The organism is Amycolatopsis sp. FBCC-B4732, from assembly GCF_023008405.1.
GTDB classification, from domain to species: domain Bacteria; phylum Actinomycetota; class Actinomycetes; order Mycobacteriales; family Pseudonocardiaceae; genus Amycolatopsis; species Amycolatopsis pretoriensis_A.
Window position 1 is genome coordinate 6,046,320 of the sequence record NZ_CP095376.1, and the last position, 224,880, is coordinate 6,271,199.

A 224,880-nucleotide genomic window follows, 5' to 3' on the forward strand; every position below is an offset into this window, starting at 1 on the left:
GTTCGCCGTCGCGGCGAGCTTGCCGGTCCAGCCGGTCCCGGGCACGGCGCTCCAGGCGCCGAGCGTGCCGTCGAGGTACGTCGCCTTGGTGTAGGTACCGCTCGTGGTCCGGGCGACGACGTCGATCCCGTCGCTCTGGGCGACCGCGGTCAGGTCCGCGGTCAGGCCCGACGACGGCAGGACCTTCCACGGCAGGAACTGCTTGCTGGCGGCGTCCTGCTGGCGGACCAGCAGGCGGCCCGCGCCGTCCACGGCGAACGCCGTGCCGGTGCCCGACCGCTGGACGAGGACCGCGGCGCCGGGCGTCCAGCCGCCGAAGCCGCTCGCGGCGGGCCAGGTCGTGGTGGCTGCGGCCTGGGTGCTGCTGCGGGTTTCGCTGTCCTGCCCCAGAGCCGTCACCAGCAGGCTGTCGTCGGCGGCCCGGAGCGCGCTCGGGGTGCCGGTGTACTGCTGGTAGCCGGGCACCACCGAGAAGTCGACGACGGTGATGTCCGTCGAGCGCTGGCGCCCGTGGATGAGCCGGCCGAAGCCGTCGACGTAGAAGTGCTGGAGCTTGCCGCCGGTGCCTTCGACGACCGCGCTCGGGGCGTCGGCGACGACCGGGACCACGGGACGCGTCGGCAGGCCGGGGTCGACCAGCTTGCAGTCGTCGGTCGTGACGCTCAGCTGGTAGTTCGTGCCGATCGTGCCGACCACCTTCCAGCCCAGCCAGTTGCCGGCGCCGAGGTAGCGGTACCACTTGATCTGCCCGGTGTTCTTGTCCAGCGCGTAGAGCACGTCACCGCCGGCCGAGGCGATCTGGGCGTAGTTCTGCCAGCCGCCGCTGCCGACCAGCCGGGCGTACTCGAGCCACCGCTGGCTGACCGGGTCGTACTGGAACCGGTAGAGGTCGCCGCCGGGGGTGCGGGCGTAGAACACGCCGGCGCCCGCGCCGACGATCATGTCGTACTTGGTCGTGGTCCAGCCGGTGTCGATCAGCCGGTCGGTCCAGGTCTTAGTCGTCTCGTCGTAGCGGAGCCAGGCGAGGATGTTGTCGTGGGACCAGTAGAAGTCGCCGGTCGCGTCGACGGTGATCCGGTTGCGCTGGGCCGGCAGGGTGACGCCGTTCCAGCCGGTCGCGATGATCTGGCCGGCGCCGCCGTTCTCCCAGCCGGTGGCCAGCCGCCGCTGGCGCAGGACGCTGCCGTTGTCGGAGATGAGGTACATCCGGCCGTCGGGACCGGCGAGCGTCTTGCCCGCCCACGTGTTGCCGATCGTCGCGCGTCCCGTCCAGGAGACGGCGCCGGTCTCGGGTTCGTTGTGGCGGTCGAGGTCGAGGTGGGTGTCCGGGAGGGTGTAGAAGACGCCGGCGCTGGCGCGGCAGGTGATGGTGTCGGCCGCGGCGGCCACGTTCGCACCGGTCACGCTCACCGCACCGGTGAGGGCGACGGTGAAAGCGCAGCCGAGGACGGCGGATCTCCGGGCGAAGGGTCTCTGGCGCATGGACTACCCCTTGTCGTGAAAGCGTTTTCGAGCAGCGCGGAACAAGCCCGGCGGCGTGCCGGGCAGCGGTCGGCGATCGGTGCGGGGCCCGGATTCGGGCAGACTTCCCCCAGGTGCGCGGCACCTCCCATGCCGCGCGGCGACGAGCTCGCCCTCCCGCGAGCCATTCGATCTCCCCATCCGATCTTCTTGCGGCGGCGTTACCCGTTCCCGGGCGATTGGTCCGTTCGGCCCACTACCGAAGTCGGGAACCACTCGAAACGAAACGGGCCGGGCACCACCCGCGAAGGGTGGCACCCGGCCCGTTTTCTTTGCGCTGTCTAGCGTTTGCTCGTCGGCGACACCAGTTCGCTCGGCCCGCCACCGGCCTCACCGGCGACCGCCGCCAGCTCCTCGCCCACCGATTCGCGGTCCTTCGGGCGCGCGTCCTTCGTCAGGAGCGAGGCCACCGCGCCGATCAGGCAGACCACGATCGCGAAGCCGAACGCCACCGCCAGGCCCGACTGGAACGGGCCCGAGATCAGGTTCGGGAAGAAGCTCCGGCCGGTCAGGAAGGACGCCTGGTCCGGCGGGAGCGTCGCCAGCTGGCCGCCGAGGAGCTGCTGGATCGGGTTGTAGCCCAGGAACGCCGCGAACAGCACCGCCACCGCCGGGAGGTTCGCCACCTGGGACGCCGCCGCGTCGGGGACGCCGTGGGCCACCAGGCCGTCGTGCATCGTGGCCGGGAGGCTGCTCGACAGGCCCGAGATGATCAGGCTGAAGAAGAAGCCGATCGACAGGACCATCGCCGCGTTCTGGAAGGTCGTCATCATGCCCGCGCCGGAGCCGCGCGCGTCGGCCGGGAGGCTGTTCATCACCTCGGCGCGGTTGGGCGAGGAGAACATGCCCATGCCGATGCCGTTGATCAGCAGGATCGCCGCGAACGCCCAGTAGTCGAAGTTCACCGGGAGCAGGATCAGCAGCAGGAACGTGACCGCCGTGATGAACAGGCCGCTCGAGGCGAGGAGGCGGCTGCCGATCCGGTCGGCGAGGATGCCCGACGTCGGCGCGGCCAGCAGGAAGCCGACCGTCATCGGGAGCATGTAGATGCCGGCCCAGAGCGGGGTCTGCTCGAACGTGTAGCCGTGCTGCGGCAGCCAGATGCCCTGCAGCCAGATGATCAGGATGAACTGCAGGCCACCGCGGCCGAGCGACGCGGTCAGGTTCGCGATGTTGCCCCACGTGAACGAGCGGATCCTGAACAGCGAAAGCCGGAACAGCGGGTTGTCCACCTTGGTTTCGATGACCACGAACGCCACCAGTACCGCGAGCCCGCCGATCAGGCAGGTCAGCACGAACGGGCTGCCCCAGCCGGTCGGCGACGAGCCGTAGGGCTGGATGCCGTAGGTGATGCCGATCAGGACCGCGATCAGGCCGACCGCGAAGGTGATGTTGCCCCACCAGTCCATCCGCGCGTGCTTGCGGACGCCGGTGTCGTGCAGCTTGAGGTACGCCCAGATCGTGCCGATGACGCCGAACGGCACCGAGACGAGGAAGATCAGGTTCCAGTCGACCGGCGCGAGCACCCCGCCGACGACCAGGCCGAGGAACGACCCGGCGATGGCCGCGACGCCGTTCATGCCGAGCGCGAGGCCGCGCTGGTTGGCCGGGAAGGCGTCGGTGAGGATCGCCGAGGAGTTCGCCATCAGGAAGGCGCCGCCGACGCCCTGCACGATCCGCCACCCGATCAGCCACAACGCGGCCGCGTCACCGCCGAACCACGTGATGGCCAGCATGATGGAAGAAACGGTGAAGACGGCGAAGCCGAGGTTGTACATCCTCGCGCGGCCGTACATGTCGCCGAGCCTGCCGAAGCTCACCACCAGCACCGCGGTGACCACGAGGAAGCCCATGATCATCCACAGCAGGTAGCTGGTGTTGGCCGGTTCCAGGGGGTTGATCCCGATGCCCTTGAAGATGTCGGGCAGCGCGATCAGCACGATCGAGGAGTTGATCGTGGCGATCAGCATGCCCAGCGTCGTGTTGGACAGCGCGATCCACTTGTACCGCGGCCCCAGTTCCGCGATCGAATACGTCCGGCGTTCCGCCACTGTGCAACCCTTCTGCTCGCCAGTCCCTTAGCTAGGCTAAGCAAGTTGCTTGCGTATGGCAACCAAGTACGCGAAACGCATGGGAGAGCATGATCACAGTCGCTTGACTGTCCTTTGTGGATCCTTTACCGAACGAGTCGTTCACCTCGCCCGACGCATGAACCGAAGGCAAGACCGGGCCACTCGCCCTGATCCCGGATCCCGGACGGGCCGCCCGGGCCGATCCGGCTGCCCCGTTCACCTCGCCCGACGTCAGGGCGCCGGCAAAGTCAGGGCCGACTGTCGCGTCACGGGTTCGTGGTGGTCGGCGGTCACCGAGCAGAGGCGGCGGTGGACCGAGCGCGACTTCGCCGGGTCAGCGCGGCACCAGGCGCCCCAGCACCGCGACGCCCTCCTCGATCTCCGACGCCGTCCGGGCCGCGTAGCCCAGCACCAGGCCCGGGCGGCCCGGCCGCTGGCGGTGCCAGGACAGCGGCTGGACCTTCACCCCCTCCGCCAGCGCGGCCGCCGCCACCGCGACGTCGTCGGCCTCGCCGTCGAACGTGATAGTCAGGTGCAGACCGGCCGCCGCGCCGTGGACCCGCGCGGCCGGCATCGACGTCGCCAAGGCCCGGATCATCGCGTCCCGGCGACGCCGGTGGCGGGCCCGCACCACGCGCAGCTGCCGCTCCAGCTCGCCCGTCTCCATCAGCCGGGCCAGCACCAGCTGGGCCAGCACCGCGTTGCCCAGGTCCGCGAAACGCTTCGCCGCCACCAGGTCGTCGCGGAACCGGGGCGGCGCCAGCAGCCAGCCCACCCGCAGCGCGGGCGCCAGCAGCTTCGACACGCTCCCCGTGTAGCAGACCTCCGGCAGCATCGACCGCACCGCGGGCACCGGCGCGCGGTCGTAACGGTGCTCGGCGTCGTAGTCGTCCTCCACCACGATCCCGCCGCCGGCCACCCAGCGCATCAGCTCGCGGCGGCGCTCGCCGCCCAGCACCACGCCCATCGGGAACTGGTGGGCGGGCGTCAGCAGCACCGCCGGCGCGCGCAGATCGGCCACGCGGACGCCGTCGTCGTCCACCGGGACCGGCGGGGTCGCCAGGCCGCAGTGGTGCAGGTGCTGGCGCGCGCCCAGCGAGCCCGGGTCCTCGACCGCGATCTCCGAGATCCCGTGCTGCCGCAGCACCTCCCCCAGCAGCGTCAGCGCCTGCGCGACCCCGGCCACCACGATGATTTCGCCCGGGTCGACGCGGATGCCCCGGTTGCGCGCCAGCCAGTGCGACACCGCCCGCCGCATCGACGGCGCGCCGCGCGGGTCGCCGTAGCCGAAGTGGGACGGCTCCAGCTCGTCCAGCACCGCCCGCTCGGCACGCAGCCACGCCGCGCGCGGGAACGCCGTCAGGTCCGGAACGCCGGGCGTCAGGTCGAGCCGGGCCGGGATCGCGCGGATCGCGTCGAAGACCTCGACGCCGGGCAGCGGCGTGATCACCTTCGACGGCACCCGGGCGGGCGCGGGGTCCGGCGGCAGCACCGGCGCGGCGACCACGACCGTGCCCGCACGGCCGCGCCCGGCGGCGTGCCCGTCGTCGATGAGCCGCTGGTAGGCCTCGGTGACGACGCCGCGCGACACCCGCAGCTCGGCCGCCAGCACCCGGGACGCGGGCAGCCGGCCGCCGACCGGGAGCCTGCCGTCGGCGATCGCGGCGCGCAGCCGGGCCGCCAGCCAGTCCGCGAGGCCGCCCGGCGGGGCCTCGCGCACGTCGAGCTGGAGGAAATCCGATCCTATGGACCCCTCCGAAGGAGCTGCTTTGGCTCTGTCCACCGGACCATTGTCGCAGCACGCTGGGCTCATGGACACCACTTACGTGCACGGGTACGCCGCTCCCGAAGCCCGCCGCCTCGGCGACCAGGCCGACACCCTCGCCGCCCTCCTGCACGACGGCACGGCGTTCCCCGCCGGCAGCCGCGTGCTCGAGGTCGGCTGCGGCGTCGGCGCCCAGACCGTCCACCTCGCGGCCCGCAGCCCGGACGCGCACCTGACCGCGATCGACGTCTCCGCAGCGTCGCTGCGGCAGGCCGCCGCCCGGGTCCCCGGCGTCGACTTCCGCCAGGCCGACCTGTTCGCCCTCGACGGCGAGTACGACCACCTCTTCGTCTGCTTCGTGCTGGAACACCTGCCGGAGCCGGAGAAGGCCCTCGCCCACCTGAAGACCCTGCTGCGGCCCGGCGGCACGCTCACCGTGATCGAGGGCGACCACGGCTCGGCGTTCTTCCACCCGCGCAGCGAGCCCGCCCAGGCCGCGATCGACTGCCTCGTCCGCCTCCAGGCCGACGCCGGCGGTGACGCGCTGATCGGGCGGCGGCTGTACCCGCTGCTCGCCGGCGCCGGCTTCGACGACGTCGTGGTCGAGCCGCGGACCGTCTACGTCGACGCGTCCCGGCCCGGGCTGGTCACCGGGTTCACCCGCGACACGTTCACCGCGATGGTCGAAGGCGTCGGCGAAACCGCCGTCGCCCGGGGTCTGGCGACCACCGAGAGCTGGGCTCGCGGGGTCGCGGACCTGCGGCGGACCGAAACCGGGACCTTCCACTACACGTTCTTCAAGGCCACCGCGAGGACGTCGTGATCACCCGCCGGCTCGCGGGTAGCACCAATTTCGTCGACCGCGACCGCGAACGGCTGGAAAACGACCTCGCCGCGCTCGACCGCCGTCACCCGACGGTGCGGTCCAAGGCGGCGAGGTGGTGGCGGACGCGGATCGCGCCCGGCACGCACTCCCCCGCGTAGCAGGCCAGCGCGCGTTCCCAGTGCTCGCGCGCGGCCACCGCGTCGCCGAGTCCACAGTGGACTTCACCGAGACCGCAGTGGGCACGGCCCTGTTCGGGACCGCACCCGGTCTTCTTGGCCGCGGCGAGCGCGGCGCGGTGGTGGTCGAGGGCGTCCGACGCCGCTCCCCGCGCCGCCGCCACCGCGCCCAGGCTGTTGAGCACGCGGGATTCGACGCCCCGGTCACCGCATTCCCGGGCCAGGCCCAGCGCTTCTTCCAGGTGCCGGGCCGCTTCCTCAGGCCGCCCCTGCGCCAGCCGGACGTCGCCGAGGTGCTTCAGGGCGACCCCGCGGTTGGTCGGGCTGCCCGTCTCGCGCGCGATTTCCATCGCCCGCTCGAGGTGCTGCGCGGCTTCGTCGTACCGGCCGCGCGCGTGCTCGATGTCACCGAGGATGCCGAGCGCGTACCCCTCGCTCACCCGCACGCCCATGGCCCGGAAGTGCTCGAGCCCTTCCGCCAGCGAGCGCGCGGCTTCGTCGTGGTCGCCTTGCGCCGACAACGCGTCACCGAGGTTCACCAGCGCGTAGCCCTCGCTGGTGCGGTCGGCGGTTTCGCGCGCGAGCGCCAGGGCTTCCCGGTGGTACCCGGCCGCTTCCGCGTACCGGCCGATGCCGCGGCACGAGCAGCCGAGCACGATCAGGACCAGGCCTTCGCTGGTGCGGTCGCCCGTCTTCCTGGCCACCGCCAGCGCTTCCGTCGAGTAGGTGATCGCTTCGGCGAACCGGCCGAGCGCGCGGCAGACCAGGCCGAGCGTGTTGAGGACGTGGATTTCGGTGCGCCGGTCGCCGGTTTCGCGGACGAGGACGAGCGCCTCTTCCAGGTACCGCCGCGCTTCCCGCGACCGGCCGACGCGCCAGTGGCCGAGCGCGATCAGGGTCAGCGGTTCGGCTTCGGCGGCGCGGTCGCCGGCGTCGTGCGCCAGCGCGGACGCGTGCGTGTGCAGCACCAGCGCTTCTTCGTGGTAGCCGCCGACGTCGAGGTGGTGCCAGAGGATCCCGGACAGCAGGCGCAGGTGGTCGGCCCAGCCGTGCCGGGTGGCGTGCGCGGCGACGGCGAGCAGGTTGCGCCGCTCGGCTTCCAGCCACGCTTGCGCCTCGATCACCTTGACGTCGGGGTCGGGCACGACCGGCCGCAGGTGCCGTTCCTGCGGCAGGACGACGTCCATGGCCTGGGCGGCGGAACGGACGTAGCAGTCGAACAGCCGCTCCTGGGCCGCGTGGCTCTCGTCCGGCTCGGCGGCCGCGAGCTCGGCGGCGTAGACGCGCAGCAGGTCGTGCAGCTGGACGCGGTCGTCGCCGGTGTGCTGCACGAGGTGGGCGCGCACCAGCACGCCGGTCAGCCGCTCGGCCTCGGGGAGCGGGACGTCGGCGAGCGCGGCGATGGTGACCGGCGTCAGGTCGCGGCCCGGGTGCAGACCGCAGAGCCGGAAGACGCGCGCGGCGTCGGAGGGCAGGTGCCGGTAGGACCACGAGAACACCGCGCGGACGGCGGTCAGCGGGTCGCCGCCGCCGTCGAGCAGGTCGAGCCGCCGCCGTTCGTCGGCCAGCTCCGCCGCCAGCGCGGCGAGCCGCTCCCCTTCCCGGCCGAGGGCCAGCTCGGCGACCAGCCGCAGGGCCAGCGGCAGCCGGGCCGAGTACCCGATCAGCGCCGCGGTGGCCTCGGGTTCTTCGTCGACGCGCGGGCCGAGCAGCGCCCGCAGGAGGTCACGGGCTTCGGTGTCGGTGAGCAGGTCGACGAGCACCCGGCGGGCGCCGTGCCGGGCGACCAGCCCGGGCAGCGCGTCCCGGCTGGTCACCAGCACCAGGCACGTCGGCGAGCCGGGCAGCAGCGGGCGGACCTGCGCCACCGAGCCCGCGTTGTCCAGCACCAGCAGCATCCGGCGGCCGGCGAGCGCGGTGCGGAACTTCGCCGCGCGCTCGTCCGGCTCGGTCGGGATGTCGGTGCCGGGGACGCCGAGCGCGCGCAGGAAGCCGGACAGCGCGTCGCCCGGCTCCACCGGCCGGACCGTGCCGTAGCCGTGCAGGTCGAGGTAGAGCTGCCCGTCGGGGAACTCGCCGGGCGAGCGCTGCGCCCAGTGCACGGCGAGCGCGGTCTTGCCCACCCCGCCGGTGCCGGAGAGGACGGCGATGCGCGCGCCGGTGTCGCCGTCTTCGCGGCGCAGCAGCGAGTCCAGCTCGGCCAGCTGGGTGACGCGGCCGCGGAAGCCGGGGACGTCGGCGGGCAGCTGCGCCGGGACGCGGGCCGGGGGCTCGGGGCCGGCGAAGTCCTGCCGCAGGACCTGGCGGTGGACGGCGCGCAGCTCCGGGCCGGGCTCGATGCCCAGCTCCTCGGCGAGCCGCCGGCGTATCTCCTCGAAGACGTCCAGCGCGGCGGCCTGCCGCCCGGACTCGGCGAGCACCAGCACCAGCCGGGCGTGCGCGGACTCGTTGAGCGGCTCCTCCGCGGTCAGCACCCGCAGCTGCACCGCCGCGTCCTCGGGGGCCGCGACCCCGGCGTAGGCCATCACGGCCTTGGCGCGCCGCATCGCGAGCGCGAGGCGGGCGGGGTGCTGGCGCAGGCGCTCGACGTCGGCGAGGGCCGGCCCGCGCCAGAGTTCGAGGGCCTCGCCGGGGGCGTCGCGCGCCAGGAGGGCATCGAACTCCAGCAGGTCGAGCTCGCTTTCGCCGGCGGAGAGCCGGTAGCCGCCCTTGTCGGTGGCGATGAGGTCGGCGGGCCGCAGCGCCCGCCGCAGCCGGGCGACGTAGGTGTGGAGCAGGTCCAGGCACGACGGCGGCGGCTCGTCCCAGACGACGTCGACGAGGTCCTCGCGCCGGACGGTCCGGTTCGGCTGCAGGGCGAGCAGCGCGAGGATCAGCCGCTGCTTCTCCGCGCCGATCTCGACCGGCTCGTCACCCCGCGACACCGTCAGCGGGCCCAGCACGCCGATCCGCACCGGCTCGGGCGGGGCTTCGGCGAGCACTTCCCGCAGCCGCCGTTCGGTCTCCGGGCGCGGCCGCCGGACGTTGCCGAGCTCGGCGTTGCGCACCGCGCGGAGGCTCAGCCCGGCGCGCTCGGCGAGCTGCGCCTGAGTGAGCCCGGCGAGCACGCGGCGCGCACGGAGCCACCCGGCGAACGACCGGCCTTCGTCCACAGGCGTCCTCTCCCGCGTACCCGAGCGGAACGTACCCCTCAAGCATCACGATCGTGCCTCCCCACCTGTACCACCGAACGGCGAAGATAACCGTTTCCGCAGGTACCGACCGTGACCGCGGCGTGACTCGGCAGTACAGACGCTCGTCCACCACGAGTTCCTAAGCTTTCTCCCGTCCGGTGGTGACGAGGGGTTCGCGGAGCAGCCGTCGCGTGGGGTACGACGGCTGCACCCCGGGCTTTCAGACGCCGAAGCGCTCCAGCAGGGCGCGTACGGCGGCTGGGTCCTCGACGTGGGCGTTGTGCCCGAGGCCGGCGAGGGTGACCGCGTCCGGGTCCAGCGCACGCAACTGGCCGGGACAGCACATGGGGTCGTGCTCGCCCGCCGCCAGCACGACCGGGCACCGCGCCGCGGCGAGCAGCGCCGGCATGTCCGGTGCGCCGACGCCGAACGCGGCCGGGTCCATCGCGAGGCGCCAACCTCCCTCGGTCTCGCGAAGCCCGGCCGGGTCCGCGGGCGCGATCCCGAGCAGCCCGGACACCTTCAGGTACGCCTGCTCGGCGTCCACCCGCGTCTCGAACACCCGCGGCGGCTTGGCCGCGAAGCTCGCCGCGCGCCCGAGGTCATCCTGGCTCCACTCGACCTTCACCCCGAGCGCGAGCACGCCGGCGACCTCGACGTCGTACTTCCCGGACGCCAGTTCCAGCGCCAGCACCCCGCCGAGCGAATGACCGGCGACGACGTACGGGCCGTGCTCCGGCAGCGCGCGGGCGACGGCGGCGGTGAGCGTCCCGAAGCTGTAGTGCGGCAGCGGCGAGGACGGGCCGTGGCCGGGCAGGTCGGGCACCAGGACGCGGCGGGCGAGCGGCGGGGTGAAGTGGGCCCAGACCGCACCGGTCGCGCCGAGGCCGTGCAGGAGGACGACGGCCGGTTCGCCCTCGCCGCCGGTGCGCATGTTCAGGGTGTCCATCCGCGCAGCTTCCCAAATTGTCGGTGGGCGCGGCTAGGGTCGGCGGCGTGGCGATCACCGATCCGGACACCTACGTGCGAGGTGTCCCGTACGACGAGCTGGCGCGGCTGCGGCGCGCCGGCCCGGTGGTGCGCGTCGACGACTTCTGGGCCGTGCTCGGGCACGCCGAGGTGCGGCGGGTGCTGCGCGATCCCGCCGCGTTTTCCTCGCAGCTCGGCGGGACCCAGATCCGCGACGCGGCCGACCTCGCCTACGTGCGCCGGATGATGCTGAACATGGACCCGCCGGAGCACGGCAGGCTGCGGGGGTTGCTGACGAAGGCGTTCACGCCGAGGGCGATCGCGAAGCTGACTTCGCAGATCGAGACGTGGGCGCGGGATCTCGTCGCATCGGTCGTGGTCCGGGGTGAGTGCGACTTCGCCGCGGTGGCCGCCGATCTGCCGCTGATCACCCTGGCCGGGGTGTTCGGCGTGCCGGAGCGGGATCGGCGGCTGATGTACGACTGGAGCAACCGCGTGATCGGCTACCAGGACGCCGAATACGCGGTCAGCTCGACGGTTTCCGTCGCCGAGGTGAGCGAGCTGGCGCGGGCCGCGCTCGCCGTCCGCCCGTCGCCGGGGCCGGACGGGTCGATGCCGGATCCGCGGACGCGCGCGGGCATGCCGGACCTCTACGCGTACGCGAACGCGCTCGGCGAGCACAAGCGCTCGCACCCGGGTGACGACGTGATGAGCACCCTGATGCGGCACGTCGGCGACGACGGCGGGCGCGTCTCGCTCGCCGAGTTCGAGAACCTGTTCTGGCTGTTTTCCGTGGCGGGCAACGAAACCCTGCGCAACGGCCTGCCCGGCGGGATGCTCGCGCTGCTCTCGCACCCGGCGGAACACCGGCGGCTGCTGGCCGACCGGTCGCTGCTGCCGTCGGCGGTCGAGGAGATGCTCCGGTGGTGGACACCGGTGATGCACTTCCGGCGCACGGCCGTTTCCGACGTCCGGCTGTCCGATGTGGACATCGCGGCCGGGGACAAGGTGGTGGTGTGGTTTTCGGCGGCCAACCGGGATCCGGCCGTGTTCGCTTCCCCGGACACGTTCGACATCGGGCGGACGCCGAACGACCACCTCACCTTCGGCCACGGCCCGCACTTCTGCCTGGGCGCGCACCTGGCGCGGGTGCAGCTGCGGGCGATGTTCGAGGCGGTCCTCGACCTGCTCGGCCCCGTCGAGCTCGCGGGGGAGCCGGTCCGGCTGCGGTCGAACTTCCAGAACGGCCTCAAGTCGCTGCCGATCCGGTGGGGGCGCTGATGGAGATCCGCGAGATGCGGGCGTTCGTCGCGGTCGTCGAAGCCGGGACGATGTCGAAGGCGGCCCGGCAGCTGCACATCAGCCAGCCGGCGTTGTCCCAGACGATCACCGCGCTGGAACGGCGGCTCGGCCTGCAGCTGCTGGTGCGCACGAGCACCGGCGTGCAGACCACCGACGCGGGGACGACGCTGCTGGGCGAGGCACGGGCGGTGCTGGCGCGGCACGAGCAGGCCCTCGCCGCGCTGGCCCGGCACACCACGACGGGGGTGCTACGCGTCGGCATCCCCCTGGAGCTGCCGCCCGAGCTGCTGCCCTCGGCGCTCGCGCGGCTGGCGGCGGCGTACCCGGACACGCGGGTGCAGGCCCGGCACCTGTCGTCGGTGGCGCAGGTGGCGGCGCTGCGGGCGGGCGAGCTGGACGTCGGGCTGGTGCGCGAGCGCCCGCCGGGGCCCGACCTGGACGCGGTGCTCGTCGTGGCGGAAGACGTCGGCGTCCTGCTGGCCGCGGACCTGGCGGAGAAGCTGGGTTCGCCGGTCCGGCTGGAGGACCTGGCCGGGCTGGAGTGGTTCGCGTTCGCCCGCGCGGGCAGCCCGGCCTGGTACGACGAGCTGGCGGCGATCCTGCGCAGCCACGGCCTCGACGTCGGCCCGGAGGTCCCGGAGGAGCAACGGCTGATCGTCGAGCTGAAGATCCCGGCGGTCAACGCGGGCGGGGCGTACGCGTTCGCCCCGCCGCAGTGGCCGTACCCGCTGCCGGACACCGTGCGGTGGGTGCCGCTCGCGGGCAACCCGATCGTCCGGCGGACGTGGGCGGTGTGGCCGGCGGCGGCGCACCGGCGTGACCTCGCGGAGTTCGTCGCCGCGCTGGAGGACCATCGACCGGACTGATCGCGGCCATAAGCAGCGCCGAACGCCGTTCCGGAAGTCCTTTCCGGCGCTCGCGTTTGAACCCTTCGACCGGGGAGACACCCGGGTCGCGGAGGAGTTGAACGATGAGTGCAGATCTGTCCGGGTCGACGGCGCTGGTGACCGGCGGGACGAGCGGCATCGGCCGCGCGACGGCGGTCGCACTGGCCGGGCTCGGCGCCCACGTGGTGCTGTCCGGCCGGGACGCGGCGCGCGGCGCCGAGGTCGTCTCGGCCATCCGCGAGGCGGGCGGCAAGGCCGACTTCGTGGCGGCCGACCTGACCGACGCCGCGTCGGCGCGCGCCCTCGCCGAACGGGCGCGGGAAGTGGGCGGCCCCGTCGACGTGCTGGTGAACAACGCGGGGATCTTCCCGACCGGCCCCACCGCCTCGACGACGGAGCCGGACTTCGACCGCGTGTACGCGATCAACGTGAAGGTGCCGTACTTCCTCGTCGCCGAGCTGGCCCCGGCGATGGCCGAGCGCGGGCGCGGCGCGATCGTCAACGTGTCCACGATGGTCGCGGCGAGGGGTATGACGGGCATGGCCCTGTACGGCTCGGCGAAGGCGGCGGTGGAGCTGCTGACGAAGGCGTGGGCGGCGGAGTTCGGCCCGTCCGGCGTCCGCGTCAACGCGGTCAGCCCCGGCCCGACCCGCACCGAGGGCACGGCGGTCTTCGGCGACGGCCTGGACGAGCTGGCCTCGGCGGGCCCGGCGGGCCGCGTGGCATCCCCGGCCGAGATCGCGGCGGCGATCGCGTTCCTGGTGGCGGACGACGCAAGCTTCGTCCAGGGCGCGATCCTCCCGGTGGACGGCGGCCGGCTGGCGGTGTGAGCCCGGCCGGGACGGCGTCACCGCAGGAAGGTGACGCCGTCCCGCGGGCGCTCGTCGACCGTCAGCGAGAAGACGTCCGGCCGCGCGTAGTGGCCCGACACATCAAGACTGTGCCGTGCCGCCACGATCTCCTCGCGGTCGATCTCCGCCGTGATCAGGCCTTCCGCGTCCCGCAGCGGCCCGGCCAGCACGTCGCCCAGCGGACCCACGATCACGCTGCCGCCGCGGAACGGGTCGTCGCCGCCGGTCTCGTACGGGCACGCCGAAATCACGAAACACCGGCCCTCGTCGGCGATGTGGCGCATCGACGCCTGCCAGACGTCGCGGTCGTCCGCCGTCGGGGCGCACCAGATTTCGACGCCCTTCGCGTACATCGCCGCCCTGAACAGCGGCATGTGGTTCTCCCAGCAGATCGCCGCGCCCGCCAGGCCCGCCGCCGTCGGGACCGCCGGGAGGGTCGAGCCGTCGCCGCGGCCCCAGGCGAGGCGCTCGCGGGCGGTCGGGACCAGCTTGCGGTGCTTGGCGACCAGCCCGAGGTGCGGGTCGAGGAACACCGCCGTGCTGTAGAGCGTCGAGCCGTCGCGCTCGATGACGCCGGCCACCAGGGTCGTTCCCGTGCGGGCCGCGAGCCCGGCCAGCGCCGAAACTTCCGGCCCCGGAACCAGTACCGACGCGGCGAAGTACGCCACGAACGGCACCCGGCCCGGGTACCCGCCGAGCACGGCCTCCGGCAGGACCACCAGGTCGGCGCCGCGGATCTCGTCCTCGAACGCCAGGATCCGCCCGACGTCGACACCCGTGCCGAGCTGCAGCGCGCCGACGACCGTCATCCGCGGGCCGGCCACGGAACGACGGCGGACGTCCGCCGCTGGTAGTCCGCGTACTCCGGGTAGCGCGACTTCGTGATGCTCTCGGTGAACTTCGTCGATCCGACGAACAGCAGCGTGAGCAGCACCGCGCCGGCGACCGTCCACTGCAGACCGCCGGCGACGATCCCGAACACCGCGATCACCCACCACTGCGCCTGCTCGAAGAAGAAGTTCGGGTGCCGCGAAAAGCGGAACAGCCCGCTCTGCAGGAACCGCGTCGGCGCGCGGCCCGCGTGCTTCTCGCGGTGGAACACCCACTGCTGCTGGTCCGCGACCGTCTCGCCGGCCAGGAACGCCAGGAAGACCACCGCGACGACGACGTCCGCCACCCCGAACGAGCCCTGGTGCTCCGAAGCGGTCAACGCGGGCAGCGTGATCAGCAGCAGGATCGCGTTCTGGTACAGCGAGATGAAGAAGAAGTTGAACACCTGGAACTGCCACGGCGCCATCCGTTCGCGCAGCACCGCCCACCGGTAGTCCTCGCCGCCGGGGGCGTAACCACCCTTCCGGGCGAAGTTGAACGTCAGCCGGATCCCCCACAGGGTGACCAGCGCGAACATCACGTTCAGCCGGGTGTCGGCGAACCCGGCGTCGGCCGCGAAGATCGCCAGGTACGCGACCGGGACGATCGACCAGATCCGGTCCACCCAGGAGTACTCCCTGGTCAGCACGGAAGCCAGCCAGGTGCCGAGCGTCACCCCGGCGAAGACGTAGAGGCAGACCCGCAACGCGTCCATCCCCTCACAATAGGACTTAAGATCGGCGGCATGAACCTGCCGCTGCGGGAACGGAAGATCGACGTCTTCTTCCTGCACGGAACACCGACCTTCGAGTCCGCAGAGCACAGGCTCCTTTGACCCTGGTGGGACCGCTGGCAGTCACCTGCAATTGATTGCTGTTGACGGCTGCGCCACGGAACCTGGACGGAACAAGATCCCTCGTAACAGGGAACTGATCAACTGCGACCGCCGGTCATGAAACTGACCATCATCATCGCCGCAGCCGCTCTCACACTTGCGGCTTGTTCCTCCACGTCCACCGACATCCCCGCTTCGCCGACGGGGAGCGAGCCAGTCGCAGAGAAGGTCACTCTCACGGTGGGAGGTCTCGGAGCAGACCAGATCGCGTACACCGACCCGACCGCATCCGGTGGGGTTCGCACCGAGCAGATCCCCGGTCTCTCCACCCCGGTCTCCCACAAGATCACCGTTGACAAGGGCAGCACTGTGTCCGTCACCCTCTCCGGGTTTGCCGACCGGCCGGTGACCGAGTGCACGATCACCGACGCGACAGACCAGGTGGTCTACATCCGAGGAAAGGATCAGTGCACGTATGTCGCCAACTGACGACGGCCCGGTCGCTGACGACTACGACCTTGAGGGATTCGCGGAGAAGCTGAAGCGCGACCGCGACGGTCACCAGGCTCTCTATGAGACGACCGGCAGGGAAGCTGACCGGGCCTACGCGGCGGCCTATGCCCAAGCTCTTCATGAGCTGTTTGCCGCCACCTATGGCGACTTCGGCGAACCTCTCGCCATCTACAACCCGGACCAGAAGTAAGGCGGTCCCCGACCGGTGTGCAACCACCGTCGGGGACCTCGATCGGAGATGGAGTCCGACCGTGACGCAGACACTAGCGCCAGCTGGTGAAGACCTGGTGACAGCGATCCGCCAGCACTACCGGGAGGCTGAGGAACGGGGCGAGAAGCCCCCAGGCCGGCCGACGCTGGCCACCCTCACCGGGGCCACCGACCACCAGATCAGGAAGGCCCTGGCGGCGTTGGAGGAGGAGCTGGCGGCAGTCACCGCCAGCGAACCGCCAGCGCCGCCAGAAGAGGACACCAGCGCAGGTCAGAGCCCCACCAGCGCACCGCCAGCGCCGCCAGAAGAGGACACCAGCGCAGGTCAGAGCCCCACCAGCGCACCGCCAGCGGGCGGCATGTTCGTGGCTTGGGCAGGGTTCGTGTTCGGCTCCGTCGTGTCCATCGCAGCCAACGTCTTGGCCGCCCGGATCCCGCCTGGCGACGCTGGCGCCAACTGGTCACCAAGTCTGGTGGCTCAGCTCGGAGCGGCAGTCTGGCCGGTCGCGTTGCTCATCGCGGTCGAGGTGCTTTCGCGGGTGCAGTGGCCTGCTGGTGGACTCTGGCGGTTCGCCAGGTTCGGCGGTGTCGGGCTCGTGGCAGCGGGCTCAGCGGTCATCTCCTACGGCCACATCCGGGACGTGCTGACGACCTGGGGTTACAGCGGACTCGGTGCCGGCGTCGGCCCGCTGGTGATCGACGGACTCATGGTCGTGTCAGGGTTCGCACTACTGGCAAAAGGTAGCTCTAAGTGACTGGACATGATGTCCGGCTGATCTTGGACATGATGTCCGGGCGGACAGGATCCGGTCATGATGGCCAGTCATCATGACCGTACGCCCTGAGCTGGCGAAACAGTGCCAGGAAGGCGGCTTGGACATGATGACTGGCCACGGCAGCGGAGACCGCTCGACACCTCTGCGACCAGCAACAACGCGGGCACAACCGTTCCCAGCGGTCAACTCTGGACATCATGTCCAAGCCGCCCAAACCGAACACTAGGAGTAACCATGAGTGCCAGCAACACCCGTCGTCGCGTCACTGCCCCAAGTGTGAGCGCCGGCGGATCTGGCCGCTTCCGCAGCGGCTCCCTCACGCAGGCTGCGGAGCAGTACTCGGCAGCCCTCTCACGTCCCGCCGCAGACACCACGATCCTCCGCGGCATGGACGCTGTTCTCGTGGACCTTGCCGCTTCCCTGAGGGTCGTCGAGGGCGGCATGACGACCCTTGGACGGGTCCTTGAAGAGGGCATGCCCGCTGAGCACGCTCTTCACGTATCGCTGACGACGCTGGCGACGCAGATCCGGCAGGCGGCGAACGAGGCGGAGCTTGTGCAGATGGAGCAGCGCCGGCGGAACGCAGCCGACTGGGAGCGCATCGAGAACGCTCCCCGGGCCAACGAGCGTGGCTACGACTGGGGGGCGAACCAGCAGTAGCGAGGTCGCGGCGATGGCAGCGTGGGCAGTTGAGCAGCGCAGGAGTGATGTGGGTAATACCCACATGCCCACAATGGGTGTATCGTAGTGCGCCTGAGAGATAGCAACTTGCCCGCACTGGAGGGCACCATGACGACCATCGAAGGATTCCAGCCCGTCAACGAAGTCGCAGCTGACAACCGCGGACGCGTAGCGCTCGGCAAGGCCGGGGCAAACTCGGACGACCGCTACGCCGTATCGAGGAACAGCGAAGGCGCCATCCTGCTCACGCCGCTAGCTTCCATTCCCCGCCGGGAGCTGCTGGTGTGGGAGAATGATGAACTCCGCGCAAGCCTGTTCCGCGGCCTCGCCGAAGTCGCCGAGGGCAAGGCTCGCGCCTTGGACTGGGTGACCAGCGACGTTGACCTAACCGAGGACGACGACGACGAGTGAGTGCACCACCCTTCCGCCTGATCTACAGCCCGCAAGCCGCGTCTGTCCTCGAAGATCTGCGAGCTAAGGCTCAGTATGCGCGGAAGCTGAAAAAGGTCAGGAAGGCTCTCGCCTTCTTGAAGACGTACGGACCGTCATACCCAGGACTCCAGACCCATCCCATGGAGTCGATACCTGGGCCGAACGGGAAGACGCTGTACCAGTCGTACGTCGAGAACAGAACTCCGAGTGCCTGGCGGATTTGGTGGATCTACGGCCCTGATGAAGATCAGATCAGCGTCGTAGCCATCGGCCCTCATCCCGACTGATCGCCATGTGGCCCGCCTCGCAACACAGGTAGGCTGGCGCGGTACCTCTTCGCGGAGGAACGCCCCCGGGTAGCTCCCGGGGGCACGCGGAGAGGTCGACTCCGCGAATGAAGGTGGTCTTCGTGACCGACGACCTGAACGAGTTCGGTGATCGGCTGCGTGAGCTGAGGGCTTGGCGCGGGCTGAACATGCGCACGGCCGCCGACCTTGCTGGCATTTCCCACGCCTACTGGGGTTACATCGAGCGCGGCGAGAAGGCCGTGAACAACCGGCAGGTACTCGAAGCGATCGCGACAGCGATGCGCGTGGCTCCGTTCGAGCTGACGCGCAAGCCGCACTTGCCCACTGACCCGGAGACACGGGGCGCTCAGTCGCGGATGGTCGAGTTGATCGACGTGCTGTCCGGGTACCGCGTGGGCGAGCGCCCCGACATTCAGCCACGCCCCTGGGATCAGGTGGTAGCTGAGTCCCTCGAGCTACACCTAGTGCACCGTCCCGCTTGCGCGTACGCCACTGAGCTGGAGATCCTCCCGCGCCTGATCAAGGAACTGCTGCTCTACTCCACAGGCGGTCCACACCACGCTGAAGCTCTAACCCATCTGATCCAGGTCTATGACGTGGTGGCGTCGCTAACTGGGCGCCTGGGCTACGTCGGATCGCCGCCGCTGGCGATCGAACGCATGCATGCAGCAGCGGCCGAGCTGGGCGACCCACAGTGGTGTTCCGCCGTCGACTGGGTACGGGCGCAGACTCTGTCCGGCACCGACAGGGCGAGGCAGTACGAACTAGCAGTTCACGTCGCCGACTCAGCGCCCCGTGAACGGCCCGAGGTGTTCGGGATGGCACACCTCACGGCCTCCATTGCTTCGGCCGCGCAGGGGCAGGCTGACACGGCGCGGATGCATCTCGACGAAGCGGCACAGATCGCGGAGCTGATCGAACCCGATGTGTCCCCGTGGCCGTTGTCGATGATGGTCTTCGGTCGGACGAACGTCGGCATTTGGAAGGTTTCCATCGGTGTCGAGTTGGGCGACGGGCCCCGGGTAGCCGAGACAGCCCGCGGCTTCGACGTGTCGCCTATCAGCGTCTCGCGACAGGTTGCGTTCTGGACTGAGATGGGCCGTGGGCTGCTCGAAGGGCGCCGGACACGCCAAGCCGGACTCGACGCCTTCAAGCGCGCCGACGCGCTGGCGCCCCAGCAGCTGCGTAACAACCACTTCGCTCGAGAAGCGATCGCTAACCAGCTCCGTCACTCGCGTGGTGATGACGGTATGGCACGTGACGTGCGCTACCTGGCATGGCGGATGGGGCTTGCCCCGACCGGGTGAACCGGACAGCTTGTGCACTTCTAGTGCACAAGCTGCGGTTGATCGTCCTTAGCGTCTCTCGTGTGACGGCGCGTGTAGGTGAGATGACCTCCGTGAACGGGGGCGACGAGAGCGGCCGGGTTCCTCTTCAGGACCGGCTCGCCGTCGCCGACCCGACGCCACCCCGGAACGACGGCGAGGTGTTCGCCCGTGCGATCCAAGACGGCAACGTGTGGGTGTGCGCCATCCACCGCGCTCGACTGGTCCCGCGGTCGGTAGCTGCGGGAGCGACGTGGTGACTGCGCTTGACGATCGGCCGCAGCCGCCGTCCCGGCCCCTGGCGACTACCCGGTGGGAGTGGCACGAATTCAACGCCGACGGCTGGGAGCACCTCTACTCGGTCGCCGAACTGACCGACACCCGGGTGGAGCTGCTTCTACCGTGGTGCCTGCTCCGCGCGCCCTACCCCCTCGAGCACGACCGGCAGAGCATCGACCCCGCGCCCCTGCCAGTTCCCCATCACGTGCACTCCGGCGTGTGCCCCGCGTGCGCAGCACACCGTCTCGCCCAGATCCCGCACCCGAGGACCGGCACTGATCTCGATGGCCGTTTCTCGGGCGATCTCGTCGAGGTGGTGACCCGCGTTGGACGCACATGACCGCCAGATGCTCGCAGGGCTCGCCAAGGTCAACAGCGAGATCGGCACCGTGACATTGCAGTTGCTGACCTTGCAGCCCGATGACGCGAACTACGCGGCCGGACTGCGCACGCTTGGCCGGGACCTGGTGCGTATCGGTGCTCAGCTGGCTGCACGCGCCGGGGAACTCGACGGCCGCGTGCTCGATCCTGTCGAGCTGATGGCCGATCCGCAGCCGGAAGCGTCATGAGCGCCGAACAGCTCACTCCCTGCGCGGGCGACACGATCGCTGCGCGCAACGCACGGATGGTGCAGCTGAGCAAGAACGGCGCCACCTACACCGTGATCGCAAAGAAGTTCGGGCTCTCGCTGAGCTGGACGGGCTTCATCTTGCGTTCCAACGGCGCGGCGGTGCCCGAGCACGGCAAAGGTGTCAAGCGCCGCGGAATCGACTGGCCTGCCTTGTGCGACGCGTACGACAGCGGCGACAGCGTCCGCGCCCTCGCTGAAGCTGAGGGCTTGTCCTACGGCACCGTCTACCGCGGCCTTCGGAAGGCCGGCATCACGTTCCGGCCCCGTGGAGGCGACATGTCCAGATGACTCCCGGCCGGTGCGTCTGCTCCATCCTCCCTCTTCGCGGGCGGGCGCACTGGCCGGGTTCCAGCTCCACCGCGGCCACGACAACATGTCCTACCCCGGGGCTCGTGGCCTGGTGGTGTTCCTTCGGCGACAAGAACCGAAGGGCAGGGGCTCCACGTCCTGATGACGTGGAGCCCCTAGCAGTTTCGTTGCGTCGTAGTCATGAATGGTCACGCGCTGGCGTCTTACCCATCATGTAGCTCCGCAAGTCGTCGATGTTGATCTTCCGGCGGCCGTTCCGTACACGCTGAGTGCTCCGCAGTCCCCGCTTGCCGCCGGATTCGTCGTACTCGCGGCACGCCCGCAAGATCGTGTCCTTGTGTTCACGGGCGTAGGTGGCCGCTTCGTTGGGGGTCAACCAGGGGGTACGGGTTGGCTCATGATCATCCATGAATCATCCCCTAGCGTGTCTCGCCAGCTGAAACCTGCTGGATCACTCCTCTGTCAGGTGATCCTCACCGGTTGCGGAGAGTCCAGCTCAGTTCAGCCGCAGCCTGCCGCGCCGCCTCTGACGGATCTAGTGTGTTGATCGTCTGGTAGATGTTGATCACTTTTCCATCGCTTCCACGAGTGTCCGCGATCGACACAGGCGCCGTCCCAGTTCCGCCAGCGGGCTGGCTACTGGTCGCACCCGCATAGCGGTGGGCAAACACCTGAAGGGCAGCCGGAGCGGTTGGGTTCACAACACCCCGCGGAGCCGTCACCGCGTAGCCGCCATAGGTTCGCAGCTGGTCCTGGTCCACCGCCGAGAGCGAACTGAACCCGTACGCTGCGGCGCTGGCCTTCAGCTTCGCGAACCCGCTGGCCGTGTAGATCGCGTGCGGGCCCTTCGGCGCCGGACTGTAGAACGACGGGTCAACCCACGTGTGGTCCTCAGCCTGCACCAGGCCACCATTAGCGAACCCCTTCAGGCCCGCGTTGATCGCCATCAGCAACGGGTACCACTTGCGTGTCTGTTCGGCATTGACCACGAACTCTTCGTCGGAAGTCTTGCCCAGCATTCCGTTGCTGAACAGCGTCAGGATGTCGTCCGATGTGCCCGTGCCGGGGCCCTGGAGCAGTCCGCCGGCGCTGGCGTCCACGATGGTCGGGCCGCCCTTGGCGAAGCGCTTCATCTTCCCCTGACTGGGCAGGCCACCTTCGGCGCTGTGCGGACCGTACGCGAAGAAGTCCGGCGCGTTGATACCCGTTCGGACGGGGGCCGTGCCGACCTGCTTGTATCGCGTCACGATGTCGATCACGGTGTAGTGATAAGTCGGCAAGCTGTTGACCTTGTCCCGCAGGCTCTCCATCTTCGCCGCCTGCTGGTCCGCGTTCGACGTGATCAAGATCTGGTGACCATTCGGCAGCGTGTAGACAGCCTGGCCAAGATTGTTGACTCCGAGCTTCAATCCGGCAGCCCGAGCTTCGGTCGCGGACATGTGCCCGATGGTCGTCTGCAACGAGGCTGGCAGGGGGCCCGAGAAGCTGTTAGCCAGATTGATGGTCTCCGCATTCAACGCACGTGACGCCTCGGCCTTCTTGCCGTCCGCTGAAGCCGCGGTGGACGTAGCGTACGCAGCGTTGTAGGCGGCCTGCTCCTGCTGAGCCATCGCCTGCTCCAAAGCCAACTCAGCCCGTGCCTTGTCGTCGGCGCTGGCCTTGCCGTTCTTCTGGCTCTCGTTGTACTGCTCAAGAGCGGCCTTGGTGTTCAGCACAGCGCCGCGATAGCCAAGGCTGGCGTTCTGCTGCTCGTGGATCGCGGCCGTGTGCTGCGTCGTCGAGTCACGGGCCTTGATCTGCGCTTCGCTGACGTTGTAGAGACCCTGCTCCTCGAGCAGGTACGCCGCGTACGCATCCCGGGTCGCCCGTGCCTGCTCACCGACAGCCCCGGTGCCGTTGTACAGCGCCTGAAGCTGCTTCTGAAGCTGAGGGTGGGTGGCCGCCAAGCTTTCGTTGAAGTGCGCAACGTCGCCGGCGACACTGTCGTAAGAGCCGCCGTTCTCGAGTACCTGGTGGTTAAGGTTTTTTAGCCCGTCGATGTCGCGTTGGGACTCGACGCCTTGGTGAAGCAGCGACTGAATCCACGCGTCCGACTTGGTGCGTATGGTGTCGAGCGCTTCACCGTGCCCATTGGCAGCGGCGGTTGCGGTAGCGAGGTTCGCTCCGAAGATGGACACGTTCGCCGCGGCGTTCTTGCTGTTGAGTGCAGCGACGTTCGCCTTGGCGGTCTGTTCGTCGATGGCGCCGTTGTCGGCGCGGATGGCGTCGGTGAGCAGGCGGACGTTTTCTCGGTGCTCAGCGGCAGCCTGAGCGGCCTTTGCCTGCTTTTGTCCCAGGATGTCCAGCCCCGTGCCGAGGAGCGCCACCGCGATCGTGGCAGGGTTCAGCGCGCCACCCGCGAGACCACCCAGCGCTGTGCCGAACTTGGTGCCCCACTTCGCCGCACCATCGAGATCCTTGCCGGCGTCCCGAACTCGTGTGCCCAAGCCCTCGAATGCCTTGCCGGCGTCCAACCCAAACTTGCTGGTGATCATGTTTGCCGCGGCGATGGAACCAGCCATCTGCGTCACGCCAGGCGGCAGAGCCGAAACAGCAGCAGCCAGACCACGAACGACGGTCAACGCCCCCGTACCGGCGTTGGTAAAGCCTTGGAGGAAACCCAGCGCGCCTGAACCCTGCCCCGTGAGCGACCCCAGACCGGCGGCTACCTGGTTCACCATCGCGTCAAACGACCGCAGCGGACCAGCTGCACCGGAAGCGAGGTTCGCCAGGACCATGCCCACCGCGGCCTCAACAGAGCGGACTGTGCCGCCGAAGACGGTCATCGACTGTCCCGCGGCGTCACTGCCTTGGGAGAGGTTGCGGAGGAAGTCTGAGAGTCCAGCGCCAGTCTGCCCAGTGAGGCTGCGGAAACCCTGGAGCGCGCCTTCGCTGGTCTCAATCGCAGTGACCATGCCCGGCATCGCGTTCTCAGCGAAGTCCGTCACGGAGCCGGTGAGTTCGTCGACCACCGGGCCGGACTCGGCGAAGGCAGTCTGGATTGCCGGGCGGAGCCGTACAAACGCTGCCCTCAGGTCCTCAGCCGATCCGGACAGCGGGCCGCTGAGGACCTGTGCCATGGCTTGTGTGTCGGAGACCACAGAGGACTTCAGGCCGGCGAACGAGTCTGCCACCTGGACGTTGCCCTTCATGGCCGCTGCGCCGATGCCCGCGAAGACAGCGGGGATCGCCGATAGGGCTGCGACAGCGCCAGCGGTGCCGATTGCGGCAGCGGCCGGCAGGCCGGCGCTCAGGGCCGCGAAGGTGAGCGCCCTGAACTTCGCGTTGACCCGAGCCGCGGCCTTCTCGGACTCGGACTCGATCGTGCCTTGGTCGATCTCTGCCTTGATCCGAACTCGGGTCTCTTCGCTGGCGACCTTCGCTAGCGTCTCGACCTCGCTGCGGAACTTGGCGGCGTCCGCCAGGTCAGCGGGGATCTCCGCTTGGAGCCCCTTCTCGACTTCGCCGATGACCGCGGCCAGGTCGCGGCGGAACTTCTCGCCGTCCGGCGTGGCGGGGATTTTGAGCGCCTGCTTGGCAGTCGCCTTTAGGGACGACTCGACTTTTGCGCGCCAAGCGTCGTCAATGGGGTTGTCCGCGGTTAGCGGGAGCTTCGCCGGCGAGGACTTCCGTACTCGTTCCTTGACCTTCTCGAGCCCGTCCGGGTCGTCGAGGATGGTCTTGATGTGGATGCCGTTGCCGCGTTCAAGACGCTGGCGGATGCGTCGTTCGTCAGCCTCGGTGTTGTCCTCGAGGTTCACTGTGACGTAGGCGCTGGCGATGCGGAAGCCCTCAGGCACGGCGCTCACCGCCGTAGCTGTCGCTTTCGCTCGTCCAGCAAAGACGAGTTCCAGGCGTCCAATTGCGCGGCGCGTAGTGCAACTGCCGGCGAATGAAGGCGAGCTTCAGCTGTGCTGCCAGCTCTGCCGGGGTGGGGATCCGTGATCCCACAGCTTGTGTTTCGTGCATGCGCGTTCCAGGGGTGAGAGCGGGTCTGTCTCGCTTCTCATCACTGGCCGCATTCAGCCCGTCGCTGCGGCGGTATTCCCCTTTCTCGACGCTCCTGACAAGTGTCCTACCTGCGATTATACCAGCAAGAGTGATATAATCGGTCGCACAGGTGTGCGGGTCGCATAACTGTCAGAACCCCTCGAAGAACTGCACGCTTCGGGGGGTTCTCCTATTGCATCAACGTAAAGTCCGATAAGCGTGTAAGCTGGCGACGCCTAGACCGCCTGATCCGTGGAATGGCACAGAACCCCCGTGCGGGAGTCGCATGGGGGTTCTTTCATGCAGGGAATCCACCCAGCTCTGCATCCATCATTCACTCTCCCGTGGAGTGACCTGCCTAGCGCTGGCTTTGGGCACAGACCTAGATCGACTCATGGAAGATGGGTCGGAGGAGCAACGAAGACGGGATGAGCCGGGGCACACTCCGCGGTTGTCGCCGTACATGACGGTCGCCGAGTCCGCCTCGTTCGCTCGGTGTCACGAACAGACCATCCGCAAGGCCGTGCGTGCCTACCAGCGTGACCAGACGACTGGCCTCAAGGCGTTCCAGTCTGGTGCGCACGCCACGATCCGGGTTCACGTCGATGACCTGACCCGCTGGATCCAGGGAGAGCCGCCGTCTAAGGGGGCGAGGCGCCGCTAATGACGCTGCTGATTGACGCGCCCGAGACGCCGTGTAGGTCACCGGCGTTGAGAGCATCGCCCGCGGCTACGGCCCCGTGTGCGCCCGCAAGAAGCGCCAGGAGGAAGCCGTGAAGCTCATACTGGCCAACTACTCGCCCGTGCAGGTCGAGAAGGTCCGCCAGCTGCTCGCCGACGGCGGCATCGCTCGTGTTGACCGCACCACCTTCACCGTCGTCGCTTCGGACGGCGTGCACCGCTACGAGGTCAGCACGGCTCACGCGTCGTGCACCTGCAAGGCCGGAGAGCATGGCCGGCGTTGTTACCACGTCGCAGCTGCTCAGCTTGCCGTCGCCTGAACCTCGGGACATGTCGTACCGTTCCAGTCATGGCCGCACCTGACCCGGACCTGTGCACCCCAGAAGAGTGGGACGCCTACTTGGCGTCAGCAGACGTGTTCGCGATGACCCAGGGCGAAGCTGACACTCATCGCGGCCTGCTGGACCGGTACACGGAGCGGCTGTGGCGCCAGTCGGCTGCCGCCAGCGCAAACCTGAACCGCCTACTGGACGCCCGCGACGAAGCCAACGCAGAGGCCGAAGCCCTGTCGGTGCGGTGCCGTGAACTGAGCCAGGAGGTGTTCGCCGCTGGCGAGGCGGTCATCACGGCACTCCGCAACTACGGCCGGGACGATCCTCACGTAGAGGCCGCTCGAGCGCGTGAAGCAGAGTTGACGGTCGAGTTGTCGCGGGCGCGTGCCGAGTTGGCGACAGCTAACCTGCGGGCCATCCAAGCCACCAAGGACGCCATGTAGGTTCCGTCTCATCGGTTTTTACCGGCCACCATGTAAAGCCCTGTCACGCACGACCTCAAGGACTCCCCTGGGGACTCGCCGTGGACAAGGGGCTCTGACCAGCGTATATGCGGAGAATGCCCGCGACTGCGCCAGTGCGGTGCCGCACGGCTGTCAACTTCCCATGTGTCAACCAGTCGTCGGCGTGCAGCCTGCACTTTCTTGCACGATCAGTGTCAGGGTTCCTGATACGCTGACCCTATAAGTTTTTACTAGTCCCAGCTGGCGTGACCCGCCCCTCGGGGATGCCATCGACAACCCTTCGCGATGGGTTTCCGGGAGGACTCACGGGCGACTCACTGAGTCGCCTCGGTGGTCCCAATGCCATGGGGTATGGCGTTGGGTGTGGCATTACCTGCGGAAGCTGCGGCATTCGCGAAGCTTCGCGAGGTGTAGCGATGGTCTCGTGAGGCTGTCGCGAGACCATCGCCTTCCCTGCTTGCTCTTGTTCAGGCGGCCTTCTGCCAGCCCTCGTGGTAGTCCCTGGCCCACTTCACAGCGTCTTCTCGGACAGCGGTCAGCAGTTGGGTGAGTACCTGGGTCTCCTCGAGCTGGAAGTCGTGGAACTGGTCGATCGTGGCCTTGATCCTGCCGCCTGCGGGATGACGGTCTCGGTGACGCACAGAGCCGTCTACATCGAAGCCTCCTGGTGTGGATGACTCCCAGTCGGCACCGTTCTCCCGGATCACCGCTGTCCAGATCTTCGTCAGCTGGTGCGTCAGCGCCTTCCTGGTCATGCCCACAAGATGCTCAGGACGCACAGGGTTCTCCTGAGGCCCCTTCGCCTTGCTTCTTGTCTGCGGCAAACGCGGAGCGTGCGCCCTCACAGGAGTGCCCTCGATGGAATCGCCCTCACTGGAAGTGCGAGTGTGATTACCTTCGTCTGATTTGGTTCGTCTGATTCGTGCAACCCACAGGTTTCGACCGGTCGAAACCTGTGGGTTGCGGGTGGTCGAAACCTGTGGGTTGCGACCCCGGTAACGAGGGTCGGTAACGGTCACGGGGTCCGGTAACGCGTCCTCGGGTGCGGCGTTCCGGGCGGCGTAGAAGTCCGCCAGTGTCTGCGGCCCGGCGTAGCCGTCCACGGGCGTCTCATGCACCACGTAGATGCTCGGCCGACCAGGGACCTCTTCCACGTCGATGGCGCCCACCGCGTCCAGTTCCTTGACGTACCTGGTCAGGCTCTGCCTGTGTTTGTATCCGAGCATTTGCGCGATGGTCGTGAGCGCAGGCCAGACAGCGCCGTCGCCTCGCTTGACGTTTACGTGGGCGTGCAGGGCCCCGTACAGCGCCTTTGCCTGCGGGGTGACATCAGGGTTGATGACCAGCCAGATCGGAACTTTGGCGAACTTGGCAGGCTCAGTCCGGCCGGCGCGGATCTCGGTTCGCTCATCGTTCGTCATGCCGCACCACCGTTCGAAGCGGTGGTGCGAACGATCTGCGAAGCAAAAGCTTTACACCGATACGTTGGCGCGCACTGTCGCGCAGTAAAGGCTAAAGTGCTACCATCGAGGCACAACATGAAGATGTGGGTCTCCTTCCCGGCTGGGTGGGAAATCTTTCAGGTAACCCGGGGTTCGTGGCCCCGGGTTCCTGCTTTTTGGTCGAGAGTACGTGGCTGGCGCGAGTGCGCTAACCGGTTGACCTAGTCGCCTTGGGCGCCCCTTCGTTGTGGTCCATGCTCACGCGTCCGGCCGCTGACGACGGCGGAGGGCGAGATCGCCGATGCTCGCTGGTCGAGTCGGCCGGTCATGGTCCTGCGCAGCCGAGTAGGCCAGCGCCGCCGCCTGCCGCGGATTCTCCGCGTTGTCGATCGTGCGCTGCACCTTGGCGCGAGCCACGTCAAGTGCCTGCTGAGCGTCCGCAAGATCGAACTTGGTGGACTCTCGGTTAGTGCGGACAGCAGTGAGAGCGGTCTGCGCCTCGTCGATCCGGGCTTGGAGCTGGCGGAAGTGCCCGATCTCCGGGTTACGGCCGGCGGGCCGTTCCGGAGCATCGTAGTTGGCCTGGGGGGCGAACTCCGCCATCAGGGCCTCACGTTCCGCACGGCGGGCCAGCACCCGACGTTGGATGATCTCGCCAGCAGCCGTGCCTTCGGCATCGGGTTCGGTCATGGTGGTGTTCCTTTCGGGGTGATGATGGGTGGCTAAGCAGCGGCGGCGTCGCCGCGGTCAATTCCCTCGGTAAGGGCGGTGAACTCTCGAGCTTCCGCCTCCTTGAGTTCGGCCTCAGCGGCACGCAGGGACGCCAACGCGTCGCTGTACTCGTCGCGATCGCCGCTGCGGGCAGTCTCCGTGAGTGCCTGTCGGTAGGCGTCCACGTCGCGGCGGACAGTGGCTGAGTCTCGGGGGATCGGGTCCCCGATGTACGGCGCAGTCACTCGGCAGGTCCCTTCTCGCGGAGTTGATTCAGCAGCCCACCCCAGAACGCGTACGCGCCCGGGGTGTCGATGGTGCGTTGCTGGAGAGCGCGAACTCCGGCGGCGGTCCAGGCGACACCGGGACCGTCCTCGAACCGGGAGACACACCACCCGTCGTCGCCCACGACAGCCCACGGTGGATAGCCGTGATCCGCTTCGAACTCCCGGACAGCCGCGATCCACTCAGTACTGCCGGGCTCCACAGGGGCGGACTTGTGCACTTCTGACGACAACGCAGCCTCATCTTTCCTAGACGACAGAAGGCGGGGGAGCTGGCACGTCCCACCAGCTCCCCCGCCGTGACCCCGGACACAGTCACTGGCGCAGCGCAGGAAGGAGGTGCGCCTACCCAGGAGAGTCAACGGGGGGCTTGTGATCATCAGGCGGCTTCCTGTTCCGCAACAGCACCGGAAACCCACCAGGTGAGCCGCGAAGCGTGCCGAGAACGGCGAGTCGATGGGATCGGCGGCCGCGAGTAGTCGGGGACAATGTCGCCGCGTCTCGACCAGAGAGCCATCGCGCTCGCCAGCACCAGGCCGGCGTATGGACGCGGGTCCCTCGCCAGGATTGCCGCGTCCACGTCGAGCGCCGTGAACGGCTTGCCGCTGCGGCAACAGTCCGCCAGACCCTCATCGACGCGGGCACGGTCGTCGCGATGCCCTACGGTCGCGGCAGCCCAGCTGGTCTCGACACCCGCCATGCGGGCAGCGAGACCAGCTCGGACAGCTTCGCGTTCCTCTTCGGTCACTTCCACTTCCTCTTCTTGGCGATCTTGACGCCCTTGCGGAGCGCCCTGATCAGACGGCGCGCTTCGCGGATCGTGAGATCCTGAGCACCGTCCAAGCTGTCGTTGGTGTGCAGGAAGATGTGCGGGTGAGCCTCGCCCTCTTCGCGGTGGACTCCCACTTGCAGCCAGTCGCCCGACGCGGCGACGACGATGTGCCAGTCGACATACATGCTGTGGAAGTGGTCTTCGCCGGGAATCCCGTGCCCGCCCGGGCACCACCAGTCGCAGTCGGGTTTGTCCCAGGTGGCGAGGTGGGCGGGAACGTCGGGCTGCCCAGCCGCAGCGGCCGGGCGCATCAGCTCGATGGTCATCGCGTCGCCTCCACTTCGGCCTTGATGGCGGACAGCTGCTCCGGCGAGAGCCCGTAGCGGCCGCCGGTCAGGCCAAACAGGAACGTGAGCGGCGAGGCGGTCGCGGCCATCGTGTCGGTGTCGACGAAGTGCGGGTTGCCCTTCGCGTACTCCTCAGCGGCGTCCTGGTACTCGCCGACGAGAAAATTGATGAGGGCCTCGAGGACCCAGCCCGGGTCGGGCGAAACGGTGCTATGGGTCATCCCTGCACCTGACCCATCGCGATGCCGACGCGCAGGGCAGCCGTGACGATCTCGGCGCCGTGCTCCATCAGGAGTTCGCTGCTGAGCCCGGCGATTCCGGGCGTGCCGGTCTTCCAGCCGCCGACGGCGGTCCACGCGTCACGGCGCACGACCTCGACGCGTTCGCCGTCCTGGTCTTCGAACACGAACAGGGTCTTCAGGCTGGTGATCGAGCCGTCCAAGTCGCGCATCGCTTCGCAGATGCTGTGCTCGCACCACTCGGCACCGTCGTGCTCCACTGGAGGCAGCAGTTCCGTCGGCTGGTCGATGTTCAGCAGGTCAGTGCGTGCGATGATGGTCGTCGTCATTCTCGGGTCTCCCTTACAGACTCGTGGTGGCTGTGCCGCCCAGGGCCTTCACCCCCTGGGCGGCCTTCTATCTACTAGGCGGCGGCGTCGCTCAAGAGCCGCTGGTCGAACGCTTCCAACTCGGAGAGCGGGAAGAGGACGCGCCGACCGACCTTGACGGCCTTCGGGCCGTAGCCGCTCGATCGCCAGTAGCGGATCGTTGCCGCCGTCGTGCGGTAGCGATCCGCCACCTCCGGAAGCGTCAGGAACTTCGCCTCCGTTGCAGTGGTGCTCATCCGGCCTCCCCGGCAAGTCGATGCTCCAGGAGCATGTTAGTGCGGATTTCGCACTGCTTTGATAGCATGGTGCGTGTTGTGACAGTGCTTGTCAAGCACTACCGTGTGGCAAATGCAGGATGAGAGGGCCCGACCGGACGCTGCCCCAGAGGAGACCGTGGGCGCACAGGCCGAACGCACGTTCATAAGCCGGATGCGTGAGATCAGGAAGGAGCAGGACATCTCTCAAGCGGCGCTAGCTCGCAGGCTTATCGATCATGGCGTCGAACTTGACGCCAGCGCGATCACACGCATCGAACGAGGCGCACGCGTGATCCGATTCGGTGAGGCCGTTGCCATCGCAGCGGCACTTGGCACGACTCTGCTTGAAATGTCACGCTTCTCCTCGATAGAGGAGCAAATCGAAGAAGCTGAACGCGACCTGGCTGAGGCCAAGGCGGCTCACGCAACGACAAGCTACGAGCTCAAACAGGCAGTGGACAGGTTGGAACATCTCCGATCGCTCCTCGCCGAGATCGCGAACGCCCCAGAACCTCCCATAGTGAAGGAACCGTCGGCAGCGGAGCGTGCGACAGGTTTCCCCGATCGGATATACGAGGACGGGTGATGGATGGGCTTCACTAAGGACCTTTGGACGAGGCCGGAGAAGCAGCCTGACGGGGAGATCAGGCGGGTTCCGAACGCCCGATGGGGCAGGGGGAAGCGCTGGCTAGCGTGCTGGCTCGATCCGGACGAGCGGGAGCGCACGAAAGCGTTCACGACCAAGACTCCGGCGACGAAGTACTGGCAGAAGATGGAGGCGGATCGCGACCGCGGTGAGTACGTCGACCCGAAGGCGGGTAAGGGCCTTGTGGCGGCACTTGGTACGCGCTGGCTAGGTTCTGTGAAGGTCGACCCCGCGACGAAGATCAAGTACGAGCAGATCCTACGACTCCACGTCGGGCCAGCATTCGGCCAGAGAGCAATCAAGTCGATGCGGCGTCCGTCGGAGGTCCAAGCTTGGCTGACCGGTAAGAGCGAGAAGTACGGCGACTCGACCGTCATGCTGTGCCGGCTGGTACTTGGCGGGATGCTCGAACTTGCGGTCGTCGATGGTGACTTGCGCAAGAACCCAGTGCGATCGCGGATCGTGTCGACTGGCAAAGCCATGTCGGAGAAGGTCACTGTCTGGCAGGACTCTCGTATGTGGGGGGTGATCGATGCTCACCCGGAGCCTCTTCGTGCCATGCCGATTATCGGCGCGACCTGCGGGCACCGCGAGGGGGAACTGTTTGCGATCGCCGAGGACGACATCGACGAGGACAGGGAGATCATCCACATCCGACGACAGCTCAAGCGCTTGGGCAACGTTTGGGTGTTCGCGTTACCCAAGAACAACACCGAACGAGAGGTTCCCCTAGCTTCGTCGTCTCTGTTGGTCGCACGCAACCATGTCGCGGCATACAAGTCTCAGCCGATCACGCTTCCCTGGGAACGGCCGGACGGCGAGCTGCGGACGTACCGGCTGATGTTCGTACACCCCGACACGGGAAGACATCTCAAGCCGTCAACATACGACAGGTATTGGGACAACGCCTTGGCCGCCGCTGGCGTCGAGGGTCGGACTCGGAGGGACGGCCGACACGCGATGCGCCACTTCTACGCGGGGCTTCAGCTGGCTGGCGGCACAACGATCAACGAGCTGGCTGTCTACTTGGGTCACCACGACCCAGCGTTTACGCTCCGGGTGTATGGCCACCTTCAGCCGGACTCGCATGATCGAGCACGGAGGGCTGTGGACACGCGGTTCTTCCGCCCGCGCTCTGCTCTCAGCATGCGTCAGGCGTGAGCCAGACGGAATATGGACGGAACAGAGGATTGGACAGCACACGTGAGGTACCGCAAATCGGCAGGTCAGACGGGATTTTGCCGCTCTCCCAACGTAAGATCGACGTCTTCTTCGCGGTGCTGTTCTCGGCCTTCACGGTGACGTCGCTGATCAGCGACCTGCTGCCGACCGTCGGGGTCGACTTCTCCCAACCTTCCGGCAACTTCTTCGTGAACTCCAACTACTGGTACGCCCACGACGCCGACCCGCTGTTCATGCACCCGCCGGACTGGATGCGGATCGTCACCGGGCTCTCGGCGTTCGTCTACATGCCGTTCTACGTCGTGCTCGTCTTCGCGCTGCTGACCGGCAAGAACCGGATCCAGCTGCCGTCGGTGATCTACGCGACGATGATCGCCACGCTGACCGGGGTCGTCGTGTTCGGCGTCGAGTTCTTCGGCGACCCGGCCACGCGCACCGGCAACCCGGCGAAGTTCCTCGCCTTTAACCTGCCCTACGTCCTGGTGCCGCTCCTGCTGCTGGTCCGGATGCGCAAGCCACTCCCGTTCACCCGCCGTTTCTGACCGGAGGCGCCGTGCCGTACTCGTTCCTCAGCCACCTCGACTGCTCCCGGACCGGGGAGCGCTTCGACGCCGACGCCGTCCAGGGGCTTTCGCCGTCGGGCGCGCCGATGCTCGCGCGGTACGACCTCGACGGCGTCCGCGAAGCCGTGACGCCGAAGGAGATCGGCGGGCGGGAGCCGACGCTGTGGCGCTACCACGAGGTGCTGCCGGTGCGCTCGCCCGAGCACGTCGTGAGCCTCGGCGAGGGCATGACGCCGTTGCTGCGGCTGCCGCGCTACGGCCGTGAGCTGGGGCTGTCCCGGCTGTGGATGAAGGACGAGGGCCTGGTCCCGACCGGCACGTTCAAGGCGCGCGGCGCCGCGGTCGGCGTCTCTCGGGCGGCCGAGCTCGGGGTGCGCGGGATCGCGATGCCGACGAACGGCAACGCCGGGGCGGCGTGGGCGCTGTACGCGGCCCGCGCGGGCATGTCGAGCCTGATCGCGATGCCGGACGACGCGCCCGCGATCACGATGCGCGAGTGCGTCGCCGCCGGCGCGGAGCTGTACCGGGTGGACGGTCTCATCGGCGACGCGGGCAAGCTCGTCGCCGCGGCGGTTCCGGGGCGGCCGGGGGTGCAGGACGTCTCGACGTTGAAGGAGCCGTACCGCATCGAAGGCAAGAAGACGATGGGGTACGAGATCGCCGAGCAGTTCGGCTGGCGGCTGCCGGACGTCATCCTCTACCCCACTGGTGGCGGGGTCGGGATCATCGGGATCTACAAGGCTTTGCTGGAGATGCGTGAGCTGGGCTGGGTGACCGGCGAGCTGCCGAAGCTCGTCGCCGTGCAGGCGACCGGGTGCGCGCCGATCGTCGACGCGTTCGCCCGCGGGGCGCGGGAAAGCGAGCCGTTCCCCGAGGCGCGGACGGTCGCCTTCGGCATCACCGTGCCGAAGGCCATCGGCGACTTCCTGGTGCTCGACGCCGTGTACGCGACCGGCGGGACCGCGGTCGCCGTCACCGACGAGGAACTCGTTGCGGCGCAACGGGAACTCACCGAGCGCGAAGGCACTTTCGTCTGCCCCGAAGGCGGCGCGTGCTTCGCCGCGCTGCGGCACCTTCGCGAGTCCGGCTGGCTCGAAGGCGACGAAGACGTCGTCGTGCTCAACACCGGCGCCGGGATCAAGTACCCGGAGACGGTGCCGCTCGACGTCCCGCTGCTGGCGAAGACGGACTCGATTCCTTAGAGGACCGAGCGGACCGTTTCGGGGTCGCGGGCGACGACGGTGGTGCCGTCGTCGGCCGTGATGATCGGCCGCTGGATCAGCTTGGGGTGCTCGGCCAGCGCGTCGATCCAGCGGGACCGGTCGTCGGGCGTGCGGCCCCACGACTTCAGGCCGAGGTCCTTCGCGACCGGCTCGGCCGTGCGCGCGATGTCCCACGGTTCGAGGCCGAGGCGCTTGAGCACTTCGGTCAGCTCCGCCGCCGTCGGCGGGTCGTCGAGGTAGCGGCGCACGGTGTACTGCGCGCCCGCTTCGTCCAGCATCGACACCGCTGACCGGCACTTCGAGCACGCCGGGTTGACCCAGATCTCCACGGCGGGAGCTTACCGCGCTGGTTTTGGAGCAGCTGTTCTGTTACGGTCGCGGCATGCCCCGCCCCCGTGTCCACGACCTCGACGCGCTGCTCGACGTCGCCGAGCGGCTGGTCGCGTCGTCGGGGTACGAGAACGTGACCGTGCGCGGGCTGGCGACGGCCGCGGGCGTGCCGAACGGCACGATCTACCACGCGTTCGGCTCGCTCAGCGAACTGCTGGCGCGGGTCTGGGTGCGCGCGGCGACGGCGTTCCTCGACCTGCAGACGTCGCTGGTGGACGCCGCGGAAACGCCGGTCGACGCGGTGGTCGCGGCGGCCGGCACCCCCGCGTTGTTCGCCGACCGGCGGCCCGACGCGGCCCGGATGCTGCTGAAGGTCCGGGGCGACCGGCTCTTCGGGCCCGAACTGCCCGACGAGCTCGCCGACACCCTGCACGCGCTGGACAACCGGTTGGTCGCGCTGCTGGTCCGGCTCGCGCGACTGGTGTGGGACCGCGGCGACGGCCTGGCCGTCGAGGTGATCACCACCTGCGTCGTCGACCTGCCGACCGCGTTCTTCCGCCGCGACCTCACCGATCCCCTGGTGCGGGCGCGGCTCGCCGCCGCCGTGCGGGCCGTGCTGACCGTGCCACCCCGAGAAAAGGACCGACCGTGACCGTTTCCGTGCTTCACCTGGGTGACGACGAGAACCGCTTCTCGCCCGAGTGGCTGCAGCGCGTGCATTCCTTTTTGGACGGTGTCGAAGGCGCGCTGGTGACCACCGGCGGCGGGAAGTTCTACTCCAACGGCCTCGACCTCGAATGGCTCACCGCGCACGGCGACCAGGCCCAGTCCTACGTCACCGACGTGCAGGAGCTGTTCGCACGGGTGCTGACGCTGCCGGTGCCGACGGTCGCGGCGATCAACGGCCACGCGTTCGGCGCGGGCGCGATGCTGGCGATGGCGCACGACTTCCGCGTGATGCGCGCGGATCGCGGCTACTTCTGCTTCCCGGAGGCGGACATCAACATCCCGTTCACGCCGGGGATGGCCGCGCTGATCCAGGGCAAGCTGACCCCGGCGGCGGCGATCGCTTCGATGACGACCGGACGCCGGTTCGGCGGCGCGGACGCGCTGGAAACCGGGCTGGTGGACGAAATCGCGGGCGAGGCCGAGCTGGTGGAGGTGGCGTCCGGGCGGGTCCGGGCGCTGGCGGGCAAGGACCGCGGCACCCTGGGCGCGATCAAGGCGACGATGTTCGCCCCCGCGGTGACGGCTTTGCGCGCGCCTGCTTAGACCTGGTCTCGAACATCGACGAGCTCGACTGGACCAGACCGGCCGCAGCCCCACTGACCGGGGTAAAGCCGGCTCTCAGTACCACGTTCTGTGCGACGCGAACGGGCTACCGCTGCACATCATGTTGTCGGCGGCGAACACCCACGACAGCACGCTGTTCGAGCCGCTGCCGGACACGAACCCCGACCGTGCGCGGCCACCACGGCCGGGCGGGCCGGCCACGATGCCGACCGGACGAGCTGCACGCCGACAAGGGCTACGACTACCGCCGCTACCTGACCCGCCGCGGTACCGAGGTCCGTATCGCCCGGCGCGGGATCGAGGGTGAGTCCCGCCCCGGCCGGGTCCGCTGGGTCGTCGAACGCACCACGCCGGCGCTACTCACGCCGGCACGGGCCCCCGTCACCACGAGGGAGATCGATCTCCTGGAGGAGCCCGCAGCCGCGTTGCCGACGGCCCCATCGGTGGGGCCGCCGCTTCAGAGGCGTTCGATGCGGTCGGCCTGCGGGCCCCGGTCGCTCTGACGCACCGCGTACCGGACCCGGTCACCCTTCTGCAGCGGCTCCGACCCCATGATCACGGACGCGTGGGCGAAGAGATCTTCGCCGCCTGCGTCCGGGGTGATGAAGCCGAAGCCACGGTCGTCGTCGTAGCGCGCTACGACGCCCTCGCCGCCTCGTACGGGCACGTCCCGCGCCGCCGGCCCTGCGGCCGCGGCAGGTGCCGGGCGCTGCGGCGCCGTCTGGGGCTCGGCGCCCCGGACCAGGTGCACGTCGCGGGCCTGCGGGCCCTTGTCTCCACTAGCCACCTCGTAGGCGACGCGGTCGCCCTCCGCGAGCCACGTCAGTCCCTCGGCCAGGGCCCGGGCGTGAACGAAGACGTCCCCGGCGCCGGAGTCGGGGTTGATGAAGCCGAAGCCCTTGTCCTCGTCGTACCAGGCCACCGTGCCGTCGGCACCGTCCGCGTTACCGGCCGCGGCGGGTGAGCCGGCCCCTGCTCCCAGCGGGATCACGTGCCCGGCCTGCGGGCCGCGCTCGCCTTCGACGATCAGGAAGGCCACCCGCTGCCCCTCGGCGACCACGCCGCCGGTCACGATGGCGGAGCTGTGCACGAAGATGTCGGCGCCGCCGCCGTCCGGCGACGCGAAGCCGTACCCCTTGCCCGGCTCGTACCAGTTGATGGTGCCGAGCAGGCCCACGGCGCTGCCGGTGGCCGCATCGGCGGTGACGCGAACGCGCAGCGCCTGGGGCCCGCGGTCGTTCTCGCCGACCTCGAACACGACGGCCTGACCCTCGCGGAGCACTCTCTCGCCGCCGTCCCCGACGATCTCGGAGGCGTGCACGAACACGTCCGGCGAGCCGTCCTCGGGCGCGAGGAAGCCGAACCCACGTTCGGCGTCGAACCAACGGACGGTCCCTTGCGGCATCAAAAGCTCCAGGTCGAGAGGGCGGGCACTGGCCCCCAGTCTCCCTGACCGACCTCCGGTCCGTCGGACCGGGCCCACAGGCGGGCGGTGCGGAGCCACGGGCGGGCGTTGGTTCACCCGGCGACACGCCGAGTTCGAGACCGGGTCTTGGGCCTCCGGCCCCCGGTGTCCATTCCACCGGCGGGCACCGACAGTTCCGGGAAGTCCGTGACTGCCACCTTCACGGCTTGGCGACCTCGGCGAGGCGGCGGCGCAGGTGGGCGCGTTCCGGTTCCGTGCCCGCGAGGGACAGCGCCTCCCGGTAGGCCTCGGCGGCCTCGGGGTGGCGACCCAGGCGACTGAGCAAGTCGCCGCGGGCCGCCGGGAATGGGCTGTACTCGCGCAAGCGGGGTTCGCCCGCCAGTGCGTCGAGCAGGGACAGGCCCGCTGCCGGGCCGTCGCGCATCGCCACGGCCACCGCTCGGTTCAGGTCCACCACCGGGGAGGGGGCCAGGCCGCGCAGGACGTCGTACAGCGCGACGATCTGCGGCCAGTCCGTGCTCGCCACGTCCGGGGCCTCGTCGTGCAGCGCCGCGATCGCCGCCTGGACGCCGTAGAGCCCGGGTGGGCCGCCGGTCAGCGCCGTCTCGACCAGCGGCGTGCCCTCCTCGATCATCGCGCGGTCCCAGCGGGTGCGGTCCTGGTCGTCGAGCAGGACCACCGCGCCGTCCGGGCCGGTGCGGGCGTCGCGGCGGGCGTGGATCAGCACCAGCAACGCCAGCAGGCCCGCGACCTCGCGTTCGGCGGGCAGCAGGCGGCGCAGGATCCGGGCCAGCCGGATGGCCTCCTCCGCCAGGTCGAGCCGCTGCAGCTCCGGGCCCGAGCTGGCCGCGTACCCCTCGGTGAAGATCGAGTAGACGACCTGGAGCACGCCCGGCAGCCGCCCGGGCAGCTCGGCCGGGTCCGGGACGCGGAACGGGATCCGCAGCGTGCGGATCCGGTGCTTCGCCCGGACGATCCGCTTCCCCATCGTCGCGCTCGGCACCAGGAACGCGCGCGCCACCTCCGGCGTGGTCAGCCCGGCGAGGCAACGCAACGTCAGGGCCGTGCGGTCCTCCGCGGGCAACGCCGGGTGCGCGCACGTGAAGAACAGCTGGAGCCGCTCGTCCGGCAGCCCGCCGTCGGACTCCGGCGCGGGCGCCGCGCGCTCGGCCTCGACCTGCAGCACCGCGAGCCGGGCCGCGTAGGCCTGGTCGCGGCGCAGGCGGTCGACGGCCTTGCGCCGCGCCGTCGTCATCAGCCACGCGCCCGGCTTCGGCGGCACGCCCTCGGCCGGCCAGTGCACCAGCGCGGCTTCGATGGCCTCCGATGTGACCTCCTCGGCCAGGTCGAGGTCGCCGAACCGGCGGACGAGCGCGGCCAGCAGCAGCCCGCGCTCCTCCCGGAACACCGCCTCCAGTATCAACCGGGGCTTCGCCCCGGGCCGGGGGCTCTGCCACCCGGAACCCCCGAAAGCATTCATCGACGCCGCCGCCCGCTCCGACACCGCTGTCAGTCCCCGTAGGACGCGAGCGGGCGCACCACGATGTGGCCGCCGTCGCGGGAGCCGGGGCAGCGGGCCGCCCAGTCGAGGGCGACGTCGAAGTCCGGCACGTCGATGACGAAGTAGCCCCCGAGCACCTCGCGGGACTCGGCGAACGGCCCGTCGGTGACGATCCGCTCGCCGGTCTCGGTGACGCGGACCGCGGCGGCCGTGGTGAAGTCGGCGAGCGAGTTCCCGCCGACGTGGACGCCGGCGTCCTTCATGGACTTGTCGAACAGCATCCAGTCCTCGGGCGTGCTGCAGCCGGTCGGCTCGCCCTGGGCGTCGAGGCTGGCGTTGATCAGCATCAGGTACTTCACGGGATCCTCCGGTGTCTCGGTTGCCGTACGCGATCACTACGAACGGCCGGCGCCGCCTTGGACACCCTCGCCGAAGATTTTCTCATGTCAAGAAACTTTGACACGGTGTCTGGTTTGTTTTACCTTGGCGAAGGTGACCCACGAAGAGAAGAACGCCTGGATCCGGGGGCTCGCCGCGGTGGTGAGCTACGCGCTCTACCTCGTCCTGGTCCTCGGCCGGGCCGGCGGGCGGCCGCTGGCCGAAGTCCCGTACGCCGCGACGCTGCTCTGGACGATCGGCGCCTCCATCGCCGCGGCGATCGTGCTGAGCATCGTGGCCGCGGTGGTTTCGAAGGACGGCGAGAAGGACCAGCGCGACCGCGAGATCGGCCGGTTCGGCGACCACGTCGGGCAGGCGTTCGTCGCCATCGGCGCGGTGGCCGCGCTGCTGCTGGCGCTGGTCGAAGCACCGCACTTCTGGATCGCCAACACCGTCTACCTGGCGTTCACGCTCTCCGCGGTGCTCGGGTCGGCCGCCCGGATCTCCGCCTACCGCCGGGGTTTCCAGCCGTGGTGAAACCGACCCGCGTCACGAACTCGATCCGCGCCCTCCGGTTCGCCAACGGCCAGATGACCCAGGCCGACCTCGCCACCCGGATCGGCGTCACCCGCCAGACCGTCATCGCGATCGAGCAGGGCCGCTACTCCCCCTCGCTCGAGATGGCGTTCCAGCTCGCGCACGTGTTCGGCGTCCCGCTCGAAGAAGTGTTCCAGTACCCGGAGGAGTCCTCGTGAAAGCGATCGTCCAGTCCCGCTACGGAAGTCCCGGCCTGCTCGAATTCCGGGACGTCGACAGACCTTCGCCCGGCGCCGGCGAGGTCGTCGTGCGCGTGCACGCGGCCGGCGTCGACCCGGGCGTGTGGCACCTGACCACCGGGCAGCCCTACCTGTTGCGGCTCCTGGGTTTCGGCCTGCGGCGGCCGAAACAGCCGGTGCGCGGCCTGGACTTCGCCGGCACGGTCGAAGAGACCGGCGACGGCGTGACGCGGTTCCGGCCGGGCGACGAGGTGTTCGGCGGCTGCGCGGGCTCGTTCGCCGAACTCGCCGTCGCCGACCAGGACCTCGTCGCGGCGAAACCCGCGCGCCTGTCGTTCGAACAGGCAGCATCAGTCCTGGTCTCCGGCGGCACCGCCCTGCAGGCCCTGCGCGACGCGGGCCGGGTCCAGCCGGGGCAGCGCGTCCTCGTCATCGGCGCGGCGGGCGGGGTGGGCTCCTTCGCCGTCCAGCTCGCCAAGGCCTTCGGCGCGCACGTGACCGGCCTCTGCAGCACCGCCAAGACGGACCTGGTCCGCGCGCTCGGCGCCGACCACGTCCTCGACTACACGCGCGAGGACTTCACGGCGGACCGGTACGACCTGATCATCGACACCGCGGGCCTGCGCTCGCTGACCCGCCTGCGCCGGGCGCTGACCCCGCGCGGAACGCTGGTGATCGTCGGCGGCGAAGGCGGCCGGTGGCTCGGCGGCATCCAGCGGGTGCTCTTCGCGGCACTGCTGAACCCGCTCGTGCGGCACCGGCTGCGGGGGCTCGTCGCCCGCGAGCGCGGCGCGGATCTCGAAACCCTGCGGGAGCTGATCGAAGCCGGGAAGCTCACGCCGGTGCTCGACCGGACCTACCCGCTCGCCGACGCCGCGGCCGCGATCGGGCACCTCCACGCGGGCCGCGCGGCGGGCAAGGTCGTCCTGCTCCCCTGAAGCGGCCCGTCACCGGAAGGCACCGGCGTGCGCGGCCGCCTCGCGCGCCCGCGCCGGCCTGCCGGGGGAGCTTTCGCGCCGACGGTGCCGGTGGCGCCGGTGACCAGGAACATCTCCGCCCCCCAGGATCGTCCTGGCCCACCGCAGCGCCACCGGCCGCCGCGTCAGCCCTGCTGCAGGTCCTCGAACTCGACGACCTGCCGGACCTCGACCTCGATCTCCATGTCGAACAGCTCGACGTAGCGCCGGGCGAACTCGACGGCTTCCGCGCGGTCCGCGGCGTTGATCAGCGCGAACCCGCCGATGACCTCCTTGGCCTCGGCGAAGGGGCCGTCGGTGACGCGGATCGCGGCCCCGCGCGGCTTGCGGACCAGCGCGCCCTTGTCGGACTTGTGCACGCCCTCCGCCGTGATCAGGATGCCCTTCTCCGCCGACTCCTGGATGAACCCGCCCATCTTCTCCACGAACTCCGGGCTGGGGTTCCACGCCTGCGGGTCGCTCTCGTCGATCCGGTGCATCATGAGGAAACGCATGGTCTTGCTCCCTGGTCTTCCTGGCCGTGGTCCGGAGCCTTCCGGACGCGATGACCGGCCTTCACCCCCGCGTCGATCGGCCGCACGCGGCGTTCGACATTTCTCCCGGACATCTTCCCGGGCAGAGTACTGTGACGCGCGTCACCATCGGCTGGAGGTGCCCGATGCCCGTCGTGCTCGCGATCGGAACGCGCAAAGGCCTGTGGCTGGCGACCAGCCACGACGACCGGAAGACCTGGGAGGTGACCGGCCCGCACCACCCGATGACCGACGTCTACGCCGTCGGCATCGACACCCGCCGCGCCACTCCGCGCCTGCTCGCCGGGGTGACCAGCGAGCACTTCGGGCCGAGCGTCGCCACCAGCGACGACCTCGGCGCGACCTGGGACGAACCCGGCCACGCGCCGATCGCGTTCCCGCCGGACACCGGCGAATCCCTCGCCAGGGCGTGGCAGCTCGTGCCCGGCCCGGCGAGCGAACCGGACGTCGTCTACGCCGGCACCGAGCCGTCCGCGCTGTTCCGCTCCACCGACGGCGGCCGCACGTACGAGCTGGTCCGCGGCCTGTGGGAGCACCCGCACCGGGAGCACTGGACGCCCGGGGGCGGCGGCAAGGCGATCCACACCGTGCTCCCGCACGCGACCGAACCCGGCCACGTCACCGTCGCGATGTCCACCGGCGGCGTCTACCGCACCGAGGACGGCGGCGAGTCGTGGCGGGCGAGCAACACCGGCATCAAGGCCGTCCACGTCCCCGACCCGTACCCCGAATACGGCCACTGCGTGCACAAGGTCGCCACGCACCCGGCCGCGCCGGACCGCTTCTACGCGCAGGTGCACCACGGCGTCTACCGCAGCGACGACGGCGGCGCGAGCTGGCAGTCCATCGCCGACGGGCTGCCCAGCGACTTCGGCTTCCCCGTCGTCGTCCACCCGCACCGGCCCGAGGTGATCTACACGTTCCCGCTGGTCGCCGACGCCCTGCGGTTCCCCCCGGACGGCCGCTGCCGCGTGTACCGCAGCGAGGACGCCGGGAAGTCGTGGGAAGCGGTGGGCGCCGGTCTGCCGGACGGCTACTGGGCGGGCGTGCTGCGGGACGCGCTGTGCACCGACGACGCCGACCCGGCCGGGGTGTACTTCGGCTCGCGCTGCGGCGAGGTCTACGCCAGCCGCGACGACGGCGACAGCTGGCAGCTCGTCGCGGCGCACCTGCCCGACGTGCTGAGCGTCCGCGCGGCGACGGTGTGACCGTGCGGATCACCGTGCTGCTACCCGGAACGCTGCGCGAGAAGGCGGGCGGTGAGGCGAAGCTGGACGTCGAAGTCGGCGAGCCGGCCACCCTGGGCACCCTGCTCGACGCCCTCGCCGAGCGCTACCCGGCACTCGAACGGCGGCTGCGCGACGAGCAGGCGGGACTGCGCCGGTACGTCAACTTCTTCGTCGACGGCGAGGAGTGCCGCCACCGCGGCGGCCCCGACGTCGTGCTCCGCGACGCCGCCGAGGTGCAGATCATCCCGTCGGTCGCGGGAGGCTGAGCGCCTCGGCCCGGCGCCGGGTGCCCACCAGCGCCAGCGCGAGCAGCCCGGCACCGAGCCCGGCGACCAGCCACCACACGCCGTGCGCGCTGCCGGCGAGCGCGACACCCAGGGTGGTGCCGGTCTGCCGTCCGGTGGACGCCAGTGAGGCGGCCACCCCCGCCATCGACCCGGGCATCCCGGAGACGGCGGTGTTCGTGATCGGCGGGTTGACCGTGCCGAGGAAGACGCCGAACAGCAGGAAGACCGCGAGCACCAGGGGCAGCGGCGTCGCCGGGCCGAGCCACGCCGCCGCGGCGCCGCCGAGGGCGAGCGCGCTGCCGGCGACGACCAGCGGCAGCCGCGGCCCGGTGGTGCCGACCAGGCGCCCGGTGCGCGGCGACAGCACGAGGACCAGAACGCCGACCGGGAGCAGGCATAGCCCGGCCGCCAGCGGCGGCAGGCCGCGGACGTCCTGGAGGTACTGGGTGGCGGTGAACAGGAAGATCCCGAACCCGCACAGGGCCAGCACCGCCATCACGATCGCCGAGCTGAAGGCGACGTTGCGGAACAGGTGCAGCTCCAGCAGCGGGTCGGTGCGCCGCGGTTCGTGCGCGAGCAGGCCGGCCACGCCGAGCGCGGCGACCGCGAACAGGCCGAGGACCAGCGGCGACGTCCAGCCCAGCGGGCGCGACTCGATCAGCGCGTAGACGACGCTGCCGAGCACCACCAGCACGAGGAGCTGCCCGAGCGGGTCGAACCGGCGGGCGCGGGGCGCGCGGGACTCGGGCACGAAGAGCGCGGTGGCCACGAGTGCCGCGGCGACGATCGGGACGTTGACCCAGAAGACCGCGCGCCAGCCGAAGCCGTCGACGAGCGCGCCGCCGAGGATCGGCCCGAGCGCCAGCGCCAGCCCGGACATCGAGCCGAACACGCCGATCGCGCGGGCGCGTTCGGCCGGGGCCGGGAAGGTGGTGGCCACGATGGCCATCGCGACCGGGTTGAGCATGGTGCCGCCGATCGCCTGCAGCGCGCGGGCCGCGATCAGCCAGCCGATGCCCGGCGCGAGGCTGCACAGCAGCGAACCGAGCCCGAACGCGGCGAGGCCGCACTGGAAGACCCGCTTGCGGCCGAACCGGTCGGCAGCCGAGCCGGCGAGCACCAGGAACCCGGCCAGCACCAGCGTGTAGGCGTCGACCGTCCACTGCAGCCCGGAGACGGACGCGCCGAGGTCGCGGCGGATCGAAGGCAGGGCGACGGTGACGATGGATATGTCCATCACCACCACGACGATGCTGGCGCAGCAGACGGCCAGCACGAGCGCGGGGCGATGAGCGGTCGGAGCGTTCATGCGATCGACGCTAGGATTTAGAGCGTGCTCGAAGTCAAACCGCCGATCCCCGCCGAGGGGCTGACCATCGCGGACGCGGCCCGCCGCACCGGGGTCAGCGCGCACACGCTGCGCTACTACGAACGAGCGGGCCTGGTGGTCACGAAGGTCGACCGCACGAGCGGCGGCCGCCGCCGCTACCGGAAACTGGACCTGGACTGGATCAAGATCTGCACGAAGCTCCGGGCCACCGGCATGCCGATCAAGACGATCCGCCGCTACGCCGACCTGGTCTCGGCCGGCCGCGGCAACGAGCAGGAACGCCTGGCCCTGCTGGAGGAGCACCGCGCCGACGTGCTGGCGAAGCTGGCCGAGCTGCAGGAGAACCTGCAGCTGATCGACCGCAAGATCGGCGTGTACCGCGGCCGCCTGGAAGCGGGCGACGCCGACGGCCTCTGGGCACCCGGGCAGCCGTAAAACCGCCCGACGAGGACGGTTCACGGCAAGCGAACAGCTTCCGCACAAGGCGGGGCACCCTTCCGGCGGCAGGGTGCCCCGCCTACGAAGGCCACCCGCTGCCCCGGCCGCGTGACGAGGTCGTCGACCAGGGTCTCGGCGCAGCGGGCGCGGCGCTGACCGCCTGCGGGACTTCCTCCCCCGCAACGGGCCCGACGTGCTGGAGCCGACCTGGCCAAGGGCGGTTCGCCGACGCCGGCGGCCGCGTGCGCTACACCAGTGTCTTCCCCGCCTGCTACGACGGCCGGAGGCCGCACATCCACTTCGAGGCTTCCGTCTCGAACCTCCAGAAGGTGAGCCTGAGCAGCGACAACGTCTTCGGCGACGACGGCGGCGGCCCGGGCGGACCGCCGCCGTCGCGCTAGTTCCCGGGCTTGAGCTCGTCGAACAGCGCGCGCAGCTGCGGCGGGATTTCGCCGCCGAACACGCTTTCCATGACGACGGCTTCGTCGACGGGGTTCGCGCTCCGGGTGAACATGGCTTCCTCGTAGACCGCCAGCGCTTCTTCGACGGGGTGCGCGGCGAGGGCCTGGCCGAGCTCGGCGCCGTCGAGCATGGCCAGGTTGGCGCCTTCGCCGTTCGGCGCGGTGAGGTGGGCGGCGTCGCCGACCAGGGTGACGCCGGGTACGCGCTCCCACCGCAACCCGACCGGCAGGGTGTGGTGCGGCCGCAGGACCGGTCCGGAATCGGCGTCGGTGAGCAGCGCGGTGAGCTCGGGCGCCCAGCCGTCGAACTCCGCCGCGAGCCGGGCGGCGGCCGCGCCGGGATCGCCGAAGTCGACGGCGTCGAACCACGCCAGCGGCCGCTCGAACTCGACGTAGGCGTGCAGGGTGTCCCCGCTTTCCCGGTGCGCGTTGATCCCCTGCCCCGGTGTGGGGCCGGCGACGAACATCGACCCGCCCCCGACCGCCTTCGCCACGGCGGCGTGCCGGGTGTCGGCGTCGAAGAGGTAGGTCTCGACGAACGAAGTGCCGGCGTACTCGGGCGTGGCGGCGGTGAGCAGCGGCCGGACCCGCGACCAGGCCCCGTCCGCGCCGACGAGCAGGGTGGCCGTGACGCTGGTGCCGTCGGTGAAGACCACTTCGTTCCCGGCCCGTACCTCGGCTGCCTTCCGTCCCCAGTGGACGGTGCCGGCGGGCAGCGAGTCCAGCAGCAGCTGCCGCAGCTCGCCCCGCTGCACCTCGGGCCGGCCGCCGGTGCCGTCGTCGCCCTTTTCGAACAGGACGGCCCCGGTCGAGTCGAGGACGCGCATCGCCTGACGGCCTTCGAGGACGAGGCCGCGGAACCCGGTCGTCAGCCCGGCGGCCTCGACGGCGAGCCGGCCGTTGTAGTCGTGGATGTCGAGCATGCCGCCCTGCATCCGCGCCATGGGTGAAGCTTCGGCTTCGTAGACGGTGGCTTCGATGCCGTGGACGTGCAGCACGCGGGCGAGGGTGAGTCCCCCGAGCCCGGCGCCGATGATGGTGACTGGGGTGCGCACGGTGACTCCTTCGGTCTCTGGAATTACGTTCCAGAGACTGTCGGGAGCCGCTGGCAGCCGGCGCACACGGCCCTGGCAGGGGCCTGGCAGCACGCACCCGCACTGCCCTCGAGGGCATCCCCAAGCACGCCCGGTTGCTCCCTTTGGTCGGTCCTCGTGCCCCCTCCCCCGGCACCGCGACGGCGCGACGATGACGGCCGACGATCGGGAGAACACCATGGCGTTGACCGTGACCTTCGCAGGCAGGACCCCCGCGACGAGCGGGGGCACCGCGTACTACCACGTCTGGACCTACACCGTGCAGGCGTCGTCGCTCGGGGAGTTCGGGCTCACCCAGCGGATCGCGCTCGCCCTGCCCGCCGCCGTCGACGTCCAGGACCCGCGCCGGTACCCGGACATCGGCGCGCTCGGCGGGGCCTTCCTCGAGAAGGACGCCGCGGGCAGCCGCCAGTACGCGGGGAAGGTCGTCGGGTTGCCGGGGACCGCCCAGACGATCGCCTTCGTCGCGCCGGCCGCCCAGGCGGACCGGGAGCTGTTCCTCGTCGGGGCGAGCGGGGCCGGCAAGCCGTGGACCGTGCTGCCGTTCGCGGTGACCGCGGGCGGCCCGGTCGCGAACGCGCAGGCCCTGCCCGCGCCGGCCGTCGGCGCCCGGGTCACCACCGGGCGGCCGCTGGCCGAGTTCGCCGGCGCGCTGCCGTACGCGAGCGAGTCGTTCGGCCTGATCCAGCCGCTGCTCGGCTGGCGCTCGCAGCGGACGGTGGCCCGGTACGTCGAGGCGCTGCGGCGCGTCGACGACGCCGTGCTGGCCACCCTGTCCAAGGTCATCACACCACGGGCGAAGTTCGTGCCGCCCGTCATCCACCTCCAGGGCGCCGAAGCCGGCTCGACCGACACACTGGAGCTGAAGACCGGCGACGCACCCGCCACCGGCTCGTACAACCCGCTGATCGCCTCGGTGCTGGCGGACCTGATCCAGGCGCGCGTCAAGGACAAGGACCCGCGCGCCCCGGCGACCTGGCTGCCCCTGCTGTCCCGCGCGAGCCTGGACCCGATCCTCGCGAACGAGGTGGCGCCGGTGCTGTTCACCCGCGCCGCCGTCGTCGAGCCCACCGACCAGGCCAAGCGCCAGGCGCTGGTGGAGGCCATGGCGGCCAAGGAGTCCATGGTCGCCGGGCTGCTGAACTACCTCGCCGTGCAGAGCCTCGTCCCGACGCTCGCCGACCTGTTCTCCCCGCCCCGCGAAGGCGAGGTCGACACCCCGCAGTACCGCGGGCTGCAGCGGATGCTCGACCCGCTGGAGACCGCGAGCCGCGCGGAGGCACTCAACCGCGTCAGCCTCTCCCCGGTCGGGATCGTGCACCTGTTCCGCCAGTACTTCTTCGAGTTCGACACCTTCCTCGGCCCGCCGGTCCAGCACGTCTGGCTCAGCCCGGGCAGCTCGCTGGAGCTGATCGAGTCGCAGACCCGGCGCACGCTGGTGGAGCGCGTGGTGGAGGAGGGCCAGGAGCTCACGCAGAGCCGGACCAGCGAGAACAAGCTCGACGACGAGGTGTCGACCGCGGTCAAGGACGAGAACGAGCGCAACACCAAGCTCGGTTTTTCGGTGTCGGCCAACCAGCGGTGGGTCTGGGGCGACGCCAACGAGACCGCGACGATGGACCTGAGCGACACCCAGAAGCAGGCCCGCGAACAAACGCACAAGCAGATGCGCCAGCAGAGCGAACGGCTGAGCACCGAGATCAAGCGCAGCTTCAAGACCACGTTCCGCACGGTCACCGAGACCACCGACACCTCGAGCCGCCGCTACGTCCTGGCGAACGGCACCGACAAGCTGATCAACTACGAGCTGCGCCGCAAGATGCGCCGCGTCGGGGTGCAGGTGCAGGACCTCGGCACCCAGCTGTGCTGGCAGTCCTTCGTGGACGACCCGGGTGCGGCGCTCGGGCTGGCCAAGCTGGTCCACCTCGCCGCACCGCCGGACGCGGCCGCGGTGGCGCCGGCCAACGAGCTGCCGATGCCCGAGGACTACACCGAGGACGTCACGGTCCAGTTCGGCTACCCCTTCAACGGCTACATCCGGCCGGTGGGCGGGTCCGGGACGGGCTGGTGGATCGCCGACGTCGAGCTCACCCCCCGGGACGGCTTCGAGCCCGCGAAGGTCGGCGAGGTGCGCTGGACGGCGGGGGCCGCGGCGGTGAAGCTCAAGCTGGGCCGCAAGACCCAGGACGCGCCGGAAGGCACGCCCGACCCGCGGCAGCCCGCGCTGTCGGTCTTCCTCTACAACGCCCACGGCGAGCGGAACGAGCTCTTCGCGTTCACCGTGCCGGTCACCTACCGGGCCTCGGCCGAAAAGCGCAAGCAGGTCAGCGACCAGAACCAGCTGCTCGCCGCGAAGCGGGACCTCGAACTGGACCGGAAGCAGCGCGAGGCGTACCTGACGGCGGCGCGGGAGCGGGTGGCCGCGGCCAGCAAGATCCAGGTCCGCGACTACGACGTGCTCCGCGAGGAGGAGCGCGTGGTCGTGTACCGGCGGCTGCTCGAACAGCTGATGCGGATCGACGGCACCCGGCCGACCCAGCCGGAGCTGCTGCACAAGCTCGCCGAGCTGATCAACTCGATGTTCGATGTCGAGGCCATGCTGTACTTCGTGGCGCCCGAGTGGTGGCGGCCCCGCCGGCACGAGGCGCACCCGACGTTCGCCCCGGAGCTCGACCGGCTGGGCGACCCGCGGCTCGAAACGCCCGGCGGCACCCCGGTACGGGACCCGTCGCTCGAGACGGCCGTCGAGCACCTCGTCCGCGACAGCCCCACCGGTCTCGACGACCACACCGTCGGCTGGGCCAACGAGGGCGACATGAGCCGGCGCGACAACTACTTCATCACCGAGGACTCGGCGCCGGCCCGGCTCGGCAGCTCGCTGGGTGGCTGCTGCAGCTCGACGGCGACCACCAGCGCAACGCGTTCCTGAACGCGCCCTGGGTGAAGGCGGTCGTGCCGATCCGGCCGGGCAAGGAACTCGCCGCGCTGAACTGGCTGTCCGACCCGAGCATCGAGGGCGCCGACGGCCTGGACGACCGCTACCAGCCGGCCACCGGCGGCGAGAGCACCCGGATCCTCACCGGGCTGCGCGCCTACCCGTGGTCCGACCCGGCGCTGGTCACCCGCTACCGCGACCTGGCCCCCGCCGACCTGACCATCCGCGACGTCCTGCGGTACGTGGCCGTCACGGTGCTGGCCAAGCACGAAGCGGGCACCGAGGTGATCACCGAGCAGCTCGAACCCGGCGTCACGCTGAACTACCTGCGCCCGGACATGGTGTACGAGAAGGGCTTCGACCCGCTCGACAAGGGGTTCAAGGCCGAGAGCGAGAAGGGCTACGAGGTCTTCGACCAGTGGGTGGAGGTCCTGCCGACCGACCAGGTCGCGGTCGTCGAGGTCGAGTACGACCCGAAGACCGGGCAGCAGGTCCAGGCGTGCTCACCCTGAGGGACGTCACGGCGACGACGTGGACGACGCTGAGCAACCCGCCCGACGGCCTGGCGGTGCCGGTCGAGCCCAGCGCCCAGTGCTTGCGCGACGTGACCACGTGCAAGCTCCAGACCGCGAACCGGAAAGACGAGAAACCCTTTCTGGCCCGGAACCGGAACTGGGATCCCCTCCCGCTGCCGGACGTCACGAAGCCGATCTCCTGGCCGTTCCTGAAGCCGTCGCTCTTCAGGAGGTCGGCGTTCGCGAAGTGGGACGTCCTCGACCTCGAGTTCGTCCGGCAGCCGCCGGCCGGTTACACGGTGAAGATCTACAGCGTCACCTACGACGGCAACGAGCGGCCGCCGCGGTTCGTCGCGGTCGCCGTTCCGATGGACCTCGACGTTTCGAAACCGCCGCCGTTCCTGGTGCACTACAAGCACATTCCCGGCCAGGACGAGAAGGCGCACCTGTTCACCCACTTCCGGCCGCTCGGGTTCGACTGGCTGTACTACGACATCTGGAGCTGGTGGGTCTACAACGCACGGCCGGGATCCGACGGCAGCGTCAAGGTCGACATGCCGTTCCTCTCGCCGCAGCAGGGGTCCTTCGGTTTTCCCTACCAGCTGCGGCACGCGAACAAGCAGTACGTACTCGTGCTCCCGCAGATCACCCGCGAGTTCGACCCCGCCACCCGCCAGCTGCGCGACTACCAGCTGTACTCGGCGGCGACCCTGCGCACGATCCTGCTCGCGATCCAGGGCGACATCCTGCCGATCCACGGCGACACCCTGTCCCACGTCGCGATCTCCGCCAACAGCAGCGGGTGCAACGTGGTCGCGAAGTTCCTGACCGACAACGTGGCCGCGGCGAAGCGCGACCCGAAGGTCGAGACCTTCATGAACGACGAGTTCAACGAACTCTTCGTCTTGGATCCGCCCGAGGGGTTCGCCGACCCGATGATCGCGGCCGCGGGCGGGTGGTCGAAGCTGACGAGCGGGCGCAGCACCTTCAAGGGCAAGAGCGTGCGTTTCTACACGCATTCCTTCCCGACCACGACGACCGCGCTGACCGGCGGCAAGGCGAACCCGTTCAAACGGGGGAAGAACGGGCTGGCGGAGTCACCCGACAAGCGGGTCTCGGTGGCGTACCTGCCCTTCGACGAGCGCAACGGCGACGACGTGTGGCAGCAGTCGTACGACGAAAACCTGCCGGACGGCCGCTTGCGTGTGAACAATTTCAAGTTCGTCCACCACGCGATCCCCGCGCTCTGCCTGACCGACGCGGCCGCGCGCAGCCTCTACGTGTGAGATCGGCGTCGTCTACGGTAAGGGACCGGACAGGTGGGCACGGCGACGGCAAGGTGACGGGTGAGGGAACGCGAACTGCGCCGCCGCTGCCGGCGGTTGCTGAAGGAACTGGGCATCCGGCCGCCGCTCGATGTCGTCGAGCTGTGCCGGAGCGTCGGGGACCAGCGCGGGCGGCCGATCCGGCTGATCGCGCACCGGATCCCGGTGCCGGGCCCGTTCGGCGCGTGGATCGCCACCGAGCGCGCCGACTACATCGTCTACCAGCGGGACACGAGCAAGGCCCACCAGAGCCACATCATCCTGCACGAACTGGGCCACATGCTGGCCGGTCACCACGCCACCGCGGAGGACGACGGCCTGGTCGCGGGGCTGACTCCGCCCGGGCCGTACCCGGACCTGACGCCCGAGCCGGTCCGGCGCGCGCTGCTGCGGACGTCCTACGACACCGACCACGAGCGGGAAGCCGAGACGGTCGCGACGATCATCCTGGAGTGGGCGTCCGTGCTGGACCAGGTCGCGCCCGAGTCGTCGGACGAGCGCACGGCGCAGCGGATCGAGAACGCGCTGGACGAACGGCTGGGGTGGCTGTGAACAGCAAGATCGCGCTGCTCGTCGTCCAGGGCGTGCTCCTCTACCCCGCCCTGCTGTGGAAGGTCTACCAGCTCACCCGGGCCTCGCGGGACGTCGCGCGCTGGATGGTCACCGCGTGCCTGGCCTGCTTCGCGGCGTCCTTCCCGTTCGGCCTGCTGGCCGGCGACGTGAACCAACCGGACCCGGGCGCGATCGTGCCGCTGCTGTTCCAGCACGTCTTCCTCTGCGGGCTGGTCTATTCACTGGCGTGCTTCTTCTTGTTTTCGGCGCTGCCGGCCGACCGCGCCCGGCGCCGGGCCTGGGGGGAGGCGGTCCCGCTGGCCACGGCGATCCTGGTGATGGCGGTCGTCGCGGTGCTGATGCCCAGCGGCCCGCCGTCGACGTACCCGCGTGCCGGGGTCTCGGTCTTCTACCTGGCGGCCGACCTGTACCTGACGTACGGCATCGCGAGCGCGTGCTTCCTCGCCCGCCGCTACGCCCGCGGCGCGGCCCCCCGCCTGGCCCGCGGCCTGCTGGTGGCATCGGTGGGCTTCGCGTTCGGCGCGGTGGGCGGCGCGACACTGGTGGCGGTCGTGCTGGTCCACTGGGCGGGCGCGGCGATCCCGTGGCTGCTGGTGCAGGCGACGGTCTTCCTGGTCTTCCCGAGCGCGATCCTGCTGGTGATCGGCCTGTCGTACCCCGGCGTCACCACCCGCGTGGCCGCGACCCGCGTGTGGTGGCAGCACTTGCGCACGTACCACCGTCTCGGTCCACTGTGGACCCGGCTGCACGAGGCGTTCCCGGAGGACGCGCTGAGCCGGAAGCCGTTGAGCCCCCGGCGTGACGCGCTGAGCGTGCTGGGCGTGCACCGGCGGTACTACCGGCGGGTCATCGAGTGTCGCGATGGTCTGGTCCGGATCAGCCCTTACCTTGCCCACCGGCCGTCCGAGGGGCCATTGGCGTTGCGGCTCACGGAGGCCCTGGACGCCCACGCCCGCCGCGAGCCGGTCCCGGATTCGGGAATGCCGGTCGCCGTCCCCGAGGGCGGCGGCCTGGACGACGACGTCCGGGAACTGGTGGCGCTCTCGGAGTCCCTGCGGACGGTTGCCGCCTGACGGGCTAGGAAGCGTGCCACCACGGCACGTCGGTCTCGCCGAACAGCACGAAGAACAAGGACACGAGGACCCGCCCGTTCCACGCGCGGAAACCGTCCACGGTCGTCTCGACCTCTTCGGCGCTGAGCAGCCGAACACCGGCCTCACGGAGCAGGGCGAGGACGCGGTCCCCTTCCGGAGGCATGTCCGGTCCGGTACCGACGACCACATCGGAGCGGACCAGCTCGGCGCCCGCGGCGGTGCAGGCCAGCAGCGCGAACGGTCCCACCGCCGACAACCACAGCGACCACGCCGGTGAATCCCGGCTGACCTGCAGGACGTACGAGAAGCTGACGTCGTCCTCGCGGTCGGTCCAGTCCTCCACCAGCAGGAGCTGCCGCAGCCGATCCACCAGGGGTTCCCAGGGCCGCACTCGCAGTGCGTCGGAAAAGAATCCGTAGTCCGGCTTCCGCAGGTCTCCGTACGCTCGTCGCGCGTGTTCGAGGAACTCCTCCACGCGCCGCTACCGGATCAAGTCAGCGGTCGAGCCACGGAGCGAGCAGCTTCTCCAGGTCCGCGTCCGACAGCGCCCGCGGGCCGCCGTGGAACTCGTGCCAGCGCGCCGCGTCGCACGCCGCCGTGTACTCCACCTCGAACGCTCGCATCAGCACGTACATGAACGTCACCGAGCTGAACCGCTCACCCAGCAGCGTCCGGGCGCCGCGGGCCACGTTCGTGGCGCCGGTGAAGTCCGCGAGCCGAAGCTCCTCCGCAGCCGGGTCGAGCAGGCTGGGGGCATACATCACGACAAACTCTCCATCACTGAAAGGGAAACTCAGCCTTCGGCAGCAAGCTGCCCACAGGCGGCGGCGATCTCCTGGCCGCGGGTGTCCCGCACCGTGCACGCTACTCCGCCGGCGTTGACCAGCCGCACGAACTCCCGCTCCACCGGCTTCGGCGACGCGTCCCACTTCGAACCCGGGGTCGGGTTCAGCGGGATGACGTTGACGTGGACCAGCTGACCCAGGTGCTTGCGCAGCCGCTTCGCCAGCAGCTCCGCCCGCCACGGCTGATCGTTGATGTCCCGGATCAACGCGTACTCGATGGACACCCGGGGCCCGGAAGTGTCCGCGTAGTACCTTGGCGGCCGAGAGCACCTCGTCCACCGACCAGCGCTCGTTCACCGGCACCAGCGTGTCGCGCAGCTCGTCGTCCGGCGTGTGCAACGACACCGCCAGCCGCACTTGCATCTTCTCGTCGGCGAGACGACGGATGGCCGGCGCGAGACCCAGGGGTTCGCCCATGCCTGCCCTTTCACAAAGCGCCAGAACTAACGTCTATGCAGGTCAGAGCGCCGTGCATTCACTTATGTTCCTCGTCACTCTGGAGCCGCGCCAACCTTGTCCGACGTCGACCACTCGCGAAGTGACGGTCCCGGTCAGGTCACTCGAGCCGAAGCCGGGCGCCCGTCCGACGGCACGAAGCTGGAGCCATGCTCCCTTGCACGCCCGGGCGCGACGTCCGGTTGCCCGGGTGTCGGCTGTCTCCCGAATCCCACCGAACCGTGGCTTTCCGTTCTACATTCCGGGAATGGGACTGGAGCGACCACGGAAGATCGCGGACTCGCTGCCGCTGCCGCGGCGCGGGGCCCGGGCAGCGGGCGTGCCGGAGTACACCCGGCTGGTGCGCGAGCAGAGCGACCGCTCGGCGTTCTTCGTGGTGTTGTCGGCCGCGATGCTACTGGTGGCCGCGCCGGTGGGGCTCGCGAGCGCCGGGGCCGCCGCCGTGCTCCTCCTCGTCGGCGCGATCGGTGTCGTGAGCTGCGCGGGCACCTTGGTGGGGTGGCGGCGCCGCCACCGCGCGGTGCGCGTGACGGGCTGGTGCGAGGCGACCGCGACGATCGGCCACGTGGGGCCCGCACGGCCACCGCGGGGGCCCGTGGTGGCCGTGAAGTTCGCCGACGGCAGCCGGATCGACCTGCGGATGGCCGATGGCAGGTGGTCCGTCCGGGCGTTGTCCGAGCTGCCCGACCTGCCCGCGCTCGTCGGCGGCCACGGGTCGGCCATGGTCCTGCTGGTGCTGCCGCGGCCGCCGTGGTGGACGCGGACCCGCGTGCTCGCGGCGAAGGCCGAGACCCACCGCTGGACGCCGCCGGACGCGGTCGGGCCATGACCGCTTGCACGCGCGGGCGCCGCGTTCGGTTGCCCGCGTGTCGGATACCTCCCGAACCCCGCCGGCGCAAGGGTTTCCGCCCTACATTCGGCGGATGGATCCGGAACGGGACTACGCGGCCGTGCTGCGACGGCTCACGCGGCGCGGAGCGGCCTGGGTGGTCGCCGGTGCGGTGGGGGTGCTGGTGTTCGTGGTCTTCGTGATCGGCACCGCCTACTCGGTCCTCGACCCGGGTTACGGCCTCGACGACGGTGAGCTCGCCGCCGATTTCGGCGTGCTCGCCGGTTCCGGGGCGCTGGCCGGCTTCGCCGTCTTCCGGATCCGCACCGGCGACCGCCGGACCGGCGACGTGCTCACGCGGATGGGCACCGGCAGCTGGCTCCCGCCGGTGGTGCCGCTCGACGACGAGGAGCGCTTCGCGGCCGAAACCCGCCGGCTGCGCGGCCTGGGCGTGCGGACGGCAGGGATCGCGCTGCTCTGGGTCGGTGTGCTGGCCGCCGCGACCACCGGGCTCACGCTGGTGGACGACGCGGCCGAGCACCTCCTGGCGACGGGGGCCCGCACCGCGGGCGAGGTGGTGAGCGTCCACAACACGAGGCACGGCAGCGGCGCCCCGTCGATGCGGGTGCGCTACCCGGCCGGCGGCGTGTCCCGGACCGCGGAGATCGTCCGGGACACCGAACGCGCGTACGTGGTCGGCGACGCGGTGACGGTGGTGTACGACCGGGTCGACCCGGCGCACGTCCGGACGGTGGAGGAACCCAACGCCGACCAGGGCCTCCTGGGGATCCTCGTGGTGCCGATGCTGCTCGCCTGCGTTGCGATGCCCTGGTCGCTGGTGGCCGCCGCGGGCTGGTGGCGGCGGTACCGCGCCGTCCGGCACACCGGCTGGCGCGTCGCCGAGGTGCGTGTCGTGCCCGACTACCCGGTCCGCAAAGGACGGCACCTGCCGGACCTCCACGTCCGATACGGCGACGACTCCCGCATGGTGCTGCGGGCCGTCGCCTCGACGCACGGCGCCACCGGTTTCCAGGGCCGGCGCAATCGCGAGGCATGGGTCGGCGGCTGGGGCCGGGCCATGGTCGTGCTGTTCCCGGACGCGCCGCTGCGGAAGCAGGCGCTCGCCGTCCCGGCGCGCGCGTTATCCCCGCGGCGGCGGCTTCCGTCCGCATAATCCGGGCCGATGGGGGAAGACGCGGCTTGGCAGCCGGGCGAGGACGAAACCGCACCGGACGGGGCACCGCCGGATCCGGCCGCCCAGATCGCCAGGCTGCCGGTGCACGGCCGGCGCGCGCCGGCCATCGCGCTGCTCCTGCTGGTGGCCGCCGGAGCTTGTTCGCCGGCCTGGTCGTGTACGAGTTATCCCCGCCCGCGCGCTCCCGCGCGGCGGCAGCCGACCCGCCTTGAGACGCCTCGCCAGCAGATCGTCCCTGCGTACCGCAGCACGGGTAACCGCGCGGCCGACCGAGGCGATCTAGTGCTCATGTCGACTTCGAAGGCCACTTGATGACGAGCCGTGCCACCTGGCGCTCGCTCGCCATCACCTACGGCGTGGTCGCAGTCATGCCGCTGCATCTCGCGGTCACGATGCTCCTGCGCGACCACGTCGCAGGCGGCGGAACGAACCGCGGCAGCTAACACGTTCAGCTACCGGCTGATGTCCAACTGTCAAGGGTTCGAGCCGACGAGGTCGCGGGCGCACACCTCAGCAGCTCGATCAGCGATCAAGCCACGGAGCGAGCAGCTTCTCCAGGTCGGCATCCGACAGCGCCCGCGGCCCACCGTGGAACTCGTGCCAGCGGGAGGCGTCCCGCGCCGCGTTGTACTCCACCTCGAACGCGCGCATCAACACATACATGAACGTCACCGAGCTGAACCGCTCACCCAACAGGGTCCGCGCTTCACGAGCCACCTCGGTGGCTCCGCGGCCGACGACGTCCGCGAGCCGCAGCTCCTCCGCAGCCGGATCCAACAGGCTGGGGGCATACATCACGACAAACACTCCATCATCGACACCAACAGATCTCAGCCTTCAGCTGCCAGCTGACCACAGGCAGCCGCGATGTCCTGGCCGCGGGTGTCCCGCACCGTGCACGCTACTCCGCCGGCGTTGACCAGCCGCACGAACTCCCGCTCCACCGGCTTCGGCGACGCGTCCCACTTACTGCCCGGCGTCGGGTTCAGCGGAATCACGTTGACGTGCACCAGCTGACCCAGGTGCTTGCGCAGCCGCTTCGCGAGCAGCTCCGCCCGCCACGGCTGGTCGTTGATGTCCCGGATCAGCGCGTACTCGATCGAGACTCGACGCCCCGACGTGTCCGCGTAGTACCGGGCGGCGGAGAGCACCTCGTCGACCGACCAGCGCTCGTTCACCGGCACCAGCGTGTCACGCAGCTCATCATCCGGAGTGTGCAGCGACACCGCCAGCCGCACCTGCATCTTCTCGTCCGCCAGCTTCCGGATCGCCGGCGCCAGCCCCACCGTCGACACCGTCACCGACCGCTGACCGATCCCCAGCCCGCCCGGAGCCGGGTCCGTGATCCGCCGGACGGCCGCGACCACGCGCTTGTAGTTGGCCAGGGGCTCGCCCATGCCCATGAAGACGATGTTCGACAGCCGCCCCGGGCCACCGGGCATCGTGCCGTCGCGCATGACCGCCGCCGCGGAGCGGACCTGGTCCACGATCTCCGCCGTCGACAGGTTGCGGTCGAGGCCGCCCTGGCCGGTCGCGCAGAACGGGCACGCCATGCCGCAGCCCGCCTGGCTCGAGATGCACAGCGTCGCGCGGTCCGGGTAGCGCATCAGGACGCTCTCCAGGAGCGTGCCGTCGTGGGCTCGCCACAGCGTCTTGCGCGTCGCGCCCCTGTCGGCCTCCAGCGCACGAACCTCGGTCAGCAGCGTCGGCATCAGATCCGAGACCAGCCGGTCCCGCGAGGCCGCCGGGATGTCGGTCATCTCCGCCGGGTCGACGGTCAGGCGGGAGAAGTAGTGGTTCGACAGCTGCTTCGCCCGGAACGGCTTCTCCCCCAGCTCGGCGACGGCGGCCGCGCGTTCGGCGAGCGTGAGGTCGGCGAGGTGGCGCGGCGGGAGGCCGCGCTTGGGGGCGTCGAAAACGAGCGGGAGGGCAGTCATAACCGGTCAAGTGTCCCACGCCCCGAAACCCGCGCCCGGCCCGCCCCGGCCGGGTGTCCGCCGGGTCACACCCAGGTCGGGGGCTCGGTAGCCTCGCGGGGTGAATCCGGGGGAAAGCGACTACGCCGCCATCGCCGCGTCCATGGCCGAAGCCCTGCGCGCGGGCGCCGGCACCGCGTGGGCGCACGCCACGCTCCAGCTGCGGCACACCGGCGGGTCCGTCTCGTGCACGGCGTGGAGTGACACGCGGGACGGCCTTCGCGTCGACTACGGGCCGATCGCGGAGCGGCTGTTCGAGCGCCCGCCCGCGGTGCTGGAGGTCCGGCTCGACGTCTCGGGGGCGTACCGCTTCACCGCCCGGCCGGACCTCACCGCCGTCTCGCCCGGGCAACTCGTCTTCGATCCGGGCTTCCGCTACCCCGGGCACCCCTTGCCGGGGCGCCCGCGGCCCGCGGGCGCCGAACCGACCGGCGTGCCGACGGATCCCTTGGTGCGCGCCGAGATCCTCAGGCTCACCGGCGAGTACGCGGCGGCGTACACCCGCATCAAGGGCACGGCGCCCCGGTGGCCCGCGGGCAAGACCGAAGCGGAACTGGCCGACGCCGAGGCGCGCATGGGCGTCCGGCTGCCCGAGGACCTCCGCGCGCTGTACCTGGTGGCGGACGGCGATCCGTGGGAGACCGGCCTGCTCGGGCCCTACTCCCACGACCCGCTGGACCGCGTCGTCGACACCTACCTCGACGGCGCACCCGGTTCCTACGGCTGGGAAGACGCGCTGGACGACGACGGCGTCGTGTTCGAGACCGTGCCCTTCGGCGCGGTGAAACGCCTGTCGCGCAACGACTGGTGGATCACCTTCGGCGGGGACCGGGCGATGAACTACGTCGCGGTGGACGTCGACCCCGCCGCGCGGGGGCACGCCGGCCAGGTCCTCGAGTACGGCCGCGACATCTACGGCCCGCTGCGCTACGTCGCGACGTCGATCACCGCCATGCTGACCGAGGTCGTGACCGCCCTGCGGGCCGGGCGCTACGAAGACCCGGGCGAGCAGTACCTCTTCGCGGAGACGGATCTCCGCGACGCCGCCGAGCGGTCCTACAACGAGGTGATCTCGAAGGCGGCCGCACTGGACCTGCCGTCGGTGGTGGCCGGCCTGCCCGGCCGGGAGCTGGTGCAAGAGGTCTACCTGAACGACGCCGGCGACGTCGACCTGGCCGTGTTCGACCCGCTGCCGTCGCTGCGGCGGCTGAGCGTCAACCGCGCCGCCGCCGTCACCGCGTCGATCGGCGGGCTCGGCGCGCTGGAGTCGCTGCAGATCGAGGCCGGGAGCGTCGGCCTCGCCGGGCTCGCCGCGCACCCGGCGTTGTGGGACCTGCAGCTCGAAGGCGTCCGGGAGCCGCTCGACCTGGGGGTGCTGCGCACGCTGCCCCGGCTGACGAGGCTGGACCTCGCCGGATCGGCGGTGCCGGACCTCGGCCAGGTCGCCGGCCTCACCGCCCTGCGCGTGCTGCGGCTCGACGCCGGGCAGGTCCGCCGGCTGCTCGACCTCGGCCGCCCGCTGCCCCGCCTCGCGGCGCTGTTCGTCTCCGGGCGGACGACGCTGCCGGAAATGGCCGAGCTGCGGACCGCGTTCGGCGGTGACCAGGCGGGCCCGGTGACCGGGTTCTCGGCCGTGCTGCCCTGACGGGGTGCTTCACGGCACCCCGTGCGCCGCGACCAGCCTCGTCATGTGCGGGGACGGGCGCACGCCCAGCTCGCGATGCAGCAGCGCCCGGTAGTGCTGGTAGTGCCGCAGTGCCGAGCCGCCGTTGCCCTGGGCCAGGTGGGCCGCGATCACCGTGCGGTGAGCGCTTTCCCGGACCGGGTCGATGCCGATCGCCGTGAACGCCGCCTCCAGCGCGGCCAGGTGCGCGCCGGCCGTGATCAGGCGCTGGGCGATCGCCTCCAGTGCGTGCAGGCGGACCTGCTCCCAGCGCTGCCGTTCCGCGGTGAGCCACTCCTCGGTCCAGTCGGGCAGCAGGTCGCGGGACAGGGCGCCGACGAGCCCCTCGGGCGCCGGGCGGGCCGAAGCCGCGACGACGTGGTGGGCCGCTTCGAGGGCGCCGCGGAAGTCGACCGGGAGGGCCGGGGACAGCCGCAGGTGGTCGACCGGGGTCTCGACGACCGGGGTGGCCGTGGAGCGCCGGACGTGCCACAGCGCCTGACGCAGGTTCGCCGCCGCGCGCTGGCGGCGGCTCTCCGGCCACAGCTGCTCGGCCGCCGCGTTGCGGTTCACCGCGGCGCCGTCGCGCACCGCCAGGAACGCCAGCAGGCGCTGCGCCGCCCGGGGCAGCGCGACCCGCTCGCCGCCGTCCAGCAGCTCGAACCGGCCCAGCAGCACCAAGTCCACGCGGGATCTGTCGCCCTCGTCCATCGCGTCCCCTCGTCTCCGTCGACGCCGTTCGCCGGTCTCCGAGCATGGCACCGGCGGTGTCTCCCGGGCGTCTCCCCGCTTCCTCACGCCGCGTCGGGACCACGGCTCCCGCGCGATCGCCACTCAGCCGTGCGCGGGCTTGACCGGTCACCCGGACGGGAGCTGCCGCGACGGCGCGTCGCCGGACACCCCGGCCGCCGGGCGCCCGGATCGCCAATGGCCCAACGGGACTGGTCCGCTCTGGTCTAGCCCATCGTGTGACGCCCGACGGCGTGCGGCACGCGGGACCGACGCCCGCGCGACGGCGGCCCCGGAAGGTCTGTCCCGAGGGCCGCACCGGCCCGCACGAACCGAGGAGCGGAAACCATGACGGACGGACAGCTCAAGAGCGTCGACATCCAGATCGCCGCGGAGGACCTGGAGACCCTGAAGCACAACGGCTACCGGCTGTGCTTCGCGAAGAAGGTGAACGACACCTACAACGTCGTGTGGCAGTCGGCCGCCAAGTACCTGGGCGACAACACCTTCACCTGGCAGCCGCTGTACGAGCTCTTCGGCAGCAACGAATTCAAGGACTCCGTCGGGGTGCGGGTCTCGACGAACCAGGTCCCGATCGGCCTCGGCGACCAGGCGGTGCTCGACAGCGCCGGCGTGCTCGGCGACGCCTCGTCGGGCGGCTCGGCGACCGGCATCACGCTGGTCAACGACTACGGCACGATCCACCCCGGCCTGTGCGCGTTCTCGACCGACATCCACGGCAACCCGTCGACCAGTCCGATCTACGTCGCCGCGGACGCCATCGTCCCGGGCACGGACGTGCTGACCCCGGTGGAGTGCGTGCAGGTCTGGTTCGAGCAGGACATCGCCACCAGCACGATGTTCAGCAGCGCGCGGTCCGACGCGGTGGAGATCGACCTCACCGAGGAGGACTCGGCGGTCCGGCTCTACAGCGGCGGCGCGTGGTCGACGCCGCCGTCGATCTCCGTGGACACGAAGGCGATCGTGACCATCATCGCGGCCCTGACCGTGTCGGTCGGCGTCCAGCAGCTCCTGGCCAAGATCACCTCGAAGCTCACCGGGGTCTACCAGGACATCCAGGTCGACGTGAAGGTGGCGGGCGGCAACACCGTGAGCCTCGTCTACTCGGAGAAGCCGGGGCTCTCCCCGGTCCGGCTGGAGCTGACGCGGATGCTGCTGCAGAACGCCACGACGGTCGACCAGCTGACCGCGTTCGCCATCGAAGCGTTCGCACAGCTGAAGGCCGGCTACGTCTCGCTCACCGCGACGGCAGCCGCCTGATCCCCGGCGCACGGGCGGCCTTTACGGTGAAACCGGACGGGCCGCCCGGGCGTCCGAGGGTCCGACGAAAGAGGTGAGCCCGTGTCCTTCCGGCACTGCGTCCTGGTCCTCGCGGTGGTCTTGAGCACCGCGGCCTGCAGCACATCGACCGCGGGGCAGGCCCAGCCCGTGCCGACGGTGACGGCGGCCGCGGGGCCGCAGGTGACCGTCGGGACGATGCGCGTGACGCTGCCGCCGGGCGCGACCTTCACCGAGCACAGCCAGGACGGTCTCCTCGACGGCTGCATCGCCGAAGGCACCACGGTCTGCGAAGCGCGGATGCTGGACCTGCGCGAACTGACTTCGGACCCCAACGCGCCGATCAACCTCCCGAGCGCGAAACGGCCCTTCGGCTGGTACACCGGCACGGACGTGCCGACGTGCATCACGCCCGCGTCGCCGCCCGGGCAGGCCGCGGTGGCCACCGGCAGCACGCTGCTCGACTCCGGCTTCGCCCCGATCGGCACCAAGAAGGCCGAGTACGGCCGCTGGCAGGTCACCTGTGAAGACGCGACGCAGAACAACCAGGTCCGCATGTGGTGGCTGCCGACGAGCAAGATCCTGGTCGTCGAGTACGGGTCCTTCCCCGGCTGGGACGCCAAGATGGACGCACTGCTGACCGGCGCCACCTTCGCCTAGGCGGTCACGTCCAGCGCGGCCCGGATGATCGCGTCGGTGTCGATGCCGTGGTACCGGTAGACGTCCTCGAGCGAGCCCGACTGGCCGAAGCCCGTGACACCCAGCGAGACCGACGGCACCCGGTTGATCCCGGCGAGGAACGCCAGCGTGTGCGGGTGGCCGTCGAGGACGGTGACCAGTGGCTTCGCCCGCGCGGCCGGGAAGACCTGGTCGAGGATCCACGACTCGCCGGCGCCCCGGCCCGACCGCGCCTGGAGCGCCTCGAACAGCAGGCCCGGACTGGTCACGCAGACGACGTCGGCCTCGACGCCGACCTGGGCCAGCCGCTCGGCCGCCGCCAGGGTGTCCGGCACCAGCGCGCCCATCGCCGCGAGGGTGACCGAAGGCGCCGAAGCCCGCCGCAGCAGGTACGCGCCCGCCACGACCTGGCGGCGACGGCGTTCGCGCGCCGCCGGGTCGGCCGGCACCGCGGCCAGCGTCTGGTCGACCGGGCGGGTCGAGAGCCGGAAGTACGACGACGTGCCGCCCGGCTTGCCGAGCCGGCCGAGCGCAGCCAGCAGCGTCCACTCGGTGTCGATCGCGAACGCCGGTTCGTAGCTGACGCAGCCGGGCTGCTCGATGCCGATCGACGGCGTGGTGATCGACTGGTGCGCGCCGCCTTCCGGAGCGAGCGTGACGCCGGACGGCGTACCGATCAGGATCGACTGCCCGCCCGCGTAGATGCCGAACGACCACGGCTCCAGCGCGCGCTCGACGAACGGGTCGTACATGACGCCGATGGGCAGCAGCGGCTCGCCCCAGCGGCTCCAGGTGGCACCGAGTTCGCCCAGCAGGCCGACCAGGTTCGTCTCGGCGATGCCCAGCTCGACGTGCTGCCCGGTCGGCTTTTCCCGCCAGTGCATGATCGTTTCGGGGTCGTCGTCGAACCAGTCGCGGCGCTCGGTGGCCGACCAGACGCCGACCTTGTTGACCCAGCCGCCGAGGTTGGTCGTCGAGCTGACGTCCGGGCTGACCGTCACAACGCGCTTCGCCGCTTCGGGCGCTTCGCGCGTCAGGTCCAGCAGAACGCGGCCCAGCGCCGCCTGCGTCGTCGCGGTCCCGGACGGCGTGCGCCCGATGTCGGTGGGTAGCTCCAGCGAAGGCAGCGAAGGAACGTCGGGACGGCGAAGGCGCGAAGCAACCTCGGCGCACAACGCGGCTTCGGCCGTTTCAGCCGCGAAGCCCTCCCAGGGCGAAGCGAGGTCCGTCCCGAGCGACGATGCCAGCTCTTCCATCTGCGCGGCGGTCAGCAGCGAAGAGTGGTTTTGCGGGTGCCCCTGGGTCGGGAGACCGCGGCCTTTCACGGTGTAGCAGAAGATCACCGTCGGCCGGCTGTCCGAAATGGACGCGAAGGCGTCGTCGAGCGAGCCGAGGTCGTGGCCGCCGAGGTTGCGGATCGCGGCCAGCAGCGTCTCGTCGTCGAGCGAGGCGACCAGCTCGGCCAACGCGGCGTTCCCCGCGGGCAGCCGGTCGCGCACCTGGGCGGCGTCGCAGCGCAGCAGCCGCTGGTACTCCGGGTTCGGCATGTCGTCGATCCGCGCGCGCAGCTGCGCGCCGCCGGGCCGGGTGAACAGCTCTTCCAGCAGCCGCCCGTACTTCAGCGTCAGCACCTGCCAGCCGGCGGCGTCGAACATGCCCTGCAGCGGCCCGGCCGCGATGTTCGGGACGACGCGGTCGAGCGACTGGCGGTTGAGGTCGACGATCCAGACGATCTCGCCCAGCTCGGCGACGCCCGGGTCGAGGATGGCCTCCCAGATCGCGCCTTCGTCGAGCTCGGCGTCGCCGACCAGCGAGTACTGGCGGCCGGTTCCCGCGGCGCCGCCCCGGGTCGTCAGGTAGCGACGGGCCAGCGCGCCCCAGATCGGGGCGGTCGCGCCGATGCCGACCGAGCCGGTCGAGTAGTCGATCGCGTCGGGGTCCTTGGCGCGGCTCGGGTAGCTCTGCAGGCCGCCGAACTCGCGCAGCGTCGGCAGGTAGTCCTCGTCCAGCTCGCCGAGCAGGTAGTTGATCGCGTGGAGCACCGGCGACGCGTGCGGCTTGACCGAGACGCGGTCCTCGGGGCGCAGGTGCCGGAACCACAGTGACGTCATGATCGACACCAGCGACGCGCACGACGCCTGGTGCCCGCCGACCTTCAGCCCCGACGGGTTCGGCCGGACGCGGTTGGCCTGGTGCACGATCGCCGTGGCGAGCCACAGCACCCGCCGTTCGATCGCGGCGAGCGTGCCCGTCGCCGGAACGGTCGCGGAGGGCTGGGTCATCGTCGACACCTTTCGTGCAGGAAGCACCCCCAGAACAGCACTGGTGGACGCTTCGCACAACCGATGCCGATCCGGCTGCGCAGAATGCACACCGGAACCGGACGGCTCAGGCCTCCGGGTGCGCAGAATGCACGCGCTCCAGCAGGGGCGTCAGGCGGTACGGGACGAGCTCGCGCATGACGAGCGAGATGTTCGTCCGCTCGACCCCGGGCGAGGCCAGGATCCGCCCGGCGATCCGATAGAGGTCGTCCGCGTCGACGGCGACGACCTGCACCATCAGGTCGCTCGCCCCGGTCAGCCCGCACACCTCGGTGACCTCGGGGATTTCGGCGAGGGCTTCGGCGATCTCGGCGAGGCGCCGCTGGTCGACCTGCGCGTTGACGAACGCCCGCAGCGGGTAGCCCAGCCGCGCGGGGTCGATGCGGCGTTCGAACGACCGGAGCGCGCCGCGCTGCTCCAGCCGCGCGAGCCGGGCCTGCACCGTGTTGCGCGACAGTCCCAGCCGCTCGGCCAGCGCGACCGCCGTGGACCGGGGGTCCTCCCCCAGCGCCTGGAGCAGCCGCGCGTCGATCTCGTCGATGGTGTCGGGCACGGCCCGATCTTCCCACCCGGACGCGGCCGTGACCGGGCTCACCTCCAGCAGGTTGTCATCCGACCGTTTCCGATATATCGTGAAGCAGTCGCAACAGTTCGAGAAAGGAACACAGACATGCGTAGGCAACGACACCCCTTCGCCCACGAGCGTGGGCGCACCCCTTTCGGGCCCTTCGGTGGTTTCGGCGAGTTCCCCCCGGGTTTCGGCCCCGGTGGACGCGGCCGTGGCCACGGACCGGGCCGGCGGGGTCACGGCGGACGGCGCAGCCGCCGCGGTGACGTCCGCGCCGCGATCCTGGCGCTGCTCGCCGAGCAGCCCCGGCACGGCTACGAGATCATCCGCGAGATCGGCGAGCGCTCCGGCGGCTTCTGGCGCCCGAGCCCCGGCTCGGTCTACCCGACGCTGCAGCTGCTGGCCGACGAAGGCCTGGTCGTCAGCAAGGACGAGCACGGCAAGAAGCTCTTCGAGCTGACCGACGCCGGCCGCACCGCCGCGGAAGAGCAGGACAGCACCCCGCCGTGGGAGCACATCGCGCAGGACGTCGACCCGACCGAGGTCGGGCTCGCGAAGGCGGGCAAGAACCTGGCCGCCGCGGTCGTGCAGATCATGCGCGCGGGCACCGAGAGCCAGCAGGCCCGCGCGGCCGAGGTGCTCAACGACGCCCGGCGCTCGCTCTACGGCATCTTGGGCGAAGACGAGGACGAGTCCTCGGCTCCCGAAGAAGCAGCCGAGTGACCTGGCAGGACGAGGCCGGTGGGCTTGCGCCGCGCGTGAACGCGGTAGCCCACCGGCAGCGTCAGGTCTTCGCCGCGATTCCCGTTACGCTGCAAGGACTCCGTGATCGCCTGTTCGGCGACGGGCTTGCTGAACTCGATCTTCAGCACGGCTTCGAGGTCGGCCGCCGTCGCGAACCGCCAGTCGGTGGCGACGCGGCGGCAGCCGAACCCGGCGCGGGCGAAGAACCGTTCCACCGCGGCCGGGTCGTAGTGCGGTAGGTCGGCGCGCATCCAGCCGCCGTAGGGCTCACTGGTGACGTCGAGGTCGACGATCAGGATCTTCCCGCCCGGCCGCAGGACCCGGTCGGCCTCCGCCAGCCCCGGCTCGCACCCCGGCCCGAAGAAGTACGCCGTGCGCGCGTGCACGACGTCGACGCTCGCGCTGCGGACCGGCAGCCGCTGGGCCCGGCCCATCCGGACGTCCACGTTCGACAGTCCCTCGACGCGCTTCAGCGCGCTTCGCACCAACGGCTCGTGCGGCTCCACACCGAGCACCGAGCGCGCGTCGCGGGCGAAGACCGGCAAGTGGAAACCGTCCCCGCAGCCGACGTCCAGCACGTCCCGGCCGGTCCAGTCGCACTCCTCGCGCAGCACGCGCCAGATCTCGCCGCCGCTGTCCTGCGCGCGGTTCTCCCGCTCGTAATCGGCCTGGTAGTACCAGATGTTGGGGCTCGGCACGACCTCCGCGCGCCGCGACGACCACCGCACCCCGCTGCTCCTTCCGGGTCCTCGTCGCCGTCCAGTGCTCGCCCGGTGGCGAATTCTTGGCGGAAACCTCACGGATCACGCCTAGAATCCGGTGGGTATCGGGAGGAGCACCCATGGCAGTCGACCCGTCCAGTACCCCGTCCCCGGTCCCGGCCGGAATCCCGTGCTGGATCGAGCTGGCCTGCCGCGAGCAGGCCGTGGCGGAACAATTCTACGGTGCCCTCTTCGGCTGGGAGTACACCACTCAACGCGATCCGGCGACGTCCGACGGCCGGTACGCCATCGCGACGCTGAACACCCTCCCGGTCGGCGGTCTCTACCGCGCCGCGCAGGGGGCACCGCTCGGCTGGATGCCGCACCTGTCCGTGCCGCACACCGCCAGCGCGGCGGAGTGGGTCGAGCACCTCGGCGGGCGGCTGACGCTCGGCCCGATGCCGATCCCGCAGCGCGGCACGATCCTGCACGCCTACGACACGAGCGGCGCGCCGGTCGTGTTCTGGGAGGTGCCGCCGGACTGGGAGTTCGTCACCGGGATCCCCAACACCTTCAGCGGCGCGGACCTCAACACCCACGACGGCGCCGCGGCGGATCACTTCTACACCAAGCTCTTCACCTACGGCAGCCACCAGATCGGCGACGGCGAGACCCTCGACTACGTCGAATGGCTCATCGAGCACCAGCCGGTGCTGTACCGGTACGTGATGGGGTCGGAGTACAGCCTCGACACCCCGCCGCACTGGCTCGTCTACTTCGACATCGACCCGGCGCGCGGCGCCGACGCGGTGGCGGGCGAGGCGCTGATGCACGGCGGCACCGTCGTGATCCAGCCGTACGACACCCCGTTCGGCCGGATGGCGATCCTCGCCGACCCCGAGGGCGCGGTGTTCGCCGTGATCGACCACTCGCGCGTCTCCGAGGAGTGGGGCCGCGCCGAGGTCGACGACCCCTACGACGACTGACGCGCGGCGAACGCCAGCCCCGCGACCAGCGCGTACCCGGCCGCCACCAGCCACATCCCGGCGGCCGGGGCCAGCGCGCCGACGAGCGCGACCCCGATCGCTCCCCCGGTCTGGCGCGACGCGTTGAGCACGCCCGCGGCCAGCCCGGCCTGCCCCGGCAAGGCGTTCATCGCCAGCGACGTCATCGCGGGCATCGCCAGCGAACAGCAGCCGAAGACGACCGAGACCACGGCGAACGCCACCAGCGCGCGATCCGCGGGCAGCAGCGCGAAGCCGGCCGCGCCGACGAGCCCGGCCAGCGCGCCCGCGACCATCGGCGTACGCGGGCCGGAGCGTCCGGTGAGGCGTCCGCTGAAGAAGGCGTTGAGCCCGACCACCGCCGTCAGCGGCACCAGCGCGAGCCCGGCGGCGAGCGCCCCGAGCGACCAGGCGCGTTGCAGGTACAGCGCCAGGCTGAAAAGGGTGCCGTAGAGGCAGAAGTTGAACAGGCCGCCGATGCCCGTGGCCACCGCGAAGTCCCGGATCCTCAGGATGCCCAGCGGCAGCACGGGTTCCGCGACGCGCTGCTCCACGGCCACGAACACCGCGCCGGCCACCACGCCCCCGGCGAGCAGCGCGAGGGTGGCGGGCGCGCCCCACCCCGCGTGCCCGGCTTCGATGAACCCGGCGACGAACGCGGCCAGCGACACCGTGCCGGCGACCTGCCCGGCGAAGTCGAGGTGCGTCTCCCGGCGCGGGGGTTCGGTGACCGCCCGCCGCGTCAGGACGATGGCGAGGATCCCGACCGGGACGTTGACCGCGAAGACCAGGCGCCAGTCGGCGAGGCCGACGGCGAGCCCGCCGAGCACCGGCCCGGCGGCCAGCCCGGCCCCGCTCATGCCACCCCAGACGCCGAGCGCGCGGGCCCGCTCCCGCGCGTCCGGGAACTGGTGGACGATCAAGGCGAGCGACGACGGCAGCAGCGCGGCGGCCCCGGCCCCCTGCACGGCCCGCGCGGCGATCAGCCAGACCGCGTCCCCGGCGAGCGCGCAGCCGACGCTGGCGACGACGAAGACGGCGACACCCGCCTCGAAAACGCGTCGTGAACCCCACCGGTCCCCGGCGGCACCCCAGGTCAGCAGGAACGCGGCAAGGGTGACGGTGTAGGCGTCGACCACCCACTGCAGCGCGGCCGTCGACGGCTCACCGAAGTCGGCGCCGATCGCGGGCAGGGCCAGGTTCACGATGGTCGCGTCGAGCGTGATCATCAGGAAGCCCAGGCAGACGGCGGTCAGGGCGAGCTTCGCCGGGGCTCGGGTTTCGGTGCTCATGCCCCGAGTGAAACCCGCCGAAGCTTCGGCCGTCCACGAACCGTTGCCTCCCGGGTGGGAGCTTGCGGCTCCCACCGCAGGTCAGCCCAGCGGGACGAACGCGGACAGCAGCAGCCAGGAAACGACGGCCGAGGGCAGCAGCGAGTCGAGGCGGTCCATGATCCCGCCGTGACCCGGCAGCAGGGTGCCCATGTCCTTGACGCCGAGGTCGCGCTTGATCAGCGACTCGACGAGGTCGCCCAGGGTCGCGGTGAGGACGATGGCGACGCCGAAGATGACGCCCTGCCAGACGTGCCCGTCCAGCAGCAGGCTCAGGGTGAGGGCACCGGCGACGATCCCGCCGACCAGCGAACCGCCGAAGCCTTCCCAGGTCTTCTTCGGGCTGATGGTGGGCGCCATCGGGTGCTTGCCGCCGAGCACGCCGGCGATGTAGCCCCCGGTGTCCGAGGCGACGACGCCGATGAGGAAGGTGAGAACGCGCCCGACACCGTCCGACGGCGGCACGAGCATGGCCGCGAACGCCCCGAAGAGCGGCAGGTAGGCGGCGGCGAACGTCGACGCGCTGATGTCCCGCAGATAGCCCTTCGCGCCGCCGGGCAGGCGCCACAGCAGGCAGGCGAGCACGGTCAGGACGAACGCCGTGAGCGCGCCCTCCCGCCCGAACGGCCAGGCGAGCCAGATCATCGCCTGCCCGCCGACGAGCACCGGGATCATCGCGACCTTGGTGTCGGCGACCCGGCGCAGCACCCCGGCGAATTCGAAGGTGCCGACCGCGATCGCGATCGCGATGATCCCGATGAAGAGGAAGCGCACGGTGAGCAGGGAAACGATGATCGCGGCCCCGAGCAGCAACGCGACCCCGATGGCCGCGGGCAGGTTCCGCCCGGCCTTGGACGCCTTCTTGGCTTCGGGCGCGGCTTCGGTGGTCCCCGGTGTCGAGATCGCCTCAGCAGCCCCGGCAGCCGACAACCGGCTCGCTTCGCCCGTGCCCGAGGACGCCTCAGCAGCCCCGGCAGCCGACAACCGGCTCGCTTCGCCGGTGCCCGAGGTCGCCTCGACATCCGGGATCGAGCCCGCAGCGGTTCCGCCGGCCGCCGCGCGGCCCGCTTCACCGGTCACTGCGGTCGTTCCGGTTCCCGAGGTCGCGCTCGTGCCCGAGGTCTCGGGCACGACCGGCGTCTCCGCCGCGGTACCGGCCCCCGGGAACTCCGGCGTGGCCGGGAACTCCGGCGTGGCCGGGGTGCCGGCTTGCGCCGGCTCCGGCGTCCCGGGCGCGGCCGCCGGGTGTTCTCCGGTGGCGTCCACCCGGTCCTCGCGTTCCTCGCTCACCTGTGCCATCAGACCTCGAGCAGCTCGGCTTCCTTGTGCTTGACCAGCTCGTCGACCTTGTGCGAGTAGGTGTCGGTGAGGTTCTGCAGTTCCTTCTCCGCGCGCACGACCTCGTCCTCGCCCGCTTCGCCGTCCTTGCCGATGCGGTCGAGCTCTTCCTTGGCCTTGCGGCGGATGCTGCGGATGGTCACCCGGGCGTCCTCGCCCTTGCCCTTGGCGACCTTCACCATCTCCTTGCGCCGCTCCTCGGTGAGCTGCGGGATGACGATCCGGATCACGTTGCCGTCGTTGCTCGGGTTGACCCCGAGGTCGGACTCGCGGATCGCCTTCTCGATGGCGGCCAGCTGCGTCTGGTCGTAGGGCTTGATCAGCGCCATCCGCGCCTCGGGCACGTTGACGCTGGCCAGCTGGTTCAGCGGGGTCGGCGCGCCGTAGTACTCGACGACGATGCGCGAGAACATCGACGGGGTGGCCCGGCCGGTGCGCACCGACGTCAGGTCGTCCTTCGCGACGGACACCGCTTTTTCCATCTTCTCCTCGGCGTCGAGGAGGGTCTCGTCGATCACGGCTACTCCCGTTGTTGTGATGGGTGGCGCTTGCTGATCCCAGCAGGTCTAGGCCGGCACCCCGTCGGCGGGGGTGCTGACCAACGTGCCGATTCTTTCACCACTCACCGCGCGGGCGATGTTCCCCTCGGTGAGCAGGTTGAACACGATGATCGGCATGTTGTTGTCCATGCAGAGGCTGAACGCCGTCGCGTCGGCGACCTTGAGGTCCCGCTCCAGCACCTCGCGGTGGGTGATCTCGCGGAACATCTCGGCGGTCGGGTCGGCCTTCGGGTCCGCGGTGTAGACGCCGTCGACGGCCTTCGCCATCAGCACGGCTTCGCAGCCCAGCTCGAGCGCCCGCTGCGCGGCCGCGGTGTCGGTGGAGAAGTACGGCATGCCGACCCCGGCGCCGAAGATCACGACGCGGCCCTTCTCCAGGTGCCGCTCGGCGCGGCGCGGGATGTAGGGCTCGGCGACCTGGCCCATCGTGATGGCGGTCTGCACGCGGGTGGGCAGGCCCTCCTTCTCCAGGAAGTCCTGCAGCGCCAGGCAGTTCATCACGGTGCCCAGCATCGCCATGTAGTCGGCGCGGTCGCGGTCCATGCCGCGCTGCGAGAGCTCCGCGCCGCGGAAGTAGTTGCCGCCGCCGATCACGACCGCGACCTGGACGCCGGTGCGGGCGACGTCGGCGATCTGCTGCGCGACCGAGTGGACGACATCCGGATCGACGCCGATCGAACCACCGCCGAACATTTCGCCGCCCAGTTTCAGCAGCACCCGCCGGTAGCCACCTTCGACCCGGTCACCCATCTATGTCGCCTCCTACGCCCCTCGGCCGTGCATTTCTTCTCTGGACCCGACAGTGCCCCGTCCCCATTGGGCGGAGACGGGGCACTGTGGGTGTGAAACCTACGCCCTGGCCTGGTGTCAGGCCTGGCCGACCTCGAACCGCGCGAACTTGGTCAGCGTCACGCCGGCCTCGTCGAGCAGGGCCTTGACGGTCTTCTTGTTGTCCTTGACCGAAGGCTGCTCGAGCAGGACGTTGTCCTTGTAGTAGGCGTTGACCTTGCCCTCGATGATCTTGGACATGGCCTGCTCCGGCTTGCCCTCTTCGCGGGCGGTCTTCTCGGCGATCGAGCGCTCGTTCTCGACGATCTCGGCCGGGACCTCTTCGCGGGTCAGGTACTTCGCGCGCAGCGCGGCGACCTGCATGGCGGCACCGCGGGCGGCCTCGGTGTCGTCACCGGTGAACTCGACGAGCACGCCGACGGCCGGCGGCAGGTCGGAGCCGCGGCGGTGCAGGTAGGTCGCGGTCTGGCCCTCGAAGGCCACGACGCGGCGCAGCTCGAGCTTCTCGCCGATGCGGGCCGAGAGCTCCTGGACGACCTCGTTGACGGTCTTGCCGTCGAGCTCGGCGGCCTTGAGCGCCTCGACGTCGGAGGTCTTGACGGTCTTCGCGACCTCGACGATCTTCGCGGCGAGCGCCTGGAAGTCGGCGTTCTTGGCGACGAAGTCGGTCTCGGAGTCGAGTTCGATGAGGACACCGCCCTCGCCGGTGACCAGGCCCTCGGCGGTGGCGCGCTCGGCGCGCTTGCCGACGTCCTTGGCACCCTTGATGCGCAGGAACTCGACGGCCTTGTCGAAGTCGCCGCCGTTCTCCTCGAGCGCCTTCTTGCAGTCCATCATGCCGGCGCCGGTCATCTCGCGCAGGCGCTTCACGTCAGCGGCGGTGTAGTTCGCCATTCTGGTAGATCCGTCCTTTTCAGGTACGTAAGTCTTGGAGGGTGCTACGCCCGTGCGGCCGGCCGGAGCCGGCCGCACGGGCGGGTGAACATCAGGAGGAGGCGGTCGCCTGCTCGGTCGGGGCCTCGACCGGAGCCTCGACGGCGGCAGCGGCCTCGGTCGCGTCGGCGGCGGCGGTCTCGGAGCCGGCGAGCAGCTCCTTCTCCCACTCGGCCAGCGGCTCGTCCGCGGCGACACCCGGCTCGGGCTTCGTGTCGGCCGACGCACCGTTGCGGCTGGACCGCTGCATCAGACCGGCGGCCGCGGCCTCGGCGACGACCTTGGTCAGCAGCGCGGCCGACCGGATGGCGTCGTCGTTGCCCGGGATCGGGTAGTCGACCTCGTCCGGGTCGCAGTTGGTGTCCAGGATCGCGACGACCGGGATGTTCAGCTTGCGAGCCTCGCCGACGGCGATGTGCTCCTTCTTCGTGTCGACGATCCACACGATGCTGGGCACCTTGGCCATGTCGCGGATGCCGCCGAGGGTCTTCTCGAGCTTGTCCTTCTCACGGGTGAGCGTGAGGATCTCGCGCTTGGTGAGACCTTCGAAGCCGCCGGTCTGCTCGCGCGACTCGAGCTCCTTCAGGCGGAGGAGGCGCTTGTGCACGGTCTGGAAGTTGGTCAGCATGCCGCCGAGCCAGCGCTGGTTCACGTAGGGCATGCCCACGCGCGAGGCTTCGGCCGCGATGGCTTCCTGAGCCTGCTTCTTGGTGCCGACGAACATGATCGTGCCACCGTGCGCGACGGTTTCCTTGATGAACTCGAAGGCACGGTCGATGTAGGTCAGCGTCTGCTGCAGGTCGATGATGTAGATGCCGTTGCGCTCGGTGAAGATGTAGCGCTTCATCTTCGGGTTCCACCGACGAGTCTGGTGCCCGAAGTGCACGCCGCTGTCGAGCAGCTGCTTCATGGTGACGACGGCCATTGCCGGAATCACACCTCTTCTGTGTAGTGCGCGCCGGGTTCGATCGGCGCGCTGCTCGGTTTTGTCGCTCCCGGCCGGGTGGCCGTTCGCCCTGGTGCCCGTGGCGGCGTCCGGACCCGGAGGTGCTGAGGAACCCCTGGGACCGCCGGACCCCGTGCGTCTCCCCCGCGTGGAAAATCGAGGGGAACGCGCACGTGCACGCGAAGTCAGTCCGCTCACACGGACCGCGCAAAAGATTCTACCCCCTCCCACCACCCCACCCCCCACCGGCGGCGATTGAGCGACGGAGTTGTCCACAACGCCTCCGGTTATCCACAGATTCACCGACGACCTCCCACGGCGGCCGCGGGTGCCGCAGGCTGGAGCCATGGAGTCGATCATGCGTTTCCGGCACTGGCTGCCGGGGTGGGCAGGAGTGGTGTTCGTGCTGGTCGCGGCGGTGTCCGCGGGATTGGGAGGTGCGGCTGGGACGGCTTTGGCGCCGGCCCGGGAGCCGGTTTCGGCGGGGCCCGAAACGGTGGTGACGGCCTCGGCGGTGGTGGCGTCGGAGCTGGGGATAGGTGGCGAGACGGCCGCTGATTTGGGGCCGCCGCCGACCTCCCCGCCGCTCGTCCCGGAGCTGCCCGCCGGGCGGTGGCCGCCGCCTTTGGGAGCCCCGCCGGCGGGGTCCCGATTGCTCGCACCGGGCCGCACCGAGACGCAGCCGGCTGTGTCGGCGGAGTCGCCATCGGCGGCGCCACGACTGCTCACGCGGGGCCGCACCGAAGCTCGGCTGGCTGCCCCCGCAGAGTCGTCGTCGGCGCGGTCACGGCCGCTCGCGCGGGGCCCCGCCGAGGCTCGGCCAGCTGCCCCCGCAGAGTCGCCATCGGCGGGGCCACGACTGCTCGCGCAAGCCCGCACCGAAGCTCGGCCAGCTGCCTCCGCAGAGTCGTCGTCGGCGGGGTCACGGTTACTCGCACCTGGCCGCGCCGAAGCTCGGCCAGCTGCCCCGCCGGCGTTCCGGTCGGCACCACCACGACCGGCCGGACCGGCCCCCTCACCGGCCGCCATGCCGGTGTTCCCGTCGGCGGTGCCAAGACCACCCGAACCGGCGTCCGCCACGGCCGCGGCCGCCCTGGCGAAGTTCGCGAGCGGGCCCCCGCCGGCTCCCTCCTGGGCGAGCGCACTCATGGCCGTCTCGAATCCCGCCGCGGCGATCCGGGCCGATACCCCAGGGGCGTGGTCCGCGCCGGATGTGCGGCAGCCGCGGCTGTCCTGGCCGTTATCACCCGTTCCGGTGGTGGCGAAGTACTTCGACGCCCCCGAAACGCCCTACGGCGCCGGGCACCGCGGGGTCGACCTGGCCGCCGTGCCCGGGCAGGAGGTGCTCGCGGCCGATGCGGGCGTGGTCGTGTTCGTCGGGCCGGTGGGCGGGCGGACCGTCATCTCCGTCGACCACGACGGCGGGTTGCGCACCACCTACGAGCCCATCGCGCCGAAGGTGGCCGTCGGTGAGCAGGTCTACCGGGGGCAGGTGCTCGGGACCGTCCTCGCCGGGCACCCCGGCTGCCTGCTGGCGGCCTGCCTGCACTGGGGCGTGCGGCGGGGCGACGAGTACGTCGATCCCCTGGCCCTGACCGGCGAAGTGGGCGAATACCGGCTCAAGGCGTGGGGAGGTGATCGATGATCAGGTGCCGGTCTGCTCGACGAGCTTGGCGCGCAGGCGCATGACGGCCCGGGTGTGCAGCTGGCTGACCCGCGACTCGGTGACACCGAGGACCTTGCCGATCTCGGCGAGGGTCAGGCTCTCGAAGTAGTAGAGGCTGACGACGATCTTGTCGCGCTCGGTGAGCTGCGCGATCGCCTGCGCGAGCTGGCGGCGGTTGTCCTGGTCGACGAGCACCGCGACCGGGTCGACGGCGTCGTCGTCGGGCAGCGTGTCGACCAGTGACCCGCTGTCCTTGCCGGCGGCCACCAGGTCCTCCAGCGCGACGACGCTGGTCAGCTGCAGCTGGCCGTAGAAGTCGCGCAGGTCGTCGAGGCCGATGCCGAGTTCGGCGGCGAGCTCCGCGTCGGTCGGCGTGCGGTGCAGGCGGGCGCCGAGGCGCTCCATCGCGCGCTCGGCCTCCTTGGCCTTGCTGCGGACCGCGCGGGGCACCCAGTCCTGCGACCGGAGGTCGTCGAGGATGGCGCCGCGGATGCGCTGCATCGCGTACGTCTCGAAGCGCAGGCCGCGCTCGGGGTCGAACTTCTCGATCGCGTCGACGAGGCCGAAGATGCCCGACTGCACGAGGTCACCGACGTCGACGTGCGTGGGCAGGCCGGTGCCGACCCGGCCCGCGACGTACTTGACCAGCGGGGCGTAGTGCAGCACGAGCCGATCGCGCGACGCCTGGTCGGGGCTGTCGGCGAACTGCTGCCACAGCGCCGCGATCCCGGCGTCGACGTCGTAGCCGGCGCGGGTGTCCGCGGGCGCGGCGGCCTCACCGTGAGTGGTCACTCCGGCGGCTTCGGTCACGTGCGGTCCTGCGGTCATTGCACAGTCGTTCTCGGCATGCGGCTCAGTGTCGTCTCCGTGCTCGTGCGGATGCGCGTGCGCCGCCGGGCCCGCTGCTGACGACCCCGGCGAGACCCCCGGGGCCGCCTCAGGCCCTGGGGTGCGCTCGGTCATGGATCGCTTTCAACCGGTCGACGGTCACATGAGTGTAGAGCTGCGTCGTGGCAAGCGTAGCGTGACCAAGCAGTTCCTGAACGCTCCTGAGATCCGCGCCCCCTTCGAGCAGATGCGTCGCGGCGGAATGACGCAGGCCGTGGGGCCCCATGTCGAGCGCTCCGGGCACCGCCGTGACGGCGTCGTGCACCACGCGCCGCACCGCCCGCGGGTCGACGCGTTTGCCGCGGACACCGAGGAAAAGCGCGGGCTCAGCGCCGTCACCACCGCTTTCGGCGACGATCTTCGGCCGCCCCTCGTCGATCCAGTCGGTCAGCGCCGCCGCCGCCGGCACGCCGAACGGGACCACTCGTTCCTTCGCGCCCTTGCCGAGCACCGTGACGACACGCCGGGAGAAGTCGGCGCCGCCGACGTCCAGCCCGCACAACTCCGACACGCGGATGCCGGTGGCGTAGAGCAGCTCGACGATCGCGCGATCACGCAGTGCGACCGGATCGCGTTGCTCCGCACCCGCCGCCGACGCCTGCATCACCTCCCCCGCCTGCCCGGCGCGCAGCACCCCGGGCAGGGTGCGGTGCGCCCGCGGGGCGGCGAGCCGCCCGCCCGGGTCGGTGGCCAGGACGCCGGTCCGGTGTGCCCAGGCGGTGAACGTCCGCGCCGAGGCGGCCCGCCGCGCGAGCGTCGTGCGGCTCGCCCCACCGGACTGCTGCGCGGCGAGCCACGCCCGCAGCCGCGCGAGATCGAGGTCGGCGAGGCCGCCACCGCCGTCCACGACGAAGCCCAGCAGCGAGACGGCATCTCCGATGTACGCGCGGACGGTGTGCGCGGACAGGCCCCGCTCGAGCCCGAGATGCCGTTCGTACCCGGTGACGACGGCCCGGACGGGCTCGGGCAACGCGGCCCGGAGCGCGCGCAGATCGGGACGGCGGGCCCGGCCGGAGCGTGGTGACGGCATGGATGTCACGCTGCGCGAACTACCGCCCGCGGTCAAGGATCGCCACGCGGGCCCACCGGACCGGCCGAACCCCATCGACGATTTCGGCCGGATTTCGTGGCGTTCACGAGCTTTCCCTCCGCCGTCGCCACCCGGCTTCCCCGCGGACGGCGAATCCGTCGATCTCCAGTGCCGGCAGCAAGGCCCGCACCCGCCGCAGCGGGATGCCGGCTTCGACCGCGATCTCCGCGTCGGACCGGTCCGCGCGCACTACGAGTGCCTCGTAGGTGCGCAGTGCTTCGGGGCCCAGCCGGTCGGTGGACCGCTTCTGCCGGCCGGACGCGGTGTCCTCGGCGATGCCGAAGTGGCCGACCGTCTCGAGGACCTGGTCGATCGTCGAGACCAGCGTCGCCCGCGAGTCACGGATCAGCTCGTGGCAGCCGATGGACATCGCGGACGAGATCGGTCCGGGCAACGCCATCACGATCTTGCCGAAGGCACCGGCGGTGCTCGCGGTGTTGCGTGCGCCGCTGCGCCGGCCGGCTTCGACCACCACGGTGCCCTCGGTGAGGGCGGCGATGAGCCGGTTGCGGACGAGGAAGCGGTGCCGCGCCGGCGGGGTGCCGGGCGGGTACTCGCTGACGACCGCGCCACCGGACCGCGCGATCCGGTTCAGCAGCCCGACGTGGCCGGCCGGATAACCGGCGTCGACGGCACAGCCGAGCACCGCGACGGTGACCCCGTCGGCGGCGAGCGCACCGCGGTGCGCCGCCCCGTCGATGCCGTACGCCGCGCCCGAGAACACCGGCACGCCCCGGCCGGCCAGCCCGTAGGCGAGTTCGGCGGCGTGGTGTTCGCCGTACTCGGTGGCCGAGCGGGCCCCGACGATGGCCACGGCCCGATCGGTGGCGGTGCCGAGCGCGACCTCGCCGGACACCCACAACGCCAGCGGCGGCACGGCTTCGGCCACCCCGCGCAGCGCGGCTTGGTCGAGGGCGAGCAGCGGCCAGGCGGGCCACTCGTCGTCCTCAGGCATGACCAGCCGGGCGCCGACTTCGGCGGCGCGGGCGAAGTCCTGGGCGACCAGGTTGTAATCCCGCCGGGCTTCGGTCGCCTTCAGCACCTCCGGCGGGCAGTCGCCGGCGCGGACCCGTCTGGCGGCCGCGATCGGTCCGTGCTCGGCCACGAAGGCAATTAGGGCGGGCGCCGGTGGTTCGGCTACCCGCAGGAGGTACGCGCGGGCCTGGCGGATCTCGTCGGGGTGCTTGCCCGCACCCGCTTGGCGAAGTCCGGGGCTCGGGCCTCCTGCTCCGGGACGGTCGGTGCGCGGCCCGCCACCTGCTTGTGGAAGCTCGGCGCTCGAGCCGCCATCCGCCTGCGGAAGATCGACGCTCGCACCATCAAGCTCCGGGTTCGTGCCGCCACCTGCTTGCGGAAGCTCGGTGCTCGAGCCGCTGCCCGCCCGCGGGAGGCCGGTAGTCGGGCCGCCACTCTCCCGGGAGGGCTCGGGGCTCGGGCCAACGGCCGCCCGCGGGAGGTCGATGCTCGGGCCGCAGCCCTCCCGGGAAAGCTCGGGGCTCGGGCCAACGGCCACTCGGGGAAGCTCGGGGCTCGGGCCAACCGCCGCTCGGGGGAGCTCGGTGCTCGGGTTCCCGCCCACTCGCGGGAGTTCCGGGCGTGCGCCACCATTTGACTGCGGGAGTTCGGTTGTCATGCCGCCACCCGCTCGCGGAAGTCCAGGGCTGCGCCTACTTGTTCGGCGCCGGGGCGGGGCTCGCCGTCCAGGTCGGCCAGGGTCCACGCGATGCGTAGGCAGCGGTCGGCGCCGCGGCCGCTCAGGGCTCCGCGGTCCATGGCTCGGTCCAGCAGGATCGTTGCGTCGGGTGGTAGGGCGAACTCGCGGCGCAGGGCCGGTCCGGGGACCTCCGAGTTGGACAGCCAGCCGTGGGCATGCCACCTTTGCGCCGCGCGTTCGCGAGCCGTGAGGACCCTCTCGCGGACCGTTTGCGACGGCTCCGCCGCGTCGGCGTCGTGTGCGCTGATGGCGCTCAGCGGCCTCAGGCGGACCCGCAGGTCCACGCGGTCGAGCAGGGGTCCGGAAAGCTTGCCCAGGTAGCGGCGGCGGGCGTTCGGCGAACACACGCAGTCGGCGTCCTTCGGGGGCGCGCACGCGCACGGGTTGGTGGCCAGCACCAGCTGGAAACGGGCTGGATACGTGATTGCGCCTTTGACCCGGGCGATGCGGACTTCGCCCTCTTCGAGGACGGTTCGGAGGGACTCGAGGCATTGGCCGCCGAACTCGCAGACCTCGTCGAGGAACAGGACGCCGCGGTGGGCTCGGCTGATCGCGCCCGGCATGGCGATGCCGCTGCCGCCGCCGATCAGCGCCGGTACGGAGATCGAATAGTGCGGGGCGACGAACGGGGGCACCGTGACCAGCGGGGAGGACTTCGACAGCGAGCCGTCGACCGAGTGCACCGCGGTCACCTCCAGGGATTCCTCGGAGGTGAGCTGCGGGAGGAGGCCCGGCAGGCGCCTCGCCAGCATCGTCTTGCCCACCCCGGGCGGGCCGGTCAGGAGGAGGTGGTGGCCACCTGCCGCGGCGACCTCCAGGGCCCAGCGTGCTTCCGGTTGGCCGACGACGTCCGCGAGGTCCGGGACCTCCGGAGGGGGCACCGGGCCGGGTGGTTCGGGGCGGGCCAGATCGCCTTCGCGCTTCAGCCACGCCACGAACTCCCGCAGGTGGGGGGCGCCTGCCACCTCCATTCCGTCGACGAGGCCCGCCTCGACGAGCGAGTCCGTCGGGACGACGGCCTTTCCGTAACCGGCCGCGCGGGCTGCGAGCAGGCCCGGGAGGATGCCGCGCACCGCTCGGATCCGGCCGTCCAGAGCGAGCTCGCCGAGCAACACCGTGTTGAGGAGGCGCGTCGCGGGAACGGCGCCCGATGCCGCGAGTACCGCCGCCGCGATGCCCAGGTCGAACGCGGAGCCCATCTTGGGGAGGTTGGCCGGGGACAGGCCGAGCGTCACCTTGCCGTCCGGCCACGGCTGCCCGGAATTGCGGACGGCGGACCGGACGCGGTCCTTCGCCTCGCGCAAGCCGGCGTCGGGGAGGCCCACGAGGGTGATCCGGCTGAGTCCGCCGCCGAGGTCGGCCTCGATCTCGATGACTCGGCCTTCGATGCCGAGGAGGCCGGCTGACCAGGCCTTGGCGATGGGCATCAGAACGCCGCCTCGATGTGCTGGAGGCGGGGGCTGGTGCCCGGTTCGGCGAGGATGGTGACGACGTCGTAGCGGACCGGGCACCAGCCGATGCGGAAGTGGCTCAGCCAGCGTTGGGCGGCTCGGCGGACGCGGCCGGCCTTCTCCTCGGTGACGGTCTCCGTCGGGAGGCCGAACTCGGTGCCGGTGCGGGTCTTGACCTCGCAGACGATGACCCGGGTGCGATCGGTGAAGACCAGGTCCAACTCGCCTTCGCGGCAGCGCCAGTTGCGGGCGAGCAGGACGAGGCCGCGTTCCTGCAGGTGGCGGAGGGCCAGGTCTTCGCCCCAGGCGCCCAGGTCTCGGCGGTGTTTTGCGAGCTCGTCGGTGCCCGGCATCGTGTTCGCCCCCTCGTCGGTCCGCGCCGGTCACCGGGGCGGTCCCGGCGATCACGGTGCGTGTGCGTTCGACGATGCCAGCGGGCGGAGGGGGCCGACCAGAGCCGATTCGCGCAGCTGTGGACAACCGGGGTGCTGGGGACAACCGGTCCCGGACCGCGGCGGAAGTGCCCCGAACTGTCGGTGCGGTGTGCTAGGAGCGGCCCGGCCACAAGCGCTGGGCTCGAAGGGGTCGGGATCCGCGGCCGCCGAGCCAGGGATGGTCCGGGACGCACGAGGATCGGCGGGGCGACGCCTCAGCAGAGGGCAGGGGCCGACGGGCTGCGTGGTCACCAGGAGGGCAACACACGCGCAGACCTCAGGAGGACGAGGGAGGGCGACGCACGTCCGAGGGGCTCGGATGCCGCACCGAGCAGAGGGGGAAAGGGCGGATCGGGACGGGCCGCGCGCGCTCGGCAGTGCCCCGGACCTCTCGGTGCGCGGTGCCAGGGCCGAAATCGAGCCGTGGACGCACGAAAAGAACCGCGCCGCCTCACCCGTTCAGGTGAGGCGGCGCGGTTCTTCGGAGACTGGGTCAGCCCGAGAACGGGCCGTCTTCCGGGAGACGCAAGTCCGGCTTGTCGAGCTCCTCCACGTTCACGTCCTTGAACGTGATGACCCGGACGTGCTTGACGAAACGGGCCGGGCGGTACATGTCCCAGACCCACGCGTCCGACATGCGGACCTCGAAGTACACCTCGCCGCCGCCGTCGCGGACCTGGACGTCCACTGCGTTGGCCAGGTAGAACCGCCGCTCGGTCTCCACCACGTACGAGAACTGACCCACTATGTCGCGGTACTCGCGGTACAGCGAGAGCTCCATCTCGGTCTCGTACTTCTCGAGATCCTCTGCGCTCATGAAATCCGCGCCCCTCCTCGGGATCGTGCTGCTGCTCCGCCGGCGGAGCGTTCATTGTGACCCACACCCGCGGCCGGGGCATGCAGCGGCAGGCTGAGTTGTGGCTCGAGTGCGTCGTCGAGGGCCGCGGACAGGGTCGCCGTGGTGCCGGCTTCCATGGCCTTCTCGAGGGCCGCGTACGTCAGCAGGACCGGCCTGGTCGGACGCACGCCGTGCTTGACGGCCACCTTCGCCACGTTCGTGTAAGACCAGCGGTGGACGTCGCTGGGGCCGTGTTCGCGCAGCGCCGCCAGGTGATCGGAGGTGCTGTAACCCTTGTGCACGTCGAAACCGTAGTGCGGGAGGTCGTCGTGGTGGCCCGCCATGATGCGGTCGCGCGTCACCTTCGCCAGCACCGACGCGGCCGCAATGCAGGCCACCGAGCGGTCGCCCTTGATCACCGCCGTGTTCGGGGCGGTCAGGCCCGGGACGCGGAAGCCGTCGGTGAGGAGGTAGCCCGGGTGGACGCGCAGCGCCGCCGCGGCTCGGCGCATGCCCTCCAGGTTCATCACCCGGATGCCGTAGAGGTCGACCTCGGCCGTCGGGATGACGATCACCGAGTAGTCGACGGCCCGGGCGAGGACCAGGTCGTAGACCCGGTCCCGCGCCTTCGCCGTCATCAGCTTGGAGTCCGTCAGCTCGGTCAGCTTCGCCGCGTCGCCCTGCTTGAGCACGCAGGCCGCGACCACCAGCGGCCCGGCGCAAGCCCCGGCGCCGGCTTCGTCCACACCGGCGACCGGGCCGAGGCCACGGCGGTCGAGCGCGCCCTGCAGACCCCAGAAGAGGTCGCCGCGCACCACGGCCCGCGGTGGCCGGATCGGCTCGGCCGCGGTGAGGGGAACGGGAAGAGTCAAGGCTGGATCACCCGTCTGCCGACACGGATCGGGGTGGTTAGCGTTTCCGGCGCAGTCCGGACTTCAGCTTGCGCCCGAGGAACAGCGCCGGCCACGCCCCCGCGACGCCGACGCCGAGCGGGATCCCGCTCTGCCACGCCGGTGCGCCGAGCGCCACCGGCTGCGCCGACTCCTGCGGGTTGTGGTCACTGATCCCGCCCCAGCGGCTCGGCGGGAGGACGATGATCCGCGCCTTGCCGATGATGTTGTCCACGGGGACCGCGCCGTTCACGCCGCCGCCGCCCTGGAACCGGGAGTCGTCGGAGTTGTTGCGGTTGTCGCCCTGAACCCAGACCATCCCGGCCGGCACCTTGACCGGATCGAAGGTCTTCTGCTCCTGGACCGACGGGTCTTCCCAGTGGATGTACGGCTCGTCGAGCGCCTTGCCGTCCACGATCATCCGGCCCTGCGGGTCGCAGCACTGAACGGTCTGGCCGCCGACGGCGATGACCCGCTTGACGAAGTCGCGCTCGTCCGGCGGGGCGAACCCGACCAGCGAGCCGAGCCCCTGGATGGCACGGACGACGATGTTGCCCGACTCCTGCGGCGCGATCTCGTTGTTGATCCACGCCGGCGGGCCCTTGAACACGATCACGTCACCCGGGGAGGGTTCGGTGAAGTCGTAGGTGACCCGGTCGACGAGGATCCGGTCGCCGTGGCAGCCGGGACACCCGTGCAGCGTCGCCTCCATGGACCCCGAAGGGATCATGAAGACTTTCGCGAGGAATGTCTGGATCAGGATCGTGAGCACCAGGGCGATCACGAGCAGGATCGGCAGTTCCTTCCAGAACGACCGTTTCTTGGCGGGCTTGGCTCGCCGCCGGCGGGATCCCCCGCGCTCCTCGGATCGGGACAGCCGCGGCTGGTCCTCTTCGGAGCGATCGGGGTCATCCTCAGGAGCGTTCTGGGACACGGGTTCGGCCACGTCGTCAGGCTACCGGTAACCGGGTTGTGACTCAGTTAGCCGAGGCCGTCTCGCGGTTCTCGCGGCGCTCCTTGATCTTGGCCTTCTTGCCGCGCAGGTCGCGCAGGTAGTAGAGCTTCGCGCGCCGCACGTCACCGCGCTTGTGGACCTCGACCTCGGCGATGTTCGGCGAGTGCACCGGGAAGGTGCGCTCGACGCCCACGCCGAAGGAGATCTTGCGGACGGTGAAGGTCTCCCGGATGCCGCCGCCCTGACGGCGGATCACGACGCCCTGGAAGACCTGGTTGCGCTCGCGGTTGCCCTCGATGACGCGGACGTGCACCTTGAGCGTGTCGCCCGGGCGGAAGTCCGGGATGTCGGAACGCAGCGACTGCTTGTCCAGCGCGTCCAGGGTGTTCATCGGTGGTCCGTCCTCGTCTTCGTATGGCTTGCGTACACGACCCCGGGCGCGCAACGGTGGCGCTGCGGGCGACCCAGGGGGCTGCTGGCGGGCTCGCGGACGACGAGGTCCACTCACGCCAACCTGTCAAGTATCGCAGACGCCGGCACCGGTCGAGCAACCGGCCCTAAGCCTGCCGGGGGTCCAAGCCCTCGAGGACCCCGCGATCGTGCTTGTCGAGACTACCTTCGGGCAGCGCGGCCAGGAGATCGGGGCGGCGCCGGGCGGTGCGTTCGAGGGCCTGGTCGCGCCGCCAGCGGTCGATCAGCGCGTGGTTCCCGGACCGCAGCACGTCGGGCACGGCGAGCTCGCGCCACACCTCGGGGCGTGTGTAGCTGGGTCCTTCGAGGAGGCCGTCGGAGAACGAGTCCTCGGCGGCCGAACGCGAATTCCCCAGCACTCCGGGCAGCAGCCGGACGACGGCCTCGACCATGACGAGCACCGCGGCCTCGCCGCCGACCAGGACGTAGTCGCCGATCGACACCTCGTCCACCGGCATTCGGCGGGCGGCGTCGTCGACGACGCGCTGGTCGATGCCCTCGTAGCGGCCGCAGGCGAACACCAGGTGCTGCTCTTCGGCGTACGCGTGCGCCAGTTCCTGGGTGAACGGCCGGCCCGCCGGCGTCGGCACGACGAGCCGCGTCCCGGGGCGGCAGACGTCGTCCAGGGCCGGGCCCCAGATCTGTGGCTTCATGACCATGCCGGGACCGCCGCCGTACGGGGCGTCGTCGACCGCACGGTGCACGTCGTGGGTCCAGTCGCGCAGGTCGTGCACGCCGACCTCGATGAGGCCGCGGTCGATCGCCCGGCCCAGCAGCGCGGCGCGCAGCGGGTCGAGGTATTCGGGGAAGATCGTGACGACGTCGATCCGCATCTCAGGCGTCCAGGAGCCCTTCCGGCGGGTCGAGCACGACCCGGCCGCCGCCGATGTCCACGGTGGGGACGATCGCGCGGACGAACGGCACCAGCACCTCGCGGCCGTCGACGTCCAGTTCGAGCAGTTCGCCCGCGGGCGAGTGGACGACTTCGACGACCTTGCCGACGACGGTGCCGTCGGTCAGCTCGGCCCGCAGGCCGGCCAGCTCGTGGTCGTAGAACTCGTCCGGGTCGCCGGTGGGCGGCAACGTGTCGGTGTCGGCGAGCAGGAGGGCGCCCCGCAGCGTCTCGGCGACGTCGCGGGTCAGTACCTCCTCGAAACGCACCAGCAGCCGCCCGCTGTGTTCGCGGGCGGCTGCGATGGTGAGTTCCCTTTTGCTGCCGTCACGCAGCTTCGTCAGCACGGCCGCACCGACGCGGAAGCGCTCATCCGGCGAGTCCGTGCGCACGTCCACCGCGAGTTCCCCGCGGATTCCGTGCGCCTTGGCGATGCGGCCGACTACGACGTCCATCCTGACCGTTTCCGAAAAGGCTCAGCGGTCGGTGTCGACGACGTCGACGCGGACGCCGCGGCCACCGATGCCGCCCATGACGGTGCGCAGGGCGGTCGCCGTGCGACCACCCCGGCCGATCACCTTGCCGAGGTCGTCGGGGTGCACGTGCACCTCGAGCGTGCGGCCACGGCGCGTGGTCAGCAGCTCGACCCGGACCTCGTCCGGGTTGTCGACGATCCCGCGCACCAGGTGCTCGAGGGAGTCAGCCAGAAAGCTCACTCGGCCTTCTCACCCTCGGTGGCTTCGGCCTTCTCGGCCTCGGCCTTCTTGGGGGCGGGCTTCTTCTTCGGCGTGGTGGCCTCGGTGGAGGGCTCCTCGCCGGCCGCGGCCAGCGCCGCGTTGAACAGGTCCTGCTTGGACGGCTTCGGCTCGGCCACCTTCAGGGTGCCCTCGGCGCCCGGCAGGCCCTTGAACTTCTGCCAGTCACCGGTGATCTCCAGCAGGCGCTGGACCGGCTCGGTCGGCTGCGCGCCGACGTTCAGCCAGTACTGGGCGCGCTCGGAGACGACCTCGATCAGGCTCGGCTCTTCCTTCGGGTGGTACTTGCCGATCGTCTCGATGGCCTTGCCGTCCCGGCGGGTGCGCGCGTCGGCGACGATGATGCGGTAGTACGGCGCACGGATCTTGCCGAGGCGCTGCAGCTTGATCTTGACGGCCACGGGTGTGGGTTCTCCTCGAATCTCTCTGGTGCTGGGCTGGGCGTACGCGGGCCGAGTGGGGACACGGTCGCGGGCACCCGAAGGTCAGGAGCTTTCGCACGGTGAGAGGGTCCGGCGGAAGCAGGCAGTGACCCATTCTGCCAGACGGCCGCCGCGGGCCCGGAAAGAGGCTCAGAAAGAGGCCACGCCGAGCGCGCCGAGCAGGATGGTGAGCGCCGGGAGGAAGTTGTTGACCTGGTGCGCGACGATGCTGCCCGGCAGCCGTCCGGTGACCAGCCGCGCCAGGCCGATCGGGACCGCGATGACCAGCAGCAACGTCGTGCGCAGCGGCTCGAGGTGGCTCGCCGCGAACACCGCCGTGGACAGCAGGAACGCGGCCACGCGGCCCCAGCGCTCGCTGCGCCACTGCAGCTGCTCGGCGGCGCCCCACAGCAGGCCGCGGTAGATGATCTCCTCGCAGATCGGGCCGAGCAGCCAGAGGTAGACGAACATCACGACGGCCGCCGAAACCGACATTCGGCGGTCCTCCACCAGCGCGCTGATCGCCGAGGTCGCGTTGGCGTCGCCGACGAAGCGCGTCCACAGGTAGGCGGCGACCGTGGTGAAGACGAGCCCGACGCAGCCGTAGCGCACGCCGGTGCGGACGTCGGCCCAGCGCCACTCGATCCGCAGGTCGACGATCGGCCCGTTGCCGCGCACGTAGGTGATCAGGACCGCGACGCCCGCGGCGATCATCGTCGGCAGCATGGTGCCGAGCAGCACGACGCGCATCGGCAGCGGACCGGGTCCGGTGTCCCCGACCAGCACGGACACGAACGCGGCGCTGGAGAGCAGGACGGCTTCGACGAGGAGGAACGCACCGAACCCCCACTTGTGCCGCGGCACCGGGGGCAGGAACTCGGTCGAGGCGGGCTCCTCGGGCTCGGGGAAGGGTGCGGCGCCGGCAGCCGGGTCCCGGGGCTGGGAAGTGGTCACGCCTTGCCTCCGCGTCGCTCGGCTCCTGCTTCGAGCCTAGCGGCCGGGCGGTGATCACACAGTATCCGTCCGACTACTGTCCATCGATCTTCGCAACGTTCAGTGCGCGACGAACAGCAGCACGGCGGGCGGGAGGTTGTTGGCGGCGTGGGCGATCACGCCGGCGCTGACGCGGCCCGAGAGGTGCCGGGCGAGCCCGATCGCGATGCCCTGGCCGATCAGCGCGATCGTGCGGGTCGGCTCGCCGTGGAGCTGCGCGAACACCACCGACGTCAGCAGGAGCACCACCCACGGCGGGACGCGGTGGAAGGCCAGCGCGTTCCAGAGCGTGCCGCGGACCAGCAGTTCTTCGGTGATCGGGGCGCCGGCGATGACGATCACCGCGGCCAGCACCAGCCACACGGTGTCGCCGTCGAAGGTGTCGGCGAGGTCGGTCAGCGGGCTGTCGGAGGCGTCGTCGGCGCCGTAGACGGCGATCAGCACCAGGTTGAGCCCGTAGCCGACGACCAGCGCGAGCACCCCGCAGGCGAGGCCGATCCGGACGTCGCGCCAGGTCGGTTTGAGCCCGAAATCGGCGCGCAGCCCGTGACCCCACCGCCACGAACCGACCGCCGGGCCGAGGCCGAGCAGGAGGTTGGGCACGAAGGCGAGGAGCAGGAGCGGGCCGATGTCGCGCAGCTCGAGGGGGTCGAACTCGCCGACGTTGCGGTTCACCGCCGCGGCGATGATCAGGTTGATCAGGTAGTAGCCCGCGATCCCCGCGATGAACGCCACGAAACACCAGTGCGCTCCCAGTACGCGCCGTGCGCCGTCGTCGTCCGTCACGCTCCCCACGCTAAAGTGCCGCCCCCGCAAGGAAAACGGCGGGGGTCTACGCGTGGACGACGCCGCCGAGCACGATGTGCGAGGGATGCCGCAGCACACCCAGGTCGTCGCGCGGGTCGCTCGGGTAGACGAGCAGGTCGGCCGGGGCGCCGTCGGCGATGCCGGGGTGGCCGAGCCAGTCGCGGGCGGCCCAGGACGCGCTCGCGAGGGCCTGCTCGCGGGTCATGCCCGCGCGGTGCAGCGCCTCGATCTCGTCCACGAGCCTGCCGTGCTCGACCATGCCGCCGGCGTCACTGCCCGCGAAGACGCGTACGCCCGCTTCGACGGCCGTCGCGACCATCTCGCGGACGCCGGCGTGCAGCGCCCGCATGTGCGCCGCGTAGGCCGGGTACTTGCCCGCCTTGTCCGCGATGCCGGGGAAGTTCTCGATGTTGATCAGCGTCGGCACCAGGGCGACGTCGTGGCGGGCCAGCTCGCCGAGCTGGTCGGCGCTCAGTCCGGTGCCGTGTTCGAGGCAGTCGATGCCGGCCGCGATCAGGCCGGGCAGCGCCGCTTCGCCGAACACGTGCGCGGTGACGCGGGCGCCGTTTTCGTGCGCCACCTCGACGGCTTCGGCCAGGACGTCGTCCGGCCACAGCGGCGCGAGGTCGCCGACGCCGCGGTCGATCCAGTCCCCCACCAGCTTGACCCAGCCGTCGCCGTCCCGCGCCTGCTCGGCGACCGCGCCGGGCAGCTGCGAAGGGTCGTCCAGCTCGATGCCGAGGCCGGGGATGTACCGCTTGGTCAGGGCGAGGTGCTGCCCGGCGCGGATGATCGTCGGCAGGTCGGCCCGCGCCTGCAGGGGCCGGACGTCGATCGGGAGGCCGCAGTCGCGGATGAGCAGCGTGCCCGCCGCCCGGTCCTGCAGCGCCTGCTCGGTCGCCTCTGCGAGCGAGACGGGGCCGCCGACGCCGATGCCGGGGTGGCAGTGCGCGTCGACCAGGCCGGGCACCAGGAAGACGTCCCGGCCCAGCGACTCGGCGTCCGGGACCGGCTCGAACGAGATCCGGCCGCCGGTGATCCAGAGTTCGCGGGACTCGCCGCCGGGCAGGACCACCCCGGCGGCGTGCAGCGCCGTGCTCAATTGTCCTTCGGGTTCTTCGGCAGCTTGAACTTCGACGGGTCGAAGCCCGGGACGTCGTTCATGCCGCCCAGCTGCGAAAGGTCGGGCATGCCGCCCGGCATCTGGCCGCCCGGGGGCAGCATCGGCATGCCGCCGGGGAAGCCGCCGCGGACCTTGGGCTGGGTCGGGCCGCGGCCCTTCTTGCCCTTCTTGCCCTTGCGCGACTTGGAGCCGCCGCCCCCGCCGCCGAAGCCGAACCGGCCGGCCATCTGCGCCATCATCTTGCGGGCTTCGAAGAACCGGTTGACCAGGTCGTTGACCTCGCGGACGGTGACGCCGGAGCCGTTGGCGATGCGCAGCCGGCGCGAGCCGTTGATCATCTTCGGGTCGTCGCGCTCGGCCGGGGTCATGCCGCGGATGATCGCCTGCAGCTTGTCCAGGTGCTTGTCGTCGACCTGGGCCAGCTGGTCCTTCATCTGGCCGGCACCCGGGAGCATGCCGAGCAGGTTGCCGATCGGGCCCATCTTGCGGACCGCGAGCATCTGCTCGAGGAAGTCCTCCAGGGTGAGCTGGCCGCTGGACAGCTTCGCCGCGGCCTTCTCGGCTTCACCCTGGTCGAAGGCCTGCTCGGCCTGCTCGATCAGGGTGAGGACGTCACCCATGCCGAGGATCCGCGACGCCATCCGGTCCGGGTGGAAGGTGTCGAAGTCCTCGAGCTTCTCGCCGTTGGAGGCGAAGAGGATCGGCTGGCCGGTGACCTCGCGGACGCTCAGCGCGGCACCACCGCGGGCGTCGCCGTCGAGCTTGGTGAGCACGACGCCGCTGAAGCCGACGCCGTCCTGGAACGCCTGGGCCGTGGTCACGGCGTCCTGGCCGATCATCGCGTCGACGACGAACAGGACCTCGTCCGGCTCGACCGCGTCGCGGATGTCCGCGGCCTGCTTCATCAGCTCTTCGTCGACGCCGAGGCGGCCCGCGGTGTCGACCACGACGACGTCGTGCTGCGCGTGCTTGGCCTCGGCGATGGCGCGGCGGGCGACGTCGACCGGGTCGCCGACGCCGTTGCCGGGCTCGGGCGCGAAGGTGACGACGCCGGCGCGCTCGCCGACGACCTGCAGCTGCGTGACGGCGTTCGGGCGCTGGAGGTCGCAGGCGACCAGCATCGGCGCGTGGCCCTGCTTCTTCAGCCACAGCGCGAGCTTGCCCGCGAGCGTTGTCTTGCCGGCACCTTGCAGACCGGCGAGCATGATCACGGTCGGCGGGGTCTTGGCGAGGTTGAGCCGGCGCGTCTCGCCGCCGAGGATCGCGACGAGCTCCTCGTTGACGATCTTGACGACCTGCTGCGCGGGGTTGAGCGCCTGGGAGACCTCGGCGCCCTTCGCCCGCTCCTTGATCTTCGCGATGAAGGCCTTGACCACGCCGAGGGCGACGTCGGCCTCCAGCAGCGCGATGCGGATTTCGCGCGCGGTGGCGTCGATGTCGGCGTCGGACAGCCTGCCCTTGCGCGTGAGCGTCTGCAGGGCGGCGGTGAGCCGATCGGAGAGGGTGTCGAACACGGGTGTGCACGCTCCAGCTGGGTCGAGAGTGGCGCGCCGGACGAGGCCGGCCCCTCCGAGGGTAGTCGCTCCGGCTCCTTCTCTTCGCGGGTACGCACGCATACTACGCGTGTGCGTACTAACACGGTCACTACTTCCCGAAAAAGACTGGAACCATGCCTCTGATTCGGTAAACATACGTGTATGACTTCCGTGCCCGTGCTCCGAGAACCGGCCACCGACGCCGACGAGCCGGTCCCGCTGCGGCGGATCGCCGGCCTGTTCCGCCCGCACCGCGGGCCCCTCGCCGCGCTGTTCGCGCTGATCGTGGTGCAGGCCGGCCTCGGCGTCGTCTCGCCGTTCCTGCTGCGCGAGATCCTCGACGACGCCCTGCCGCACCGCGACACGCTGCTGATCAGCCTGCTGGCCGCGGGGATGATCGTCTGCGCGGTCGGCAGCGGCTCCCTCGGCGTCGCCACCACCGGCCTGTCGAACACGATCGGGCAGCGCGTGATGAACGAGCTGCGCGTCTCGGTCTACGGCCACCTGCAGCGGATGTCGCTCGGCTTCTTCACGCGGACGAAGAGCGGCGAAGTGCTCTCGCGCGTCTTCAACGACATCGGCGGCGTCGACAACGTCATCACCACGACCGCGGGCTCGGTGGTGCAGAACGCGACCACGACGATCGCCATCACCGCCGCGCTGATCGCGCTCGACTGGCAGCTGGCGGGGTTGTCGCTGGTCGTCGTCCCGCTGTTCCTGCTGTTCACGCTGCGGCTGGGCAAACGGCGGCGGACGCTGGCCCGCGGCCGGACCCGGCGGATGGCCCGGCTGACGACGATGGTCGAGGAGTCCCTGTCCGTCACCGGCGTGCTGCTCGCCAAGACGATGGGCAACGAGCGGGCGGTGCGCGAGCGCTTCGGCGCCGAGTCGCGGGAGATCGCGGCGCTCGAACGGGCCGCCGCGCTGGCCGGGCGCTGGCAGACGGCGTCGCGCGGGATGAGCCTGACCGTCATCCCGGCGCTGGTCTACTGGATCGCCGGGCTCGCGCTGGCCGGCGGCGCGTCGCCGTTCTCCCTCGGCACCGTGGTGGCGTTCACCAGCATGCTCAACCGGCTGGTCGCGCCGGCGACCGCGATGCAGACCATCGGGCAGAACGTGGCGACGTCGAAGGCGCTGTTCGGGCGCATCTTCGAGGTGCTCGACCTGCCGGTGGAGATCGCCGACAAGCCGGGGGCGCGCTCGCTCGAGGTGCGCCGCGGCGACGTCTCGATGCGCGGGGTCTCGTTCCGCTACGACTCCGACGGCGGGTGGACGCTGCGGGACATCGACCTCGACGTCCCGGCCGGGACCACGACGGCGCTGGTCGGCGCGACCGGTTCGGGCAAGACGACGCTCGCCTACCTGGTGGCGCGGCTCTACGAGGTGAGCGCCGGTTCGGTGAAGATCGACGACATCGACGTCCGCGACGTCAAGCTGGCCTCGCTCGCGGCGGGCGTCGGGCTGGTTTCGCAGGAGACCTACCTGTTCCACGACACGGTGCGGGAGAATCTGCGCTTCGCGAAGCCGGACGCGACCGACGAGGAGATCGAGCTGGCGGCGAAGGCGGCGCACATCCACGACACCCTCGCCGGGCTGCCGGAGGGGTACGACACGGTCGTCGGCCAGCGCGGCTACCGGTTCTCCGGCGGCGAGAAGCAGCGGATGGCGATCGCCCGGATCCTGCTGCGCAACCCGCCGGTGCTCATCCTCGACGAGGCGACCAGCGCCCTGGACACCCGCACGGAACGCTCGGTGCAGGCCGAGCTCGACCGGCTCGCGGCGGGGCGCACGACGCTGACCATCGCGCACCGGCTGTCCACTGTGGAGCACGCGGACCAGATCGTCGTGCTGCACGAGGGCCGGATCGCCGAGCGCGGGACGCACGAGGAGCTGCTGGCTCGCGATGGGCGGTATGCCCGGCTGGTGCGCGGAACCGCCTAACCTGGGCCCATGCACCCGGACCCCGACACCGCTTCGCGCGTGAGCGCCGACGCCGAGCTCGCCGACCTGGCCTGGCGGGTCCGCGAGGGCGTCGGCCGGCTCAACTGGCGGATGCGCGCCGAGCGCGACCCGAACGGTCCGGGCCCGGCGGTGCTCGCGGTGCTGAGCCGGCTCTACCGGGCGGGCACCCACACGCCGACCGAGCTGGCCGAGGCGGAACGGCTGCAGCCGCAGTCGCTGACGCGGATCCTGGCCTGGGTGTCGGAACGCTCGCTGGTCACGCGGACGACCGATCCGGAAGACGGGCGGCGGTCGTTGATCAGCATCACGCCGGAAGGGCTGGCGGTGCTGCGGGAGTACAGCGTGCAGCGGGAACGGTGGCTGGCGGCGGCGCTGGAGTCGACGTTGTCGCCGACTGAGCGGCAGCTGCTGAAGCTGGCGGCGGATCTGCTGGTGCGGGTGGCGGACGCCTGAAAGCCGCCGTGGAGACCCCTCGATCCCTCCACGGCGGCTTTCACGACTCCCCTCGTCCGCGCCGCCTCCCCGCGGTGCGGACACGGGTTCCGGGAACGGGCCGCTCCTCCGTCGGCCCGCCCCGGAACCCTGGTCCCCGGACGGCTCACCTCCCCAGGGGCCGTCCGGATCCCCCCTCGTCAGCGATCCGGTATCCGCTGACAGGACGAAGTCTGCCGCGCCGGGGGTGGCCGGTTGAGTGTGAGAACCCTCAATTACCCGTGGGTAGTAATACTCAAGACGTCTTCGCGCGCCCGCGGCCCGCCGCTCGCTTCGCCGTCGTACGCGCCTTCGCCGCCCTCGACGCGGCGGTCTTGGCCTTCGCGACGGCGTCGGGACGCGCGTCCGCGGCCGTCTCCTGCAGCGCCGCCAGCAGGCGGGTGACGCCGTCCGCCTGCTCGGCCGCCGTGGGCTGGACGACCTCGGCGCCGTCGATCTTCGACTGGATCAACGCCTGGAGCGCTTCGCAGTAACGGTCGGGCACGCGGCCGGGGTCGAACTCGCCGGTCAGCTCCTCGATGAGGTTCACCGCGCGGCGCAGCTCGCCGGGCCGGATGTCGACGTCGGCGTGGCGGAACGGGAAGTCGGGCTCGCGCACCTCGCCGGGCCACAGCATGGTTTCGAGCACGATCACCTGGTCGCGCACGCGCAGGGCGCCGAGCGTCTCGCGGCGGCGGAGCGCGACCGTCACCAGCGCGACCCGGCCCGACTGCTGCAGCGCCTCGCTGAACAGCACGTACGGCTTAGTGCCCGCCGGCTCGGGTTCGAGGTAGTAGCTGCGCGCGAACCAGATCGGGTCGACGTCGGCGAGCGGGGCGAAACCGCGGATGGCGATCGTGCGGGCGGGCATCGGCAGCGACGCGAGTTCGTGGTCGGACAGCAGGACGACGTCGCCGCCGGGGACCGGGTAGCCGCGCACCATCTCCGCCGGCGGCACCTCTTCGCCGTCGACCTCGCACACGCGCTTGACCCGGACGCGGCCGCCGTCGGTTTCGTGGACCTGGTGCAGCGGGATCTCGCGCTCTTCCGTCGCGCTGTACGCCTTCACCGGAACGGCGTAACTCCCGAACCCGATCGTGCCCGACCAGACAGCCCGCATGCGCACCACCTCCGCAGGTCCCAGGCTAGCCAGGCGATCCCGCGGGCCGACAGCTACAAACGGGTGTCAGGCGCGACGGATTCGCTCACACATTCGAACGACGGCGTGACCGCGTCGAGCGCTTCGGCCGAACAGCGGGACGCGACGGCGGCCGCGCGGAGCACCTCGGTGACCACCTCGACGTCGAGCGGCGGGGCCGCGGCGAGCGCGTCCGCCCCGGCTCCGACGCGGGCGGCGAGCCCGGCGAGCGCGCGCGAAATGGCTTCCTGGCCGGCCACGAGCTGGGCGACGACGTCGGTGAGCTCGGCGGTCGTCGCGCCCGGGCCGCCGCAGCGCAGGCCCGCGGCGAGCTCCTCGGCGCACGACCGCAGGTGGGCGGCGACGACGGTCGGGGGCAGCGTCAGCCGATCCTGCATTCGCGCACCCCCTCGGTCAGAGCAGCCATAGTGCCACCGCACGCGCCGTGACCTGATGCGACACACCGCCGCTTGCTTATTTGACCGAACGTTCTCGAAATGGCTAGGGTTTCGATCATGTCCCGGGTCAAGGAGTTCGACGTCGACGAAGCCTGCGACGCCGCGCTCACGCTCTTCCGGCAGCAGGGGTACGAGGCGACGTCGGTCAGCGACCTCGTCACGCACGTCGGCGTCGCCAAAGCCAGCCTGTACGCGACCTTCGGGTCGAAGCACGACTTCTACGTGACGGCGTTGAAGCGGTACGCGGAACGGGCCGACGCGCGAGTATTGGCCGAGTTGTCGGGCCCGGGCTCGGGGGTGGCCGCGGTACGCCGGCTTTTCGACGGCTACCTGGCGGAAATCCTCGGCGACGAGACGAAGATGGGCTGCTTCGTCGTCAACGCTGCGATCGAGCTGCTCCCCCGCGACCCCGAGGTCGCCCGGCTGGTGGAACGCAGCTGGGACACCCTCGAGGTCGCGCTCACCATGGCGCTCGAGCGCGCCAAGGCGCAGGGCGAACTCGCCGCCGGCAGCGAACCGGCGGCGCTCGCGCGCTTCCTGCTGACCGTGCTGCAGGGCCTGCGCGTACTGGGCAAGGGCGCGGACGCTTCACGTCGGCTGGACGCGGCCGCCTCACAGGCAATGCGCCTTATTCAAGACTGATCGGACCAGAAAGAAGGCACACGATGGGGGCACGATTCACCGGCAAGGTCGTCCTGGTGACGGGCGGCGGTTCGGGCATCGGGCGGGAGACGGCGCGGGCGTTCGCGGCCGAGGGCGCGACGGTGGTCGTCGCCGGGCGCGACGAGCAGCGGCTGGCGGCCGTGGTGCAGGAGATCGGCGGCGACGCGGTGACGGTGGACGTCACCGACCCGGCGGACGTGGCGCGGATGGTCGAGACGATCGTCGCGCGGCACGGCGGGCTGGACGTCGCGGTCAACAACGCGGGCATCCTCGGGTCGCCGGCGCCGGCCGCGGACCTCGACGAGGACGGCTTCGGCGCGGTGCTGGCCACGAACGTCACCGGGACGTGGCTGTGCCTGAAGCACGAGGTCGCGCACATGCGGGCGCACGGCGGCGGCGCGATCGTCAACATCGCGTCGAACATCGGCGCGCACGGGCGGCTGCCGAACATGGCGGCCTACGCGGCGTCGAAGGCCGCGGTGAGCGCGCTGACCCGCACGGCGGCGCGCGACCACATCGGCGAGGGGGTCCGCATCAACGCGGTCAGCCCGGGCGCGACGGACACCGGGATGTCGTTGCGCCCCGGCGAGACGGACGCCGATCGCGCCGAGCGGGTGAAGGGCGCGATCCCGCTGGGCCGGGTGGGTGCCACCGCCGAGGTGGCGGCCGCGGTGCTGTGGCTGGCTTCGGACGAAGCGGCCTTCACCGTCGGGCACGACCTGGTGGTCGACGGCGGCGTGACCGCCTGACCGGCGGCCCCACCCGGGCCCGCGGCGTTCCTTCAGGACTCACGGTTGCGCACGGGGCTCTCCTCCTGGGAGTGCGGACGGGTGGGCGGGGCTCACGACTCGCGGTTGCGCACGGGGCTGCTCCTCTCGGGCGTGCGGGCGGATGACTGGGGGTTCAGGACTCGCGGTTGCGCACAGGGCTCTCCTCTCCGGCGTGCGGACGGGCGGCTCGGCTCACGACTCGCGGTTGCGCACGGCAGGACTCCTTCCGGACGTGCTGACGGATGGCTGCGATTCAGGACTCGCGATTGCGCACGGCGCTACTCCTTCCGGGCGTACGAACAGGACAGTGGCGAGTCAGGATTCGCGGTTGCGCATGACGGCGGCCTCCCTTCGCTGCTCCGATCGTGTGGCAATCGTCGATCGTCGCCGCCCGGTGTGGTGGGGTGGACGCGGATCGTCGGCTCACCCAGGGGAGTTGGACCGCCTTGAGTATGGACGGCGCCCGTCCGGCCGAACGCCACGCGGCCAGGATCCGAGGGGCGCTGAACCCTGCTCGCTGGACGCTCTGGCGGCAGCGCCGATCGCTCGTCTTCTACTGCTTCCTCGTCGAGTCCGTGGCGCTCGTGGCCACCGTCTGGACGGCCGCCGAAGTACCCGTGCGGACGTGGGACGTGGCCGTCCTCGGGGTGCTCGCCGGGCTCGGTGTGATGCAGGCCGAGCTGGGCCGTCAGGTCGAGCGCGTCCGGCGGCTGGTGTCGGACACCCCGCACATCAACCTGACGTCGGTCTGGACGTTCGCCGGCGTGCTGCTCCTGCCGCCCGCGCTCGTCACGGCGCTGATCGCCGTCCTCTACCTGCACCTGGCGACGCGCAGCCTCGCGCGGATCAAGCGCGTGCCGCCGTTCCGGACCACGCTGAACGCGACGCTCGTCGTCATCACCTGCTACGCGGCCGAGTTCGTGCTGAGCCGCCTCGGCGTCCCGGACATGTACACGGCGCTGACGTCGGGCTGGCGGGGCGTCACGGCCATCGCGCTCGCCGCGGCGGCGTACTTCCTGGTCTCGGCGATCACGATCCTGCCGGCGCTGACCATCACGACGCGCTCGGTGAAGGCGTTCTTCGGCGGCCTCGGCGACAACCTCCTCGAGGTCGCGACGCTGTGCCTGGGCCTGCTCACGGCGCTGACGCTGGCGACGCTGCCCGCGCTCGCCGTCGCGATCGTGCCGCCGCTGCTGGTGCTGCACCGGGCGGTGCTGATCAAGCAGCTGGAGATCGCGGCGACGACCGACGAGAAGACCGGCCTGTTCAACACGACCGGCTGGCACGTGCTCGCTTCACGCGAGCTGGCACGCGCCCAGCGCAGCAAGCGGAGCACGTTCGGCGTGCTGATGATCGACCTCGACCACTTCAAGCTGATCAACGACGAGCACGGCCACCTGGCGGGCGACGCGGTGCTGCGCGCGGTCGCGGCGACGATCAAGAGCGCGGTCCGCGACTACGACTCGGTCGGCCGCTTCGGCGGCGAGGAGTTCGTGGTCCTGCTCCCGGAGATCGGCCCGGCGGCGGTCCTGGCGGTGGCGGAGCGCATCCGCTCGGCGATCGAGACGCTGAAGGTCGAGTACTTCGACGGCACGGCGTCCCGGGTGATCGGCGACCTGTCGGCATCGATCGGCGTGGCGACGTACCCGGACGGCGGCACGGCCGTCGACCGCCTGCTGCAGGCCGCGGACAAGGCCCTGTACCGGGCCAAGGACGCGGGCCGCAACCAGGTGGTCGACGGCACCGCGCCGGCTTAGGAAGCCGCCGCCTCCAGCCGCCAGAGGCCGCCGAGCACCTTCAGCAAGGTCTCCTGACGCTCTTCGAGGACGGCCGGGGTCCAGCCGTCCGACGCGAGCACCTGGGAAGTCAGCACGAACGGTGGCCAGCTCGTCTTCTCGAAGTACTTGGTCTTCTTCACCTCGAACTCGAGGTTGCTCGCCTGGGAGTTCTTCCGTTTCGACAGCAGGACGAGGTTCGCCAGGCGGTGCACCCAGTAGACCCGTTCCTGCGCGGTGAACGCGTGGGTCCACACGCTGTCCACGGCCGGGGACTGCGGGAGGACGTGCTCCACGCTGATCAGGGGGTAGCCGTCGTAGTTCGTTCCCCCGTCCGACAAGGCCGAGTCGAGGCGGAGCAGCACGTACAGGCGGATCCTCGTCACCGTGTAGATCTCCGCGCCCAGCTTCGCCAGGGTTTCCGCCTGTTCGTCCCCGGAAAGCTGCAGCGGGGACTCCGGGGCGTAGAGGTCGCGGTCCTTCTCCAGCCAGTCGAGGACGCGGCCGTACCGCTCGACCCGGCGGGTGATGTCCACCCGGCGCACGAGCATGCTGGCGGCGAGGCGTTCGAGGTCGCCGAGGAAACGCAGCAATGACGCGGAGTCGGCGGTCGGCCGGCTGAAGTAGCTGATCGCCGGCGGGATCCAGTCCGTGTTGTCGAGCTGTTTCAGCCAGGCCAGGAGCCGGTTGATCTCCTCGGCGCCCGGTCCCCCGGCGTAGCTGGCGCTCCTGACCACCTCGAAAGCGTCCGAAAAGGGAACCAGCACGTCGTCGATGAACTTCTTGCCGTCGGGTACCCGGCTCAGCACGGACGCCCGGAATTCCTTGAGGATCGACTCCCGGGCCTTCGTCTTCGCGTACACCATCCGGATGTGGGAGAAGAGATCGCCGAAGTCGTTTCGGCCGAGGTCGTCTTCCTCCTGTGCCCACTTGGTGGTGTAGGCGTCTTGGTCGGCTTCCGGGATCTTGCCGATGATCTCCGACTTCAGGATGTCGGTGTGGGTGAGGTCCAGGCCGCGTTCGTTGAGGACCGAGAAGATCCGGTAGGCGGACTCGAAGTCGACGGTCGCCACGACGACGAGGTAGGTGTACATGTCGATGAACGAGACCAGCCGCTCGCGCTCCACCGTCTCGAGCGCGTTCAACCGGGTCTTGAACAGCAGCGCGTTCTCGACCAGCCGGAGCCGACTGTCCGGCGTCACGTTCCGGAGGTCCGGCAGCAGGTCGTTGCCGGATCGCTCCTGGATGTACTTTTCGAAGAAGCCCTGGTCCTGATCCCGCAGCCGGAGCCGCGGCTGGTCGGCGGTGCCCTTGATCGGGTCGCCCTTCTGGAAGATGCGCTTCTCGAGCGAAGCGGCGAACTCCGGCGAGACCTGTTCGCGGAGGACGCTGTAGAGCACCGTCAAGGTGGTGAGGCGCTGCTGTCCGTCGACCACCTCGGCGAGCGCCTGCTTTTCCGCTTTGACGAGGACGATGCTCCCCAGGAAGTAGGGATCCGATTCGGACAGCGAGTCTCTCGACCGGGAAGCGGCCAGGAGATCGTCGAACATCTCACCGGCCTGCTCCGTCGTCCACGCGTACGGGCGCTGGTAACGAGGGATGGTGAATTGGTAGGCGTCGTCGAAGATCTCGCCGACGGTGTGCTCCGCTGCTTGGATTTTGGTCCCGGCCATGCGGAAGATCTCGGTGAGCGGGCACCGGTCGTTACAGCCGTTACCGCATTGTTCGGAGCCGCGGGTCCGCGCGGCTCCGAACAAACGCGCTTAGGAAGCCGCCGCCAGGACGGCTTGTTCCACCTCTCGGCGCCAGCCCGGTTCGATGCGGCCGCTGCGGGGGGTCACCGCGAACGAGTCCACCACCGCTCCGCCCAGTGTCGATGCCTTCGCCCAGCGGACCTCCGCGTCGCACCTCCGCAACGCGCCCGCCACCCGGAACAGGAGGCCGATGCGGTCGGCCGCGCGCAGCTCCAGGACCACCGTGTCCGGGCCCGTTGCCTCGTCGTCGAACCACAGGACCTTCGGCGCCACCGAAGCCGCCGACGGGGAGCCGTAGTCGCGTTCCTTCGCCGCCAGGCGCTGGGTCAGGGGCAGGGTGCCCGCGACCGCCCGGGCGAACTGCTCGCGCAGCAGCGTCGCGTCCGGCAAGGAGCCGAACTTCGGGGACGCCGTGAACACGCCCGCGCGGCCGCCGTCGTGGCCGCGCAGGACCGCCGCGTGGACCTCCAGGGAATTCAGCGCCAGTACGCCCGCCGCCGGGGCCAGGAGTTCCGCGCGGGCCGGGACCGCCAGCAGGACCGTCACGACCTTGCCGTGGGAGCTGATGCGGATCTGGCCCGTGCCCGACGCCACCGCCGACGCGACGAGTTCGCGTTGTTCGTCGTCCATCGGCGAAGGGGCCGTGAAACCCTTGCCGTGCAGCACTTCTTCGCAGCCCGACACCAGTTCCGCGAGCAGGCGCGCCTTCCAGTCCGTCCACACGCCCGGGCCGGTGGCCAGCGAATCCGCCTGCGTCAACGCGTGCAACAGCTCGACCAGGACCAGGTCGCTGTCCAGCGTCTTCACCACCCGCGCCACCGTGGCCGGCTCGCTGATGTCGCGCCGGGTCGCCGTGTGCGGCAGCAACAGGTGGTGGCGGACCATCGCCGACACCGTCGCGACGTCGGCCGGGCTGAGACCGAGGCGGGTCGCGACCTGGGCGGAGATCTTCGCGCCCAGCTCCGAATGATCGGCCTCGCGGCCCTTGCCGATGTCGTGCAGCAGCGCGCCGATCAGCAGCAGGTCCGGCCGCGCGACCGTGGTGGTCAGCTTGGCCGCCTCGACGCAGGTGCGCACGAGGTGGCGGTCGACCGTCCACTGGTGCACCGGCGAGCGCGGCGGCAGGTCGCGGACCGCGCCCCACTCGGGGAACAGCCGGGACCACAGGCCGGTCCGGTCGAGCGACTCGACCGCGTCGACCAGGCCCTCCCCCGCGCCCAGCAGCTCGACCAGCGCGTTCAACGCCTCCGCCGGCCACGGCGCGCGCAGCTCCGGCGCCGATTCCGCCAGCGCTTTCAACGTGCCGAGCGCGATCGGCTTCCCGGTGCGCGCCGACGCCGCGGCCACCCGCAGCAGCAGCGCCGGGTCCTTCGCCGGGACGGCGTCGCGGGCCAGCGCGACCTCGTTCCCGTGCAGCACCACGTTTTCCGCGAGCGGCGTCCGCGACGGACGGCGCCCGAACCGCGTCTTCGGCGGCTCCACAGTGGACCGGAGAGCCACGTCCAGCGCGTACGCGATGGTGCGGCCCGCGCCGGACAGCTTGCGGGCCAACGTGAACCGGTCGCCGAAGCCGAGTTCGGCGGCGACCAGCTCGGCCTCCGGCGCGGCCAGGACGTCCCGTTCGCGCCGGATCTCCCGCCGCAGTTCGGTGCGGACGTCGAGCAGGAGTTCCTTGGCCTCCAGCAGTTCTTCGCCCGGACGCGCGGTGAGCTGCGCCGCGGCCAGTGCTTCCAGGACGGCGAAGTCCCGCAGCCCGCCCCGGCCGTGCTTGAGGTCGGGTTCGGCGGACTGCGCGATCTCGCCGCTGCGGGCCCAGCGCTGCCGGACCGACGCCGTCATGTCCGGGATCTGCTTGCGCGCGGTGCGGCGCCACTGCTCGCGCGCCGCCGAAACCAGCCTGCCGCTCAGCTCGGCGTCCCCGGCGAGGTGCCGGGCGTCGAGCAGGCCCATCGCCACGCGAAGGTCCTCCGAAGCGACCTTCAGCGCTTCGCCGGGCGTGCGGACCGAGTGGTCCAGCCCGACTTTCGCGTCCCACAACGGGTACCAGAGCGCGTCCGCGATCTCGCCGACGCCGCTGTTGCCGTTGTGCACCAGCAGCAGGTCGAGATCGGAGAACGGCACCAGCTCCCGGCGGCCGAGCCCGCCCACGGCGACCAGCGCGACACCCGGTTCCGCGGTGTCGACGCCGGCCGCCGAGGCTCCCCTGCCCAGCCAGAACTCGTAGAGGTCGACCAAGGCCGCCCGCAGTGCGGACGCCCCCAGCCTCCCGTGCCTGCCCTCGAGCAAACGCTCGGTGGCCTTGACCAGTTCGCCCCCGTCGGCCATCCCCGTCGCCTTATAGGGCGTCCGTGCCGCGCTCGCCGGTGCGTACCCGGATGACCGTCTCGACCGGGGTCACCCACACCTTGCCGTCACCGATCTTGCCGGTGTGCGCGGCCGTGGTGATGGCCTCGAGGACCTTCTCCACGTTGGTGTCGTCGGTGACGACCTCGATCTTCAGCTTGGCCACGAAGTCCACCGAGTACTCCGCACCGCGGTAGACCTCGGTGTGGCCCTTCTGGCGGCCGTAACCCTGGACTTCGCTGACGGTCATGCCCAGGACGCCCAGCTGCTCCAGCGCGGAGCGGACGTCGTCGAGCGTGAACGGCTTCACAATCGCCGTGATGAGCTTCATGCCTTGCTCTCCTCGAGTTTCGCGGTGCCGGCGGCGGACTTGACCGGGATGATCGTCGGCTGGCCGAGGCCACCGCCCGAACCGGTGAAGTCGTACGCGCTCTCCGCGTGCTGGGCCTCGTCGATGCCGGTGACCTCGTCCTCGGTGCTGACGCGGAAACCGCCGGCCTTCTTGATCACGAAGCCGATGATGAAGGACAGCACGAAGGAGTACGCGAGCACCGCGCCGGCGGCCAGCGCCTGGCGGCCCAGCTGGGTGAACCCGCCGCCGTAGAAGAGCCCGTCGGCGCCGAGGGAGTTGACGCTGGTGGTGCCGAAGAAGCCGATCAGCAGCGTGCCGACGATGCCGCCGACCAGGTGGACGCCGACGACGTCGAGCGAGTCGTCGAAGCCGAACTTGAACTTGAGCGAGATGGCGAGCGCGCACAGCACGCCGGCGATGAGGCCGATCGCGATGGCGCCGATCGGGCTCACGAAACCGCACGCCGGGGTGATCGCGACCAGGCCGGCGACCGCGCCCGAGGCCGCACCGAGGGTGGTCGGCTTGCCGAACTTCAGCTGCTCCACGACCAGCCAGCCGAGGACGGCGGCGGCGGTGGCGACGGTCGTGTTGGTGAACGCGACGGCCGCGAGGTCGTTGGCGGCCAGCGCCGAACCGGCGTTGAAGCCGTACCAGCCGAACCACAGCAGGGACGCGCCGAGCAGCACGAACGGCACGTTGTGCGGCCGGCCGGTGTCCTTCGGGAAGCCCTTGCGCTTGCCGAGCACGATGGCGAGGGCGAGACCCGCGGCACCGGCGTTGATGTGGACCGCGGTACCCCCGGCGAAGTCGAGTGCCTTGAGGTTGTTGGCGATCCAGCCGCCGACGGAGTTCTCGCCGATGAAGCCGTTGAACGAGAACACCCAGTGCGCGACCGGGAAGTACACGATCGTCACCCAGACGACGACGAACAGCGTCCAGCCCCAGAACTTCGCGCGGTCGGCGATGGCGCCGGAGATCAGCGCGGGGGTGATGATCGCGAACATCAGCTGGAACATGACGAAGGCGAGGACGGGCAAGCCGTCCGAGCCGGGCCAGGCGACGGCCGGGCTGGTGTCGGTGGCGGCCGTCGCGAACCCGGCGAGCTTGCCGAAGGTGTTCTCGAGACCGGCGAAGTGGAAGTTACCCAGCAAACCGCCGAACGCGTCGTCGCCGAAGGACATCGTGAACCCGTAGAGGGCCCACAGCACCCCCACTACGGCCAGCGCGATGAAGTTCATCATCAGCATGTTCAAGACGCTCTTCGCGCGGACCATCCCGCCGTAGAAGAACGCCAGTCCTGGGGTCATGAGCATGACCAGCGCGGCGCTGGCCAGTACCCATGCGGTGTCTCCTGCGTTCAGCACATCGTCCTCCCGTGCCCTGGGTTCGTGCGTTGGCAGTTTTGGCGCGCGGTGTTTCACGGGGCGGCGCGAGAGGTTTCACCCGCGTGAACTGTCCGCGCCGGGTTGTTACGGACAGGTTTCCGGAGACCTGTGCTGAAGTGTCCGGTTGCTTTACGCCGTGGTCGAATAGCCCCATGACGGCGAGCGGCCCCGGTAATGACCCACTGCCACCCCGAGTGGTGGAGGCGTTGCGGTGTTCGGTCTGCGGTGACCTGATCGGGCTAGCCGATCGCACGCTGCGTTGCGGGAACCGCCACTCTTTCGATCTAGCGCGACAGGGTTACGTGAACTTGTTGCACGCGCGAATCCCAGCGGGGACGGCGGACACCGCGGAGATGGTCGCGGCCCGCGCGGACTTCCTCGCGTCGGGCGCTTACCGTGGCCTCGCCGACGAGCTGGCGCGGGCGTGCGCGGAGGCCGACGACCTAGTCGTCGATGCGGGCGCGGGCACCGGCTACTACCTGGCGCGGGTGCTGGACGCGTCCGGCGCGTTCGGCCTCGCGCTGGACGTCTCGGCGGCCGCGTTGAAACGGGCGGCCCGCGCCCACCCGCGGCTGGGCGCGGCGGTGTGGAACCTGTGGGAGCCGTGGCCGGTGGGCGACGAAGTGGCGTCGGTCGTGCTGAACGTCTTCGCGCCGCGCAACGGGCCGGAGTTCCACCGCGTGCTGCGCCCCGGCGGCCTGCTGGTCGTGGCCGCCCCCGCGCCGGACCACCTGCGCGAGCTGGGCGACCTGGTGCTGGCGGTCGACGAGCGCAAGGACGAGCGCCTGGACGGCACCCTCGGCGAGTACTTCGCGCGGACGGGCCGCACGGCGGTCCGCCAGGAGGTCGAGCTGTCCCCGGAGCAGGTGCGGCAGGTGGTCGGGATGGGGCCGGCGGCGTTCCACCTGGACCGCGGTGACCGCCGGGCGCGGCTGGCGGCGTTGAGCGAGCCCCAGGTCGTGACGGTGTCGTTCACGGTGTCGACCTACCGGCGTCTGGAAGGGTGAAGGGGTGAAGCCCGACTGGACCGCCCCCGCGACCCGGCTCGCGGACGCGGAATGGGTCCGGGCCCGCATCGGCGGCGCGGCGAAGCTGTACGGGTGCGCGCGGCCGGAGGTGCTGGGCACGATCTGGTGGTACTCGCTCTCGTCGGTGCTGGTGGCGCCGGCTGTCGAGGGCCTGGTCGCCGGAAAGCTCGTGGACCCGTCGCTGGACGCCGTGGAGCTGGACCTCGTCGCCGACGGCCGGTTCCTCGGCGCGCGGTCCACCCGTGCGCTGGAGGGCGGTTTGCCCGAGCTGGGGGCGGCCTTCAAGGTCGCCCTCGGCACCGCGATCGGCACCATCGCCGCCGTCAGCGGGGCCCGGGAGCGCGCGCTGGGCGCCATCGCCACCGACTCGATCGGCAACCGGCTGCTCTGGACGTCCGATCCCGAGCGGGCGCTCACCCTGGCCGAGCCTTTGGTCGCGGCGATCGGGCTGGACCTGCCGAAGCCGCGGTTCGTGCGCGTCGGGCGCACCCCGGCGGTGCGGCGGGCGTCGTGCTGCCTCATCTATGAAGCAGGCAACCCCAAGTGCGTGAGCTGCCCGCGTCAGCCGCCCGCCGAGCGCGAAGCCCGCCTTCGCGCGGCGCTCAGTCGATGACGGCCAGCTCGAGCTTCGCCAGCCGGTCCGGGTCGGCGATGACGTCGATGCCCGTGATCCGGTCGTCCTCGACGCGGAACGCCAGGACCACCGCGAGCCGTCCTTCGCGGACCATGAGCAGGCCGGGCGCGCCGTCGACGAGGGCCAGTTCGCTCGCGCGGGCGCGTTCGGACGCCAGGATCGCGCCGCGGCGGACGCTCTCGACGCCCTGAAGCACGATCGGCGCCGGCGTCGGGCCGGCGAAGCGGTCGGCGCGCAGGACGACGTCCGGGGCGAGGAGGGCGAGCAGCGCCTCGAAGTCGCCGCCGCGGGACGCCGCCAGGAACGCTTCGACGACCTTGCGCCGCCGGGGCAGGCCCGCGTCCGCGGCGGTCCCGCCCTTGCTGTGTCGATCGTTACCAATCCGACCGGCAGTCACGGCGGAACCGGTGCCCGTGGCAGAGCCGGCGCCGGACCGTGTCCGCCTGCTTTCGGCCGGATTGGTAACGCGGCGGCGGGCGCGGCTCGCGAGCTGCCGGGTCGCGGCCGGCGTCTTGCCGAGCATCGGCGCGATCTCCTCGAACGGCACCGCGAACATGTCGTGGAGCACGAAGGCGACGCGTTCGGCCGGGCCCAGCGCGTCGAGGACGACCAGCAGCGCGAGCCCGACTTCGTCGGCCAGCTCGGCTTCCTGCGCGGGATCACGGCGCTCGTCGTCGGGCTCGGGCCGCCCGTCGAGCGGTTCTTCGGGGTGGTTGCGCCGGGACCGCAGCGCGGAGAGGCACACGCGCGCGACGACGGTGGTCAGCCACGCGGGGACGTTGCCGATCTCGGCGGCGTCGGTGCGGTGGAACCGCAGCCACGCCTCCTGGACGGCGTCGTCGGCCTCGGCGGCCGACCCCAGCATCCGGTAGGCGACCGCGCGCAACCGCGGCCGCTCCCGCTCGAACCGCTCGGTCAGCGCGTCCACTCTGTTCCTCTCACCCGGGGTCACCGGAGTAGACCCCGCGGCGGCGGGCGATGTGACCGGAACGGGAGTGAGCCCGGTCATACCCGGTGGACGGCCGGTCTCAGACCACGCAGAACTCGTTGCCCTCGGGGTCCGCCAGCACGAAGTGGTCGGGGCGCCCGTCCAGGGTGTGCTCCTGGAGCACCGTCGCACCCGCCGCGGTGAGGCGGGCGATCGCCTCGACGACCCGCTCCCAGCGCGTCTCCCAGGGCACCTCGCGGCCGCCGCCGGCGTGGACGTCCAGGTGGAGGCGGTTCTTCGCGACCTTGCTCTCGGGGACCTTGAGGAAGCTCATGCTCGGCAGGACGCCCTCGGGGTCGCTCAGGAACGCGCCGTCGTCCCACTCCGCCTCGGGCACGCCCTGCTGCTCGAACCACGCCTCCCAGCTCGCGCACCCCGGCGGGGGCGGGCGCTCGATGTAGCCGAGGGCCACCGCCCAGAACTTCGCCAGCGCGCGGGGTTCCGCGCAGTCGATCGTCAGGCTCCAGCGCACCGTCACGGGGGAAGGGTAGCCCCGCGCAGGCGCCGGCACCGCGCGTAACAAGAGCAGAGGGCCCGGCGACATCCCCGGCACGTTGCACCGGCCGAGAGGGTGGGCGAGCATTCGCATGGACATCGCCGTTTCCGTGAACGATCCCGCGCTCCAGGAGTCGCTGCTCGACTGGTTGCGCGGCGACCCCGAGCTGAGACCGGCGGTGCGCAAGCGCTACGCCGCGCCGAAGCCGGGCGAGCTCGGGACGATCGCGGACGCGATCATGATCTCGGTCGGCAGCGGAGGCGCGCTGACCGTCCTCGCTTCCGCGGTGAAGGCCTGGGTGCAGCGGCCACGCGGCAAGCACGTCGTCGTCCGGGTGAGCCGGGGTGACCGCGTCGCGGAGATCGACGCCGAGCGAGTCGGGTCGGAGGACATCGAAGCGATCCTCGACCGCGTGTTCCGGGAGGACGAATCGGCATGACCGGCGCGGTTCCGGAAGAATCGCGCGTCGTCCTCATCGGCACGTCCCAGTACACCGACGAGCGCCTGCCTCCCATTCCGGTCGTCGAGCAGTGCCTGCACGACCTGCGGGACGTACTGACCGACCCGGACCACGGGCTCGTCGGGGCGGAGCACTGCACGGTTCTCCTCGACGAGCCGGACATCGCCCAGCTGGGGCGCCGGATCCGCGAGGCGATGGCGGGCGCGACGGGTCTGCTGGTCGTCTACTTCGTCGGCCACGGCATCGTCGGCCGCCGGCACGAGCTGTACCTCGGGCTTCCCGACAGCGATCTCGAGCACCCCACTTTCGGTTCGCTGTCCTACGACGCGCTGCGAGACCAGATCCTGGACAGCCCGGCGCGGACGAAGGTCGTCATCCTGGATTCCTGCTATTCGGGGCGGGCGATGGGGGAAACACTCGCGGATCCGGTCGGGGCGGTCGTCGGCCAGCTGGACATCGACGGCACGTACCTGATGACGTCGGCCCAGCGCGACCAGGTCGCGCTCGTGCTCGAGGGCGAGGCGCACACGGCGTTCACCGGGCGGCTGTTGCGAGTACTGAAGACCGGAATTCCGGAAGCGGGTGAATTCCTGACGGTCGACGACGTCTTCCACCAGCTGTCGACGGTGATGACGGCGGCCGGCCTCCCGCGGCCGCAGAAGCGCGGGAGCCAGAATTCGGGGCGGTTCAGGATCGCGCGCAACCACGCCATTTCGGCCGAGAGTGAAGAGGACCTGGACGTCCGGGTCAAGGGGATCATCCGGCGCGGGCGGGCCGAGAGCTGGGCGAAGCAGCTGCCGGACTTGCGGAAGGTGCTCGCCCGGCAGCAGGCGCTTCTCGGTGACGGGCACGCGAAGGTGTGGCGGACCGAGCAGCTCATCGCCCACGCGATCGGGGAGGGCGGAGATCCGTCGGAGGCGGTCGAGCGGCTGCGGGACCTGTTCGTCCGGCAGTCCGCCGAGCTTGGTGAGGAGCACGCCGACACGCTGTGGACGCGGCATTTGCTGGCGGTGAACCTGGGTGAGTCGGGGCTTCGGGAGGAGGCGATTGCCGTACTTCGGGCGCTGTTGCCTGACCTTCGGCGCGTGTCGGGGCACCTTGATCCGGCTTGCTGGCGGGCTCAGCACGTTCTCGCGGTGAATCTCGCTTTGACCGGGTGGATCGAAGAGAGTGTTGCGCTTTTGAAGGAGCTGCGGACGATGCAGAAGGTTCACCTGGGTGAAGGGGCGCCTCAGACCGGCCGGGTGCGGCGGGATCTGATGCTGCTTTCGCAGGAGGAGGCGGACCGTGTTTGAGCGCTTCACCGATCGAGCGCGCCGTGTCGTCGTCCTGGCCGAGGAGGCGGCCAAGGAGCTGCAGCACGACTACATCGGAGCCGAGCACCTCCTCATCGCCATGGCGTTCGAAGGCGAAGGGATCGCTGCCCAGGCACTGGACCGTCACGGACTCACCTCCGAGGTGCTCCACAAAGAAGTGCTCGAGGTCGTCGGTCCGGGCACGGCGCCTCCCGGTGCGGGACACCTTCCTTCCACATCCGACATGAAGAAAGTTCTGGAGCTCGCGTTGCGCGAAGCACTGCGACTCGGCCACAGCTACATCGGGACAGAACACATCCTGCTCGGGCTGATCCGCAAAGGCAAAGGGGTGGAGGTCGAGGTACTGTCCAACCTGCGCATCTCACTCGACGAGCTCCGGCAAACAGTGCTGGAATTCATTCCGAATCAGGCAAAAACTCCGGCGGCGGAAATCACGAAAACGGCACAAAGGGCACCGTCCCCATTGGAACAGCTGGGGCGCGGCCTCACCGAACTCGCGCGGGACGGTGCGCTGGACCGCGTCGTCGGCCGCGCCAAAGAGATCGATCGGCTCATCCAGGTCCTCTCCCGCCGCACGCGGCACAATCCCGTCCTTGTGGGTGAGCACGGGGTCGGCAGGGCAGCGGTCTTCGACGGACTCGCCCAGCGGATCGTCGCAGGCGAAGTCCCGGAGCGACTCAAGGGCAAAGCCGTCCACGCGCTCAACCGCGGTGGCCACGCCGACGAAGAACTGCGCGAAGCAATGGCCGAAGTCCGGGCGCGCGATGACGTCATCCTGCTGCTCGACGACATCTCCGACCTCGTGCACGGCAAACACGCCGAAATCCTGAGCGCAGCTGTGCTGCACGGCGACGTCCTCGTCGGGTGCACCGCCACCCCCGAGAGCTATCGCCGGGTCAACGCCGAAAGTCCCGCGCTCGCTCAGCTCTTCCAGCCGATCCAGGTGGTCGAGATGGCGCCGGAATCCGCGGTCGAAGTGCTGCGGGTCATGCGGGGACGGCTGGTCGACCACCACCGCCTCACGATCGAGGACGACGTGCTCGTCACGGCCGTCGAGCTGGCCTCGCGGTACGACCGGCAGCACCGGCTGCCGAGGAGCGCCATCGACCTCATCGACGAGGCCTGTGCCCGCGCGGCCGGGACGTCGAGCCTGAGCGAGGCCGACCTCAGCCGGACCATCCAGGACCTGCGCAACGAGTGGAAGGTCGAAGCGCAGCTCCTCGGCGTGCTCGAACCCGCCCACCGGGGACGTCCCGCGCGGCCGGTGCCGGAGGCTTTCCTGCAGTTCTACGGCGGTGTCGACAGCGAGATCTGGCGCGTCGGCTGAGCGACCGGCCGCTGGGACGGATAGCGCCCCCGCGAACCCGTGGGTAGCGTGCACACCGATGAGTGAACGCACCTGGGGTTTCCGCACCCGCGCCCTGCACGCGGGTGGTACCCCCGATCCCGCGACCGGGGCCCGGGCCGTGCCGATCTACCAGACCACCAGCTTCGTCTTCGAGGACGCGGCCGACGCCGCCAACCTCTTCGCGCTGCAGAAGTACGGGAACGTCTACAGCCGGATCGGGAACCCGACCGTCGCCGCGTTCGAGGAGCGGGTCGCCAGTCTCGAAGGGGCCATCGGCGGGGTCGCCACCGCGAGCGGGCAGGCCGCCGAGTTCCTCACCTTCAGCGCGCTCGCCGAGGCCGGTGACCACATCGTGTCCGCGAGCGGCCTCTACGGCGGCACCGTCACCCAGCTCACCGGGACGCTGCGGCGCTTCGGCGTCGAGACGACGTTCGTCAGCGGCGGGATCGACGACTACGCCGCCGCGATCACCGACCGGACGCGGCTGCTCTACACCGAGGTCATCGGCAACCCCGGTGGCGGCATCGCCGACCTCGCCGCGCTCGCCGACCTGGCGCACGCCCACGACATCCCGCTGGTCGTCGACGCCACGCTCGCCACGCCGTACCTGTGCCGCCCGATCGAGCACGGGGCCGACATCGTGCTGCACTCGGCGACGAAGTTCCTCGGCGGCCACGGGACGACGCTCGGCGGGATCGTCGTCGAGTCAGGGAAGTTCGACTGGGGCAACGGTAAGTTCCCGCGGATGACCGAGACCGTCGACAGCTACGGCGGCCTGAAGTACTGGGAGAACTTCGGCGAGTACGCGTTCTGCACCCGGCTGCGCGCCGAGCAGCTGCGGGACATCGGCGCGGCGCTCTCGCCGCACTCGGCTTTCCTGCTGCTGCAAGGGATCGAGACGCTGCCGCAGCGGATGGACGCGCACGTCGCCAACGCCCGCGCGATCGCCGAGCACCTCGAAGCCGACCCGCGCGTGGCCTGGGTGTCCTACGCCGGGCTGCCGTCGCACCCGCACCACGACCTCGCGAAGAAGTACCTGCCCGCCGGGCCGGGCGCGGTGTTCTCCTTCGGCATCGACGGCGGCCGCGCGGCCGGCGAGAAGTTCGTCGAGTCGGTCGAACTGCTGTCGCACCTGGCGAACGTCGGGGACGCGCGGTCGCTCGTCATCCACCCGGCGTCGACGACGCACGCGCAGCTGTCGGAAGAGCAGCTCGCGGCCGCGGGCGTCGGGCCGGACCTGATCCGGCTGTCGATCGGGCTGGAGGACGTCGGCGACCTCGTCTGGGACCTCGACCAGGCGCTGGGCAAGGCGGTGGCGGGATGACCCACGACGTCGGGGCCGTCGAGCGGCGCGCGATCTTGAACCGGACGAAGTCGGTGACGATCGTCGGCGCGTCCGCCAACCCGGCGCGGCCCAGCTACTTCGTCGCGACCTACCTGCTTTCCTCGACGCGGTACGAGGTCAACTTCGTCAACCCGCGCCTGGACACGCTGCTCGGGAAGCCGGTGTACGCGTCGCTCGAGGACGTCCCGGGCGAGCTGGACCTGATCAGCGTCTTCCGCAAGCACGACGACCTGCCGCAGGTGGCCGGCGAGGTCGTCGACGCCGGCGCGCGGACGCTGTGGCTGCAACTCGGGTTGTGGCACGAGCCGGCCGCCGACCGGGCGCGGGAGGCCGGGCTCGACGTCGTGATGAACCGGTGCGTGAAGATCGAGCACGCGCGCTTCGCCGGCGGGCTGCACCTGGCGGGGTTCAACACCGGCGTGATCAGCTCGCGGCGGCAGTCGGCGCCTTAGGCGGCACGGGAAGAGAACGGGCGTTCCCACTGTTGGCCCCGGTATGACTTTGGGGATCACGTTGTCCGGCGGCCCGACGGCGCTCTTGGAACTGGGCGGCGTCCGGCTGCTCACCGACCCGACCTTCGACGCGCCCGGCGACCACCCGGTCGGCGAGCGCGTGCTGGTCAAGACCGAGGATTCGGTGCTGTCCGAGGCCGCGGTCGGGGTGGTGGACGCCGTGCTGCTGTCGCACGACCAGCACCCCGACAACCTCGACGACCGCGGCCGCGCGTACCTCGCCACGGTGCCGTTGACGCTGATCACGCCGAGCGGGGCCGCGCGCCTCGGCGGCACGGCGCGGGGGCTGGCGCCGTGGGAGGAGACGCGGGTGGGGCCGCTGACCGTCACCGCCGTCCCGGCCCTGCACGGACCCGAAGGGGCTTCGCGGGTCACCGGGGACGTCACGGGCTTCGTGCTGACCGGCGATGGCCTCCCGACCGTGTACGTCAGCGGGGACAACGCGTCGGTCGATCTCGTGCGCGAGATCGCCTCGCGGTTCCGCGTCGACATCGCGGTGCTCTTCGCCGGCGCCGCCCGGACACGGTTCTTCGACGGTGCTCCCCTGACACTGACCAGCGAGAACGCCGTCGAAGCCGCGAAGGTGCTCGGTGCGGCGAAGGTGGTGCCGCTGCACTTCCGCGGCTGGCAGCACTTCACCGAGGGCTCGGACGTGCTCCGGAAGGCCTTCGAGGCAGCCGGGCTGGCCGACCGGCTGGTGCTCCTCGAACCCGGCCGGCACGCGGCGGTCCGAGCCGGGTGAGCACGGGTCCGGGAGCGGGCCGTGAGAGGCTGGCGGCATGGCCAAACCGACGCCGCTGCAGTTCCGCAACCTCCTCGTCGCCCTGCTGGCGGCGGCGGGCTTCGTCTGGAGCGTCGTGACCGGCCTGCCGTGGTGGGTCAGCGCGATCGTCGGCTGCGCCTGCGTCCTCTCACTGGCTTCGGCCTACCTCAACCGGCCCGGGGCGAACAGCTAGCGTGACCCCATGACGACGATCTGGGGCGTCCACAACGACCAGCCCCAACTGGACCTGGTCGCGAACGGATTCGTGTCGATCGGCTGGGACGACCTCGGGGATCTCACCGATCTCAAGGACGATCGCGAGGACGCGAAAGAACGGGTCGCCCGGAAACGTCCGTACCTCAAGCCGGGCGCCATCCCGGTCACCGCCGGGACGCTGCTTTCCTTCCGGCACCGGATGCGGCCCGGGGATCTCGTGATCTACCCGTACAAGCCGGACAGCACGATCAACATCGGCCGCATCACGGGTGACTACTACTTCGCGAAGGACGCTCCCACGCACGCCAACCGGCGACCGGTGACCTGGCTGCGGACGAGCATCCCCCGCACGACGTTCTCCCAGAGCGCGCGCTACGAAATCGGCTCGGCCGTGACCGTGTTCCAGGTCAAGCAGCACAAGCAGGAGTTCCTCGACTTCCTCGACGGTGCGACTTCGGCCACGGCCCCGTCAGTGGCCGAAGCCGAACCCGAAGCCGCCGCGGACGAAGCCGCGGATCAGCCCGATCCCGAACGGATCGAGACCTACACCCGCGACTTCATCATCGAGACCCTGATGACCAAGCTCGAGGGGATCGACTTCGAGCACTTCGTCGCCCACCTCCTCGGGGCCATGGGGTACCGGACCGAGGTGACGAGCCCTTCACGGGACGGCGGCTACGACATCCTGGCCTCGCACGACCCGCTCCTGCTGGAGCCGCCGATCGTCAAGGTGCAGTGCAAGCGCACGACCTCGTCGATCGGCCGCCCCGAGGTTCAGCAGCTGACCGGGACACTCGCGGCCGGCGGGTCCGAGCTCGGCTTGTTCGTCACACTGGGCAGCTATTCCGCCGACGCGCAGCACGAAGAACGGCACCGCCAGAACCTCCGCCTGATCAACGGCCGCCAGCTGGTCAAGCTGATCTTCGAGCACTACGACAAGTTCAGCCTCGAGTACAAGCGCCTTCTCCCGCTGCGGCCCGTCTACATCGTGGACAGCACGCTGAGCTAGCGCGTCTTCGAGAACCGCGCCTTCAGGTTCGTGCGGCCCGCCTCCGTGAGGCGGCCGAAGAGCCGCAGGCGGGCCAGGCCGCCGTCCGGGTAGATGTCCAGGCGGGCCTCCGTCACCTCCGGGGCGTCCTTCACGGCGAAGCGGTGGCGGGTGTCCGGTTGCAGGCGCGTCTTCGGGAGCAGGTCCACCCACTCGCCGTACGTGTCGCGGCCGCTGACCGACGCCCAGCCCGGGGCGTTGCCCTTCAGGTTGCTCGTGTCCAGTTCCGCGAAGCGGACGATGCCCGCGCCCGCCAGGCGCAGCGTCACCCAGTCGTTGCCGGCGTCGCGGCGGCGGGCCGTCTCCCAGCCCTCCGCCTGGTGGGCCGCCAGGCCCGGGGACAGCAGGTTGTTCGGCGACGAATAGAACTTGTTGCTGCAGCCCGTGACCACCGCCCCGTTCTCCAAGGCCGCCAGGTCGAGCGCGTCCAGGTCGAGCAGGTCCGGGTCCGGGATCGGCAGGCCGTGGACGCGCAGGCGGGCGACGCCGCCGTCCGGGTGCTGCGTCAGGCGTACGTGCGTGTACCGGCGGGAACCGTTGATCGCGTAGAAGTTCTCCGTGTGGCCGGCCGCCGGGGCTCGGTCGACCAGGACGTCCCAGTCGGCCGATGCCAGCTCCGCCGCCGAGGGGTAGCCCGGGACCGAGGTCGCCTCCACCGAGACGTGCGGCGGGTAGTTTCCCTTGAAGAACGCCGTGTCCACGATGACGCCGGTGACCGTGCCCGCCAGGCCGAGCCGGAGGACGGCTTGGTCGTCGCCCGGTTCGCGGTGGCGGCGGGTTTCCCAGCCGTCGTAGACCTGGCCCTTGGGGCCGAACGTCTCCGCGCGGTGGGCCGGGACCCACGGGTTGACCAGGTTCTCCTTCTCGGCGAACAGCTCGTCGGTCGCCCACATCACGGTCCCGCCGAAGCGCCGGGACGCGAGGTCGGGCAGTTCTGTCCACTCAGGACGGTCGGACACCACAGCCTCCATTTCAGCAGTTCCCCCGGGTCAGCAGCGCGCCATGCGGCGCGTCGCCGGTGATTTCGGTGCCCCGCAGCCACGTCGAGCGCACCACGCCGGCCAGCGGACGGCGGTCGTAGGCGCTCACCGGGTTGCGGTGCTTCAACTTCGCGACGTCGACGACGAACGCCTCGTCCGGCGCGAACACGCAGAAGTCGGCGTCGTAGCCCACCGCGAGGTGGCCCTTGCGGCGCATCCCGGCCTGCGCGGCCGGGCGCTCGGCCATCCAGCGGATGACGTCGGTGAGCGCGAACCCGCGTTGCCGCGCCTGCGTCCAGATCGCCGGCAGGCCCAGCTGCAGGCTGGAAATCCCGCCCCACGCCTCGCCGAAGTCGCCGCTGTCGAAGCGTTTCAGCTCCGGCGTGCACGGCGAGTGGTCGCTGACGATCGTGTCGATCACGCCGTCGGCGAGCCCCTGCCAGAGCCGCTCGCGGTTGGCCGCCTCGCGGATCGGCGGGCAGCACTTGAACTGCGTCGCGCCGTCGCGGATCTCCTCGGCGACGAAGCTCAGGTAGTGCGGGCACGTTTCCGCCGTCAGCGCCACGCCGTCACGGCGGGCCGCGGCGATCAGCGGCAGGGCGTCCGAAGAGGACAGGTGCAGGATGTGCGCCCGCGCGGAAGTGCGGCGGGCCGCCTCGATCACGTGCGTGATGGCGAGATTCTCCGCCTGCCGCGGCCGCGAGTGCAGGAAGTCGACATAACGACCGCCGTGCGGCTCCGGCGCCGCACCGATCTCGTGCGCGTCCTCGGCGTGGACGATCATCAGCGCGTCGAAGGAACTCAGCTCCCGCAACGCTTCATCGAGCCCGGCCGGGTCGAGCGGCGGGAACTCGTCGACGCCGGAGTGCAGCAGGAAGCACTTGAACCCGAACACGCCGGCGTCGTGCAGCCCGCGCAGGTCGGGAACGTTGCCCGGGATCGCACCGCCCCAGAAGCCCACGTCGACGTGCACGCGCCCGGCGGCCGACTTGCGCTTCACCTCCAGCGCCGCCACGTCCACCGTCGGTGGCAGGCTGTTCAGCGGCATGTCCACGATCGTGGTCACCCCGCCCGCGGCGGCCGCGCGGGTCGCCGTTTCGAAGCCCTCCCACTCGGCGCGGCCGGGGTCGTTGACGTGGACGTGCGTGTCGACGAGTCCCGGCAGCAGCACGACGTCGCCGCCGAGGTCGAGGACGCGGTCGCCGGACAGCGAAGCGCCGCCGGGTTCGACCGCGACGATCCGGCCGCCGTCGACGCCGAGCGTCACGGGAACTTCGCCCTCGGCCGTCACGGCCCGTGGGGCGCGCACCACAAGATCCATCCGAAAGCCCTTCGCCGGGAGGATGAGCACCATCGATTCCACAGAACGGAAAGACGGTTTCGCACAACGACAGTAACCACGGCGCGCGCCGCTCGTCAACGACGGACGCGGCGCGTTACGGTCGACCCGTGCGGCTTGAAGCGGAGTTCACCAGCGAACCGTTCCACGGCGAAGGTTCGCCGCCCGAACACGCCGTCGCCGCTCGCGACGCCGCCGCGGAAGCGGGACTGGACACCGACTTCGGGCCGCTCGGCACCCTCGCCCGCGGCGAGGCGAAGGAGCTGCTCGAGGCCCTGCCGTCGATCGCGAAAGCGGCCTTGGACGGCGGCGCCACCCGCGTCACGCTGCAGCTGCGCCGGGCCGACGACCCCGGGGGCGCGCCGGTCGTCGAGCTGAACGACGCGCTGGCCCGGCTGATCGCCGACGTCGAGCGCGAACTGGGCGCCAAGCTCGGCGAACTCGACCGCGCGGGCAAGCAGCGCGCGGTCCGGCTGCTGCGTGAACGCGGGGCCTTCGGCCTGCGGAAATCGGTCTCGTCGGTGGCCGACGCGCTGGGCGTCACCCGGTTCACGGTCTACAACTACCTCAACCGGGAAGCGGACTGACCAGCGCTTTCAACAAAATGTTGACGGAACTCCGGGGCCGACGTACGGTCAGGCCGTGCTGCTCACCGAGTTCAACACCGCCGACGTCCGCCCGCTGCTGACCGAGTGCCTCGCCGTGCCCCGGTGGGTCGACGCCGTGCTGGCCGGGCGCCCGTACGCCGACGTCGACGCGCTCAAAGCCGCCGCCGGCCTGCCGTTGAGCAGCGACGAGATCCGGCAGGCGATGGCCGCGCACCCGCGGATCGGGGACAAGCCGGCGGACGGCTTCGCGCGCTCCGAACAGTCCGGTGTGGACAATCCGGACGCGTTCGCCGCCGCGAACGCCGAGTACGAAGCCAAGTTCGGGCACGTCTACCTCGTCTGCGCCAGCGGCCGCAGCGGCGACGAGCTGCTGAAGATCCTGCGCGAGCGCCTGGACAACGACCCCGCGACCGAACTGGCCGTCGCCGGGCGCGAACTCCTCAAGATCGCCGAACTCCGACTCGCGAAAGCGGTGACCGCGTGAACGAGCCTGCGAGTGAACCATCCAACACTGCGCTTCCGGCTCAGGCGGCACCGAGCGCCAGCGAGGTGTGCGCGTGAGTCTCGTGACCACCCACGTCCTGGACACGGCGAAGGGGTGCCCCGCCCAGGGGATCGCCGTCCGCTTCGAGACCGCCGACGGGAAACCGATTGCTGAGGGCCGCACCGACGACGACGGCCGCGTCCGCGACCTCGGCCCGGAAACCCTCGAGCCCGGCGTCTACCGCCTGGTCTTCGACACCGGCGCCTACCTGGGCCCGGACGCGTTCTTCCCGGAGGTCGCGCTGACCTTCCGGATCCTCGACGGCACCGCGCACCACCACGTGCCGCTCCTGCTCAGCCCGTTCGCCCATTCGACCTACCGAGGGAGCTGACCGTGGCCATCACCCTGGGCCCCAACCAGTACGGCAAGGCGGAGGTCCGCCTGGTCACGGTGCGCCGCGACGGCCCCGTGCACCACCTGAAGGACCTCACCGTGTCGACGTCGCTGCGCGGTGAGCTGGCCGCGACGCACCTGACCGGCGACAACGCCGGCGTGCTCGCGACCGACACGCAGAAGAACACCGTGTACGCCTTCGCGAAGGAGGCGCCGGTCGGCGAGATCGAGGACTTCGGCCTGCGCCTGGCCCGCCACTTCGTCGGCACGCAGCAGAACATCACCGGCGCGCGCGTGAAGATCGACGAGCACGGCTGGGACCGGATCGCGGTCGGCGACGAGCCGCACGACCACGCGTTCAGCCGCTCGGGTGACGAGCGGCGCACGACGGCCGTGACGGTCCAGGGCGACCGCGCGTGGGTGGTGTCCGGCATCGACGGCCTGACGCTGCTCAAGTCCACCGGTTCGGAGTTCCACGGCTTCCCGCGCGAGGAGTACACGACGCTCGCCGAGACCGACGACCGCATCCTCGCCACCGCCGTCACGGCGAAGTGGCGCTACCAGGGCTTGGACGTCGACTGGGCGGAGAGCCACCGCGAGATCCGGCGCGTGCTGCTGGCGACGTTCGCGACGAAGCACAGCCTTTCCCTGCAGCAGACGCTGTACGCGATGGGGCAAGCGGTGCTGGAGACCCGCGAAGAGGTCGCCGAGGTCCGGCTGTCGCTGCCGAACAAGCACCACTTCCTGGTCGACCTGAGCCCGTTCGGGCTGAAGAACGACAACGAGGTGTTCTACGCCGCGGACCGGCCGTACGGCCTGATCGAGGGCACAATCCTGCGTGACGACGCCGAGGACCCGGGCCCGGCCTGGGACCTCCACTGAGCGGAGCTTTCGTAGGGAAAGTGCCGTCCCCGCACTTTCACGTGAAAGTGCGGTGGATAGATCGCTCTATCATGGGGGCGTGGCAGGGACCAAGGAACGCATCATGGCCGCCGGAGCGGAACTGTTCCGGCGCAACGGCTACACCGGCACCGGGCTCAAGCAGATCGTCTCGGAAGCGAACGCGCCCTTCGGGTCGCTCTACCACTTCTTCCCCGGCGGCAAGGAGCAGCTCGGTCAGGAGGTCATCCGCACCTCCGGGCTCGCCTACATCCAGCTCTTCGACCTCTTCATCGTGCCCGCGCCCGACCTGATCAGCGGGATCGAAGCCTTCTTCGCCGCCGGGATCGCGACGCTCGAAGCCACCGACTACGTCGAGGGCTGCCCGATCGCGACCGTCGCGCTGGAAGTCGCGAGCACCAACGAGCCGCTACGCCAGGCCACCGCCGACGTCTTCACGGCGTGGATCGACGCCGGGACCGAGAAGTTCGCGAAGTTCGGCATCGGCACCGAAGCCGCCCGGACGTTGACGATCACCGCCGTCAACAACCTCGAAGGCGCGTTCGTGCTCTGCCGCTCGCTGCGCGACACCGAAGCGATGGCCGTGGCGGGCGCGGCGACCGTCGACGTCGCTCGCCGGCTCCTCAACGAGAACACACAACTTTAGTCGGGAATCCAACACGAATACTCAAGATGGCGCTTGACCGCACAGCAGGGGACACGGAAGCTTCTTTTCTCCTCCTCCCCCACCGCTGTCGGTTGGAGCTGCCATGCGCCGTGTCCTCGCTGTCCTCGCCACCGCCGTAGCCGCCCTCGGAATCGTGTCCCCACCCGCCGACGCCCTCGAAAACGGCCTCGCGCGGACGCCGCCGATGGGCTGGAACACCTGGAACACCTTCGAGTGCAACATCAACGAGACGCTGGTCAAGCAGACCACCGACCTGATGGTCAGCTCCGGGATGCGCGACCGCGGCTACACCTACGTCAACCTCGACGACTGCTGGATGACCCGCACCCGCGACAGCGCGGGCAAGCTCGTCGCCGACCCCGCGAAGTTCCCCGGCGGCCTGAAGGCGCTCGGCGACTACATCCACGCGCGCGGGATGAAGTTCGGCATCTACGAGAGCGCCGGCTCCGAGACCTGCCAGCACTACCCCGGCAGCCTCGGGCACGAGCAGACCGACGCGAACAGCTACGCGAGCTGGGGCGTCGACTACCTCAAGTACGACAACTGCGGCAGCCCGGCCGGGGAGAACCAGCAGGACTACGTCCGCCGCTACGCCGCGATGCGCGACGCGCTGAAGGCCACCGGCCGCCCGATCGCCTACAGCATCTGCGAATGGGGCAACTTCAGCCCGTCGACCTGGGCGCCGGACGTCGGCAACCTGTGGCGCACCACCGGCGACATCACGAACAACTGGGGCAGCATCGACTCGATCTACCGCCAGAACGTCGGTCTCGCGGCCGCGGCGAAGCCCGGTGCCTGGAACGACCCGGACATGCTCGAAGTCGGCGACGGCATGGACTTCCAGGAGGACCGCGCCCACTTCACGCTCTGGGCCGCGATGGCCGCGCCGCTGATCGCGGGCGCCGACCTCCGCTCCGCCAGCGTCGCCACGTTCTCGACGTACCTGAACGGCGACGTCATCGCCGTCGACCAGGACACCCTGGGCAAGCAGGCCCGGCGGATCTCGTCGTCCGGCGGCCTGGACGTCCTCGCGAAACCGCTGTCCGACGGGGACGTGGCCGTGGTGCTGTTCAACGAAAACGGCGACACCCGCACGGTCTCGACGACGGCCGCCGCGGCCGGGCTGCCCGCCGCGTCGAGCTACCGGCTGACCAACCTGTGGTCGAAGGAGCTGACCACGAGCACCGGGACGATCAGCGCCGCGGTTCCTTCGCACAGCACGGTGATCTACCGCGTGAAGGCCGGCGCGTCCGGCTCGAGCACCGGCACCGCGCAGCCCCTGCAGGGCGCGTCGTCCTCGCGGTGCGTCGACATCAACGGCAACGTCACCACGCCCGGCACCAAGGTCGACATCTGGGACTGCGACGGCGGCGCGAACCAGTCCTGGACGTTCACCGGTGCCGGTGAGCTGAAGGCCGGCGGCCTGTGCCTGGACGCCGACGGCGGCACCAGCGCCGCCGGGACCAAGCTCATCGTCTGGACCTGCCACGGCGGCGCGAACCAGAAGTTCAAGCTCGCCGCGGACGGCTCGATCACCCAGGCCGGGCTCTGCGTCGACGTCACCGGCGGGGACAAGCCCGCCGGCAACGTCAACGGCGTCCAGCTCGAACTCTGGGGCTGCAACGACGACGCCAACCAGAACTGGTCGCTCAAGCGCTGATCAGGTGCCGGTGAGGTGCTCCGGCCGGACCGGGACGCGCGGGAGCGCGAGCCCGGTCGCGGCCCGGATCGCCGCCACGATCGCCGGGGTCGACGAGATCGTCGGCGGCTCGCCGACCCCGCGCAGGCCGTAGGGCGCGTGCGGGTCCGGGCGCTCCAGGACGTCGATGCTCATCGGCGGCACGTCCAGGACCGTCGGGATCAGGTAGTCGGTGAAGGAGGGGTTCCGGATCTTCCCGCCGGAGGTCTGGATCTCCTCCATCACCGCGAGCCCGAGCCCCTGCGCGGAACCGCCCTGGATCTGGCCCAGCACGGCCTGCGGGTTGAGCGCCTTGCCGACGTCCTGGGCGCAGTCGAGCGCGACCACCTTGACCAGGCCCAGCTCGACGTCGACGTCGACGACCGCCCGGTGCGCGGCGAACGCGTACTGCACGTGTGCGGTCCCCTGCCCGGTCTCCGGGTCCAGCGCGGTCGTCGGCCGGTGCCGCCACTCCACGGTTTCGTCGTAGACGTCGTCGCCGAGGACGTCCACCAGGTCGGCGAGCACCTGGCCGTCGGCCGCGACGAGCTTGCCGCCGACCACGCGCACCCGCTGGTCGAACCGCGACAGCAGCTTCGCGCGCACCGCACCGCAGGCGGCCTGGACCGCGCCGCCGGTGACGTAGGTCTGGCGTGACGCCGACGTCGAGCCGCCGTTGCCGATCGAGGTGTCCATCGGCAGGATCGTCACCTGGTCGACGCCCAGTTCGGTCCGGACGATCTGCTGCATGATCGTGACGAGCCCCTGGCCGACCTCGCAGGCCGCGGTGTGCACGGTCGCCGCGGGCTCGCCGCCGACGAGCTGCAGGCGCACGCGGGCCGTCGAGTAGTCGTCGAAGCCCTCGGAGAAGCAGACGTTCTTGATCCCGACGGCGTAGCCGACCCCGCGGACGACGCCTTCGCCGTGCGTGGTGTTCGAGACCCCGCCCGGCAGGTGCCGCAGGTCGAAGGGCCGCTCGGGCGGCATCGGCTTGTCCTGCACCAGTCCCAGCAGCTCGGCGACGGGGGCCGCCGAGTCGACGGTCTGGCCGGTCGGCATCAGGTCGCCCTCGCTCATCGCGTTGCGGACGCGGATCTCGACCGGGTCCAGGCCGCAGGCGGCCGCGAGCTTGTCCATCTGGGACTCGTAGCCGAACGCCGCCTGCACCGCGCCGAACCCGCGCATCGCACCGCACGGCGGGTTGTTCGTGTACGTACCCCAGCAGTCGATCGTGACACTGTCCACTTTGTACGGCCCGGCGCCGAGGGTGGCGGCGTTCGCGACCACCGCCCCGGTCGAGGACGCGTACGCGCCGCCGTCGAGGTAGAGCCGCGTGCGCACGTACACGAGCCGGCCGTCGCGGGTGGCGCCGTGCTCGTAGTACATCTTCGCCGGGTGGCGGTGGACGTGGCCGTAGAACGACTCTTCGCGGTTGTAGACCATCTTCACCGGCTTGCCGGTGTGCAGGGCGAGCAGGCACGCGTGCACCTGCATCGACAGGTCCTCGCGGCCGCCGAACGCGCCCCCGACACCGCCGAGCGTGAGCCGCACCTTCTCGACCGGCAGGCCCAGCGCCGCCACGATCTGCTGCTGGTCGACGTGCAGCCACTGCGTCGCGACGTAGAGGTCGACGCCGCCTTCGGTGTCCGGCACGGCGAGCCCGGACTCCGGCCCGAGGAAGGCCTGGTCCTGCATGCCGACCTCGTAGACGCCGGAAACGACGACGTCCGCGGCGAGTTCTTGCGGACCACGGCGGATCTTCACGTGCCGCACGACGTTGCCGCCGTCGTGCAGCGAAGCGCCTTCGCCCGCGACAGCCGCTTCGGAGTCCGTCACCGGCTCCAGCTCTTCGTAGGAGACGGCGATCCGCTTCATCGCGCGGCGCGCGGTCTCCGGGTGGTCGGCGGCGACCAGCGCGACCGGTTCGCCCTGGTACCGCACGACGTCGGAGGCGAGCACCGGCTGGTCGGAGTGCTCCAGGCCGTACCGGTTGACGCCCGGGACGTCTTCGTGCGTCAGCACCGCGTAGACGCCGGGCACGGCGAGGGCGTCGGTGATGTCGATCGCGGTGATCCGCGCGTACGGGTGCGGGCTGCGCAGCGTCACGCCCCACACCATGTCCTCGTGCCAGAGGTCCGAAGAGTAGGCGAATTCGCCGCGGACCTTGACCGTGCCGTCGGGTCGCCGCGGCGACGTGCCGACGCCGTCGGCCGCCTGCGTGCTGACGGTGGTGGTCATCCGGCCTCCCTCAACCGGGCGCTCGCGGCCGCCAGCTCGCGGGCGATCGCGGACTCGTCGGCTTCGCGCAGGGTGGCGTCCTCGACGATCGCCTTGCCGCCGACGAACAGCCGGCGCAGCGGCGGCGTCGTGCCGAGCACCAGCGCCGCGACCGGGTCGGCGATGCCCGCGTGGTTCAGGCCGGTCAGGTCCCAGACGGCGAGGTCCGCGAGCTTGCCGGGTTCGATCGAGCCGAGATCCGCCGCGCGGCCCAGGCAGCGGGCGCCGCCCATCGTGCCCATCCACAGCGCTTCCCGCGTGGTCAGGCCGCGGGGCCCGCCGCGCTGGCGGGCCTGCAGGAGCGCCTGGTGCAGCTCCTCGGCGAGGCCGCCGGACTCGCTGGACGCGGCCCCGTCGACGCCGAGACCGACCGCCACGCCCGCGTCGAGCAGGTCGCGGACCGGGGCGATGCCGGCGCCGAGCCGGCCGTTGGACGTCGGGCAGTGCGCCGAGCCGGTGCCGGTCGCGCCGAAGCGGCGGATCGCGTCGGGCGCGAGGTGGACGGTGTGCGCGAGCCAGACGTCGTCGGCGAGCCAGCCCAGCTTGTCGGCGTACTCGGCGGGCGTGCAGCCGACTTCGGCGAGGCACTGCTTCTCTTCGTCGAGCGTCTCGGCGAGGTGCGTGTGCAGCCGGACGCCCTTGCGGCGGGCCAGCTCGGCCGCGCCGGACATCAGCCGTTCGGTGACCGAGAACGGCGAGCACGGGCCGACGGCGATCTGCAGGTGGGCGCCGGGCGAGTCGTCGTGGAAGCGGCCGATCGCGGCTTCGGTGCCGGTCAGCGCGTCCTCGGTCGTCTCGACGAGGTTGTCCGGCGGCAGGCCGCCGTCGGACTCGCCGCGGTCCATCGACCCGCGCACGACGTGCAGCCGGACGCCGATCCGCTGGCGGGCCGCGGCCAGCGCCGCGACCTGGTCGCCGCCGTCGCGCGGGAAGACGTAGTGGTGGTCGGCGACGGTGGTGCAGCCGGTCAGCGCCAGGCGCGCCATCCCGGCGGTGCCGGCGGCGTGGGTGATCTCGTCGTCCAGGCGGCCCCAGACCGGGTAGAGCGCGACCAGCCACTCGAAGAGCGTGTGGTCGGCGGCCAGGCCGCGGGTCGCCCACTGGTAGAGGTGGTGGTGGGTGTTGATCAGGCCGGGCGTGACCAGGCAGCCGGCGGCGTCGACGCGCTCGTCGAACTCGCCGGTGTAGACGCCTTCGCCGACTTCGGCGATCCGGTCGTTCTCGACGACGACGTGGCCGGAGGCGTACTCGGGGCCGGAGACGGTGGCGATCGCCGCGTTCGCGATGAGGGTCTTCACGCGACACCACCCTTCGCCACCGCGCGCACCGCGTCCAGGATCTTTTCGTAGCCGGTGCAGCGGCAGAGGTTGCCGGCGAGCGCTTCGCGGATCTCCTCGTCGCTCGGGTCGGGGACGCGGTTCAGCAGGTCGTGCGCGGCGACGACCAGGCCAGGGGTGCAGAAGCCGCACTGCACGGCGCCGTTGTCCACAAAGGACTGCTGGAGCGGGTCGAGGGTGTCGCCGTCGGCCAGTCCCTCGACCGTGCGGACCACGCGGCCCTCGGCCTGCCCGGCCGCGACCAGGCAGGCACACACCGGCACTTCGTCGAGGTAGACCGTGCAGGAGCCGCATTCGCCCTGCTCGCAGGCGTTCTTCGAGCCCGGGAGGCCGAGCCGCTCGCGCAGCACGTAGAGCAGGCTTTCGCCCTCCCAGACGTCGTCCGCCTGGCGGTCTTCGCCGTTGATCGTGACATTCAGGCGCATGCGCGCTCCCCCGTCCGGTGGTCGTCCCAGGCCCAGGTCAACGTACGCCTCGCCAGTACCCCCAGCGCGTGCTTCCGATACGCGGCGCTGCCGCGGACGTCGTCGATCGGCGACGTCGCTTCGGCGACCAGCTCGCCGAAGCGGCGCTTCAGGGAGTCGGGCAGCGCCTCGGCCGAGCCCCACGGCAGTTCGGCGGCCAGGAACTCTTCGGCTTCGCGGGCGTGGCGGGGCGTCGGGGCGGCGGACCCGATCGCGGCGCCCACCTTCCCGTCGCGCAGGGCCAGCGCGAACGAGCAGACCGCGATGACCATCGCGTTGCGCGTCCCGACCTTGGCGAACTGCTGCGGGCCGGCGTGCGCGGGCAGGTGGACGGCGGTGATCAGCTCGTCCGGCTCGAGCGAGTGGCGTTTCACGCCGACGTAGAACTCCTCCGCGCGGAGGAGCCGGGTCCCCCGCACGGAGGCCACCTCGATCCGGGCGTCGAGGGCCAGCAGCACCGGGTGGGTGTCCCCGGCGGGGGACGCGGCGCCGAGGTTGCCGCCGACCGTGCCGCGGTTGCGGATCTGCGGCGAGCCGACCGTGCGGGACGCCATGGCCAGCGCGGGGACGGATTCACCCACTTCGGCGATCACGCGGGTGTACGGGACGCCGGCACCCAGCCGGACGGTGCCGTCCGATGTGGACCACTCCGTCAGCCCGGGCACCGTGGTCAGGTCCAGCATGGCTTCGGGGCGCCGGTGGTCGAAGTTCAGCTCGACCATGACGTCGGTGCCGCCGGCGATCGGCACGGCGGCCGGCCGCTCCGCCTTGAGGGCGAGGGCCTCGGCGAGCGTCTTGGGACGCAGGAACTCCACTCGTGCTCCTTTGTGAGGGCGATGGACCAGTAGACGCCAAACCGGGCACGGGCGGCAACGGCACGGCGCATGAAACGCACAGCAGCGAACCCGGGGACGTTTGTGCTTTCCTACAAGCCTGATGACGACCGTGAAAACTCTGCTCGGCCTGCCGCGGCTGCGGCTGCGCCCGCTGGCCGGGGCCGACCTGCTCGACCGGCCCGTGACGCGCATCTACGTCACGGAGCTGCCCGACCCCGGACGGTACCTGTCGGCGGGCGAACTGGTGCTGTCCGGTCTGCTCTGGTGGCGGCGCCCGGGCGACGCCGAGCCGTTCGTGGCCGCGCTGGCCCGCTCGGGCGCGGCTGCGCTGGCCGCGTCCGGCGCCGATTCCGGCGGGATCCCGGCCGACGTGGTCGACGCCTGCGCGCGGCACCGCATCCCGTTGCTGGAAGTGCCCACCGACCTGTCGTTTTCGGTGATCACCGAGCAGGTGGTGCTGGCGCTGGCCGCCGCGTCCGACAGCGCGCGCAAACGTTTGCAGGCCGCCGCGGACGCCCCGGTCGAGACGCTGCTGGAGCGCGCGTCGGCGGAGCTCGGGCTGCCCTGCTGGGTGCTTTCCGGCCTCGGCCGGGTGATCGCCGGCGCCGCCGCGCTGCCCCTGCCCGCCGAAGACGTCGTCCGCCGGTACGCGGCCCGCGAGCCCGGGCCGCTGACGGTGCTCCCGGTCGAGGGGCGCCAAGCCGTGCCGTGGCTGATCGCCGCCGGCGGCCCGCTGAGCACGGCGCAGGCCGAGCTGGCGGAGGAACTCGCGGGGCTGATCGGGGTCACCCGGGCGCGGACCGCCCCGGCCGAAGCCGAGCTGCCGGCCTCGGCCCGCGTCGTCGCGCTGCGGACCGAGGGCAGCGACGAGAGCCGGGACGTCCTGCGGGAGCTGCTGCCGGACGGGCTCCTGCTGGAGTCCACCGGGGACACGTCGTACGCGGCGACGACCGCGCAACCGTCCACACTGGAGCTGTCCACTGTGGAACCTCTGCTCCGGGCGACGCGGATCCTGTGCGGGGTCAGCGAACCGGCACCGCGGACCGAGGCGTGGGAGACCGCGCGGTACGCGGTGGGGGTGGCGGCCCGGCGGCCGGGCCGCGTCGTGGTCGTCCCCGCCGCCGACGTCGCGGCGCACCAGCTGCTGCTCGCCGGCGCCCCGGACGGGGTCCGCGCGGCCCTGCGGCGCCGGGTGCTCGGGCCGCTGCTGGCCTACGACGCCGAGCAGCACACGGACCTGGTGCACACGGTCCGGGTGTTCCTGGAGTGCTCGGGTTCGCCGACGCGGGCGGCGAAGGCGTTGCACGTCCACGTCAACACGCTGCGCTACCGCATCGGCCGGGCGGGCGAGCTGCTCGGCGCGGACCTGACCGAGTTCACCGACCAGCTCGACGTCTACCTCGCCCTGCGCGCCGGCGACGAGGGAGGGTGATCGGGCGGGCGGACCGCTGCGGCACACTCGGGGCGTGGGTAAACGGAAGCGCGTCGCCGTCGAGGAAGCCGTCTCGTGGGCCGGGGCGGTGCCGACGGCCGAGGAAGCTCGGGACACGCTGCTCGCCGCCGCCCACGGGACCGCGCGGGGTACGGCGGACCGGCTCGCGCCCGGCCTCGAACTGCCTGCCGAGGTGGCCGAGGGCGCGCACCTGGCCGGGCAGCAGGTCATCGCGCGGGTCTGCCGGGGCGGCTGGCTGCCCGAGGACCTGGACCAGGCCGCCCGCCGCCGCGTCGACGAGTTCGCCCGGTCCTGCGTGCTCGACGCGCTGGCCGCCCACGTCGAGCAGTTCGCGCCCGCGACGGTCCACCCGCGCTGGCGGGAGCAGCTCGAAGACGTCGGCGCCGTGCGGTGGTGGCCGGACCCGCACCTGACGCACTGGGCGGCCAAGCACATCCTCACCCCGGCCGAAGCGCTGACGACCGTGATCGAGGCGCTCGGCTTCCTGCTGACCCTGCCGCCCGTCACCCTCGTCCTGCCCGTGCCGGGGACCGCGACCCCGGAGCGGCCCGCGCACCACGCCGTCGACGAGAAGAAGCTCGGGCGGGTGCGCGCGCTGCTGGCGAAGGCCGAGTCGAGCTCGTTCCCGGACGAGGCCGAAGCTCTCTCGGCGAAGGCGCAGGAGCTGATGACCCGGTACGCCCTCGACCGCGTGCTCGTCGAGGCCGGCGAGGCCGCGCCCGAGCTGCCCGCGGCCCGCCGGATCTGGCTCGACACGCCGTACGTCGACGCCAAGTCGCTGCTGGTGCACGTCGTCTCGAAGGCCGACCGGTGCCGGGCGGTCTTCGACCCGCGCTGGGGGTTCGTCACCGTCGTCGGCGACGAGGCGGACCTGGACTCCGTCGAGCTGATGACGACGTCCCTGCTCGTCCAGGCGACGCGGGCGATGATCGCCGACCCGGCCGGGCGGTCGCGGGCGTTCCGGAAGTCGTTCCTCGTCTCCTACGCCACCCGCATCGGCGAGCGGCTCGACCAGGCCGCCGAAGTGACGATCGCGGAGGCGCCGGACCGGGACCGGCTGCTGCCGGTGCTGGCGTCGCACGAGCTGAAGGTCGAGGCGGCCTTCAGCACCCGGTTCCCCGAAGTGGTGCACAAATCGGTGACCGTGCGCAGCCACGAAGGCTGGGGCGCGGGCCGCGAGGCCGCCGACCGCGCCCGGCTCGGCGAGTGACTCCGGTCACCGGACGCGCCCCCGGGACACTCCCGGCCGCTGCTCAGCCTTCGCGCCGCGCGTACTTCTCCAGCTCCGGCCGCCCGAACGACAGCTCGCTCTCGTCGAGCGCGCCGCAGTCGAGGCCGCGCAGCAGGTACACCGCCAGCGCCTGGGCCGTCGCCGGTTCGTCGAGCACGCCCCCGGCCTTCTTCTCCGCGTACGCGCGCAACCGGTCCACCGCCTCGGCGAACCCCGAGCGGTAGAACGTGTACGTCGCCGCGAAGCGCGTCGGGAGCTGGTGCGGGTGCAGGTCCCAGCCCTGGTAGAAGCCGCGTTCCAGGGACCGCCGCACCAGGCGCAGGTGTTCGGCCCACGCCGCGGGCAGCGCGTCGCCGACCGGGAGCTTGTTCGTCGAGCCGTCCGACAGCCGGACGCCGGTGCCCGCCGCCGAGACCTGCATCAGGCCCTTGGCGAGGTCCGCCGCCGGGTGCTCCATGCTCTGGTACGCCGCCGCGATGCCGAGGCCGGCGCTGTAGTCGTACGTCCCGTAGTGCAGGCCCGAACACCGGCCTTCGGCCGCCTGCACGATCCGCGGCACCGCGAGCGTCCCGTCGATGTCCACAATGGACTGCGACGTCTCGATCTGGACCTCGAACCGCAGCGTCCCCTCGGCGAGCTCGTACGCGGATTCCAGGCGCGCCAGCACTTCCGCGGCCACCGACACCTGCTCGATCGCCGTCACCTTCGGCAGCGTGACGACGAACCCGGGCGGCAGCGGCCCGTTGCCGAGCAACCCGGTCAGGAACAGGTCCAGGGTGCGGATCCCGCGCCGGCGCGTCGCCGCCTCGAAGCTCTTGAACCGGATGCCGCAGAACGGCGTCCCGCCGGTGGTGGCCAGGGTCTGCCCGGCCGCCAGCGCGGCGGCGTCCTCGACGTCGTCGGGGACGCGGCCGTAGCCGTCCTCGAAGTCGATCCGCAGGTCCTCGATCGGCTCGGTGAGCAGCTTGGCGCGCACGCGTTCATACCCGGACGCGTCGAGCCCGAGCAGGTCCTCGTGCTCGACGAAGACACGCATCGCCTGCTTGCCCCAGTCGGCGACCAGGCGCGTCCGGTACTGCGACGCCGGCACGTACACCGTGTGCACCGGCTGCCGGCCCGGCCGCTCCCCCGGGTACGCCGCCGCGACGCGCGCGTCGGCCTCGGCCAGACGCGCGTCCGCGGCGGCGTAGACGTCTTCGGGAAGACGCACCTACTTGATCCGCTCGTAGGCGGGCAGGGTCAGGAAGTCCGGGAACTCGTCGGCCAGCGCGACCTGCTCGAACAGCTCCACGGCGGGCTCCAGCTGCTCGGGCTTGAGCTCGCCGGCCAGCTCGCCGCGGACGTCCGCGAGCACACCGCGGACCAGCTCCGAGGTGACGGTGTCGCCGGTGTCCAAAGTGGTCCCGTTCTTGACCCACTGCCAGATCTGCGAGCGCGAGATCTCGGCGGTGGCGGCGTCCTCCATCAGGTTGTGGATGGCCGCCGCGCCGTTGCCGCCGAGCCAGGACGCGATGTAGCGGACCCCGACGTCGACCGCCGCGCGCAGGCCGGCCGCCGTCGCGCCGCCCGGCGTCGAAGCGACGTCGAGCAGCTGGTCGGCGGTGACGGAGACCTCGTCGCGGGTACGGCCGAGCTGGTTGGGCTGGTCGCCGAGGACCTTGTCGAACTCCTCCTTGCAGAGCTCGACCATGCCCGGGTGCGCGACCCACGAGCCGTCGAAGCCGTCGCCGGCCTCGCGGGACTTGTCCGCGTGGACCTTGTCGAAGGCGCCCTTGTTCGTCTCGGGGTCCTTGCTCGGGATGAACGCGGCCATGCCGCCGATCGCGAACGCGCCGCGCTTGTGGCAGGTGCGCACCAGCAGCTCGGTGTAGGCGCGCATGAACGGCGCGGTCATGGTGACCGAGTTGCGGTCCGGCAGCACGAACTTCTCGCCCGCGTCGCGGAAGTACTTGATGACGCTGAACAGGTAGTCCCAGCGGCCGGCGTTGAGGCCCGACGCGTGCTCGCGCAGCTCGTAGAGGATCTCTTCCATCTCGAACGCGGCCGGGATGGTCTCGATCAGCACGGTGGCGCGGACGGTGCCGTGCTCGATGCCGAGCGCCTTCTCGGCGTGGGTGAAGACGTCGTTCCAGAGCCGCGCTTCGAGGTGGCTCTCCATCTTCGGGAGGTAGTAGTACGGGCCCTTGCCGCGCTTGAGCAGCTCCGCCGCGTTGTGGAAGAAGTGCAGGCCGAAGTCGACCAGCGCGCCGACGCCCTCGCGGCCGCCGAACTTCAGGTGGCTCTCGGGCAGGTGCCAGCCGCGCGGGCGGACCACGATCGTGGCGTGCTCGACGTCCTTGAGCGCGTAGCTCTTGCCGCCGCTCTCCAGGGTGATGGTCTCGCGGACGGCGTCGTACAGGTTGACCTGGCCGGAGACGACGTTCACCCAGTGGGGGGTGTTGGCGTCCTCGAGATCGGCCAGCCACACCTTCGCGCCGGAGTTGAGCGCGTTGATGGTCATCTTGCGGTCGGTCGGCCCGGTGATCTCGACGCGGCGGTCCCGCAGCGCGGCGGGCGCGCCGGCGACCTGCCAGTCGCTCTCGCGGATCTCCTTCGTCTCCGGCAGGAAGTCGAGCCTGCCGGTGGTCCGGGCCTCCTCGCGGCGCTTGCTCCGCGCCTGGAGCAGCTCGTCGCGGCGGCCGGCGAAGGCGTCGTGGAGGCCGGCGAGGAAGGCGAGCGCCTCCGGCGTGAGGATCTCGTCGCCGCGCTCGACCGGGTCGCCCAGCACCTGGACTTCAGAAGACATGGGGAAACACCTCGAGGGTTCGGATCTTTGGATAACGGCCCTACGGTTTTCTACCAGCCGGACTATAGTTTCTGCATAGCGGAAGCTCAACGCCGACGTAAGGAGGGCCACCGTGCCGGCGGAGAAGAACGGTCGCGACGGCGGCGTCCAGTCCCTGCAGCGTGCCTTCGAGCTGCTGGAACACCTCGCGGACACCGGCGGCGAAGCCAGCCTGTCGGAGCTGGCGACGCTGTCCGGGCTGCCGATGCCGACGATCCACCGGCTGATCCGCACCCTGGTCGACCTGGGCTACGTCCGCCAGAACACGAACCGCCGGTACGCGCTGGGCGCGCGGCTGATCCGGCTGGGCGAGAACGCGAGCATGCAGTTCGGCGCGTGGGCGCGGCCGCTGCTGGCGGAGCTGGTCGAGGAGGTCGGCGAGACGGCGAACCTGGCGGTCCTGGAGCGCGACGAGGTCGTGTACGTGGCCCAGGTCCCCTCGAAGCACTCGATGCGCATGTTCACCGAGGTCGGGAGGCGGTTGCTGCCGCACGGGACCGGGGTGGGGAAGGCGATGCTGGCGCACCTGCCTTCCGAGGACGTCCAGGCGTTGCTCTCGCGGACCGGTATGCCGGCGTACACGGAGCACACGTTCACGGATGCGGATCTGCTGGCGGTCGAGCTTTCGAGGATCGCTTCGCAGGGGTACGCGCTGGACGAGGCGGAGCAGGAGCTGGGTGTGCGGTGCGTCGCGGTGGCGGTGCCGGGGGCGCCGGTACCGGCGGCGGTGTCGGTGTCGGGCCCGTCGGGGCGGCTGACCGCCGAGGCGGTGGCGCACATCGCCCCGGCGGTGCAGCGGGTGGCGGACGCCCTGGGTGCGAGTCTCTCCCAAGCGCCACTATCAGTGTGACAGAGGGTGATATCTAGTGACTGAAAGTGACCCTGCTGCGGAGGGTGCAGACCCCGCCGGTAAGATCGACGGCATGGCAAGACTCGATGATCTCGAAGCCCGCGTAACCGCGTTGGAGGAACAGGGACACCAGTATCGGCGAGACGCCGCGGCCGCCCGCATACTGGCCGGCGCGGCGGACCGGGATGTGTCCGACTTCAAGCAGACCTTGAATGGCCACACCCAGGTGTTGAACGCCCTGCGCGAGACCCAGGTCGAGCACGGCCAGCGGCTGGACACGCTGGAAGCCAAGGTCGACAGCGGGTTCACCAAGGTCAACATCAGCATGGAACAGATCAGCGGGCTGCTTCAGCGGCTGATCGACAAGGGCTGATCCCTCACTTCAGCTCCCCCGCCAGCAGGTCCATCAGCAGGCCGTCGTGCCAGCTGCCGTCCGCCGCCCGCTCGTAGCGGCGTAGTACGCCCACCGGCCGGAAGCCGATCTTCGAATACACCCTGATCGCCGGCTCGTTGGCCGCCGCGGGGTCGATCGTCAGGCGGTGGTGGCCCTGGTCGAACAGGTGCCCGGCCAGGGTGCGGAGGGCGTCCGTGCCGAGGCCGCGGCCGTGGAAGCCCGGGTCGATCGCGATGTCGATGCCCGCGTGGCGGTACTGCGGGTCGAGCTCCTCGCAGCTCTGGATCAGCCCGACGACGGCCCCGTCCGCCTCGATGACGTAGCAGCGGAAGCCGTCCTCGGCGGTGTAGATGCTCTCGATTTCCGACTCCGGCTCGCCCCACCAGCGGGCGACCTCCGGGGTGGCCAGGATTTCGCGTGCGCGGGCGCGATCCGCTGGGCCGATCGGGCGCAGCCGCACCCGATCGCCGTGGATGGCGGTCATGATTGTCCTCTCTCGTAGCGGATGACGGCTTCGCGACGTCTGGTACGAGGAGGGGCACGAGCGGAAGGGCGTCAACCGGGCACACCGGAATTCTGCGCCGGTCGCGCCCGTTCGTCATCCGAATATCGGCGGAGGCCGCATGGACTCGCACACCGGCGCCTTGGCGTGGCTCGCGCAGGGCGCCGCTTCGAACCTGCTGGACCGGCTCGTCGCCCGGGCGCTCGACGGGCCGCCCCCGGTACCCGCGTGGCCACGGCCCGGCGGGGCCCCCTCGGGCACCGTCGAGATCTCCGTGCGCCACCACTCGGCCGCGAAGGTCCGCACGCCGGTGATCCTCACGCTGCAGGAGGACGGCAGCCGCACGGGCACGGTGTTTTCGGTCGTGCTGGGCAACACCGCCCGCATCGCGGTCCCCGCCGGCGCCTACTTCGGCGCGGCGATGGTCCTCGACCCGGCCCACCGCACCCTGCAGGGCATCGGCTGGTCGCGGCTCACGGTGACCGCCCGCCGGACGTCCCCGTGCCTCATCCCGGCGCGCCGCCCGTCGGCACCGGTGATCCTGCAGCTGGGCCTGCGAAAACCCGACGGGACGCCGCTGTTCCGGCTTTGACGGTCGTCGCGACCGGGCGGCCGCGCGGTGCCCACCTGATCTCCGCGCTGCCCGCGGCGCCCGCCGACCGGCTCGCGTCCGGCCTGGTCATCCCGGACACCGCCAGGGAAAACCACGCCATCCGGCGCTAGCCCAGCAGGGCGTCCACGAACGCGCCCGGCTCGAACGGGGCCAGGTCGTCCGGGCCCTCGCCCAGCCCGACCAGCTTCACCGGGACGCCCAGCTCGCGCTGGACCTGAAACACGATCCCGCCCTTCGCGGTCCCGTCCAGCTTCGTCAGCACGATGCCCGTGACGTCGATGACCTCAGCGAACACCCGGGCCTGCATCAGGCCGTTCTGGCCCGTCGTCGCGTCCAGGACCAGGAGCACCTCGTCGACCTTCGCCTGCTTCTCCACGACGCGCTTGACCTTGCCCAGCTCGTCCATCAGGCCCGTCTTCGTGTGCAGGCGGCCCGCCGTGTCGATCAGGACCGCGTCGACGCCCGTGTCCACGCCGCGCTTCACCGCGTCGAACGCCACCGCCGCCGGGTCCGCGCCCTCCTTGCCGCGGACGACCTCCGCGCCCACGCGCTCGGCCCACGTCTGGAGCTGGTCGGCCGCCGCCGCGCGGAAGGTGTCCGCCGCGCCCAGGACCACCGTCTTGTCCTGGGCCACCAGGACGCGGGCGAGCTTGCCCGTGGTCGTCGTCTTGCCCGTGCCGTTGACGCCCGCCACCAGGACCACCGCGGGCTGCTTCTTGCCGTCGACGATGTGGGGCAGCGCCCGCACCGCGCGCTCGCTGCCGGTGGACAGCTGCGCCGTCAGCACCTCGTGCAGCACCTCGCGGGCCTCGGCCGACGAGCGGATCGCGCGCCGCGAGAGCTCGTCGCGCAGGCGGTCGACGATCTGGGTCGTGGTGGCCGCGCCCAGGTCGGCCATCAGCAGCGTGTCTTCGACGTCCTGCCAGGAGTCCTCGTCGAGGTCGCCGGCGCCGAGCAGGCCGAGCAGGCTCGTGCCGAACACCGAACGCGACTTCGCCAGCCGGCCGCGCAGGCGCTCGATGCGGCCCGTCGCCGGGTCGATCTCCTCGACCACCGGAGCGGCCGGAGCCGGCGCGGCGGGCGCGGCGGGCTCTTCGGGGAGCTTGACGTCGCGGACCGTGCGCTGCGCCGAATCACGCGGCACGGCGGCGTCATCGCCGACCGCGGGCTGGCCTTCGGTCTCCGGCCGGTCCTCGACCGGGTGCTCGGGCGCTTCGGCCGACCCGCCGGGCGCGAGGGCGATGCCCCCGCTGGCCGCGTAGGAGCCGCCCTTCGGCTTCTCCTCGACCTCGCGCTTGGCGTCCAGGCTGATCCGGCGCTTGCGCGCGACCAGCAGGCCGGTCACCAGGAGGGCGACCAGCACGACGACGGCCAGGACTACGAACAGGAACCAGGTGCTCGACACGGGACCCATCCTTCCATCCGCACCGCGCGGACCCGGACACCCCGTCCACACAGGCAATTCGCCACCAGATCGATCCCGATTGGGCCAAGACTTCACCAAGTGGGTTGCGTCACAGGAAGACCTGCACTAAACCCCTCCGGATGGGTAACCACGGCTTCCGGGTGATCGGCCTGATTTCGGGCACGTCGGTCGACGGCATCGACGTGGCCGCCGCCGACCTGCGCGCCGAGGACGACACCGTGGTGCTGACGCCGCTCGGCGAGCTCGACGTCCCCTACCCGGAACCGCTGCGCGAAGCCCTCCTCGCGGCCCTCCCGCCCGGCCCCTGCACCGCCGGCGAGCTGACGCGGCTCGACACCGGCGTCGGGCAGGCGTTCGCCGACGCCGCCCGGCGCGGGGCCGAAGAACTCGCCGGCGGCAGCGCGGACCTGGTCGCTTCGCTCGGCCAGACGGTGTTCCACTGGGTCGAGGAAGGCCACGTCCGCGGCACCCTCCAGCTCGGCCAGCCGGCCTGGATCGCCGAGCGCACCGGCCTGCCGGTGGTCGCCGACCTGCGGGCCCGCGACGTCGCCGCGGGCGGCCACGGCGCTCCCCTGGCGAGCACGCTCGACCAGCTGTGGCTGCGCGGCCTCGCCCAGGACACCGGGCGCCCGGTCGCCGCGCTCAACCTCGGCGGCATCGCGAACATCACCGTCGTCGCCGACGGCGCACCGGCGATCGCCTACGACACCGGCCCCGCCAACGCGCTGCTCGACCTCGCCGCCCACCGCGTCACCGGGCAGCGCAGCGACGTCGACGGGCGGCTCGCGCTCGACGGCTCGGTGCGCGCCGACCTGCTCGGCAGGCTGCTCGCCGACCCCTACTTCGCCGCCGCGCCGCCGAAGTCGACCGGCAAGGAGCACTTCAACGCGGCCTACCTCGACGCCGCGCTGGCCGGCCTCGACCCGGTCGGCCCCGCCGACCTGCTCGCGACGCTGACCGAGCTGACCGCCGTGACCGTGGCCGAGCGGTGCCGCCGCCACGGCGTCACGATCGTCATCGCCTCCGGCGGCGGCATCCGCAACCCGGCGGTGATGACGGCGCTGGCGCGGAACCTGCCTTCGGCCGTGCTCAAGACCAGCGACGACCTCGGCCTGCCCGGCGCCGGCAAGGAGGCGTACCTGACCGCGCTGCTGGGGTGGCTCACCTGGTGCGGCGTGCCCGGTACGGTGCCGTCGGCGACCGGTGCCCGCGGGCCGCGCCTGCTCGGCGCGCTCGTGCCGGGTGCCGGGCCACTGATCCTTCCCGCCCCGCTGGGGGGCACCGTGACGCGGTTGCGAGTCGCGGAGAAGGCCGGATGAGGGTAGGAGAAGTCCATGCGTGGTGTTGACCTCGCGATCATCGTGGTCTACCTGGCGGCGATGCCGCTGATAGGCGTGCTCGTCGGCCGGAAGCAACGGTCGGCGGCCGACTACTTCGTCGGTGAGCGCAGCCTGCCGTGGGGTGCGGTGATGCTGTCCGTGGTGGCCACGGAGACCTCGACGCTGACCGTGATCAGCACGCCGGGCCTCGTCTTCGGCAACGCGTTCCTGTTCCTGCAGCTGGCCTTCGGCTACATCATCGGCCGGACGGTCGCCGCGTTCGTGCTGCTGCCGCGGTACTTCCGCGGCAACCTCGTGAGCGCGTACGCGTTCCTCGGGAAGCGGTTCGGCTCGGGGCTGCAGGGCACGGCGTCGGTGACGTTCGTGATCACCCGGCTGCTCGCCGAGGGCGTCCGCCTGTTCGCCGGCGCGATCCCGATCAAGGTCATCCTCGGGCACTACGACATCCATCTCGACTACTGGGTGATCGTCGTCATCCTGACCGCGCTGACGCTGATCTACGCCTACATCGGCGGGATCAAGGCGGTCGTCTGGGTCGACGTCATCCAGCTGACCCTCTACCTCGGCGGCGCCGCGGTGGCCGCGATCGTGCTGCTAAACAAGCTGCCCGGCGACTGGATGACCCAGGCGTCCGACGACGGCAAGTTCATGCTCGTCGACTTCACGAAGAACCTGCTGACCAGCCCGTACGCGTTCATCACGGCGGTGCTCGGCGGCGCGGCGCTGTCGATGGCCTCGCACGGCGCGGACCAGCTGATCGCGCAGCGGCTGATGGCCACGCGCAGCCTGCGCGACGGCCAGAAGGCGCTGATCGGCAGCGGCATCATCGTCACCATCCAGTTCGCACTGTTCCTGCTGGTCGGGGCGATGCTGTGGGTGTTCAACGGGCGCAAGTCGGTCGCGCAGCTCGGCCTGCAGAGCCCGGACGACGTGTTCTCGCGTTTCATCATCGACGACCTGCCGGCCGGCGTCTCGGGTCTGCTCATCGCGGGCGTGCTCGCCTCGACCATGGGAGCGCTGGCTTCGGCGCTCAACGCGCTTTCGACGTCCACTGTGGCCGATCTCTACCAGCGGTTCACCAAGCGCGCGCCGGAAGATTCGAAGCTGCTCAAGCACGGTCGCATGTGGACACTCATCTGGGCGGTCGTGTTCGCGGTGTTCGCGTCGCTGTTCTCCACCACGAAGAACTCGGTCATCGAGCTGGGTCTCGCGATCACCGGGTACACCTACGGCGCGCTGCTCGGGTCGTTCCTGCTCGGCCTGCTGATCAAGAAGGCGCGGCAGGTGGACGCGATCATCGCGTTCGTCGCCACGGTCGTCGTGATGGCGTTCGTCATCCTCGGGGTGAAGTTCAGCGCGAAGACCGGTGGTCTGATCGGGATCGACTTCTCGAAGGCGGCCGGGGATCGCGTGGCCTTGGCGTATCCGTGGTACACGCTGCTGGGCGTGGTGATCACACTGGTCGTGGGCGGGTTGCTGTCGCTGCGGCACCGGACGCCGGACCCGAAGGCGGCCGAAGCCGAGGCCGTGGGCGAGAGCGAAGAGGTCACCGCCGCCTGATCCTTCTGAACCGTTTCCGGCGGGCGCCCGTGTCGGTTTGCGGGAGCCCGCCGAGAAGCGGCGGGAGGACTTCGAAGGTGGACTTCATGAAGCGGATGACGGTGGCGCTCGCGATCGGCGGCCTGCTCCTCGGCGGCGCGGCGACGGCCTCGGCCACCCCGGCGGCCCCGCGCGTGCCGGACGCGATCAAGGTCCCGGCGGGCAACAAGGCCCTGGCCGCGTACCCGGCCGAGGGCGTGCAGATCTACGGCTGCACCGCCGGCGCGTGGACGCTGATCCAGCCCGCGGCGGTGCTGTCGAAGCACGGCAAGCCGGTGGCGCTGCACAGCAAGGGCCCGGTCTGGACGTCCATCGTGGACGGCAGCACGGTCGGCGCGGCGGCGGTGGCCAACGCCCCGCGCGACGGCGCGATCCCGGAACTGCTGCTCAAGGCGAACCTGAACACCGGCGACGGCGTCTTCGGCAAGGTGACGTACATCCAGCGCCTCAACACCCGCGGCGGCGTGGCTCCGGCGGGAGCGTGCACCGACGGCGCCCAGACGGCGGTCCGCTACTCGGCCGACTACGCCTTCTGGGTCGCCGGCTGAGGGGATGTGACCGCTCTCCCGCTCCCGTGACCTGGGAGCGGGAGAGGGGGTCTCACATGGGGTTCTTCATCGGTGTCGGCGTGGTCCTCGCCGTAGTCCTCGTGATCGCGCTGGCGCTCGACCGATCCGACCGCAAGCGAGGCGTCGAACGCGGCATGATGACGCCGCGCGGGCGCCGGCCGCGGATCGACGACGCCACCCACATCGGCAACGATCTCGGCACCTACGAGCCGCGCGCGCGGGGCGACGACCGCCGCGCGCCGCGCGAAGACGACATGTGACGCGTCAGCCGACCGCGACCGGTTCGTCGTCGGCCGTGCGCAGGCGCTGCGAGATCACCTTCGTGATGCCGTCGCCCTGCATGCTCACGCCGTAGAGCGCGTCGGCGATCTCCATCGTCGGCTTCTGGTGGGTGATGATGATCAGCTGGGACGAGTCGCGCAGCTGCTCCAGCAGGCCGATCAGGCGGCGCATGTTGGTGTCGTCGAGCGCCGCCTCGACCTCGTCCATCACGTAGAAGGGTGAGGGGCGGGCGCGGAAGATCGCGACCAGCATGCCCACCGCGACCAGCGACTTCTCGCCACCGGAGAGCAGCGACAGCCGCTTGACCTTCTTGCCCGGAGGGCGGGCTTCGACGTCGACGCCGGTGCTGAGCAGGTCGTCCGGCTGGGTGAGGACCATCCGGCCCTCGCCGCCGGGGAACAGCACGCTGAAGACTGTTTCGAACTCGCGGGCCACGTCGGCGTACGCGCCGGCGAAGACCTCGAGGATCTTCTCGTCGACCTGCTTGATGACGGCTTCGAGGTCCTTGCGGGTGTCCTTGAGGTCTTCCAGCTGCGTGGAGAGGAACTTGTACCGCTCCTCCAGCGCCGCGAACTCCTCGAGCGCGAGCGGATTCACCTTGCCCAGCAACGACAGGTCCTTCTCGGCGCGCTTGGCGCGGCGGGCCTGGGTGTCGCGGTCGTAGGGCATCGGCGGCGGCGGGGTGACGTCCTCGCCGCGGTCCTTGGCCGCTTCGTACTCGGCCATCTCGCCCGCGCTCGGCGGGACCGGGACGTCCGGGCCGTACTCCTGCACCAGATCCGTGAGGCCGATGCCGAAGTCCTCGGCGATCTTCGCTTCCAGGGTCTCCAGGCGCAGCCGCTGCTCGGCGCGCAGGACCTCGTCGCGGTGCACGGCGTCGGTCAGCTTCTCCAGCTCGCCGGTCAGCTCGCGGACCTTGGCGCGGACGCCGGTCAGCGCCTGCTCGCGGGTCTGGCGGCGGGCCTGGACCTCGTCGCGTTCGGTGGCCGCGCGCTGGACGGAGTGCTCGATGCGGTCGAGGGCGATCTCGCCGCCGTTGACCACGGCGTTCGCGATCTCGGCGCCACGCTTGCGGGCGGCGGCGGCGCGCTCGGCGCGTTCGCGGGCCTGCTGCTCGGCGTGCGCGGCGCGGCGGAGCCCTTCGGCCTTGCCCGCGATGCTGCGCGCCCGCTCCTCGGCGGTGCGCTGCGCGAGCCGCGCTTCCATCTCCTGCTGCCGGACGACGGCCAGCTCCTCGACGGCGGCGTCGCGCTCGGCGGTGTCCGGGTCGTCCTCGACCGGCTGCTCGGCGACGGCGGCGAGGCGTTCCTCCAGCTCGGCGAGCTGGGCCAGCGCCTGGACGCGGCTCTGCTCGACCTTCGCGCGCTGCCCGGAGAACCGCTCGACCTCGGCCTGCGCCTGGCGGGCGGCCTGCTGCATCCGGTTGAGCCGCTCCGACGAGCGCGCCTTACGGACCTTGGCCTCGCCGAGCGCGTCCTTGGCCTGCGAGACCTCTTCGCGGCGCGCCTGCTGCTCGGCGCGGGCGCCTTCCAGCTCGGCCGCGTAGCGCTCCAGCGAGCGCTCGGCCAGGCGGAGCCGCTCGGCCGCTTCGTCGACGGCGGCCTGGACCTCGATCACGCTCTCGCGCTTGCCGGAGCCGCCGATCGCCCAGCGGGCGCCGAAGACGTCGCCCTCGGCGGTGACCGCGCGGACCTCCGGGTGCACCGCGACCAGGTGCCGGGCCGCGTCGAGGTCGCGGACCAGCGCCAGCTTCTCGAGGGCCTGCTCGACGGCGGGCCGCAGCTGCGCGGGCGCCGTGACGACCTCACGCGCCCAGCGCGCGCCTTCCGGCAGCGACGGCCACGAGTAGGTGTCCACAGTGGACTCCGGACCGCCGAGCAGGATACCCGCGCGGCCGGAATCGGTGTCCTTCAAGTACTTCAGCGCGCGCAGGGCGTCTTCGCCGCCGGTGACGGCGACCGCGTCGGCCACCGGGCCGAGCGCCGCGGCCAGCGCGACCTCGTACCCGGGCTCGACGGTGAGCAGCGCGGCGACCGAGCCGAGCAGGCCCGGCAGCTCGTGGGACGCGCCGAGCAGCGCGCCCGCGCCGTCCTTGCGCCGCAGGCCCATCGACAGCGCCTCGACGCGCGCCTTCTCCGACGCGATCTCGCGCTCGGCCGCGCGTTCGGCCTTCACCAGCTCTTCGACGCGCGCCTTGGCCGCGTTGTTGGCTTCGACCGCGCGGTCGTGGCGGTCCATCAGGCCGGCGTCGTCGGACTCCTCGACGCCGCCCTCGGCCTTGGCCATCTCGAGTTCTTCGACGGCGATCTCGGCGCGCTCGGCGGCCTCTTCGAGGGACACGCTGAGCCGGTCGATCTCGTCGGAGGTGGCGCCGTTCTTGCTGCGCAGCGCCTCGACCTGGCCGGTCAGCTTGGCCATGCCCTCGCGGCGGTCGGCGATGGCGCGGACCGCCGCCCAGTGCGCGCGCTCGGCGGCCTGGACGCGCTGTTCGAGGTCTTCGCGGCGCAGCACGGTCTCGGCGAGCAGCTCCCGGGCCTCCATGACGGCCTCGTTGAGCTCCTCTTCCTGCTCGGCGACCCGCTCGGCCTCTTCGAGGAGCTCTTCGGGGTCGCGGCCGCCGGTCGACGTCGTGACGTCGGCGGAGAGGTGCCGCTGCCGCTCGATCGCGAGGCGGACGGTGCCGCGCAGGCGCTCGGCCAGCGCGGACAGCTTGTACCAAGTCTCCTGCGCGGTCTGCAGGAGCGGCGCGTCCTCGGCGAGCGACGACTCCAGCTCGGCTTCCTCGGCGGAGACGAGCTCCAGGTGCTGCTCGACCTCCCCGCGGCGCTGGCGGGCGGTCTTCTCGTCGGCTTCTTCGCGCGCGATCGCGTCCCGCTGGGTGACCAGGTCGTCGGCGAGCAGGCGCAGGCGGGAGTCGCGCAGCTCGGACTGGACGGACTGGGCCTTGCGGGCGATCTCGGCCTGCTTGCCCAGCGGCTTGAGCTGGCGGCGCAGCTCGGTGGTGAGGTCGCCGAGGCGGTCGAGGTTGCCCTGCATGTTGGCCAGCTTGCGCAGGGTCTGTTCCTTGCGCTTGCGGTGCTTGAGGACGCCGGCGGCCTCTTCGATGAAGGCGCGGCGCTCTTCGGGCTTGGACTCGAGGATCGCCGAGAGCTGGCCCTGCCCGACGATGACGTGCATCTCGCGGCCGATGCCGGAGTCCGAGAGCAGTTCCTGGACGTCCATCAGGCGGCAGCGGTCGCCGTTGATCTCGTACTCGCTCGCGCCGTCGCGGAACATCCGGCGGGTGATCGACACCTCGGAGTACTCGATGGGGAGCGCGCCGTCGGCGTTGTCGATGGTGAGGGTGACCTCGGCGCGGCCGAGCGGGGCGCGGCCCGCGGTGCCGGCGAAGATGACGTCCTCCATCTTGCCGCCGCGCAGGTCCTTGGCGCCCTGGGTGCCCATGACCCAGCGCAGCGCGTCCAGCACGTTCGACTTGCCGGAGCCGTTCGGCCCGACCACGCAGGTGATCCCGGGCTCGAAGCGCAGCGTGGTGGCCGAGGCGAAGGACTTGAAGCCCTTCAGCGTCAAGCTTTTCAGGTGCACTGGGTGCTGACCCCTCTGGCTGCCGGTACTGGCGTTTCAATCGTCCCAGGCTACCTGGGGGCCTCCGGGGCCCGCCGGACGCGCCCCCTCCTCGGCGCGCCTAGCACACCGGGCGCCGCCGCGGCAACCATGCGTCACCGCTCGGCGAAGCCGCTGAGTCCCCCTTTCGGGTCGGACCAGCGCTCGGCGACGTGCTCCACACTTCCGGGTGATTCTCCCGACCGCAGCGCGGCCAGCAGCCGCGCACAGTGGTCCCGGCTACCCTCCGCTATGACCTCGACACGCCCGTCGGCGAGGTTGCTCGCGCTCCCGACCAGACCCAGTTCGAGCGCACGGCTGCGCGTCCACCAGCGGAAACCGACCCCTTGGACCCGGCCGCGCACCCACGCCGTCACCCGGGTGTTCGTTTCTTCCTCACTCACGCCATCTCTCCCTTCCGGGTCAACTGACCGCGCACAGTAACGGATCAAGGCCACTACCTGGGCGAATACCCGCACGCCGGTGATAGCCTCCGGGCCGAGGTCGCTCCCCCGCCGCGGGCGCAGTGCCCCGTTACCGACCTCGCCCGCGCCTCCCCGAAGCTTCCCCCAAGGAGCCTGTATGCCCCGCCCCGACGGGATCACCAGGATCGACACCGCGCCGCCGAAGAGCAGCAAACCGAACCGCACCGGGTACGTGGTGCTCGGGGTCGCCGGCCTGGTGGTCGCGACCGCGTTCGCCGCCGTCGCCGAGCTGGCGGGCCCGGACCCGGCCACGACCGCGGGCAGCACCGGAGGCACCGGCGGCCAGGGCACCTCGCAGGCCGGCCTGCAGACGATCCCGACCACCCCTTCGTCGGCGGGCCCGTCGACGGTGGGCGCCCCGACGAGCGAGTCGGCGGCGACGTCGTCGAGCGCCCCGACCACGGTCGTGTCGGTCAGCCCGGACGGCAAGACCACGACGACGCTGGTGACCCAGCCCCCGCCGCCCCCGCGCAGCGACACGGGCGGCAACCCGCCACCGGTCACGACGACGCCGAAGCCGCCGACGACCACCCCGAAGCCGCCGACGACGACGCCCACGACCCCGCCGACGACCACCCCGACCACGGAGCCGACGACGCCGACTTCCGGCGGCGGCACGAGCACGGGTGGCGCGCCGACCTCGACCGGTACGTCTTCCGGCGTGACCGGAAGCTCGACCCGCGCGCAGTAAGCGAACTCCCTGAAGGCCTTCTTCGCGGCACTTTGATGCCGCGAAGAAGGCCTTCAGTGCGTTCCGGCCGTGGCGGAAGCCCCAACGGCGGTATGGGTCGCACGCCGGACCTGGATAGTTTCGAACCGCGCGTGAGCGCCGTCGACACAGCGGGCGACCGGGGGTGCCATGGCGGATTCCGAGGAGGCAGGCGAGGCGCGGAACATCGCTTCCGGTGTCACCGGAAGCGTGGTCGTGCAGGCGGGCGTGATCCACGGGGGCGTCCACATCCACCACCAGCCGCACGAGAGCGCGTGGCGCTCCCGGCTGAGTGCGACGTCGATCCTCTCGATGCGCCGGGACGTCGCGGCGTTCACCGGCCGGGAAGACGAGCTCCGGGACCTGGTCGGCGCGATCGGCGAAGCCGGCGGGATCCACGCGATCGACGGCATGCCCGGCGTCGGCAAGACGACTTTCGCGGTGCACGTCGCGCACCTGCTGGCGGACCGCTTCCCGGACGGGCTGATGTTCCTGCCCCTGCACGGTCACACGGCGGGGCAGCGCCCGGTGGAGCCCGGCGCGGCGCTGGCGTCTCTGCTCGCCGCGACCGGCGTCGACGCCCAGGCCATGCCCGCCGGCCTCGACGACCGCGCCGCGCTATGGCGTCACCGCATGGCCGGGAGCCGGGTGCTGCTCCTGCTCGACGACGCGGTGGGGCACGAGCAGGTGCGCCCGCTCCTGCCCGGCTCGGCGACGTGCGTCGTCCTCATCACCAGCCGGCGACGGCTCGAGAGCGTCGAAGACCTGAACCCCGTCTCGCTGGGGGTGCTGCCCCGGAGCGAGGCCGAGGCGCTGTTCATCCGGCTCTCGCGAACCCGGGACGCCGATCCGGAAGCCCTCGCCGAGCTGATGGAACTCTGCGGGTACCTGCCGCTGGCGATCAACCTCCTGGCCGGCCGGCTGCGCCACCACCCCTCGTGGAACCTGCGTCACCTCGTCGGCAAGGTCAGCCGCACGAAGGACCGCCTCGCCGAACTGCGTGCCGAGAACCTCGCGGTCGCGAGCGCGTTCCAGCTCTCCTACGACGACTTGCCGGTGGCCGAACGGCAGCTGTTCCGGCGGCTCGGCCTGCACCCGGGCACCGACATCGACAGCTTCGCCGCGGCCGCGCTCGACGGGCGCCCGGTGGACGCGACGGCGGACCGGCTCGACGCGCTCTACACCGACCACCTGGTCGACGAACTGCTCCCCGGCCGCTACCGCTGTCACGACCTCATCCGTGAATACGCCCGCACGCTGACCGGGCACGACCCCGCCGCCGAGAACGACCACGCCCTGTACCGTCTCCTCGACTACTACCTGCACTGCGCGACCACCGCGGGCGCCCGGCTCCCCGACCACCGCGGGAACGCGGCGCTCCCGCGGCTGAAGCCCGGCCACCTCCCGGACCGGCTCCCCGACCTCGGCTCGGTGCGGTCGGCGCGCGAGTGGCTGGACGCCGAGCACGCCAACATCGGCTCGTGCCTCGACCGGGTGGCACGAGACCGGCCCGTGCGATCGGTGTACCTCGCCGACGCTCTCCAGCCCCACCTCGAGTTCCGGGGGCACTGGGCGCTGGCTCTCGCCGTGCAGCGAACTGTCCTCGAAACCGCCAGGGAACGGTCCGGCGAACGTGAACAAGCCGTCGCGCTCACCCATCTCGGTCGCATGCAACGACGGGTCGGCGCGCACGCGGAGGCCGAGAAGAGCCTCTCCGCGGCCCTCGCCATCCAGGTCGGCCGGGGTGACGAGCTCGGGCAGGCGAACGCCTTGATCAACCTCGGTGCGGCCAGGGCGAGGCTGGGGAACTACCGGGCGGCGATGGCGGACTTCACCCGGGCGCAGGAACTCTACGGCCGGCTCGGCGACCAGCTCGGCCGCGCCAACGCGCTCAAGGACCTCGGAGAAGTGCAGATCCTGGTGGGGGACCGGGAAACGGCCACCACGACGCTCGCCCTCGCCCGCGAGTTGAGCGTCGCGGCCGGAAGCCGTCGCGGCGAAGCGAACGCGCTCATCGGGCTCGGCCGCATCCACTACCTGAGCGGCGATTACCCGGAAGCCACCGAGACGCTCAGCCGCGCCCACCGGCTCCACGTCGAGCACAGCGGGCCGCTCGACGAGGCCAACGCTCTCGTCGCGCTCGGCCGCGTCCACCACCTGACCGGGCAGTACCGGCGCGCCGACGAGGCCTTCACCGCGGCCCACGACATCTACACCGGGCTCGGGCACCGGCACGGGCAGGCGGCCACGCACAAGAACATCGGCCGGGTCCGGCAGGCCACCGGCGACCTCCCCGCGGCCGTCGCGGAGCTGACCCGGGCTCACGACCTCCACGTCGAAACCGGCGACCGCAACGGTCAGGCCGAGGTGCTCAACGACCTAGGGTCCCTGCACGAAGCCCGCTCCCGCCTCCCCGAGGCGATCGACGCGTACCGGCGGGCCTGGCGGCTGACGGTCGAGACCGATTCGCTCCCCCAGCAGGCGATCGCCTTGGAGGGACTCGGGCGCTGTCTGGTGGAAAGCGGCGATACCGGCGAAGGAACCGAGAGCCTGCAGGCCGCTCTCGAACTCTGCCGACAGCTGAAAGCGCCGAGGACGGCTCAGCTCGCCGCGTTCATCGCCTCGCTCTCCGATCGGCCCGGAGGTCGCTGACGATCGCGTCGCGAAGCAACCCGCCGTAGCTCTAGGTACCGCGGCCACGCCGCCACAGCGGCTCGGCCACCGCGGCCCCCAGCATCGGGCCGATCCCGATGATGCCGCGGGTCCACGGGTCCTCGACGCCGAACGCCGCCGCCACGCCCACGCCCGCCAGGTAGCCGAACGCCACCGAGGCGAGCACGCCCAGTACGCGGGACCGCAGGCTGCGCCGCCGTGGCGAAGACTCCTGCTCGCTCATGCGCGGTCCCGGCTCGCCTGGGTGTAGCGGAACCAGTAGCAGCCGGCCGCTGCCAGTTCGACCACCGCCACCACGGCCAGGAACGCCTTCACGTCGCCGGCGGTGCAGGCCAGGACGCCGGACGCGAGGCCGCACACCGTCCAGATGATCGCCAGCAGCAAGGCGGGCTTCGCCGGGAGGCGGCCGCCGGGTATCCCTCTCACCCGGGCGGGGTCCCCGGCGGGTCAGGCCTCGAAGCGGTAACCCATGCCCGGTTCGGTGAGCAGGTGACGTGGCCGCGATGGCTCCGGCTCCAGCTTGCGGCGCAGCTGGGCCAGGTAGACCCGCAGGTAATGGGACTCCGTCTCGTACGACGGTCCCCACACCTCGTGCAGCAGCTGCTTCTGCGCCACCAGCCGGCCGCGGTTGCGGACCAGCAGTTCCAGCACTCCCCACTCCGTCTTCGTCAGGTGGACTTCCGAACCGTCGGTGCGGCGGACGCGCTTGGCCGCCAGGTCGACGCTGAACGACGACGTCTCCACCACCGCCTCGGCGCCGTCCGCGCCGGTCACCGCCGAGCGGCGGACCGCGGCCCGCAGGCGCGCCAGGAGTTCGTCCATGCCGAACGGCTTCGTCACGTAGTCGTCCGCGCCCGCGTCGAGGGCCTGGACCTTGTCGGCCGAGTCGCCGCGCGCGGACAGCACGATGATCGGGACCGTCGTCCAGCCGCGCAGGCCCGCGATCACCTCCGTGCCGTCCAGGTCCGGCAGGCCGAGGTCCAGGACCACCACGTCCGGCTTGGTTTCGGCCACCGCCTTGAGCGCGGCCGTGCCGTCGTGCGCGGTGATCACCTTGTAGCCGCGGGCGTTGAGGTTGATCCGCAGTGCCCGCACGATCTGCGGCTCGTCGTCCACCACCAGCACGGTGGCACCCGGGTCGCTCATCGCACCCCCTCTTCCTGGAACTCGACGCTGAACGCGGGCAGCGAAACCACGATGGTGAGCCCGCCGCCCGGGGTGTCCTCGGCGCGGATCGTGCCGCCCATCGCCTCGGTGAAGCCCTTCGCCACCGACAGCCCGAGCCCGACGCCCGGGGTCGTGTCGCGGTCGCCGCCCAGGCGCTGGAACGGGGCGAACGCCGAGTCCGCCGCGCCCTTGCGCAGGCCCTTGCCGTGGTCGACGATCCGCAGCTCGACGTGCCCGGAGTGCGCGGAAGCCCGCGCGGACACCGGCGAACCCCCGTGCCGCAGGGCGTTGTCCAGCACGTTCGCCACCACGCGCTCCAGCAGGCCGGGGTCGGCGAGCACCACCGGGAGCTGGTCGTCGACGGCCACTCGCACCGCGCCGGAGTTGTCCACGGTGGACAACGCGTGCGCGACGACCTCGTCGTACCCCACCGGACGCAGGTGCGGCTTCACCGCGCCGGTGGCCAGCCGCGAGGAGTCGAGCAGGTTGTCGATCAGGCCCGCGAGCCGGTCGGCGGACAGCTCGATGGCCTCCATCAGCTCCGCGGTGTCCTCTTCGGACAGCCGGAGGTCGGGCGCGCGCAGGCTGCCGATGGACGCCTTGATCGACGTCAGCGGCGTGCGCAGGTCGTGCCCGACGGCCGACAGCAACGTCGTGCGCAGCTCGGTCGCCTCCGCTTTGCGCTCCGCCGCCGCGGCCGCGGCCGCCGTCCGCTGCTGGCGCAACGCGAGCAGCGCCTGCCCGGCCACGGCTTCCAGCACGCGCCGGTCGGCCGCCGGCAGCGCCCGCCCGCGCAGGGTCAGGTGGACGTCGGCGGTGACGGCGATGTCGACGTCGGCCTCGTCCGGGTCCGCGCACGGCCGTTCCCCGGCGGCCGCCACGCCCTGCCACGCGCCTTCCTGCTTCTCCAGCAGCGTCACCGACGTCAGCCCGAAGTTCTCGCGGACCTTCTCCAGCAACCGCTCGATCGGGTTCGCGTGGGTCAGCACGGTCCGCGCGTAGGAGGCCAGCAGCGCCGCCTCCGTCCGCGCCCGCGCCGCCTGCGTGGCCCGGCGCGCGGCCTGATCGACGACCAGCGCGACGAGCACCGCGACCACGACCATCGCGATCAGCGTCACGAGGTTCTGCGGCGTGTGGACGGTGAGCGTGTACAGCGGCGGGGTGAAGAAGAAGTTGAGCAGCCCGGCGCCGAGCACGGCCGCGACCAGCGCCGGGCCGAGCCCGCCGACGAGCGCCACGACGACCGTGGCCAGCACGTAGGAGATGACGTCGGTGGCGAAGTCGAGGCCGGCCGGGATGAAGAACCCGACCACGGTGACCAGCACCGGCAGCACGACGCTGAGCACCCAGCCCGCGACCAGCCGCGAGAACCCCAGCGGGCTCGCGCCCAGCCGCGTCCGCAGCCGCCCGCCCGCCTCGGAGTGGGTGACCATGTGCACGTCGATCGACCCGGACTGCCGCACGACCCCGGCGCCGATGCCCTCGTCGAACAACCCCGCCACGCGAGAACGCCGCGAGGTCCCGATCACCAGCTGGGTCGCGTTGACGCCGCGGGCGAAGTCCAGCAGCGCGGCCGGGACGTCGTCGCCGACGACGGTGTGGAAGGTCGCGCCCACCTCCTCGGCCAGCGTGCGGCAGCGGGCCATCGCGGTCGGGCCGATGCCGGACAGGCCGTCGCCGCGCAGGATGTGCAGCACCTGCAGCTCGGCGCCGGCCCGGGTGGCGATCCGGCTGGCGCGGCGGATCAGCGTCTCGCTCTCCGGCCCGCCGGTGATCGAGACGACGACGCGTTCGCGCGTCTCCCAGGTGTCGGTGATGCTCTGCTCGGCGCGGTAGCGCTGCAGGGCGACGTCGACCTGGTCGGCGACCCAGAGCAGGGCCAGCTCGCGCAACGCGGTCAGGTTGCCCGGGCGGAAGTAGTTGCCGAGCGCGGCGTCGATCCGCTCGGCCGGGTAGACGTTGCCGTGCGCGAGCCGCCGCCGCAGCGCCTCGGGCGTGATGTCGACCAGCTCGAGCTGCTCGGCGCGGCGGACGACCTCGTCCGGCACGGTCTCCTGCTGCGTGACGCCGGTGATCCGCTCGACGACGTCGTTGAGGCTCTGCAGGTGCTGCACGTTGACCGTGGACAGCACGTCGATGCCCGCTTCGAGGAGCTCCTCGACGTCCTGCCAGCGCTTGGCGTTGCGCGAGCCCGGCACGTTGGTGTGCGCGAGCTCGTCCACGACGGCGACCTCGGGCGCGCGGGCGAGGATCGCGTCGACGTCCATCTCGTCGAACTCGCGGCCGCGGTGACCGGCGGGCCGCCGCGGCACGAGCTCCAGGCCGTCCAGCAGCACCGCGGTCTTCTCCCGGCCGTGCGTCTCCACCAGCCCGACGACGACGTCGGTGCCGCGGTCCAGGCGCCGGCGCGCTTCGCCGAGCATGGCGAACGTCTTGCCGACGCCCGGAGCCGCGCCGAGGTAGATCCTCAGCTCCCCCCGGCGCGGCTTGTTCACGGTGGTCACGCTGTCAGTGTGCCCCTCCGGCCGCGCCGCGCACGGCCAAGTTGAGCTGGAGCACATTCACGCCGGGGACGCCGATCCCGGCGCCGGAGGTGTTCGCCTCGATCAGCTGCTTCACCCGGTCGAGCGGCACGCCGCTGTTCCGGGCGACCCGCTGGGCTTGCAGGTCCGCGTAGGCGACGCTGATCGCCGGGTCGAGGCCGGAACCCGACGCCGTCACGGCGTCCGGCGGTACCTGATCGGGCGACACGCCTTCGCGCTTCGCGATGGCGTCCTTCCGTTCCCCGATGGCCTTCACGAGGTCTTCGTTGTACGGGCCCTTGTTGGACGCTCCGGACGTCGAGGGGTCGCCGGGGCCGAGCACGTCCTTCGAGAGAGCCGAAGGCCGCGTGTGGAACCACGGGTCGCGCGCCGGGTCGGCGGGCACCGGGTCGACGCCGATGAGCGACGACCCGACGGCCTGGCCGTTCTGCGTGACGACCGAGCCTTCGGCGTTGCCTTCCAGGCCGGGGATGCGGGCGATCGCCCACACGGCCAGGGGGTAGAGGACCCCGAGCAGGACAGTCATCACGACGAGGACGCGCAGCCCCGCCCAGGTCTGCTTGACGAGCGTGTTCACTTTCGTTCACCCGATTCCTGGGATGAGGCGCACGAGCAGGTCGATCAGCCAGATCCCGAGGAAGGGGCTGACGATCCCGCCGAGGCCGTAGACGAGCAGGTTGCGGCGCAGCAGCGCGGACGCCGACGACGGCTTGTACCGCACGCCCCGCAGGGCCAGCGGGATCAGCACGACGATGATCAGCGCGTTGAAGATGACGGCCGAGAGGATCGCCGACTTCGGCGTGGCCAGGTGCATGATGTTCAGCCCGCCCAGCTGGGCGAAGATGGCGGTGAACATCGCGGGCAGGATGGCGAAGTACTTGGCCAGGTCGTTGGCGACGCTGAACGTGGTCAGCGCGCCGCGGGTGATCAGCAGCTGCTTGCCGATCTCGACGATCTCGATCAGCTTCGTGGGGTCGCTGTCGAGGTCGACCATGTTCCCGGCTTCCTTGGCCGCCGAGGTGCCGGTGTTCATCGCGACGCCGACGTCGGCCTGCGCGAGCGCGGGCGCGTCGTTGGTGCCGTCGCCGGTCATCGCGACCAGCCGCCCGCCTTCCTGCTCCTTCTTGATGAGCGCCATCTTGTCTTCGGGCTTGGCCTCGGCGAGGAAGTCGTCGACACCGGCGTCCGCGGCGATGGCCTTGGCGGTGAGCGGGTTGTCGCCGGTGATCATCACCGTCTTGATGCCCATCTCGCGCAGCTCCGCGAAACGCTCCTTCATGCCCGGCTTGACGACGTCGGACAGCCGGATCACACCGCGCACCACGGTGTTCTCCGCGACGACCAGCGGCGTGCCGCCCTGCGCGCTGATCTCGTCGACCACGCGCTCGGTCTCGTCGGGGAACTCGCCGCCGTTGTCGCGCACCCACGCGCGGACGGCACTCGCCGCGCCCTTGCGGATCCGCCGGTCGCCGACGTCGAGCCCGCTCATCCGCGTCTGCGCGGTGAAGGGGACGAACTCGCCGTGCTCGTCCTGGGCCGCGTGGTCCGCCGTCAGCTCGACGACGCTGCGGCCCTCGGGGGTTTCGTCGGCGAGGCTGGCCAGCCGCGCGGCGCGGGCCAGTTCGTCCGGTGTGGACGATCCGACCGGGATCAGCTCGGTGGCCCGGCGGTTGCCGAAGGTGATGGTGCCGGTCTTGTCGAGCAGCAACGTCGAAACGTCACCGGCCGCCTCGACCGCGCGGCCCGACGTCGCCAGGACGTTGCGCTGCACCAGGCGGTCCATGCCCGCGATGCCGATGGCGCTCAGCAGCGCGCCGATCGTCGTCGGGATCAGGCACACCAGCAGCGCGGTCAGCACGATCACCGACTGCTCGGACCCGGAGTAGCGGGCCATCGGCTGCAGCGCGACGACGGCGAGCAGGAAGATGATCGTCAGCGTCGAGAGCAGGATGGTCAGCGCGATCTCGTTCGGCGTCTTCTGCCGCGAAGCGCCTTCCACCAACGCGATCATGCGGTCCACGAAGGACTCGCCGGGCTTGGTCGTGATCTTCACGACGACCCGGTCGCTCAGCACGGTCGTGCCGCCGGTGACGGCGCTGCGGTCACCACCGGACTCGCGGATGACCGGGGCCGATTCGCCGGTGATGGCCGACTCGTCGACGGTCGCGATGCCTTCGACGACGTCGCCGTCGCCCGGGATCACCTGGCCCGCCTCGACGACGACCAGGTCGCCGATCTTCAGTTCGACGCCCGGGACCTGCTCCTCCGAGCCGGTCGCGGTGAGCCGGCGCGCGACCGTCTCCTTCTTCGACCGCCGCAGGGATTCCGCCTGCGCCTTGCCGCGCCCTTCCGCGACGGCTTCGGCGAGGTTCGCGAAGAGGACCGTGAACCAGAGCCAGACGGCGATCAGGATCGTGAAGACGCTCGGGTCGGTGACCGCGAAGACCGTGGTGAGCGCGGAACCCACCCACACCACGAACATCACCGGGTTGCCGAGCTGGTGCTTCGGGTTGAGCTTGCGGAACGCGTCCGGCAGCGACGTCCAGAGCTGGCGCGGGCTGAACACCCCCGCGCCGACCCGGCTCGTCGTCTCAGTGGCGGGTGTCACCTGGGGTCGTTCTTCGGTGACGGTCATGCGAGTGCCTCCGCGATGGGCCCGAGCGCGAGCGCCGGGATGAAGGTGAGGGCCGCGACGAGCACCACCGTGCCGGTGAGCATGGTGGCGAACAGCGGGCCGGTGGTGGGCAGCGTGCCCGCGGTTTCGGGCACCTTGCGCTGCGCGGCCAGGGAGCCGGCCAGGCAGAGCACGGCGAGGATCGGGATGAACCGGCCGAACGCCATGGCGACGCCGAACGAGGACTGGAACCAGTCGTTCGTCGCGGTCAGGCCGCCGAACGCGCTGCCGTTGTTGTTGCCGGTGGACGCGTAGCCGTAGAGGATCTCGGACAGGCCGTGCGCGCCGCCGTTGCCGAGCGCGCCCACCGTGTCCGGCAGCAGCAGCGCGATCCCGGAACCGAGCAGCACCACGGTCGGCATGGCCAGCATGGCGATCGCCGCGCAGGTGACCTCGCGCCGGCCGAGCTTCTTGCCCAGGTACTCCGGGGTGCGCCCGACCATCAGGCCGGCCAGGAACATCGCGATGATCGCCATGACCAGGATCCCGTAGAGCCCGGTGCCGACGCCGCCCGGCGAGATCTCGCCGTAGAGCATGTTCAGCAGCGGCCCTCCGCCGCCGAGGCCCGAAAGGCTGTCGTGGGCGCCGTTGACCGCGCCCGTGGACGTGCCGGTGGTGGTGTCGGCGAAGATCGACGTCAGGCCGATGCCGAACCGCTGTTCCTTGCCCTCCATGCTCGCGCCCGCGGCCAGCGCCGCCGGGTTGTCCGCGTAGGCCTCGGAGAACCAGATGATCGCCAGCGAAGCGGCCCAGAGCAGGCTCATCACGCCGAGCAGCACGTACCCCTGCTTGGGCTTGCCGACCAGCTTGCCGAACGCGCGGGTCAAGCTGACCGGGAGCACCAGGATCAGGAACAGCTCGACGAGGTTCGACCAGGCGTTGGGGTTCTCGAACGGGTGCGCGGAGTTGGCGTTGAGGATGCCGCCGCCGTTGGTGCCCAGCTCCTTGATGGCCTCCTGGCTCGCGGCCGGGGCGAGGGCGATGGTGCTCGGGCTGCCGTCGGGGTTGGTCACGGCGACGCCGGCCTTGAGGCTCTGCACGACGCCGAGGGCGACCAGCACCAGCGCGAACACGAACGCCATCGGCAGCAGCACGCGGACCGTGCCGCGTGTGAGGTCCACCCAGAAGTTGCCGAGGCGGTCGGTCTTCGCGCGGACGAACCCGCGCGTCACGGCGATCGCGACCGCCAGGCCGACCCCTGCGGACAGGAAGTTCTGCACGGTGAGCCCGGCCATCTGCACGAAGTGGCCCATCGTCGTCTCGGGGACGTAGGACTGCCAGTTCGTGTTGGTGACGAAGGAGATCGCCGTGTTGAACGCGACGCCGGGGCTCACCGCGCCGCGGCCCAGATCCCACGGCAGCAGCGGTTGCAGGCGCTGCAGCAGGTAGAGCAGCACGACCGAGACGAACGAGAAGCCGAGCACACCGGCGGCGTAGGTCGGCCAGCGCTGCTCGGAGTCCGGGTTGACGCGGAAGAGCTTGTACAGGCCCTTCTCGAGCTTCGTGTGCTTCTCGCTGGAGAAGACGCGCGCCAGGTAGTCGCCGAGCGGTTTGTAGACCGCGGCGAGGGCGGCGAGGAGCAGGCCGAGCTGGATGAGCCCGGCCGTCGTGTCGGACATCAGAATTTCTCCGGCTTGATCAGCGCGACGAAGAGGTAGACGAGCAGGCCGAGCGCCAGCAGCCCGCCGACGACGTTGGCCACGGTGCCCGCGCCGCTCACAGCTTTTCCATCCCGCGCAGCGCCAGCGCGAGCACCACGAACACGCCGATCAGCAGGACGGCGTAGAGCAAGTCGGCCACAGGCACCTCTCAAGACGGGTCACCGGGTTCGGTGACCGGACGCCTTCACTCTGCGGCTCCGGGACCCCGTTCCGACCTGCGGCTGACGGCGCCTTGATGCGTTCCTGACACGCATTTACGCCGTCTTTATGGCAGGTGGCGGCGGTCACGCAAACGTTTGCCCCACTGTGACTGCATGCAGTTGGCCAGTGACTCACAACACACCGCGTGACCAAACAAGTGCGGAACGTGCAATTCGGGCAGACAACATCTTCGGGTCGTGTTACACCTGTGTTACCGATAGTTGTATCGGCTAAGCAAATCTTGGGAGAGGGGATCACCTATGTGCGGTATCGCCGGCTGGGTTTCCTATGACGCCGACCTCACCCGCCGCGAGGAAGTGGTCGACGCTATGACCGCGACCATGTCCTGCCGCGGCCCGGACGACGAAGGCACCTGGGTGCGCCGGAACGTCGCGCTCGGCCACCGGCGGCTCGCGATCATCGACCTGCCCGGCGGCCGGCAGCCGATGTCGGTGCACACGCCGAACGGCGACGTCGCGATGGTCTACAGCGGTGAGGCCTACAACTTCACCGAGCTGAAGGAAGAGCTGACGAAGCTCGGCCACCAGTGGGAGACCGACAGCGACACCGAGGTCGTGCTGCACGGCTACCTGCAGTGGGGTGACGCGGTCGTCGACCACCTCAACGGCATGTACGCCTTCGCGATCTGGGACGAGCGCGACGACCGGCTCGTGATGATCCGCGACCGGATGGGCATCAAGCCGTTCTACTACTACCCGACGCGCGACGGCGTGCTGTTCGGCTCCGAGCCGAAGGCCATCCTGGCCAACCCGCTCGCGAAGAAGGTCGTCGACCTCGACGGCTTCCGCGAGCTGGCCGGCTTCACCAAGCGGCCGGGCTGGTCGCTGTGGAAGGACATGGAAGAGGTCCAGCCGGGCACGATCGTCACCGTGTCCCGCGAGGGCATCAAGACCCGGACGTACTGGAAGCTGGACGCGAAGAAGCACACCGACGACCAGGAGACGACGGTCGCCCGCGTGCGCGAGCTGATGACCGACATCGTCAACCGCCAGCTCGTCGCCGACGTCCCCCGCTGCGTGCTGCTCTCGGGCGGGCTCGACTCGAGCGCCGTCACCGGGCTCGCCGCCGCGCGGCTGGCCGAGCAGGGCGAGCAGCTGCGGACGTTCTCCGTCGACTTCTTCGGCCAGGAGGAGAACTTCAAGCCGGACGAGATGCGCGACACCGCGGACTCGCCGTTCGTGCGGGACGTCGCCCAGCTGGTGAACTCCGCGCACGAGGACGTCATGCTCAACCCCGGCGACCTGACCGACCCCGAGGTCCGGCGCGCGGTGCTGCGGGCCCGGGACATCCCGGCCGGCCTCGGCGACATGGACACCTCGCTCTACCTGCTGTTCAAGGCGATCCGCGGCCAGTCGACGGTGGCGCTGTCCGGCGAGTCGGCCGACGAGGTGTTCGGCGGCTACCGCTGGTTCCACGACGAGAAGGCCGTCAACGCGGACACGTTCCCGTGGCTGGCGTTCCGGACGTCGATGATGGACGAGCGGGCGTCGCTGTACACACCGGACCTGGTGAAGAAGCTCGACGTCGAGTCCTACGTCGCCGACCAGTACTCGTCGGCCGTTTCCGCGGTCGAGCACCTCGACGGCGAGTCCGCGCTCGAGGCGCGGATGCGGACCATCTGCAACCTGCACCTGACCCGGTTCGTGCGGATGCTGCTCGACCGCAAGGACCGCGCGTCCATGGCGGTGGGCCTGGAGGTCCGCGTGCCGTTCTGCGACCACCGGCTGGTCGAGTACGTGTACAACACGCCGTGGTCGCTGAAGACGTTCGACGGCCGGGAGAAGAGCCTCCTGCGGCACGCCACCAAGCACGTGCTGCCGGAGTCGGTGGCCCAGCGGGTGAAGAGCCCGTACCCGTCGACGCAGGACCCGGGCTACGCGGCGGCGCTGCAGCAGCAGGTCAAGGAGGTGCTGGCCGACCCGGGCCACCAGGTGTTCGGGCTGGTGGACCGCGGGTGGGCGCACCGGGCGTCCGAAGTGGACCCGGCGACCATGGACCCGGCGATGCGGATCGGGCTGGACCGGGTGCTCGACTTCTACCACTGGATCGAGATGTACTCCCCCACGCTCGAACTGTCTTGACCTCGAGTGCCCTTGAGGTGTGAGCCTGGGCGGCATGAAGGTGCTGCTGTTCGGCCGCAACCCGGCCACGGTCTCGAGGGTGACGGCGGCGCTGTCCGCGGCGGGTTTCGCCGCGGACGGCGTCGTTTCGGAGGAAGTGGTGCTGTCCCGGCTGGGTGTCGTGGACGCGCTGGTGCTGGGCGCCGGGGTGGTGGGCACGCTGCGGGAGCGCGTCACGGCCGCGGCGGTGCGGCACGGGGTCGCGTGGGTGCAGGGGCCGCACATCCTCCCGGAGCGGGACGCGCTCGAGTACGTGCGGACGGAGATCCTGCCGCGGCTGGTCGCGAGCGGGAAACAGGGTTAGCACACTGTTTCCCGCTCACGCGGTTTGCTCAGCCGAGGCGCAGGTCCGCGCGGATCTCGTCGCCCTCGGTGGTGAGCGTGGCGCCGAGGGCGGCCAGCACCGAACGGGCGCCGGCGTTGTCCGGTGTCGTCGAGGCGGTGAAGCGGGCGGCGCCCGACGTGCGGGCTTCGGCCAGGAGCAGCCTGGTCACCTCGCGGCCGATCCCGCGGCCGCGGGTGTCCCGGCTCAGCCAGATGCCCGCTTCCACCGCGTCGCCGTGGCGCTCCAGCCGGGCGGCGCCCACCGCGGTCCCGTCCACGTCGACCACCCACGTGCGTTCCACCGCGGTCGCCGGGTCGAGCGAGCGACCTCGGTGGAACGCCAGGAACGCGTCTCGGCGGGCCGGCGTCCAGCCGGGCGGGCCGGGCACCGGGGGCATCACTTCCAGGGGATCCGCGCCGGTCACCGCCGCGTCCAGCAGGCGGGAGAGCGCGGGCTCGTCCAAAACCGTCAGCGTGATCAGCGCCGGACCTCCGCCAGCCGCACCGGACGCCGCTCGCGCCGGGACACCTCGCACGCCTCCGCGATGTAGAACGCCTCCAGCGCGTCCGCCGCGACGCACGGCGAAGGCGCCCGGCCCGCGACGACGTCCAGGAACGCCTTCAGCTCCGTCGTGTACGCGGGCCGGAAGCGCTCCATGAACCCCGGGTACGCCGGCCCGGGCAGCGGGGCGACCCCCGGCTCGACCGAGCGCAGCGGCGCCCGGTCGTCCAGGCCGACGACGACACCCGACACCGACCCGAGCACGTCCAGCCGGACGTCGTAGCCCGCGCCGTTGTAGCGGGTCATGGACACCGTCGCCAGGGTGCCGTCGTCCAGGGTCAGCGTCGCCGCCGCCGTGTCGACGTCGCCCGCGTCCGCGAAGAACCGCTCGCCGCGGTTGGCGCCGATCGCGTAGACCTCCTCGACCTCGCGGCCGCTGACCCAGCGGATGATGTCGAAGTCGTGGACGCCGCAGTCGCGGAACAACCCGCCCGAATGGGCCACGTACTCCGCCGGCGGGGGCGCCGGGTCGAACGTCGTCGCGCGCAGGGTGTGCAGCCAGCCCAGTTCGCCCGACGCGACCGCCGTCCGCGCCGCCTGGTAGCCCGCGTCGAAGCGGCGCTGGAAGCCGATCTGGACCGGCACGTCCGAGGCGCCGATGCGGTCGATGACGGCCAGGGTACCGGGGATGTCCGCGGCCACCGGCTTTTCGCAGAACACCGGCAGGCCCGCGTCGACCGCCGCGATGATCAGGCCCGGGTGCGCGTCCGTGGCGGCCGTGACGACCAGGCCGTCGAGGCCCGCGGTGAACAGGTCGTCGAGGGACGTCGTCTCGACGCCCAGCTTCGCGGCCGCCGACCGGGCCCGCGCCGGGTCGACGTCGGCCACCACGACCGACCCGACCTCCTCGAAGCCCTTCAGCGTCTCCGCGTGCGCGGTGCCGATCCGGCCGGTGCCCGCCAGTCCCAACCTCATCGTGGTGCTCCTCCTGTCGCAGAAAACCCGGCGGTGGTCGCGCGGACCACCAGGGAGGGGTGCAGCAGGTGCCGGACCGGCTCCGTGCGCTCCCCGCGGACGCGCTCGATCAGCGCCGCGAACGCCAGCCGCGCCATGTCCGTGCGCGACTGGTCCACCGTGGTCAGTGAGAGGTGGCGCAGCGCGGCCAGCGACGTGTTGTCGTAGCCGACGACCGACACGTCCCCCGGTACGCGCAGCCCGGCCTCTTCGAGGGCCGAGATCGCGCCCACGGCGTTGAAGTCGTTGCCGGCGACCAGCCCCGTCGGCAGGTCGGCGCGCGAGTACGTGGCGAGCAGCTCGCGCACGGCGGTTTCGCCACCGATGTCGGTGTGCTCGCTGCGCACGACGATCGGCTCCAGTCCGTGCGCCCGCATGGCCGACTCGAAGCCGCGCCGCCGCTGCGCCGCCCCGGCCGCGCCGCCGCCGTCGAGGTGCGCGATGCGCCGGTGCCCGAGGCCGGCCAGGTGGCCGACCGCCAGCGCGGAGCCCGCCTCGCCGTCGTCGTTCACCGTGTCCACTGTGGACGCGCGGATCGTCCGCGAGACCAGCACGACCGGGCACTGCTTGGCCGCGATCCGGATCGACGCCGCCGGCACGACCGGCGAAAGCAGGATGATCCCCGCCGGGCGGAAGGAAAGCAGGTTGTGCAGGGCGTTCCACTCGCGTGTGGGACTGCGGCCGCCCGTGTTGAGGATCAGGTCGAAGCCCGCCGCCTGCGCGGCCCGGTCCAGTTCCTCGACGATGTCGGCGAAGAACGCATTGCGCAGGTCGTTGACCATCACGCCGAGCACCGTCGACGTGCGGCTGGCCAGCGACCGCGCCATCACGTGCGGCTGGTAGCCGAGTTCTTCGGCGGCGCGCAGGACCGCGGCGCGCCGGGCGTCGGACACCTTCGGCGAATTCCGCATCACCAGGGAGACCAGTGCGCGCGAAACGCCCGCCCTGGCGGCGACGTCCTCCATCGTCGGACGCACGAGCACCTCCCCTGAGCACCGGAAACCCGGGTCTTGACTTGCTGTGACGGACGCTACAAGATTAGAGCGCTCTAATCAATAGAGCGCTCCAACGCCACCGACGGAGGCCCCTTGTGACAGCGACGATCCGAGTAGCCGCCGCGCCGATCTCCTGGGGCGTCTGCGAAGTCCCGGGCTGGGGCCGGGTGCTCGACGCCGCGACCGTGCTCGGTGAGATGGCGGCGCTCGGCGTCCAGGCGACCGAACTCGGCCCGCCCGGCTACCTCCCCCGCGACCCGGCCGGGCTCCGGGAGCTGCTCGGGGCGCACGGCCTCACGCTCGTCGGCGGGTTCCTCGCCGTCGTCCTGCACGAAAACCAGGAAGCCGCCCTCGCGGAAGCCGAAGAGTCCGCCGCGCTGTTCGCCGCCTGCGGGGGCGACGTCCTCGTGCTCGCCGCCGCGACCGGGCTCGACGGTTACGACGAACGCCCGAAGCTCACCGGCGCCGAATGGGCGACGCTGGTCGGCACCGCCGGCAAGATCCGCGACATCGCCGCCGCCCACGGCCTGCGCACGGTGCTGCACCCGCACGTCGGGACGCACGTGGAGCAGCAGGCCGAGGTCGAGCGCTTCCTCGCCGACTCCGAGCTCGGCTTGTGCCTCGACACCGGGCACCTGATGATCGGCGGGACGGATCCGGTCGAGCTGGCGAAGCGGTATCCCGAGCGGGTGGGGCACGTGCACCTGAAGGACGTCCGGGCGGACCTGGCGGCCGAAGTCCGCGCGGGACGGCTCGGCTACACCGACGCGGTCGGGCGGGGCATCTACACCCCGCTCGGCGAGGGGGACGTGGACGTGGCTTCGATGGTGCGCTCCGTCCAGGCCGCCGGCTACGACGGCTGGTACGTCCTCGAACAGGACACCGCCCTGGGCGAGGAAAGCGCCGACGACCTGCCCCGGCGGGACACCGAGCGCAGCCTGGCCCACCTCGCGAAGATCATCGACTCCCTGTAATCCCGGTCCCAAAGGAGTGACTGTGTTCTCTATGAAGAAGCTGGCCGGTGTGGCGGCGATCGCCGCCGCCGGACTGGTCCTGTCCGCGTGCAGCGGCCCGTCCGCCGACAACTCGTCCAGCAGCGCGAGCGGCAGTTCGTCGGCCGCGGCCCCGAGCACGGGCGGCCCGCTGAAGATCGCCGTGGTCACCCACGGCACGTCCGGTGACGCCTTCTGGAACGTCGTCAAGAACGGCGCCGAGCAGGCGGGCAAGGACCTGAACGTCGGCGTCGACTACTTCGCCGACGGCGACCCGGGCAACCAGGCCCGGCTGATCGACAACGCGGTCGCGCAGAAGGTCGGCGGCCTGGTGGTTTCGATGGCGAACCCGCAGGCGCTGCAGACGTCGATCCAGAACGCGGTCAAGGCCGGCATCCCGGTCGTCACCATCAACTCCGGCGAGGACTCCAGCGCGGCCTTCGGCGCGATCGCGCACGTCGGGCAGAGCGAAGGTCTCGCGGGCCAGGGCGCCGGGCAGCGGCTCAAGGCGGCGGGCAAGACGAAGCTGCTGTGCGTCATCCACGAGGCCGGCAACATCGGCCAGAACCAGCGCTGCGACGGCGCGAAGCAGACGTTCGGCACCGTCTCCACGCTGCAGGTCGACATCTCCAACCCGACCGACGCGCAGGCCCGGATCCGCGGCGCGCTGCAGTCCGACCCGTCGATCGACGCCGTGCTGGCGCTGAACTCGCAGGTCGCGGCCCGCGCGGTGGACGCGGCCAAGGAGGCGAGCTCGAAGGCGCAGGTGGCGACGTTCGACCTCAACGCCGACGTCGTCGCGGCCATCAAGGCGGGCACGATCCTCTTCGCCGTCGACCAGCAGCAGTACGAGCAGGGCTACCTGCCGATCGTGTTCCTCAAGCTGTACAAGGAAAACGGCAACACCATCGGCGGCGGCAAGCCGGTCCAGACCGGCCCGGGCTTCGTCGACAAGAGCAACATCGACACCGTGGCCCCGTACGCGCAGCGCGGCACCCGCTGATGACGGCGGCGATCCAGGCCCAGCCGGACGAACGGGTGGGGAAGAAGAGCCTGACCGACCGGCTGGTCGTCCGGCCCGAGATCGGCGCGCTGCTCGGCGCCGTGCTCGTGTTCGTCTTCTTCTCCGTCGTCACCGGCCAGTTCCTCAGCCCGCTGGGCGTGGCGACCTGGCTCGACGACTCCTCGACGCTGGGCATCATGGCCGTCGTGGTCGCGCTGCTCATGGTCGGCGGCGAGTTCGACCTTTCGGCCGGCGTCATGACGGCGTCGACGTCGCTGGTCACGGCGATCCTGGCGACGCAGGCGGGCTGGAACGTCTGGCTCGCACTGGGAGTCTCGCTCGCCTTCGCCCTCGGCGTCGGCGCGTTCAACGGCTGGCTGGTGATGAAGACCGGGCTGCCGAGCTTCATCGTCACGCTGGGGTCGTTCCTGGCGCTGCAGGGCCTCAACCTCGGCGTCACGCGGCTGGTCACCAGCACCGTCCAGGTGTCGGGGATGCGCTCGACCAGCGGCTACGAGTCGGCGGGCGCGCTGTTCGCGTCCACCTTCGACGTCGGCGGCACCGAGTTCCAGTCGTCGATCATCTGGTGGATCGTCGTCACGGCGGTCGCGGCGGTGCTGCTCATGCGCACCCGCTTCGGCAACTGGATCTTCGCCGTCGGGGGCTCGCAGGTCTCCGCCCGCTCCGTCGGCGTGCCGGTGGTGCGCACGAAGATCCTGCTGTTCATGGGCACCGCGCTCGGCGCGTGGCTCGTCGGCTCGATCAACATCCTGCGCTTCGCCAGCGTGCAGGCGAACCAGGGCATCGGGCTGGAGTTCCAGTACATCATCGCCGCGGTGATCGGCGGCTGCCTGCTCACCGGCGGGTTCGGCTCGGCGGTGGGCGCGGCGATCGGCGCGCTGATCTTCGGCATGGCGCGCCAGGGCATCGTGTTCGCGCAGTGGAACAGCGACTGGTTCATGCTGTTCCTCGGCATCATGCTGCTGGCCGCGGTCCTGGTGAACAACGCGTTCCGGCGCCGTGCGGAAAGGGTACGCCGATGAGCCCGCTGCTCGAAGTCCGCGACATCGGGAAGACCTACGGCAGCGTGATCGCGCTGCGCGAAGTGTCCACTGTGGTCAACGCGGGCGAGGTCACCTGCGTGCTCGGCGACAACGGCGCCGGGAAGTCCACGCTGATCAAGATCCTGTCCGGCGTGCACCAGCACGACCGGGGCGAGTTCTTCGTGGAGGGCGAACCCGTGCGGTTCGCTTCGCCGCGCGAGGCGCTGGACCACGGCATCGCGACCGTGTACCAGGACCTCGCGGTGGTGCCGCTGATGAGCGTCTGGCGGAACTTCTTCCTCGGCTCGGAGCCGACGACCGGCTTCGGCCCGTTCCGGTTCCTGGACCGGAAGAAGGGCCGCGAGACGACGAAGAAGGCGTTGTCCGACATGGGCATCGACCTGCGGGACGTCGAGCAGCCGGTCGGGACGCTCTCGGGCGGCGAACGCCAGTGCGTGGCGATCGCGCGGGCGGTGTACTTCGGCGCGAAGGTGCTGATCCTCGACGAGCCGACCGCCGCGCTCGGCGTCAAGCAGGCCGGGGTGGTGCTGAAGTACGTCGCCCAGGCCCGTGACCGCGGGCTCGGCGTCGTGCTGATCACGCACAACCCGCACCACGCCTTCCCGGTGGCGGACCGGTTCCTGCTCCTCAAGCGCGGCGCTCCGCTCGGCGCGTACGAGAAGAAGGACATCGACATCAACGAGCTGACCCGGCAGATGGCGGGCGGTGCGGAACTGGAAGCCCTCGAACACGAACTGCGGCAGGTGGAGAAGGCGTGAGTCTCGAAGCGCTGACCATCGGCCGGGTGGGCGTCGACCTCTACCCGGAGCAGAGCGGCGTGCCGCTGGCCGGCGTCAGCACGTTCGCCAAGTCGCTCGGCGGCACCGCGACCAACGTCGCGGTCGCCGCCGCGCGGCTGGGCCGGCGCACGGCGGTGCTCACCAAGGTCGGGCCGGACGGCTTCGGCGACTACGTCCGGCAGGCGCTCGACGGCTTCGGCGTGTCCCCGGCGCACGTGGGCACCTCGCCGGACCTCCAGACGCCGGTGGTGTTCTGCGAGCTGAACCCGCCCGCGGACCCGCCGCTGCTGTTCTACCGCTCCCCCATCGCCCCCGACCTCACGCTGACCGACGCCGACGTGCCCTGGGACGTCGTCGAGTCGGTGCCGCTGCTGTGGGTCACCGGCACCGGCGTGTCCGCCGAACCCGCGCGCACGACCCAGCGGAAGATCCTCGAAGCGCGCGGACGCCGTGAGCACACCGTGCTGGACCTCGACTACCGGCCGATGTTCTGGCCGTCGGCCGGGCAAGCGCGGGAAGAGATCGGCGGGCTGCTCGACCACGTCACCGTCGCGGTCGGCAACCGCGCCGAGGTCGAGGTCGCCGTCGGCACGGCGGACCCGGACGCCGCCGCGGACCGCCTGCTGGAGCGCGGCCTGCGGCTCGCCGTGATCAAGAAGGGCGCCGAGGGCGTCCTGGTGGCGACGCCGGACGGCCGGTCGACCGTGCCGCCGCGGCGCGTCGAGGTCGTGTGCGGGCTCGGCGCGGGTGACGGCTTCGGCGGCGCGCTGATCCACGGCCTGTTGTCCGGCTGGGACCCGGTGCGCCTCGCGGAGTACGCGAACGCCGCGGGCGCGCTCGTCGCGTCCCGGCTGGCCTGCGCCGACGCCATGCCGACCGCCGAGGAGATCGAGGAGCTGCTGTGATCCTCACCGACGAGCGCTGGCGCGAACTCCTCCACACCCGGGCGACGAACCCGGGCGCGGTCCGCCAGGCCTACGCGACCCGCAGACGCCGTTCGAAGCTGCTGTCCGACAACGGCACCCTGTTCCTCGTCGCGGCCGACCACCCGGCCCGCGGAGCACTGGGCGTCGGCGAGGACCCGCTCGCCATGGCCGACCGGCGGACCCTGCTGGACCGGCTGCTCGCCGCCCTCGCCAACCCGGCCGTCGACGGCATCCTCGGCACTCCCGACGTCGTCGAGGAGCTCCTCCTGCTCGGCGCGCTGCACGACAAGGTCGTGTTCGGTTCGATGAACCGCGGCGGCCTGGCCGGCGCGGACTGGGAGATCGACGACCGGTTCACCGGCTACGACGCCCGCACGCTCGTCGACTGCGGGCTCGACGGCGGCAAGATGCTGCTGCGGCTCGTCGACGCCGACCCCGGCACGATCCCGACGCTGCAGGCGTGCGCCGACGCCGTCACCGAGCTGGCGGCGTACGGGCTGGTGGCGATGATCGAGCCGCTCCCCTACCGCCGGGACGACGGGAAACTGGTGCTGCAGAAGGATCCCGTGTCCCTGGCGCGGGCCGTCACGGTGGCCTCCGGCCTCGGCGCGACGTCCGCGCACACCTGGCTCAAGCTGCCCTCGACCGACTCCGCCGAGGTCCTCGGCGCGACGACGCTGCCGGTGGTCGTGCTCGGCGGGGTGCCCTCCGGCGACCCGGCCGCCGACCTGGCCTCGTGGGGCCGGACGCTGCGCCACGACGTCGTGCGCGGCCTGGTCGTCGGCCGCACCCTGCTCTACCCGCCCGACGGTGACGTCGGTGCGGCCGTCGAAGCCGCCGCGAAGGTACTGGAGGCCGCGAAGTGAGCAAGCTCCACCGTCCACTCGGGACACTGTCCGACGACACCGACCCGGTCCGGCTCACCCCGGACAGCGCGGGCTGGACCTACACCGGGCTGCGGGTGCTGTCCCTGGCGCCGGGCGAGACGCGGATCCTGCACACCGGCGAGTTCGAGGCGTTCGTGCTGCCCCTGGCCGGTTCCGCCACGGTCCGCGTCGACGGGCAGGTCTTCGAGCTACGCGGCCGCGAGTCCGTCTTCACCCGCGTGACGGACTTCGCCTACGTGCCCCGCGACGCCGAAGTCGAGTTGTCGACAACGGACGGTCTGGAGGTCGCGCTCCCGATGGCGCGCTGCACCCGCCGCCTCGCCGCGAAGTACGGCCCGGCCGAGGACGTCCCGGTCGAGGTCCGTGGCGCCGGGCAGGCGACGCGGCAGGTGACCAACTTCGGGGTGCCCGGGGTCTGGGACCACGCCGACAAGCTCAACGCGTGCGAGCTGATCACCCCGGGCGGGAACTGGTCGTCGTACCCGCCGCACAAGCACGACGAGGCGACCGAGTGCGAGGTCGTCAACGAGGAGATCTACTACTTCCGGATCGCCGGCCGCGACGGCGTGACGCCGTCCCGTGAGGGCTTCGGCCTGCACCGCACGTACACCGCCGACGGCGACCTGGACGAAGACGTAGCCGTGCGCGACCACGACGTGTTCCTGATCCCGCGCGGCTACCACGGCCCGTGCGTGGCCGCGCCGGGTTACCCGATGTACTACCTGAACGTCCTGGCCGGGCCGGCCGAAGAGCGGTCCATGGCGTTCTGCGACGACCCCGCGCACAGCTGGGTCCGCGGCACGTGGGCGTCGCAGGACCTCGACCCGCGGTGCCCCGTCACGAGTCACGAAGGACGTGTTCAGTGAAGCTGACGACGGCTCAGGCGCTGGTCCGCTGGATCCTGGCGCAGCGCTCCGAAACCCTGGACGGGCGCGAAGTCCCGCTCTTCCCCGGCGTCTTCGCGATCTTCGGGCACGGGAACGTCCTCGGCCTCGGGACGGCCCTGGAAGAACACCGCGGCGAGCTGCCCGTCTGGCGCGGGCACACCGAGCAGGGCATGGCGCTGGCCGCGGTCGGGCTGGCGAAGGCCACGCACCGGCGGCAGGTCGGCGTCGCGACGTCGTCGATCGGGCCGGGCGCGCTGAACATGGTCACCGCGGCCGGGGTCGCGCACGCGAACCGGCTGCCGGTGCTGCTGCTGCCGGGCGACACGTTCACCAGCCGCGCGCCGGACCCGGTGCTGCAGCAGATCGAGCCGTTCGGCGACGCGACCGCGACGGTGAACGACGCCTTCCGCGCGGTCTCGCGCTACTTCGACCGGATCAGCAGGCCCGAGCAGCTGATCTCGACGTTGCCGCAGGTCGCGCGGGTGCTCACGGACCCGGCGGACAGCGGGCCGGTGGTGCTGGCGCTGCCGCAGGACGTCCAGGCGGAGACGTACGACTTCCCGGACGCGCTGTTCGCCCCGGTGACCCACCGGCCGTTGCGCCCGCGCCCGGACCGCCGTTCGGTCACCGAGGCGGCAGGCGTCCTGCGGGCTTCCCAGCGGCCGCTGCTGGTGCTGGGTGGCGGGGTCCGGTACTCGGGTGCGGCGCGCCGGGCCCTCGACTTCGCCGAGCGGCACGGGATCCCGGTCGTGGAGACCACGGCGGGCCGGACGCTGGTGCCGCACGCGCACCCCCTGCACGCGGGGCCGCTGGGCGTCACGGGCTCGTCGTCGGCGAACGTCCTGGCGGCCGGGGCGGACGTGGTCCTGGCCGTCGGCACGCGGCTGCAGGACTTCACGACGGCGTCGTGGACGGTGTTCTCCCCCGACGTCCGGCTGGTGTCGCTGAACGCGGCCCGCTTCGACGCCGTCAAGCACGGCGCCCTGTCCGTGACCGGGGACGCCGACGCGGGCCTGACGGACCTCGCCGCCCAGCTGGAGAGCTGGCGGGTGGACCCGGCGTGGACGTCACGGGCTTCGGCGGAACGCGCTTCCTGGGACGCGCACATCGATTCGTTGCGGTCGGCCGCGGCGGAAGTCCCGTCCTACGCGCAGGTCGTCGGGGTGGTGAACGACCTCTCGGCCGGCGGCGACTACGTCATGACGGCGTCCGGCGGGCTGCCGGGCGAGCTGATCGGCGGCTGGCGAGGGTCCGGTTCGGTGTCGATGGACGTCGAGTACGGGTTCTCGTGCATGGGGTACGAGCTGTCCGGCGCGTGGGGTGCGGCGATCGCGTGGCCCGGCCTGGTGACGACGCTCCTGGGCGACGGCTCGTACCTGATGCTGAACTCGGAACTGTTCTCGGCGGCGTTCGCGGGGCACCCGTTCGTCGCGGTCGTCTGCGACAACGACGGCTACGCGGTGATCGCGCGGCTCCAGGAGGGGCAGGGCGGGAAGCCGTTCAACAACTTCTACGCCGACTGCACGACTTCGCACGCTTCCCCACCCCGGGTGGACTTCGCGCGGCACGCGGAGTCGCTGGGGTGCCTGGTCTTCACGGCGTCCACAGTGGACTCGCTGCGGACGGCTTACGCGTCGGCCCGGGAGGCGTCGGTGGCCGGACGGCGGCCGGCGGTCGTCGTGGTGAAGACGCAGCCGTCGACGTGGACCGAAGCCGGAGCCTGGTGGGAGGTCGGCGTGCCCGAGCACCTCGCGGGCCGGGACGAGTACGAGCGGAGCAAGTCAGGACAGCTGCGCTACCTGCGTCCGTAGGCCGGCCCGGACCCGCGGCCGCAAGGTGAAGCCGCTCGGCTTGAGCGTGAGGGACTCCACGATCTTCAGCTCGTACGCCGGATCCACGTCGAAGTCGTAGCGCTGCAGCACCACGCCCAGCGCCAAAACGGCCTCGTGCAAGGCGAACTGGCGGCCGATGCAGGCGCGCTCACCCGTGCCGAACGGCTTGTACGCCTGCGCCGGGCGCTTCTTCACCGCGGCGGGCTCGAAGCGGTCCGGGTCGAACGCCTCCGGGTCGTCACCCCAGGCCGCCGGGTCGCGGTGCACCAGCGGGAGCGGGACGATCACCCAGTCGCCCTTGCGCATCCGGTACTTCCCGCCGAGCACGACGTCTTCGCGTGCTTCGCGGGAGTAGCCGGGCGCGGTCGGCCAGAGGCGCATCGCCTCGTCCAGCACGCGGCGGACGTACCGCAGCTTCGCGACGTCGGCGAACCCCGGCTCGCGCTCACCCCACACCGCGTCGACCTCGGCACGGGCCTTCGCCAGCAGTTCGGGGTGGCGGGTCAGGTAGTACAGCGCGAACGACAGCGCGCCGGACGTCGTTTCGTGGCCGGCGACGACGAACGTGATCGCCTGGTTGCGGATGTTCACCGGGTCGAGGCGCTCCCCCGTCACCGGGTGGCCTTCGGTGAGCATCAGGCCGAGCAGGTCGCGGCTCTCCTCGCCGCTGCCGCGGCGCCCGGCGATGACCTCGTCGACCAGGTCCGTCATCACCGCGATGTCGGCGCGGTTCTGCTCCGGCGTCCCGGCGATCGCGCGCCGGACGAAGGGCAGCTTGACGTTCTGCAGCTGCGCGTACCGCAGCGCGCGGATCATCGCCGTCACGAACGGGTGCCGTTCGGCGCGCTCGAACGAGCCGAACCGGTAGCCGAAGCCGGCGCGGCCGATGGTCTCCAGGGTCAGCCGGGTCATGTCGGCCGAGACGTCGACCGGGCCGCTCGCCGCGTCCCAGGCGGCCACGAGCTCGCGGGCGACGTCGAGCATGATCGGGTGGTAGCGGCGCATCGCCTCGGCGGAGAACGCCGGCTGCAGGATGTCGTGCGCCAGCCGCCAGTTCGGCTCGTGGGTGTGGGCGGTGAACAGGCCGTCGCCGCCGAGCGCGCGCAGGTTCTCCACGCCCATGCCGACGTGCTTGCCGAACTTCGCTTCGTCGTTCAGCTCTGTGACCAGGTCTACGCCGCCGACGAGGACGATCTCGAAGCCGAACACCTTGCGGGTGAAGATCGGCCCGAGCCGCTTGCCGATGCGCACGGTGTCCTGCAGCGGCGTGCGCGGGTTGGCCCCGATCAGGTCGCCGATCACCGGCAGGCGGCCCGGCCGGTGCGGAATCCCGCTGGTGTCCACGGCAGCTCCTTGTTGAACCCGGATCCAATAGACTCACGATCCCCCCGCTACTGAACCCGTGTCAAGTAAGCTCGGGGGCATGCGGACCAGGCTGAGCACGCAGGAGCGGCGGGAGCAGCTGCTGGCCATCGGCGCCGGGCTGTTCGCGAAGCGGCCGTACGACGAGGTGTGGATCGAGGAGGTCGCCGAGATCGCGCAGGTCTCGCGCGGCCTGCTGTACCACTACTTCCCGACGAAGAAGGAGTTCTTCGCCGAGATCGTCCGCAGCCAGCGCGACCAGCTGCTGGAGATGAGCGAGCCCGACCCGGCGCTGCCCGTGGCGGAGCAGCTGCGGGCCGGGCTCGACGTGTACCTCGAGTTCGCGCGCACGCACCCCGACGGCTACCGGATCGTGCACCGCGCCGCCGCGGGCGCCGACCGCGAGGTCCTGCGGATCCGCGAGGCCGGGATGGCCGCGAACGCCGAGCGCATCCTGGCCGCGCTCGGCGCCCTGATCACCGTCACCGAGACGACGCGGGTGGCCGTCCGCGGCTGGCTGGCGTTCGTCGCCACCGTCATCCTCGACTGGCTCGACCAGCCGAAGATCACCCAGGCCGAGCTGCGCGACCTCTGCGTCCGGACGCTGTTCGCGGCGGTGGACGTCACCCCGTGACGGCGGGCGACGCGGCGCCGCCGACCAGCTGCCGCGGCGCGCCGGAGCCGTCCGCCGGAACCGCCCAGACGGCGTTCTCCAGTCCGTAAAGGATGGTGTGGTCGTCCTGCCAGAGCGCCTGGTCGTCGACGCTGCGGGTTTCCGCCAGCTCGGTTTCCTGCAGGCTCGCGAGGTCGAGCACCGAGAGCCGCCAGCCCCCTTCGCCGACCTTCTTCTTGAACGCCACCCGCTTGCCGTCCGGTGACAGCGACGGGCATTCGACGTTCTCCCGGAGCACCTTCCCGCGATAGCGCCCGTAGTCGGCTTCGACGAGGTAGGTCGTGCCCTTGCTGCCGAGCGTGGCGTAGAAGCGGTTGCCGTCGGGGGCGAACGTGATGCCCCAGTAGTTGACGTCGGCCGCGAAGTAGCGCTTGTCGTCGAGAAAGACGGGCAGCTCTTCGATCGTCTTGACGAGCCGTCCGGTGTCCACTTCGTACAGTCCGGCGCGGGTGGAGAACCCCGTCTGCGCATAGGAATCGCCGGTGACGAACAACGTCCAGTAGACGCGCTTGCCGTCCGGCGAGACCCGGGCGCGGCTCGGGGTGCCGGGCAGGGTTTCGGTGTGGCGGACGCCGAGCCCGCCGTCGAGGACGAGGACGTCGGTGACCGCCGGGAGCGTGCCCGGCTTGACGGCCAGGCACACCGCCGTCTGCTGCGCCACCGCGAACCGATCGCACTTCAGGCCGCTGAGCTGCGGTTTCGCGCCCGTGCCGGCGAGCGGGACGGCGCCGACGCGGCCGGTGGCCGCGTCGCGGTAGAACAGCTGCCCGGGTGCGAGGGTGAGCTGCGCGGCCGGGCCGGCCTCGGCGGTGTCGTGCCGCGAGCTGACCGTGTAGACGACGGCCGCGGCGATCAGGAGCACGGTTCCGGCGAGAGCGAGGACGATTTTCTTCACGGGTGCACCGGCTTCGCGATCGCGGCGGCGAGGGCGACCGCGGCCAGGCAGGCCGCGGCGACGAGCACCGCGGGCCGCAGGTCCCACAGCGTCCACGCCAGTCCGAAGAGGACGGAGGAGACCATCCGGGCGACGGCCTGCCCGGTCTGCACGACGGCCATCCCGGTGCCCCGGAGGTCACGCGGGATGAGCGGCCCGGCGGCGGCCATCAGGACGCCGTCGGTGGCCGCGTAGAACACGCCGTGCAGGCCGAGCGCGACGATCCCCAGCCAGATCCCGGCCTGCGGGCCGCAGAGCAGCACCAGCGCCAGGCACAGCGCGGCGTGCCCGCCGAGGAACACGGGCCAGCGCCCGGCCCGGTCGGCGAGCTTGCCGAGCGGCACGGCCAGCACCAGGTAGACGCCGGCGGTGCCGAGCGGCAGCAGCGGGAACCACGTCGCCGCGATCTCCCAGCGCCGCTGCAGGACGAGGTAGACGAACGAGTCGCCGACCGTGACCAGGCCCAGCAGCGCCGCCCACAGCGCGACGCGCCGGAAGTCCTGCTGCCGCAGCAGGCCGACCGCGGCGCGCAGGGAGACGGCGGCGCGGTCGGCCGTGGCCGGCCGGTCGTGCACGAACAGGGCGAGCAGCAGCACCGCGATGGCGGCGATGCAGAAGCTGGTGACGAAGACGCTCGGGTAGCTGCCGAGGCTCAGCGCGAGCACGGCCATCGCCACCAGCGGGCCGAGGAACGCACCGACGGTGTCCATCGCCCGGTGCACCCCGAACGATCGGCCGAGCGTCGCCGGCTCGCTGCTCAGCGAGATCAGCGCGTCGCGGGGGCCGGTGCGCAGCCCCTTGCCGGTCCGGTCGGCGGCGAGGACGACGCCGATCGCCGCGACCGACGAGCCGGCCGCGACCAGCCCGAGCTTGCACACCGCGGACAAGCCGTACCCGAACCCGGCGACCGCCTTGAGCCGCCGCCACCGGTCGGCGAGGTGCCCGCCGAGCACCCGCACGACCGCGGTGGCGCCCGCGTAGAGCCCGTCGAGCAGCCCGAACTGCAGCGGGTTCAGCCCGAGGCCGAGCACCAGGTAGAGCGGGAGGACGGCGGTCACCATCTCCGAGGAGACGTCGGTGACCAGGCTGACCATGCCGAGCGCCACCACGTTGGCGGACACCCGCTTCAGCGCGGGTTTCCGGTCGGTGCCGGCCGCCAGGTCCGAGGTCCGGCTCGCCGCGATGTACATGCGCGTCCCTCCTAGTGGCAGGTGTAGGTCGGGCTGCTGTCCAGGACCTTGCCGTCGACGCCGATGAGCTGCGACTGGAAGCTCGTGTCGGTCATGGACAGCTTGAGCACGCCGTAGGTCTTGAGCAGCTTCGCGGTCGTGGCGTGCGGCGAGCTCAGGTCGTAGAGGCTCGCCCCGCCGGAGCCGCCGACGATCTCGACCGGGCCGCCTCCGTCCGCCTTGCCGTCGGCGTTCTGCGGGACGAACCGCTCGTAGTCGTGGTCGTGGCCGTTGAGGACCAGGTCGACCTTGCTGGCCGCCATGAGGTTCCACAGCTCGATGCTGTCGGGGTTGTCGCCGTGGTCACCGGAGCTCCACCGCGGGTGGTGCCAGTAGGCGGCGACGCAGCCCTTCTTGTTGTTCGCGAGATCCTGCTTCAGCCACGCCATCTGCTCGTCCGGGCCGAACTCGTGGGTGGCGAAGTCGTTGGAGTCCAGGGCGATGAAGTGCCAGTTGCCCATTTCCCAGCTGTAGTACCGCTTGCCGTTCGGCTTCGCGATGGCGCCGAAGTAGTCGTCGTAGCCCTTGTACGGCGTGTCGTCGTAGGTCTCGTGGTTGCCGGGGATCGGGCGGGTCTTGCTCTTGAACTTGCCCCAGGTCTTGTCGTAGTAGGACTTGAAGTCCGACAGGTGCGCGTCGTCGTACTGGTTGTCCCCCATGGTGATCACGGCCGCGGGGTTCATGGCCTCGACGAGCTTCGCGGTCTTGACGTGGGCGCAGCTGGAACTGCTGGAGGTGCAGCGTTCGGCGATGTCACCGGCGGCGGCGAGGGTGAACCCCGGGCTGCCGGCCGCGGTCTTCACCGTGACGGGCGTGCTCGCGGCCGAGACGTTGCCCGCGTTGTCGCGCGCGCGGACCGCGTAGGTGTAGCTGGTGTCCGGCGTCAGCCCGGTGTCGGTGTAGGACGTCGTCGCGCTGGTGGCGACGACGGTTCCGTTGCGCAGCACGTCGTACCCGGCGACGCCGACGTTGTCGGTGGCGGCGCTCCAGCTCAGCGGGACGCCGGTGGCGGTCGCGGTGCCGGCGGTGAGCCCGGCCGGGACGGTCGGGGCCTGCGTGTCGCCGGAGGAGTCGGTGCTGCCGAAGACCTGCATCTCCCAGAAGGAGTAGCCGTAGCTGGTGGCGCGAGTGAGGCCGACGAAGCGCACGAACCGGCCGTGGGCGGTGAGCCCGGTCAGGTCGTCGGTCTTGCCGTCCCCGTTGTCGACGGTGGCGGCGGTGGTGAACGTCGTGCCGTCGTCGGAGACCTCGATGCGGTACTTCTTGGCGTAGGCGGCTTCCCAGTTCAGCACCACGCGGTGGACGGCGGCGGACTGGCCGAGGTCGATCCGCAGCCACTGCGGGTCGGCTCCTTCGACGCTGGCCCAGCGGGTGGTGGTGCTGCCGTCGACGGCCTTGGTCCCGGCGTAGGACGAGCTTTCGACGGTCGAGGTGGCGACGGGCTTGCCCTGCGAGAGCAGCACATCGGCGGCCTGGGTGGTGGCGGCCGCGGCGATGGCGGAGGGCAGCAGGACCACGGCGGCGAGCACCGGGGCGAGTCGGGCGAGGGGTCGTAACCGGGTGGACGGCACGTCGCACTCCTTAAGGGCCTTGGCGGTGGCTTGACGGGGCTGCGGCGTCGGGTAAAACAGTTAAGAAAGTTTCCTAACTAAGCGGACTTTAACGGCGAGTAGCTTGGCCTGACAAGTCTTGTCTTGTCCTGTTTCGCTGACCGGGATACTGCTTCGCGACGTGGGACGGCCACGAAAAAAGGTGCCGCTCCCCGGTTGCGGCCGGGGAACGGCACCTTTTCTTCGCGGGATCAGAGCGAGAGGACGTACAGGTCCCACTCGGTGTGCCCCTGGTCCCACCGGCAGTACGCGGCGAGGTCGGCCCCGCTGCGGATTTCGTCCGCGGCGCGCTCGCAGTCGGCCTGCCACTGGTAACTGCGGATGTACTGCGGGTTCCCCGCGGAAGCGGTGCCCGCCGCGAGGCCGAGCAGTGAACCGGTGATTGCGGTGACGGCGCCCAGACGCCCCAGTGTCTTCTTCACCCCATGATCGTTTCACGGCATCGGTGCGGTTCGGGGCGAAACGCCACAAATCGCCCGTAAGTGGGCGGTCAGGCCGTGGTCAGGAGCTTCCGGATCTCGCTCACCGCGGCCCGCCCCGCGCGGTTCGCCCCCACAGTGCTCGCCGACGGCCCGTACCCCACCAGGTGCAGCCGCGGCTCGAGCGCCACCCGCGTGCCGTCCACGCGGATTCCGCCGCCCGGCTCGCGGATGTGCAGCGGGGCGAGGTGGTCGATCGCCGCGCGGAAGCCGGTGGCCCACAGGATCACGTCGGCGTCGAAGCGCGTGCCGTCCGCCCACTCGACGCCCGAGGGCACGATCCGGGCGAACATCGGGCGGCGCTCCAGGATCCCGGCCGCCCGCGCGGCCCGCACCTCCGGCGTCACGGCCAGGTCGGTCACGCTCACCACGCTCTCCGGCGGCAGCCCGGCCCGCACGCGCTCGTCGACCTTCGCGACGGCGTTGCGTCCCCAGTTCTCGCTGAACGGCTCGTCCCGCCAGACCGGCGGGCGCCGCGTCACCCACGCCGTCGCGCGGGCGAGCGGGGCGAACTCCATCAGCAGCTGCACGGCCGACGCGCCGCCGCCGACGACGACCACCCGCTCGCCGCGGAAGTCCTCGGGCCCGGCGTAGTCCGCGGTGTGCACCTGGCGGCCGGCGAACGTCTCCTGACCCGGGTAGTGCGGCCAGAACGGCCGGTCCCAGGTGCCGGTCGCGCTGATCACGGCCCGCGCCGCCCAGGACTCCGCCGGGCTCGAAACCACCAGCCGGTCGCCCGCCCGCGTCACCGACCGGACGTCGACCGGGCGCTGCACCGGGAGGTCGTACACGCTTTCGAAGCGCGCGAAGTACTCGGAAACGACTTCGGAGGCGGGGCGCGTCACGTCCGGGGAGCCGAAGGCCATGCCGGGCAGGTCGTGGATGCCGTGCACCTTGCCGAGCACCAGCGACGGCCACCGGTACTGCCACGCTCCCCCGGCGCGCTTCCCGTGGTCCAGCACGACGAAGCCGGTCCGGTTGGCGAAGCCGGCGCGCCGCAGGTGGTACGCCGCGGACAGGCCCGCCTGGCCGGCCCCGATCACCACCACGTCCGTCTCGTGATCCGCGCCGCTCATACCGGGTTCAACGGCCTGCGCGGGCGGCTATTTCGCGCCGTTCGTCACACGGCGACGCGGTTGCGGCCGGCTTCCTTCGCCCGGTACAGCGCCGCGTCGGCGGCGCGGAGCACGTCGTCGAGCGCATGGCCGCTGCCGGGGTGGCACGCCACCCCGATCGACACCGACAGCCCGCTCACCCGGACCGTCCCGCCGCCGGTCGAGATGACCACGTTGAGCTCGCCGACCGCCACCCGCACGCGTTCGGCGATGGCGAGCACGTCGCCGTGGCCGATGCCCGGCAGCAGCACCACGAACTCCTCGCCGCCGAACCGGCCGACCGTGTCGCCTTGGCGCACCGAGCCGGAGATCGCCACCGCCACGGCCGCCAGCACGTCGTCGCCGGTGAGGTGGCCGTAGGTGTCGTTGATCTTCTTGAAGTGGTCGAGGTCGATCATCAGCACGGCGAAGCGGCTGCCGGTGCCACGGCGCAGCGCGCGGGCGTGCTCCCGGACGGCGGAGTCGTGCCAGCCGGCGGTGTTGAGCAGCCCGGTCTTCTCGTCGGTGACGGCGGCGACCTGCAGCTGCTGCTTCAGCAGCAGGTACCGGTGCAGCAGCAGCAACGGCGCGACCACGAACACGACCAGGACGGGCTGCTCGACCAGCGCCAAGGCGGCCAGCCCGCCGAGGCAGAGGGTCGCCAGCTCGAAGGCGTTGTCCTCCCAGGTCCCGATGAGGTCGGCCGCCGAGCGCTGGCTCGTGTAGAGGTAGATGCCCGCCGCCACGAGTCCGATGTTCACCAGCTCGAACACCGCCGCGGCGAGGCAGAGCGCGAACAACCCGCGCGGGGTCTGCAACGGCGTCCCGTGCAACCCCAGCACGGCGAGCACCGACGAAGCCGCGAAGCAGGAGAGCATCGCCCACGCGGTGCTCGCGACGAAGCGGTGCGCGGGCCGCGTCCGGACCTGGCGCCACACCCGGGCCCACAGGTGGGCGTAGAGCACGAGGGCGAGCAGCGCGACCCAGGCGGGCGGCAGCAGCACGACGCCGGCGAGGTACCAGACCGAGGTGACGTTGATGTGCGTCTGCCCGCTCATCCACCGCCGCAGCCGTTCGATGCGGCGCGACATTTCGGCCTGCGCCACCCCGAGCGCGACGAGCACCGCGAACCAGACCGGCCGCACCGGCTCCCCGAACCCGGTACCCAGCGCGACGGCGGTCGCGCCGACGGCGAGCAGCTCGCAGCTGAGGGCGTAGACGATCCACCGCGTTTTCGCGGCGGTCCACATCTCCCACCGCGCGGGCCACCCCGGCCAGTCGGAAAGCGCTTCCCGGCGCACGGCGGCCTGGGCTCTCAAGAGCCGAAGCCGCCGATGTGACGAACCGGCATCGTGACGTACCCCTTGCGCGAAGTTCGGCCGACCAGGTCGCCCAGCGTAGCCGTTCGAGCGAGCCACGTCGCCGGTCCGGCGGAATTGAACCGGGCGGCCGGCCGGAAGATCTGCGCAGGGTAGATCGCGACCCTTCGGCGCGCGCTTACCCTGCGCAGGGCGCGGAGGATCGCGACCGCGGCGATGCCGAGCGGAATCGAACCGGGCGGCCGCGGCCGGGCCCATGAGCACCGGCGAAGTGCTGCGGCCCGCCAGCCACCTCCGGACCGCGAACTTCAGCTCACGCTTATGTTGTGCAGAGCGCGGACGACCGCGATCACGCCGGCGAGGCCGAGCGGAAATCGCCGCGGGCGGCCGGCCGGAAGATCTGCGCAGGGTAGATCGCAGTCGCCGGGCCCACGAGCACAGGCTCGCCGGCTACCTCCGGACCGCGACCCTCAACCCACGCTTACTTGCGCAGCGCGCGGATGATCGCGATCACGCCGGCCACCGCGGCGATGCCGAGCAGCACCGGCGCCAGCCGCTTCAAGACCGACTGCCCCGCGTAGTCGAGCAGGTCGATCGCTTCGGTCTCCGGGGCCGCCGGGACGCTGCGCAGCGGCGGGCGGTCCGGCTGCGGTGCCGAAGGCCGGGGTTCGGTATTGATCTCCGCCGTCGTCGGCGCGGGCTTCACCGCGGGCTCGGGCGCCGCCGCGACAGCGGGCTCAGGCGCCGGAGCGGCGGCAGGAGCGGCAGCCGGCTCCGGAGCGAGCTTCCCCGACAGGCACCCCGCGAACGTGTCCAGGATCTTGCCGCCCACCTCGCTGATCAGGCCCCGCCCGAACTGGGCCGGCTTGCCGGTGATCGCCAGGTCGGTCGCCACCGAACCGTGGGTGCCGCCGTCGCTCTCCGTCAACGTCAGGGTGACCGTCGCGGACGCCGTGCCGGCCCCCCGCGAGTCCTTGCCCGAGGCCTTGATCGTGACCTTGTGCGCGGTCTCGTCCTTCTCGAGGAACTCGCCCTTCCCCTTGTAGAGCAGCGAAATCGGCCCGAGCTTGACCTTCACCGTCCCGCTGAAGGCGTCCCCTTCGACCTTGGTCAGCGTGGCGCCCGGCATGCACGGGGCGACGCGCTCGGGGTCGACGACCGCCTGCCAGACCTCGCCGATCGGGGCCGGGACGGTGAATTCGTGGTCGAGCCGCACGGCCGACCTCCTCTCTGCCAGACCTGGGGTGTCCGGTGCCCACCCTAGCCGCCGCCGGGGCCGCGGCCAGGGTGGACGATCCGGTCCTCAGGCCCCGGCCGCCGCCGCGATGGCCCGGCCCGTCAGCACCTTCGCCAGGTGGCGGCGGTATTCGACGTCGGCGTTGCCGTCGACCGGCGGATTCGTGCCCTCGGCCGCGTGCGACGCCGCCGCGCGGATCGAATCCGCCGCGGCCTGGACGCCGACCAGCGCCGCTTCGACGCCCGAAGCGCGTACCGGTGTGGAGCCCATGTTCGTCAGCGCGACCCTGGCTTCCTCGATGATGCCCGCCTCGGTGCGGACGGTGACCGCGACCGCGACCATCGACCACGCCTGGGCGACCCGGTTGAACTTCTCGTAGTGCGCCCGCCACCCGGTGTGCTTGGGCACGCGGACCTCGACGAGCAGCTCGTCCGGGGCCAGCGCCGTGGTGAACAGGTCCTGGAAGAACTCCGCGGCCGGCACCGTCCGGCGCCCCGAGGGCCCGGCCACCACCAGCGACGCTTCCAGCGCGAGCACCGGCGCCAGCAGGTCGCCCGCCGGGTCGGCGTGGGCGATCGCGCCGCCGAGCGTGCCGCGGTGGCGGATCTGCGGGTCGGCGACCGTGTCGGTCGCCGCTTTGAGCAGCGCCGCGTGCTCGGCGACCAGCGGGTCGTGCTGGACGTCGTAGTGCGTGGTCATCGCGCCGATCACCAGCGCGTCGCCGTCCTCGCGCACGCCGCGCAGCTCCGGGACGCGCCCGAGGTCGATCAGCGTCGTCGGCGCGGCGAGCCGCATCCGCAGCACCGGGAGCAGGCTCTGCCCGCCCGCCAGCACCTTGGCGTCCTCGCCCGCCGACGCCAGCGCCTGCACCGCTTCGTCCACTGTGGACGGTCGGACGTACTCGAAGGGAGCCGGGATCACTGCGCACCTCCGGAGGCGTCGATCGAACCGAGTCCGCCACCGGCTTCGCCGCGGCCGGGGCCGCCCGCGTCGGTGGTGCCGTGCTGCATCGCGTGCCAGACCCGCATCGGCGTCAACGGCATCTCGATGTCGTTCACCCCGAAGTGGCGCACGGCGTCGATCACCGCGTTGACCACCGCCGGGGTCGAGGCGATGGTGCCCGCCTCGCCGACGCCCTTGGCGCCCAGCGGGTTGGTCGTCGACGGCGTTTCCGTGCGGTCGGTGGTGAACGACGGCAGGTCGGCCGCCGAGGGCAGCAGGTAGTCGGCGAACGTGCCGGTGGTGAGCGTGCCGCTCTCGTCGTGCTCGGTGCCTTCGAACAGCGCCTGCGCGATGCCCTGCGCGAGCCCGCCGTGCACCTGGCCCTCGACGATCAGCGGGTTCACCGCGACGCCGACGTCGTCGACGCAGACGTAGGACCGCAGCTTGATCCGGCCCGTCTCGGTGTCCACCTCGGCCGCGCACAGGTGCGTCCCGTGCGGGTAGGAGAAGTTCTCCGGGTCGAACGTGGCGTCCGAGTCGAGCGACGGCTCGACCCCGTCGGGCAGGTTGTGCGCCGCGAACACCGCGAGCGCGATGTCGGCGATGCCGGTCGAGGTGTCGGTGCCCTTCACGGTGAACTTGCCGTTCGCGAACTCCAGGTCGTCCTCGGCGCATTCGAGCAGGTGCGCCGCGATCGGCTTGGCCTTCGCGACCACCTTCTCCGCCGCCTTGACGACGGCGATCCCGCCGACGACCAGCGAGCGCGACCCGTAGGTGTCCATGCCCTTGTGGGAGGACTGGGTGTCGCCGTGGATGATCTCGACGTCCTCGAACGCGACGCCGAGCTGGTCGGCGACGATCTGGCTCCACGCCGTTTCGTGGCCCTGGCCGTGCGCGGACGCGCCGGTGATGACCTCGACCTTGCCGGTGGGGAGCATCCGGATCGCCGCGTGTTCCCAGCCGCCGGCGCCGTAGTCGAGCGAGCCGAGCACCCGCGACGGCGCGAGCCCGCACATCTCGGTGAACGTCGAGATGCCGATGCCGAGCTGGACCTTGTCGCCGGACGCGCGGCGCTTCTCCTGCTCGGCGCGCAGGCCGTCGTAGTCGAAGAGCTGCTTGGCCTTCGCCGTCGCGGCTTCGTAGTTGCCCGAGTCGTAGGTCAGCCCGCACACCGTGGTGAACGGGAACTCCTCGTGCTTGATCCAGTTCTTCTCGCGCAGCTCCAGAGGGTCCACGCCGAGCTCGACGGCGAGCTCGTCCATGATCCGCTCGATCGCGAACGTCGCTTCCGGCCGGCCGGCCCCGCGGTAGGCGTCGGTCAGCGTCGTCGTCGTGTACACGTTGGTGCACGCGAAGTGGTAGGCCGGGAACTTGTAGATCGCGTTGAACATGAACGCGCCGAGGATCGGCACGCCGGTGCCGACCAGGCCGTTGTACGCGCCGAGGTTGGCGAGCAGCTCGACCTTGAGGCCGGTCACCTGTCCGTCCCGGGTGGCCGAGATGGTGATGTCCTGGATCTGGTCGCGGCCGTGGTGCGCGGCGAGCATCGTCTCCGAGCGCGTCTCGTTCCACTTGACCGGCTTGCCGAGCTTCTGCGCGACCAGCAGCGACATCATCTCTTCGGGCAGGACGCCGATCTTGCCGCCGAAGCCGCCGCCGACGTCCGGGGCGATCACGCGCAGCTTGTGCTCGGGGATGCCGAGCGTCAGCGCCGACATCACGCGCAGGATGTGCGGCACCTGGGTGGCCGACCACATGGTGAGCTGCGTGCCCGTCGGGTCCACGACGCAGGCGCGCGGCTCCATGAACGCGGGGACCAGGCGCTGCTGGCGGAAGCGGCGCTTGACGACGACCTCCGCCGAGCTGATGGCCTCTTCGACGTTGCCGCCGGTGCCGGCTTCGGCCGAGTCGAACTTCCAGACGGCGCTGGTGTTGCTGCCCTGGTCTTCGTGGACGAGCGGGGCGCCGTCGGCGATCGCGGCTTCCATGTCGAGGATGACCGGGAGCTCGTCGTACTCGACGTCGATCTCCTCGAGCGCGTCGTGCGCTTCGGCCGACGTCCGCGCGACGACGACCGCGACGCCCTCACCGGCGAAGTTGACCTGGTCGGCGGCGAGCACCGGGCGGCGCGGCGCCTTCATGTCCGGCGTGATCGGCCACGCGCAGGGCATGCCGATCGAGCTGTCCGGGTCGAGGTCCTTCGCGGTGAACACGGCGACCACCCCGGCGGCACCCTTCGCCGCCGACGTGTCGATCGAGACGATCTTGGCGTGCGCGAACGGGCTGCGCAGGACCGCCATGTGCAGCATCCCGGGCAGCGCGAGGTTGTCGGTCCAGCGGGTGCGGCCGGTGATCAGCCGTTCGTCTTCCTTGCGGCGGCGGGACTTCCCGACCTCCGGTTCGATCGTGGCGGTCATCAGTCACCACCCACGCCGACGTGCTTGTTCTCGGAGATCCGTTCCGCTTCGGGGCCGGCGCCGGGACTCATGTTCTGCGCGGCGTCGCGGACCGCGCGGACGATGTTCTGGTAGCCGGTGCAGCGGCAGAGGTTGCCTTCGAGTCCTTCCCGGACGGCCTGTTCGTCCGGATCCGGGTTGTCGGCCAGCAGGTCGATCGACTGCATGATCATCCCGGGCGTGCAGAACCCGCACTGCAGGGCGTGGTTGTCGTGGAAGGCTTTCTGCACCGGGTGCAGCTGCCCGTCCCGGGCGAGGCCTTCGATGGTGGTGACCTCGCAGCCGTCGGCCTGCACGGCCAGCACGGAGCAGGACTTCACGCTGTGACCGTCCAGGTGGACGGTGCACGCGCCGCAGTTGCTGGTGTCGCAGCCGACGACGGTCCCGACCTTGCCAAGCTTTTCGCGCAGGTGGTGCACGAGCAGGGTGCGGGGCTCGACTTCGTCGGTGTACTTCGTCCCGTCGACGGTGACGGTGATGCGCATCAGGCCTCCAAAAGCCGGTTCGGGAACGGCCTGCCCGAGGTGATCGGGCTCACAGACTCCCGAGCGTGCTACGCGACCTTGGCGCGGACAAGCCCTGATGTCACACGTTCAACTACTTGTTCCGCAGATGCACGGGAAAGCACTGCACAACTCCGCACGTGCGGAAGTCCGGATGGGTGAACTTTTGTAAGCCACCCGGAGCAGTGCCGCCCGGGGGCCTTCGTCAGCCGTGAATGCGTCCGGTCAGCTCGGCGAGCCGCTTGCCGCCGCCACCCCACCGAAGCGCGATGATCTCCGCGGCGATCGAGACGGCGGTTTCTTCCGGTGTCCGGGCACCGAGGTCGAGACCGATCGGCGAGGACAGCCGTTCCAGCTCCCCCTCGGTGATCCCGGCTTCGCGCAAGCGGGCGAACCGGTCATCGTGGGTCTTGCGGGAGCCCATCGCGCCGACGTAACCGACCTCCAGGCGCAGCGCGATCTCCAGCAGCGGCACGTCGAACTTCGGGTCGTGGGTCAGCACCGCGATCGCCGTGCGCTGGTCGATCCGCCCCGCGTCCGCCTCCGCCTTCAGGTAGCGGTGCGGCCAGTCGACGACGACCTCGTGCGCGTCCGGGAAGCGGCTGCTGGTGGCGAACACCGGCCGCGCGTCGCACACCGTGACCTGGTAGCCGAGGTAGCCCCCCATGCGGGCCATCGCGGCGGCGAAGTCGATCGCGCCGAAGACCAGCAGCCGGGGCGGCGGCTCGAACGAGTTGACGAACACCGCCATGCCCTCGCCGCGGCGCTGCCCGTCCGGGCCGTAGTGCAGGGTGCCGGTGCGGCCGCTGGCCAGCAGGCCGCGCGCGTCGTCGGCCACCGCGTCGTCCATCCGCGACGACCCGAGCGAGCCCGCGGTGCGGTCCGGCCAGACGATCATGTGCTCGCCGACCAGGCCCTCACGCTCGTGCTCGATCACCGTCACCACGGCGACGGGCTCGCCGCCGCGCACCGACGCGACGACGTCGCCGAGCTCCGGCATCGACGCGCGGTCGACGTGCTCGACGTAGATGTCGATGATCCCGCCGCAGGTCAGGCCCACCGCGAACGCGTCGTCGTCGGTGACGCCGTAGCGCTGCAGCACCGGCTTGCGCTCGGCGACGACCTCCTGCGCGAGCTCGTAGACCGCGCCTTCGACGCAGCCGCCGGACACGCTGCCGGCGACGGTGCCGTCGGGGGCGACGACCATCGCGGCGCCGGGCGCGCGCGGCGCCGACGAGAAGGTGGCGACCACGGTGCCGAGTCCGACGGTCTCGCCGTCGGTCCAGCGGCGGAACACGTCGTCCAGTACGTCACGCATCGGCAATCTCCCGGAGCAGTTGTTCCAAGGTGGCCAGGGTGTGCCCGGCCAGCAGCCGGTCGATGTGGGGCAGCGCCGCGACGATGCCCGACTGGACCGGAGCGTACCCCGCCCTTCCGGCGTGGGGATTCACCCAGAATACGGCGTGCGCGAGCCGGCGCAGGTGGGCGAGCTGCTCGCCGAGCAGGCCGGTGTCGCCGCGCTCCCAGCCGTCGGAGAACACCGTGACCACCGCGCGGCGGGCCACCCCGCGGCGGCCCCAGCGGTCGAGGAACGCCTGCAGCGTCTCGCCGAGCCGGGTGCCACCGGCGAAATCGGGCACCGCGGAACCGGCCGCGAGCATGGCGCGTTCCGGGTCCCGCTGGCGCAGCTGGCGCGACACCCGCGTGAGGCGCGTGCCGAGGGTGAAGACCTCGACCGCCTGGGGCGCGGACCGCGTCAGGACGTGGGCGAACCGCAGCAGCGCGTCGGCGTACGGGCTCATCGAACCGGAAACGTCGATGAGCAGCACCACCCGGCGCGGGCGCGTGCCGCGGCGGGCGTGCACGAGCTTGAGCGGCTCGCCACCGCTCGCGAGCATGGCGCGCAGCGTGCGCGACGGGTCGAGCCGGCCGCGCCGCGACGACGTCCGCCGGGCGGCCGGCCGTTTCGGGGGCACCGGTTTGAGGGTGGCCAGCAGCTCACGCAGGTGTTCGCGTTCGGCCGTGGTCAGCGCGGCGAGGTCGCGGTGGCGCAGCACTTCCTGGGCGCTCGCGGCGACTTTCAGCTGGTCCTGGCCATCGCCGCCCTCGGCGTCCCCGCCCTCGGCGTCGACGAGCGGCGCGATCCGGGCCTGCTTCGGCGCGGCGGTCTTCGTGCGCTGCGGGGTCGGCGTCTCGATGGAAAACCACTGACTGAAGGCTTCTTCGTAACTCGGGAGGTCGTCGGGGCTCGAGCACAGCGTCAGCCGGCCGGCCCAGTACAGCTGCGTGGGCTCGGCGACGTCGATCTCGGCGACGGCGGCCAGGTAGGCCTGCACGCGGTGGGCGTCGCAGGCCACCCCGGCTTCGCGCAACGCGGCGGCGAACCCGGCGTACCCGGCGACGGGATCGGCGGCGGTGGTCATGTCCCCATTGTGCGCTTCTCTGGCGTCCCGGCGAGGAGTCGAACCTCGGACCTCGGCGTTCGTAGCGCCGCGCTCTGTCCTGCTGAGCTACCGGGACGAGGCGGCCCGCGCACCCGCCCCTCCCCGGGTGGGCACGCGGACCGCGCTCTTCGCCGCGGCCGACCCGGTAGCGGCGGGTGGGCGCGAAGAGCTTTTCGGAAAGAATTCAGCGAACGGCGTGGGAGACCGAGTCGCGGCGGTTCCGTTGTCGGGTCACGATCTCCTCCTCTCGGTGGCGGTTCCGGCTGTGTGAGAAAAGGATGCCGGAGGCGCGCGAGCCCGGCAACGCAATTAAAACGCCCGCCCGGTCCATTGTGGACCGGGCGGGCGTTTCGGGTTCGTGCGTCAGGAAACCTTCATGCCGGGCTGGATGTTCGCGCAGCCGCGCAGGCCGGCCGTCTTGTTCAGCTCCAGGATCGGCGGCAGCGTCTTCTGCGCGTACGCCTGGAGTTCGGCGAGCTTCGCCGGGTCGACCAGGTCGCGCCGGACGTGGTAGCTGACCCAGTTGCGCGAATCGACGGTCATGTTCCCGATCGGCTGGTTGACGAAGATCGTCACGTAGTCCTGCTCGAACCGCGGGTCCCGGTCGAACTGCAGCGTGGTGATCCACGAGCCGATGAACGTGATCAGCTCCGGCTTGGCCTTCGTGAAGACGTAGTCGCGCAGGCCCTGCATGTCGGCGCGGTGCAGGTAGTCGGCGATCGGCTTGTCGCCGAGGCCGGCCAGGTCGAGCACCCGGATGCGGCTGCCCAGCGACGTCCCGCCGAGGTCGATCAGCCCGACCTGCGCGGTGTCCGGCAGCTTGAGGATGTCCGCGAAGCCGTTGACGGCCTGCGCGTCGCGCTCGGCGACGATGCAGAACGCGGTCTTGACGTTGGCGCGGTAGGTCGTGCCCTGGGTGTAGAACCCGCTCACCGAGCTGACCGCGGCCACGACCAGCAGGCAGGCGAGCACGATCCGGCCGCGCAGCCGGGCCGCGGACAGGGCCTCGACGACCACGACCGCGGCGCCGAACGCGCCGAGCGTCCAGACCGGGGTGGCGAAGCGCAGCTGCCCCATCCAGTCGTACTCGAGGACGATGTAGGCGACGACGGTCAGCCCGAAGGGCACCAGCAGCGCGATCAGGCCGGTGCGCAGCTTCGACGGCCGGATCATCAGCATCACCAGGCACGCGACGGCGATCGCGACGACCAGCCAGCCGACGTAGGAGACGATCTCCCCGGGCCGCGCGAGGTCGTCGAGGTTCGGCGGCTCCTGCCCCTTCGCGACGGCGGTGTTGGGCACCAGCCGGCCGAACTCGAACCAGCGGAAGACGACGTAAGCGCCGTACGGGACAGCGAAGCCGGCGACCGACAGGACGACCGCGCGGACACTGCGGCCGAGCAGCTCCCGCTTGAGGAACAGCAGGACGACGATCGGGTACGCACCGGCGTAGATGATGCCGTCGGGCCGGGTCAGCGCGGCGAGCACGGCGATCAGCCCGGTGCCGACGGCGACCTGCGTGCCGAGCAGCCGTCCGCCTTGGACCGCGCGCAGGATCACCACCGCGAGCGCGGCGACGGTCAGGGCGTAGAAGGAGTTCTCGAGCCCGGAGAAGCACCAGATCACGAACGACGGGATCGCGGCGAGCACGGCCCCGGTGAGGAAGGTGACCAGCGCCGGGCGGCGGGTGAGCGTCTTGGCGCCGAAGTAGAACAGGACGAGGACGCCCAGGCAGCACGCCAGCGCGAGCGCCTTCGGGAAGAGGATCTGGTCGTTGACCCCGAACAGCGTCCCGTGGTCGAACAGGCCGACGAGCTTGCCGAGCGCGAGCAGCACCATCCAGGTGGGGTTGGAGTACCCCTCGACCGGCGAGGCGCCGGGCTGCAGGACGGGCCCGAAGCCGTCGGCGACGTTGCGCGAGTAGGCGAACGTGATGGCGGCGTCGTCGATCAGCCAGTGCCCGTAGAAGGACGCGTGCACGGCGATCAGCGCGGTGCCGCCGAGGATCGCGGCCACGGCGGCGAGCTTGCCCCGCCAGGTGCCGGTCCTCGCCCCGGCTGCCTCGGGCCGATCCGGCGCCGGCTCCGCGGCCGGTCTCGTCTCGGTCGTTTCCGCCACGCTCATCCGCAGGTTCTCCCCCGTCTCGGCCCTCGGGTCAGGCGAACAGGGCGTCGAGTTTCGCCCGTACCCGGTCGAGGTCTTCGCTGTACTTCAGGACGGCCCCGAGCGTCCGCGCCGCGGTGGCCGCGTCCAGCTCGTCGCGCTCAAGAGTCATCAGGGCTCTCGCCCAATCGAGTGACTCAGCTACTCCCGGTGGCTTCAGCAGGTCCATTTCACGGAGCCGATGCACCGCTTCAGCGACCTGCCGAGCTAAAACTTCACCTATTCGAGGGATTCTACGGCGCAGGATCATGACCTCCCGAACCAGGTCGGGGTGTTCCAGCCAGTGGTAGAGGCACCGCCGTTTGAGAGCGTCGTGCACCTCCCGCGTCCGGTTGGAGGTGAGCACGACGAGCGGCGGCTGCGCGGCGCGGACCTCCCCGTACTCGGGGATGGTGACGGCGTTCTCGTCGAGCAGCTGCAGGAGGAAGGCTTCGAACTCGTCGTCGGCGCGGTCGATCTCGTCGACGAGCAGGACGCAGGGAGCTTTGAGAGCCTGCAGGAGGGGCCGGGCGAGGAGGAACCGTTCGGTGTAGAGCGACCGTTCGGCGGCCTCGACATCGAGCGTGCCGACGGCTTCGAGCGCCCGGAGGTGCAGGAGCTGGCGGGGGAAGTCCCACTCGTAGAGCGCCTGGGCGGCGTCGATGCCCTCGTGGCACTGGAGCCGCACGAGAGGACGCTCGAGCGCGGCGGCGAGGGCGAGGGCGAGCGAGGTCTTGCCGGTACCGGGTTCGCCTTCGCAGAAGAGCGGGCGCCCCATCTTGAGCGCGAGGAACCCGGCGGTGGCCAGCCCGTCATCGGCGAGGTAACCGGTCCCGTCGAGAGCAACGGCGAGTTCTTCGGGCGAGGCGAGCAAGTCGGTCACGCCCCGATCGTAGGCGGCGGGTGGGGAGGGTGCGGTGTGTGCGGAGCAGGAGGCCCGGACGGATGACCCACGGCCCGCGTGCCCGCCGGGGCTCGGCCGGGGGCCCGGCGGGGCGCGGTGGGGCGCCTGCCGGAGCCCGGCCGGGTGCCCGGCGGGGCACGGCCGGGGTGTCCGGCGGGGCACGGCCGGGGTGTCCGGCGGGGCACGGCCGGGGTGCGGCCGGGGTGTCCGGCGGGGCTCGGCCGGGTACGGCCGGGTGTCCGGCGGGGCGCCTGCCGAACGCGGCCTGGTGCCCGGCGAGGCGCGGCGGGGGCGCCTGCCGAACGCGGCCTGGTGCCCGGCGAGGCGCGGCGGGGCGCGGCCGGGTGCGCGGCGCAACTGGCGTGCCGCGCGGCGGGGCGGCGGCTTGCTGGCCGCGGGATGCCGGGTGGCCGGGCACACCCGGCCTGCCGCGCTGCGACGCGCTGGCCAGGAGGCGGCGGCCAGGCGCGGCCGGGGGCAGCTTGCACGCCGGGTGGCGACTTGCTGGCCGGGGCACAGCCGGGTGCCCGGGCGCAACTGGCGTGCCGGCCGCTCCCATGCCGGGCGGCGACTTGCTGGCCGAGGCACCGCCGAGTGCCCAGGCGCAACTGGCGTGCCGCGCTGCGACGCACTGGCCGATGGGCGGTGCGGGGGCAACTCGCATATCGGGCGCGACTTGCTGGCCGGGATGGCGGCAGAACCGGGGCGACCCGAGGCCGGCCTGCGGAGGCGAACGGCCTGCCGGAGGGCGGGCGGCTGCAGTACCGGGGCGGCCGATGGTCCGGGCCGAGGTGGCTCGCGTGGGGCGGTGTCGACTCGTCGGGTGGGGTCCGCGGGCCGGGACGGCGTGGGAGGGGCTGGGCGGGAAGGTCGCGACCTTTGGGGTGGCGGGGAGCAGTGCGGGCGGAGCGGCGAAGTGCCGGAAGCGGCTTGCGCTGGAGCGGGTGGTCAGCGGGGCGGCGGGTTCGGCAAGTCGGTGGGGCGGTCGACGTCGCGGCCGCTGCCCAGGTCGGCGCACTCGATCAGCTTCAGGTCCTTGCGGGTCGCGAGCCAGTCTCGGGCGCCTCGGTCGCCTTGGGCGGTGGCTGCGATCTCCGGCCACCAGTCGCGACCGAGGAGGACTGGGTGGCCGGGGACTCCGTTGTACGACGCGCGGGCCACCGCTTCCGGGGTTGCCTCCGCGGCGATCCTCGTGAGGATCTCCGGGCCTACCCACGGCAGGTCGACCAGGTGGACCAAGGCCGCCACCGGAGCGTCGGGGGTTTCGGCCAGTGCGGCCAAGCCTGCTCGGAGGGAGGCTCCCATGCCCGTCTGCCAGCCCTCCGCGAACACCGCCGACAACGGGTCGGGTAGCAGGGCGCGGACTTCGTTGGCTGCTGCGCCCACGACTACGCGGATCGGGGTGCAGCCTGCCGCCGTCAGGGTTTGGAGGGCTCGGTGGACCAGGGGTTCGCCGTCCAGTTCGACCAGGGCCTTCGGGCCGCCGAAACGGCGGCCGGCTCCTGCGGCCAGGAGGAGGCCGGCGACCCGGGTGGCCCGCGGTGGGGGGTCAGCCATGGGCTCGGCCCGGGGCTCCGATCGCCAGGTCCGCTTCGATCGCGCGGGCCGTCTCCAGGAGTGGGGGGACCAGGTTCTCGCGGACCGACTCCGCCGTCGTGCGGCTGGCGTGCGTGGACAGGTTGACCGCCGCCACTGTGCGGCCCTTGCGGTCGTGGATCGGGGCCGCCACCGAGCGGAGGCCCTCCTCCAGTTCCTGGTCGACCATTGCCCAGCCCTGGTCGGCCACCGCCGCCAGTTCCGCGCGCAGGGGGTCCGGGGCCGTCACCGTGTGGTCGGTGAGGCGGTCCAGGCTCGCCACCAGGAAGTACGCCTCCAGCTCCGCCTTGCTGAGGCCGGCCAGCAGGACGTGGCCCATCGAGGTCGCGTACGCCGGGAAGCGGGTGCCCACGTTGATGCTGACCGTCATGATCCGGGAGATCGCCACCCGCGCGACGTAGACGATGTCCGTTCCTTCGAGGACCGAGACCGAGCTCGACTCGTGGACCGTCGCGGACAGCTTCTCCAGGTGCGGCTGGGCCACCTCGGGCAACGTCATGCTCGACAGGTACGCGTAGCCCAGCTCCAGCACGCGCGCGGTCAGGGAGAAGTACTTGCCGTCGGTGCGGACGTAGCCGAGGTCGGTCAACGTCAGCAGGAACCGGCGGGCCGCCGCGCGGGTCAAGCCGGTCGCGCGGGCGACGTCGCTCAGGGTCAGCTCCGCCGCTCCCGCGTGGAAGGCCTTGATCACGGCCAGGCCGCGCTCCAGCGACTGCACGTGGTGGGCACCACGGTGCGCCGGCTCGCTGTCCAGCTCGACGTCGATCGGCCTCCCCGCGTCCATGACCGGCACCCTATCCGGCGTCGGCCGGCCGGGCGCTCGGCTCGCCGAGCTCGGCGAGGGTGCGCTGCGCGATGGCGAACGCCGCGTTCGCCGCCGGCGCGCCCGCGTAGACGGCCGTGTGCAGCAGGACCTCGCTGATCTCCGCCGCCGTCAGGCCGTTGCGGACCGCCGCGCGGACGTGCATCGCCAGCTCGTTGTGCGCCTGCAACGCCGTCAGCGCCGCCAACGTCACGCAGCTGCGCGTCCGGCGGTCGAGGCCGTCGCGGGACCACACCGACCCCCACGCGCCCTCGGTGATGTAGTCCTGGAACGGGCGGCTGAAGTCCGTCGTGCCCGCGACCGCGCGGTCGACGTGCTCGTCCCCGAGCACCTCGCGCCGCACCTTCATGCCCTGTTCGTGCCGGTCGGTCACACTCGCTCCAAGTGGTCGAGGATCAGCCGGGTGAACTCCGCCGGCTGCTCGTAGCTGCCCAGGTGCGCCGCGTCCGCGACGACTTCCAGCCGCGCGCCCGGGATGCTCTCCGCGATCGGGCGCGAGTGCTCCTCCGGCGGGGTCGCAGGGTCTTCCGCGCCCGCGATCACCAGGGTCGGGGCGGTGATCTTCGGCAGCGCGTCGAGCTGGTCCATCCGCTCGATCACGCCACAGCACGCCGCGTACCCCTCGGCCGGGACCCCGGCGATCATCGACCGCAGGTAGGCGGCGCGGTCGGGGTGCCGCTCGGCGTAGCCCGGGGTGAGCCAGCGGGTGACGCCGGCCGCCGCGACCGCGGAAGTGCCCTCGGCGCGGACCTTCGCGGCCCGCTCGGCCCACATGCTCGGCGGGCCGAGCTTCGCGGACGTGCAGCACAGCACCAGGCTCGCCACCCGGTCCGGTGCGTGGGCGCCGAGCCACATGCCCGTCATCGCGCCGAGCGAAAGCCCCACCAGGTGGGCCCGCTCGACCTCGAGCTCGTCGAGCAGCGCGACGACGTCGGCGCCCAGGTCGTCGAGTTCGTACGGACCCGGTGGGACCGGGGATGCGCCGTGGCCGCGCGTGTCGTAGCGGACCACCCGGAAGCCGCGTTCGAGCAGCGGCACCACCTGGGGCTCCCACATCCGGAGGTCGCTGCCGAGCGACCCGCCGAACACCACCACCGGCCCGTCCTCCGGGCCTTCCACGACCCGGTGCACCCGCACGGAGCTCACACCGCCTCCTCCTCCGTTCATACCGCGAAGAACACCGTCTCGCCGTCGCCCTGCAAGCGCACGTCGAAGCGGTAGCCGTCGTCGGTCTTCGCCGCGATGAGCGTGGCGCGCCGCTCCGCCGGGACGGTCGCCAGCACCGGGTCCGCGGAGTTGTCCTGGTCCTCGAAGTAGATCCGCGTGACGACCCGGTTGAGCAGGCCGCGCGCGAACACCGACACGTCGATGTGCCGGGCCTGCGTGGTGCCGCCTTCGCCGGGGACCACGCCGGGCAGCAGCGTGAGGATCTCGTACGTGCCGTCGACGTCGGTCGGGCAGCGGCCGAAGCCGCGGAACTCGCCGTTCGCCGCGCCACGCGGGTCGTCCGGGTGGGCGAAGCCGCCGTCGGGGTCGGCCTGCCAGGTCTCGATCATCGCGTCCGGGACCGGGTCGCCGTTGCCGTCGCGGACCGTGCCGCGGATCCGGAACGCGCCGGGCGTGCCCTCGGGCACGACGTGCGGGCCGTCGGGCCAGGGCAGCCCGATCGACAGGTAGGGGCCGACCGTCTGCGAAGGGGTGGGGAGCAGCTTGGTCATTCGTCCTCGTCCTCTTCCTCTTCGAACACCGACGCGTCGCGCCCGCGCAGCACGATGTCGAACTGGAACCCGAGCGCCCATTCGGATTGGGTGATCTCGTGGTCGTAGCGCGAGACCATCCGCTGACGGGCCTTTTCGTCCGGGATCGAGTTGAAGATCGGGTCCTGGGAGAACAGCGGGTCGTCCGGGAAGTACATCTGGGTGACCAGCCGCTGGGTGAACGCCGAGCCGAACACCGAGAAGTGGATGTGCGCGGGGCGCCAGGCGTTGTCGTGGTTCTTCCACGGGTAGGCGCCGGGCTTGATGGTGGTGAAGGTGTAGCGGCCGTCGTTGTCGGTCAGTGCGCGCCCGACGCCGTCGAAGTTCGGGTCGAGCGGCGACGGCCAGCGGTCGCCGGTGTGCCGGTAGCGGCCGCCGGCGTTCGCCTGCCAGATCTCGACGAGGGAGTCGCGCACCGGGCGGCCGTCGCCGTCGAGGAGCCGGCCGGTGACGATGATCCGCTGGCCCTGCGGCTCGCCCGCGTGCTGGCGGGTCAGGTCGTTGTCGAGCTCGCCGAGCCGGCCCGGGCCGAGCAGCGGGCCGGTGACCTCGGTCAGCATCTGCGGGAGAAGCACCAGGTCCTGCTTGGGGTGCCGCAGGGCCGTGGAGCGGTAGCCGGTGGAATTCAGCGGGGGGTGCGTGCCTTCGGGGTCCTGCCCGTAGCGCGGCAGCCTGAGTTCGGTCGGAGTGGCCACGTCTGTTCTCCTTTACCGGCCTTCGAGGACGACGGCCAGGCCCTGGCCGACGCCGATGCAGATGGCGGCCAGGCCCCAGCCCCCGCCGCGGCGGTGCAGGTCGTGGGCCAGGGTGCCGAGGATCCGGCCGCCCGACGCGCCGAGCGGGTGCCCGATGGCGATCGCGCCGCCGTGGGTGTTGACGATCTCCGGGTCGAGGTCCTTCCAGTCGCGCAGGCAGGCGAGCGACTGCGCGGCGAAGGCCTCGTTGAGCTCGACCGCGGCCAGGTCGTCCCAGCCGATGCCGGCGCGCTCGAGGGCGATCTCGGCCGCGCGCACCGGGCCGATGCCGAAGACGTCCGGGTCGACGCCGGCCGCGCCCCGGCCGGCGATGCGGGCGAGCGGGGCCCTGTTCAGCCGGCCGGCGGCGGCTTCGTCGCCGAGCAGGAGGGCCGAGGCGCCGTCGTTGAGCGGGGAGGCGTTGCCCGCCGTGACGGTGCCGTTTTCCTTGCGGAACACGGGCTTCAGCTTGGCGAGCTTCTCGGGGCCGGAGTCCGGCCGGATGCCTTCGTCGCGGGCCAGGTCGACGCCCTCGACCGGGACGACGAGGTCGTCGTAGAAGCCTTCGTCCCAGGCCTTGGCGGCGTTGACGTGGCTGCGCGCGGCGAAGGCGTCCTGCTCGTCGCGGCCGATGCCGTAGCGCTCGGCGAGCTGTTCGGTGGACTCGCCGAGGGAGACCGTCCACTGCGACGGCATCGCCGGGTTGACCATCCGCCAGCCGAGCGCGGTGTTGTAGAGGGTCTGGTTGCCGGCGGGGAACGCCTTTTCGGGCTTCGGCATGACCAGCGGCGAGCGGGTCATCGACTCGACGCCGCCGGCGACGACGAGGGAGGCGTCGCCGACCTGGATCGCCCGGCTCGCCTGGATCGCCGCGTCGAGGCCGGAGCCGCAGAGGCGGTTGACGGTGCTGCCCGGGACGGTCGTCGGCCAGCCGGCCAGCAGCGTGGCCATGCGGGCGACGTTGCGGTTGTCCTCGCCCGCGCCGTTCGCGTCGCCGAGGGTGACTTCGTCCACTGTGGACGGATCGAGGCCGGTGCGGGCCTGGAGAGCTTTGAGGACCCCGGCGGCGAGGTCGTCCGGGCGGACGCCGGCCAGCGCCCCGCCGTAGCGGCCGAACGGGGTGCGGATCGCGTCGAGGATGTAGACGTCGGTCATGCGCTCGCCTTCTCCAGGTCTCGGAGCACCTTGAGCTCCTGTTCGGTCGGGGCGGGGGTGGCCTTCAGGTCCTCCGCGACCTTCAGTTTCCACCCCGTCGCCGCGATGGCCCGATCGAGCTCGACGCCGGGGTGGAGCTCGGTGAGGGTCAGTTCGGCGGTCTCGGGGTCGGGGCGCAGCAGGCCCAGGTCGGTGACCACCAGGGTCGGGCCCTGGCCGGGGAGGCCCAGGCGCTCACGGTCGCCCCTGCCCGTTCCGTGACCGAACGAGGTCACGAAGTCGACCTTCTCCACGAACGCGCGCGGGTTCTGGCGCAGGACGATGAACACCTCGCCGCAGGAGGCCGCGATCTCCGGGGCGCCGCCCGCGCCCGGGAGGCGGACCTTCGGGTCGTGGTAGTCGGAGCCGATGACCGTGGTGTTGATGTTGCCGAACTTGTCGAGCTGGGCGGCGCCGAGGAAGCCGACGTCGATGCGGCCCGGCTGCAGCCAGTAGTTGAAGACCTCGGGGACGCTGACCACGGCGTCGGCGGTGTCGGCCAGCTCGCCGTCGCCGATCGAGAGCGGCAGGCGGGAGGGCTTCGCGCCGAGGCAGCCCGATTCGTAGATCAGGTTCAGGTCGGGGGCGTGGGTGCGGCGGGCGAGGTTGGCCGCCTTGCTGGGGAGGCCGATGCCGACGAAGCAGGACTTGCCGCCGGCGAGGGCGCGGGCGGCCGCGACGCTCATCATCTCGTCCGCGGTGTAGTCGGTGCTCATGCTCGGACCTCCGCGGGGCGGGTTCGGGTGAGGGGGCGGGGCGCGCCGGCGGATGCGATTGGGCGGGCCGGGTGGGTGCGGCCGGTGGGCCGGGATGCGATGGCGGCGCGGCTCGGGTAGGTGCGGCCGGCGGGACGGGATGCGGCGGTGCTGCGGCCCGGGCGGGTGCCACCGACGGGCCCGGATGCGGCGGCAACGCGGGCCTGGCGGATGCCGCCGGCGGGACGGGATGCGGCGGTGCTGCGGCCCGGGCGGATGCGGCCGACGGGCCCGGATGCGGCACCAGCGCGGGCCTGGCGGATGCCACCGACGGGCCCGGATGCGGCGGTGCTGCGGCCCGGGCGGATGCGGCCGGCGGGACGGGATGCGACGGTGCTGCGGCCCGGGCGGGTGCCACCGACGGGCCCGGATACGGCGGCAACGCGGGCCTGGCGGATGCCGCCGGCGGGACGGGATGCGGCGGTGCTGCGGCCCGGGCGGGTGCCACCGACGGGCCCGGATGCGGCGGCGGCGCGGCTCGGGTAGGTGCGGCCGGCGGGCCAGGATGCGGCAGTGCTGCGGCCCGGGCGGGTGCCACCGACGGGCCCGGACGCGGCGGCAACGCGGGCCCGGCGGATGCCGCCGGCGGGACGGGATGCGGCGGTGCTGCGGCCCGGGCGGGTGCCACCGACGGGCCCGGATGCGGCGGCGGCGCGGCTCGGGTAGGTGCGGCCGGCGGGCCAGGATGCGGCAGTGCTGCGGCCCGGGCGGGTGCCACCGACGGGCCCGGACGCGGCGGCAACGCGGGCCCGGCGGATGCCACCGACGGGCCCGGATACGGCGGCAACGCGGGCCTGGCGGATGCCACCGACGGGCCCGGATACGGCGGCAACGCGGGCCTGGCGGATGCGGCCGGCGGGACGGGATGCGGCGGCGCGGTCCGCGTGGGTCAGGCAGCCGAGACCGGCGGGGCGAGGCGGGCTCGAATGGGCGGGACGGGGGTGGCTCGGTGGCGGGGGAAGGGTGCGGGTCCGGCTCATGCCGTCACCCCCGTCAGGTTGTTCAGCCACTTCGTGAACTCCTCGCGGTCGCGGCCCACCGCGTCCCATGCCTGGTACGCCGCGTTGTCGCGCTCGTAGTACCCCGCCGCGTACGACGGCTTCGCGCCGCCCGGGACCTCGGCCACCGCGGTGACCGCCCAAGATGGGAGGACCACCGCGCCCGGGCGGGGCTCCAGCTCGTCGATGATCTCCTCGACCGTCACGATCGAGCGCTTCGCCGCCAGGACCGCTTCCTTCTGGACGCCCGTGATGCCCCACATCTGGACGTTGCCCGCGCGGTCGGCGCGCTGGGCGTGGACGATCGTCACGTCCGGGTTCAGGGCCGGGACCGCGGTCAGCTGCTCGCCGGTGAAGGGGCACGTGATCGGCTTGATCGTGTCCGTCTGGGCCGGGAGGTCCGTACCCGTGTAGCCGCGCAGGACCGCGAACGGCAGGCCTGATGCGCCGGCGACGTAGCGGTTCGCCATGCCCGCGTGGCTGTGCTCCTCGATCTCCAGCGGGACCGGCCAGTCGTGCTGGACGGCGTCGCGGAAGCGGTGCAGTGAGCCCACTCCCGGGTTGCCGCCCCACGAGAAGATCAGCTTGCGGGCGCAGCCCGCGCCGATCAGCTGGTCGTAGACGATGTCCGGGGTCATCCGCACCAGCGTGAGGTCACGCTTGCGCTGCCGGATGATCTCCTGCCCGGCCGCCACGGGGATGAGGTGCGTGAAGCCCTCGAGCGCGACGGTGTCCCCGTCGTGCACCAGCCGGGCCACGGCCTCCTCGAGCGACAGCAGCTCCGCCATCACGTGCTCCAAACTGTTCGCATCACGCACACTCGTTCTGCAACCGAACATAGCACGCCTCCCGGCCCCCGAACAGCCGTCTTCCACCCAATGGATGACGCACGTACAGCGAAAGCTCGGCCGATCCGGATCAGCCGGGAGCCGTGCGGAAGCTTGGTCGTGCCTACGCTCGGACGCATGTCGCTCGTCGAACACGACCCCGCGCACCGGCTCTGGCTGCTGCGCACCCCCGAGAGCTCGTACGCGTTCCGGCTCGACGCCGACGACCGGCCGCGGCACGTCCACTGGGGCCCGCCGCTGACACCGGCCCAGGCCGCGCAGGTCGCCGCGCGCCGCAACCCCGCCGACAGCAGCTTCGACGAGCCGGGCGACGAGCGGCAGGAACTCCCGGCCGAGGGCGGCGCGTTCTTCGGCGTCGCGGCGCTGGCCGTGCGGTACGAGGACGGCACGTCGGCGCTCGAGTGGCGCTACGCCGGGCACACCGGCACCGAGGACTCCCTGGTCGTGCGGCTCGCCGACCGACACTACCCCCTGGAGCTCTCGCTGCACTACCGCGTCCGCGGCAACGTCGTCGAACGCTGGACGTCACTGCGCGCGGACGAGCCGGTTTCCCTGCTGCGCACGGATTCCGCGGCGTGGACGCTCCCCCGCCGCGAAGGCGCCCGCCTGACGCGGACGTCGGGTGCGTGGAGCGCCGAGCACGGCGTGCTGCGCGAGCCGCTGCCGGTCGGCGAGACGACGTTGACCAGCCGCCGCGGCGTCTCCAGCCACCAGGTCGACCCGTGGGTGATGCTGGACGCGGGCGATGCCACCGAGACGGCGGGCGAGGTCTGGAGCACCGCGCTCGCCTGGAGCGGGAGCTGGCGGATCACCGTCGAGCGCACGCACACCGGGCGCGTGACGTGGACCGGCGGGTTCGGCCACGAGAACGTCGCCTGGCGGCTGCGGCCCGGCGAAACCTGGGAGACGCCGGTGTTCGCCGGGCTCTACGCGGCCGACGGCTTCAGCGGGACGAGCCGGCGCTGGCACGCCTACGTCCGCGAGTTCGTCCAGCCACACCCCGGGGAACTGCGGCCGATCGTCTACAACTCGTGGGAAGCGACCGGGTGGGACGTCGACGAGAAGACCGAAACCGAGCTGGCCGCGGCCGCCGCGCAGCTCGGCGCGGAACTGTTCGTGATGGACGACGGCTGGTTCGGTGCCCGCACCGGTGACGCCGCCGGGCTCGGCGACTGGACCGCGAACGCACAACGCTTCCCGGCCGGGCTCAAGCCCCTGGCCGACGCCGTCCACGCGCACGGGATGCGGTTCGGGCTGTGGGTCGAGCCGGAGATGGTCAACCCGGACAGCGACCTCTACCGCGCGCACCCGGACTGGGTGCTGCACATGGCGAACCGCGAACGCACCACGCTCCGGAACCAGCTCGTGCTGAACTTCGCGCGCGCGGACGTCGCCGGGTGGGCGCACGAGTGGCTCGACCGGCTGGTCGGCGAGCACGGCATCGACTACCTCAAGTGGGACATGAACCGCGCTTTCACCGAAGCCGGCTGGCCGGGCGGGGAGGCCGGGCGCGTGTGGGTGGACCACGTCCGCGCGGTGCACGCCATCCTCGACCGGCTGCGCGCCGGGCACCCCGCGTTGCGGATCCAGGGCTGCGCGGGCGGCGGCGGGCGCACCGACCTGGGGATCCTCGCCCGGACCGACGAGATCTGGGCGTCCGACAACACCGACGCCGCCGACCGGATCACCATCCAGCACGGCTACGGGCAGCTCTACCCGGCGGGCACGATGTCGGCCTGGGTCACCGACAGCCCGAACCCCACCACCGGCCGCGAAGCGCCGTTGAGCTTTCGGTTCCACGTCGCCATGGCGGGCGTGCTCGGCCTCGGCGGCGACCTGCCTCGCTGGTCCGCCGCCGAACTGGCCGAAGCAGCGGAGCTTGTCGCGCTGTACAAGGAAATCCGGCCGGTCGTGCAGCACGGCGAGCTGTACCGGCTGGCGGATCCGGCGACCTCGGCGTTGACCGCGGTGCAGTACGTGCTCGGCGGCGAGGTGGTCGTCTTCTTCTGGCGACGGCCCACGGAGTTCGCGCGGCCGTTCACGCCGCCGCGGCTCGCCGGGCTCGACCCGGCGGGGCGTTACCGCGACTCCGGCGGTGTCGTGCACGACGGCGCGGTGCTGCTCAGCCACGGCCTCGACGTGGGCTTCCCCGGCAGCGGGTACGCGAGCGCGGTGGTGCGGCTGACCAGGGCCTGATTACCCACGTCGATCGGACTGGCCGGAGCGGGTGACGTCGATTGACTTTTCACCGGACGCGAGCTGAATGTGAAAGTCCTTCACCACGCTCGCCAACGGAGGCAGCATGCGCAAGCGCCTGTCCGCTCTGCTCGTCGTGCCCGCGCTCGCCATGCTCGCCTTCGCCGCTCCGGCGTCGGCGAGCACGAGCTACCACGAGTACGTCGCACTCGGTGATTCCTGGACCGCCGACGTCTTCGTCACCCTCCCGCCCACCACGCAGTACACGCCGCTCGACTGCGCGCAGTCCACTTCGGACTACCCGCACGAGCTGGCCGGCGCGCTCGGCGTCGAGACGTTCCGCGACGCGAGCTGCGGCGGCGCGACGACGACCGACTTCACGCAGCCGCAGAAGCTGCCGCTGGGCGGGACGAACCCGCCGCAGTTCGACCGGCTCACCCCGGCCACGGACCTGGTGACCGTCGGCATCGGCGGCAACGACATCGGGCTCGCGGCGGCCGTGACGAAGTGCCTCAACCTGCTCCCGGTCAGCACCTGCAAGGCGAAGTTCACCGCCGGCGGCGTCGACCAGCTGGAAAACGCCGTCACGGCGACGGAGCCGAAGATCGCCGCGGCGCTGCGGGGCATCAAGGACCGGTCGCCGAACGCGCGGATCCTGCTGGTGAACTACCTCGCCGGGCTGCCCGCGAGCGGCAAGGGGTGCTGGCCGGTGATCCCGGTCGCCGACGGCGACATCGCCTACCTGCAGGCGAAGTTCCTCCAGATGAACGCGATGCTCGCGCGGGTCGCCGCGGCCAACGACGTCGAGCTCGTCGACACCTACTCCCCCACGCTCGGCCACGACGCCTGCCAGGCGCCCACCGTGCGGTACGTCGAAGGCCTGATCCCGGTTTCGGTGAGCAACCCGCTGCTGCTCGCCTTCCCCTTCCACCCCAACGGGGCGGGCGCGGCGGCGCAGTCGGAGATCGTTCTCGGGGCCGTTCAGGGGGACTAGGCTGCCGGGGTGGCCAAGATCGTGGTGACCCGGTGGATTCCCGACGACGCGGTGAAGCTCCTCGCCGAAGCGGGCGAAGTGGTGGTCTCGCCCGCCGACCGCCCGCTCACGCCGGAAGAACTGCACGAGTTCGTGGCCGGCGCGGACGCCGTGGCCGGGATGCTGCACGATCGGCTCGACGGCGCGTTCGCCGACGCCGCCGGGCCGGGCCTGAAGGTGGTCGCGAACGTCGCGGTCGGCTACGACAACGTCGACGTCCCGGCGCTGGCCGAGCGCGGCGTGGTCGTGACGAACACGCCGGGCGTGCTCACCGACGCGACCGCCGACCTCGCCTTCGGCCTGCTGCTCGCCCTCACGCGGCGGCTCGGTGAAGGCGAACGGCTGCTGCGCTCGCGCACGCCGTGGTCGTTCCACCTCGGCTTCCTGCTCGGCTCGGGCCTGCAGGGCAAGACGCTCGGCATCGTCGGGTACGGCCAGATCGGGCGGGCGATGGCGAAGCGGGCCGAGGCGTTCGGCATGGAGATCGTCCATTCGGGACGGCCGGGACGCGGTTCCGTTTCCTTCGAAGAACTCCTGGTGCGCTCGGACGTCGTCTCGCTGCACTGCCCGCTGACGCCCGAGACGCGGCACCTCATCGACGCGGCCGCGTTGCGGGCCATGAAACCCGGCGCCTACCTGGTGAACACCACGCGCGGCCCGGTCGTCGACGAAGCCGCGCTGGCCGACGCGCTCGAAGCCGGGGAGATCGCCGGGGCCGCGCTGGACGTGTTCGAGAAGGAACCCGAGGTCGAACCGCGGCTGCTCGGCCGCGACGACGTCGTGGTGAGCCCGCACCTCGGGTCCGCGACGGTCGAAACCCGCACCGCGATGGCCGTGCTGGCCGCCCGCAACGTCGCGGCGGTGCTCGCCGGGCGGGACCCGCTGACGGAGGTGAAGCCGTGACCCGCGTCGTCGTCGCGCCCGACAAGTTCAAGGGCAGTCTCACCGCGGTCGAGGCCGCGGAGGCCATCGCACTCGGCGTCCGGGATGCCTTGCCGGACGCGGAAGTCGTCTCCTGCCCGGTCGCCGACGGCGGCGAAGGCACCCTCGACGTCCTCGAAGCGGCGGGCGCCCGGATCGTCCGGCTGTCCGTCCGCGGCCCGCTCGACGAGCACGTCAAGGCGCGGTACGCGGTGCTCGACGGCACCGCGTACGTCGAATCGGCGCGGGCGTGCGGGATCGAATTCGTCGACCCCACCCCGGAAACCGCGCTGGCCGCGCACACCTGGGGCGTCGGCGAACTGCTGATGGACGCGCTGATGCACGGCGCGAAGCGGCTCGTGCTGACGGTCGGCGGCACGGCGAGCACCGACGGCGGCGCCGGGATGCTGGGCGCGCTCGGCGCCGGTGTGCTGGACGCGTTCGGCGCGCCGGTCGGGCTGGGCGGCGCGACGCTGACGCGGGTCGCGTCCACCGAGCTGGCGCCGGTGCGCGAACGCCTCGAGGGCGTGCGCGTCGCGGTCGCGACCGACGTGACGAACCCGCTGCTGGGCCCGTCGGGGGCCGCCGCGGTGTTCGGGCCGCAGAAGGGCGCGCGGGAAGAAGAGGTGGCAATTCTCGAAGAAGGACTCGGCCGGTGGGCGCACGCGCTGCAGGTGGGCGGGGCGCCGGACGTCTCACGCGTGCCGGGCGCCGGTGCCGGTGGCGGGGTCGCGGCCGGCGCGATCGCCGGGCTGGGCGCGACCGTGGAATCGGGCTTCGACCTGATCGCCGGGCTGACCGGGGTCGACGCCGCCGTGCGGGGCGCGGACCTGGTGATCACCGGGGAAGGGTCGCTGGACGAGCAGAGCCTGAACGGCAAGGCGCCGGCCGGGATCGCTTCCCGGGCCGAGGGGATTCCGCTGCTGGTGCTCGCGGGGCGGATCCAGCTCGACGACGCCGGGCTCGCGCGGCTGGGCGTCGTCGGGGGCAGCGCGTTGATCGATCACGCTTCTTCGGTGGAGGAGGCGCAAGCGAATGCGCCGGAACTGCTGCGGGCTTGCGCCGCGCGGCTGGTGCGGGAGTGGCGCTCCCGCGGGTGACACAACCGGGCGAACGGACCTCTCGCGACGCTGCGAAAGGCCCGTCCGCCGCGGTCAGCTCGTGTGCTGGGGCAGCACCGCGAAAGCGACTCCGCCCGCTTCGTCCTCTTGGACGTCCAGCACCTTGTCGTCGAGCAGCGCCGCCGCCTGGGGTTCGAGGAACACCTTCGGGCCCTCGTCGACCCCGAGCACGCTGTCGCCCTCGGCGGGTTCCGGCGCCACCGACAGGGCCAGCTGGGCGCTTTCGCCGTCGGCGTTCTGGACCGCCAGGCGGAGCCCGGCGTCGCCCTCACCCTGGCTGGTCAGCGCGGTGATCGCCTCGGCGGCGGCTTCGGTCACGGTCAGCATCTTCGGCCTTCCCTTCGTCGCGGTCCGATGCACTGGTGCCCCACGCTAGGGGCGCCCGGACGGACGCGCAGTCTGAGCGGATCAGCCCTGCCGGGCCGCGCGGATGGCGTCGGCGACCGAGCCGCCGGCGTAGTCCGCCTGTTCGCCGGGGTCCGGGTCCGCGTGCCGGTGCGGCACCTCGTCGTCCGGGGTCACCTGCTCGTAGTCCGGCGGGGCGTCCTCGATCGTCTCGTCGAGCTCCGCCGCCGGCGTCGCCGCGAGCGGGCGCTCCGGCACCGGCTCCGGTTCGGCGTCCGGCTCCTCTTCGGCCAGGCGCTGTTCGATCGGCTCGCCCTCCCGGATCTCGCTCGGCGTCGTGCCGAAGCGGTCCGCGGCGCTCCAGTGCTCCGGTGGCTCGACGCCCGCTTCGAGCGGATCCACGCGCAGCTCGTCTTCGTCCAGCGCTTCGCTGGGGCTCAAGCTGTCCGGTTCGACCGAGTCACGGTCACTCACCAGTCGTCTCCTCGCGCTCGGAACTCGTCATCCCCGGTGACCTACCCCGGACGTCGGGGGCCCGAAACCCCGGCGGTGTCACCGGGATCACATTTCTTCAACTGCTTTAACACATTCACAAGTTTGTGAACGCAGGGTAGGTTGGGATCATGGCCACCACCAGGTGCGCACCGGATCACCGGCTGCTCGCCGCCGACCCGGACCGGCACCACGAGCTCGGCACGCACGCCGCGTGGTACGTCGTCGCCGGCGTCGTGACGACCGGGGTCCAGGCGCTCCTCTTCCTCCTGCTGCGCGACGAGCTCGGCTCGCAAGTCGCGAACCTGGTGGCGATCGCGCTCACGACGGTCGGCAACACGGAGTTCCACCGCCGCGTCACCTTCGCCGGACGGCCCAGCAACGCCGGGAAGCGGCACCTGCAGGACTTCATCACGTTCGCCTTCTACGCCGGCTACGGCTCGGCGGTGCTCGCACTGCTCGACGCCCTCGTCGACCGGCCGACGTCGTGGGAGGAAACGGGCACGCTGCTGCTGGCCAGCTTCGTCGGTGGGTTCGTGCGGTTCGCGGTGCTGCGGTGGTGGGTGTTCGCGCACCGGGCGGCGGCGCCGGCGCACAGCGCCTGACCCGGCCCGGCGCCGCGTGATCCGGCCGCCGCGTACGAGACGCACCACCCGGCGGCCCCTGCGGCGATCCCAGGGCCCCACGTGGGTGCCCGCACACCGGCCAGCCACCGCCGCACTCAGCGGCTAGCGTCTGCAGGCGTGGCCTCGGACGACATCAAGCCCCACGCCGGAGGCGCTGAACCGGACTACCGGTTCACGCTGGCGAACGAACGCACCTTCCTCGCCTGGGTCCGCACCGCCCTCGGCTTGCTCGCCGGCGGCGTCGCCGTGCACCAGCTGGTGCCGTCGCCGGCCGCGGCCAGTGCCGTTCTCGCCGGGTTGTGCGTCGTGCTCGCCGCCGTTCTCGCCGCGACCGCGTACCCCCGGTGGCGGCGGGTGCAGGTTGCGATGCGTGCCGGAGAGCCACTGCCGCGGAGCCGGCTGATCCTCGTGCTGACCGGCGGCCTGCTGACCCTCATCGTCGCCGCCGCGGTGCTGCTGGCCGTCTCGTGACGCCGCGAATACCGCTGCTTCGCGATTATCGCCAGGTCAGAAATACCGTCATGCGCCCCCGGACCGGGTCGTGACGCCCACCCGCGGCGCCCAAGCCGAGCGCACCGGCCTCGCCTGGCGGCGCACCGCGCTGGCATCTGCCGCCTGCACGCTACTGCTCCTGCACGCCGCCGCCCAGCGCCATTGGGGGGTCGCCCTGGTGCCCGTACTGCTGTCCGCGGGGACGTCCGCCCTGCTAGCGGCCATCGGAACGTTGCGCGAACGGTCCTTGCGGGCCCCCGAACCGGGGCCGGCGCACCCCGCGCTGCCCGCGATCGCGTCGCTCGCCGTGACTGCGACTGCCACTTCCGTGGCGTTCCTCCACTGACGGGTGAAGTCGGCACATCCTGAAACCGATTAATCGCAATGTGCGGGGTCTGGTCGCGGGAACATCACGGTCGATGCTGCGAACGGGGTATTGGTCGTTGAAATCTGGACTGACCGCCATCGAGGTGCTTACGATTACCCAGCGTCGCACGGATTGCAGATCAACCCGGGTCTCCCGGAGTATCTGCAACCGGAAAGTCACGGAGAGTGGAGCCCCCCGGCAGCGGCGGTCGAGGGTCGGCCGGGGAGACGACCATGACAGCACCGCCGCAGACCACCGCGGAACCCGCTTCCGCCGTTCGCGATTATCGCACTCCGGAGTCATTGCCCAGGCCCGGCGGGCGGCTCACCAAGGAGGATCTCGACCCCCTGGTGAAGGACGCGGGTGAGGGGAACCCCGCGGCGGTCCACTCCCTGCTCCAGATGATCGAGCCGGTCGTGGTCCGCTACTGCCGCGCGCGGATGGGCGGGCGAGACCTCTCCTACCTCTCGGCCGACGACGTCGCCCAGGAGGTCTGCCTCGCGGTGTTGAAGGCCCTTCCCGATTATCAGGACCGGGGCGGGTCGTTCCTCTACCTCGTGCACGCGATCGCGGCCAACAAGGTCGCCGACGCCTACCGCGCCGTCGCCCGCGACCGCTCCGAGCCCGTCCCCGAACTCCCCGAGCGCCCGCTGGTCGCCGGCAACGAGCCGGAGACCCACGCCCTGCACCTCGACCTCGGCGCGCGCCTCGGCCGCCTCCTCGCCTCGCTCCCGCGGGTGCAGCAGGAGATCCTGACCCTGCGCATCGCCGTCGGCTTCTCCGCGCAGGAGACCGCCGAAGCGCTCGGCATCTCGCCGGGCAACGTGCGCGTGACGCAGCACCGGGCCCTGACCCGCTTGCGCGGCATGATCGGCGACGACGAGTTCTGAGCTTCCCGAGCGGCGGGCGGGGAAACCTCTTTTACCCCCTGGAAGAGGTCTCCCCGCCCGCATCCACGTCGTAGACCGCCCGCGCGTTGTGCTCGAAGACGGCCAGCCGCTCCGCGTCCGACAGCCCGCCGGTGAGGGCGACGGCCGCGTCCACGACGAGCTCGTAGGACGCCGCCAGTTCGCAGACCGGCCAGTCCGAGCCGAACAGCAGCCGGGACGGGCCGAACACGTCCAGCACGTGGTCGACGTACCGGCGCAGGTGACCGACCTCCCATCCGGTCCAGTCCGCCTCCGTGACCAGGCCCGAAAGCTTGCACACGACGTTCTCGTGCGCGGCCAGCGCGGCCACCCCGGACGCCCACGGCTCCCACTCCCCCGCCGCGATCGGCGGCTTGGCCGCGTGGTCCAGCACCAGCCGCAGCTCCGGCAGCCGTGCCGCCAGGGAGGCGGCCGCGGGCAGCTGCCCGACGCGCACGAGCAGGTCGTAGGTCAGCCCCGCCGACGCCACCGCGCCCAGCCCGGCCAGCACCGGGGGCCGCAGCAGCCACTCGTCGTCCGGTTCGGTCTCCACCTGGTGCCGGATCCCGACGAGCGGCCCGGTCGACGCGGCCAGCCGGTCGGCGACGCCGGGGGCTTCGAGGTCCACCCAGCCGACCACGCCCGCGATCACCGGTTCGGCCTCGGCCGTCGCGAGGAACTCCTCGGTCTCCTCGGCCGAGGAGGTCGTCTGCACCAGGATCGTCGCATGCACGCCGGCCGCCTTCGTCACCGCACGCAGGTCGTCGACCGTGTACGGACGGCGGATCGGGTCGAGGGCCGCCCCCGCCAGCCACGGGTATTCGCGCCGCGACGGGTCCCAGAGGTGGTGGTGCGCGTCGATCATGAGACTCCTTCGGCGATGACGACGTCGGCCCGCAGCAGGCCCGCGTCGACGAGTTCGGTCCACAGCCGAGGGGGCACGACCGCCCTGGCCCGCCGCGCGTTGACGCTGACCTGCGAAGGATCGTGCGCGCCGACGACGACCGACGCCACCGCGGGGTGCGCCATCGGCAGCGCCAGCGCCGCTTCCGGCAGCTCGACGCCGTGCCGCGCGCAGATCGCGGCGATCCGGCCGGCCCGCTCGACCAGCTCCGGCGGGGCGTCGGCGTAGTCGTAGACGCGGCCCGGCTCGGCCGTCGCCAGGATGCCGCCGTTGAACGCGCCGCCGGCGACCACCCGGACGCCGCGGTCGAGGCAGAGCGGCAGCAGCTCGTCGAGCGCCGGCTGGTCCAGCAGCGTGTAGCGGCCGGCCACGAGCAGGACGTCGAGGTCGGTGCGGCGGACGAACTCGGTGAGCATCGGCGCCTGGTTCATCCCGGCGCCGAACCCGCCGATCACGCCCTGCTCCCGCAGCTCGCGCAACGCGGGGAAGGCGCCGCGCAGGGCTTCCTCGAAGTGGTCGTCGGGGTCGTGCACGTAGACGACGTCGACGCGGTCGAGCCCGAGCCTCACCAAGCTGTCCTCGAAGGACCGCAGGACGCCGTCGCGGCTGAAGTCCCAGCGGCGCCGGTACGCGGCGGGGACGGCGAAGCCCTCGTCGTCCTGCCGCCCGGCGCCGTCCGGGTCCGGTTCGAGCACGCGCCCGACCTTCGTCGAGAGCACGAACTCGTCGCGGGGGTACGAGCGCAAGGCCGCGCCGAGGCGGGTCTCCGAGAGGCCGAGGCCGTAGTGCGGCGCGGTGTCGAAGTACCGGATGCCCTCGTCCCACGCGCGGTGCACGGTCGCGGCCGCCGTCTCGTCGGTGATCGCGTGGTAGAGGTTGCCCAGCTGCGCGCAGCCGAGGCCCAGCGGGGAGAGGGGGAGTTCCAACGCCGTCACTCCTTCACCGGCAGTTCCCAGACCAGCCCGATGCCGGTGTCGTCGCCGGAGTAGTCGTCTTCGACGGCCAGCAGCTCGGCCATCCTCGCCTGCCACGGGACGTTGGCGGGGTGGTCCCGCAACGCCGCGCGCATCGCCGCGTAGTCGTCCACTTCGACGACGTGGAAGAGGTCGAGACCGTTACGCCAGATCCGCCAGGTGCGGACGCCGGCTTCGCGCAACGCCGTGTCCAGCCCGGGCGGGATGACGGCGTGGACGGACTCGTACTCGGCCTCCTTGCCCGGCTTCAGGCGGGTATGGAGCGCCACTCTTTGCGGTGCGGGCTGGTGGGTCATCGCCACTCCTTCGCCGGAACATGGCACGCTGGGGAGGAACACCGAAACATCCGAGGTCTGGTGCAGGGAGGACGGACGCGATGCCCGTCACCGATGTCGCGATCGACAAGATCAAGGACATGATCATCTCCGGCGAGCTGGCGCCGGGCGACCGGCTGCCCAAGGAGGCCGAGCTGGCCCAGCGGCTCGGGCTCTCGCGCAGCTCCCTGCGGGAGGCCGTCAAGGCGTTGTGCCTGATCAGGGTGCTCGACGTCCGCCAGGGCGACGGCACGTACGTCACCAGCCTCGAGCCGAACCTGCTGCTCGACGCGATGACGTTCGTCGTCGACTTCCACCGCGACGACACCGTGCTCGACTTCCTCGCCGTGCGGCGGATCCTGGAGCCCGCCGCGACCGCGCTGGCCGCGCTGCACATGAGCGACGACGACATCACCGAGCTGGGCCAGCTGCTCGGTGAGCTCGAGGACTCGCCGACGGTCGAGGCGCTGGTCGCCAACGATCTCCAGTTCCACCGCAAGATCGCCGACGGCTCCGGCAACCCGGTGCTGTGCTCGCTGCTCGACAGCCTCTCCGGGCCGACCGCGCGCGCCCGCATCTGGCGCGGCCTCACCCAGGAGGGCGCGGTCGCGAAGACGCGGGAGCAGCACTCGGCGATCTACGAGGCCATCGCGGCGCGCGAGCCGGAACTGGCGCGCTCGTGGGCGACCGTGCACGTCGCGGGCGTGGAGCAGTGGCTGCGCAACGCCCTGGGCACCGCGGACGACCCGACCACGCCGGACCTCACCGCCGAAGCCTCCTGACACACTCACCTCCTGCGCGTCGCGGCGGTCCATGGAACGTCGGATGATCACCTGACCCGCGTCAGGTCTGGGGCTTTCCCCCGGCGTACCGGGCGATGATCAGCGCCACCAGGATGATCGCGCCGTAGATCGCGCCCTGCCACTCCGCGCGGACGTGCGCGTAGTTCAGCAGGCTCGACACCGACGACAGCAGCAGGACGCCGGTCAGCGCGCCGACGAGCGTGCCCTTGCCGCCGTCGAGCGAGACGCCGCCGATCACCGCCGCCGCGAACACCTGCAGGATCAGCCCGGAGCCCTGGTTCGCGCCCAGCGCGCCGACGTAACCGGTGTACGCGAGCCCGCCGATCGCCGCGAGGATCCCGGCGACGACGAACACCGCCCACGCGATCCGGTCGACGCGGACGCCGGCCGCCCGTGCGGCTTCGCGGTTGCCGCCGATCGCGTACAGCGCGCGGCCGACGCGGTGGTAGCGCAGCACCCAGCCGGCGGCCGCGAACAGCGCCGCAGCCAGCCAGACCGACATCGGCAGGCCGGCGAACGTCGTCGTGGCGAGGTTCGTGAACGAGTCCGGCAGGTTGAACAGCGTCTTGCCCTGCGTCGACCCGACCTGCACACCGCGCAGCACGGTGAGCATCGCCAGGGTGACGATGAAGGCGTTCAGCTTCAGCTTCACGATCAGGAAGCCGTTGACGAACCCGACCAGCGCCCCGCACAGCGGGATGATCAGGAGGCCGATAGCCGCGGGCAGCTCGACGCCGAAGCCGGCCGACGCCGCCGGGATCACGACCATCGCGCCCAGCGCCGGCGCCAGGCCCATCGTGGATTCCAGCGACAGGTCGAACTTCCCGGTGATCAGCACCAGCGACTCGCCCAGCACGACCAGCGACAGCGCCGCCGACGCGGTCAGGATGCTGACGATGTTGCTCCAGCCGACGAAGGTGTCGTCGACCAGGCCGCCGATCACGAACACGACGATCAGCGCGGGCAGCAGGGCCAGTTCACGCAGCCAGCCGGCCTTCCGGCGCCGGGGTGGCGCGGGCAGCTCCGTCTGCGGGGAGGTCATCACGTCGGTCACGAAAGCTCGACTCCTTCGATGTCGGCCACGAGGTCGCCGTCGGACCACCCGGCCTGGTGCTCGGCGACCACGGACCCGGCGCGCAGCACCAGGACCCGGTCGCTCAGGCGCAGGTCGTCGAGCTCGTCGCTGACGATCAGCACCGCCTTGCCCTCGGCGCGCACCCGGTCGACGACCGCGAGCAGCGCCTCCTTCGACTTCACGTCCACCCCGGCGGTCGGGTTGATCAGCACGACCACGCGCGGGTCGCTCAGCAACGCCCGCGCCAGGACGATCTTCTGCTGGTTGCCGCCGGAAAGGTCGGACACCGGCTGCTCGGCGCTCGCGGCCACGATGTCGTAGTCCTTCAGCGCCTGCGACGCCTTCGCGAACCTCGTGCCCGGCGAAGCGATCCCGCCGCGGCCCAGTTTGTCCAAAATGGACAGCGTGGCGTTGTCGGCGATCGAGTGCTCCAGCACCAGGCCCTCGTGGTGCCGGTCGCGCGGGACGCAGCCGATGCCCGCCCGCAGCGCCGCCGGGATGTCGCCCGGCCGCAACGGCTCGCCGTCGACGCGGACCGTGCCCGCGGACGGCGTCCGCAGGCCGTAGACCGTCTCGGCGACCTGGTGCTTCCCGCTGGCGTTGCTGCCCGCGAACCCGACCACCTCGCCGCGGTGCAGCCGGAAGGAGACGTCGGAGAAGCCGTCGCCGGACAGGCCGTCGACCGCGAGGATCTCCGGGGCGTCCGGTTCGAGGGACTCCCGCGTCGCGGCGTCGCGCACCGACAGGCCGCCGGGTTCGCCGGTCATCGCGTCGACCAGCTGCGCCTTGCCGACCTCGGCCACCGGCGCGGTCAGCACGTGCTTCGCGTCGCGCAGCACCGTGACGGCCTGGCAGACCTCGTACACCTCGTGCAGGTGGTGGGAGATGAACAGGAACGTCACCCCGCCCGCCTGCATCTGGCGCATCCGGTCGAAGAGCCGCTCGATGGCCTGGCTGTCCAGCTGCGCGGTCGGTTCGTCGAGGACGATGAACCGGGCGCCGTAGGACAGCGCGCGGGCGATCTCGACGAACTGCCGGTCCTCGACCGACAGCTCGCCGGCCGGGGTGTCGACGTCGACGTGCACGTCCCACGAGTCGAGCAGCTCGCGGGCCTGGCGCCGCAACGACTTCCAGCCGATCGCGAACCCGCCGCCCGCCTGCCGGTTGAGGAACAGGTTTTCGGCGACGGTGAGCTGCGGGACGACCATCGCGTGCTGGTACACGCAGGCGACGCGCGCCTTCCAGTCGTCCTGCCTGGTCAGCGCGGGGGCCGGCGCGCCGCCGAACTCGACGTGCCCGGTGTCGGTGGCGGACAGGCCGGTGAGGATGGAGACGAGCGTCGACTTGCCGGCCCCGTTGCGCCCGACGAGCGCGTGGGACTCGCCGGGGTGCACGGTGAGGCTGACGTCGTGGAGCGCCACGGTGGGGCCGTAGCGCTTCCCGACTCCGACCGCGCTGACCACCGGGACGGCGGATTCGCCGGCGGGCAGCGCGGTCACAGGTTGTTCCCCCACAGGGCCTTGTCGTCCACGTTGTCCTTGGTGATGACGGGCGCGGGCAGCTGGTCCTCGAGGATGCCGGGGCTGATCTCGACGATGGTGCTGTCGTGGTCGGTCGGGCCCGGCTTGAACGTCTCGCCCGCCATGGCCTTCTTCAGCCAGTACAGGCCGTACTTCGCGTAGGCGTCGGCCGGCTGGGACACGGTGGCGTCGAGCTCGCCGGCGCGGATCGCGGCCAGCTCCTGGGGGATGCCGTCGTTGGACACGAGCACGATGTGCTTCGGGTCCCCGACCGGGAAGAACAGGTTCTTGCGCTTGAGCGCCTGCTCGGTCGGGGCCAAGTAGACGCCGCCGGCCTGCATGTAGACGGCCTTGATGTCCGGGTTCGCGGTCAGCATGCTGTCCAGCCCGGAGGACGCCTTGTCGGCCTTCCACTCGGCCGGGATCTCCAGCACCTGGACGCCCGGGTACTTCGACTTCATGCAGTCGCGGAAGGCTTCCGAGCGGTCGCGGCCGTTGACCGAGGCGAGGTCGCCCATGATCTGCACGACCTTGCCGGACTTGACCTTCGCGCCGATCGCGTCGCACGCCTTGGTGCCGTACGCCTTGTTGTCGGCGCGCACGACCATGGCGACCTTGCCGCTCTCGGGGGCGACGTCGACCGCGACGACCGGCACGCCCTTGTTCTCGGCCTGCTTGAGCCCGGCGACGATGGCCGCCGAGTCCAGCGGCGTCACGACCAGGCCCTTGACGCCCTGGTTGAGGAACGTGCCGATGTCGGTGATCAGCTTCGCCGGGTCGCTGTCCGCGTTGACAGCCGGGAGGACGTCGACGCCCTCGGACTTGGCCATCTGCGGCACGTAGTTGTTGTAGGCCTGCCAGAACGGCGAGGTCAGCAGCGGCAGGGTCGCGCCGACCTTGCCGCCGGAGCCGCCCCCCGCCGCGGGCGCCGTCGCGTTGTCCTTGGTGGACCCGCAGGCGGCCAGTACCAGGCCGCAGACGGCGGCCGTGGCGGCCACCGTGATCACCCTATTGCGCACCGCATCCTCCTTGATGACAGCGAAAGTCCTACTGGGGTTGCACGGGGCCGCGCGGGCGCAGGCCGTACATGCCACCGTCGACCGCGAGCGCGGTGCCGGTGGTCGAAGCGGAAAGCGGACTGGCGAGGTAGACGACGGCGTTCGCGACCTCTTCGGCGGTGACCAGCCGGCCCATCGGCTGGCGCGCCGCGAGGGCCGCGCGTTCGGCCGCCGGGTCGTCGGCGGCGTCGAGCAGGCGGCCCACCCACGGGGTGTCCGCCGTGCCCGGGCACACGCAGTTGACGCGGATCCGGTCCGGCAGGTGGTCGGTCGCCATCGCCAGGGTCAGCGAGAGCACCGCGCCCTTGCTGGCCGAATACAGCGCGCGGTTGGGCAGGCCGGCCCAGGCCGCGATGGAGCAGGTGTTCACGATCGCCGCGGACGGCGAGTTCTTCAGGTGCGGCAGTGCGGCCCGGGCGAGCCGGACCATGCCGACGACGTTGACGTCGAACACGCGGTGCCACTCGTCGTCGTCGTTGGCCGAGACGTCGCCCTGCGCGCCGATGCCCGCGTTGTTGACCAAGATGTCGAGGCGCCCGAAGCGTTCCACGACGGCGTCGATCGCCGAGCGGACTTCGTCATCGGAGGAGACGTCGCAGCGGATGCCGTCCTCGCCGGGCTTCAGGTCGAGGGCCGCCACCCGCGCGCCGCGTTCGGCCAGCGAGGTCGCGACGGCCTTGCCGATGCCCGAGGCGCCCCCGGTGACGGCGGCCACCAGGCCCTCGAATTCACTCACTTGCGGTCTCCGTCCACTCGGGACCGTCCGGGAAGCGGAACCGGCGCAGCGTGGCGTCGTGCATGCGCGCGGAGAACCCGGGTGCGGTCGGGGCGAGGTACCGGCCGCGCTCGACGACGGCCGGGTCGGTGAAGTGCTCGTGCAGGTGGTCGACCCACTCGATCGAGCGGTCCGCGTCGGTGCCTGACACCGCCACGAAGTCGAACATCGACAGGTGCCGGACGAGCTCGCAGAGCCCCACGCCGCCGGCGTGCGGGCACACCGGGACGCCGAACTTGGCGGCCAGCAGCAGGATCGCGAGGTTCTCGTTGAAGCCGCCGACGCGGGCGGCGTCCAGCTGCAGCACCGAAATCGCGTTCGCCTGCAGCAGCTGCTTGAAGACCACACGGTTCTGGACGTGCTCGCCGGTCGCGATCTTGATGGGCGCGAGCGCTTTCGCGATCGCCGCGTGGCCGAGGACGTCGTCGGGCGAGGTCGGCTCCTCGATCCAGTACGGGTCGTACGGCGCGAGTTCGGTCATCCAGTCGACCGCGGCCCGGACGTCCCAGCGCTGGTTGGCGTCGACGGCGATCCGGATGCCGTCGCCGACGGTCTCGCGGGCCAGTTTCATCCGGCGGACGTCGTCCTCGAGGTTGCCGCCGACCTTGAGCTTGATCATCCCGAAGCCGTCCGCGACGGCCTGTTCGGCGAGCCGCACGAGCTTCGCGTCGGCGTACCCGAGCCAGCCCGGGGACGTGCTGTAGGCGCGGTAGCCGTGCTCTTCCAGCTGCTTGGCCCGCTCGGCCCGGCCGGGTTCGGCCCGGCGCAGGATGTCGAGGGCTTCGGCTTCGGTGAGCGCGTCGGACAGGTACCGGAAGTCCACCAGGGAGACGAGCTCCTCGGGCGTCATCCGCGCCGCGAACTGCCAGACCGGCAGGCCCGCGCGCCGCGCGGCGAGGTCCCAGGCGGCGTTGACGACCGCCCCGACGGCCATGTGCGCGACACCCTTTTCCGGGCCCAGCCAGCGGAACTGCGAGTCGCCGACGAGCGTGCGGGACAGGTCGCCGAGCGCGGCCGCGTCCTCCGGGACGTCCCGGCCGACGACGTGCGGGGCGAGCGCCCGGATCGCGGCGGCCTGGACGTCGTTGCCGCGGCCGATGGTGAACGCGAGGCCGTAGCCGTCCGGGCCGCCGTCGGTGTGCAGCACGACGTAGGCGGCGGAGTAGTCCGGGTCGGGGTTCATCGCGTCCGAGCCGTCGAGCTCCCGCGAGGTCGGGAACCGGACGTCGAGGACCTCCATGCCGATGATCTTCGCCATGGTCAGGCCTGCCTCGCGGTCTGGTGCTGCCGGCCGAGCCCGTCGATCTCCAGCTCGATCACGTCGCCGTCGCGCAGGTACGGCTTCGGGTCGGGCTGGCCGAGGGCCACGCCTTCGGGGGTGCCGGTGTTGATCAGGTCGCCGGGGCGCAGCACCATCACCTGGCTCAGGTGGTGGACGATCTCGGCGACGCCGAAGATCATGTCCTTGGTCGAGGAGTCCTGCTTCTTCTCGCCGTTGATCCACAGCCGCAGGCCGAGGTCCTGCGGGTCCGGCACCTCGCTCGCCGGGACCAGCGCCGGGCCGAGCGGGTTGAAGTTCTCGCACGACTTGCCCTTGTCCCACTGGGCGGTGCGGAACTGCAGCTCGCGCTCGGAGACGTCGTTCGAGACGACGTAGCCGGCGACGTGCTCCAAAGCTTCGTCCACGCTGTCGAGGTAGCGGGCGGTCTTGCCGATGACGACGCCGAGCTCGACCTCCCAGTCGGTGCTGACCGACCCGCGCGGGATCAGGACGTCGTCGGCCGGGCCGACCACGACGTCCGGCGCCTTCATGAAGACGACGGGCTCGGTGGGCGGCGTCGCGCCGGTCTCCTCGGCGTGGCGGCGGTAGTTCATGCCGATGCAGACGACCTTGCCGGGCTGCGCGATCGGCGAACCCACGCGCAGGCCGTCGACGTCCGCCTCCGGCAGTTCCCCGGCGGCGAGCGCGGCGGCGGTGCGCGCGATCCCGTCCGCGGCGAGGAAGCCGCCGTCGACGTCGGCGGTCAGCCCGCCCAGTTCGTAGGTGGTGCCGTCATCGGCCCGCACGAACGGACGCTCACTTCCCGGCTCTCCGAGGCGCACTAGCTGCACGGATATTCCCTTCACCCACACCGACCAGACATCCGATGTATATCGCAGTCGCAGGCCTCGATCCAGAGCCAGCGGCGAATCGGCCGGAAATTGGTCGGATCAGTATCGGTTCACGCTCATTTGAGCACGGGGTGTCACCGATCACAGCCGGAATAGCACCGGCGCCGGCGTCGCTGGTCGGAAGCAGGACCGGGAGGAGGCCGATGACCACCACGGCGGAACGTACCGCGACCCGCGGGCGCGCGCAGCTGAAGTTCGTCCTCATCCTGGGTGGTCTCTCGGCGTTCGGGCCGCTGTCGATCGACATGTACCTGCCCGCCCTCCCCCGGATGGCCGAGGACCTGCGCGCGGCGGACAGCACGGTCCAGCTGACGCTGAGCGCGTTCATCGTGGGGCTGGCGCTGGGCCAGCTGGTGCTCGGCCCGCTGTCGGACGCGCTGGGCCGCCGCCGCCCGCTGCTGGCGGGGCTGGTGCTGTACATCGTGGGCTCGGTGCTGTGCGCGGTGAGCCCGGACGCGTGGCTGCTGGTCGGCGCGCGGTTCGTCCAGTCGCTGGGCGCGGCCGCGGGCATCGTGATCGCGCGCGCCACGGTCCGCGACCTCTACTCCGGCACCGCGATGACGAAGTTCTTCTCGACGCTGATGCTGGTCAGCGGCCTGGCCCCGATCCTGGCCCCGCTGCTCGGCGGGCAGCTGCTGAACTGGACGTCGTGGCGCGGGGTGTTCGTCGTGCTCACGGTGTTCGGCGCGCTGCTGCTGGCCGTGGTGGTGTTCTTCCTGCCGGAGCCGTCCGCCGTGCGCTCCCCGGCTCGGCTGGGCCAGGTGATGCGGACCTACGGGCGGCTGGCGGCGGACCGGTCGTTCGCGGGGTACGCGCTGGCGTCGGGACTGCTGTTCGCGTCGATGTTCGCCTACATCTCGGGGTCTTCGTTCGCGCTGCAGGGCGTGTACGGGCTGAGTCCGCAGGCGTACAGCGTGGTGTTCGGCGTCAACGGCGTCGGGATCGTGCTGGCGGGCCAGCTCAACGGACGGCTCGTGGGGCGCGTGCGCGAACGGGCGCTGTTGCTGTCCGGGCTGCTTCTGGGTGTCGTGGGCGGGGCTTTCGTGCTGGCGTCGGCGCTGCTGCGGGCGCCGCTGGCGTTCCTGCTGGTGTCGTTGTTCCTGCTGGTGTCGAGCATCGGCCTGGTGATGCCGAACGCGAGTTCGCTGGCGCTCGCTTCCCACGCGCGTTCGGCGGGGTCGGCGTCGGCGTTGCTGGGGGTGCTGCAGTTCGTGGTGGGCGCGGCGGCGACGCCGCTGGTCGGCCTCGGCGGCCCGGGGACGGCGGTGCCGATGGCCGCGACGATGGCGGGGTTCGCGGTGCTGGCTTTGGTGGCGTTCTCGGTTTTGACGCGGGAAAGTCAGCCCGTCGGCTTGGTCGCGTAGCCGGGGAAGCCGCACCAGTCCTTGCGGTTGAACGCTTCCGGGTGGTCGAGGATCTCGCGGACCCGGCGAGCCCAGGTCTCCAGCCAGGCATTCCCCGACCGTGCGGCGACCTCGGCCGTCTCGCGGAACTGCTCCTTCGGCTGCTCGTGGCCGACCACGCAGTAGAGGCTGCCGAGCAGCGTTTCACGGGCCGGGCACGCGGGATCCCCGGCGAGCTCGAGCAGGAGGGGCAGGTTCCCGGGCTCGGCGAGCAGGATGTCCCAGTCCTGCATCGGTTCGTCTTCGCCGCTGTACGCCCAGGCGCGGATTTCCGCGTCGGTCGGGTGGAAGCTGTCCTCGAAGCCTGATTCCTTCACGCGGCGATACTCGCACGAAGATCAGGTCAGCGACGCCAGATCCGCCGTCTTGAGCTGCTCCGCCGTCACCTTCGCGCGGCCGTCGACCAACGCTCCCAGTGCGTCGCCGTCGTCCCACATGTTCACGTTCATCGCCGCCACCACTTCGCCGTCGCGGAGCCAGAACGCCGTGAACTCGCGGGCTGCCAGGTCGCCGCGCACCACCAGTTCGTCCGCCGCCGGGTCCGCCAGCCCCCGGTACTCGCACCCCAGGTCGTACTGGTCGGTGAAGAAGTACGGCGAGGCCAGGAAGGGCTCGTTCTCCCCCAGCAGGTTCTGCGCCACGTGCGTGCCCTGGTCCTTCGCGTTCGCCCAGTGCTCCACGCGGATGCGGCGGCCGTAGCGGGGGTGGAAGTGGGCCGCGATGTCGCCGACCGCATACACGTCCGGGGCTGCCGTGCGCAGGCCCGCGTCGACGCAGACGCCGCCGTCGTCGGACAGTTCCAGGCCCGCCGCGTGGGCCAGTTCCACCCGCGGGGCCGCGCCGACCGCGATCAGGACCACGTCCGCCGCCAGTTCTTCGCCGCCCGCCAAGCGGACGCCGCGGACGCCGTCCGGGCCGCCCGTGATCTCCGCGACCTGCTCGCCCAGGCGGTAGTTCACGCCGTTCGCGACGTGGAGGTCGCGGAACACGCCGCCGATCGTCTCGCCGACGACGTTCGCCAGCGGCACCGGGACCGGGTCCACGACCGTCACGTCCGCGTCGTGCGTGCGGGCGGCCGCCGCGGCCTCCGAGCCGATCCAGCCGGCGCCGACGATCACCACCCGCTCCGCCGCCGCGAACGCCGAGCGCAGCTTCAACGCGTCGTCGAGGGTGCGCAGCGTGTAGAGCCCGGGCAGGTCGCCGCCCGGGACGGGGAGCGACCGCGGCCGGGAGCCGGTGGCCAGGACCAGGCGGTCGTAGCGGTGCTCGCCGCCCGCGTCGTCGAGGACCAGGCGGGCGCCCAGCTCGACGCGCGTCGCCGTGACGCCGGGGCTGAAGCGGACGTCCTTTTCCGCGTAGTACTTCTCCTCGTGCACCCAGTCGGGCTCGTCGGTGTTGCCGAGCAGGACGCCCTTCGACAGCGGCGGCAGCTCGTACGGGCGGTGCGGATCCGAGCCCATCAACAGGACTTCGCCGGTGTAGCCGCGCTCTCGCAACGCGGCCGCGGCGGACGCCCCGCCCAGTCCCGCTCCGACGACGACGATCTTCCGCGGCTCCGACATCAGCGACCTCCCACGACGACGAGACGGTGCGGACGGTACTCCGGAACCGGCCGCGCCACGACCGGGGGATACGCCGGAAATCCGCGAAGCGCAAGGCAAAACCCGCGAGTAGGCAGATCGGGTGAACCGGCGTCATAGCGCCGTCACGGCCCCCTCCCACCCTCGCACGAAGCACGATCGACGAAGAATCGGAGGGCGGCGACCATGAGTCGGGGCGAGTGGTCGATCGGCTGCCGGGATCTGGCCGGCAGGCGCAGGGACGTGACGGTGTTCGTCAGCAACGACAAGGTGGTGCTGGTCGCGCCGCCCGGTGAAGCGGCGGTGCTCGGGCCGCTCGACGTCGGACGGCTTCGGGCCGCCTTGCGTGACGCTGTCGTCGCGACGGCGGAAGAGACGGCCCAACCGTGACCGGGGGTTCCAAGGGGGCGGAGCCCCTTTGGCGGGGGTCTGGGGGTCCGACCCCCTGGGCAACACTGACAACTACCGTTCCTACTTCTCAGTAGGTTAGAGTCGGCCCCGACGGAAGGGACCGGCCATGACGACCTACTTCGTGACGGGTGCGACGGGTTTCATCGGAAAGCGCCTGGTCGCGCGGCTGCTCCGGCGGCCGGAGACGTCCGCGGTGTACGCGCTGGTCCGCGAGACCTCCCGCGAGCGCCTGGCCGCGCTGAGCCGGGACTGGGCGGGGGCGGACAAGCTGCGGCCCGTGGTCGGCGACCTCGGCGAACCGCGGCTCGGCGTCGACCCCGCCGGGTGCGGGCACCTCGACCACGTCGTCCACCTGGGCGCGGTCTACGACCTCACCGCCGGCGAAGAGGCCAACCGGCGCGCCAACGTCGAAGGCACCCGGCACCTGCTCGCCTTCGCCGCCGCGGCCGGCGCCGGGCTGGTGCACCACGTGTCGTCGATCGCCGTCGCGGGCGATCACGCCGGGCGGTTCACCGAGGCCGACTTCGACCTCGGCCAGCGCTTCGGCTCGCCGTACCACGCGACGAAGTTCCAGGCCGAGAAGCTCGTCCGCGAGCAGGCGCTGCCCTTCCGCGTCTACCGGCCGTCCGCGGTCGTCGGCGATTCACGCACCGGCGAGATGGACAAGGTCGACGGCCCCTACTTCTTCCTCCCCGCGATCTCGCGGCTGGCGGCCCTGCCGAAGCGCCTCCCCCTGGCCGCGCCCGACCTCGGCGCGACGAACCTGGTGCCGGTCGACTACGTCGTCGACGCGATGGAGTTCCTGATGCACCGGGACGCGCCGCCGGGGTCGACCTACCACCTCGCCGCCGCGCGGCCGCAGTCGCTCAACTCCGTCTACAACGCCTTCGCGCGCGCCGCCGGCGGGCCGGTCGTCCGGGCGGCGCTGCCCGCCCGGGCCTCGGGCGTGGTCCGGCGCGCGGGCGGGCGGGTCGCGAAGGCGGCCGCGGCCGGGATCGACCGCCTGCCCGGCGGCCGGGCCACGCGGGCCGCCGTCCTCGAAGAGCTGGGCGTCCCGCTCGAAGTGCTGCCGCACCTGAGCATGCCGGTCGAGTTCGACACCGCGCGCACCACGACGGCGTTGTTCGGCAGCGGCATCGAACTGCCCGAACTCCGTGACTACGCGGGCCCGCTCTACCGCTACTGGCAGGCCCACCTCGACCCCGACCGCGCCCGCCACACCCACGGCCTCGCCGGGCGGACGGTGCTGATCACCGGCGCGTCGTCCGGGATCGGCCGGGCGTCGGCGCTCGCCGTGGCGCGCAAGGGCGCGAAGGTGGTCCTCGTGGCGCGGCGCGCGCCGGAACTCGAAGAGGTGCGGGAGGAGATCCTCGCCGCGGGCGGCACCGCGGCCGCGTACCCCTGCGACCTCACCGACGGCGACGCCATCGACGCGCTCGTCAAGGACGTCCTCGGCGAGCACGGCGCGGTGGACGTGCTGGTGAACAACGCGGGCCGGTCGATCCGCCGCTCGGTCGCGCTGTCCACCGAACGGTTCCACGACTTCGAGCGCACGATGGCGATCAACTACTTCGGCCCGGTGCGGCTGATCCTCGGGTTCCTGCCGTCGATGACCGAACGCCGGTTCGGCCACGTCGTCAACGTGACGACCCAGGGCCTGCAGACCGACACCCCGCGCTTCTCCGCGTACCTGGCTTCGAAGGCGGCGCTGGAGGAGTTCGGGCTGGCGGCCGGGCGCGAGACGCTCTCGGACGGCGTCACGTTCACGTCGGTGCGGATGCCACTGGTCCGGACCCCGATGATCGCGCCGACCGGCTACCGCGGCCTCCCGTCGAGCAGCCCGGAACGCGCGGCGGCCCTGGTCGTGAAGGCGTGCGAGGACCGGCCGGAGGTGCTGAGCCTGCCGGAAGGGCGCGCGGCCGAACTGGCGACGCTCGTGGCGCCACGCCTCTCCCGCTTCGCCGCGCACCTGGCGTACTCGGCCGTGCGGGAGTCGGCGCCGGAGGCCCGCGACCTGCCCCGCCGGCCCGCGCCGGCGTCGGTCGCGGCGGCGGTGACCCGCTCGATCTGGCGCCGTCGTGCTTGATCCCCGCGTATTCCGCCGAAACCCTGGCACGGCGGCAACGGTACTTCTACCCTCGCGCGAGTCCCGTACAACGGTACGGGCGTGAACTGGGGAGTTCGAAATGCCGAGTAGCACCACTGGGGAACGCGCCGACAAGACGGCCGAGATCGGCACCGCCCGGCCCGCCTTCGGGTGACGCAGGTGGGTGGTGGCCCGCCGGGGCCACCACCCACCGCCCGGCGATGGTCCGGCGCACGGCCGTCGCACCCCCTGACCGCCCCGGCCAGTACCATCGCTTTCCGGGTGTGATCGGGGAGCGGAAGGCGGGCGTGGCGTGGACGTGGCGAGTCCTGCGCACGCCGCCGCGGAACCCGCGCCCTCGAAGGCTTCCCGGCCGCTGCTGCGCTGGGGGATCCACGCCGGCTGGGTCGTGCTGCTCGCGCTGGCCACCGAACTGCGCGTCGGGCGCTTCGGGTTCCACCCCTCCGACCAGGGGTTCATCCTCGCGCAGGCGTGGCGCGTGCTGCACGGCGAAGTCCCGCACGCCGACATCATCTCCGCGCGCCCGCTCGGCTCGGCCGTGCTGCACGTCGTCGACTTCGCCCTCCCGATGCCGCTGTTCTTCGGGTCGAGCTTCCTGTCCATGATCGAGATCGTCGTGGCGACGATCGCCTTCGCCGCGCTCGTCACCCGGCGCCGGGTGCTGGACTGGGGCCCGGGCATGACGGCGATGGTCGCGGCCGCGTCGCTGATCAACCTCAACGCCTTCCCGCTGATGGCCTGGCACACCGTCGACGGCATCGCGCTCACCGCGTGCGGCGCGTGGGCGCTGGACACCGGGCTGCGCACCGGCCGCGCGCTCGCCCGCCGCGGCGGGCTGGTGCTGCTCGGGTGCGCGGTGTTCGTCAAGCAGAGCTTCGCGCTGGCCGCCGTGATCGGCGTGCTGTGGCTGCTGCTGCACCCGGCCACCCGGACCGGGGCGCGGCGCGTGGTGCGGGTGCTGCTCGACCTGCTCGCACTCGGCGCGCCCGGGCTGGCGTACGTCGCCTGGGTCGCCATCGGCGGCGGGTTCGCCGAGATGGTCGAGCAGCTCACCGGCGGCGTGCCCGCGTACGGCGAACGGCTGCTCGGGCTGTGGCTGGCCGACCCCGAGGCGCTGACCCGCGCACCGGTGCGCGAACTCGGGTTCTTCGCCGCGATCGCCGTGGTGCTGCTGGCCGTCCGGCTGCCCGGCGACCGGCTCGGCGCGGCCGGGCGGGCCGCGTCCTGGGTGCTGGTGCTCGCCGGGGCGGCCGCGGTGGTCTGGACCGTCGTCGACGGCCGGTTCACCGGCTCCTCGCGCTGGGCCGACGTCCTGTGGTGGATCGTCGCGGTCAGCGTGCCGGTGAACGCGGCCGTGGCGCGGAGGGTGCCGTGGGCCGGGCTGCTCGTGCTCGCCACCGGGTTCATGACCAGCCTGTCGTGGGGCAACGACACCCCGACGCTGCTCACCGGCACCCTCGCGCTGACGGCGTTGCTGCTGCTGAGCCACGTCGTCCCGCCCCGGCCGCGGCTGGCGCGCCGCTGGGTCACCGCGACGGCCGGGCTGACCGCGGTCGCGGTGTGCGGCTGGGTCGTCGTCGCGCGCCACGACCAGGCCGCCTACCTCGACCTCGGGCACGACCGGCTGACCGCGGACCTCGGCGACGTCAGCCCGGCGATGTCGGGCATCCGCACGAACCCCTCGACCTACGCCTACGTCCGGCAGATCCGCGACTGCCTCGACCGCTTCCCGGCCCCGCGCACGGCGGTCCTGCCGGACAACGCGTTCGCCTACCCCGCCTTCCGCCTGAACAACCCGTTCCCGCTGGAATGGCCGCTGCCACTGGAGATCGTCGGCGACGCGCCCGAGCGGATGCTCGCGAAGAGCGACGAGCTCAACCGCGAGGGCGGGTACCTGGTGCTGTTCCAGACGGTGCCGAGCCGGTTGCTGGCCACCGGCGGCCCGGTCCCGGCGTCGGTCCCGGCCGACACGCCGGTGTTCACCTACCTCGGCCTGGAGACGGCGATCCAGGCCCGCCTCACCGGCCGCGCGGTGACCTGCGGCAGCTTCGTGGGCAAGTACGCGCCCTGAGCGGCGGGGCGCACCACCATCGCCCGCTCGTAGTCCGCGAAACGGTCTCGACAGCACCGGGGTGCGCGGCCGAGTTCGGCACCGGCGTGGCCGGACGCTCAATCCGCCAGCAGGTCGTCCGGGCTCCCGCCCGCCAGCCCGGCCGGATTCGCTGAGCGCGCCCGCCGAACCGGAGCTTTCGGCGGCCACCTCGGCACTGCGCACCACCATCGCCCGCTCGTAGTCCGCGAAACGGTCTCGACAGCACCGGGGTGCGCGGCCGAGTTCGGCACCGGCGTGGCCGGACGCTCAATCCGCCAGCAGGTCGTCCGGGCTCCCGCCCGCCAGCCCGGCCAAGACGTCCAGCGCCGCACTCAAGATCTCCACCGGCGGCGCCGACACCGCGACCCGCACGGCGTTCGGCGCGTGCCCCGGCAGCACGGCGAACGCCGCCGCCGGGGAGAGTGCTATCCCGTGCCGGGCCGCGGCGGCCACGAACGTGTCCGCTCGCCAGTGGTCCGGCAGCTCCCACCAGCGGTGGTACGAAGCCGCGTCGCCGCGCAGGTCCGGGAGCTTCTCCCGGACCACCAGTGCCCGCGCGGCGGCGTCGCGGCGTTTGGCGGCCTCGACTTCGGCGAGCGTGCCCGTCACGATCCACTGCGTCGCCGCTTCGACGGCGAAGCGCGACGCCGCCCAGCCGCCCGAGCGCACCGACGACGCCAGCCGGGCGGCCCACCGCGGCGGCGGCACCAGGAAGCCCGCGGTCAGGCCGGGCGCGACGCGTTTGGACAGGCTGTCGACGAAGACCGTCCGCTCCGGCGCGTAGGCGGCGAACGGCCGGACGTCGTCGCGCAGGAACGTGTAGATGCCGTCCTCGATCACCGGCAGGTCGAGCCGCTCGACGACTTCGGCCAGCTCCTCCCGCCGTCGCGCGGGCATCGTCGTGCCGAGCGGGTTGTGCAGCGTCGGCTGGACGTACAGCGCGCGCACCGGCTCCGCCGCGGCGAGGGCCGCCGGCACGAGGCCGTCCTCGTCGGTCTCGATCGGCACGAGCTCGATCCCGAGCCGCGCCGCCAGCGCCTTGACCACCGGGTACGTCAGCGACTCCACCGCGAGCCGCTCCCCCACCGGGACGAACGCGGCGATCGCCGCCGCGATGGCCTGCCTGCCGTTGCCGGTGAACAGGATCGTCGCGGGGTCCGGGCGCCACTCGCGCCGGGTGAGCAACGCGGCCGCCGCCGTCCGGGCCGCCGGCGTCCCCGCGGCGCCGATCGGGTGCAGGGCCGCGGTGAGGACGTCCGCGCGCAGCAACGGTTCCAGTGCCTTCGCCAGCAGCGCCGACTGGTCGGGCAGGACGGCGAAGTTGAGTTCGAGGTCGACGCGGGCGTCGCCGGGCTCGGCGAGCGCGGGCTCGGGCGGCGGCTTCGCGGCCCGGACGAACGTGCCGCGGCCGACTTCGCCGACGGCCAGGCCGCGCCGGACGAGCTCGCCGTAGACGCGGGCGGCGGTGGAGTTCGCGATGCCGTGCTGCCGCGCGAACCGGCGCTGCGGCGGGAGCCGGTCGCCGGGGCGCAGCCGGCCGGCTTCGATGTCGGCCGCGAGGGTGTCCGCGACGACGCGGTAGTCGTCCATGTCCACCTTTCCCGCTTCCGGTCGCTCCTGAGCATGATCCCAGCCCGCTAGATTGGCCGTGGAGGTGCCATGACCGACAAGACCTGGGCCGAAGTCGACGACTACCTCACCGGCGCGCTGCTCGCCCCCGATCCGGTGCTCGACGACGCACTCGCCGACTCGGCCGCCGCCGGGTTGCCGTCCATCGCCGTCGCGCCCAACCAGGGCAAGCTGCTGAACCTGCTGGCCCGCCTGTCCGGCGCGCGGGCGATCCTCGAGATCGGCACGCTCGGCGGGTACAGCACGATCTGGCTGGCCCGCGCGCTCCCGGTCGGTGGCAAGCTGGTGACCTGCGAATACGAACCGAAACACGCGGAAGTCGCGAAGGCGAACCTGGCCCGGGCGGGCTTCGGCGAGGACGTCGCCGAGATCCGGGTCGGCGCCGCGCTGGACACGCTGCCCACGCTCACCGGGCCGTTCGACTTCGTGTTCGTCGACGCCGACAAGGCCAACCTGGCGAACTACGTGCGGGCCGCGCTGGAGCTGTCCCGGCCGGGCACCACGATCGTCGTCGACAACGTCGTGCGCCAGGGCCGGGTCGCCGACGCGGGCAGCGACGACCCGAACGTCCGCGGTGCGCGGGAGATGTTCGACGTGCTCGCCGCCGAGCCGCGGCTGGACGCGACCGCCGTCCAGACCGTCGGCACCAAGGGGCACGACGGGTTCGTGCTGGGCATCGTCCGGTAGCCGCTTTCCGACGGCTCAGCGCGGTGGCCGGGCCACCGGTGACGGCGGCGGCACCACCTGGTGCGCCGCCGTCATGAAGCCGCGCCAGACGTCGGCCGGGACGACGTCTCCGGTCAGCTTCGCGCCGTGGGCGTCCTTGAGCCGCCGGTCGTCGTCGGAGCCGATCCAGACCGCGGTCGCGAGCTGCCCGGTGTAGCCGACGGCCCAGGCGTCCTGGTTGTCCGGGCTGTTCCCGTGCTCGGCCTCGCCGGTGCGCAGCGCGGTGCCGCCGTCGCCGGTCAGGGTGCTGGTGACGTCCCGGGCGACGCGGTGACTGGCGTCGTCGTCGCCGAACGCCGGGCTCGCGGTGTCCGGGGCCTCCCACACCACCGCGCCGCTCTCGTCGCGCACCTTCGCGACCAGGTGCGGGGTCGTGCGCCGGCCGTCGGCGGCGAAGGTCGCGTAGGCGCCGGCCAGGTCGAGCGGCCGCACCGGGTACCGGCCGACCGCGATCCCCGGCCCGATGAGGAAGCCGTCCTTCTCGCGCATGGTCGGGACGCCGTCGACGGTCTCCGGGATGCCGGCCCGGCGCGCGGTCTCGCTCAGCGCGTCCGGGCCGAGCTGCTTGGCCAGCGCGACGAAGGGCCCGTCGGCGTGCTTCCCCATGGCCGTGCGCGGGGTGCACCGCGGGCCGCAGACGTCCGGGTACTGGAAGTTCTCGCCGAGGAACTCGAGCTTCGACGGCGACGGGATCGGCTGGTCGGCGCCGTAGCCGTGGCGCAGCAGCGCGGCGAGCGTGAAGGGGTAGAACGCCGAACCCGGCGCGTGCGAGGTGCCCGCGTAGTCGCGCACGCCCTGGTCGCCGCCGTTGTAGGCGCGGACGGCCCCGGTCCGCGGGTCGACCGCGACGACGGCGCCGCGGAACTCCTTCGGTTCGCCCTTCAGCCGGTCCTGC

223 protein-coding genes, 1 tRNA gene and 3 pseudogenes (2 of these 227 running past the window's edge) are annotated in these 224,880 nt (G+C 71.5%); 100 read left to right on the plus strand and 127 right to left on the minus strand.

Annotation, left to right across the window (positions count from 1 at the left end):
- The 3 genes from MUY14_RS26230 to MUY14_RS26240 form a co-directional block, all read right to left on the minus strand.
- A protein-coding gene (locus MUY14_RS26230; RefSeq protein ID WP_247012827.1) for a tachylectin-related carbohydrate-binding protein crosses the window boundary here: on the minus strand, positions 1-1,482 show its 5' portion. It extends 450 nt beyond the left edge of the window; the window shows 1,482 of its 1,932 coding nt (coding positions 1-1,482); its start codon is at positions 1,480-1,482; its stop codon lies beyond the left edge, outside the window.
- A gap of 320 nt (positions 1,483-1,802) precedes the next feature.
- The gene (locus MUY14_RS26235) at positions 1,803-3,572 is read right to left on the minus strand and encodes an MFS transporter (RefSeq protein WP_247012829.1); all 1,770 of its coding nucleotides are present in this window, start codon (positions 3,570-3,572) and stop codon (positions 1,803-1,805) included.
- 355 nt (positions 3,573-3,927) lie between these two features.
- A complete protein-coding gene (locus MUY14_RS26240; RefSeq protein ID WP_247012831.1) occupies positions 3,928-5,376 on the minus strand; it encodes a PLP-dependent aminotransferase family protein in 1,449 nt (482 codons plus the stop codon).
- Between the two features lie 28 nt (positions 5,377-5,404).
- Here MUY14_RS26240 and MUY14_RS26245 point away from each other — a divergent pair, with 28 nt between their 5' ends.
- Positions 5,405-6,181 (plus strand): L-histidine N(alpha)-methyltransferase, encoded by a 777-nt coding sequence (locus tag MUY14_RS26245; protein WP_247012833.1) that lies wholly within the window; start codon positions 5,405-5,407, stop codon positions 6,179-6,181.
- A gap of 85 nt (positions 6,182-6,266) precedes the next feature.
- On the opposite strand, the gene MUY14_RS26250 is transcribed toward MUY14_RS26245, so the two are convergent.
- Both MUY14_RS26250 and MUY14_RS26255 read right to left on the minus strand, forming a co-directional pair.
- Positions 6,267-9,512 carry a tetratricopeptide repeat protein gene (locus MUY14_RS26250; protein WP_247012835.1) on the minus strand — a complete coding sequence of 1,082 codons (3,246 nt, stop codon included), beginning with the start codon at positions 9,510-9,512 and terminating at the stop codon, positions 6,267-6,269.
- A 241-nt stretch (positions 9,513-9,753) separates the two neighbouring features.
- Positions 9,754-10,482, minus strand: coding sequence for an alpha/beta fold hydrolase (locus MUY14_RS26255; RefSeq protein ID WP_247012837.1), 729 nt, complete (start codon positions 10,480-10,482; stop codon positions 9,754-9,756).
- 47 nt (positions 10,483-10,529) lie between these two features.
- On the opposite strand from MUY14_RS26255, the gene MUY14_RS26260 reads away from it, so the two are divergent.
- From MUY14_RS26260 to MUY14_RS26270, 3 genes are all read left to right on the plus strand, one after another.
- Positions 10,530-11,783 (plus strand): cytochrome P450, encoded by a 1,254-nt coding sequence (locus MUY14_RS26260; RefSeq protein ID WP_247012839.1) that lies wholly within the window; start codon positions 10,530-10,532, stop codon positions 11,781-11,783.
- Positions 11,783-12,670, plus strand: a complete 888-nt coding sequence (locus MUY14_RS26265; RefSeq protein WP_247012841.1) for a LysR family transcriptional regulator — start codon at positions 11,783-11,785, stop codon at positions 12,668-12,670. The genes MUY14_RS26260 and MUY14_RS26265 overlap by 1 nt, the downstream gene beginning before the upstream one ends.
- Before the next feature lie 104 nt (positions 12,671-12,774).
- Positions 12,775-13,521 (plus strand): SDR family NAD(P)-dependent oxidoreductase, encoded by a 747-nt coding sequence (locus MUY14_RS26270; RefSeq protein ID WP_247012843.1) that lies wholly within the window; start codon positions 12,775-12,777, stop codon positions 13,519-13,521.
- A 17-nt stretch (positions 13,522-13,538) separates the two neighbouring features.
- Here MUY14_RS26270 and MUY14_RS26275 read toward each other — a convergent pair whose 3' ends face one another.
- Together MUY14_RS26275 and MUY14_RS26280 are read right to left on the minus strand one after the other, a co-directional pair.
- Entirely contained in the window at positions 13,539-14,366 is an 828-nt protein-coding gene (locus MUY14_RS26275; RefSeq protein WP_247012845.1) for a carbon-nitrogen hydrolase family protein, read from the minus strand.
- A complete protein-coding gene (locus MUY14_RS26280; RefSeq protein ID WP_247012847.1) occupies positions 14,348-15,127 on the minus strand; it encodes a DUF1295 domain-containing protein in 780 nt (259 codons plus the stop codon). Before MUY14_RS26280 ends, MUY14_RS26275 begins: the two co-directional genes overlap by 19 nt.
- A gap of 237 nt (positions 15,128-15,364) precedes the next feature.
- On the opposite strand from MUY14_RS26280, the gene MUY14_RS26285 reads away from it, so the two are divergent.
- The 8 genes from MUY14_RS26285 to MUY14_RS26320 all read left to right on the plus strand — a co-directional run bounded on the left by MUY14_RS26285 (position 15,365) and on the right by MUY14_RS26320 (position 20,690).
- Positions 15,365-15,736 (plus strand): hypothetical protein, encoded by a 372-nt coding sequence (locus MUY14_RS26285; RefSeq protein WP_247012849.1) that lies wholly within the window; start codon positions 15,365-15,367, stop codon positions 15,734-15,736.
- Positions 15,723-15,950: a hypothetical protein gene (locus tag MUY14_RS26290; protein ID WP_125306645.1), complete on the plus strand. Its 228-nt coding sequence runs from the start codon at positions 15,723-15,725 to the stop codon at positions 15,948-15,950. Before MUY14_RS26285 ends, MUY14_RS26290 begins: the two co-directional genes overlap by 14 nt.
- 61 nt (positions 15,951-16,011) lie before the next feature.
- Complete coding sequence (locus tag MUY14_RS26295) at positions 16,012-16,725, plus strand: hypothetical protein (protein ID WP_247012851.1); 714 nt, start codon at positions 16,012-16,014, stop codon at positions 16,723-16,725.
- Positions 16,726-16,980: 255 nt separating this feature from the next.
- Entirely contained in the window at positions 16,981-17,406 is a 426-nt protein-coding gene (locus MUY14_RS26300) for a hypothetical protein (RefSeq protein WP_247012854.1), read from the plus strand.
- A gap of 129 nt (positions 17,407-17,535) precedes the next feature.
- The gene (locus MUY14_RS26305; protein ID WP_247012856.1) at positions 17,536-17,838 is read left to right on the plus strand and encodes a hypothetical protein; all 303 of its coding nucleotides are present in this window, start codon (positions 17,536-17,538) and stop codon (positions 17,836-17,838) included.
- Positions 17,839-18,268: 430 nt separating this feature from the next.
- Positions 18,269-19,474, plus strand: coding sequence for a helix-turn-helix domain-containing protein (locus tag MUY14_RS26310; protein WP_247012858.1), 1,206 nt, complete (start codon positions 18,269-18,271; stop codon positions 19,472-19,474).
- A 623-nt stretch (positions 19,475-20,097) separates the two neighbouring features.
- Positions 20,098-20,340: a hypothetical protein gene (locus MUY14_RS26315; RefSeq protein WP_247012860.1), complete on the plus strand. Its 243-nt coding sequence runs from the start codon at positions 20,098-20,100 to the stop codon at positions 20,338-20,340.
- Entirely contained in the window at positions 20,337-20,690 is a 354-nt protein-coding gene (locus MUY14_RS26320) for a helix-turn-helix domain-containing protein (protein WP_247012863.1), read from the plus strand. Before MUY14_RS26315 ends, MUY14_RS26320 begins: the two co-directional genes overlap by 4 nt.
- 494 nt (positions 20,691-21,184) lie before the next feature.
- Here the strand turns inward: MUY14_RS26320 and MUY14_RS26325 are convergent, their stop codons facing one another.
- Complete coding sequence (locus MUY14_RS26325) at positions 21,185-24,550, minus strand: hypothetical protein (RefSeq protein WP_247012865.1); 3,366 nt, start codon at positions 24,548-24,550, stop codon at positions 21,185-21,187.
- 963 nt (positions 24,551-25,513) lie between these two features.
- Between MUY14_RS26325 and MUY14_RS26330 the strand changes: the two genes are divergently transcribed.
- Positions 25,514-25,741 (plus strand): SWIM zinc finger family protein, encoded by a 228-nt coding sequence (locus MUY14_RS26330; protein ID WP_247012867.1) that lies wholly within the window; start codon positions 25,514-25,516, stop codon positions 25,739-25,741.
- Positions 25,742-25,770: 29 nt separating this feature from the next.
- Positions 25,771-26,196, plus strand: a complete 426-nt coding sequence (locus tag MUY14_RS26335; protein ID WP_247012869.1) for a hypothetical protein — start codon at positions 25,771-25,773, stop codon at positions 26,194-26,196.
- Positions 26,197-26,684: 488 nt separating this feature from the next.
- On the opposite strand, the gene MUY14_RS26340 is transcribed toward MUY14_RS26335, so the two are convergent.
- From MUY14_RS26340 to MUY14_RS26375, 8 genes are all read right to left on the minus strand, one after another.
- Entirely contained in the window at positions 26,685-27,638 is a 954-nt protein-coding gene (locus tag MUY14_RS26340; protein WP_247012871.1) for a helix-turn-helix domain-containing protein, read from the minus strand.
- A 279-nt stretch (positions 27,639-27,917) separates the two neighbouring features.
- On the minus strand, positions 27,918-28,349 hold the full coding sequence (locus tag MUY14_RS26345; protein ID WP_247012873.1) for a hypothetical protein: 432 nt from the start codon (positions 28,347-28,349) through the stop codon (positions 27,918-27,920).
- Positions 28,350-28,381: 32 nt separating this feature from the next.
- On the minus strand, positions 28,382-28,615 hold the full coding sequence (locus MUY14_RS26350) for a hypothetical protein (protein WP_247012874.1): 234 nt from the start codon (positions 28,613-28,615) through the stop codon (positions 28,382-28,384).
- 418 nt (positions 28,616-29,033) lie between these two features.
- Positions 29,034-29,402 (minus strand): hypothetical protein, encoded by a 369-nt coding sequence (locus MUY14_RS26355; RefSeq protein ID WP_247012876.1) that lies wholly within the window; start codon positions 29,400-29,402, stop codon positions 29,034-29,036.
- Positions 29,399-29,752 (minus strand): hypothetical protein, encoded by a 354-nt coding sequence (locus MUY14_RS26360; protein ID WP_247012878.1) that lies wholly within the window; start codon positions 29,750-29,752, stop codon positions 29,399-29,401. The genes MUY14_RS26355 and MUY14_RS26360 overlap by 4 nt, the downstream gene beginning before the upstream one ends.
- Positions 29,749-29,994, minus strand: a complete 246-nt coding sequence (locus tag MUY14_RS26365) for a hypothetical protein (RefSeq protein WP_247012880.1) — start codon at positions 29,992-29,994, stop codon at positions 29,749-29,751. Before MUY14_RS26365 ends, MUY14_RS26360 begins: the two co-directional genes overlap by 4 nt.
- Positions 29,991-30,341, minus strand: coding sequence for a hypothetical protein (locus MUY14_RS26370; RefSeq protein ID WP_247012882.1), 351 nt, complete (start codon positions 30,339-30,341; stop codon positions 29,991-29,993). Before MUY14_RS26370 ends, MUY14_RS26365 begins: the two co-directional genes overlap by 4 nt.
- 74 nt (positions 30,342-30,415) lie before the next feature.
- Positions 30,416-30,616 carry an AlpA family transcriptional regulator gene (locus tag MUY14_RS26375; RefSeq protein ID WP_247012883.1) on the minus strand — a complete coding sequence of 67 codons (201 nt, stop codon included), beginning with the start codon at positions 30,614-30,616 and terminating at the stop codon, positions 30,416-30,418.
- A gap of 112 nt (positions 30,617-30,728) precedes the next feature.
- Here MUY14_RS26375 and MUY14_RS26380 point away from each other — a divergent pair, with 112 nt between their 5' ends.
- The 4 genes from MUY14_RS26380 (at position 30,729) to MUY14_RS26395 (ending at position 34,230) form a co-directional block, all read left to right on the plus strand.
- Positions 30,729-31,223, plus strand: a complete 495-nt coding sequence (locus MUY14_RS26380) for a helix-turn-helix domain-containing protein (protein WP_247012885.1) — start codon at positions 30,729-30,731, stop codon at positions 31,221-31,223.
- Between the two features lie 3 nt (positions 31,224-31,226).
- The gene (locus tag MUY14_RS26385; protein ID WP_247012887.1) at positions 31,227-32,444 is read left to right on the plus strand and encodes a tyrosine-type recombinase/integrase; all 1,218 of its coding nucleotides are present in this window, start codon (positions 31,227-31,229) and stop codon (positions 32,442-32,444) included.
- A 77-nt stretch (positions 32,445-32,521) separates the two neighbouring features.
- On the plus strand, positions 32,522-33,007 hold the full coding sequence (locus MUY14_RS26390) for an emopamil-binding family protein (RefSeq protein WP_247012891.1): 486 nt from the start codon (positions 32,522-32,524) through the stop codon (positions 33,005-33,007).
- Positions 33,008-33,018: 11 nt separating this feature from the next.
- Positions 33,019-34,230 (plus strand): threonine synthase, encoded by a 1,212-nt coding sequence (locus MUY14_RS26395; protein WP_247012893.1) that lies wholly within the window; start codon positions 33,019-33,021, stop codon positions 34,228-34,230.
- On the opposite strand, the gene MUY14_RS26400 is transcribed toward MUY14_RS26395, so the two are convergent.
- Positions 34,227-34,580, minus strand: coding sequence for an arsenate reductase family protein (locus tag MUY14_RS26400; RefSeq protein WP_247012895.1), 354 nt, complete (start codon positions 34,578-34,580; stop codon positions 34,227-34,229). The two genes, MUY14_RS26395 and MUY14_RS26400, sit on opposite strands and share 4 nt — an antisense overlap.
- Before the next feature lie 53 nt (positions 34,581-34,633).
- Between MUY14_RS26400 and MUY14_RS26405 the strand changes: the two genes are divergently transcribed.
- The 3 genes and pseudogenes from MUY14_RS26405 to MUY14_RS26415 all read left to right on the plus strand — a co-directional run.
- Complete coding sequence (locus MUY14_RS26405) at positions 34,634-35,233, plus strand: TetR/AcrR family transcriptional regulator (protein ID WP_247012897.1); 600 nt, start codon at positions 34,634-34,636, stop codon at positions 35,231-35,233.
- Positions 35,230-35,853, plus strand: coding sequence for an enoyl-CoA hydratase/isomerase family protein (locus MUY14_RS26410; RefSeq protein WP_247012899.1), 624 nt, complete (start codon positions 35,230-35,232; stop codon positions 35,851-35,853). Before MUY14_RS26405 ends, MUY14_RS26410 begins: the two co-directional genes overlap by 4 nt.
- 31 nt (positions 35,854-35,884) lie before the next feature.
- Positions 35,885-36,221: pseudogene (locus MUY14_RS26415) on the plus strand (transposase); the annotation flags it as partial.
- Positions 36,222-36,331: 110 nt separating this feature from the next.
- Here MUY14_RS26415 and MUY14_RS47145 read toward each other — a convergent pair.
- The 4 genes and pseudogenes from MUY14_RS47145 to MUY14_RS26445 all read right to left on the minus strand — a co-directional run bounded on the left by MUY14_RS47145 (position 36,332) and on the right by MUY14_RS26445 (position 39,160).
- Entirely contained in the window at positions 36,332-37,051 is a 720-nt protein-coding gene (locus MUY14_RS47145; protein ID WP_315863294.1) for a cold shock domain-containing protein, read from the minus strand.
- 30 nt (positions 37,052-37,081) lie between these two features.
- Positions 37,082-37,279 (minus strand): annotated as a pseudogene (locus tag MUY14_RS47150) (cold-shock protein); the annotation flags it as partial.
- A 220-nt stretch (positions 37,280-37,499) separates the two neighbouring features.
- Positions 37,500-38,780, minus strand: coding sequence for an RNA polymerase sigma factor (locus MUY14_RS26440; protein WP_247012901.1), 1,281 nt, complete (start codon positions 38,778-38,780; stop codon positions 37,500-37,502).
- 29 nt (positions 38,781-38,809) lie between these two features.
- Positions 38,810-39,160: a YciI family protein gene (locus MUY14_RS26445; protein WP_247012903.1), complete on the minus strand. Its 351-nt coding sequence runs from the start codon at positions 39,158-39,160 to the stop codon at positions 38,810-38,812.
- Between the two features lie 133 nt (positions 39,161-39,293).
- On the opposite strand from MUY14_RS26445, the gene MUY14_RS26450 reads away from it, so the two are divergent.
- The 3 genes from MUY14_RS26450 to MUY14_RS26460 are packed head-to-tail and all read left to right on the plus strand — an operon-like array spanning position 39,294 to position 40,893.
- Positions 39,294-39,716 carry a hypothetical protein gene (locus tag MUY14_RS26450; RefSeq protein WP_247012905.1) on the plus strand — a complete coding sequence of 141 codons (423 nt, stop codon included), beginning with the start codon at positions 39,294-39,296 and terminating at the stop codon, positions 39,714-39,716.
- Positions 39,710-39,934 (plus strand): helix-turn-helix transcriptional regulator, encoded by a 225-nt coding sequence (locus MUY14_RS26455; RefSeq protein ID WP_247012907.1) that lies wholly within the window; start codon positions 39,710-39,712, stop codon positions 39,932-39,934. The genes MUY14_RS26450 and MUY14_RS26455 overlap by 7 nt, the downstream gene beginning before the upstream one ends.
- Positions 39,931-40,893 carry an NAD(P)-dependent alcohol dehydrogenase gene (locus tag MUY14_RS26460; protein ID WP_247012909.1) on the plus strand — a complete coding sequence of 321 codons (963 nt, stop codon included), beginning with the start codon at positions 39,931-39,933 and terminating at the stop codon, positions 40,891-40,893. Before MUY14_RS26455 ends, MUY14_RS26460 begins: the two co-directional genes overlap by 4 nt.
- A gap of 164 nt (positions 40,894-41,057) precedes the next feature.
- On the opposite strand, the gene MUY14_RS26465 is transcribed toward MUY14_RS26460, so the two are convergent.
- Positions 41,058-41,426: a YciI family protein gene (locus tag MUY14_RS26465; RefSeq protein WP_247012911.1), complete on the minus strand. Its 369-nt coding sequence runs from the start codon at positions 41,424-41,426 to the stop codon at positions 41,058-41,060.
- Between the two features lie 164 nt (positions 41,427-41,590).
- On the opposite strand from MUY14_RS26465, the gene MUY14_RS26470 reads away from it, so the two are divergent.
- Both MUY14_RS26470 and MUY14_RS26475 read left to right on the plus strand, forming a co-directional pair.
- The gene (locus MUY14_RS26470; protein ID WP_247012913.1) at positions 41,591-42,673 is read left to right on the plus strand and encodes an exo-alpha-sialidase; all 1,083 of its coding nucleotides are present in this window, start codon (positions 41,591-41,593) and stop codon (positions 42,671-42,673) included.
- Positions 42,674-42,675: 2 nt separating this feature from the next.
- Positions 42,676-42,960: a ubiquitin-like small modifier protein 1 gene (locus tag MUY14_RS26475; protein WP_247012915.1), complete on the plus strand. Its 285-nt coding sequence runs from the start codon at positions 42,676-42,678 to the stop codon at positions 42,958-42,960.
- Here MUY14_RS26475 and MUY14_RS26480 read toward each other — a convergent pair.
- A complete protein-coding gene (locus tag MUY14_RS26480) occupies positions 42,935-44,290 on the minus strand; it encodes an MFS transporter (protein WP_247012917.1) in 1,356 nt (451 codons plus the stop codon). The two genes, MUY14_RS26475 and MUY14_RS26480, sit on opposite strands and share 26 nt — an antisense overlap.
- A gap of 24 nt (positions 44,291-44,314) precedes the next feature.
- On the opposite strand from MUY14_RS26480, the gene MUY14_RS26485 reads away from it, so the two are divergent.
- Positions 44,315-44,746 carry a MerR family transcriptional regulator gene (locus tag MUY14_RS26485; RefSeq protein WP_247012919.1) on the plus strand — a complete coding sequence of 144 codons (432 nt, stop codon included), beginning with the start codon at positions 44,315-44,317 and terminating at the stop codon, positions 44,744-44,746.
- 245 nt (positions 44,747-44,991) lie between these two features.
- Positions 44,992-45,150 carry a hypothetical protein gene (locus MUY14_RS26490; protein ID WP_247012921.1) on the plus strand — a complete coding sequence of 53 codons (159 nt, stop codon included), beginning with the start codon at positions 44,992-44,994 and terminating at the stop codon, positions 45,148-45,150.
- Here the strand turns inward: MUY14_RS26490 and MUY14_RS26495 are convergent.
- Entirely contained in the window at positions 45,147-46,265 is a 1,119-nt protein-coding gene (locus tag MUY14_RS26495; protein WP_247012923.1) for an NAD(P)/FAD-dependent oxidoreductase, read from the minus strand. The two genes, MUY14_RS26490 and MUY14_RS26495, sit on opposite strands and share 4 nt — an antisense overlap.
- 217 nt (positions 46,266-46,482) lie before the next feature.
- On the opposite strand from MUY14_RS26495, the gene MUY14_RS26500 reads away from it, so the two are divergent.
- From MUY14_RS26500 to MUY14_RS26520, 5 genes are read left to right on the plus strand one after another with little or no spacing between them, the layout of a single operon-like run.
- Positions 46,483-49,233 (plus strand): hypothetical protein, encoded by a 2,751-nt coding sequence (locus MUY14_RS26500; RefSeq protein ID WP_247012925.1) that lies wholly within the window; start codon positions 46,483-46,485, stop codon positions 49,231-49,233.
- A gap of 23 nt (positions 49,234-49,256) precedes the next feature.
- Positions 49,257-49,751 carry a hypothetical protein gene (locus MUY14_RS26505; protein WP_247012927.1) on the plus strand — a complete coding sequence of 165 codons (495 nt, stop codon included), beginning with the start codon at positions 49,257-49,259 and terminating at the stop codon, positions 49,749-49,751.
- Positions 49,739-51,040 carry a hypothetical protein gene (locus tag MUY14_RS26510; RefSeq protein ID WP_247012929.1) on the plus strand — a complete coding sequence of 434 codons (1,302 nt, stop codon included), beginning with the start codon at positions 49,739-49,741 and terminating at the stop codon, positions 51,038-51,040. The genes MUY14_RS26505 and MUY14_RS26510 overlap by 13 nt, the downstream gene beginning before the upstream one ends.
- Positions 51,041-51,100: 60 nt before the next feature.
- Positions 51,101-51,631 (plus strand): hypothetical protein, encoded by a 531-nt coding sequence (locus tag MUY14_RS26515; protein WP_247012931.1) that lies wholly within the window; start codon positions 51,101-51,103, stop codon positions 51,629-51,631.
- Positions 51,628-52,725, plus strand: a complete 1,098-nt coding sequence (locus MUY14_RS26520) for an MAB_1171c family putative transporter (protein ID WP_247012934.1) — start codon at positions 51,628-51,630, stop codon at positions 52,723-52,725. The genes MUY14_RS26515 and MUY14_RS26520 overlap by 4 nt, the downstream gene beginning before the upstream one ends.
- 4 nt (positions 52,726-52,729) lie before the next feature.
- Here the strand turns inward: MUY14_RS26520 and MUY14_RS26525 are convergent, their stop codons facing one another.
- From MUY14_RS26525 to MUY14_RS26535, 3 genes and pseudogenes are all read right to left on the minus strand, one after another.
- Entirely contained in the window at positions 52,730-53,116 is a 387-nt protein-coding gene (locus MUY14_RS26525) for a hypothetical protein (RefSeq protein WP_247012935.1), read from the minus strand.
- Positions 53,117-53,240: 124 nt separating this feature from the next.
- Positions 53,241-53,507: a hypothetical protein gene (locus MUY14_RS26530; RefSeq protein ID WP_247025244.1), complete on the minus strand. Its 267-nt coding sequence runs from the start codon at positions 53,505-53,507 to the stop codon at positions 53,241-53,243.
- Between the two features lie 32 nt (positions 53,508-53,539).
- A pseudogene (locus tag MUY14_RS26535) lies at positions 53,540-53,996 on the minus strand (23S rRNA (adenine(2503)-C(2))-methyltransferase RlmN); the annotation flags it as partial.
- 298 nt (positions 53,997-54,294) lie between these two features.
- Here MUY14_RS26535 and MUY14_RS26540 point away from each other — a divergent pair.
- From MUY14_RS26540 to MUY14_RS46990, 3 genes are all read left to right on the plus strand, one after another.
- The gene (locus MUY14_RS26540) at positions 54,295-54,876 is read left to right on the plus strand and encodes a hypothetical protein (protein WP_247012938.1); all 582 of its coding nucleotides are present in this window, start codon (positions 54,295-54,297) and stop codon (positions 54,874-54,876) included.
- A gap of 94 nt (positions 54,877-54,970) precedes the next feature.
- Positions 54,971-56,050 (plus strand): DUF3592 domain-containing protein, encoded by a 1,080-nt coding sequence (locus MUY14_RS26545; RefSeq protein ID WP_247012940.1) that lies wholly within the window; start codon positions 54,971-54,973, stop codon positions 56,048-56,050.
- 332 nt (positions 56,051-56,382) lie between these two features.
- Positions 56,383-56,514, plus strand: coding sequence for a hypothetical protein (locus tag MUY14_RS46990; protein ID WP_281506184.1), 132 nt, complete (start codon positions 56,383-56,385; stop codon positions 56,512-56,514).
- 79 nt (positions 56,515-56,593) lie between these two features.
- Here the strand turns inward: MUY14_RS46990 and MUY14_RS26550 are convergent, their stop codons facing one another.
- Both MUY14_RS26550 and rlmN read right to left on the minus strand, forming a co-directional pair.
- Positions 56,594-56,866 (minus strand): hypothetical protein, encoded by a 273-nt coding sequence (locus tag MUY14_RS26550; RefSeq protein WP_247025245.1) that lies wholly within the window; start codon positions 56,864-56,866, stop codon positions 56,594-56,596.
- Positions 56,867-56,901: 35 nt separating this feature from the next.
- A complete protein-coding gene (rlmN, locus tag MUY14_RS26555; protein WP_247012942.1) occupies positions 56,902-58,008 on the minus strand; it encodes a 23S rRNA (adenine(2503)-C(2))-methyltransferase RlmN in 1,107 nt (368 codons plus the stop codon).
- A gap of 100 nt (positions 58,009-58,108) precedes the next feature.
- Between rlmN and MUY14_RS26560 the strand changes: the two genes are divergently transcribed.
- A complete protein-coding gene (locus tag MUY14_RS26560) occupies positions 58,109-59,692 on the plus strand; it encodes an SMI1/KNR4 family protein (protein WP_247012944.1) in 1,584 nt (527 codons plus the stop codon).
- A 9-nt stretch (positions 59,693-59,701) separates the two neighbouring features.
- On the opposite strand, the gene MUY14_RS26565 is transcribed toward MUY14_RS26560, so the two are convergent.
- On the minus strand, positions 59,702-60,421 hold the full coding sequence (locus tag MUY14_RS26565) for a BTAD domain-containing putative transcriptional regulator (RefSeq protein WP_247012946.1): 720 nt from the start codon (positions 60,419-60,421) through the stop codon (positions 59,702-59,704).
- A 366-nt stretch (positions 60,422-60,787) separates the two neighbouring features.
- Between MUY14_RS26565 and MUY14_RS26570 the strand changes: the two genes are divergently transcribed.
- Entirely contained in the window at positions 60,788-61,720 is a 933-nt protein-coding gene (locus tag MUY14_RS26570) for a hypothetical protein (RefSeq protein ID WP_247012948.1), read from the plus strand.
- Between the two features lie 81 nt (positions 61,721-61,801).
- Positions 61,802-62,398, plus strand: coding sequence for a hypothetical protein (locus tag MUY14_RS26575; protein ID WP_247012950.1), 597 nt, complete (start codon positions 61,802-61,804; stop codon positions 62,396-62,398).
- Here the strand turns inward: MUY14_RS26575 and MUY14_RS26580 are convergent.
- Together MUY14_RS26580 and MUY14_RS26585 are read right to left on the minus strand one after the other, a co-directional pair.
- Positions 62,395-64,698 carry a transketolase-like TK C-terminal-containing protein gene (locus MUY14_RS26580; RefSeq protein WP_247012952.1) on the minus strand — a complete coding sequence of 768 codons (2,304 nt, stop codon included), beginning with the start codon at positions 64,696-64,698 and terminating at the stop codon, positions 62,395-62,397. The two genes, MUY14_RS26575 and MUY14_RS26580, sit on opposite strands and share 4 nt — an antisense overlap.
- A gap of 106 nt (positions 64,699-64,804) precedes the next feature.
- The gene (locus MUY14_RS26585; protein WP_247012954.1) at positions 64,805-65,290 is read right to left on the minus strand and encodes an Lrp/AsnC family transcriptional regulator; all 486 of its coding nucleotides are present in this window, start codon (positions 65,288-65,290) and stop codon (positions 64,805-64,807) included.
- A 117-nt stretch (positions 65,291-65,407) separates the two neighbouring features.
- Between MUY14_RS26585 and MUY14_RS26590 the strand changes: the two genes are divergently transcribed.
- On the plus strand, positions 65,408-66,028 hold the full coding sequence (locus tag MUY14_RS26590) for a PadR family transcriptional regulator (protein WP_247012956.1): 621 nt from the start codon (positions 65,408-65,410) through the stop codon (positions 66,026-66,028).
- Here MUY14_RS26590 and MUY14_RS26595 read toward each other — a convergent pair.
- Complete coding sequence (locus MUY14_RS26595) at positions 65,968-66,777, minus strand: class I SAM-dependent methyltransferase (protein WP_247012957.1); 810 nt, start codon at positions 66,775-66,777, stop codon at positions 65,968-65,970. The genes MUY14_RS26590 and MUY14_RS26595 overlap by 61 nt on opposite strands.
- Before the next feature lie 113 nt (positions 66,778-66,890).
- Here MUY14_RS26595 and MUY14_RS26600 point away from each other — a divergent pair, with 113 nt between their 5' ends.
- Entirely contained in the window at positions 66,891-67,736 is an 846-nt protein-coding gene (locus MUY14_RS26600; protein WP_247012960.1) for a VOC family protein, read from the plus strand.
- Here MUY14_RS26600 and MUY14_RS26605 read toward each other — a convergent pair.
- The 6 genes from MUY14_RS26605 to rpsB form a co-directional block, all read right to left on the minus strand.
- Positions 67,724-69,046: an MFS transporter gene (locus MUY14_RS26605; RefSeq protein ID WP_247012962.1), complete on the minus strand. Its 1,323-nt coding sequence runs from the start codon at positions 69,044-69,046 to the stop codon at positions 67,724-67,726. The two genes, MUY14_RS26600 and MUY14_RS26605, sit on opposite strands and share 13 nt — an antisense overlap.
- Before the next feature lie 81 nt (positions 69,047-69,127).
- A complete protein-coding gene (locus MUY14_RS26610) occupies positions 69,128-69,988 on the minus strand; it encodes a phosphatidate cytidylyltransferase (protein ID WP_247025246.1) in 861 nt (286 codons plus the stop codon).
- Between the two features lie 395 nt (positions 69,989-70,383).
- Positions 70,384-70,941: a ribosome recycling factor gene (gene frr / locus MUY14_RS26615; protein ID WP_247012964.1), complete on the minus strand. Its 558-nt coding sequence runs from the start codon at positions 70,939-70,941 to the stop codon at positions 70,384-70,386.
- A gap of 48 nt (positions 70,942-70,989) precedes the next feature.
- A complete protein-coding gene (pyrH, locus tag MUY14_RS26620; protein WP_003065595.1) occupies positions 70,990-71,733 on the minus strand; it encodes a UMP kinase in 744 nt (247 codons plus the stop codon).
- 117 nt (positions 71,734-71,850) lie between these two features.
- Complete coding sequence (gene tsf / locus MUY14_RS26625; protein WP_247012966.1) at positions 71,851-72,666, minus strand: translation elongation factor Ts; 816 nt, start codon at positions 72,664-72,666, stop codon at positions 71,851-71,853.
- Positions 72,667-72,757: 91 nt separating this feature from the next.
- Positions 72,758-73,630, minus strand: a complete 873-nt coding sequence (rpsB, locus tag MUY14_RS26630; protein ID WP_247012968.1) for a 30S ribosomal protein S2 — start codon at positions 73,628-73,630, stop codon at positions 72,758-72,760.
- A 1,276-nt stretch (positions 73,631-74,906) separates the two neighbouring features.
- Here rpsB and MUY14_RS26635 point away from each other — a divergent pair.
- Positions 74,907-75,296, plus strand: coding sequence for a M23 family metallopeptidase (locus MUY14_RS26635; RefSeq protein ID WP_396126589.1), 390 nt, complete (start codon positions 74,907-74,909; stop codon positions 75,294-75,296).
- Here MUY14_RS26635 and MUY14_RS26640 read toward each other — a convergent pair whose 3' ends face one another.
- The 17 genes from MUY14_RS26640 to ffh form a co-directional block, all read right to left on the minus strand.
- Positions 75,297-76,145, minus strand: a complete 849-nt coding sequence (locus tag MUY14_RS26640) for a FliA/WhiG family RNA polymerase sigma factor (RefSeq protein WP_247012972.1) — start codon at positions 76,143-76,145, stop codon at positions 75,297-75,299.
- 109 nt (positions 76,146-76,254) lie between these two features.
- Positions 76,255-77,235 carry a tyrosine recombinase XerC gene (locus MUY14_RS26645; protein WP_247012975.1) on the minus strand — a complete coding sequence of 327 codons (981 nt, stop codon included), beginning with the start codon at positions 77,233-77,235 and terminating at the stop codon, positions 76,255-76,257.
- Between the two features lie 103 nt (positions 77,236-77,338).
- On the minus strand, positions 77,339-78,466 hold the full coding sequence (gene dprA, locus MUY14_RS26650; RefSeq protein ID WP_247025247.1) for a DNA-processing protein DprA: 1,128 nt from the start codon (positions 78,464-78,466) through the stop codon (positions 77,339-77,341).
- 458 nt (positions 78,467-78,924) lie between these two features.
- Positions 78,925-80,436: a YifB family Mg chelatase-like AAA ATPase gene (locus MUY14_RS26655; protein ID WP_247012977.1), complete on the minus strand. Its 1,512-nt coding sequence runs from the start codon at positions 80,434-80,436 to the stop codon at positions 78,925-78,927.
- A complete protein-coding gene (locus MUY14_RS26660) occupies positions 80,436-80,813 on the minus strand; it encodes a YraN family protein (RefSeq protein WP_247012978.1) in 378 nt (125 codons plus the stop codon). Before MUY14_RS26660 ends, MUY14_RS26655 begins: the two co-directional genes overlap by 1 nt.
- A gap of 574 nt (positions 80,814-81,387) precedes the next feature.
- Positions 81,388-81,711, minus strand: coding sequence for a DUF2469 domain-containing protein (locus tag MUY14_RS26665; RefSeq protein WP_003096226.1), 324 nt, complete (start codon positions 81,709-81,711; stop codon positions 81,388-81,390).
- Complete coding sequence (locus MUY14_RS26670) at positions 81,708-82,550, minus strand: ribonuclease HII (protein WP_247025248.1); 843 nt, start codon at positions 82,548-82,550, stop codon at positions 81,708-81,710. The genes MUY14_RS26665 and MUY14_RS26670 overlap by 4 nt, the downstream gene beginning before the upstream one ends.
- Before the next feature lie 91 nt (positions 82,551-82,641).
- Positions 82,642-83,568, minus strand: coding sequence for a signal peptidase I (gene lepB, locus MUY14_RS26675; protein WP_247012980.1), 927 nt, complete (start codon positions 83,566-83,568; stop codon positions 82,642-82,644).
- A 31-nt stretch (positions 83,569-83,599) separates the two neighbouring features.
- On the minus strand, positions 83,600-83,968 hold the full coding sequence (gene rplS, locus MUY14_RS26680) for a 50S ribosomal protein L19 (RefSeq protein ID WP_086680529.1): 369 nt from the start codon (positions 83,966-83,968) through the stop codon (positions 83,600-83,602).
- Positions 83,969-84,134: 166 nt separating this feature from the next.
- Positions 84,135-84,881, minus strand: a complete 747-nt coding sequence (gene trmD / locus MUY14_RS26685; protein WP_247012982.1) for a tRNA (guanosine(37)-N1)-methyltransferase TrmD — start codon at positions 84,879-84,881, stop codon at positions 84,135-84,137.
- 1 nt (position 84,882) lies between these two features.
- Positions 84,883-85,395 carry a ribosome maturation factor RimM gene (rimM, locus tag MUY14_RS26690; protein WP_247012984.1) on the minus strand — a complete coding sequence of 171 codons (513 nt, stop codon included), beginning with the start codon at positions 85,393-85,395 and terminating at the stop codon, positions 84,883-84,885.
- 21 nt (positions 85,396-85,416) lie between these two features.
- A complete protein-coding gene (locus MUY14_RS26695) occupies positions 85,417-85,656 on the minus strand; it encodes an RNA-binding protein (protein ID WP_003103110.1) in 240 nt (79 codons plus the stop codon).
- Positions 85,653-86,096, minus strand: coding sequence for a 30S ribosomal protein S16 (gene rpsP, locus MUY14_RS26700; protein ID WP_247012987.1), 444 nt, complete (start codon positions 86,094-86,096; stop codon positions 85,653-85,655). The genes MUY14_RS26695 and rpsP overlap by 4 nt, the downstream gene beginning before the upstream one ends.
- Positions 86,097-86,267: 171 nt before the next feature.
- Entirely contained in the window at positions 86,268-87,071 is an 804-nt protein-coding gene (locus MUY14_RS26705) for a CPBP family intramembrane glutamic endopeptidase (RefSeq protein WP_247012989.1), read from the minus strand.
- A 99-nt stretch (positions 87,072-87,170) separates the two neighbouring features.
- A complete protein-coding gene (locus MUY14_RS26710; RefSeq protein WP_247012991.1) occupies positions 87,171-87,896 on the minus strand; it encodes a CPBP family intramembrane glutamic endopeptidase in 726 nt (241 codons plus the stop codon).
- A 46-nt stretch (positions 87,897-87,942) separates the two neighbouring features.
- Entirely contained in the window at positions 87,943-89,019 is a 1,077-nt protein-coding gene (locus MUY14_RS26715; RefSeq protein WP_247012993.1) for an amidohydrolase family protein, read from the minus strand.
- A complete protein-coding gene (gene ffh / locus MUY14_RS26720; RefSeq protein ID WP_247012995.1) occupies positions 89,016-90,554 on the minus strand; it encodes a signal recognition particle protein in 1,539 nt (512 codons plus the stop codon). The genes MUY14_RS26715 and ffh overlap by 4 nt, the downstream gene beginning before the upstream one ends.
- Before the next feature lie 183 nt (positions 90,555-90,737).
- On the opposite strand from ffh, the gene MUY14_RS26725 reads away from it, so the two are divergent.
- Positions 90,738-92,516: an ABC transporter ATP-binding protein gene (locus tag MUY14_RS26725; RefSeq protein ID WP_247012997.1), complete on the plus strand. Its 1,779-nt coding sequence runs from the start codon at positions 90,738-90,740 to the stop codon at positions 92,514-92,516.
- A 9-nt stretch (positions 92,517-92,525) separates the two neighbouring features.
- A complete protein-coding gene (locus MUY14_RS26730; RefSeq protein ID WP_247012999.1) occupies positions 92,526-92,990 on the plus strand; it encodes a MarR family winged helix-turn-helix transcriptional regulator in 465 nt (154 codons plus the stop codon).
- A gap of 274 nt (positions 92,991-93,264) precedes the next feature.
- Here MUY14_RS26730 and MUY14_RS26735 read toward each other — a convergent pair whose 3' ends face one another.
- Positions 93,265-94,128, minus strand: a complete 864-nt coding sequence (locus MUY14_RS26735; protein WP_247013001.1) for a Ku protein — start codon at positions 94,126-94,128, stop codon at positions 93,265-93,267.
- A gap of 53 nt (positions 94,129-94,181) precedes the next feature.
- On the minus strand, positions 94,182-94,544 hold the full coding sequence (locus MUY14_RS26740; RefSeq protein ID WP_247013003.1) for a hypothetical protein: 363 nt from the start codon (positions 94,542-94,544) through the stop codon (positions 94,182-94,184).
- Positions 94,545-94,661: 117 nt separating this feature from the next.
- Between MUY14_RS26740 and MUY14_RS26745 the strand changes: the two genes are divergently transcribed.
- The 3 genes from MUY14_RS26745 (at position 94,662) to MUY14_RS26755 (ending at position 97,794) form a co-directional block, all read left to right on the plus strand.
- Complete coding sequence (locus MUY14_RS26745; protein ID WP_247013005.1) at positions 94,662-95,246, plus strand: TetR/AcrR family transcriptional regulator; 585 nt, start codon at positions 94,662-94,664, stop codon at positions 95,244-95,246.
- Between the two features lie 23 nt (positions 95,247-95,269).
- On the plus strand, positions 95,270-96,016 hold the full coding sequence (locus MUY14_RS26750) for an SDR family NAD(P)-dependent oxidoreductase (protein ID WP_247013007.1): 747 nt from the start codon (positions 95,270-95,272) through the stop codon (positions 96,014-96,016).
- 473 nt (positions 96,017-96,489) lie between these two features.
- Entirely contained in the window at positions 96,490-97,794 is a 1,305-nt protein-coding gene (locus tag MUY14_RS26755) for a diguanylate cyclase (RefSeq protein WP_247025249.1), read from the plus strand.
- Here the strand turns inward: MUY14_RS26755 and MUY14_RS26760 are convergent.
- The 4 genes from MUY14_RS26760 to MUY14_RS26775 all read right to left on the minus strand — a co-directional run bounded on the left by MUY14_RS26760 (position 97,791) and on the right by MUY14_RS26775 (position 103,625).
- A complete protein-coding gene (locus MUY14_RS26760) occupies positions 97,791-99,485 on the minus strand; it encodes a DUF262 domain-containing protein (protein WP_247013009.1) in 1,695 nt (564 codons plus the stop codon). The two genes, MUY14_RS26755 and MUY14_RS26760, sit on opposite strands and share 4 nt — an antisense overlap.
- 90 nt (positions 99,486-99,575) lie before the next feature.
- Entirely contained in the window at positions 99,576-101,891 is a 2,316-nt protein-coding gene (locus MUY14_RS26765) for a [protein-PII] uridylyltransferase (protein ID WP_247013011.1), read from the minus strand.
- Between the two features lie 10 nt (positions 101,892-101,901).
- A complete protein-coding gene (locus MUY14_RS26770) occupies positions 101,902-102,240 on the minus strand; it encodes a P-II family nitrogen regulator (RefSeq protein WP_086677886.1) in 339 nt (112 codons plus the stop codon).
- Positions 102,237-103,625, minus strand: coding sequence for an ammonium transporter (locus tag MUY14_RS26775; protein WP_247013013.1), 1,389 nt, complete (start codon positions 103,623-103,625; stop codon positions 102,237-102,239). Before MUY14_RS26775 ends, MUY14_RS26770 begins: the two co-directional genes overlap by 4 nt.
- Positions 103,626-103,798: 173 nt before the next feature.
- On the opposite strand from MUY14_RS26775, the gene MUY14_RS26780 reads away from it, so the two are divergent.
- Together MUY14_RS26780 and MUY14_RS26785 are read left to right on the plus strand one after the other, a co-directional pair.
- Positions 103,799-104,653: a putative RNA methyltransferase gene (locus MUY14_RS26780; protein ID WP_396126590.1), complete on the plus strand. Its 855-nt coding sequence runs from the start codon at positions 103,799-103,801 to the stop codon at positions 104,651-104,653.
- 4 nt (positions 104,654-104,657) lie between these two features.
- A complete protein-coding gene (locus MUY14_RS26785; protein ID WP_247013017.1) occupies positions 104,658-105,287 on the plus strand; it encodes a (2Fe-2S)-binding protein in 630 nt (209 codons plus the stop codon).
- Here MUY14_RS26785 and MUY14_RS26790 read toward each other — a convergent pair.
- Positions 105,277-106,236 carry a sigma-70 family RNA polymerase sigma factor gene (locus MUY14_RS26790; RefSeq protein ID WP_247013019.1) on the minus strand — a complete coding sequence of 320 codons (960 nt, stop codon included), beginning with the start codon at positions 106,234-106,236 and terminating at the stop codon, positions 105,277-105,279. The two genes, MUY14_RS26785 and MUY14_RS26790, sit on opposite strands and share 11 nt — an antisense overlap.
- A gap of 100 nt (positions 106,237-106,336) precedes the next feature.
- The gene (locus MUY14_RS26795; RefSeq protein ID WP_396126868.1) at positions 106,337-106,756 is read right to left on the minus strand and encodes a VOC family protein; all 420 of its coding nucleotides are present in this window, start codon (positions 106,754-106,756) and stop codon (positions 106,337-106,339) included.
- Between the two features lie 127 nt (positions 106,757-106,883).
- Between MUY14_RS26795 and MUY14_RS26800 the strand changes: the two genes are divergently transcribed.
- The 8 genes from MUY14_RS26800 to MUY14_RS26835 are packed head-to-tail and all read left to right on the plus strand — an operon-like array spanning position 106,884 to position 113,761.
- Positions 106,884-107,231 carry an effector-associated constant component EACC1 gene (locus tag MUY14_RS26800; RefSeq protein WP_247013023.1) on the plus strand — a complete coding sequence of 116 codons (348 nt, stop codon included), beginning with the start codon at positions 106,884-106,886 and terminating at the stop codon, positions 107,229-107,231.
- Positions 107,228-108,547, plus strand: coding sequence for a caspase domain-containing protein (locus tag MUY14_RS26805; RefSeq protein ID WP_247013025.1), 1,320 nt, complete (start codon positions 107,228-107,230; stop codon positions 108,545-108,547). Before MUY14_RS26800 ends, MUY14_RS26805 begins: the two co-directional genes overlap by 4 nt.
- A complete protein-coding gene (locus MUY14_RS26810) occupies positions 108,540-109,895 on the plus strand; it encodes a Clp protease N-terminal domain-containing protein (RefSeq protein WP_247013027.1) in 1,356 nt (451 codons plus the stop codon). Before MUY14_RS26805 ends, MUY14_RS26810 begins: the two co-directional genes overlap by 8 nt.
- Positions 109,896-109,953: 58 nt before the next feature.
- Positions 109,954-111,240, plus strand: a complete 1,287-nt coding sequence (locus MUY14_RS26815) for an O-acetylhomoserine aminocarboxypropyltransferase/cysteine synthase family protein (RefSeq protein ID WP_247013029.1) — start codon at positions 109,954-109,956, stop codon at positions 111,238-111,240.
- Positions 111,237-111,713 carry a CoA-binding protein gene (locus MUY14_RS26820; protein WP_247013031.1) on the plus strand — a complete coding sequence of 159 codons (477 nt, stop codon included), beginning with the start codon at positions 111,237-111,239 and terminating at the stop codon, positions 111,711-111,713. Before MUY14_RS26815 ends, MUY14_RS26820 begins: the two co-directional genes overlap by 4 nt.
- A gap of 43 nt (positions 111,714-111,756) precedes the next feature.
- Entirely contained in the window at positions 111,757-112,515 is a 759-nt protein-coding gene (locus tag MUY14_RS26825) for an MBL fold metallo-hydrolase (protein WP_247013033.1), read from the plus strand.
- Positions 112,516-112,552: 37 nt separating this feature from the next.
- The gene (locus MUY14_RS26830) at positions 112,553-112,729 is read left to right on the plus strand and encodes a hypothetical protein (protein WP_247013043.1); all 177 of its coding nucleotides are present in this window, start codon (positions 112,553-112,555) and stop codon (positions 112,727-112,729) included.
- Between the two features lie 9 nt (positions 112,730-112,738).
- A complete protein-coding gene (locus tag MUY14_RS26835) occupies positions 112,739-113,761 on the plus strand; it encodes a restriction endonuclease (RefSeq protein ID WP_247013045.1) in 1,023 nt (340 codons plus the stop codon).
- Here the strand turns inward: MUY14_RS26835 and alc are convergent.
- On the minus strand, positions 113,758-114,771 hold the full coding sequence (gene alc / locus MUY14_RS26840; RefSeq protein ID WP_247013047.1) for an allantoicase: 1,014 nt from the start codon (positions 114,769-114,771) through the stop codon (positions 113,758-113,760). The two genes, MUY14_RS26835 and alc, sit on opposite strands and share 4 nt — an antisense overlap.
- A gap of 1 nt (position 114,772) precedes the next feature.
- Complete coding sequence (allB, locus tag MUY14_RS26845) at positions 114,773-116,101, minus strand: allantoinase AllB (protein ID WP_247013049.1); 1,329 nt, start codon at positions 116,099-116,101, stop codon at positions 114,773-114,775.
- A gap of 128 nt (positions 116,102-116,229) precedes the next feature.
- Here allB and MUY14_RS26850 point away from each other — a divergent pair, with 128 nt between their 5' ends.
- The 6 genes from MUY14_RS26850 to MUY14_RS26875 all read left to right on the plus strand — a co-directional run bounded on the left by MUY14_RS26850 (position 116,230) and on the right by MUY14_RS26875 (position 120,831).
- Complete coding sequence (locus MUY14_RS26850) at positions 116,230-116,706, plus strand: helix-turn-helix domain-containing protein (RefSeq protein ID WP_247013051.1); 477 nt, start codon at positions 116,230-116,232, stop codon at positions 116,704-116,706.
- A gap of 55 nt (positions 116,707-116,761) precedes the next feature.
- Positions 116,762-117,211 carry a 2-oxo-4-hydroxy-4-carboxy-5-ureidoimidazoline decarboxylase gene (locus MUY14_RS26855; protein ID WP_247013053.1) on the plus strand — a complete coding sequence of 150 codons (450 nt, stop codon included), beginning with the start codon at positions 116,762-116,764 and terminating at the stop codon, positions 117,209-117,211.
- Between the two features lie 73 nt (positions 117,212-117,284).
- Positions 117,285-117,602: a hydroxyisourate hydrolase gene (uraH, locus tag MUY14_RS26860; protein WP_247013055.1), complete on the plus strand. Its 318-nt coding sequence runs from the start codon at positions 117,285-117,287 to the stop codon at positions 117,600-117,602.
- 2 nt (positions 117,603-117,604) lie between these two features.
- Positions 117,605-118,486, plus strand: coding sequence for a factor-independent urate hydroxylase (gene pucL / locus MUY14_RS26865; RefSeq protein ID WP_247013057.1), 882 nt, complete (start codon positions 117,605-117,607; stop codon positions 118,484-118,486).
- A gap of 103 nt (positions 118,487-118,589) precedes the next feature.
- On the plus strand, positions 118,590-119,150 hold the full coding sequence (locus tag MUY14_RS26870; protein WP_247025251.1) for a TetR/AcrR family transcriptional regulator: 561 nt from the start codon (positions 118,590-118,592) through the stop codon (positions 119,148-119,150).
- 103 nt (positions 119,151-119,253) lie between these two features.
- Positions 119,254-120,831 carry a ricin-type beta-trefoil lectin domain protein gene (locus tag MUY14_RS26875; RefSeq protein WP_247013060.1) on the plus strand — a complete coding sequence of 526 codons (1,578 nt, stop codon included), beginning with the start codon at positions 119,254-119,256 and terminating at the stop codon, positions 120,829-120,831.
- On the opposite strand, the gene pucD is transcribed toward MUY14_RS26875, so the two are convergent.
- From pucD to MUY14_RS26895, 4 genes are read right to left on the minus strand one after another with little or no spacing between them, the layout of a single operon-like run.
- Positions 120,832-123,087, minus strand: coding sequence for a xanthine dehydrogenase subunit D (pucD, locus tag MUY14_RS26880; protein ID WP_247013062.1), 2,256 nt, complete (start codon positions 123,085-123,087; stop codon positions 120,832-120,834).
- Positions 123,084-124,424, minus strand: coding sequence for an 8-oxoguanine deaminase (locus MUY14_RS26885; protein WP_247013063.1), 1,341 nt, complete (start codon positions 124,422-124,424; stop codon positions 123,084-123,086). The genes pucD and MUY14_RS26885 overlap by 4 nt, the downstream gene beginning before the upstream one ends.
- The gene (locus MUY14_RS26890) at positions 124,421-124,888 is read right to left on the minus strand and encodes a (2Fe-2S)-binding protein (RefSeq protein WP_247013065.1); all 468 of its coding nucleotides are present in this window, start codon (positions 124,886-124,888) and stop codon (positions 124,421-124,423) included. The genes MUY14_RS26885 and MUY14_RS26890 overlap by 4 nt, the downstream gene beginning before the upstream one ends.
- Positions 124,879-125,742 carry a xanthine dehydrogenase family protein subunit M gene (locus MUY14_RS26895; protein WP_247013067.1) on the minus strand — a complete coding sequence of 288 codons (864 nt, stop codon included), beginning with the start codon at positions 125,740-125,742 and terminating at the stop codon, positions 124,879-124,881. The genes MUY14_RS26890 and MUY14_RS26895 overlap by 10 nt, the downstream gene beginning before the upstream one ends.
- Positions 125,743-125,863: 121 nt before the next feature.
- On the opposite strand from MUY14_RS26895, the gene MUY14_RS26900 reads away from it, so the two are divergent.
- Positions 125,864-127,195: a PucR family transcriptional regulator gene (locus MUY14_RS26900; RefSeq protein ID WP_247013069.1), complete on the plus strand. Its 1,332-nt coding sequence runs from the start codon at positions 125,864-125,866 to the stop codon at positions 127,193-127,195.
- 34 nt (positions 127,196-127,229) lie between these two features.
- Positions 127,230-128,426 carry a DUF2786 domain-containing protein gene (locus MUY14_RS26905; protein ID WP_247013071.1) on the plus strand — a complete coding sequence of 399 codons (1,197 nt, stop codon included), beginning with the start codon at positions 127,230-127,232 and terminating at the stop codon, positions 128,424-128,426.
- 43 nt (positions 128,427-128,469) lie between these two features.
- Here the strand turns inward: MUY14_RS26905 and MUY14_RS26910 are convergent, their stop codons facing one another.
- Entirely contained in the window at positions 128,470-129,657 is a 1,188-nt protein-coding gene (locus MUY14_RS26910) for a DUF6986 family protein (RefSeq protein ID WP_247013073.1), read from the minus strand.
- The gene (aceB, locus tag MUY14_RS26915) at positions 129,658-131,232 is read right to left on the minus strand and encodes a malate synthase A (RefSeq protein ID WP_247013075.1); all 1,575 of its coding nucleotides are present in this window, start codon (positions 131,230-131,232) and stop codon (positions 129,658-129,660) included.
- A 112-nt stretch (positions 131,233-131,344) separates the two neighbouring features.
- Here aceB and MUY14_RS26920 point away from each other — a divergent pair, with 112 nt between their 5' ends.
- On the plus strand, positions 131,345-132,121 hold the full coding sequence (locus MUY14_RS26920; RefSeq protein WP_247013077.1) for an IclR family transcriptional regulator: 777 nt from the start codon (positions 131,345-131,347) through the stop codon (positions 132,119-132,121).
- A gap of 73 nt (positions 132,122-132,194) precedes the next feature.
- A complete protein-coding gene (locus MUY14_RS26925) occupies positions 132,195-132,494 on the plus strand; it encodes a hypothetical protein (RefSeq protein ID WP_247013079.1) in 300 nt (99 codons plus the stop codon).
- Positions 132,495-132,498: 4 nt separating this feature from the next.
- On the opposite strand, the gene MUY14_RS26930 is transcribed toward MUY14_RS26925, so the two are convergent.
- Entirely contained in the window at positions 132,499-132,999 is a 501-nt protein-coding gene (locus MUY14_RS26930; RefSeq protein ID WP_247013081.1) for a GNAT family N-acetyltransferase, read from the minus strand.
- Between the two features lie 139 nt (positions 133,000-133,138).
- Between MUY14_RS26930 and MUY14_RS26935 the strand changes: the two genes are divergently transcribed.
- Positions 133,139-133,609, plus strand: coding sequence for a hypothetical protein (locus MUY14_RS26935; RefSeq protein WP_247013083.1), 471 nt, complete (start codon positions 133,139-133,141; stop codon positions 133,607-133,609).
- Positions 133,606-133,740, plus strand: coding sequence for a hypothetical protein (locus MUY14_RS46995; RefSeq protein ID WP_281506185.1), 135 nt, complete (start codon positions 133,606-133,608; stop codon positions 133,738-133,740). The genes MUY14_RS26935 and MUY14_RS46995 overlap by 4 nt, the downstream gene beginning before the upstream one ends.
- Here the strand turns inward: MUY14_RS46995 and ftsY are convergent.
- Entirely contained in the window at positions 133,737-135,035 is a 1,299-nt protein-coding gene (ftsY, locus tag MUY14_RS26940) for a signal recognition particle-docking protein FtsY (protein WP_247013085.1), read from the minus strand. The genes MUY14_RS46995 and ftsY overlap by 4 nt on opposite strands.
- Before the next feature lie 140 nt (positions 135,036-135,175).
- Here ftsY and MUY14_RS26945 point away from each other — a divergent pair, with 140 nt between their 5' ends.
- The 4 genes from MUY14_RS26945 to MUY14_RS26960 all read left to right on the plus strand — a co-directional run bounded on the left by MUY14_RS26945 (position 135,176) and on the right by MUY14_RS26960 (position 138,824).
- Entirely contained in the window at positions 135,176-136,375 is a 1,200-nt protein-coding gene (locus tag MUY14_RS26945; protein ID WP_247013088.1) for an anhydro-N-acetylmuramic acid kinase, read from the plus strand.
- A 15-nt stretch (positions 136,376-136,390) separates the two neighbouring features.
- Complete coding sequence (locus MUY14_RS26950; protein WP_247013090.1) at positions 136,391-137,956, plus strand: sodium:solute symporter; 1,566 nt, start codon at positions 136,391-136,393, stop codon at positions 137,954-137,956.
- Positions 137,957-138,042: 86 nt separating this feature from the next.
- Complete coding sequence (locus MUY14_RS26955; protein ID WP_247013092.1) at positions 138,043-138,543, plus strand: DUF3455 domain-containing protein; 501 nt, start codon at positions 138,043-138,045, stop codon at positions 138,541-138,543.
- A 56-nt stretch (positions 138,544-138,599) separates the two neighbouring features.
- Positions 138,600-138,824 carry a hypothetical protein gene (locus MUY14_RS26960; RefSeq protein WP_247013094.1) on the plus strand — a complete coding sequence of 75 codons (225 nt, stop codon included), beginning with the start codon at positions 138,600-138,602 and terminating at the stop codon, positions 138,822-138,824.
- Positions 138,825-138,828: 4 nt separating this feature from the next.
- Here the strand turns inward: MUY14_RS26960 and smc are convergent, their stop codons facing one another.
- Positions 138,829-142,431, minus strand: coding sequence for a chromosome segregation protein SMC (gene smc / locus MUY14_RS26965; RefSeq protein ID WP_247013095.1), 3,603 nt, complete (start codon positions 142,429-142,431; stop codon positions 138,829-138,831).
- A 134-nt stretch (positions 142,432-142,565) separates the two neighbouring features.
- Entirely contained in the window at positions 142,566-142,853 is a 288-nt protein-coding gene (locus tag MUY14_RS26970; protein ID WP_247013097.1) for an acylphosphatase, read from the minus strand.
- 178 nt (positions 142,854-143,031) lie between these two features.
- On the opposite strand from MUY14_RS26970, the gene MUY14_RS26975 reads away from it, so the two are divergent.
- Positions 143,032-143,625, plus strand: a complete 594-nt coding sequence (locus MUY14_RS26975) for a hypothetical protein (protein WP_247013099.1) — start codon at positions 143,032-143,034, stop codon at positions 143,623-143,625.
- A 168-nt stretch (positions 143,626-143,793) separates the two neighbouring features.
- Positions 143,794-146,295, plus strand: a complete 2,502-nt coding sequence (locus tag MUY14_RS26980) for a tetratricopeptide repeat protein (protein WP_247013101.1) — start codon at positions 143,794-143,796, stop codon at positions 146,293-146,295.
- A 31-nt stretch (positions 146,296-146,326) separates the two neighbouring features.
- Here the strand turns inward: MUY14_RS26980 and MUY14_RS26985 are convergent, their stop codons facing one another.
- Genes MUY14_RS26985 through kdpF form a run of 8 tightly spaced genes read right to left on the minus strand, consistent with a single transcriptional unit; the run spans position 146,327 to position 154,420 of the window.
- On the minus strand, positions 146,327-146,539 hold the full coding sequence (locus MUY14_RS26985) for a hypothetical protein (protein ID WP_247013103.1): 213 nt from the start codon (positions 146,537-146,539) through the stop codon (positions 146,327-146,329).
- A complete protein-coding gene (locus MUY14_RS26990; RefSeq protein ID WP_247013105.1) occupies positions 146,536-146,742 on the minus strand; it encodes a hypothetical protein in 207 nt (68 codons plus the stop codon). The genes MUY14_RS26985 and MUY14_RS26990 overlap by 4 nt, the downstream gene beginning before the upstream one ends.
- Positions 146,743-146,763: 21 nt before the next feature.
- Positions 146,764-147,462: a response regulator gene (locus MUY14_RS26995; RefSeq protein WP_247013107.1), complete on the minus strand. Its 699-nt coding sequence runs from the start codon at positions 147,460-147,462 to the stop codon at positions 146,764-146,766.
- On the minus strand, positions 147,459-149,987 hold the full coding sequence (locus tag MUY14_RS27000; RefSeq protein ID WP_247013109.1) for a DUF4118 domain-containing protein: 2,529 nt from the start codon (positions 149,985-149,987) through the stop codon (positions 147,459-147,461). The genes MUY14_RS26995 and MUY14_RS27000 overlap by 4 nt, the downstream gene beginning before the upstream one ends.
- 4 nt (positions 149,988-149,991) lie before the next feature.
- Positions 149,992-150,603: a potassium-transporting ATPase subunit C gene (locus tag MUY14_RS27005; RefSeq protein ID WP_247013110.1), complete on the minus strand. Its 612-nt coding sequence runs from the start codon at positions 150,601-150,603 to the stop codon at positions 149,992-149,994.
- 6 nt (positions 150,604-150,609) lie between these two features.
- A complete protein-coding gene (gene kdpB, locus MUY14_RS27010) occupies positions 150,610-152,661 on the minus strand; it encodes a potassium-transporting ATPase subunit KdpB (protein ID WP_247013112.1) in 2,052 nt (683 codons plus the stop codon).
- On the minus strand, positions 152,658-154,319 hold the full coding sequence (kdpA, locus tag MUY14_RS27015; RefSeq protein WP_247013114.1) for a potassium-transporting ATPase subunit KdpA: 1,662 nt from the start codon (positions 154,317-154,319) through the stop codon (positions 152,658-152,660). Before kdpA ends, kdpB begins: the two co-directional genes overlap by 4 nt.
- Entirely contained in the window at positions 154,319-154,420 is a 102-nt protein-coding gene (gene kdpF / locus MUY14_RS27020; RefSeq protein WP_155545259.1) for a K(+)-transporting ATPase subunit F, read from the minus strand. The genes kdpA and kdpF overlap by 1 nt, the downstream gene beginning before the upstream one ends.
- A 402-nt stretch (positions 154,421-154,822) precedes the next feature.
- On the opposite strand from kdpF, the gene asnB reads away from it, so the two are divergent.
- Both asnB and MUY14_RS27030 read left to right on the plus strand, forming a co-directional pair.
- The gene (gene asnB / locus MUY14_RS27025) at positions 154,823-156,664 is read left to right on the plus strand and encodes an asparagine synthase (glutamine-hydrolyzing) (RefSeq protein ID WP_247013116.1); all 1,842 of its coding nucleotides are present in this window, start codon (positions 154,823-154,825) and stop codon (positions 156,662-156,664) included.
- A 34-nt stretch (positions 156,665-156,698) separates the two neighbouring features.
- Positions 156,699-157,007 carry a hypothetical protein gene (locus MUY14_RS27030; protein ID WP_247013118.1) on the plus strand — a complete coding sequence of 103 codons (309 nt, stop codon included), beginning with the start codon at positions 156,699-156,701 and terminating at the stop codon, positions 157,005-157,007.
- Positions 157,008-157,035: 28 nt separating this feature from the next.
- Here the strand turns inward: MUY14_RS27030 and MUY14_RS27035 are convergent, their stop codons facing one another.
- The 3 genes from MUY14_RS27035 to MUY14_RS27045 are packed head-to-tail and all read right to left on the minus strand — an operon-like array spanning position 157,036 to position 159,508.
- The gene (locus MUY14_RS27035; RefSeq protein ID WP_247013120.1) at positions 157,036-157,491 is read right to left on the minus strand and encodes a GNAT family N-acetyltransferase; all 456 of its coding nucleotides are present in this window, start codon (positions 157,489-157,491) and stop codon (positions 157,036-157,038) included.
- Between the two features lie 14 nt (positions 157,492-157,505).
- The gene (locus tag MUY14_RS27040; RefSeq protein ID WP_247013122.1) at positions 157,506-158,504 is read right to left on the minus strand and encodes a Gfo/Idh/MocA family oxidoreductase; all 999 of its coding nucleotides are present in this window, start codon (positions 158,502-158,504) and stop codon (positions 157,506-157,508) included.
- The gene (locus MUY14_RS27045) at positions 158,501-159,508 is read right to left on the minus strand and encodes a LacI family DNA-binding transcriptional regulator (protein WP_247025253.1); all 1,008 of its coding nucleotides are present in this window, start codon (positions 159,506-159,508) and stop codon (positions 158,501-158,503) included. Before MUY14_RS27045 ends, MUY14_RS27040 begins: the two co-directional genes overlap by 4 nt.
- 125 nt (positions 159,509-159,633) lie before the next feature.
- On the opposite strand from MUY14_RS27045, the gene MUY14_RS27050 reads away from it, so the two are divergent.
- The 8 genes from MUY14_RS27050 to iolD are packed head-to-tail and all read left to right on the plus strand — an operon-like array spanning position 159,634 to position 167,887.
- On the plus strand, positions 159,634-160,512 hold the full coding sequence (locus MUY14_RS27050; RefSeq protein WP_247013124.1) for a TIM barrel protein: 879 nt from the start codon (positions 159,634-159,636) through the stop codon (positions 160,510-160,512).
- Between the two features lie 22 nt (positions 160,513-160,534).
- Positions 160,535-161,533: a sugar ABC transporter substrate-binding protein gene (locus tag MUY14_RS27055; RefSeq protein WP_247013127.1), complete on the plus strand. Its 999-nt coding sequence runs from the start codon at positions 160,535-160,537 to the stop codon at positions 161,531-161,533.
- Positions 161,533-162,576, plus strand: a complete 1,044-nt coding sequence (locus MUY14_RS27060; RefSeq protein WP_247013129.1) for an ABC transporter permease — start codon at positions 161,533-161,535, stop codon at positions 162,574-162,576. Before MUY14_RS27055 ends, MUY14_RS27060 begins: the two co-directional genes overlap by 1 nt.
- A complete protein-coding gene (locus tag MUY14_RS27065; protein ID WP_247013131.1) occupies positions 162,573-163,355 on the plus strand; it encodes an ATP-binding cassette domain-containing protein in 783 nt (260 codons plus the stop codon). The genes MUY14_RS27060 and MUY14_RS27065 overlap by 4 nt, the downstream gene beginning before the upstream one ends.
- Positions 163,352-164,281: a 5-dehydro-2-deoxygluconokinase gene (gene iolC / locus MUY14_RS27070; protein ID WP_247013133.1), complete on the plus strand. Its 930-nt coding sequence runs from the start codon at positions 163,352-163,354 to the stop codon at positions 164,279-164,281. The genes MUY14_RS27065 and iolC overlap by 4 nt, the downstream gene beginning before the upstream one ends.
- Positions 164,278-165,168: an aldolase gene (locus MUY14_RS27075; protein ID WP_247013135.1), complete on the plus strand. Its 891-nt coding sequence runs from the start codon at positions 164,278-164,280 to the stop codon at positions 165,166-165,168. Before iolC ends, MUY14_RS27075 begins: the two co-directional genes overlap by 4 nt.
- Positions 165,165-166,055 carry a 5-deoxy-glucuronate isomerase gene (gene iolB / locus MUY14_RS27080; protein ID WP_247013137.1) on the plus strand — a complete coding sequence of 297 codons (891 nt, stop codon included), beginning with the start codon at positions 165,165-165,167 and terminating at the stop codon, positions 166,053-166,055. The genes MUY14_RS27075 and iolB overlap by 4 nt, the downstream gene beginning before the upstream one ends.
- Positions 166,052-167,887 (plus strand): 3D-(3,5/4)-trihydroxycyclohexane-1,2-dione acylhydrolase (decyclizing), encoded by a 1,836-nt coding sequence (iolD, locus tag MUY14_RS27085; RefSeq protein ID WP_247013139.1) that lies wholly within the window; start codon positions 166,052-166,054, stop codon positions 167,885-167,887. The genes iolB and iolD overlap by 4 nt, the downstream gene beginning before the upstream one ends.
- Here the strand turns inward: iolD and MUY14_RS27090 are convergent.
- Positions 167,858-169,252, minus strand: coding sequence for a cytochrome P450 (locus MUY14_RS27090; protein WP_247013141.1), 1,395 nt, complete (start codon positions 169,250-169,252; stop codon positions 167,858-167,860). The genes iolD and MUY14_RS27090 overlap by 30 nt on opposite strands.
- A gap of 79 nt (positions 169,253-169,331) precedes the next feature.
- Between MUY14_RS27090 and MUY14_RS27095 the strand changes: the two genes are divergently transcribed.
- A complete protein-coding gene (locus MUY14_RS27095) occupies positions 169,332-169,904 on the plus strand; it encodes a TetR/AcrR family transcriptional regulator (protein ID WP_247013143.1) in 573 nt (190 codons plus the stop codon).
- Here MUY14_RS27095 and MUY14_RS27100 read toward each other — a convergent pair.
- The 24 genes from MUY14_RS27100 to MUY14_RS27220 form a co-directional block, all read right to left on the minus strand.
- Entirely contained in the window at positions 169,894-170,838 is a 945-nt protein-coding gene (locus MUY14_RS27100) for a hypothetical protein (RefSeq protein WP_247013145.1), read from the minus strand. The genes MUY14_RS27095 and MUY14_RS27100 overlap by 11 nt on opposite strands.
- A complete protein-coding gene (locus MUY14_RS27105) occupies positions 170,835-172,067 on the minus strand; it encodes an MFS transporter (protein WP_247013147.1) in 1,233 nt (410 codons plus the stop codon). The genes MUY14_RS27100 and MUY14_RS27105 overlap by 4 nt, the downstream gene beginning before the upstream one ends.
- Positions 172,068-172,078: 11 nt before the next feature.
- Complete coding sequence (locus MUY14_RS27110) at positions 172,079-173,635, minus strand: discoidin domain-containing protein (protein ID WP_247025254.1); 1,557 nt, start codon at positions 173,633-173,635, stop codon at positions 172,079-172,081.
- A 272-nt stretch (positions 173,636-173,907) separates the two neighbouring features.
- Positions 173,908-174,138, minus strand: a complete 231-nt coding sequence (locus MUY14_RS27115; RefSeq protein ID WP_247013149.1) for a hypothetical protein — start codon at positions 174,136-174,138, stop codon at positions 173,908-173,910.
- A 68-nt stretch (positions 174,139-174,206) separates the two neighbouring features.
- Positions 174,207-175,271 carry an NAD(P)-binding domain-containing protein gene (locus tag MUY14_RS27120; protein WP_247013151.1) on the minus strand — a complete coding sequence of 355 codons (1,065 nt, stop codon included), beginning with the start codon at positions 175,269-175,271 and terminating at the stop codon, positions 174,207-174,209.
- A gap of 44 nt (positions 175,272-175,315) precedes the next feature.
- The gene (locus tag MUY14_RS27125) at positions 175,316-176,539 is read right to left on the minus strand and encodes a GGDEF domain-containing protein (protein WP_315863295.1); all 1,224 of its coding nucleotides are present in this window, start codon (positions 176,537-176,539) and stop codon (positions 175,316-175,318) included.
- 550 nt (positions 176,540-177,089) lie between these two features.
- Positions 177,090-177,824, minus strand: a complete 735-nt coding sequence (locus tag MUY14_RS27130; protein WP_247013155.1) for an SRPBCC family protein — start codon at positions 177,822-177,824, stop codon at positions 177,090-177,092.
- Positions 177,825-177,911: 87 nt separating this feature from the next.
- Positions 177,912-178,766 (minus strand): xanthine dehydrogenase family protein subunit M, encoded by an 855-nt coding sequence (locus MUY14_RS27135; RefSeq protein WP_247013157.1) that lies wholly within the window; start codon positions 178,764-178,766, stop codon positions 177,912-177,914.
- Positions 178,763-181,204 (minus strand): xanthine dehydrogenase family protein molybdopterin-binding subunit, encoded by a 2,442-nt coding sequence (locus tag MUY14_RS27140; protein ID WP_247013159.1) that lies wholly within the window; start codon positions 181,202-181,204, stop codon positions 178,763-178,765. The genes MUY14_RS27135 and MUY14_RS27140 overlap by 4 nt, the downstream gene beginning before the upstream one ends.
- Entirely contained in the window at positions 181,204-181,728 is a 525-nt protein-coding gene (locus MUY14_RS27145; RefSeq protein WP_247013161.1) for a (2Fe-2S)-binding protein, read from the minus strand. The genes MUY14_RS27140 and MUY14_RS27145 overlap by 1 nt, the downstream gene beginning before the upstream one ends.
- A gap of 223 nt (positions 181,729-181,951) precedes the next feature.
- Positions 181,952-183,064: an XdhC/CoxI family protein gene (locus MUY14_RS27150; protein ID WP_247013162.1), complete on the minus strand. Its 1,113-nt coding sequence runs from the start codon at positions 183,062-183,064 to the stop codon at positions 181,952-181,954.
- The gene (locus tag MUY14_RS27155; protein WP_247013164.1) at positions 183,057-184,169 is read right to left on the minus strand and encodes a VWA domain-containing protein; all 1,113 of its coding nucleotides are present in this window, start codon (positions 184,167-184,169) and stop codon (positions 183,057-183,059) included. The genes MUY14_RS27150 and MUY14_RS27155 overlap by 8 nt, the downstream gene beginning before the upstream one ends.
- 20 nt (positions 184,170-184,189) lie before the next feature.
- A tRNA-Arg gene (locus MUY14_RS27160) sits at positions 184,190-184,266 on the minus strand.
- Between the two features lie 287 nt (positions 184,267-184,553).
- Positions 184,554-186,314, minus strand: coding sequence for a hypothetical protein (locus tag MUY14_RS27165; protein WP_247013166.1), 1,761 nt, complete (start codon positions 186,312-186,314; stop codon positions 184,554-184,556).
- 31 nt (positions 186,315-186,345) lie between these two features.
- On the minus strand, positions 186,346-187,215 hold the full coding sequence (locus MUY14_RS27170; protein WP_247013168.1) for a MoxR family ATPase: 870 nt from the start codon (positions 187,213-187,215) through the stop codon (positions 186,346-186,348).
- Positions 187,216-188,184: 969 nt separating this feature from the next.
- Entirely contained in the window at positions 188,185-188,793 is a 609-nt protein-coding gene (locus tag MUY14_RS27175; RefSeq protein WP_247013170.1) for an NTP transferase domain-containing protein, read from the minus strand.
- Entirely contained in the window at positions 188,786-189,616 is an 831-nt protein-coding gene (locus MUY14_RS27180) for an IclR family transcriptional regulator C-terminal domain-containing protein (protein WP_247013172.1), read from the minus strand. The genes MUY14_RS27175 and MUY14_RS27180 overlap by 8 nt, the downstream gene beginning before the upstream one ends.
- Before the next feature lie 10 nt (positions 189,617-189,626).
- The gene (gene pcaC, locus MUY14_RS27185) at positions 189,627-190,028 is read right to left on the minus strand and encodes a 4-carboxymuconolactone decarboxylase (protein WP_160701811.1); all 402 of its coding nucleotides are present in this window, start codon (positions 190,026-190,028) and stop codon (positions 189,627-189,629) included.
- Positions 190,025-190,801, minus strand: coding sequence for a 3-oxoadipate enol-lactonase (gene pcaD / locus MUY14_RS27190; protein WP_247013175.1), 777 nt, complete (start codon positions 190,799-190,801; stop codon positions 190,025-190,027). Before pcaD ends, pcaC begins: the two co-directional genes overlap by 4 nt.
- 17 nt (positions 190,802-190,818) lie before the next feature.
- Positions 190,819-191,373: a protocatechuate 3,4-dioxygenase subunit alpha gene (gene pcaG / locus MUY14_RS27195; RefSeq protein ID WP_247013177.1), complete on the minus strand. Its 555-nt coding sequence runs from the start codon at positions 191,371-191,373 to the stop codon at positions 190,819-190,821.
- Positions 191,370-192,107, minus strand: a complete 738-nt coding sequence (pcaH, locus tag MUY14_RS27200; RefSeq protein ID WP_247013179.1) for a protocatechuate 3,4-dioxygenase subunit beta — start codon at positions 192,105-192,107, stop codon at positions 191,370-191,372. The genes pcaG and pcaH overlap by 4 nt, the downstream gene beginning before the upstream one ends.
- 12 nt (positions 192,108-192,119) lie before the next feature.
- Entirely contained in the window at positions 192,120-193,301 is a 1,182-nt protein-coding gene (locus MUY14_RS27205; protein WP_247013181.1) for a thiolase family protein, read from the minus strand.
- On the minus strand, positions 193,298-194,056 hold the full coding sequence (locus MUY14_RS27210) for a CoA-transferase subunit beta (protein ID WP_247013183.1): 759 nt from the start codon (positions 194,054-194,056) through the stop codon (positions 193,298-193,300). Before MUY14_RS27210 ends, MUY14_RS27205 begins: the two co-directional genes overlap by 4 nt.
- A gap of 1,015 nt (positions 194,057-195,071) precedes the next feature.
- Positions 195,072-195,881, minus strand: a complete 810-nt coding sequence (locus tag MUY14_RS27220; RefSeq protein WP_247013185.1) for a CoA transferase subunit A — start codon at positions 195,879-195,881, stop codon at positions 195,072-195,074.
- Between the two features lie 177 nt (positions 195,882-196,058).
- On the opposite strand from MUY14_RS27220, the gene MUY14_RS27225 reads away from it, so the two are divergent.
- The 4 genes from MUY14_RS27225 (at position 196,059) to MUY14_RS27240 (ending at position 201,191) form a co-directional block, all read left to right on the plus strand.
- Entirely contained in the window at positions 196,059-198,137 is a 2,079-nt protein-coding gene (locus MUY14_RS27225; RefSeq protein WP_247013187.1) for an alpha-galactosidase, read from the plus strand.
- A gap of 106 nt (positions 198,138-198,243) precedes the next feature.
- On the plus strand, positions 198,244-199,131 hold the full coding sequence (locus MUY14_RS27230) for an SGNH/GDSL hydrolase family protein (protein WP_247013189.1): 888 nt from the start codon (positions 198,244-198,246) through the stop codon (positions 199,129-199,131).
- A 9-nt stretch (positions 199,132-199,140) separates the two neighbouring features.
- Positions 199,141-200,073 (plus strand): D-glycerate dehydrogenase, encoded by a 933-nt coding sequence (locus tag MUY14_RS27235; RefSeq protein ID WP_247013191.1) that lies wholly within the window; start codon positions 199,141-199,143, stop codon positions 200,071-200,073.
- Positions 200,070-201,191 (plus strand): glycerate kinase, encoded by a 1,122-nt coding sequence (locus MUY14_RS27240; RefSeq protein ID WP_247013193.1) that lies wholly within the window; start codon positions 200,070-200,072, stop codon positions 201,189-201,191. The genes MUY14_RS27235 and MUY14_RS27240 overlap by 4 nt, the downstream gene beginning before the upstream one ends.
- Before the next feature lie 54 nt (positions 201,192-201,245).
- On the opposite strand, the gene MUY14_RS27245 is transcribed toward MUY14_RS27240, so the two are convergent.
- Positions 201,246-201,539, minus strand: a complete 294-nt coding sequence (locus tag MUY14_RS27245) for an iron-sulfur cluster biosynthesis family protein (protein ID WP_247013195.1) — start codon at positions 201,537-201,539, stop codon at positions 201,246-201,248.
- A gap of 81 nt (positions 201,540-201,620) precedes the next feature.
- Positions 201,621-202,031, minus strand: coding sequence for a hypothetical protein (locus tag MUY14_RS27250; RefSeq protein ID WP_247013197.1), 411 nt, complete (start codon positions 202,029-202,031; stop codon positions 201,621-201,623).
- A gap of 149 nt (positions 202,032-202,180) precedes the next feature.
- Between MUY14_RS27250 and MUY14_RS27255 the strand changes: the two genes are divergently transcribed.
- The 4 genes from MUY14_RS27255 to shbA all read left to right on the plus strand — a co-directional run bounded on the left by MUY14_RS27255 (position 202,181) and on the right by shbA (position 204,424).
- On the plus strand, positions 202,181-202,654 hold the full coding sequence (locus MUY14_RS27255; protein WP_247013199.1) for a GtrA family protein: 474 nt from the start codon (positions 202,181-202,183) through the stop codon (positions 202,652-202,654).
- Between the two features lie 138 nt (positions 202,655-202,792).
- Entirely contained in the window at positions 202,793-203,146 is a 354-nt protein-coding gene (locus MUY14_RS27260) for a YidH family protein (protein WP_247013201.1), read from the plus strand.
- A gap of 70 nt (positions 203,147-203,216) precedes the next feature.
- Positions 203,217-203,513, plus strand: a complete 297-nt coding sequence (locus tag MUY14_RS27265; RefSeq protein WP_247013203.1) for a DUF202 domain-containing protein — start codon at positions 203,217-203,219, stop codon at positions 203,511-203,513.
- Between the two features lie 254 nt (positions 203,514-203,767).
- The gene (gene shbA / locus MUY14_RS27270; protein ID WP_247013205.1) at positions 203,768-204,424 is read left to right on the plus strand and encodes an RNA polymerase sigma factor ShbA; all 657 of its coding nucleotides are present in this window, start codon (positions 203,768-203,770) and stop codon (positions 204,422-204,424) included.
- A gap of 31 nt (positions 204,425-204,455) precedes the next feature.
- Here shbA and MUY14_RS27275 read toward each other — a convergent pair whose 3' ends face one another.
- The 3 genes from MUY14_RS27275 to MUY14_RS27285 are packed head-to-tail and all read right to left on the minus strand — an operon-like array spanning position 204,456 to position 206,616.
- Positions 204,456-205,307, minus strand: a complete 852-nt coding sequence (locus MUY14_RS27275; RefSeq protein WP_247013207.1) for an amidohydrolase — start codon at positions 205,305-205,307, stop codon at positions 204,456-204,458.
- The gene (locus MUY14_RS27280; protein ID WP_247013209.1) at positions 205,304-206,272 is read right to left on the minus strand and encodes an aldo/keto reductase; all 969 of its coding nucleotides are present in this window, start codon (positions 206,270-206,272) and stop codon (positions 205,304-205,306) included. Before MUY14_RS27280 ends, MUY14_RS27275 begins: the two co-directional genes overlap by 4 nt.
- Positions 206,273-206,277: 5 nt before the next feature.
- A complete protein-coding gene (locus MUY14_RS27285) occupies positions 206,278-206,616 on the minus strand; it encodes an L-rhamnose mutarotase (protein WP_247013211.1) in 339 nt (112 codons plus the stop codon).
- An 80-nt stretch (positions 206,617-206,696) separates the two neighbouring features.
- Here MUY14_RS27285 and MUY14_RS27290 point away from each other — a divergent pair, with 80 nt between their 5' ends.
- Positions 206,697-207,416 (plus strand): FadR/GntR family transcriptional regulator, encoded by a 720-nt coding sequence (locus MUY14_RS27290; protein ID WP_247013213.1) that lies wholly within the window; start codon positions 206,697-206,699, stop codon positions 207,414-207,416.
- A 61-nt stretch (positions 207,417-207,477) separates the two neighbouring features.
- Here the strand turns inward: MUY14_RS27290 and MUY14_RS27295 are convergent, their stop codons facing one another.
- From MUY14_RS27295 to MUY14_RS27320, 6 genes are read right to left on the minus strand one after another with little or no spacing between them, the layout of a single operon-like run.
- The gene (locus MUY14_RS27295; protein WP_247013215.1) at positions 207,478-208,491 is read right to left on the minus strand and encodes an ABC transporter permease; all 1,014 of its coding nucleotides are present in this window, start codon (positions 208,489-208,491) and stop codon (positions 207,478-207,480) included.
- The gene (locus tag MUY14_RS27300) at positions 208,488-210,011 is read right to left on the minus strand and encodes a sugar ABC transporter ATP-binding protein (RefSeq protein ID WP_247013217.1); all 1,524 of its coding nucleotides are present in this window, start codon (positions 210,009-210,011) and stop codon (positions 208,488-208,490) included. Before MUY14_RS27300 ends, MUY14_RS27295 begins: the two co-directional genes overlap by 4 nt.
- A complete protein-coding gene (locus MUY14_RS27305) occupies positions 210,008-211,039 on the minus strand; it encodes a sugar ABC transporter substrate-binding protein (protein WP_247025256.1) in 1,032 nt (343 codons plus the stop codon). Before MUY14_RS27305 ends, MUY14_RS27300 begins: the two co-directional genes overlap by 4 nt.
- 40 nt (positions 211,040-211,079) lie before the next feature.
- Positions 211,080-211,826: an SDR family NAD(P)-dependent oxidoreductase gene (locus MUY14_RS27310; protein WP_247013219.1), complete on the minus strand. Its 747-nt coding sequence runs from the start codon at positions 211,824-211,826 to the stop codon at positions 211,080-211,082.
- Positions 211,819-213,123, minus strand: a complete 1,305-nt coding sequence (locus tag MUY14_RS27315) for an enolase C-terminal domain-like protein (RefSeq protein ID WP_247013221.1) — start codon at positions 213,121-213,123, stop codon at positions 211,819-211,821. Before MUY14_RS27315 ends, MUY14_RS27310 begins: the two co-directional genes overlap by 8 nt.
- A gap of 2 nt (positions 213,124-213,125) precedes the next feature.
- A complete protein-coding gene (locus tag MUY14_RS27320; RefSeq protein WP_247013223.1) occupies positions 213,126-213,977 on the minus strand; it encodes a fumarylacetoacetate hydrolase family protein in 852 nt (283 codons plus the stop codon).
- Between the two features lie 203 nt (positions 213,978-214,180).
- Here MUY14_RS27320 and MUY14_RS27325 point away from each other — a divergent pair, with 203 nt between their 5' ends.
- Entirely contained in the window at positions 214,181-215,401 is a 1,221-nt protein-coding gene (locus MUY14_RS27325) for a multidrug effflux MFS transporter (RefSeq protein WP_247013225.1), read from the plus strand.
- On the opposite strand, the gene MUY14_RS27330 is transcribed toward MUY14_RS27325, so the two are convergent.
- Positions 215,377-215,757 carry a hypothetical protein gene (locus MUY14_RS27330; protein ID WP_247013227.1) on the minus strand — a complete coding sequence of 127 codons (381 nt, stop codon included), beginning with the start codon at positions 215,755-215,757 and terminating at the stop codon, positions 215,377-215,379. The genes MUY14_RS27325 and MUY14_RS27330 overlap by 25 nt on opposite strands.
- Positions 215,758-215,778: 21 nt before the next feature.
- Positions 215,779-217,002, minus strand: a complete 1,224-nt coding sequence (locus MUY14_RS27335; RefSeq protein ID WP_247013229.1) for an NAD(P)/FAD-dependent oxidoreductase — start codon at positions 217,000-217,002, stop codon at positions 215,779-215,781.
- A gap of 204 nt (positions 217,003-217,206) precedes the next feature.
- On the opposite strand from MUY14_RS27335, the gene MUY14_RS27340 reads away from it, so the two are divergent.
- From MUY14_RS27340 to MUY14_RS27350, 3 genes are all read left to right on the plus strand, one after another.
- Entirely contained in the window at positions 217,207-217,410 is a 204-nt protein-coding gene (locus MUY14_RS27340) for a hypothetical protein (protein ID WP_247013231.1), read from the plus strand.
- Between the two features lie 127 nt (positions 217,411-217,537).
- Positions 217,538-219,517, plus strand: a complete 1,980-nt coding sequence (locus tag MUY14_RS27345) for an SDR family oxidoreductase (protein ID WP_247013233.1) — start codon at positions 217,538-217,540, stop codon at positions 219,515-219,517.
- Between the two features lie 313 nt (positions 219,518-219,830).
- Positions 219,831-221,609 carry a hypothetical protein gene (locus MUY14_RS27350; protein WP_247013234.1) on the plus strand — a complete coding sequence of 593 codons (1,779 nt, stop codon included), beginning with the start codon at positions 219,831-219,833 and terminating at the stop codon, positions 221,607-221,609.
- A gap of 288 nt (positions 221,610-221,897) precedes the next feature.
- Here MUY14_RS27350 and MUY14_RS27355 read toward each other — a convergent pair whose 3' ends face one another.
- Positions 221,898-223,220 carry a PLP-dependent aminotransferase family protein gene (locus MUY14_RS27355; protein ID WP_247013236.1) on the minus strand — a complete coding sequence of 441 codons (1,323 nt, stop codon included), beginning with the start codon at positions 223,218-223,220 and terminating at the stop codon, positions 221,898-221,900.
- A 69-nt stretch (positions 223,221-223,289) separates the two neighbouring features.
- Between MUY14_RS27355 and MUY14_RS27360 the strand changes: the two genes are divergently transcribed.
- A complete protein-coding gene (locus MUY14_RS27360) occupies positions 223,290-223,946 on the plus strand; it encodes an O-methyltransferase (RefSeq protein ID WP_247013238.1) in 657 nt (218 codons plus the stop codon).
- A gap of 15 nt (positions 223,947-223,961) precedes the next feature.
- On the opposite strand, the gene MUY14_RS27365 is transcribed toward MUY14_RS27360, so the two are convergent.
- Positions 223,962-224,880, minus strand: partial view of a transglycosylase domain-containing protein gene (locus tag MUY14_RS27365; RefSeq protein WP_396126591.1) — the end only. Its footprint extends 971 nt past the window's final position; the window shows 919 of its 1,890 coding nt (coding positions 972-1,890); its start codon lies beyond the right edge, outside the window — the gene reads right to left on this strand; the stop codon is at positions 223,962-223,964.

Bases quoted from the DNA above. Each gene is read 5' to 3' on its own strand.
- MUY14_RS26285 (WP_247012849.1), top strand. From the start codon at position 15,365: ATGAAACTGACCATCATCATCGCCGCAGCCGCTCTCACACTTGCGGCT.
- MUY14_RS26930 (WP_247013081.1), bottom strand. From the start codon at position 132,999: ATGACCGCCATCCACGGCGATCGGGTGCGGCTGCGCCCGATCGGCCCA.
- pcaG (WP_247013177.1), bottom strand. From the start codon at position 191,373: ATGACCAAGCTGCTCCCCACCCCTTCGCAGACGGTCGGCCCCTACCTG.
- MUY14_RS26320 (WP_247012863.1), top strand. From the start codon at position 20,337: ATGAGCGCCGAACAGCTCACTCCCTGCGCGGGCGACACGATCGCTGCG.
- MUY14_RS46990 (WP_281506184.1), top strand. From the start codon at position 56,383: ATGACGAGCCGTGCCACCTGGCGCTCGCTCGCCATCACCTACGGCGTG.
- MUY14_RS26815 (WP_247013029.1), top strand. From the start codon at position 109,954: ATGAGTGAACGCACCTGGGGTTTCCGCACCCGCGCCCTGCACGCGGGT.
- MUY14_RS26665 (WP_003096226.1), bottom strand. From the start codon at position 81,711: ATGAGCGCAGAGGATCTCGAGAAGTACGAGACCGAGATGGAGCTCTCG.
- MUY14_RS26470 (WP_247012913.1), top strand. From the start codon at position 41,591: ATGCCCGTCGTGCTCGCGATCGGAACGCGCAAAGGCCTGTGGCTGGCG.
- MUY14_RS26760 (WP_247013009.1), bottom strand. From the start codon at position 99,485: ATGGCCGGGACCAAAATCCAAGCAGCGGAGCACACCGTCGGCGAGATC.
- MUY14_RS26265 (WP_247012841.1), top strand. From the start codon at position 11,783: ATGGAGATCCGCGAGATGCGGGCGTTCGTCGCGGTCGTCGAAGCCGGG.
- MUY14_RS26820 (WP_247013031.1), top strand. From the start codon at position 111,237: ATGACCCACGACGTCGGGGCCGTCGAGCGGCGCGCGATCTTGAACCGG.
- MUY14_RS26255 (WP_247012837.1), bottom strand. From the start codon at position 10,482: ATGGACACCCTGAACATGCGCACCGGCGGCGAGGGCGAACCGGCCGTC.
- rlmN (WP_247012942.1), bottom strand. From the start codon at position 58,008: ATGACTGCCCTCCCGCTCGTTTTCGACGCCCCCAAGCGCGGCCTCCCG.
- MUY14_RS26570 (WP_247012948.1), top strand. From the start codon at position 60,788: ATGACGGACGGACAGCTCAAGAGCGTCGACATCCAGATCGCCGCGGAG.
- MUY14_RS27230 (WP_247013189.1), top strand. From the start codon at position 198,244: ATGCGCAAGCGCCTGTCCGCTCTGCTCGTCGTGCCCGCGCTCGCCATG.
- MUY14_RS26565 (WP_247012946.1), bottom strand. From the start codon at position 60,421: ATGGACGAGGGCGACAGATCCCGCGTGGACTTGGTGCTGCTGGGCCGG.
- alc (WP_247013047.1), bottom strand. From the start codon at position 114,771: ATGGAGGCTGTGGTGTCCGACCGTCCTGAGTGGACAGAACTGCCCGAC.
- MUY14_RS27175 (WP_247013170.1), bottom strand. From the start codon at position 188,793: ATGGCTGACCCCCCACCGCGGGCCACCCGGGTCGCCGGCCTCCTCCTG.
- MUY14_RS26655 (WP_247012977.1), bottom strand. From the start codon at position 80,436: ATGCCCATCGCCAAGGCCTGGTCAGCCGGCCTCCTCGGCATCGAAGGC.
- MUY14_RS27145 (WP_247013161.1), bottom strand. From the start codon at position 181,728: ATGCGCATCACCGTCACCGTCGACGGGACGAAGTACACCGACGAAGTC.
- MUY14_RS26870 (WP_247025251.1), top strand. From the start codon at position 118,590: ATGGCCGCCGGAGCGGAACTGTTCCGGCGCAACGGCTACACCGGCACC.
- MUY14_RS26440 (WP_247012901.1), bottom strand. From the start codon at position 38,780: ATGAATGCTTTCGGGGGTTCCGGGTGGCAGAGCCCCCGGCCCGGGGCG.
- MUY14_RS27210 (WP_247013183.1), bottom strand. From the start codon at position 194,056: ATGAGCACCGACTACACCGCGGACGAGATGATGAGCGTCGCGGCCGCC.
- MUY14_RS27340 (WP_247013231.1), top strand. From the start codon at position 217,207: ATGAGTCGGGGCGAGTGGTCGATCGGCTGCCGGGATCTGGCCGGCAGG.
- kdpA (WP_247013114.1), bottom strand. From the start codon at position 154,319: ATGTCCGACACGACGGCCGGGCTCATCCAGCTCGGCCTGCTCCTCGCC.
- MUY14_RS27140 (WP_247013159.1), bottom strand. From the start codon at position 181,204: ATGACCGCCACGATCGAACCGGAGGTCGGGAAGTCCCGCCGCCGCAAG.
- MUY14_RS26725 (WP_247012997.1), top strand. From the start codon at position 90,738: ATGACTTCCGTGCCCGTGCTCCGAGAACCGGCCACCGACGCCGACGAG.
- MUY14_RS27325 (WP_247013225.1), top strand. From the start codon at position 214,181: ATGACCACCACGGCGGAACGTACCGCGACCCGCGGGCGCGCGCAGCTG.
- MUY14_RS27255 (WP_247013199.1), top strand. From the start codon at position 202,181: ATGGCCACCACCAGGTGCGCACCGGATCACCGGCTGCTCGCCGCCGAC.
- MUY14_RS26600 (WP_247012960.1), top strand. From the start codon at position 66,891: ATGGCAGTCGACCCGTCCAGTACCCCGTCCCCGGTCCCGGCCGGAATC.
- MUY14_RS27030 (WP_247013118.1), top strand. From the start codon at position 156,699: ATGAAGGTGCTGCTGTTCGGCCGCAACCCGGCCACGGTCTCGAGGGTG.
- MUY14_RS26245 (WP_247012833.1), top strand. From the start codon at position 5,405: ATGGACACCACTTACGTGCACGGGTACGCCGCTCCCGAAGCCCGCCGC.
- MUY14_RS27345 (WP_247013233.1), top strand. From the start codon at position 217,538: ATGACGACCTACTTCGTGACGGGTGCGACGGGTTTCATCGGAAAGCGC.
- MUY14_RS26480 (WP_247012917.1), bottom strand. From the start codon at position 44,290: ATGAACGCTCCGACCGCTCATCGCCCCGCGCTCGTGCTGGCCGTCTGC.
- MUY14_RS26405 (WP_247012897.1), top strand. From the start codon at position 34,634: ATGCCCCGCCCCCGTGTCCACGACCTCGACGCGCTGCTCGACGTCGCC.
- MUY14_RS26375 (WP_247012883.1), bottom strand. From the start codon at position 30,616: ATGAGCACCACTGCAACGGAGGCGAAGTTCCTGACGCTTCCGGAGGTG.
- MUY14_RS26975 (WP_247013099.1), top strand. From the start codon at position 143,032: ATGCCCCGCCCCGACGGGATCACCAGGATCGACACCGCGCCGCCGAAG.
- MUY14_RS26580 (WP_247012952.1), bottom strand. From the start codon at position 64,698: ATGACCCAGCCCTCCGCGACCGTTCCGGCGACGGGCACGCTCGCCGCG.
- MUY14_RS27275 (WP_247013207.1), bottom strand. From the start codon at position 205,307: ATGATCGACGCGCACCACCACCTCTGGGACCCGTCGCGGCGCGAATAC.
- MUY14_RS27060 (WP_247013129.1), top strand. From the start codon at position 161,533: ATGACGGCGGCGATCCAGGCCCAGCCGGACGAACGGGTGGGGAAGAAG.
- rpsB (WP_247012968.1), bottom strand. From the start codon at position 73,630: ATGGCCGTCGTCACCATGAAGCAGCTGCTCGACAGCGGCGTGCACTTC.
- MUY14_RS26640 (WP_247012972.1), bottom strand. From the start codon at position 76,145: ATGACCGCAGGACCGCACGTGACCGAAGCCGCCGGAGTGACCACTCAC.
- MUY14_RS26530 (WP_247025244.1), bottom strand. From the start codon at position 53,507: ATGTATGCCCCCAGCCTGCTCGACCCGGCTGCGGAGGAGCTTCGGCTC.
- MUY14_RS26750 (WP_247013007.1), top strand. From the start codon at position 95,270: ATGGGGGCACGATTCACCGGCAAGGTCGTCCTGGTGACGGGCGGCGGT.
- MUY14_RS26300 (WP_247012854.1), top strand. From the start codon at position 16,981: ATGAGTGCCAGCAACACCCGTCGTCGCGTCACTGCCCCAAGTGTGAGC.
- MUY14_RS26745 (WP_247013005.1), top strand. From the start codon at position 94,662: ATGTCCCGGGTCAAGGAGTTCGACGTCGACGAAGCCTGCGACGCCGCG.
- MUY14_RS26765 (WP_247013011.1), bottom strand. From the start codon at position 101,891: ATGGCCGACGGGGGCGAACTGGTCAAGGCCACCGAGCGTTTGCTCGAG.
- MUY14_RS26890 (WP_247013065.1), bottom strand. From the start codon at position 124,888: ATGCGCCTGAATGTCACGATCAACGGCGAAGACCGCCAGGCGGACGAC.
- pyrH (WP_003065595.1), bottom strand. From the start codon at position 71,733: ATGGGTGACCGGGTCGAAGGTGGCTACCGGCGGGTGCTGCTGAAACTG.
- MUY14_RS27290 (WP_247013213.1), top strand. From the start codon at position 206,697: ATGCCCGTCACCGATGTCGCGATCGACAAGATCAAGGACATGATCATC.
- MUY14_RS26825 (WP_247013033.1), top strand. From the start codon at position 111,757: ATGACTTTGGGGATCACGTTGTCCGGCGGCCCGACGGCGCTCTTGGAA.
- MUY14_RS26830 (WP_247013043.1), top strand. From the start codon at position 112,553: ATGGCCAAACCGACGCCGCTGCAGTTCCGCAACCTCCTCGTCGCCCTG.
- MUY14_RS26980 (WP_247013101.1), top strand. From the start codon at position 143,794: ATGGCGGATTCCGAGGAGGCAGGCGAGGCGCGGAACATCGCTTCCGGT.
- trmD (WP_247012982.1), bottom strand. From the start codon at position 84,881: ATGCGGATCGACGTCGTCACGATCTTCCCCGAATACCTCGACCCGCTG.
- MUY14_RS26550 (WP_247025245.1), bottom strand. From the start codon at position 56,866: ATGTATGCCCCCAGCCTGTTGGATCCGGCTGCGGAGGAGCTGCGGCTC.
- MUY14_RS26660 (WP_247012978.1), bottom strand. From the start codon at position 80,813: ATGCCGGGCACCGACGAGCTCGCAAAACACCGCCGAGACCTGGGCGCC.
- MUY14_RS26645 (WP_247012975.1), bottom strand. From the start codon at position 77,235: ATGCCGTCACCACGCTCCGGCCGGGCCCGCCGTCCCGATCTGCGCGCG.
- MUY14_RS26780 (WP_396126590.1), top strand. From the start codon at position 103,799: ATGACGGCGAGCGGCCCCGGTAATGACCCACTGCCACCCCGAGTGGTG.
- rimM (WP_247012984.1), bottom strand. From the start codon at position 85,395: ATGGACGTCGTAGTCGGCCGCATCGCCAAGGCGCACGGAATCCGCGGG.
- MUY14_RS26900 (WP_247013069.1), top strand. From the start codon at position 125,864: ATGACGACCGTGAAAACTCTGCTCGGCCTGCCGCGGCTGCGGCTGCGC.
- MUY14_RS26960 (WP_247013094.1), top strand. From the start codon at position 138,600: ATGGGGTTCTTCATCGGTGTCGGCGTGGTCCTCGCCGTAGTCCTCGTG.
- MUY14_RS26605 (WP_247012962.1), bottom strand. From the start codon at position 69,046: ATGAGCACCGAAACCCGAGCCCCGGCGAAGCTCGCCCTGACCGCCGTC.
- MUY14_RS27065 (WP_247013131.1), top strand. From the start codon at position 162,573: ATGAGCCCGCTGCTCGAAGTCCGCGACATCGGGAAGACCTACGGCAGC.
- MUY14_RS26755 (WP_247025249.1), top strand. From the start codon at position 96,490: ATGGACGGCGCCCGTCCGGCCGAACGCCACGCGGCCAGGATCCGAGGG.
- MUY14_RS27360 (WP_247013238.1), top strand. From the start codon at position 223,290: ATGACCGACAAGACCTGGGCCGAAGTCGACGACTACCTCACCGGCGCG.
- allB (WP_247013049.1), bottom strand. From the start codon at position 116,101: ATGGATCTTGTGGTGCGCGCCCCACGGGCCGTGACGGCCGAGGGCGAA.
- MUY14_RS27095 (WP_247013143.1), top strand. From the start codon at position 169,332: ATGCGGACCAGGCTGAGCACGCAGGAGCGGCGGGAGCAGCTGCTGGCC.
- MUY14_RS27125 (WP_315863295.1), bottom strand. From the start codon at position 176,539: ATGTGGACCGCCGCGAAAACGCGGTGGATCGTCTACGCCCTCAGCTGC.
- shbA (WP_247013205.1), top strand. From the start codon at position 203,768: ATGACAGCACCGCCGCAGACCACCGCGGAACCCGCTTCCGCCGTTCGC.
- MUY14_RS26545 (WP_247012940.1), top strand. From the start codon at position 54,971: ATGGATCCGGAACGGGACTACGCGGCCGTGCTGCGACGGCTCACGCGG.
- MUY14_RS27245 (WP_247013195.1), bottom strand. From the start codon at position 201,539: ATGCTGACCGTGACCGAAGCCGCCGCCGAGGCGATCACCGCGCTGACC.
- MUY14_RS27225 (WP_247013187.1), top strand. From the start codon at position 196,059: ATGTCGCTCGTCGAACACGACCCCGCGCACCGGCTCTGGCTGCTGCGC.
- MUY14_RS27315 (WP_247013221.1), bottom strand. From the start codon at position 213,123: ATGGCGAAGATCATCGGCATGGAGGTCCTCGACGTCCGGTTCCCGACC.
- pucD (WP_247013062.1), bottom strand. From the start codon at position 123,087: ATGACCACCACCGTCAGCACGCAGGCGGCCGACGGCGTCGGCACGTCG.
- MUY14_RS26360 (WP_247012878.1), bottom strand. From the start codon at position 29,752: ATGACCATCGAGCTGATGCGCCCGGCCGCTGCGGCTGGGCAGCCCGAC.
- MUY14_RS26805 (WP_247013025.1), top strand. From the start codon at position 107,228: ATGACCGGCGCGGTTCCGGAAGAATCGCGCGTCGTCCTCATCGGCACG.
- asnB (WP_247013116.1), top strand. From the start codon at position 154,823: ATGTGCGGTATCGCCGGCTGGGTTTCCTATGACGCCGACCTCACCCGC.
- MUY14_RS26985 (WP_247013103.1), bottom strand. From the start codon at position 146,539: ATGAGCGAGCAGGAGTCTTCGCCACGGCGGCGCAGCCTGCGGTCCCGC.
- MUY14_RS26925 (WP_247013079.1), top strand. From the start codon at position 132,195: ATGGCAAGACTCGATGATCTCGAAGCCCGCGTAACCGCGTTGGAGGAA.
- MUY14_RS27150 (WP_247013162.1), bottom strand. From the start codon at position 183,064: ATGCGTGACGTACTGGACGACGTGTTCCGCCGCTGGACCGACGGCGAG.
- MUY14_RS27120 (WP_247013151.1), bottom strand. From the start codon at position 175,271: ATGAGCGGCGCGGATCACGAGACGGACGTGGTGGTGATCGGGGCCGGC.
- MUY14_RS26540 (WP_247012938.1), top strand. From the start codon at position 54,295: ATGGGACTGGAGCGACCACGGAAGATCGCGGACTCGCTGCCGCTGCCG.
- MUY14_RS26935 (WP_247013083.1), top strand. From the start codon at position 133,139: ATGGACTCGCACACCGGCGCCTTGGCGTGGCTCGCGCAGGGCGCCGCT.
- MUY14_RS27355 (WP_247013236.1), bottom strand. From the start codon at position 223,220: ATGGACGACTACCGCGTCGTCGCGGACACCCTCGCGGCCGACATCGAA.
- MUY14_RS26770 (WP_086677886.1), bottom strand. From the start codon at position 102,240: ATGAAGCTCATCACGGCGATTGTGAAGCCGTTCACGCTCGACGACGTC.
- MUY14_RS27220 (WP_247013185.1), bottom strand. From the start codon at position 195,881: ATGGCGGAGCTGCTGTCGCTCGAGGAGGCCGTGGCCCGGCTGGTGCAC.
- MUY14_RS27205 (WP_247013181.1), bottom strand. From the start codon at position 193,301: ATGACCGACGTCTACATCCTCGACGCGATCCGCACCCCGTTCGGCCGC.
- MUY14_RS26345 (WP_247012873.1), bottom strand. From the start codon at position 28,349: ATGACCGAACCCGATGCCGAAGGCACGGCTGCTGGCGAGATCATCCAA.
- rplS (WP_086680529.1), bottom strand. From the start codon at position 83,968: ATGAACACCCTGGACGCGCTGGACAAGCAGTCGCTGCGTTCCGACATC.
- MUY14_RS26500 (WP_247012925.1), top strand. From the start codon at position 46,483: ATGGCGTTGACCGTGACCTTCGCAGGCAGGACCCCCGCGACGAGCGGG.
- MUY14_RS26305 (WP_247012856.1), top strand. From the start codon at position 17,536: ATGACGACCATCGAAGGATTCCAGCCCGTCAACGAAGTCGCAGCTGAC.
- MUY14_RS26730 (WP_247012999.1), top strand. From the start codon at position 92,526: ATGCACCCGGACCCCGACACCGCTTCGCGCGTGAGCGCCGACGCCGAG.
- MUY14_RS26995 (WP_247013107.1), bottom strand. From the start codon at position 147,462: ATGAGCGACCCGGGTGCCACCGTGCTGGTGGTGGACGACGAGCCGCAG.
- MUY14_RS26945 (WP_247013088.1), top strand. From the start codon at position 135,176: ATGGGTAACCACGGCTTCCGGGTGATCGGCCTGATTTCGGGCACGTCG.
- MUY14_RS26465 (WP_247012911.1), bottom strand. From the start codon at position 41,426: ATGCGTTTCCTCATGATGCACCGGATCGACGAGAGCGACCCGCAGGCG.
- MUY14_RS26835 (WP_247013045.1), top strand. From the start codon at position 112,739: ATGACGACGATCTGGGGCGTCCACAACGACCAGCCCCAACTGGACCTG.
- MUY14_RS26365 (WP_247012880.1), bottom strand. From the start codon at position 29,994: ATGACCCATAGCACCGTTTCGCCCGACCCGGGCTGGGTCCTCGAGGCC.
- MUY14_RS26290 (WP_125306645.1), top strand. From the start codon at position 15,723: ATGTCGCCAACTGACGACGGCCCGGTCGCTGACGACTACGACCTTGAG.
- MUY14_RS26385 (WP_247012887.1), top strand. From the start codon at position 31,227: ATGGGCTTCACTAAGGACCTTTGGACGAGGCCGGAGAAGCAGCCTGAC.
- MUY14_RS26340 (WP_247012871.1), bottom strand. From the start codon at position 27,638: ATGACGAACGATGAGCGAACCGAGATCCGCGCCGGCCGGACTGAGCCT.
- MUY14_RS27180 (WP_247013172.1), bottom strand. From the start codon at position 189,616: ATGGACGCGGGGAGGCCGATCGACGTCGAGCTGGACAGCGAGCCGGCG.
- MUY14_RS27040 (WP_247013122.1), bottom strand. From the start codon at position 158,504: ATGAGGTTGGGACTGGCGGGCACCGGCCGGATCGGCACCGCGCACGCG.
- MUY14_RS26740 (WP_247013003.1), bottom strand. From the start codon at position 94,544: ATGCAGGATCGGCTGACGCTGCCCCCGACCGTCGTCGCCGCCCACCTG.
- MUY14_RS27285 (WP_247013211.1), bottom strand. From the start codon at position 206,616: ATGACCCACCAGCCCGCACCGCAAAGAGTGGCGCTCCATACCCGCCTG.
- MUY14_RS26950 (WP_247013090.1), top strand. From the start codon at position 136,391: ATGCGTGGTGTTGACCTCGCGATCATCGTGGTCTACCTGGCGGCGATG.
- aceB (WP_247013075.1), bottom strand. From the start codon at position 131,232: ATGTCTTCTGAAGTCCAGGTGCTGGGCGACCCGGTCGAGCGCGGCGAC.
- MUY14_RS26270 (WP_247012843.1), top strand. From the start codon at position 12,775: ATGAGTGCAGATCTGTCCGGGTCGACGGCGCTGGTGACCGGCGGGACG.
- tsf (WP_247012966.1), bottom strand. From the start codon at position 72,666: ATGGCGAACTACACCGCCGCTGACGTGAAGCGCCTGCGCGAGATGACC.
- MUY14_RS26735 (WP_247013001.1), bottom strand. From the start codon at position 94,128: ATGCGGGCTGTCTGGTCGGGCACGATCGGGTTCGGGAGTTACGCCGTT.
- MUY14_RS27335 (WP_247013229.1), bottom strand. From the start codon at position 217,002: ATGTCGGAGCCGCGGAAGATCGTCGTCGTCGGAGCGGGACTGGGCGGG.
- MUY14_RS26875 (WP_247013060.1), top strand. From the start codon at position 119,254: ATGCGCCGTGTCCTCGCTGTCCTCGCCACCGCCGTAGCCGCCCTCGGA.
- MUY14_RS26370 (WP_247012882.1), bottom strand. From the start codon at position 30,341: ATGACGACGACCATCATCGCACGCACTGACCTGCTGAACATCGACCAG.
- kdpB (WP_247013112.1), bottom strand. From the start codon at position 152,661: ATGACCGTCACCGAAGAACGACCCCAGGTGACACCCGCCACTGAGACG.
- MUY14_RS27045 (WP_247025253.1), bottom strand. From the start codon at position 159,508: ATGGAGGACGTCGCCGCCAGGGCGGGCGTTTCGCGCGCACTGGTCTCC.
- MUY14_RS27165 (WP_247013166.1), bottom strand. From the start codon at position 186,314: ATGAGCGTGGCGGAAACGACCGAGACGAGACCGGCCGCGGAGCCGGCG.
- MUY14_RS26800 (WP_247013023.1), top strand. From the start codon at position 106,884: ATGGACATCGCCGTTTCCGTGAACGATCCCGCGCTCCAGGAGTCGCTG.
- MUY14_RS26590 (WP_247012956.1), top strand. From the start codon at position 65,408: ATGCGTAGGCAACGACACCCCTTCGCCCACGAGCGTGGGCGCACCCCT.
- MUY14_RS27155 (WP_247013164.1), bottom strand. From the start codon at position 184,169: ATGACCACCGCCGCCGATCCCGTCGCCGGGTACGCCGGGTTCGCCGCC.
- MUY14_RS27105 (WP_247013147.1), bottom strand. From the start codon at position 172,067: ATGTACATCGCGGCGAGCCGGACCTCGGACCTGGCGGCCGGCACCGAC.
- MUY14_RS26380 (WP_247012885.1), top strand. From the start codon at position 30,729: ATGCAGGATGAGAGGGCCCGACCGGACGCTGCCCCAGAGGAGACCGTG.
- MUY14_RS26335 (WP_247012869.1), top strand. From the start codon at position 25,771: ATGGCCGCACCTGACCCGGACCTGTGCACCCCAGAAGAGTGGGACGCC.
- MUY14_RS26955 (WP_247013092.1), top strand. From the start codon at position 138,043: ATGAAGCGGATGACGGTGGCGCTCGCGATCGGCGGCCTGCTCCTCGGC.
- MUY14_RS26280 (WP_247012847.1), bottom strand. From the start codon at position 15,127: ATGGACGCGTTGCGGGTCTGCCTCTACGTCTTCGCCGGGGTGACGCTC.